Below are 230,686 nucleotides of genomic sequence, written 5' to 3' on the forward strand. Positions count from 1 at the left end.
ATTCATTTTTGGACGCGGAAGCGAAGAAATTGAGTTCGCAGAAAGTTTTGGAATTCCTACATTTGTAATCCCAGGCATTTCATCGTCGATTGCAGTTCCTGCTTATCAAGGGATTTCATTGACCAAAAGAGGAACTTCTGAAAGTTTTTGGGTAATCACAGGAACAACTTCTGATAGAAGTTTATCAAATGATATTGCTCTTGCTTCAAAATCTTCAGCTACAGTTGTGATTTTGATGGGGATGAATAAATTATCACAAATTGTTACACTATTCCAAAACGAATCCAAAGGAGAAACGCCCGTTGCTATTATTCAGAACGGAACAACCTCTGATGAAAAAATAGGAGTTGGAACAATTGATACGATTCAGGAAGTAGTTGTAGCAAACAAATTAAGTTCGCCGGCAATTATCGTTATTGGAGAAGTAGTAAAAGAAAGCAACAAATTAAAAGGTTTTTTCGAAGAGTTTGTTACATCAGAAATAAAATTATAATGGAAAGAAACGAGTTATATCCTGTATTTTTAAAACTACACAACATCAATGTATTGATTGTTGGTGGAGGAAATGTTGGGTTAGAGAAGTTGTCTTTTATGTTGAAATCGAGTCCAAATGCCAATGTTGAGATTGTGGCAAAACACTTTCACTTAGATATTAAAGTTTTAGCGGAAAATCATCCTTCGATTAAATTGACTAAATCGAAGTTCAAGAAAAAAATGCTCAAAAAGCGCCACATGGTTATTGCTTGCACCGATGATTTAGAGATCAACAAGCGAGTTTATGATTTGGCACGAGAGCGTTATTTGATTTGCAATATTGCCGATACACCTGATTTATGTGATTATTATTTGGGTGGAATTGTAACCAAAGGGAATGTGAAAATAGCGATTTCAACCAATGGAAAATCGCCAACAACAGCCAAAAGGTTGCGAGAGTTTTTCGAAGAAGTAATTCCTGAGGATATCAATAAAATGGTTGAAAACCTAAATGAATACAGAAAAACGTTAAAAGGCAATTTTGAAGAGAAAGTTCAAAGGATGAATGAAATTACAGATTCATTAAAAAATAAAGAGTAAAAAATTTCTCAAAGAAATGAATGACAAAAATCATTGAGATTAAAATAAATTATTCGTTTCTTTGTAATTATTAAGAATGATTATAAATAAAATATAAAATGGTTAAAACAGACATACTTATAATTGGAGCAGGACCAACAGGTTTATTTACAGTTTTCGAAGCAGGTTTATTAAAACTAAAATGTCATATTCTTGATGCATTACCACAACCAGGAGGGCAATTATCAGAGTTGTATCCTAAGAAACCTATTTATGATATTCCTGGATTTCCAGAAGTATTAGCAGGAGATTTGGTTGATGGATTAATGGAACAAATCAAACAATTCGAACCAGGATTTACACTTGGCGAACGTGCAGAAACTATCGAAAAACAAGAAGACGGAAGTTTTATTGTAACTTCAAATAAAGGAAAGAGATTCCATGCGCCAGTTATTGCTATCGCAGGAGGTTTAGGAAGTTTCGAACCAAGAAAACCATTAATCGAGGATATCGAGTTTTACGAAGATAAAGGAGTGAAATATTTCATCAAAAATCCAGAAAAATTTAGAGACAAAAGAGTTGTGATTTCTGGAGGTGGAGATTCAGCTTTAGACTGGAGTATCTTCTTGTCGAATGTGGCTTCAGAAGTAACTTTAATTCACAGAAGAAATGAATTTAGAGGTGCTTTAGATTCAGTTGAAAAAGTTCAAGAATTGAAAAATTCTGGAAAAATCAAAATGATTACGCCAGGAGAAGTAATTGGATTGAATGGTGCTGAGCATTTAGAATCTGTTGATGTAGATATCGACGGAGCGCACAGAAACATTCCAACAGATTATTTTATTCCACTTTTCGGATTGACTCCAAAATTAGGCCCTATTGGGGACTGGGGATTAGAAATTGAAAAAAATGCAATCAAAGTAAATAATGCTTTAGATTACCAAACAAATATACCAGGGATTTTCGCTATTGGAGACGTTAACACGTACCCAGGAAAACTAAAATTGATTCTTTGTGGATTCCACGAAGCGACTATGATGTGTCAGGCGGCTTACCAAATTATCAATCCAGGTAAAAAATACGTAATGAAATACACAACTGTTTCGGGTGTTGACGGATTCGACGGAACTCGTAAAGAAGCTCCAAAGGCAGTAGTGAAAGCGATAGTTTAGAAAAAATTTCTAAGATTCTAAGGTTCTGAGTTGCTAAGTTTTTTAGTAATTCAGAACCTTTTTTTATTACTAGTTTTCTCTTAGAAGCCTAGCAACTCAGTAACTTAGAAACTTTTAAAAATACTTGCAATTCGCAGGGCTATTTCATAACTTTGCGCCGTTCCTAATTTTATTGAAAGTTATCACGAAAGGCGGAGGGAAAGACCCGATGAAACCTTAGCAACCCTTTACCTTTTTAAAGAAGGTGCTACATTCTACCACGCATAGCGCGGATAGATAACACAAGATACATCACAGTATTTTTCAAAATCTCTCCTGACAACATTTCAAAAATTATTCAAAGCGAAAGAGGATTGCTTTTTTTGCAGTCAACGTTCCCGCTGTACACTATATCTTTTATGCTGAACCCCAGCATAAAAGGATGTCGTTTCCATCGGGGCTAAAGAGCCAAGAATAGGAATTTTTGTAAAAATAATAATCAAAAGCTTTTGCGCTCTAGCGTATTAGCACTTTAAAATAAGTTATGTCAACAATTCAAGAAGCAATCAAAGAAAGAATCCTTGTACTCGATGGAGCTATGGGAACCATGTTGCAACGCTACAATTTTTCGGAAGAAGATTTTAGAGGAGAACGTTTCAAGGATTTTCCACATTCATTAAAAGGGAACAACGATTTATTGTCGCTTACCCAACCTCAAGCCATCGCTGCTGTTCACGCCGCTTATTACGAAGCAGGTGCCGATATAGTTGAAACCAATACGTTCTCAGGAACTACTATCGGTATGGCTGATTATCACATGGAAGATTTAGTCTATGAGTTGAACTACGAGTCGGCAAAAATTGCCCGCAAAGTAGCTGACGAATTCACTGCTAAAAATCCAGCTAAACCTCGTTTTGTGGCAGGTTCAATCGGACCAACAAACCGTACAGCGAGTATGTCACCAGACGTAAACGACCCAGGATACAGAGCCGTAACTTTTGATGATTTGCGTATTGCTTACAAACAACAAGTAGAAGCTTTGTTGGATGGAGGAAGTGATTTATTGTTGGTAGAAACAATCTTCGATACACTAAATGCCAAAGCCGCACTTTTTGCAATCGAAGAAGTTAAAGACGAAAGAAATATTGATGTGCCAATTATGGTTTCAGGAACGATTACCGATGCTTCAGGAAGAACACTTTCTGGACAAACGGTAGAAGCGTTTTTGATTTCAGTTTCGCATATTCCGTTATTGAGTGTAGGTTTCAATTGTGCTTTAGGAGCCGATTTATTGAAACCTTATTTACAGACTTTGTCTCATAATACTTCATTCAATATTTCAGCACATCCGAATGCGGGATTGCCAAATGCTTTTGGAGAATACGATGAAACGCCACAAGAAATGCAAGTTTTGATTCGTGAATATTTAGAAGATAATTTAGTAAATATCATAGGCGGTTGTTGCGGAACAACTCCAGACCATATTCGCTTAATTGCTGAAGCTGCGAGTGAGTATAAACCGAGAGTTTCGGTGGCGGTGATGTAATATACTTTGGGATTTTAAACAATTTTTACTCATGCAAATTAAAGTTTTATGAAAATCTTATTTAAGTTTTGGTTTGTAGTTTTGTTTGGATGTATATGTTATTCCCAGCAGAATAAAGACAAGAAATTAGAGGGAGAATTATTAAAAGTAAAGAATCAGGCATTTTGTGATTGTTATAATGAAGTTTTGTCTGGGAAAGAATCAATAAGATATAAAGACGGTAGTAGTTATATCCAAATTATAGATTTGAAAGGAGAGTATATTTTTGGAAATAAAAAATATACAGAGATGATTAAAAAGTGGGCAAAAAAAGAATACAATTCATATGATCCAAGTCAAAATTTATATTTAATGAAGTGCTTGGATTTTTATAATAGTCCAGTCTTAATTAAATTTATTGACTCTGTAAGACAAAAAGAAATTACAATTAAGTAATATTCAACAGAACAAAAGGTATTCTTTTTCTGCAAAGTTTATAAAATCTAGTTTGTCAGGAATGACAAAAATGAGGAATTAGATTGGATTGAAATACTGGATTTGATGGCACGCCATATTAATAGTGAGGCTCGCCTCTTTATTTTGTAGGTATCTCCTATTTTTTGGATAGGATATCCTTTATTTTAGAAGGTAGGACCTTCAAAATTGGTAGGTTCTCCTAACCATTTCATAGGTATCACCTTTGATTTTGATAGGTAGACCTATAGTTTAGGTAGGTTCTCCTATGATTTAGATAGGTTCTCCTATGATTTAGATAGGTACTCCTATAGTTTATGTAGGTTCTCCTACGGTTTAAGTAGGCGCTCCTATAGTTTAGATAGGTGTACCTATGGTTTAGGTAGGTGCTCCTATGATTTAGATAGGTATACTTATAGTTTTGATAGGTATGCTTTTGTTTTAGGAAGTGACAGTTTGCGTGAGGGATAGCAGTGGAAAGCCCACAGACCAATGGAGTGATAACGGAATTGGTCGAGGACTTGTAGCGAATAGCCCGACCCGACTTTTTTTTGGAGGGTCACGCCCAAAAGATTTAAAAACAGCTTTGTAAAGAGCAAATAATATAAAATAACTCAGAACCTAAGCAACATAGGAACTCAGTAACTTAAGAAAAAAATGGCAGAAGTAGAAGCAAGAAGAAATTTAGTTTTATCAGGATTAGAACCGTTAATTATTACTCCAGAAAGCGTTTTTGTAAACGTTGGGGAACGTACCAATGTAACAGGATCTAGAAAATTTCTTCGATTAATTAAAGAAGAGAAATACGATGAAGCGCTTAGTATTGCGAAGGAGCAAGTAGAAGGTGGGGCGCAAATCATCGATATTAATATGGATGAGGGAATGCTTGATGGCGAATATGCGATGGTGAAATTCCTGAACTTAATTGCTGCCGAACCAGATATCGCTCGTGTGCCAATTATGATTGACAGCTCGAAATGGCATATTATTGAAGCGGGATTGAAAGTCGTTCAAGGGAAATCGGTAGTAAACTCGATTTCGTTGAAAGAGGGTGAAGAAGCTTTTATTCACCACGCTCAATTGATTAAACGTTACGGTGCTGCGGCAATTGTAATGGCTTTTGACGAAGTTGGTCAGGCGGATAATTACGATCGTAGAGTAGAAATTTGCCAGCGTTCGTATGATGTTTTGGTGAACAAAGTTGGGTTTCCACCGCAGGATATTATTTTCGATTTGAACATTTTTCCAGTCGCAACAGGAATGGAAGAACATCGTTTGAACGCTTTGGATTTCTTTAGAGGAACTAAATGGGTTCGTGATAATTTACCACACGCACATATTAGTGGAGGAGTGAGTAATGTGTCGTTTTCGTTTAGAGGAAATGATACGGTGAGAGAAGCGATGCACTCGGTTTTCTTATACCACGCGATTAAGAATGGAATGACAATGGGAATTGTAAACCCAGAAATGTTGACGATTTATGATGAAATTCCGAAAGATTTATTAGAACACGTCGAAGACGTAATTTTAGATAGAAGAGATGATGCGACTGAGCGTTTGTTGGACTTTGCTGAGAATGTAAAAGGTGATGTAAAGAGCAACGAAAAAGCGGTGCAAGAATGGCGTTCGGGAACGGTGCAGGAAAGAATTACACATTCGCTTGTAAAAGGAGTGGACCAATTTATAGAAGAAGATGTTGAGGAAGCTCGTTTGGCGGCAACAAAACCAATCGAAGTAATCGAAATCAACTTAATGACGGGGATGAATGTGGTTGGAGATTTGTTCGGAAGCGGAAAAATGTTTTTGCCACAGGTGGTAAAATCGGCTCGTGTGATGAAAAAAGCCGTGGCTTATTTGCTGCCTTTTATTGAAGCTTCTAAGCAAGCGGGAGATAAACAAGGAAACGGAAAAATATTGATGGCAACCGTAAAAGGAGATGTTCACGATATTGGAAAAAATATTGTTTCGGTTGTATTGGCGTGTAATAATTATGAGATTGTAGATTTGGGTGTTATGGTGGCTCCCGAAAAAATTATTGCAGCTGCAATCGAACACGAAGTTGATATTATCGGATTGAGTGGTTTGATTACACCTTCATTAGATGAAATGGTTTATCTCGCTAAGGAATTGGATAAACGAGGAATGAAAATTCCAGTAATGATTGGTGGAGCAACAACTTCGCGTGCACACACTGCCGTGAAAATTGCACCACAATACAGAGAAACTGTTATCCACGTAAATGATGCTTCGAGAGCCGTAACGGTAGCTGGAAGTTTATTGAATAAGGATAAAAAAATATACGCAAGCGACATTAGAGCCGAATATGATGCGTTTAGAGAAACGTTTTTGAATCGTTCGAGAGATAAAAATTTCTTATCGATTGAAGATGCTCGTAAAAACAAATTGCAATTGGATTGGAATGAATTCACTCCAGTGAAACCAAAGGTAATTGGCGAGCAAACAATTGAAGTTGATTTGGATGTTTTGGTTCCATACATTGACTGGACGCCGTTTTTTCAAACTTGGGAATTACACGGGAAATATCCAGCTATTTTGACTGATGAGGTTGTGGGTAAAGAAGCAACTTCGCTTTTTGGAGATGCACAAGCGATGTTGAAAGTGATTTTGGATGAAAAGAAATTACAAGCCAAAGGAATCTACGGAATTTTTCCTGCCAACCAAATCAATGATGATGATATTGAATTGACAGACGAAAATGGAAAACCTTTGCAGACATTTTTGACTTTGCGTCAGCAATCGCAAAAAACTAAAGGAGCTCCAAATATCGCTTTGGCAGATTTTATTGCGCCAAAAGATAATGGTGTAGTAGATTATATGGGAGCTTTTTGTGTAACAACTGGTTTTGGTGTTGATGAATGGGCAGCTGAATTCGAAAAAGATTTAGACGATTACAATTCGATTATGGTAAAAGCTTTGGCAGACCGTTTTGCAGAAGCTTTCGCTGAATATTTGCATGAAAAAATCCGTAAAGAAATTTGGGGTTATGATACAGAAGAATCTTTATCAAACGCAGAATTAATCAAAGAAGATTATAAAGGAATTCGTCCAGCGCCAGGTTATCCAGCTTGTCCAGACCATTTAGAAAAACCAACGATTTGGAAATTACTAAATGTTGAAAAAGAAATAGGAGTAACCTTGACGGAGAGCATGGCAATGTGGCCTGCTTCATCAGTTTCGGGTTATTATTTTGGGAATCCAAAAAGTAGGTATTTCGGACTCGGAAAAATAAAAGAAGATCAAGTCATTGATTACGCCAAACGTAGAAGTGTTTCTACTGATGTCGCAATGAAATGGTTAAATCCAAATATAGCAGATTAATTTAGTCTGAAAGTCAAAAGTCGAAAGTCATAAAATGTGTGACTTTCTACCTTCGACTTTCAAATATTAAAAATAAATAGTCATAAAGTCAAAAGTTATAAAGTCTCAAAGTGTGACTTTCGACTTTCGACTTTCGACTTTCAAACTTTAAGACATATTAATGAAAGTAACAGAACATATAGAAGCAGCTAAAGAGAAAACATTATTCTCTTTTGAAATTATTCCGCCACAAAAAGGAAAAAGCATTCAGGAATTATACGATAATATTGATCCATTAATGGAGTTCAACCCACCATTTATTGACGTGACTACTTCGCGTGAGGAGTATATTTATATTGATAAAGGAAATGGATTGTTGGATAAAAAGCTAACAAGAATGCGTCCTGGGACATTGGGTATTTGTGCTTCGATTAAGCATAAATACAATGTAGATACAGTACCACACTTGCTTTGCGGTGGTTTTACCAAAGAGGAAACTGAGTACATGTTGGTAGATTGTCATTACCTTGGAATCAATAATGTGATGGCACTTCGTGGTGATGCTATGAAAGACGAACAATCTTTTGTTCCAAAACTAGGGGGTAATAATTTCGCTGTAGATTTGGTTGCTCAAATAAATCAATTAAATTGTGGGAAGTATTTGCATGATGTAATGGATGCAGATAATAAAGCTGATTTTTGTATTGGAGTTGCGGGTTATCCCGAGAAACATTTAGAATCACCTTCTTTATTATCAGATTTAAAAAGACTAAAAGAAAAGGTAGATGCAGGTGCTGATTATGTGGTAACTCAGATGTTTTTTGATAATGCCAAATATTTTGAATTTGTAAAAAAAGCAAGAGAAATGGGAATTACCATTCCTATTATTCCAGGAATTAAACCAATTGCAGTACAAAAGCATTTGCAAATTTTACCTCAAATTTTCCGTATCGATTTACCAGAAGATTTAATAAGTGCTGTAGATAAATGCAAAAATAATGCTGATATTCGTCAAGTAGGTATCGAATGGGCTATCCAACAATCATTAGAATTGAAAGCAGCAGGAGTTCCCGTTTTACATTATTATTCAATGGGAAAATCAGAAAATATTAGACAAATAGCTAGTCAGGTTTTTTAAAAAGACAGACTGTTTTATTCCCCAAAAACCAGCTTTTTATAGGCTGGTTTTTTTATGAAAGTATATTGTTATTTTGGGAGGTAGGGATTAAAATGTTTATATTTGATTTCAATATCATAGTTTAGCCCAATGAAATCTATTTATTATACTTTTTTAGTTGCAGCAATTACGATTACTTCGTGTAAAAATAATGAAGAGAAGGTATCAAAAGCTGATCCTAGAACAATTATACCTTTTACACAGCAAGGAGCTACAACGTTGCAAGCGCAAACTACTCAACAACCCGCGCCAGAAAAACATAATTTATTTCACGAAAATAATGTTGTAGGCACACCATCAGTGGCAGCAGGTGTAAATCCCGCACACGGACAACCCAGTCATAGATGTGATATTCCAGTTGGAGCACCTCTGAATTCTCCAGTTAATGGAGCAAATACAACACAGCAAACCAATCAGGTTCAGATGCAGCCACAAGTGCAAACTGTAACGCAATCTGTAGCAGCAAAGACAGTAACTCCAAAAGGGATGAATCCTCCACATGGACAGCCAAATCATCGTTGTGATATTCCAGTTGGAGCACCATTAAATTCAAAACCTACAGCTACTACGGCTACAACTTCTACTGTATCTTCCGGTCAAATAAGCGAAAAAATTACGGTACCACCTGCAGTTCCAGCATTATTATCCCCAAGTTCTGCAAACACTGAAACTCCAGAAGGAATGAATCCACCACACGGACAGGCAGGACATCGCTGTGATGTTGCTGTTGGAGCACCTTTGCCAAAAAGTTAGTTTTTAGGAATATGATTTAGTAGAAAAATAATTACATTTACAAATCATCTTTTATTTTTTAGAATTAAAAGACAATATTTTAAGAAGCCATTAATTTGGCTTTTTTTGTTGGACAATAATATATGTAAATTAAAATATCTTCTATTAATGAAAACGCTAACAGCAAAACAAATTTTCTATTCACTGATTTCTTTTTGGATATTTTCAAATTCTTATTGTCAAGACTCAAATAAGTTAATTGAGAAAAAAATAGATAAAATTATAAAAGGAATGAGTATTGATCAAAAAATTGGTCAAACTTGTCTAAAAGGAACTTCAAGCCGAAGCAAAGGATTGTCCGAAGAGCTTAAAAATGAAGTTAGAAAGGGGTTGGTAGGTTCTGTTTTAAATCTTACTGAACCTAGTCTTGTCCTTGAATTACAGAAAATTGCTGTTGAAGAAAGTCCAAATCATATTCCATTATTGTTTGGAAGAGATGTCATTCACGGATATAAAACAATTTTTCCAATTCCTTTAGGATTAGCTGCTTCTTGGGACATGGAATTAGTTGAAAAAACATCTAAAATTGCTGCAAATGAATCTTATTCAAGATGTATTAATTGGACATTTGCTCCAATGGTAGATATTGCAAGAGATGCCCGTTGGGGAAGAATAGCAGAATCTCCAGGTGAAGATCCTCTATTGGCATCCAGATTAGGAGTGGCTTATGTAAAAGGATTTCAAGGTGTGGATCCTTCCGTTCCTGGTCAGATTTTAGCATGTGTAAAACACTTTGCAGCGTATGGAGCTGCAGAAGGCGGAAGAGATTACAACACAGTAAGCATGTCTGAGTCATTACTTCGAAATGTATACCTAAAGCCTTTCGAAGCAGCAGCAAAATCGGGAGCTGCAAGTTTTATGACTTCTTTTAATGATCTTAATGGAGTTCCTGCTTCTGGAAATACTTTTTTGCTGAAAAATATTCTAAGAGATGAATGGAAATATGATGGATTTGTGGTTAGTGACTGGAATTCTGTTACAGAAATGATTCCACACGGATATGCATCAGATGAAAAAGATGCTGCATTTAAATCTGCTTCAGCAGGACTTGATATGGAAATGACCAGTTTGTCTTATGCCATTCATTTAAAAAACCTCATTGCAGAGAATAAAATTTCTGAAAAACAATTGAATGAAATGGTTCGTAATATTCTTCGAATAAAATTTAGATCTGGAGTTTTTGAAAATCCGTACTTTAAAAACCGAGAAAAGTTTTCATTGTTAAATGCTGATGCCCTCAAAACAGCGAAAGATGCTGCTAGTAAAAGCTGTGTTTTATTAAAAAATGAAAATCAAATTCTTCCATTAAAATCAAATCAAAAAATAGCTGTAATAGGTCCATTGGCTGATGCTTCAAGAGAACAACTAGGAACTTGGATTTTTGACGGCAAAAAAGAAGATTCTCAAACTCCTTTGAAAGCCCTACAAAGTAGTTTTGGTGGCAATAATGTATTTTATGCTCCTGGACTTTCACACAGTCGATCACAATCTGAGGAAGGGTTTGCGGCTGCAATAAAGGAAGCTGAGAAATCAGATGTAATTTTATTCTTTGCAGGAGAAGAAGCCATTCTTTCTGGCGAAGCGCATTCACGAGCCAATATTAATTTGCCAGGTTTACAGGAAAAATTAATAGCGGAATTACAAAAAACAGGCAAGCCAATTATATTAATTGTAATGGCAGGAAGACCAATAGCTTTGGGTGCTGTTTTGCCAAAAGTAAATGCCTTGATTATGGCTTGGCATCCAGGAACGATGGCTGGTCCAGCAATTTCTGATGTGCTTCAGGGAATAGTAAATCCTTCGGGGAAATTGCCTGTGACTTGGCCAAAAGAAGTAGGCCAGATTCCTATTTATTATAATCATCCTAATACGGGAAGACCAGCGGATCCAAAAACTTTTGTAGCGATTCAGGACATTCCTGTTGAAGCATGGCAAAGTTCTTTGGGAAATAATTCTCACTATCTTGATGCGGGTTATGAGCCTCAGTTTCCTTTTGGATATGGATTGAGTTATACGAGTTTCTTATACGATAATTTAAAAATCGAAAAAAATAAACTTAAAAATAGTGAGAAGCTAACAGTTTCGGCAACTATTACAAACACAGGAAACATCACAGGAATTGAAACTGTACAACTGTATGTTCGCGATATTACTGGAAGTATTGTAAGACCAGTTAGAGAACTTAAAGATTTTTTACAAATCGAATTAAAACCAAAAGAATCGAAAACGGTACAATTCTCAATTCCTGTTTCGGAATTAGCTTTTTATAATGATAAAATGGAATTAAAAGTAGAGCTGGGTGACTTCAAATTTTGGATTGCCTCTAATGCTGAAAATGGTTTAGAAGGGGATTTTAAGGTTGAATAAAAAGTTATTTAAAATAATATTTTTCATAAATGATTATTTAATAGATAAGGAGTTAATTTTCATCGATTAATAATACTGACTGGTATAAGATTTTTGAAAATCAGTTTGTTATAGGGTAGTTTTACTTAAATAAAACAACTCTATTTTGAATATTAAATACCTTATTACACTACTGATTAGTTTTTTTTTATTTCCACAATTGCATGCCCAGTTATGTACAGGCAGTTTGGGTGATCCTGTTGTTAAATTAGATTTTGGTTCAGGAACATCGACACATGGTACAGCTTTAGGAACTGGAATTACGAGTTATAGTTGGACAACGGCTGATTTTCCGAGTGATGGTTCTTATACAGTTGAAAAAACCACAAATACAGCTGGAACTTGGTGGACAACTACAGATCATACTGGGGGCGGATATATGATGGTAGTGAATGCAAGTTTCTCTACCTCCGATTATTTTTATAAAAATACGGTTTCAGGTTTGTGTGCTGGTACAACCTATGAATTTGCCGCTTGGATTATGAATCTTTTAAGGAGTCAAGACAATAGCCCACCCAATATTACTTTTACAATTGAAGATACTAGCGGAACTATTTTAGGAACTTACAACACGGGTAATATCGGTTTGTCAAGCAGTGCCCTATGGAAGCAATATGGATTCTTTTTTACTACTCCGTCAGGGGTTTCAACGGTTGTAATTCGAATGCGAAATAATAAAGCGGGAGCAGCGCCAGGGAATGACATCGCTCTTGATGATATTACCTTTCGAGCTTGTGGACCAACAGTTACTTCAGAAATTGTAAATGAGTCAGTAACTAATCTGGAAGTATGTGAAAATGAATCCAAATCAATTACACTTAGCGGAACTGTTTCATCTTCGGCTTATACAACGGTAGGCTATCAATGGCAGAATAGTAAAGATGGGGGATTAACTTGGACAGATATTTCAGGAGAAAACAAAGCAGTTTATACTTTTGTCTCAGGTGCTTTGGGAACTTATAAATACCGATTGGCTACAGCTGATAGTTCAAATATTAGTTCGAGTAATTGTCGTGTTTTTTCTAATGAAATTACTATCAATGTAAAATCAGGACCTATATCACCAACAGTAGAAACAACACAACCCAATTGTGATGTACCTTCTGGAACCATTACAGTAACTACACCTACCGGACTTTTATATAGTGTAGATGGAGTTAATTATCAATCATCTATGGTTTTTTCGGGCTTGGCTGGTGGCGATTACAAAGTAACTTCCAAAAGTGCGAGTTGTGTTTCAGCTCCTGTTGATGCTCATATTAATTTGACTGCGTTTTCAACTGCAACACCAACTTTTGATATTATCCAACCCGTAATTTGTAATAATCCATATGGAACGATTACTGTTACCAGTCTAGATGCCGAATATAGTTTTGATAATGGTTTAACTTGGCAAACAAGTAACACTAAAACTGGATTTACTCCTGGAGATTATTGGATTAAAACCCGTAACAGTACTTTATGTGAAACCACTCAGATTACTGCAACAATTAGTATTCCGCCAGGATATCCGCCAACACCAACGGTAACAACTATACAACCAGATTGTAGTATGTCGACTGGAACTATAACAATTTCAGATAGTGCTGCTTCTTATAGTTTTGATGGAGGTCAAAATTGGACAACAAGTAACACTAAAACAAATCTGGTTCCAGATATTTATCAAGTTTTGATAAAAAATGTAATTGGCTGTGTTTCGCTAGTCGCAAATGCAACCGAAATCAAAGCTTTTGTTAATACTGAACCGCTTCCTGTTGCAAATATACCACAGCTTTTTTGTGTTCAGCAAAACTCGGCTATTAACGATATTGCGATAATTGGTACAAATGTAAAATGGTACGATGCCGCTTCCAATGGAAACTTACTGCCAACTACTACGTTATTACAATCTAAAACCTATTATGCGTCTCAAACTTTAACGACATGTGAAAGTTTGCGAACTCCAATAGTTATAAATATTCAAGATACTCAAGCTCCAACTGGTGATTCTGTACAAAATTTTTGTACTACTCAAAAAGCAACCCTTGCGAGTTTGGCAGTTACAGGAACGTCTATTATTTGGTATGATAATGCAATAGGCGGAACTGTTTTGCCAAGTGCAACACCTCTTATAAATGGAGTAACCTACTATGCAGTTCAAACGGTAAATGGATGTGAAAGTGTGAATAGATTGGCTGTTTTGGTAACAATTGTTACTCCAAGTCTAGTTGTAAATGATATTAAAGATTTTATTTGTGATAATGCAAGCGACGGTTCAGAATTAGTAGATTTAACGAGTTATAATTCAAAAATTGTTACTTGTGGTTCTTGTAGTTTTACCTATTTTACATCATTGTCGGGTGTAGAAAATAAAACGGCAACGGATCAAATTTCCACACCAACTAGTTATAATTTGGTATTAGGGTCTTCAATAATTTATGTCAGAATTGATTCGAATGATAAATGTTATCAAACAGGACAATTGACTTTGATACTTGTGAGCGAACCTGTTCTTTCTATTCCAAACAGTATTTCTCTTTGCGAAAATAAGGATGTTACTATAAGTGCAGACTCTGGTTTTGATAGTTATTTATGGTCTACTTTAGAAACTACACCTTTAATAACCGTTTCAAATGTTGGAGATTACTCAGTGACAGTAACACAAAATCATGGAAATTCTGTTTGTTCAACAACCAAGAATTTTTCAATAGTATTGTCAAATGTGGCTGTGATTTCGACCGAAACCCAAGATTGGATGGATACAGAAAATGTAATTGAAGTACATGTTTCTAGTTCAAGTATCGGAAATTACGAATATTCATTAGACGGAATTTCGTATCAAGACAGTAATACTTTTTCAGGATTATTAAGTGGAGATTATACGGTTTATGTTCGTGATAAAAATGGCTGTGGAATTGCTATTGACGAAGTTTATCTTTTGAATTATCCAAAGTTTTTTACTCCCAATGGAGATGGATATAATGATACATGGGCAGTTCGTTTTTCAGAATTAGAACCTAAGCTTATGGTTAAAATATTTGACCGATATGGGAAATTCATTAAAGAACTAAATGCTACTTCAGTTTGGGATGGTACTTATAATGGACATGAATTGCCTTCGACTGATTATTGGTTTGTGGTTACGCGAGCCAATGGCAAAATATATAAAGGACACTTTGCAATGAAAAGATAATTTTATATTGTAAGTTAAGTTGGGGTAATTTTGTATATTCGGTATCCGAATTTTTTAATAAAATATGAAATGAATCCAACACTTCAACAAGATTTACGAGACATTAATAATATCCTTGAGCAGGTAAAACAACATGGAATTGATTTTTTGAATACTATTGATTCTCTTCCAACTTCAACTCGAAACACTATAGATACAACTGGGATTTTAAATGATTCTGGATTAGGGGCATTGCCCACTTTGGAAATGTTTAATCAGCGTTTGGCACCTTTAATGGTTTCTCAAGGCGGACCTAGATATTGGGGTTTTGTGACTGGTGGAGCTACACCAGCTTCGATTGTTGGAGATTGGCTTACTACTATTTACGACCCAAATGCACAAGCGACAAATGCCCAAGGCGGCGTTTCAGCTTTGATAGAAATTGAAACCATAAACCTATTGTTGCAATTATTGGCTTTGCCAAAATCATTTTTAGGAGGATTTGTAACTGGTGCAACTCTATCAAATTTTACTTGTTTGGCGGTTGCTCGACAATGGTTAGGAAAACAATTGGGTTTAGATTTTGCGAAAAATGGAATTAAAGCTCCTATTCATATCTTGACTGCTACGCCACATTCTTCCTCAATAAAATGTTTGGCGATGTTAGGAATTGGAAGTCAAAATTTTACTAAAATAAAAACAATCGAAGGCAATCGAGAAGCCATTGATATAGATGATTTAGAACAGAATATATCAAAATTAAACGGTCAACCTTTTATTTTAATATCAAGTGCAGGAACTGTGAATACAGCCGATTTTGATGATTTTAATGCGATTGCAAAACTCAAAGAAAAATACAATTTTTGGTGGCATATTGATGCTGCTTTTGGTGGTTTTGCAGTTTGTTCGCCAAAGTACCACCATTTGCTAAATGGTTGGGAAAAAGCAGACAGTATTACTATTGATTGTCATAAATGGCTTAATGTTCCTTACGAAAGTGCTTTTTATTTGATAAAAGATGAACATAAAAAATGTCAGGTTGAAACATTTCAAAATTCGAATGCACCGTATTTGGGAGATCCATTAGAAAATTTTAGCTACTTGAATTTTTTACCTGAGAATTCCCGACGACTAAAAGCTTTACCTGTTTGGTTTTCGCTTTTGGCATATGGAAAACAAGGTTTTCAGGATATTGTAGAAAATAGTGTTGCAAGAGCCTTGCAGTTCGATGAGTTTATTGCCCAAAGTGAAAATTTTGAATTGTTGGCTCCAACTCGTCTAAACAATGTTTGCTTTACTTTGGCAGGAGAACATAATCAGGAAAAAGCAATTTTATTTTTGACGAAACTTAATGATAAAGGCAAAGTGTTTATGACTCCTACTATTTATCAAAACAAAAAAGGAATCCGAGCTTCGTTTGTAAATTGGAGAACAACTGAATTGGATGTACAAATTGCAATTGATTCTTTAAAGGAAACAATTTTGGAGTTAGGAATACAATAATTTCAAATCACTTAACTTTTAAACTAAAATTAGCAATATGAAGAAAATATGGAGTTTTGCACTGACGTTATTTTTGTTTAATCTGGCATTTTCCCAAACAAAATCTAATGGATTAAATGTGCTGGAGAAAGAAAATATAGCAGTAGTTGCTAAATATTATGAATGTCTTTTTAAAACCAGAGACTTCAAAACAATGGTAACACTTATCGCTGACAAAGCTGTTTATAATCAGGCCGAAGGTTTAGCGTATGGAGGTGTGTATATAGGTTTTGGCGAGTGGATTACAATGTTTACAAAAGCAGGAACCTACTATGATTTAGTCATAGAAAAAGAACCGACTTATTTTACTAATGATTCAAAAGATGAGGTTATTATACTGTTCACAATCAAATGCAAATCTAAAAAATCAGGTGAAATAATAAGCATGCCTATTTCGGAGCATTTCGAATTACAATCGGGAAAAATTACTGCAATTAGACCTTTTTACTTTGACACAAAAGCTTTTGCCAACTTTTTAAATTAAGAAAAAGAATAGCAAATATTTTAATATGATAAATTCTCCAATCATAATGGGTATTACATCTGGCGCTACATTTTTGTTGGGCTTTTTACTTCTTGCTCATTCACGAAAAGTAAATGTAATGGCTAATATATTCCTTGGATTATTTGTTATTACACTCGGATTAGCTATTGTTGAAATACCGTTATTTTATCAAAAGATATCTTTAACTCATCCTAATCTTTTCGAGATGATAGGTTTGATACGATTCCTAACGGCTCCATTTCTTTATATCAGCATTTTATATTTTACATCATTCTCTAAAAAATTTGAAAAGAAAAATTTATGGCATTTTTTACCCTTTCTAATTTTTTTAATTTTCAGATTTCCTTTTTTTATAACTGGAAAAAATTTTGAGTTTAGTTATGAAGTAGGCAGGGTCGTGTTTTTTGTTTTTCAAATAGTATTACCATTGCAAACTATAATCTATTGGTGTTTATCATTTAGAAGATTGCAAAATCATTTAAAAAACGTACATAAGTTTTCATCATCAATTAAAAAAATTGATCTTTCTTGGTTAAAATATTTTCTATTGGTTCTGTTATTTATTGTAACGGGATGGCTTAATCTTATCTTTTTAAGTTTAAACAGTTTAATTGAATTTACACCTTTCATATATCTGTTAAGTGTTTTTTTTCTGGCCTATTTTTCTTTGCAGCAAAAAGAAATTTTTGATTTCAGCAAAACCGAATTAAATGATTTATCAGCTATTAAAGAATATAAAAAAGAAAACCCAAAAAGAGTTTCTGAAACTCGGATGCTTGAATTGAATGATAAATTGCAAATACTTATAAATTCCGAAAAACTGTATTTGGATAATGATTTGAGTTTGCCAAAATTGGCCAAAAAAATGTATGCAAACTGCAATGAAACTTCTTTTGTTATTAATGAATTGTATGGCGATAATTTTTATAATTTTATAAATAAGTATCGCATTGAGGAAGCTAAAAATTTGTTATTATCTGAAAAATACAATCAATTAAATATTTTGGGAATTGCTTATGAATCTGGATTTAATTCCAAAACTACTTTTAATACGACTTTTAAAAAGCTCACTGGTTTCTCTCCAACTGAATTTGTAAAATCAAATACGAGTATTGTAGAAAAAGAATTTTAATTACGTTCGAATGCATACATCGGAACGCTTAGTGTTTGAATACTATTCATATTTGTCGAATATTAATTCAAAACACAAATAAGATGTTAGAACAATCAAATTCAGAGATTTCAAATTCAATTGGAAAAAAAGTCTGTACCTGTTTAATTTTTGGACTTGAGCTTTCCGCTTTATTACTTACACTTGGTAATGGAGGAAATATTCCTTGGTTGCCTCCAATATTAGTTTTTTCTTTGGTTGGTATTTCGTTATTAATTTCCTTGTTGTTTCCGTTTTTATGGCAGTATTTGGAGCGAAAACAAAAAATCGATTCGGTAAAAGCCTATGGTTCCTTTTATAGTTCGATTCGTTATTGTATTGCTTTTAATATAGTTAGTTTTGGTTGGAAAAAGTTTTACGGACTTCAGTTTATTGTGCCAACAGCCATTTCGAATATGTCAATGAACCAACAAACAGGCGAATGGTTAACTTGGTTTTATTTTGGACATTCACCTGCTTTCGGAATTATAATAGCACTCATGCAAATTATAGGAGGTTATTTGTTATTGTACCGCAGAACATTACTAATCGGAGCTATAATTTTGTTTTCTTTGCTTCTCAATTTGACTTTGATTAATATTTTTTATCAGATGAATGCAGGTGCTTTGACGCAATCTGTTCTGCTGACAATTGGAGTTTTATTTTTAATACTATTAGATTATAAAAAACTGGTTGATTTCTTTCTAAAAACCAAATCTAATTTACCATCATTAAATGTTAATAATTTTTTTCTGAAAAGTGTCGTACGTCTTTCAGTTATAGTCTTGTCGTTACTGTATACAATATATTTAAAGTCATTAATGAAGTAATAAAAAAGCTCGTTTAAAAATGTTTTTAAACGAGCTTTTTTATTTGAAATCTAAAAAATAATTACTTAGTTATTTCTCTAAAAACCGCTTCCAAATTTTTATTCTTTTGGTTCAGTTGTAAAGTTTTCAAACCATTATCATAAGCAAAATCAAAAACGGTAGAACGCATATCTTTGTCGGAAACAAAAGTCAGTTCCCAAGAAAATCCTTGAGTATTTGTGAACGATTTCAAATGTGGAATTTCAGCAACAAGATCTTCTTGTACTTTTTTATCAAATTCTACTTCGATTACTTGTTCTTTATCAGCAGAGATTAAGTTGTCTAATTTTTTATCGGCGACGATTTGTCCTTTGTCAATAATAATCACACGATCACAAATCGCTTCTACTTCCTGCATAATGTGTGTAGATAGAAAAACCGTTTTGTCTTTTCCAACATTTTTAATCACATTTCTGATTTCGACTAACTGATTTGGATCTAGACCTGTAGTTGGTTCGTCCAAAATTAAAACATCAGGATTGTGCAATAAAGCGTTGGCAAGCCCAACCCGTTGACGATATCCTTTAGACAATTGACTTATTTTTTTATGACTTTCGCTTTGCAAACCCGTAAGCTGAATTACCTCTTCAATTCTAGATTTAGCCACCTTATAGACATCGGCATTAAAAGCTAAATATTCTCTAACATACAGATCTAAATACAACGGATTGTGTTCTGGTAAATACCCAATAGAAAGCTGAACTGATTTTTCCTGACTGTTTACATCAAATTCATTTACGAGTGCAACACCACTATCAGCATTTAGATACGTGGTTAAAATTTTCATCAAAGTCGATTTTCCAGCACCATTTGGGCCTAGAAAACCAACAATTTCTCCTTTTTTGACAGAAAAAGAAATATTGTCTAATGCTTTTTGAGCACCATAACTTTTCGAAACGTTTTTTACTTCTATTGACATACCATATTATTTGTTGCAAAAGTAATTAGAAAATAGATAGTTCCCCGTTTAACTTCTAAAATTTATATTTTAATTGACAATAAAAGTGATTAGATTAAACTAAATAAAATTCTGTGGTAATTATTTGTAGTGGCATAGTTCTTGTTAAAGGATTATTAATTTTTAACAAAATAAAATAAATTATGAAAAGAATTTTCGTTGTTCTTGCTTTAGCTATAGTAAGCTTTGCAAATGCCCAAAAGGGAACTGTTTTATTAATGGGGACTGTGAGTTATTCATCTCAAAAACAAAAATCTGGTAATCCAGAAACTAGATTTACTCAATCCGAATTTAGTTTTTATCCAAAAGTTGGGTATCAGTTTGCTAATAACTGGACAATAGGAGGTGAGGCTGGAATTTCGTCTGGAAGAAATGAATATACAAATCAAGAAAGTAAAAGAAATAATTGTTCTTTTGGAGCTTTTGTTCGTTATTCAAAGTCCTTGAGCGATTTGTTTTTAATTTATGCAGATCTAGGGACAGGTTATCGCACATATAAAGACACAAGTTCAAATGACTTTAGTGATCCAACGAATTATACTTATAAAACAAATGGTTTTTATGCAACAATTATGCCCGTTCTAGCAATAAATATAAAAAATGGATTTGCTTTAAATTTTGGTTTTGGAGGTTTGAATTATTCAACAACAAATAGGACCAATAGTAATGGATATAAAGAAACAGGTTTTAACTTTAATTTTGGTCAATCGTTTACTGTAGGAATTTCAAAGATTTTTTAATTTCTATTTTCTCTAATTTTAAGGAAGCATTCATAACCTCATGAATGCTTTTTGTTTTTAAAAGAATTGTATTTAGATTCCTATATTTACAATAAACTAAGTAGATATGAAAAATCAATCAGGCAGTTTCTTGAAAAATTACAGTAGTATTTTATTACTCCTCGGAGGAATATTTGTTGGAAGTATTTTAGGTTTGGTTTTTGGAGATGGAGTAGAAGTGATAAAACCTTTAGGAGATATATTCCTGAATCTACTTTTTACAGCGATAATTCCACTAGTGTTTTTTACGATCGCCTCTTCAATTGCCAATTTGCAAAAAACAGAAAAACTCGGAAAACTTTTCATGATAGTTATAGGTGTCTTTTTATCAACCGTAATTATTTCGGCTATAGTAATGATTATTGGTGTTTTGATTTTTCCAATTCATCAAGACATTGTGCTTTCCAAAACGGTTATAGAGAAAATACAGGAAGCTAGCACAGGATCTCAAATTACACAATTACTTACAGTAAATGATTTCTACGAGATTTTGTCTCGAAAAAATATGCTGGCACTCATCCTATTTTCCTTTTTAATAGGTTTTTCTACCTTACGTGCAGGTGAAAAAGGAAAAGATTTTGCTAAGTTTCTTGATTCGGGTAACGAAGTAATGAAACAATTGCTGCATCTTATTATGAAAACCGCTCCAATTGGTCTTGGCGCTTATTTTGCTTATCAAGTAGGGATTTTTGGGCCACAATTATTTGGAGCGTATGCTAAACCATTGGCGCTTTATTATGCCGTTTGTTCCTTTTACTTTATTGTGTTTTTTAGTTTGTATGCTTTTTTCGCAGGAGGAAGTATTGGACTAAAAGTATTCTGGAAAAATAACATCACTCCTGCATTGACAGCTGTTGGGACTTGCAGCAGTATTGCAACCATTCCTGCAAATCTCGAAGGAGCAGAGCAAATGAATATTCCAAGTCACATTAGGAATCTGGTAATTCCGCTTGGGGCACCCTTGCACAAAGACGGTTCTAGCATGTCGTCGATAGTGAAAATCGCAGTTCTTTTTGCCTTGTTTGGAAAGGATTTTACCGATCCTTATACTTTATTGGTTGCCATCGGAATTACAATAATTGTCTCAGTTGTCGAAGGAGGGATCCCAAACGGCGGTTATATAGGAGAGATTTTAGCCATCACAGTTTATGGATTCCCAATGGAACAAGCTTTGCCAGCTGCAATGATTATAGGAACCTTGGTTGATCCAATCGCTACATTATTGAATGCGAATGGTGACTTGGTTTGTACCATGGTAGTTACCAGAATCTCCGAAGGAAAGAAGTGGATTTCCTCAAAAAACTAAATGATTATTTGTTTTTTCAGTTTGAAAAAGTTCGTTTGGGCGTGCCCCAATTGAGAAAAGGGGCTTACTTATAGTGCCGCTTAATCAGCCCCTTTTCTCAATTGGGTCGGGCTATCCGCACTGCTTTGGCAGTTTGCTTCTATCCCTCACGCGGCCATAACAACTTTAGAGTATTATAGAAAAAGTCATTTTTCATCTATATTTTAGGGTAAAAGCTTTAAAAGCATGCTCTTTTTAAGATAATAGACATTCAGTAATGGTATTTTTATTTTGAAATCAATAATTTTAACTACTCAAAAAGCTTCTTTTTTATGAAATAGTAATTTTAAAAGTAGTTTAACAAAGAAATCTTTTTTTGTTATACAAAATATTATTTTTATTTTGGGCGAGTCAAAATAAGTTATACATTTGCATCAAATAATTGAAACACAAACAATACAATGTCTAGTAACCGTTTTTATTTTAGCAACTCTTTTTATTTCTTCTTTAGGAAGTAAGGGATTGTGCTATGGTTATTTGAAAATACAAGAAACAAATAAAACTAATATACAATCCTGATGAAAATCAGGATTTTTTTTTGACCCAATGAGAACGAAAATTGCAATACAAGGAATTAAAGGATCTTTCCACCATCAAGTGGCTCAAGATTATTTTTATCAAAATATAGAAGTTGATGAATGTATGTCTTTTGAGGAGTTGGTAACTAGTTTGCTTTCTGGAAAAACGGATCAGGCGGTAATGGCAATAGAGAATTCAATCGCTGGTCCAATAATTCCAAATTACGCATTAATTGATAAAAATAATTTGCATATCATCGGGGAACATTATTTAAGTATTCATCAAAATTTAATGGCTCTAAAAGGTCAAAAAATGGAAGATATTCAGGAAGTTCATTCTCATCCAATGGCGTTGTTGCAATGTATGGAGTTTTTAAAAAAATATCCAAACATAAAATTGGTTGAAGATAAAGATACTGCTGAAACCGCTAGAAGAATACAAGAAAAACAGCTAAAAGGAATTGCAGCTATCGCTAGTAAAACAGCTTCTGAAATGTATGACTTGGAAATTCTGGCTCCAGAAATCCAAACGATAAAAAACAATATGACTCGTTTTGTAATTATTAATAGAGAGAATCATTTTGTGCCGGAAAGCGAAATAAACAGGGCTTCAATAAAATTTGAATTGGATCACAAACGAGGAAGTTTGGCTGCGGTTTTGAATGTAATGAGCGATTGCAAATTGAATTTGACTAAAATTCAGTCGTTGCCAAAAATTGAAACGCCTTGGAAATATTCATTTTTCGTGGATGTGACTTTTGAGAAATATGAAGATTTCGCCAAAGCAAAATCATTATTGGAAATTATGGCGGAGTATTTTAAAATATTGGGAGAATATAAAAATACCAAACCGTAATTAGTCTAAAAGTTTAAAGTCCAAAGTTATAAAGTCCAAAGCCGATAGCCGATAGCCGACAGCTCAAAAATAAAAATTATGATTACAACAGCAAAGCGTCTTGATATAATTGAAGAATATTACTTCTCATCCAAGCTGAGAGAAGTGAGACAATTAGCCTCAGAAGGAAAACCAATTATCAATATGGGAATTGGAAGTCCAGATTTAAAACCATCGCAAGCGGTAATGGATGCTGTGGTTGCAGCAATGCAAGACGAAAATGCGCATCAGTATCAAAGTTATCAGGGATTGCCGGAACTTAGAAAAGGAATGGCCGATTTTTATCAAAATAATTACGGAGTTGCTTTAGATCCTGCTGTTGAAATTTTACCATTGATTGGTTCGAAAGAAGGAATTATGCATATTTCTATGGCCTTCCTGAATGAAGGAGACCATGTTTTGATTCCGAATCCAGGTTATCCTACGTATACTTCTGTGACGAATCTTGTTGGAGCTTTACCGGTTTATTATGATTTGAAAGAAGCTAATAATTGGGAACCTGATTTTGAAGCTTTGGAAAAATTAGATTTATCGAAAGTGAAAATCATGTGGTTGGGATATCCGCACATGCCAACAGGAGCAAGAGGCAGTTTGGAATTGTTTGCAAAATTAATAGCATTTGCTAAAAAACACAATATATTATTAATCAATGACAATCCGTATAGTTTTGTTTTGAATGATAAGCCAATGAGTTTATTGCAGGTTGAAGGAGCAAAAGATGTTGCATTAGAATTGAATTCTTTGAGTAAAACTTTTAACATGGCAGGCTGGAGAGTCGGAATGGTGTTAGGAAGTGCAACACTTATAGATTCAGTGCTTAAAGTAAAAAGCAACATGGACAGCGGTATGTTTTATGGAATTCAGAAAGGAGCTGTTGAAGCTTTGAAAAGTGACAAATCCTGGTTTGATTCTATGAACGCTGTTTACAAAAAGCGTCGTGTGCTTACAGAACAATTGGCAGAAAAACTAGGCTGTAAAGTATATGCTGAAGGAGTTGGATTATTTGTTTGGGCAAAATTACCTGAGGGAATCACATCTGCAGAAGATTTTATAGATAAGATATTATATGAGAAATCTATTTTTATCACACCAGGAACTATTTTTGGAAGCAATGGAGAAGGATATATTCGATTTGCTCTGTGTGTGAAAGAAGAAAAAATTGAGGAGGCTATTAGTAGATTTTAGATTGCTGATTAACGATTTTTGATTTTTGCTACAGTTTGTCATTCCGACGGAGGAGGAATCTCCGCAACGTGATTAACCAACGAAGATTCCTCCTTCGTCGGAATGACAAAAAATGAACATAAAAATATAGAACGGAAAGTTCTTGAAAAAACGGGAAGTCCTAGCCCTGATAGAAGTGGAAATCCTTTTATCCTGATTTTTAAGGATAAAAGATTGGAACGGATAGCAGGATTAGCTTCAAATAAATTAAAAAAATGAATGTACACGTAATAGGGATAGGATTGATTGGGGGTTCGATGGTGCTAGACATCAAAGGACTATATCCTGAAGCGACTATTCACGGTATCGATACGAATGAAAAACACGTTCAAGAAGCAATTGCTTTGGGAGTGATTGATAAAGAAGCCAGTTTTGAAGATTTAGAAACTGCCGATTTTGTGATTGTTTCGGTTCCTGTTGATGTAGCAATGAAGGTTTTACCTAAAGTTTTGGATGCTATTGGAGAAAAAACTATTGTTTTTGATGTGGGTTCTACTAAAACACCAATCTGTGAAGTAGTGGCGAATCATCCGAAAAGAAGAAATTTTGTTGCAGCGCATCCTATTGCAGGAACTGAATTTTCGGGACCATCTGCTGCGATAAAAGGATTGTTTCAAGGGAAAACGAATATTATTTGTGAGGTCGAGAAAACGACTTTCAAGTTGCAGGAAAAAGCATTAGAGTTGTTCAAAGAAATGGGAATGAGAATTCGCTATATGGATCCAAAATCGCATGATAAACATATTGCTTACGTGTCGCATTTGTCACACATTAGTTCGTTTATGCTTGGGAAAACGGTGATAAATAAGGAAAAAGACGAGCAGGATATTTTTGACATGGCAGGTTCTGGATTTGAAAGTACCGTTCGTTTGGCTAAGAGTTCGCCAGCAATGTGGACGCCGATTTTTAAACAAAACAAAAAACAGGTTGTAAAAACCTTAGAAGAATATATAGCCAATTTATCAAATTTTAAAGAGCTTTTGGTAAATGATGATTATGAGGCTATTTATAATGAAATGCAAAGTGTAAATAAAATAAGAGAAATATTAAACGGAATGAATGCTAAGAAATAGCACATTACGTAGGAGAAAAAAAACTAAATTAAATTAAAAGAATAAAATTAGAAAAGATGGAAAACAAGAAAGAAATGAGAGATTGGTTGAACGAATTCAAATTGTCTCATCCATTCGTAATTGCAGGACCTTGTAGTGCTGAAACTGAAGAGCAAGTATTGAAAATTGCTCATGAATTGAAAGATTCAGATGTAAGTGTTTTTAGAGCTGGTATCTGGAAACCAAGAACTCGTCCAGGAGGATTTGAAGGTGTTGGAGAAATTGGATTAAAATGGTTGAAAAAAGCTAAAGCAGAAACTGGTTTGCTTATGGGAACTGAGGTAGCTACTGCTGCTCACTGTAAATTAGCTTTAGAAAATGATATTGATGTTTTATGGGTTGGTGCTCGTACAACTGCAAATCCTTTTGCAGTTCAAGAGATTGCTGATACATTGGCAGGAACTGATAAAATTGTTTTGATTAAAAACCCAGTAAATCCAGATATGGCTTTATGGTTAGGTGGTGTTGAGCGTTTATATGCTGCTGGAATCAAAAAATTAGGAGTTATCCACAGAGGTTTTTCTACTTACGAAAAAACGAAATACAGAAATATTCCAGAATGGCAGATTGCTATTGAATTGCAAAATAAATTCCCTGATTTGCCATTGATTATTGATCCATCTCACATTACTGGAAACCGTGATATGATTCTTGAAGTAACTCAAGAAGCTTTGGATTTGAATTATGATGGTATGATTATAGAAACTCATACTGATCCAGATAACGCTTGGTCTGATGCTGCACAGCAAGTAACTCCAGATGCTTTGAAACAAATTTTCAAAGATTTGAAAGTAAGAAAAGTGAGCGGAGATTCAGATTTTGATCAAAAAATGACAAAATTGAGAGCTAATATCGACGTTCTAGATGCTAATTTATTAGACCTTTTAGGAAAACGTATGAAAGTTGCTGACGAAATTGGTCAAGTGAAAAAAGATAATAACGTAGCAGTTTTACAAAACAATCGTTGGAATGAAATCCAAGCGAAAATGGTTGCTGAAGGTGGTAAAAAAGGATTGACTGAAGAATTTATCACTAAATTATTCAAAGAAATTCACCAAGAAAGTATTGGTCACCAAGAAAAAGTATTGAACTCTTAATTTTTTTAAAAATAAGTTTTAATATTGTTAAATAGAATAAACCTTCTGTGTCATGCAGAAGGTTTTTTTATTAATTGTAATATTGCAAAAACGATTAAATTAATTTTGAGAATCTATGAAAAAACTAATTTTGAGTATAGTAGTAATTTGTGTTACAACTTTATGTTTTGGTCAAACAGACACGATTTATTCTAATGGTGAAAAGATTGCATGTAGTGTCAAAGAAATTACACCTGATGCAGTAAAATATTCATATCCTGCAGAAGATTTAATTAACACTGCACATAAGAACACGATTCAGAAAATTGTGTTTAAAAATGGAAGAGTACAAATTTTTGCAGAATCAACTTCTTTTAAGAAAGTTATGGATGTGAATGATTTTGAAAATATTAAGATAACACAAGTAGAAGCAGATGTGAAAGGGTTATTTAAATTAGGAGATGTAAGCTCAAATGCTAAAGGAACTAGTCAACTTTCTAGTCAAGATAAAGTTAAGGAAAGAGCTTATAAGAATTTTAAAATAAAGGCTGCAATGCAATCTGCTAATATAATTTATTTGACAAAACAACGTAGTGATGGAAATAAATATGCAACCCAATATTCAAAGGCCTTACCAGCTGAGACAAGCTTGTTGGGGGTGTTATATGTAGATCAATTACCTGATTATGATTTGTTTAAAAAAAGTATTTCTGATAAAAAAACGTTTGTAGCTGTTCAAAAAATTGAATTATATAGCGGTTCATCAGATATGTCATTGTCGGATGTTCAAATACCATTTAAAATTATTGGAATGACCAATGAGAATGGGTTAATTATACTTGAAGCAGAATTAAAGAAAACGAAAACCACTAAATTCAGAGTCGTTTCATTTTCAGATAAGAGCTATAATGTCTTCTATGAAGATAAAAGCACTGCTTATAATCTTAAAATTGAATTGTAATTCTTAATTCGTGTTTTTAAAATAGAACATTAGTTAATTTTAAAAAACTCTCAAAAGGTAAATGCTTTTCGGGAGTTTTTTATGGTATAGACAAAAACTTTAAACTTTTAAACTTTAAACTTGAAACAAAATTTTACCTTTGCAGCATGACAGGACTCGTTTACAAATCTACAGGAAGTTGGTACACCGTAAAATCCGAACAAGGCGATTTTATCGAATGCCGTATGAAAGGGAAATTCCGGATCAAAGGAATTAAAAGCACCAATCCAATTGCTGTGGGTGATATTGTCGATTATGAACAAGATGAGACTTCAGATGTTGTAACAGGAACTATTCATAATATTCACGAAAGAAAGAATTATATTGTTCGAAAATCGGTTAATCTATCTCATCAAATGCATATTATTGCTTCGAATATAGATCGCGTTTTTCTTTTGGTTACCATTAATAATCCACCAACAACTTTTAATTTCATCGATCGTTTTTTGGTTACTGCTGAAGCTTATGGAATTGAGACGATACTTGTTTTTAATAAGATAGATACTTTTGATGATGCCACTTTAGACGAACAATTGTATATGCAACATGTTTATCAGCAAATCGGATACCAATGTTTGCGAGTTTCCGCTACTACAAATAAAGGAGTGGATGAATTAAAACAATTGATGGTTGAAAAAGTGACAATGTTTTCAGGACATTCAGGAGTAGGAAAATCTACTTTAGTAAATGCAATGGAACCTGCATTACATTTAAAAACAAAGACTATTTCTGAAGCCAGCAAGCAAGGACAACACACGACGACTTTTGCCGAAATGTATGATTTGAGTTTTAATGCTCGAATAATTGATACGCCAGGAATTAAAGGTTTTGGAATTGTTGATATGGAGAAAGAGGAAATCAGCGGGTATTTTCCAGAGTTTTTCAAGTTGAAAGATCAATGTAAGTTCAATAATTGTTTGCATAAAGAAGAACCACATTGCGCCATAAAAGCAGCTTTAGAAAAAGACGAAATCGCTTGGTCTCGTTACAATAGTTATCTTAAAATTTTAGAAGGAGACGATGAACATTATCGCGTTGATTCGTATGATGAAGATAGAAAAGCTAGTGATGAAACGAGGAAGTAGTTGTGAATTGTGAATGGTTAATTTTAAATTATATTGAAAACAGTTATTCAAAGAGTTTCCTCAGCTTCGGTAACCATCGATTCTAAAGTCGTAGCCGAAATCCAAAAAGGGCTTCTTGTTTTAGTAGGTATTGAGGATGCCGATACTCAAGAAGATATTGATTGGCTTTGTCAAAAAATCAGTAATCTTCGCATTTTTGGAGATGAAAATGAGGTTATGAATTTATCTGTTAAAGATATTAATGGTGATGTAATTGTAGTGAGTCAGTTTACGCTTCATGCTTTAACCAAAAAAGGAAACCGCCCTTCCTATTTAAAAGCTTCTAAACCAGAAATTGCTATTCCGATGTACGAGAAATTTGTATTTCAGATAGAAAAGGAATTAGGTAAAAAAGTACAAACGGGTCTTTTTGGAGCAGATATGAAAGTTTCATTGCTTAACGATGGACCTGTTACTATTGTGATGGATAGTAAAAACAGAGAATAGAAAAAAAATCTACACAAAGAGATTACATTATCAATCGCACACCCCCTAAATCAGCAACGCGATAAGAAAATTTATCTCCTGGAGAACCAATAAACATAAAGTTTTTAGGTATTTTCCATTTTTCAGAAAGTTCGGAAATTAAATCAGGACCAAATTCGCCTTCAATTTCTATAAATTCAATATGTATTTGAGGATAGGCTCTGTCTAGAACTTCCAAATCAATTTTTAATTTTTGATTCGAATGGTGTTCTCTTATTACATTAACAATTTTGAGTTTTTTGGTAGTTTCATTATCTTCTACATATTGCATTACTTTGTTTAAAATTGCGACATTATCGCCTTTAGTAAAAAACACAAATTCCTGAGAGTTAATTTTTGCGTGGAGGTTGCCCAAAAAACGATTACTTAAAACAACCATTTTTCTAAGAGGATTATAAAAATATTCCAACATAGTAATACTGAATTCAATGAGAAAAATTCTTTCCAGCATGATCATGATAAACAATACGGCGGGTATGAAGTATTTTACAAATGTGAAAAATGAATTTTGATTCAAAATATAATTACCGGCAAAAGCAATTATAATTAAGCTAATAGCAATAACTACGGCCAATCCATTTGCTTTTTCTGGGCGAGGTAATTTTTTTCGTTTATATTTCAGGAGTAAATTTCCAATACCAAATAAAGCCATCACAGCAAGAAAAGAAAAGGTATAAACACCAGCTAGCGATACTAAATCACCTTTGGTAACTATTAAAACAGAAACACATAAAACCAAAAAGCTGATTATAATTCTATAATTAGAACCTCTTTTGTTTTCTTTCAAAAAATAATTAGGTAAAATTCTATCCAAAGTCATTCTTTTCAGGAGACCAGTAACTCCAACAAAGGATGTTAAAACGGCTCCACATAATACTAAAACGGCATCAATAGAAATTAACCAAGATAGCCAGTTTCCTCCTGCGGTATGCCCTAAAAATGCTAATAATGATTCTTTGTGTTCACCTAATTGGGCCATTGGAATAATAGCGATAATCAGTATAGCAATTGCGGGATTGAAAAAAGAGACAATTGCCCACATATTGCGTAGTGTTTTTGGAAAAACGCCAGATTTTTGCTCCTCAACAAAATTAGCAGAGCTTTCAAAACCAGAAATACCGAGCATGGCAACTGAGAAACCTAAGAATAAGGTGTATAGCAAGTTATGAGTTGTTAGCGGGATTTCCCAATTGAGATGAAAGGTTTGGAGGCCATTAAAAGCAATAAATAAAACACAAGTTATAACCAATAAAATCAATGAAACTAAATGAAAAATAAAGATACCAACAGCCACTTTAGCAGATTCGCCGATACCGATTATCGCCAATACTGTAAAAGCCAGTAAAACAATAATAGTTGCGATAGTAATAGGAAGGTCATTAAAAATGTGTTGTAAATAATGCATTGCTTCCGAAGCAGAAATTACTGCGGTCGCCATATACGAAAGCACCGTTAATATGGCCGCAATTGATGCCATTCTCTTGCTTGAAGTATTTAATAAAACATTATATGCACCACCATTTAGAGGTAGAGCTCCAACTACTTCTCCATATATTTTTCTAAATAAAAATAGCACAATTCCAACAAACAAAAGAGAAATCCAAGCATACTGACCCGCATATCCAATAGTTAAAGCAGATACATACAAACAGGAAGAACTAATGTCGTTACCGCAAATAGCAGTAGATTGTAATTCATTTAATTTTTTGTGGATAGCTTTTGTCATCAGTGAATTTTTAGAAAGCTTTGCTTTTTCAGACCCAATTTTTGATAGGATGCCTTCATTAATTTCGTTTTTTTCTTAAGCAGTCTTGTCTTGTTATCTCAAAGATAAAGTTATTTTTCTGATTAGTTATGATTTTAATATGGATGCTTTTTATTTGATAATCATGATCTTACTGTTTTTTTTGTTGACTGTAAAAAAAATCAGTATTTGAAATCCGATGGAAGTCAAATACTGAGTCTAATTAAATTATTAAAAATGTTATTTGTTTTTTTTATTTCATTTTTGAAATGAGAAAATAAATAAGTTAGTTTTGGTCTAGGATTTTATTAGCTAACAGCCAACTCTTACAGGCTGTGGGCCAATCAGTATTAGTTCCTTTTGTGCCCAAACCAAAACCATGACCACCATTTTGATATAAATGCATCTCGGCAGAAACTTTGTTTTTTATCAACGCTAAATAATAATTGATACTATTTTCTACAGGAACTACATCATCATCTGTTGCGTGTACTAAAAATGTAATGGGTGTGTTTTCGTTTACTACCTTTTCATTCGAATATTTTGCAATCAAATCAGCAGAAGCCGTTTTTCCTAGAAGACTCTCTCTGGAACCATTGTGAGTAATTCCATCTTCCATTGAGATTACAGGATAGATTAATATAGAAAAATCGGGACGAGCACTGATATCATCTTTGATGTCATATACTTTGTCTGAATAATGTGTCGAAGCTGTTGAAGCCAAATGACCTCCAGCAGAAAATCCGATGATTCCAATTTTCGTAATATCTAAATTCCATTTTGCAGCATTCCGACGTAATGTTCGTATTGCTTCTTGCGCATCTTGAAGTGGACCAACGGTTTTATTGGTCATAATAGCATCGGATGGTAAACGGTATTTAAGTACAAAAGCCGAAACTCCTATCGAGTTAAGCCATTTTGCGATATTTATTCCTTCTTTATCAATCGACAAAACGGAATAGCCACCACCAGGACAAATGACAACTGCAGCATTTTTACTTGACTTATTTTCTACCAAAAAAGGCATCAAAGTTGTTTCTATAACTTTTCGTATTCCAGTTCGAATGCCTTGAGTATCTAATCGCGGTTCTTCTTTATAGGTGTCATTTTTAATGCCTCCTGGAATTTTATTCCATAGTGGAAATGCTGCACTTTCCTGTGAAAAACAATTAATTGGTAATGCTAAAAAAAGCAGTAATCCAAAAAATAGTGTTTTGTTAATTTTGTTCATCATTCTTTTTATAAAATTCTATTTCTAAAGTAATGAAATAACTGTTTAATTCAACTAAAATTTTGATAAAAAAGCATTGATTTTTTTTAAATTTTACTATTCTAAATACTGGTTGGTACTGGTTTGTATTTTTAAATGGTATAATTACATTTGTGAATTACCTACCTAACCAATAAAAATGATGTTCAATTATTTAAGAAAGGAATTTAATAGAAAAGCTATCATTTATCAAAGTTTGATTGTGTTGATGATTTTATTTTGTACTAATGGTACTGCACAGCTAAAAACGAATGAAAGTGAAATAGGTTTGGGTTGGAGTAACAATTCGGTCAACACCGTTATTTTTAGAAATAGCGCTCTAACATCATTTAAAAATTGGCAATTTACGGGCTATTACAATCCAGATGGTAAGATGGTTTTGGCAAAGCGAAAATTGAACTCTAATCAATGGCAAACAATAATTACTCCTTATAACGGAAATGTAAAAGATGCTCATAATAGTATTAGTATTGCGATAGATGCAGATGGCTTTCTTCACGTAAGTTGGGACCAACATGATACTCGTTTACGCTATGCAAAAAGTAAAATGCCTTTTGGTTTAGAGTTAGGTGAAGAACAATCGATGACAGGTTATGATGAAACCAAAGTTACCTATCCAGAATTTCATAATTTGCCTAACGGGAAATTGTTGTTTTGTTACCGTTCGGGGGCTTCGGGAAGAGGCAATATGATTATGAAGTCGTATGATGTGAAAACTCAAAAATGGACTTCTTTACAAAATAATTTACTCGATGGTGAAAATCAACGCAGTGCATATTGGCAAATTTGTGTAGGTAAAAAAGGAATTTATATGTCATGGGTTTGGCGAGAAAGTTGGGATGTTTCCACTAATAATGATATTTGTTATGCTTTTTCAACAGATGGTGGACAAACTTGGGAAAAATCAACTGGTGAGAAATACGGTTTACCAATAACCAAGACCAGTGCGGAAATTGCGTGGAAAGTTCCTCAAGAGAGTAGCTTAATTAATCAAACGTCTATGACTGTGGATGATGTAGATAATCCCTATATTGCAAGTTATTGGGATGATAATGGAGTACCAGAATATAAAGTAGTGTATTTGAAAAAAGGGAAGTGGAATAAAATTGACACTGATTTCCATATTAACCCTTTTGTTTTGGGAGGAGGTGGAACAAAAAAGATTCCGATTTCACGTCCTGAAATTTTAGTTAACAAATCGATGCTTTATTTACTTTTTAGAGATGAAGAAAGAGCTAATAAAATAACTTTAGGATATACCAATTTGGATAAAAAACAATGGAAAGTTACTGATGTTACAGATTATTCTGTGGGACAGTGGGAGCCTAATTTTGATAAAGAGTTATGGAATGATAAAGGGAAATTGCATATTTTTTCTCAAAATGTAAGTCAAGCAGATGGGGAAGGATTGGCAAATGTAGTTCCTCAACCTGTGCGTATTATTGAATTAAAAAAGTTACTTATAATTAAATAGTCATATGAAGAAGTATTATTTATTGATAATAATTGCTGTATTTTTTGTAGCTGTAGGTTTTCGAAAGCAAAATTTAGAAGATAAAGTAAATGCCACTTTACAAACGGCAATACAACAATATACTTATTTGAGTAAACAAGTAACTCTTGGAAAGTATCCTAAAACTTATTCAGTAGATAAAAACAAACTGGAAACCTCAGATTCTGGTTGGTGGTGTAGTGGATTTTACCCTGGAACTTTGTTATATTTGGTTGAAGCAAAAGGAACTCCTGAATTGAAAAAAGAAGCATTAAATGTGTTAGGAGATTTAAAAAAAGAACAATTCAATACCACTACTCACGATTTAGGCTTTATGATGTTTTGTAGTTTCGGAAATGCAGAACGATTAAATCCTAGCAAAGAATATGAAGACATCTTGATGAATAGTGCTAAATCATTAGCAACTCGATTTAATCCTAAAATTGGGTGTATAAAATCATGGGATAGTGCGCCTTGGAATCATGCTTCAAAAGATGAATCTCCAGTAATTATTGATAATATGATGAACTTGGAACTTTTATTCTGGGCAACTAAACACAGTGGAGACAGTACTTATTACAAAATTGCTGTTCAACACGCCGATAAAACGATGATCAATCATTTTCGGAAAGATTATAGTTCGTATCATGAAGTGGTCTACGATAATGAAACTGGAAAAGTGGCCAAACAAATCACAAATCAAGGTGCTGCTGATGATTCGTCTTGGGCGCGAGGTCAAGGTTGGGGATTGTATGGATATACAGTAATGTACAGAGAAACAAAGGATACAAAGTATTTAAAACAAGCACAAAATATTGCAAATTATATTTTAAATCATCCTAATATGCCTAAAGATAAAATTCCATATTGGGATTTTAATGCGCCAAATATTCCAAATGCTTTACGAGATTCTTCGGCGGCTTCATTGATTGCTTCGGCTTTATTGGAGTTAGGTGGTTATGTCGGTAAAAAAGAAGAAACACGCTATTATGATACTGCCAAAACTATTTTATCGAATTTGCTAACACCAGAATATATTGCAACTGTGGGAACAAATGGTGGTTTTTTACTAAAACACGGGGTAGGGAATATGCCCAATAAAACCGAAATTGACACGCCACTCAGTTATGGTGATTATTATTTGGTTGAAGCAATGTTACGCTACAAAATGTTGATAAAAATGAATAAAGAATTTAAATAGAAATAGATTAAAAGATGTAAATAATTTTAGTGTATTTACGCTATTAAGTGTTTAATGAATAGTATCTCCGCGAATTATTATTTCGTTTGATTTTTTTATATTTTCTTCGGATTTACTTATTACCTTTATGACACTTAAATTTAGACTTTCAAGTTTATTAACTGTTATTTTCAAGATGTAATTTTTGTCAACTAAATATGTCTTGTAATTACCATCAACTATTTCATTTTCAATTTGAAAAATTACTGATCCTTCTTCCAGTGTTGTGTATCTCTTTCTTAACTCATCTAAAGAAATTAAATTGGGCTTATAATTATTTTTTGTTTCAATTATAATTTTACCAGCATATTTAATATTCCCTATCTCAATATTTTCTTTTTCAACTGTGAGATTTTTAATTTTATTTGGATCTAAAAATTTTAGAATACTTTGATCAACAAGTTTTCCATTCAAAAAGTAAGCAGGATTTTTTCCGCTTTTAAATTTAATTACATGGACAACTTTGATGATAGTATCTTCTTCAGAAATTGATTGTGAATTTTCAGATTTTATTTCGTTCGATTTTTCGGTTTTCTTTTGACCAAAAGCATTAGCGGTCAAAATTAAAACTACTATGATAATAAATTTTTTCATTTTTTGCTTTTTGTTGGTTTTTAGCGACGAACTTGTTTTGAGGTATTTTGAATTTATTGGTTTGGTCAAACAAAAACGAAGTTATAAAATTAAATATTTCTTTTAGTTAAAACCGAACGCACGATTAGTTTTTATTAAGAGCTACATTATTTTTAAACCCTTTTTCTACAATAAAAACAAAAATAATTCCGACTACGTAACATACCAAGTCAATCCAAGCAAATGAGGTTCCAATAACTGTAGCCGCAACTTTTGATTTTTGTAAACCCAGTTTTTCAACAATATGTAGATATTGAAGAAATTCTATGCCAAAAGAAAACAATAAAACAAATATAGCAACAGGTAAAACAGGCAATTCTAAAAAGGATTTTATAAAACAGTAAATCAAAATTACAACCAATACGTCACCAATGTATGGGCGAATTATATCATCATGAACAAATAAGGCAATTAGGACTTCTGTAACAAAAATCAGAATTGTTAAGAGAAAGTATTTCTTATTGAATGTTAACATAGTTTTGATTAAGACAGATAAACACTAAGCGGTATTTGTTTGCTAATATATGGATATATAATGCCATAAACTACCAATCAAATTTCAGAAAAGAATATTGATGATTCTTTATAACTGCAAACAAGAAAAGAGAATTTTAGTTACTAGTAAAAACACCTTTTTAAATTTATAAAAACTGAGGTAATTACATTTTTACAACACCTTTTGTTACATTTTTACCGACAGTTGTTTTTTTTCTAAAGTCTGTTTTAGCATTCGAAATCAATTCTATGTTTTTACTGGCTTCACCATCTATGGTTACCGCTTTTTGGGAAGTCGAATCGAAATTAATGTTTTTCAAAGACATGTTTTTACCATTATAAATTTCAAAAACAGTACTGTTTGTAATGTCTAAATTGATATCATGAAGTTTAATTCCATTTGCATCAATGATAGAAAAACCTTTATCTGCTTTACCTATTAAATTAGAAATTTCGATATTTTCTAAATTCATTTCAGGTAATCCTTGTAAAAATACTGCTTGTTGGGCACCATTAATATAAATATTTTTGATAATGATGTTTTTAAATTGCGGTGTTTTTTCATCTACTGAAACGGTTGCAGCGATAGTATTATTTTCTCCTTCAGCCAATTTTTCTGCAATTGATTTTCCACCATAATACAAGTCAAAAGAAATGGCCTGCGATGGAATATTGGTCATGAAAATATCCGAAATAAAGATATTTTCTACAATTCCGCCACGTCCACGAGCACTTTTAAATCGTAAGCCCACATCAGTTCCCATAAAAGTGCAGTTGGAAACATGCATGTTTTTTACACCGCCAGACATTTCACTTCCAACAGTTACACCTCCGTGCCCATGATAAACGATGTTGTTTCTAATAATGATATTTTCACAAGCAACTCCACGATCACGACCATCTTTATCTTTTCCTGATTTGATACAAATAGCATCGTCACCAACATCAAAACTAGAATTTTCTACCAATACATTTTTACATGATTCTACATCCAAACCATCTCCATTTTGGGAATACCAGGGGTTACGAACGGTTGTGTTACGTATAATTAAATCTTCAATCAGTAAAGGATGAATATTCCATGCAGGAGAGTTTTGAAAAACAGGGCCGTCAAATAAAACACGTTTACTATTTTGAATGCTTACCATAACGGGACGAAGAAAATCACGAATTTCTTCAAATTGTTCTTTTGTTTTTAAATCAAAACGAACATTTTGATCAGCATTTTTATTTCCTTTTATATATTGTTCGGATGGATACCAACTTGTTTTTTTATCGTTTAATACTCCTCCAGATGCTATTAAACTCGCCCATTGGCTTTCTGTTAATTTATCTTTTTTAACCATTCTCCAAGCTTCACCCGAACCATCATAAATACCATTTCCAGTAAATGCAATATTTTCAAGGTTTTTTCCATAAATGGGAGAAATACAGCGCCAAGTATTTAAGCCTTCAAAACTGGTTTCAATAATTGGATACAAATTTTTGTCGGTCGAAAATTTAATCAATGATCCACTTTGAGCATTCAATTCGATATTACTTTTTAAAATAATTGGACCAGTAAGCCAAATTCCAGGAGGAATAATTACTTTTCCACCTCCTTTTTTGGAAACAGAATCGATAGCATCAGCAAAAGCTTTGGTACACAAAACAGTTCCTCCGTTTACTGCTCCAAAATCAACAATATTTACCGTGTTATTTGGAATAATAGGCTCGTTTATTTTGTTCATTTTAAATTCAATTCCAGCATAGTAATCGTTGGATGAACTAGTATTTTGTGCAAAAAGATTTATATGACAACTTGATAATGTTATTGCAAATACAAGAAATAATAACTGATTAAATTTGAATTTCATTATTTTGTAAAGAGTTAAGATGTTAGATTTTAATAGATTTTCTATACATTAAAATTAAAAGAAGCTTTTAGTTCATTTTAGTATCATTAAAGATAGTATATTGCGAAAATTAAATATTTAGCGTAATCGATTACACAAATATATCTTTTAAAAATAATATACGAGATCATTGATTGTTAATTTTAAGTATTTTTTTAAAAGAAAAAAATAAAATTTATTAATTTCTTTCGTATTTTCTGATATTTAGACTAAAGGTTAGAGAATTTTTGACAAACAAATTACCTCACAATTTCTAAAATAAAATTTCAGAATGGAAAAATTGGTTCCATTATTATTTTAACTTTGAAATCAATAAAATTATTAATCTCAATAAGATGAATCTTAAGAAATATCAAGACTTGATATTCTTAAAAATAGTATTCGCATATGAAAGTTGGACTTTTTATTCCTTGTTATGTAGATCAATTCTATCCAAAAGTAGGTATTGCTACATTCGAATTATTGCAAAAGTTAGGTTGTGATGTTGATTTTCCGATGAAGCAAACTTGTTGCGGACAACCAATGGCCAATAGCGGTTACCAGCATCTAACGAAAGGTTGTGATGCTAATTTTATCACCAATTTTGCAGATTTTGATTATATCGTTTGTCCTTCAGGGAGTTGTGTAATGCACGTAAAAGAACATTTGCATAGTGATACAAATGAAGAAGAAGCAACTAGACTTCGAGCAAATGTTTACGAGTTAACCGAATTTATTACTGATATTTTAAAAGTAAAAAGTATCGAAGGAGATTTTCCGTTTAAAGTTGGAATGCATCAAAGTTGTCATGGTCAGCGTGGATTAAAGCTTTCGCAAATGAGTGAATTAAATGCTCCTTTTTTTTCAAAACCCGAACAATTACTTCATAATATTAAAGGACTAGCATTAGTTTCATTAACTAGAAAAGACGAATGCTGTGGTTTTGGAGGTACTTTTTGTGTGACTGAAGAAGCTATTTCTGTAAAAATGGGACAAGATCGTATCAAAGATCACGAAAAATACCAAGTTGATTACATTACAGGCGGAGATATGTCTTGTTTAATGCATCTGGAAGGGATTTTGCGTAGACAAAATAGTCCCATTAAAATCATTCATATTGCCGAAATATTAAATTCAATATGAAAAATAACATATCACATAGTGAAGCCGCTGAGATTTTCAATAAAGATGTAGAGCGCGTCAACTGGCATGATGAAACACTTTGGTTTGTTCGTGAAAAAAGAGATCGTTCTGCGCATCAAATTCCAGAATGGGAATTGCTTAGAGAAACAGCATCACAAATTAAACTCAATGTGCTTTCAAATATCCATGACTATTTAGTGGAGTTTGAAGCTAATGCTCAAAAAAACGGAATTATCGTTCATTGGGCTGCCAACGCTGAGGAGCACAATGTTATCGTCCATTCGATATTAGAAAAACATAATGTCAAACAAATGGTAAAATCAAAATCTATGCTTACCGAAGAATGTCATTTGAATGATTATTTGACAGAACGAGGCATTGATGTTATTGATTCTGATTTGGGAGAACGTATTGTTCAGCTTCGAAAGGAACCACCAAGCCATATTGTTTTACCGGCAATTCATCTTAAAAAAGAAGATGTTAGCGAAACTTTTTATGAACACCTTGGAACAGAAAAAGGAAATATTGATCCGCAATATTTAACTGAATCAGCGCGTCACCATTTAAGAGATATTTTTTTAACTCGTAAAGCAGCTTTAACAGGAGTGAATTTTGCAGTTGCCGAAACTGGAGAATTTGTGGTTTGTACCAATGAAGGAAATGCAGATATGGGCGCACATTTAGCCGATGTACATATTGCATGTATGGGGTTTGAAAAATTAATTCCGCAACGTAAACATTTGGGTGTTTTCTTGAGATTATTAGCTAGAAGCGCTACAGGACAACCGATAACTACTTTTTCGAGTCATTTTAAAAAACCAAGAGAAGGAAAAGAAATTCATATTGTGATTGTTGATAATGGAAGAAGTGTACAATTGGGGCGCGAGGATTTTAGAAATTCATTAAAATGCATTCGTTGTGGCGCTTGCATGAATACGTGTCCAGTCTATAGACGAAGTGGCGGTCATAGTTATCATAATGCCGTTGCTGGACCAATTGGTTCAATTTTAGCTCCTAATTTGGATATGAAAAAGAATGCCGATTTGCCATTTGCTAGTACTTTATGTGGTTCTTGTACGAATGTTTGTCCTGTAAAAATTGACATTCATGATCAATTGTACAAATGGAGACAGGTTTTGGTGCAAGAGGGTTATACGCCAAAAGTCAAAACAATAGCTATGAAAACTATGGCTACTGTTTTAGCAAATCCAATGGTGTTTGATATTGCAGGTAAAACAGGGCGTTTTGCAATGAAGAATTTGTCTGGTTTGGTAAACAATAAATTGAATAAATGGTACGATCAACGTGAAATGCCAGAAGTTCCAGAAGAATCTTTTAGAGAATGGTATAAGAAAAATGGTAAAGCAACTAAAAGAAAAAACGATGAGTAGTAAAGAAGCAATTTTGCAAAAAATAAAACAAAATCAGCCGAAAGAAGTGAATGAACTTCCAAATTTAGAACCATTGAAGGAAACTAATTTAGATGTTTTAGATCAATATAAAACAGTTTTAAAAAGCATCGGGGGAGATTTTGTAGAAGTATCTAACTATGTTGAAATTATTGATTTTGTTAGACAAAACTTCGACACCAATAAACGTATATTAACGACTCTTACGGAACTATCTGAAGTAGCCAATTTGGATTGGAGTGACGATGATCCACATTCTTTAGAAGATGCTGAATTAATTTTAGTTAAAGCACATTTTGGCGTAGCCGAAAACAGTGCACTTTGGGTCACAGATGATTTAATGGGACAACGAGTTTCAACGTTTATTCCACAATATTTAGCTATAGCCGTAAACAAAAATGACATCGTTGCCAAAATGCATCATGCATACGATCGGATTGGAAATCAAGAATATGGTTTTGGAACTTTTATAGCTGGGCCTTCAAAAACGGCTGACATTGAACAGTCCTTAGTTTTGGGAGCCCACGGAGCAAGAGGATTGACCGTTTTTTTAATGGATTAATTTCCTTTGTTAATAAAAGCCGTAATTTTCTCGGTTGAAGTTGAAAATACTAATTTAAAAATAACCAAAATTGAAAACAGATTTTTTATTAAATGATAAAGTTATTGTAGTTACAGGAGCTACTGGAATTCTAGGGGAAGCTTTTGTGAATGGAATTGCCGAGGCTGGAGCAACAGTTTGTATATTAGGTAGAAATGAAAAAGTAGCTAATGAGCGTACCCAAGCAATTATTGATAAAGGAGGAAAAGCAATTGCTTTAATTGCGGATGTTACCAAAGAAGCCGATTTAATTGCAGCTCGCGATTTAGTACTTTCAAAATACGGAAAAATTGATGGTTTGGTAAATGGAGCAGGAGGAAACATGCCGGATGCAGTAGTACAACCCAATCAAGATATTTTTAAACTAAATATGGATGCTCTACAACAAGTAATGAACCTTAACTTATTTGGGACTCTTTTACCCACTCAAGTTTTTGGAGAAGCTATAAAAGATACTGTTGGTAGAGGTAGTATTGTAAACATTTCTTCAGTATCTACTGTGGCAGCAATGACTAAAGTTTTAGGATATAGTTTGGCAAAATCTGCTATTGATTCTTATACCAAATGGTTTGCTGTAGAACTTGCTAAACGTTATGGAGATAAAATTCGAATGAATTCAATAGCACCAGGGTTTTTCTTAACAGAACAAAACAGAACTTTATTAACCAATGAAGATGGTAGTTTGACAGAAAGAGGGAATTTGGTAATCCAAAACACACCTTACGGTCGTTTTGGTAGTCCAGATGAATTAGTTGGCGGATTAGTTTGGCTGTTAAGTGATGCTTCTAAATTTGCAACTGGATCAAAAGTAACTTTAGATGGTGGTTTTACAATTTTTAGTGGAGTGTAGAGGTTTTTTAAGAAAACAAATATGTGTAAAATGGAACTAATGTAATGATGGTTTCGACTTTATTATGTCATAAATGGATCCTATATCGCACAGGTTGAAATGATAGGAATTGTATTTTAGATTGCAGAGGCTATAAAAAATAAATAAAAAATTGGGTTTTATTTAAACAAAATTTTCTTATATTTCGCCGCTAAAACTCCTTTATGTTTCATAGATTTTTTCCCACTTTTACTGTTTTTTTATTATTTACTTCAGTCTTACTTTCTGCTCAAAAAAGTGATTATAGTACCCTAACAATTTCCGATAGTCTTAAAGAAAATGCTAATGCTATTGTCCGTTTGAATCAAATTGATATTGTAATTGCGTCGCAACGTAGCATGAGTATTAAAAGGAAGAGGGTAGTAACTGTTCTAAATGAACATGGATTAGATGCAGTTGAAGCTTCTGAAAATTATGACAATCATAAACCAGTTAGGAGCATATTAGCAACAGTTTACGATGCTTTTGGGAAAGAAATCAAAAAAATAAAAAAAGCAGACTTCAGAGATGTTAGCGCTGTAAGCGGAAGTACTCTTTTTTCGGAGAGTCGATATATTTATTTGGATTATACTCCAATCCAGTATCCATTTACTGTCGTTTTTGAAAGTGAATTAGAAACATCCAATACAGCTTTTATTCCCCAATGGATACCTTTGAATGATTATGCTGTAACTATTGAAAAAAGTATTCTCAACTTAAGTTTTCCTTCAAACCTAGGATTTAAATACAAAGAATTTAATTTTTCTAATTTTAATGTAAAGAAAACGGTAGAGACATCAACAAATCTTTCCTATGTGGCAACAAAAATAGTAGCTCAAAAAGAGGAAATTGCCAGCCCTTCTAACAGTTATCTTTTACCAAGAGTAATGATGGGATTAGAGTTTTTTCATTTAGAAGGTGTGGATGGAGTTGCTAAAACTTGGGCGGAATTTGGTAAGTGGTACAGTGAAAAAATTCTGCAGGGAACTATTGATTTACCAGAAGAAACTAAGGCAAAAATGAAAGCTTTGGTGGGTACTGAAACAGATCCGATTAAGAAAGCAAAAATTATCTATAAATATGTTCAGGAAAAATCAAGATACGTTAATATAAGCATTGGTATTGGAGGATGGAAACCAATGTTGGCTGGTGACGTGGATCGATTGGGTTATGGAGATTGTAAAGCATTGAGTAATTATACCAAGGCACTTCTGAAGGCTGTTGATGTACCATCTTTTAATACTATTTTATATGGTAGTTCAAGGAAACGTGATATTGAAACGGATTTTGTTTCTATGCAAGGGAATCACATGATTTTGGCTATCCCAAATAAAGATAAATATATTTTTTTAGAATGTACAAGTCAAGTAGATCCTTTTGGTTATCAAGGAATGTTTACTGACGATCGGATTGTCTTGGTAGTAAAACCAGAAGGTGGAGAAATAGTAAGAACAAGAATATATGAAGATACGGAGAATGTACAAATTAGTAAAGGAGTTTATTCTATTGCTGAAAATGGAGATTTTTTAGGAAAAATTGGAATAGTTTCGGAAGGAACGCAGTACAACCAAAAATTTAATAATGACAAACTTTCTCCATTAGAAATGGAAGCTTTTTATAAAGACTACTGGAGTACTATTAATAATCTGAAAATTAAAAAAATCACTTTTAAAAATGATAGTGATAAAATAAGTTTTACAGAGAATGCCGAAATAACTGCAGTGAATTATGGGAACGTGTCGGCAAATAAAATGATGTTTGCCCTAAATGCTTTCAATCAATCAACTCAAAGTGTAAAACGAATCCGAAATAGAAAGAATCCTATGGAAATTTCAAGAGGATATTTAGATTTAGATGAAATTGAAATTGTTTTGCCAGCTAATTTTTCAATCGAATTTCTTCCAAGTAATGTTGAAATTAATGGAAAATTTGGGGAATATAAAACAGAAATTATAAAAAAGGACAATAATAATATCGTTTACAAGAGAAGGTTTTTTTTGAAAAAAGGATTGTATACGAATAAAGAATATGACGAATATCGTCTTTTTAGAGAACAAATTTCCAGAAACGATAACGCCAAAATAATTTTAACCAAAAGCTAATTTCCAAATGAAAATCAAAAACGTAATCATTCCATTTTTTCTAATTCTATTTTTTTCTAATGTAAATGCACAGGAATTTAAATTAGGGAAAGTCTCAGTGGCCGAATTAGAACAAAAAGTACATCCTAAAGATTCATCGGCGGTAGCTGCAGTATTATTTAAAAAGGGAGAAACTAGTTTTGAATATGTGCAAAATGAAGGTTTTAAGGTTAAAAATGAGGTGACTATGCGTGTCAAAATCTATAGAAAGGAAGGTTATGATTGGGCAAATCAAGAGGTGCGATTTATTTCAGGAAGTAGTAGTATTAAAGAAAAAGTGATTTTTTCGGATGCAGTAACTTATAATTTAGTGGCCGGAAAAATTGAAAAAACAAAATTGAAATCTGAAGGGGAATTTCAAGAGGTAGTTAATAAATATTGGAGTAAAAAGAAAATAACTTTACCTAATGTAAAAGAAGGTTCCGTATTGGAATTTAAGTACACTATACTAACAAATAATATAGGAATGCTAAAAGAGTTTAATTTTCAAACTGACATTCCTGTGAATTATGTGGAATATATAACTTATGTACCAGAGTATTTTGTTTATAATACTAAAATGAAAGGTTTTATTTCGCCAAAAAGAATTATTGAAAAATCGACAAAATCATTTACAATAACTAGTAAAGAAAGAATTCAACAAGGAGGGTTTGGAGGAGCTACAAAAACTGAGTTTTCAAACGATAAAATTGATTATCAAGAAACAAAAACATTATATACTACTCAAGATTTGCCAGCTATGAAAGATGAGGCATTTGTGAATAATATAGATAATTATACGGTCAGTATAGCACAGGAATTGTCGATGACACAATATCCCAATGAAGCTATAAAGCCCTATTCGACGGATTGGAATGCCGTTGTAAAAACTATTTATGAATATGATGATTTTGGCCCAGAATTAAATAAAACTGGATATTTTGAACAGGATTTAAAAACGATTACTGCAGGCTTAACAGCACAAGATGAAATTATTTCAGCAATTTTAAATTATGTGAAATCAGCTGTGAAATGGAATGAATACTATGGGTATTCTTGTGAGAATGGTGTTAAACAGGCGTATAAAAATAAAATTGGAAATGTAGGCGAAATTAATTTAATGCTCACTGCGATGTTACGAAGTGCAGGCTTAACAGCAAATCCAGTATTAGTAAGTACCAGATCTAACGGAATTTCAATTTTTCCAAACAGGAGCGCATATAACTATGTGATTGCAGCAGTAGAAATTCCAAATGGATTAATACTCTTGGATGCGACAAGTAAATACTCTACTCCAAATGTATTGCCGTTTCGAGACTTAAATTGGTTAGGAAGATTAATTAGAAAAGACGGGTCATCTGAAGAGGTCGATCTAATGCCTAAAACAGCATCTACAGATGTTGTGATGATGGCTTATGATGTTGATGCTGCGGGAAAAATCTCTGGCAAATTAAGAAGACAAAGAACAGATCATAATGCGATGAGTTTTAGATCAGAGATTGAAAATATAAAAGAAGAGGAATATTTAGAAAAATTAGAAAATGAAAATAAAAAAATCGAAATTTCAGATTATTCTCGGACCAATGAAAAGGATATAAAATTACCAATTGTAGAAACCTGTTCTTTTACTGGTGACAATCTATGTGATATTATAGGAGGGAAAATATATATTAATCCACTGTTGTTTTTTACTAAAGTGCAGAATCCTTTTAAACAGGAAACAAGAGAATATCCTATTGATTATGGTTTTGCTTTTGTGGATAGGTACAATATTATTATTAACATTCCTGAGGGGTATGTGATAGAGTCATTACCAAAATCGGCTCAATTAAATATGGAAGATAATTTGGGAGGTTTTAAATTTATTGCCAATACTTCTGGTAATAAAATTCAGTTATCTATTACGGATCAAATTAACACTCCAATTGTCTCTTCAGATTATTATTCAATGCTAAAGGAATATTATCAGGGAGTAATAGCTAAGGAAACTGAAAAGATTGTCTTAAAGAAAGTGTAAGTAATGAAAAGAATTATAACTTTTTTTGGATTGTTTATTTTGTTTTCATCTGTAAAAATAAAGGGTCAAAACTTTGAAATAGGAAAAGTATCAATTGCAGAGTTAAAAGAAAAACAGCATCCAAGAGATACGAGTGCAGTTGCTGCAATATTATTTAAGAACGGTAAAACCAATTTTGATTACAATAGAGATAGAGGTTTTACGGCTATCACACAAGTGACGATACGAATAAAAATTTATAAGAAAGAAGGTTATGATTGGGCTAATTTTACGGTTCCGTATTATGTGGGCTATGAAAATTATAGCGACGACATTGTTGAGTTTTCTAGTGCAGCAACCTATAATCTAGTAAATGGCTCCATTGTTAAAACTAAATTAAACAATGAAGGTAGTTTCAAGAAGAATGTAAATAAATATTGGAATGAGGCAACTATAACTCTGCCAAATGTAAAAGAGGGATCCGTTATAGAGTTTAAATATGTTTTGAAAACCGAAAACATCGTTAAATTTCCTGCGTTCTATTTTCAAGAGAAAATACCAGTAAATTCAGCGGAATATACTACTAACATCCCTTCCTTTTTTACCTATAAGCCTATTCAGATAGGTTATATAGATCTTAAAGTTGACTCAAAAGTTGCAGGTGGAAGTTTTTCGTTTGATAATGAATATCATCAATCAGTCAATTTGACTTTCAGTCAATTGAAAAGTAATTACAGTGCAGAAAATATTCCAGCATTAAAGGAAGAAAGTTTTGTGGATAATATTCAAAATTATCAATCGGCACTATATCATGAACTTGAAAAAACAAATTTTCCAGAAGAAAAGGAAAAAAATTATTCCAAAGATTGGGATGGTGTAGCTAAAACTATTTATGCAGATAAAGATTTTGGGAAAGAGTTAGAAGAGAGTTCTTATCTTCTAAATGATGTTAAATTAATTTTAAAAGGAATTGATTCTAAGGAAGAGAGACTAGCAGTAGTTTTTAAATTTGTTCAAGATAGAATGCATTGGAACAATGATAATGGATATTACACGGATAAAGGTGTAAAACAAGCCTATAGTGCTAGAATTGGAAATGTTGCTGAAATAAATTTTATACTTATCTCAATGCTAAAACTGGCAGGATTTGAGGCAAGTCCAGTATTGGTTAGTACAAAAGAGCATGGAAAACCTGTTTTCCCTAATAGAACAGGTTTTAATTATGTTATAGCTTCAGTAGTTATTGATGAAAAACAAATTTTATTAGATGCCTCTCATAAATATACAACGCAAAACATTTTACCTCTTAATGTTTTAAATTGGAAAGGGCGGCTTATTAAACAAGAAGGAATTTCTCAAGAAGTGGAGCTAGTACCTACAAATACCTCAAGTGAAAATTATACTTTGATGGTGAAATTAGATAAAGCTGGAGGAATGGAAGGGAAGTTTAGATTATACCTAACAAATTATGAAGCATACAATTTTAGAGATAAGTATGCAGAAATGGATACAGATAATTATCTTGAAAAATTAGAAAATGATTTAAATGGTGTTAGAATTCAAGGATATACCATTGATAATAAAAAAACTAATCTGACAGAGCCTATTGTCCAGAGCTTTACTTTTACATCAAATAATCATGCTGAGATTATTGGTGATAAAATATACATCAATCCGATATTGTTTTTTACAGAATCACATAATCCTTTTATTCAGGAAAAAAGAGAAATGTCAATCTATTTTGGATATCCCAAATTAGAGAAATATAGTATTAGTTATGAAATCCCCGAGGGTTATGTTGTAGAGTCGCTTCCTAAGACTATAAAAATGACAACAGATAGCAAAGAGATGTTCTTCTCAATGAATGTAGTTTCTCAAGATAATAGAATACAGGTTATGTTAACCAAAGAGATAAATGTTGCTCTCGTTTCACCTGATTTTTATGGTTCAATCAAAGAATTTTATCAAAAAATGATTGAAAAGCAAAATGAAAAAATAGTTCTTAAAAGAATATAGTAAGAGTTTGTGCCTTTGTATATTTGTCATAAAAATACAACCATGAACCTAAAAAACGCACAACTAGACGTAGATACCTGGATAAAAGAACACGGAGTTCGTTACTTCAATGAACTCACCAATATGGCACAACTGACAGAAGAGGTTGGTGAAGTTGCCCGTATTATTGCCCGTCGTTATGGAGAGCAATCCGAAAAGGAAAGTGATAAAAATAAAGACCTTGGAGAAGAACTAGCCGATGTAGTTTTTGTTGTGCTGTGTTTGGCTAATCAAACAGGAATCGATTTGCAATCTGCCTTTGATAAGAAAATGGATTTGAAATCCGTTCGTGACAAAGATCGCCACAAAAACAACGATAAACTAAAATAATGTTATAAGTTGAGGTAAAGCTTTGGTTCCTGCCTTTTTTAAAATAAATTTGTCGAAAGACATAATACAACCTATTCAAAAAATGGATTTACTAGTACAAACTTCCCAATACGATTTACAAGACCAAATTGCAATAACAGGTTCCAAAAGTGAGACAAACAGACTTTTGTTACTAAAGGCATTGTTTCCCAATATTACTTTAGCTAATACATCCAATTCAGATGATAGTGAGGTAATGCAGAAAGCATTGGCTGGCAATGATGAAATTGTAGATATTCATCATGCAGGAACGGCAATGCGTTTCTTAACGGCTTATTTTGCTGTGAATGAAGGGCGTGAAGTGGTTTTGACAGGATCTCAAAGAATGACAGAACGACCAATCAAGGTTTTGGTAGAAGCTTTAGTGCAATTAGGAGCAAAAATTACTTATGAAAAGGAAGAAGGGTATCCACCTATTCGAATCAAAGGACAAAAAATCACCGCTCACAAAGTTAGCATTCCCGCTAATGTGAGTAGTCAATACATATCGGCATTGCTTTTGGTAGCGCCAAAATTAGAGAACGGAATTGAACTGACATTAGTTGGTGAAATCACTTCTGTTCCCTATATCAAAATGACTTTGGCTTTGCTAAATGATTTAAACATAGAAACTAGTTTTGTTGGAAACGTAATAACAGTAAAACCTAAGAAAGAAGTAGAAACCAAAGTAATGACTGTTGAGTCTGATTGGAGTTCGGCTTCGTACTTTTTTAGTTTAGTTGCTTTGGCAAAAACAGCTTCGGTTTCTTTAACTAGCTACAAAGAAACAAGTCTGCAAGGAGATTCTGCTTTGGTCGAAATCTATAAACACATGGGCGTTTCTTCACAGTTTGAAGGAAACAAAATTACATTGACCAAACAAGAAGGTTTCGATTATAAAGACATCACTTTCGATTTGAATAATACACCAGATATTGCACAAACTATTGTAGTTACTTGTTTAGGATTAGGGATTGGTTGTCACTTAACAGGTTTACATACTTTAAAAATTAAAGAAACAGATAGATTAGAAGCACTTCGAATCGAGTTGACTAAATTGGGAGCTGATATTTCAGTAACCAATGACAGCTTGACATTAATAGCTACAAATGATATTAAAGAAGAGATAAGAATTGATACTTATAACGACCACAGAATGGCAATGGCATTTGCTCCATTAGCATTAAAAGTGCCAATTGTTATCAATAATGCTGATGTAGTGTCAAAATCATACCCTGATTTTTGGGATGATTTAAAAAAATTAGGTTTTTTAATTGTTCAAAAATGGTCGTTTACCTAGGCTATTGTTCGGTTTGTTGTTAATTCATTTTTGTTAAGTGTTTAGGTGGGGAAAAATAAACACCTAAACACTTGACAACGCCTATCTCACAATCGTATATTTGCAACCGAAAGAATTTTAAGTACAGTTTAAACAACTCGAGACTTAAAACTTTAAACTTTTAAACAAATAGCAAATGAAATTATCACACTTTCAATTCAATTTACCAAAAGAACTTCTTGCAGAATACCCAGCCGAAAATAGAGATGAGTCTCGTTTGATGGTTGTTGATCGTAAGAATCAAACCATAACACACAAAATGTTTAAAGATGTTATCGATTATTTTGATGATGGTGATGTCTTAATTCTAAATAATACCAAAGTTTTTCCAGCACGTTTATACGGGAATAAAGAAAAAACTGGTGCAAGAATTGAAGTGTTTTTATTGAGAGAACTAAATGCAGAACAAAGACTTTGGGATGTATTAGTAGATCCAGCTCGTAAAATCAGAATTGGAAATAAATTATACTTCGGTGATGATGACTCATTAGTTGCTGAGGTAATTGATAATACTACTTCTCGTGGAAGAACTTTACGTTTTCTTTACGATGGTTCTTACGAAGAATTCAGAAATAAATTGACTGAACTTGGAGAAACTCCAATCCCAAAATACATTAACCGTGAGGTAACTCCAGAAGATGCAGAGCGTTACCAAACTATTTATGCTAAAGAAGAAGGAGCTGTTGCAGCACCAACTGCAGGTTTACACTTTTCTAAACACTTATTAAAAAGATTAGAAATTAAAGGAATTAAATTTGCTGAAGTTACACTTCACGTTGGTCTTGGAACTTTTAATCCTGTTGAGGTTGAAGATTTATCTAAGCACAAAATGGATTCTGAGGAATTAAAAATCACTCAGGAAGCTTGTGATATTGTGAATACTGCAAAGGCTGCTAAGAAAAGAATTTGTACCGTAGGAACAACTTCTATGCGTGCTGTAGAAAGTTCAGTTTCTTCACAAAACACACTTAACCCTTATGATGGTTGGACAAACAAATTCGTTTTTCCTCCTCATGATTTTAGTATTCCAACATGTATGATTACTAATTTTCATACACCAAAATCTACTTTGTTAATGATGGTTTCTGCTTTTTGTGGACATGATTTAATGAAAAGAGCTTACGAAGAAGCAATCAAAGAAGAATACAAATTCTATTCTTACGGAGATGCTATGTTGATTATCTAATCATTTAGATTTACATAAAATTAAAAACTCGTCAGCAATGACGAGTTTTTTTTTGTTTTCAAACGTTATACATTTACTTTATTATTATTGACAGACTTCTAATTTTCTAAAATGGGTTTCCACAATCCACTTCACATACTATTTGTCATATCGACTCGTCTTTTGGAATGAGAGAGATATCTTCACAAGTAACTTGATAATCTAAATCAAAATAACTTCATTTATATAACCAAATCTCGTGTAACGGCTTTTTTAGCTACCTTTACTTTATTTTTGTTATTTCACAATCAGTAATAAAATCAGAAAAATTTGAGCTAAGTCTCAAAAACACTTTAGATCCTTCGATTTTTAAAATTTCAGCTTTCATTATATCAGTTGTTTTACTATCAGGACGAGTTTCTCCTTTAATAACTTTTTTATTTCGAAGCTCATAATGACAATCATCGATCCATACAACATCGTATGAAGCCTGAAACCCCATAGACTCATTTGTTTCAATTTGAGAATTTTCAGTTCGTTCGATCTTCAAAATTCCATAGTCTTCTGAATCTAATTCAAAAGTGCCAATGTGTCCCGCATTACATTTTGAAATTTGTGCATTTATATTCAGGCTTAAAATAAAAGCGATAATAGTAAAAGTTCTAATCATAGTATCTTTTAGGTTAGTTTTCTCATTTAGTTAGATAATGGCAGCTAGCGTCCTGATGTTACATCATGTTTGGGATTAAAGATGCGAGATTTTTCCATTAAACACAAATTTTCCAAATACAAAACCAACTTTAAATTAATCCAAGTGCCCAAATCTCTTGTAACGGCTCCTATGTGACGTAAATTTTATTCATTTGCTTCTTTTCCTTTTTTATAAACGCCTAAACTCTGTGTTTTTATAAATCCATCTTTTGTGATTTTTATATCTATTAATTCTTTACTTGGTGGATATTCGTGATATTTCATTAGACGAAGTTGATATCCATTTTCAATTAGTTTATATACGCTTGCTTTCAATTCATTGTCTAATTGATAACCATAAGTATGGGCTAAAAGTAAAGCTTCTTCTAAGTTGTCAATTTCTCCAATAAAATTTCTAAAGTCGTCTTCAGTTCTTATATATTTCACTTTTTGGTTTTCAATTGTAACAACATAATTACACCTATAACTTGGATGTCCACCTTCAAATATTCCATATGGTTTAAACTTCTCGCTTATATTTTTCTTTAGTAGAGTATCTCCGCCTTCTTTTAGAATTGTTCTGCTTATTTTTCCTTCTCCATATCTTTCATAGTATGTTGAATAAGCCCAATATTGATATTTACTATTTGGCATAATTTTCTTTCCAATACTATCTAAATAATTATATTCTAAACTATAATTTATTTTTTGAAATTTAGTATTGAGAAACTCTGTTTCCTTTTTTTCAGAACAAGAAACTAATAAAACTAAAAATATAAATATTATCTTCATTTTCCGGTTTTTGGGTTTTATGTCTCACAACGTCAGTCTGTGAATAAACTCAAAATGAGCCTCTGAGAATCGGCTGTATGAAATTTTTCTCCGACAGGTATCCGAATAGTTTCTCTTTTTGACTTAGTTTTTTCACAGCCTGACGTCCCGCTGCTTCACGTCAGTTGCGGACTTTGGAACTAAGTATTTTCTGCTAAGATAAATTTTATTATGAAATGAAAAGTTCCGGCTAAGAAAAACTCCGCAATTGCGTGAAACGGCTCTTGTGCGATGTGCTAAACAATTCTTGTTGAATCGAGGATAATTCTAATTCTGTTGTGTTCATAAACGTGACCATCTCTTTCGAATGATGAATTTGAACTTCTTGGATAAACTTCCAACTTGGCATTATTTAATCTCAGTGTTTTTAAAACTCTATGCATCCCGATTCCTTTACCTTTATCTGTTAACTTTATTGCATTCACAGATCGGTAATTTTTAGTTGTCAATTTAGTAACTTCTTCTTCTTCAATTCTTACTGAAATCATATCAAACACCACAATAAAATCGTTTAAACCTTCTTCCACAAGAAAAATTTTAAAAGTTGAACCTCCCAAACAATATTTTACTGCATTTTCAAATATGTAATAAAGTGAGACAAAAAAAATGTCATAATCTAAAAATAGCCTTTTTGGGTTGGAATCTAATGTTACTGTTATCCCTTTCTTTTCAAAGTCATCTATAAAGATTTGCAGAATCGATAAAACAATTTCACGAATAGAATAATCCGATTTTTGAACAATTGGATTTTTCATCACTGTTTTTTCGAAAACTGAAAATTCTATTTTCATCGCGTAATTACTTTTGATAAGTTTTAAAAGTGTGTTCGCTGTAATTCGAGGTTGCTTAACGATAATCTCTTTTAGTATTTCATGCTGAGTATTTAAATTTTCAGCAAGTGTCTGTTGAGGAACTAATGAAAAAATATCTTGTATGTTGTAGGTATTTATTGAGGTCAGATTGTGTAATAATCCCTGAACATATTCATTTTGGTTTAAAGAAAATGTATTTTTAAAAGTTACCATTGTGTTCATGGAATGTTCGCTTATTTCTAAGAGATCACGAAATAATTTTGAACTTGCTACATATCGCTCTTCGTAGGTAAATATGTAAAGAATTCCTAAAGCGTTTTTTCTACTCCCGTATCTAATTTTCTTCGACTTGCCATGAATTTCAATTGTTATGATGCCTGAATCATCAATATTAACTAAGTTCAATACATCATCAGGGAAATTTGACGCTAATACATCCTTGGTTTCATAATCGATAATATGCTGAAAAATGTCCATTACTTTTCTAATGAAAATTTTTCAACCAAACTTATGAACTGTAAAGGCAAAGCATTCTTCTCTAATTTAAAATCACAGATATCCCAAGCGCTATGAAAAGCGTTAAAGTTTTTATTTGCTGAATAAATGACAACCTTTTTATTAGAATATTTTTGTTTTAACATAAGTGCCAAATCTAGTCCTTCAAACTCACAATTCATTAATTTTCCTACACCGTTGATGTCAATAAAAAATAAATCCGCATCTTTAACAGCTTGAATATCTAAATTTTTAATATCCGTAACCGATGAAGTGTTTTTCCAACCGCTATCTTTCAAAATTTTTACAATATTAAAGTTTTTATCGTCGTCTATAAACAATATGGTAAACTTTGACTTTTGAGCATCAACTTTGAATTCACGATCTTTGTGATTGTCGTTAACGGATGTATTTTCAATAAATTTTGAACTGCCTTCAGTGAAATTAACGGTTAGAGAATTAACTGGATTTATTTGTGGACTTATTTGAGGGCTTATGTGCGCCTCGATGCTTTTTTGTGGTTGAAGTTCAGATGGCTTATTCTTTTTTCGATAATTTTTTATAGCAAAGATTAGCGCGGTTGCTGAAATGGCGATTCCTGTAACATAATACCAGTTAACCACCCAAAAATTTGTTGTGTCCAAAGTTTAAAAGTTAAAATTTTATGCAATATAGTTGTTATTATACAATATAGTTGTCCGAATAGCGATTTTTATACACAAACTGCTAAGCATATCGCACAACGTCCTGGCGCTACAAGAGGTTTGGGGTTAAAGATGCGAGATTTTTCCATTATGCACAAATTTTCCAAATACAAAACCATTTTTAAATTCAGCCAAATGCCCAAATCTCTTGTAACGGCTGTTATATGCCGGTTCTTTTTGTCGAAATTATGATTTTAACCGTAAACTTTTCACGCTTCTGTTGGCAAATTCCAATTTTCACGCTTCTATTTTTGGTTAGCAATTTTCAACGTTTTTATTTTTAAAATTCTTTTTTCTGTTTATATATTCTGCGCCAACTTTTCAAGTTTCAATTAGCAATTCCGACTTTCACGTTTCTGCTTTTCACATTCCAATTTTCAGTTTTCAATTGTCAAAAATCCAACTTTCACGTTTCTGCTTTTCACGCTTTCAATTTTCAAATTTCGTTTGACAGATTCCAACTTTTACGTTTCTGCTTTTCAAATTTTCGGCGTAAACAAATGATTATTTTTAAATTATTTTTACCTGCGTAATTTCGGCAGAACTGGCATATAACGTCCTGGCGCTACAAGAGGTTTGGGATTAAAGATGCGTATTTTTTCCATTATGCACAAATTTTCCAAGTACAAAACCATTTTTAAATTCAGCCAAATGCCCAAATCTCTTGTAACGGCTGTTACTGGATGGTTGTTTTTTGCCGAAATTATGAATTTAACCGCAAACTTTTTAAGTTTCTGTTGGCACATTCCAGCTTTCACATTTCAATTTTCAAATTGTTTTTATCTGCGTAATTTCGGCATAACGTTCCGCTACTACAGCAGGTTTGGGACTAAATCAAGCCCATTCTTCGGATTTACCAACTCATCCAAATCCGTTGAACTAGCTGTTGTGTGCTGGTTTTATATATTTAAAATCTGTATCCCACTCTAAATCCAAATCCAAAATTAATCATATTTCCTGAACTACTTTCTAAATCTTTGCCAACTAGTATTGGTACTCCATCATTTAAATCAGTTGAATGTTTATTTTCATCATATTGCATATTGGTATTGATTACTTTTTTATTCATATAACCAAGTACTATAAATGGCTCCAAAAGAACTTTCTTTGTAATTGAAATTTGGTTTCCGAAAGTTAAATTAATTCCTTTAGCTCTTTTCTTTACTCCAAAATCATCTTCATACGTGTTATTATTTGTTGGGTCACTCGAAACATAAGTTAATGTGTTCGTTGTTTGGTTTTCTCTGTAAAACAATTGAAGTCCAACGTATAATTCACTTCTATTAGATTTAACTCTCGAGGCAAGGAGTTTTTGGAGATAAATTCTTCCTTCAATATTGGTTTTAAAACCTTTTTGCTTTAAAAATATTGTATCAGCCGATGTAGAGTTATCGTAAATTTGATAACCAGCTTCAATATTCAAACTTAAATATGAGTTTAATTTTCTTTCAGCTGATAATTGTAAAGTTGGAAATGAAAAATTATCAACTAATTGTAAAGTGTTAATTTTTATAGCCCAATTGTTTTTTTTTAATTCTTGTGAATAAATACAAGTTGAAAACATCAAAATTAAAATTACTATCTTACTTTTCATTTCTAAAATTTATCTTTTTTTACAGCAAATATTCTTGATTCTGCGACAACTATCCAGTAACTATTATATAGGCGAAATAAAACTTCGTATATAAACCCATTTTTGGTTAGATTGACGAAGTTTTACTTTTTTTTATTCCTCCTTTCAAATATAGAAATTAAAAATTACAAACCGCTACCCCTATTTTAGGCTTATTGCAGCTGTTTTAGTATTCCGGCCAGTAAAATAGGAGTTTTAATGAAAAAAAATGCCGTCAAACATACTTCCGTCTCCATCAAGTATGCTTCCGTGTCCATCAAAGACATTTCCGTCTTCGTCAAGTATGCTTCCGTCCTTATCAAACATCCTTCCGTGTTCATCAATGACACTTCCGTCTTCGTCAAGCGTGCTTCCGTGTTCGTCAAAGATACTTCCTCCTTCATCAAACATCCTTCGGATAGCTAGAAAGATATTACTAACTATTTTAAATAGTGTTTATGTAGTATTTTTAATATATTTGTAAGTATTGGCTTTAAAAACATTAGTTATGAATAAAACATCAGTTGTTCGATTGTATAAATTTTCGGATGCCAAATTAGTAGCTAAGGGGAAAGAGAAAATTGCTTTTATGCGCAGGGATCTAGCCGCTTTTGCGCCTTTTGGCATTACGGCAGTGTCATTGACGACTCTGGAATCGGCTATCAACGTTTTTTCGAACACTATTACTGATATAGAATCATTAAGTGAACAAATGGAGGCTACTGTTAATAAAGATGCTAAAGCCGATGAATTGTGTGTCGCTATCAGAACGGTTATGGCATGTGCCAAGCTACAGTATAGCACGGATAGTCCTAGATATAAAAAATTTGGAACCGATACACTTTCACGACAAAGAGACGCTGATTTATTCATTACAGGAAAAAGAGTAGCACTCGTAGGCATCGAATTTTTGGCAACTTATCCCGAACATGGGCTGACAGCTAATATGCTAGACGCTATTACCAGACTTTGTGAGGAGTTTCAAGAACTAATAATAGACCTTAAAATAAAAAAGGGAGAACGTAATATCACGAAAGATCATCGTGTTGAAGCAGGTAATAGTATTTACCAGACTTTGGTAAAATACAACACAATGGGACTTAGTATATGGGAAACCAGCAATGTGGCTAAGAGTAATGATTATGTTATTTATAATTAGGGAAACAGTAGAAACCTGTTGCTATAAAACATATAAGTCATATAATTTATAGCAACAATTATATGTCCTTATATGAGTTATATGTTTTATTTTTAAGAGCCTCTAAAAACCGGCTTACATTTTTTGAAAAACCCGAAGGCATTGATTTAAATGTAAAATTTAGGTTTAAAAGAATTTATTTTTTGTTGAATTATCTGTTTATCTTCTCAATTTATCTTTTTTCTTTATTCTAGTCTCTTTTCGCTAGTATCTTTTTTCTATTTTTACAACATAAATAATAAAAAAGATGGATTTTAAAAACTCACTGGAATTTGCAAAAGAACTAGATGCGCAAGATCATTTACATAAATACCAAGCCGAATTTATTTTTCCAAAAGTCAATGACAAAAAAGTAATTTATTTTACTGGCAACTCTTTAGGATTACAACCTAAAAGAGCCAAACAATACGTTGATGAAGTAATGAATGATTGGGCAAATCTTGCTGTCGAAGGTCATTTTTATGCCGAAAAACCTTGGTGGGATTATCAGGAACGTTTTGCAAATCCGTTGAGTAGATTAGTTGGTGCGTTACCATCAGAAGTTACTGTAATGAATACTTTGACAGTAAATCTTCATTTATTGATGGTGTCATTCTATAGACCTACAGCCAAACGATACAAAATCATTTGCGAAGAAAAAGCATTTCCATCAGATCAATATATGTTTCAGAGTCAAGTACATTTTCATGGCTATAAACCAGAAGATGTTATTGTCGAAATCAAGCGTCGTGAAGGAGAACACAACATTCGATTGGAAGATATTTTATCAAAAATTGAAGAAGTAGGAGAGGAGTTGGCTTTGGTCTTAATCGGTGGAGTAAACTACTATACCGGTCAGGTTTTTGATATGAAAACCATTACAACAGCAGGGCACAAACAAGGTGCTTATGTGGGTTGGGATTTAGCACACGCAGCGGGAAATATTAAACTTGAATTGCACGATTGGAACGTAGATTTTGCTGCTTGGTGCAGTTATAAATATATGAACTCAGGGCCAGGAAATGTTTCGGGTTGTTTTGTTCACGAAAAACATCATAATAATAAAGAACTGCCTCGTTTTGCGGGTTGGTGGGGACATAATAAAGAAAGACGTTTCAAGATGGAACCTGTTTTTGATCCTGTTCAGGGTGCAGGAGGATGGCAAATAAGTAATTTGCCTATTTTATCTTTGGCGCCTTATTTGGCTTCTGTCGAGATGTTTGACGAAATCGGAATGGATTCATTAATCAAAAAAAGAGATCAGATTACCTCTTATTTAGAATTTATCCTGAACGAAATCAGCAAAGAAGTACACGGTTCTTTTGAAATTATTACACCAACAAATTCAGACGAAAGGGCAAGTCAGTTGTCTGTATTATTGCATGGAGAAGGCCGTAGATTATTTGATTATTTAATGAAAAATGGTGTGATTACCGATTGGCGTGAACCCAACGTAATTCGATTAGCACCAGTTCCATTATACACATCGTATGAAGATATGTTTCATTTCGGACAGATTTTAAAAACTGGAATAATAGAGAAATAAAAAAACGGGAATAGTTATAAAAGCTATTCCCGTTTTCTTTTTAGGTGTAAATTTTTTATTCTTTTTCTTTCTTGAAAGATTTTGTTGGTACATTTTGTTGTGCTTGGTGAAAACGATCAATTAGTTTTGGTAAAAAATAACCATCAGTTCCGTTCAATGCAACAATGTTTCCTTTGTCTAATTGTAGCCAGCCATCTTTGTGTTCTAATGCTTCGTCAAAAAAAATACTTTCAATAGAAGCTATGATGTGTATAGTACCATTTTCTTTGATATTGTATTCATTTACATATTTGCAATAGAGTTGTACAGGGCTTCCTTTTACAAACGGAATAGTAATTCCTTCTTTATACTCTTCTTTCAAATTGGTTTTGTCAAATTCGGAAATACCTGATTCATAATTGGCAGAGGTGTGATGGGCATCTGCAATCATATCGATTGAAATGTGGTTAACTGTGAAGTAACCAGTTTCCATAATATTTTTATAAGTGTCTCTTGGAGTAGTTGTCGGACGTATAATAAGTCCAATCAATGAAGGGCTATTTCCTAAATGCGTAACGCTGCTAAAAATAGCAACATTGGTATTACCTTCGATAGATTTTGTAGCTATTAAATTGGCAGATTTAAATCCTGTACATGAACTGATTAAATTTAATTTTTCAATCTTATCCATTTGTGAAATGGTTTCTTTTGAAATGCTTTTCATGTTTTTTTAAGTTTAAACAAAGATAAGGAACTGTTGTTTGACCGTATGAGTTTTTTGAAAAAATCTCATTTTAAATATTAAATTTTAACTTTTTAAGTAGGTATTCTTTGTTTTGCAATGAAAAAATTAACAATAATACTAAAAGTTGTTGCAAATGTTTTTTATCTACACTAGTTAAAAAATGCCTCTTTTTTAAATATGTTTTTAAAAAGTGAATATTAAATATAGTGATTTTTACCTAAGTTTGGTAAAGTCTATTAAAATTGTTTCTGATGAAAATATTAAAAAGAGTCTTGCTTATTTTTATTTTTTTACTAATTACTGTAGTTATAGCATTTGCGATATATTGGTTTTATCAAAGGCCTAAATATTCAGGAGAAGTTTATTTAAAGAATATTCAAAAGGAAACCACAGTTTATTTTGATGAATTTGGGGTGCCTCATATTTATGCAGAAAACTCTAAAGATGCTATGGTCGCTTTGGGATATGTACATGCTCAGGATCGATTGTGGCAAATGGAATTACTTAGACGAATAGTTCCTGGACGTTTGTCCGAAATATTTGGTTCTGTAGCGTTAAAGAATGATAAATTTTTTGCCGGTTTAGGGATTGAAGAGGCTTCTCAAAAAGCAATTGCAAACCTAGATAAAAAGAGTCCATCATATCAATTGATGATGGGGTATTTAGAAGGAATTAACCAATATATCGAGGAGGGTTCAACACCAGTTGAATTTCAATTATTAGGAATAAAAAAACAAAAATTCACAGTGCAAGATGTCTATAATATTTTTGGATATATGTCTTTTAGCTTTGCTATGGCTCAAAAAACAGATCCTTTGCTTACTGATATACGTAACAAATATGGAATAGATTATCTTAAAGATTTTGGTTTAGAAGGGCAATTTAATACTACTAAAATTGAATCAGCGAAGCAAAAGACACAAGAGTATACTGCTATTTCCAAATCTATTGCATCATTATTGGATCAATCACCAGTGGCGCCTTTTGTAGGAAGTAATAGTTGGGTTATTGCTCCACCAAAAACAAAAAATAAAAAAGTAATTTTTGCCAATGATCCACATATTGGATTTTCACAACCCGGAACGTGGTATGAAGCTCATATAAAAACGCCCAATTTTGAATTGTATGGTTGTTATCTGGCTGGCGCACCGTTTCCTTTATTGGGACATAATCGAGATTATGCTTACGGCCTAACAATGTTTGAAAACGATGATGTCGATTTTTATCAGGAAGAAAATAATCCAGAAAACAAAAATCAGTATAAAACCAAGAATGGATTCAAAGAGTATGAAATCAGAAAGAAAACAATCAAAGTAAAAGATTCAGCTGATGTTGTTTTGAATATAAAAGTAAGTCAGCACGGTCCGATTATGAATGATTTATTGGTAGGCTTAAAAAGCGACAAACCAGTTGCAATGTCTTGGATCTATACACAACAACCTAATCATAACATTGAAGCTATTTATATTTTATCACATTCAAAATCAATATCCGATTTTGAAAAAGGTGTAGCACTTATTCATGCACCAGGACTTAATGTGATGTATGGTGATGCCAAAGGAAATGTTGGTTGGTGGGCAACAGGAAAATTGTATAAGCATAAAGATGGTGTAAATACCAATTTTATATTAAATGGATCAGATGGAAAGGATGATGACCTTGAGTATTTAGATTTTTCTAAAAATCCCTCAGCAGTCAATCCCGATTGGAATTATGTGTATTCAGCAAACAATCAACCAGAAGCTATTGATGGGTTTCTTTATCCGGGATATTATCTTCCTGAAGATAGAGCCAAAAGAATCACACAATTATTAGATGCAAAATCAAATTGGGATAAAAGCTCGATTGGCGATATGATCAATGATAATACATCTACTGTTGCTCCAGAAATGGTTGAAAAGTTAATTTCTAATTTAAATTCAAAATCACTTTCTCAAACAGAAAAAGAGGCAATCGTTATTTTGAAATCGTGGAAAGGCAGTAATAATTTGAATGATGTTGCTCCAACGATATATAACAAATGGATTTATTTGTATTTAAAGAATACTTTTCAGGATGAATTAGGAGATGAAACGTTCAAACAGTTTCTTGGGACTCATTGCATGAAACAAATTACGACAAGACAAATCTCTAGTGAAAATTCTCCTTGGTGGGACAATATTTTAACCAAAAACAAGAAAGAAACTAGAAGTGAAATAGTAACAGAATCATTTAAGGAAGCGATACTTGCTTTAGAGAAACAATTAGGTAGTTCGCCATCGGATTGGAAATGGGAAAAAGTGCATACTGTAGAATATCAACATCCATTTGGAAAAATAGCTTTACTAAGACCTTTTTTTAATGCTGGACCATTTGAAGTTTCTGGATCAAATGAAGTAATCAATAATCAATTTTTTGATTTTGCTGAAGATGGATTTTATAAAGTTAAGGGTGGTCCTTCAAGTCGAAGAGTGATAGACTTTTCAGAAGTAGAGAATAGTTGGGGGATTTTGCCAACAGGTCAATCTGGGAATCCTTTTAGTAAACATTATAAGGATCAAGCAGAATTGTATAATGCTGGAAAATTCAGAAAAATGAAATTAAATAAAAATGAAATTATACAGTCTTCTACAAAATTGGTTTTTTATCCGGTAAAGAATTAATTCTAATCCCAAATGTATTTCCAAGAACCATCTTTTTGCTTTTTCCAAACGGTGTGAAAAATGCCTTTTGAAATTTGTACTTTTCCTAAGGAGTCTTTTGAAGTCCAAACATATTTTCCATAGCTGGAAGCCATGTCACCAGCATCAGAAACTGTTACAGCATCAGGAGTCCAAGTAACAGTTTTGTCTTGGTACTTCGGATCTGAATAATAGTTTTTAATATTGTTTTTGCCAATGATTAAAGTGTCATGTTCTCTTTTAATCACAGCATTAGAATCTGCAAATTGATAAAAGCCCTCAGCCATTCCTTTTTCGGCTACTAATTTTTCAAAGCTCTTTTCTGTTTTAACAATTTCTAATTTGATATAGGTTAAATTCTTTGTTTCTGATTTTGGTGAACAACTAGTCAAAACTAGAAAAAGAATAAATAGTTTGATGCAGTTTTTCATTTCTGTATTTATTTTTTAAATAATTTAGATAATATTCCAAATGCTCCTCTTATAAACGTAGCACTCGTAACCACTTTCAAAACTGATTTTGTAACAACACTTGCTGTACTTGGTTCATTACTTATTTTTTTTGTTTCCTCAACAACGACAGTTTGTTCTTGAGCAGATTCTATTTTTTTAGTGAGCATCTCATAAGCACTTTCGCGATCCAAAACTTCATTATATTTCTTTACTAATTTAGATTGGTTATTAATTTCTTGAATTTCAGCATCAGTCAAAATATCCATTCGACTCATAGGTGCTCGCATCATAGTAGCTACAAGTGGCGTTGGAATTCCTTTTTCGTTTAAGGCTGTGACAAAAGCTTCTCCAATTCCTAGGCTTGTTAATACTTCGTCTGTTTTATAATATTCAGATGTTGGATAGTTGTCTGCCGATTGTTTGATTGCTTGTCTGTCGTTGGCTGTAAAAGCTCTTAATGCATGTTGTATCTTGAGTCCTAGTTGTGCCAAAACGCCACTTGGAATATCCATTGGATTTTGGGTTATAAAATAAACACCAATTCCCTTGGAACGAATTAATTTTACTATGGTTTCTATTTGTTCCAATAATGCTTTACTGGCTTCATTAAAGATCAAATGTGCTTCGTCTATAAATATAACCAATTCGGGTTGGTCTGCATCTCCTTTTTCAGGCATTTGTTGATAGATTTCAGCCAAAAGACTCAGCATAAAAGTCGAAAATAATTTAGGTTTATCCTGAATATCCGTTAATCTAATTATATTAATATAGCCTTTTCCGTTTTCATCAATCCTTAATAAGTCATCAATTTCAAAAGACAATTCGCCAAAAAATAAATCAGCACCTTGTTGTTCGAGTTCGATTATTTTTCTTAAAATAGTTCCTGTGGTCGAAGTAGATATCTTGCCATAACTTTCTTCAATTTCATCCTTCCCTTCATCAGTTATGTAGTTAATGACTTTTTTAATGTCTTTTAAATCTAGTAAAGGCATTTTATTGTCATCACAATATTTAAAAATAACAGAAACAACTCCTGATTGTGTGTCGTTTAAGTCTAAAATTCTAGAAAAAAGAACAGGTCCAAATTCAGAAACTGTAGATCGAAGTCTTACGCCCTCTTGTTTAGAAAGCGACATTAGTTCAACAGGAAAGCTCGACGTGCTATAAGGAATATTTAATTTTGCATGGCGCTCTTTTATAAAATCTTTCTCTTCGCCTTCTTTTGCTACTCCACTAAAGTCTCCTTTTATATCCATCATTAAAACCGGAATTCCAAATGAGGATAATTGTTCGGAGAGAACTTGAATGGTTTTTGTTTTTCCTGTTCCAGTAGCACCAGCTATTAATCCATGTCTGTTTAATGTTTTTAATGGAATTTTCACAAAAGTATCGGGTATTACTTCGCCATCAAGAATAGAGCCGCCTAGTGTTAAGCTTTCTCCTTTGGATAAATAACCCTCATTTATTTGTTGAATAAAATTGTCTTTTTTGCTCATGTTTAGCTAGTTTTGATATCAACTGCAAGGTATTAAATATTATTTAAATGAAATAATCAAGTGTTTCCTATAAATTATTTCACAAAAAGATATTAATTTGATGAAATTACCTGTTTTTTTGATTAGACTCTTTTTTGAATAAAAATATTCAGAATGCTTAAAATCACTTTTTTTTAGAAGAATTTGTAAAATATTATTAAAAAAAACTTTCAATTATTCTTAAAAAACGTTGTAGTACTGTTTTAAGAATAAAAGAAATTGTTAGAATACTTAAAAAAAAGTTTTTTTATTTCAACTAAAAAATTAAATTTGCTCCTATACAAGTTTATTAAAACTAAAATAAATATTTAAAATTTAAAAAAATGGCAAACGTTAAAGTTAAAAAGGAAAGCACTTCAAACGGAGGAGGAATGGTTTCAGGAATTATTATTGCATTATGTGTTTTTGTAGGTTGGATAATCTGGTCTCAAGTAATGGGGGATCCATCAAATTTTGCAGGTGGTGATACTGAAAAAGGACATCCATTAAATACATTAGGACAAGTTTACAAAGGAGGATTTATAGTACCTGTATTATTAGGTATGTTATTAATGGTTATTGTTTTCTCTATTGAAAGATTTTTTGTTATCTCAAAAGCTGCTGGAAAAGGGAATTTAGATAAATTTATGAAAGCAATCCAAGTAAGTATCAAATCAGGAGATATTGATGGAGCGATTGTTTCATGTGACAAACAACAAGGTTCTGTTGCAAATGCAATTAAATCTGCATTAGTTAAATACCAAGAGGTTAAAAAAGAAGGATTCACTAGTGAAGAAGCTGCTGAAACTATACATAAAGAAATTGAAGAGATTACTGCTCTTGAAATGCCAATGTTAGAGAAAAACATGACTATCATTTCTTCTTTAGTATCTTTAGGAACACTTGGTGGATTATTAGGAACTGTATCTGGGATGATTAAAGCGTTTGGTGCTTTGGCTTCTGCAGGAACTCCAGATCAAGCTGCACTTGCAGTTGGTATTTCTGAGGCTTTGATTAATACAGCTACAGGTATCTCTACTTCAATTTCTGCAATTGTTGCTTACAACTTCTTTACTTCAAAAATTGATGATTTAACATATTCTATTGATGAGGCTGGAACTACAATCGTAAATACTTACAGACACTTTAGAGGTAGTTTAAAACAATAATTAATTTTTGATATTTTTTATAATATCAAATAAAATATAAAAAAATAATGGGAAAAATAGTAATGAAGAAAAAATCCACATCTACCGATATGACGGCGATGTGTGATGTTGCGTTTCTTTTGCTAACGTTCTTTATTTTGACTGCCACTGCTAAAACACCTGAAGTATTACCAGTTGATACTCCACAATCTACTGTTCAGACTAAATTGCCAGCTGATAACTTATCAATGTTGACAATCGGTAAAGTTGAAGGAAAAACAGCTGTATTTTTTGACCTAAAAGGAAAAGATGTTCGTAAAAAAGCACTTGAATTTATGGCTGATAAATATAATGTTGCTTTTACTGATAAAGAAGCAGAAGAATTTTCATTAATGGAAAGTTTTGGTGTTCCTATTCAAAATTTAAAAGAAATTTTGAATATGAAAGCGGCAGACAGAAGTAAGGCTGGGCAGCCTGGTATACCTAAAGATTCTTTAGATAACCAGTTGAAGGATTGGGTACTTTATTCTCGCAAAGCAAATATTGAGGTTAATGACAAAGAATTGAATTTTGCGATAAAAGGAGATGCTAAGGAACAATATCCTGCAATCAAACAAGTAATGGATCTTTTACAAGATCAAAAAGTTAATAGCTTTAACTTGGTTACAGGTTTAAGAGGAAAGAATTTTTAATTAAAAAAGATATACTAAAATGGCTGAATTAAATACCGACGGCGGCGGTGGTAAAAAAGGCGGTGGTAAGGTAAGAAGTAAAAAACAAAATTCTAAGGTAGATTTAACTGCCATGGTAGATTTGGCTTTCTTATTGATCACATTCTTTATGCTTACTACTACGTTGTCTAAACCTCAATCCATGGATTTGACGTTGCCAGATAAAGATGATCCGAAAGATAAGAAAACGGATATTAAAGTTGATGAAAATAAAACATTGACTTTATTACTTGGTGAAAACGGAAAATTGACAAGTTATATGGGGATGATAGCTACTCCTTTAGTAGCACCAAAGGATTTTTCTTATGGTAAAGATGGGATTCGTAAAGAATTATTAAAGCGAATGGAACAGGTTAAACAGTATTCCACCGCTAAGGGAGAGCCTGGTAAAGGAATGATTGTTATAATCAAACCAAGTAAAAAGTCTACTTATCGTAATTTGGTTGACGTTTTGGATGAAATGGCAATAGTTGGGGTAAATAAGACTGGATCTTATGCGATTGTTAATGACTTTTCTCCTGAAGAAGTAAAATTGTTAGAGGGAAACAAATAATTTGTTCCTAATAACCTAATAATTATAAAAAATGAAATTAGATTTAATAAAAAGTCAATGGATTGAGATCGTTTTCGAAGGGCGTAATAAACTTTATGGTGCTTACGAACTTAGAAAATCGAATAGAAAGACTTCTATGCGAGCTCTTATCATTGGTAGTATTCTTTTTAGTTTAGCTATCAGCGCTCCGCTTATTGCGAGTTACTTACCAGATAGTGGTGATGAAGCTGATAACGATATCAAGATAACTGCTGTGAAGTTGCCTCCTAAAAAGAAAGTCGAAGCTCCTAAGGATCTTGCTCCACCACCTCCACCTCCACCAAAACAAGACATGGTTAAATTCGTTAAGCCAGTTGTTGCTAAGGCAGAGGATGTTACTGAAGATCCACCAAAAATGGATGATATCAAAGACAAAAAAACGGGTGCAGAAACTGTTAAAGGAGATCCAGATGCTCCTCTTACTGTTGAAGAGACTGGAAATGGTCCAGCAGTAGAAATTATTGCAGAGGATACTAGTGTACACTCTTTAGCAGGTATTGAGCAAAAACCTGAATTTCCTGGTGGTATTGAGAAGTTTTACCAATTTGTTGGGAAAAATTATCAAGCTCCAGAAGAAGAAGGTCTTAAAGGAAAAGTTTACGTTACTTTTGTTGTTGAAAAAGATGGGTCATTAACAGATATCAAAGTAATTAGAGATATTGGTTATGGTACTGGAAAAGAAGCGATTAGAGTTTTGAACAAATGCCCAAAATGGCTTCCAGGTGAACAAAATGGTAAAAAAGTAAGGGTGTTATATTCTCTACCTATTACTATTCAATCAGCAGAATAATGTTAAATAATTTATTTAACAATTTAAAGAAGAAATCGCTTATTGAGCGATTTCTTCTTGTTATAACCATATTGGTTTTCCTAGCGTATTTTTTTTTAGGGCTAATGGTTATATTTTGGAAAAAGTTTCCTTTTAATATGCAAATGCAATATAGAATTGCTTTAGGCGTTGTATTAATTGTGTATGCAATTATTAGGTTTTTTAGAGTCTATAATGCTAATAAAGAATAGTTATGTCTAGATTTAATATTTGTTTGGTTTTAGTTTCATTTGTTTTGATTTTTTTTAATTGTAAAAAGAATGAAAATACCGTTTCCAATGATGAAACAGTTTTAAAAGGGAAGGCTACTATTTTTGTTGATGAAACTATTACTCCTATTGTTGAAGATGAAGTAATGGTATTTGAAAGTAATTATGATGCAAAGTTCACTTTAATTTCTAAATCAGAATCTGAGGTTTTAAATTCTTTGTTTAATAAAAAAGTTGGAATTGTTGTAATTGCTAGAAATTTAACTAAAAAAGAGTTAAATATTTTCGAACAAAGAAAAATAGTTCCTAAAATAACTAAATTTGCTATTGATGGCATAGCTTTTGTTTCTAATAAATCCAGTAATGATACTTTAATTGCTTTGAAGGATGTAATTGGTTTTATGAAAGGAGACAGAAATTCTAAAATTAAGGGTTTAGTGTTTGATAATCCAAATTCAAGTACGGTAAATTATATGAATAATTTAGCGGGTTTGAGTAGTTTGCCAGATAAAGATGTTTATACTTTTAAAACAAATAATGAAGTTTTAAAATTTGTTTCTGAAAATAATGGGATGGTAGGTGTTGTTGGAGTAAATTGGTTGTCTCAACCTAATGCTTCAATGGAAGTGATTATTAAGAATATAAATGTTTTAAGTGTTAAAGGTTTAAAAAAAGAAGGTTTTTATGCACCTTCTCAAAGTAATTTTGCCGAAGGTACTTATCCTTTATTGAGAGATTTGTATATAGTTAATTGCCAGGGTTATTCTGGTTTGGGTATGGGAATTGCTTCTTTTGCCGCTGGTGATATAGGGCAAAGAATTGTTTTGAAATCAGGTTTATTACCACATCAAATGCCTACAAGAAAATTAAATATTGTACGAGGTACATCAAACAACGAAAAAGAAATAAAATAATTTAATTTAATGAAGATGAATAAAGTTAAAGTTTTAAGTATTGCTCTATTGGCTGTAGTGGCAACTAGCCATGCGCAAGATCTTAATCAAGCAAAGAAAGCAATCGATGCTGAGCAATTTGAAAGTGCAAAAACAATTTTAAAATCTATAATTGCAGCAAAACCTACTAATGGTACTGCTGATTTTTATTTAGGTAATGTTTATCTATTGCAAAATAATGCTGATTCAGCTAAAATATATTATCAAAAAGGTCTTGCTGGTTCTGAAGGAGCTAGGTTGAATAATATTGGTCTTGGTTTAATAGATCTTGATAATGGAAATGCAGCGGCAGCTGAAGAAAAGTTTGCGTTAGTTACAAAAGATTTAAAGAAAAAAGATATTGAAGAGTATATTTTTATAGGTCGCGCTTATACGTTTTCATTAAAACCAGATTATAAAAAAGCGCTAGAGTATTTAAACAAAGCAAAATTAATAAATCCTCAAGATGCACAATTAAATTTAGCATTAGGAAATGCTTATTTTGGTGATAAAAATCAAAACGAAGCATATTCGGCTTATAGAAATGCTTATTCAGCTGATAATACATTGATTAGAGCGAAAATGCAGTTAGGTGTTTTGTTGAAAGGAGCTAAAGCATATACTGAAGCAATTAAAGCTTTTGATGAAGTTATCGCTATTAATCCAAATTATGGACCTGTTTATCGTGAATTAGCAGAGACTTATTATTTATGGGGAAGAAATGAACCATCTAAATATAGAGTATATGTAGATAAAGCCTTGGTTAATTATGAGAAATATTTGACCTTAACAGATTATTCTATTAGTTCAAGAATGCGTCATGCTGACTTTTTGGTTTTAGCTGGTGAATATAAAGCTTTAGAGGTTGAGGCTAATAAAATGGTAGAATTAGATAAGGTGAATCCAAGAATTTTGCGTTATTTAGGAATTTCAGCTTATCAAAATGGTAACTATGATGTGGCTATAAAATCTTTAGAAAATTTTATTTCGGATTCAACTAATAAAATAATTGCTTTAGATTATCAAATTTTAGGTTTTGCGAAAATTAAGAAAGCTACTGGTGAAGATGGAAAAAATCTTGATACTGCATTATTTGATAACGGTATTCTTGATGTGAAAAAATCATCTGAGATGGATGCTAATGGTTTGGCTTTGAATATTAGCGATATCGGAAAGAAATTATACGAGTTGAAGTTGTTTAAACAAGCTGCTGCAATTTATGAAATTGCAGTTGCTAATAAAGAATCTAAAAACTATATTTTGGATAATTTCTATTTAGGAAACAGTTTGTATTTTGATAATACAAAAAAAGATGTTAAGGCAGATCCTATTGCTTTGCAAAGAGCTGACTTAGCTTATGCTGCTGTAATTGAAGCTTCTCCTAAAACTCAAGATGCTTATTTGTACAGAGCAAGAACAAATAGTTTGTTGGAAAATGATGAGATGACAATTAAATATTACAATGATTACGTTAACATAGTAACAGAAAAAGGTGCTGAAGAGTTAGCTAAACCTGCTGTAGTTAAGAAAATAATTGAAAGTTACAATACTGCAGCTGCAAGTTATGCAAATACAGATAAAACTAAAGCTATTGAATATTTCAATAAAACATTAGCTCTTGATCCTGTTAATCAATATGCATTAGATTCATTGAAATCTTTGAAATAATTTAAAGGAAATATTTTTTTTAAAAACGGCAATTAGAAATAGTTGCCGTTTTTTTTATATATAATAGTTTTGTTGTTTTCTTCATGATAGTAATTTATCAACTCTTTAAATTTCCATTAATTGCGTATCTTTGCACCCTAAATTTATACAATGTTATCTAAAGAAGTTCAATTAGAAGTTAATAAAGGAACTATGCTTCCTCTTATGGAAGAATTTTATACTATTCAAGGAGAGGGCTTTCATACGGGTACTGCTGCTTATTTTATTAGAATAGGAGGTTGCGATGTTGGTTGTCATTGGTGTGATGTTAAAGAGAGTTGGAATGCTGAATTACACCCACCTACAAAAATTGATTTGATAGTTGATAATGCAACTAAGTATGCTGATACTATTGTTATTACTGGTGGAGAGCCTTTAATGTGGGATATGGATCCTTTGACACAAAAATTAAAGGATAACAATGTAAGAGTTCATATTGAAACCTCAGGTGCTTATCCTCTTAGTGGTACTTGGGATTGGATCTGTCTTTCTCCTAAAAAAAATAAATTGCCGACTAAAACCGTGTATGATAATGCAGATGAACTTAAGGTGATAATTTATAATAAGCATGATTTTATTTTTGCTGAAGAACAAGCTGAAAAAGTGAATCCGAATGCAATTCTTTTTCTTCAACCAGAATGGAGTAAAAAAGAGGAAATGACACCGCTGATTGTTGACTATGTCATGAATAACCCAAAATGGAGAGTTTCGCTACAAACTCATAAGTATTTAAATATCCCTTAAATTCTTAAATTGGCTTTCTTTTTTTGAAAATCATAGATTGTTTATCGTCTTATTTTTTAAACTTTTATCCCTATAGATAGAGCACAAATAATCTTTGTTTTTGATTATTTGTGTATAGTTATATCTTTTCTTGTTAATTTTAAAATTATTGACTTTTCGTGTTACTTTTTTAACTTATTTACTTGTAAATGGTTAATTATTTCACGTGTTAATATGATAATTTTATTTATATATTTTTATATATTTGGTTTTATTAAGCATAAATTTTTATATATTTACTAAAACCTACTATGATTCTTTTGAAGAATCATTACTAAAATAAAATAGCCCATGAAAAGAATTTTACTTTCTATAATTACTTTGTTTGTTGTGAGTTTTGCTTCGGCACAAGTAACGGCCACTATGGTGGATGATGCTCCTTATAATTATGAAGAAGTCGAAGTTAGGCCTGAATTTCCTGGAGGAAATAATGCTTTAATGACATTTATTAGTTCTAATTTTAAAATGCCTGATTACGATGGAGGAGGAGGTACTTTAAAAGTTGCTTTTATTATTGAAGTTGATGGGAGTGTTACCAATGTAAAAGTTGTAAAAGATCTTGGTCAAGGAACCGGAGCAGAAGCCAAAAGAGTTATCAGTTTGTTGCCTCACTGGACTTCAGGAGAGCACAGAGGTCAAAAAGTTAGAGTACTTTATGAAATACCGATAAAAATTGCAGGTTAATCTTCTGTAGCTATGATGAAAATGTAATAGACTTTATAAAAAGCCAAATGTTAAACAACATTTGGCTTTTTCATTTTGTATTGGTTTTGTTTTAAATACTAAGTCTGGCTAAATAATCATAATGTTCCCCTTCGAGTAGTAGTTCACACTGGAGTCCATTGGCAAAAGCTGCATTTTGCAATGTATTATAGTCTAGATAAAGCCAAGGAAAAGCAGTTTCAGTTTCTTTTTTATAGGATATAGTAAAAGTCAATTCCCCATAATAGCCATTGCTTGGTATCCATTTTCCACCATCTTCATCATCATCAAACATATATATAATATCAGAAGAGTCAATAAGAATCTGGCCGCCAGGATTGAGTAGGTTTTTTAATTTTTGCAAAAATTTAGGCGTATCATTTAGAGTGCCAAAAATCCCTGTGCCATTCATTAGTGCAATGATAGTATCGTATTTTTCATTTTCCAAAGTCAGTATGTCTTGCACTTTTGCATCCTTCAATCCACGAAGTTTACAAGCTTCAATTGCATTTTCCGAAATATCAATAGATGTAACATCAAGATTTCTATCGTTTTGTAAAGTCAGACTATGACTCCCGGCTCCACATCCCACATCGAGAACCCTACCTTTAGCTAGCTGTAATGCCTTTTGTTCTATTTTGGGCATCTCATTATAGTCACGAAATAGATAAGCAACACTCATTTCATCTTCTTCCGAAATAGAAGTTTCGGTTGTTAAGTTTTCGGGTTTGTTATTCGTTTGGTAATCTAGTATAGCTTTTCCAAAAAGATCTTTCATAAATTTAGTTTGAAGTTTAAATTTCCGAGTTTAAAGTTTAGTACTTTTGCGCATTCAACATTATATGTCAAAATTGAAACCAGCTTTAAACGAATTAGGGAAACTTGCCAAAGATAAGCATATCGAAAACAAAAAGTATTTCGATAAGCTAAAAAAGAAAACGCCTAAGAATTTAGATTATATAATGCTGGATATCCATGAATCCGAGTTTAAAAAAACAGATTGTTTAAAGTGTGCCAACTGTTGTAAAACTACAGGACCATTATTTACTTTGGCAGATATTGAACGCATTTCAAAGTCTTTAAGGCAAAAACCACAGCAGTTTATCGATCAGTATTTGCGTATAGATGAAGATCAGGATTATGTATTGAAAAGCGTGCCATGTACTTTTCTAGATACAGACAATACTTGTTTTATTTATGACGTTCGTCCAAAAGCATGTCGTGAATTTCCTCATACCGACCGAAAAAAGTTTCAGCAAATTACCGATTTAACTTTGCAAAATGTAGCAATATGTCCTGCAGCTTATAATATTGTTGAAGAAATGAAAAAGAAATTACCGCTCTAAATTTTGCTTTTTTTTATAAGATCAACAGTACTCCAAAAAAGGTTTAACAAGACCTTAAATAAAACTTTATGTATATTTGTTCAGTTCCTCAAAGTATATTAATTTGAATTTAGAATATTTTATCGCCAAAAGGCTCATTACTGCCAAAGATTATAAAAGTAGCATATCAGCTCCTATAATTAACATTGCTATATCTGCTATCGCTATCGGTATGATCATGATGATAGTTTCGGTGGCAACTGGTATTGGATTACAAAATAAAATCCGTGAAAAGATTGCGGCCTTCAACGGACATATTATAATTTCGAACTACGATAATAACCAATCTGAAATCACATTATCGCCCATTGCAAAAAATCAAGATTTTTATCCAAAGTTCAATGCCGTTCCAGAGGTAAGTCACATTCAAGCCATAGCCAGTAAAGCTGGAATCATTAGAACCGAAACCGCTTTTGAGGGAATTATTTTCAAAGGAGTAGGAAATGACTACCAATGGGGAAATATAAAAGAATATCTCGTTTCTGGAAGACTGCCTGATTTATCAAAAAAGGTTACTCCAGAAGTAGTAATTTCTCAGTTTTTAGCCAATCGACTAGAGCTAAAAGTCGGCGATTCCTTTAATACCTTCTTTATAAAGGAAAATCAAAATCAATTACCAAATATCCGAAGATTCAAAATAACAGGGATTTTCAATTCTGGATTTCAACAATTCGATGCGACCTACATAATCGGAGATATAAGACATGTACAAAAAATAAATAAATGGAACCCAAATCAAATTGGAGCTTTTGAGGTTTTTGTTAAAGATTTCAATACAATAAAAGAAACCGGAGAGCAGGTATATGAAAAAACATCTTCAACACTAGATACCAAAACAATTATCGAAAAATATAGCTATATATTCGAGTGGTTGCAACTTTTCGATTTCAATATTATTGTAATATTAGCAGTAATGATACTCGTGGCAACTATAAATATGGTAGTAGCCTTGCTAGTATTAATACTAGAACGAACCCAAATGATAGGAATTCTAAAAGCATTAGGAGCAAACAATTGGTCAGTTAGAAAAATATTTCTCTACAACGCATTCTATCTTATCGGCAGAGGATTGTTATGGGGCAATGGAATCGGAATCGCATTATTGTTATTACAGCAACAATTCGGAATAATAAAACTAAACCCCGAAAACTACTATGTCAATGAAGCCCCAGTATATCTTAATTTCGGATATATCTTGGCATTAAATATTCTTACAGTAACAATTTGTGCATTAGTATTATTAATTCCCTCCTATATAATCACAAAAATTTCCCCAGTCAAAGCTATTCGTTTCGATTAATTTCAATAATAATCAGGAGCTATTTCCTGCTATCCACTCCAATCTTGTGGGCCGAACCCCGGCCCACAAGGATTTCCACTACTATCAGGGCTAGGGCATCAGGCATTATAAGAGAGATTTGTCTTTTAGATACACCTATTATATATGTATATCACCTTTTTGATGCAAGCCCTCCGTATTCTGAACCCTTCAGAATAACAACCCAACCATATTTTAGTTTAAAAAGCAAACGCCGCATCTAAAACCAATGATATTATATGTTTTATATATAGCATTTATATAAAACGTATAAATGATTTGTATAAAAAATATAAATGATTTATACGAAAGGTATAATTGTTTTATACGAAAAGTATAATTGTTTTATACGAAAAGTATAAAAGATTTATATGAAAGGTATAATTGTTTTATATAAAAAGTATAATTGTTTCATACGAAAAGTATAAAAGATTTATATAAAAAGTATAATTGTTTTATACAAAACGTATAAATTATTTATACGAAAGGTATAATTGTTTTATACGAAAAATATAATTGATTTATACAAAAAGTATAAATGTTATATATAAAAAGTACATTATATAGTAAGTACAGCCAAAAACGATACTTCTATGTACTTAAAACAATAAAATTTTAGAATCACCACTCAGTACCTATATATAGTATAGTGAATAAACCACGTATTATTCCCAAAGAAACCTCCAAAAACCTAGCAAAACCGATAAAACACTTCAAAATCCCATACCCAAATTCAAAAATCATCAAAAAGTGTTTTTGTAACCCACCTTAAACCAGTGTATTAAAAAATAAACAAAAAATAGTTAAGAAAAGCCATTGCAGAAACGAATAAACGTGGTACTTTTGCACCCGCAACAGCGAATAAGTTCTTATAAAATCTGGCAAGTAATTCAAAATCAAAACGAAAATTTATTTTCAAAAAAGATTCAGAAAAGCTTGTGAGAAATAAAAGAGTTAGTTACTTTTGCACCCCGCTAAATTAGCAACGATCTTTGAAATACTGATAAGAAAACGAGAAGCAAACGAAAAAGAAATTTTTCTAAAAAAACTTCAAAAGTTTCTTGCCAGTTAAAAAGAAAATGCTACTTTTGCACCCGCTTTGAGAAACAAGCGAAATACAAAAAGACACGTTCCTAGACATATTGAATTGACAGCCGTTTCGTTGAAAAACGAAACAAATAAAATAAGAGTAATAGAATCGTATAGATTTGAATAAACACCGATAGAAACTGAGTCGAATAACAATAGTCTTGAAGCAATTCAAGACGCATAATATACGATGAAGAGTTTGATCCTGGCTCAGGATGAACGCTAGCGGCAGGCTTAACACATGCAAGTCGAGGGGTATATTTCTTCGGAATTAGAGACCGGCGCACGGGTGCGTAACGCGTATGCAATCTACCTTTTACAGAGGGATAGCCCAGAGAAATTTGGATTAATACCTCATAGTATTACGAATCGGCATCGATTTGTAATTAAAGTCACAACGGTAAAAGATGAGCATGCGTCCCATTAGCTAGTTGGTAAGGTAACGGCTTACCAAGGCTACGATGGGTAGGGGTCCTGAGAGGGAGATCCCCCACACTGGTACTGAGACACGGACCAGACTCCTACGGGAGGCAGCAGTGAGGAATATTGGACAATGGGCGCAAGCCTGATCCAGCCATGCCGCGTGCAGGATGACGGTCCTATGGATTGTAAACTGCTTTTGCACAGGAAGAAACAACTCTACGTGTAGAGTCTTGACGGTACTGTGAGAATAAGGATCGGCTAACTCCGTGCCAGCAGCCGCGGTAATACGGAGGATCCAAGCGTTATCCGGAATCATTGGGTTTAAAGGGTCCGTAGGCGGTTTTGTAAGTCAGTGGTGAAAGCCCATCGCTCAACGGTGGAACGGCCATTGATACTGCAAGACTTGAATTATTAGGAAGTAACTAGAATATGTAGTGTAGCGGTGAAATGCTTAGAGATTACATGGAATACCAATTGCGAAGGCAGGTTACTACTAATGGATTGACGCTGATGGACGAAAGCGTGGGTAGCGAACAGGATTAGATACCCTGGTAGTCCACGCCGTAAACGATGGATACTAGCTGTTGGGAGCAATCTCAGTGGCTAAGCGAAAGTGATAAGTATCCCACCTGGGGAGTACGTTCGCAAGAATGAAACTCAAAGGAATTGACGGGGGCCCGCACAAGCGGTGGAGCATGTGGTTTAATTCGATGATACGCGAGGAACCTTACCAAGGCTTAAATGTAGATTGACCGGTTTGGAAACAGACTTTTCGCAAGACAATTTACAAGGTGCTGCATGGTTGTCGTCAGCTCGTGCCGTGAGGTGTCAGGTTAAGTCCTATAACGAGCGCAACCCCTGTTGTTAGTTGCCAGCGAGTCATGTCGGGAACTCTAACGAGACTGCCAGTGCAAACTGTGAGGAAGGTGGGGATGACGTCAAATCATCACGGCCCTTACGCCTTGGGCTACACACGTGCTACAATGGCCGGTACAGAGAGCAGCCACTGGGCGACCAGGAGCGAATCTACAAAACCGGTCACAGTTCGGATCGGAGTCTGCAACTCGACTCCGTGAAGCTGGAATCGCTAGTAATCGGATATCAGCCATGATCCGGTGAATACGTTCCCGGGCCTTGTACACACCGCCCGTCAAGCCATGGAAGCTGGGGGTGCCTGAAGTCGGTGACCGCAAGGAGCTGCCTAGGGTAAAACTGGTAACTAGGGCTAAGTCGTAACAAGGTAGCCGTACCGGAAGGTGCGGCTGGAACACCTCCTTTCTAGAGCCTTAGTTGTTAGCAATTTATTGCACGCTAGGGAAAGAAGACGAAGAATTTATAGGTTACAAATTAAAGATTATATTACTCTTGCTGTTAATTTAAAAAAATAAAGAATAAAAGTAGAGGCGTTGCAGTGCAACGACTAATACAATTTAAGAATAAAGAGTGTCTCGTAGCTCAGCTGGTTAGAGTACTACACTGATAATGTAGGGGTCGACAGTTCGAGTCTGTCCGAGACAACTATTTTAAGAGTTATAAGTCATAAGTTATGAGTTATAAGTTTAAAAGAATTGAAATTCTTAAAAAAAGGAAATTTTAGAAGTTGAGCGTTTATGAGCAAATTCATAACTCATAATTCATAACTCATCATTTAAAAATGGGGGATTAGCTCAGCTGGCTAGAGCGCCTGCCTTGCACGCAGGAGGTCAACGGTTCGACTCCGTTATTCTCCACAATCCGGTAGAGACGTTGCATTGCAACGTCTCTACTAAGGAAAAAGTTCATTGACATATTGAGATAAGAAATAATAAAAAGTAGAAAGCGTTTTTTACTATTTATAGTAAAAGACAAAAAAAAACGGTCTTAATTAATTTTAAGATTGGTACAATAAGCAAAATAAGGGCGTATGGGGGATGCCTTGGCTCTCAGAGGCGATGAAAGGCGTGATAAGCTGCGAAAAGTTACGGGGACGAGCACACATCGATTGATCCGTAAATACCTGAATGGGGCAACCCACTATGTTGAAGACATAGTACACCGATAGGTGGGCAAACCCGCTGAACTGAAACATCTAAGTAGGCGGAGGAGAAGAAAACAAAAGTGATTCCGTAAGTAGTGGCGAGCGAACGCGGATTAGCCCAAACCAATGTTGTTACGGCAATGTTGGGGTTGTAGGACCACGACATTTCTTGCATAAAGAATTAGAATCTACTGGAAAGTAGAGCCAAAGAAGGTGATAGCCCTGTATAAGTAATGAATGTAAAGGATAGTGGTATCCTGAGTAGGGCGGGGCACGTGAAACCCTGTCTGAATTTGGCGGGACCATCCGCTAAGGCTAAATACTCCTGAGAGACCGATAGTGAACCAGTACCGTGAGGGAAAGGTGAAAAGAACCGTGAATAACGGAGTGAAATAGATCCTGAAACCATACGCTTACAAGCGGTCGGAGCCCTTTTGTGGGGTGACGGCGTGCCTTTTGCATAATGAGCCTACGAGTTAACGTTGCTGGCAAGGATAAATGGTTAAGCCATGGATCCGTAGCGAAAGCGAGTCTGAATAGGGCGCTTTAGTCAGTAGTGTTAGACGCGAAACCGTGTGATCTACCCATGGGCAGGATGAAGCGCTGGTAACACAGTGTGGAGGTCCGAACCGGTTGACGTTGAAAAGTCTTCGGATGACCTGTGGGTAGGGGTGAAAGGCCAATCAAACTCGGAAATAGCTCGTACTCCCCGAAATGCATTTAGGTGCAGCGCACGGCGTAAAGTTATATAGAGGTAGAGCTACTGATTGGATGCGGGGGCTTCACCGCCTACCAATTCCTGACAAACTCCGAATGCTATATAATGTTTCCGTGCAGTGAGGGCTTGGGTGCTAAGGTCCAAGTCCGAGAGGGAAAGAACCCAGACCATCAGCTAAGGTCCCCAAATATATGTTAAGTTGAAAGAACGAGGTTTGTCTGCCCAGACAGCTAGGATGTTGGCTTGGAAGCAGCCATTCATTTAAAGAGTGCGTAACAGCTCACTAGTCGAGCGGACGAGCATGGATAATAATCGGGCATAAACATATTACCGAAGCTATGGATTTGTAATTTATTACAAGTGGTAGGGGAGCATTCTAACAGGGTTGAAGGTGTGTTGTAAAGCATGCTGGACTGGTTAGAAAAGAAAATGTAGGCATAAGTAACGATAATGCGGGCGAGAAACCCGCACACCGAAAGACTAAGGTTTCCACAGCTATGCTAATCAGCTGTGGGTTAGTCGGGACCTAAGGCGAACCCGAAAGGGACAGTCGATGGACCACGGGTTAATATTCCCGTACTACTAATTACTGTGATGGGGTGACGGAGTGATGAAAGCGCCGCGAACTGACGGAATAGTTCGTTGAAGTACCTACCTATAAGCTGCGCAGGCAAATCCACGCGGCTTGGGGAAATACGATAGTACTCGGAGTCTTCGGACAAAGAGATAGTGCGCCTAAGGGCTTCCAAGAAAAACCTCTAAACTTCAGGTAATTAGTACCCGTACCGCAAACCGACACAGGTAGTCGAGGAGAGAATCCTAAGGTGCTCGAGAGATTCATGGCTAAGGAATTAGGCAAAATAGACCCGTAACTTCGGGAGAAGGGTCGCCCCGAGTAATCGGGGCCGCAGTGAAGAGGTCCAGGCGACTGTTTATCAAAAACACAGGGCTCTGCAAAATCGTAAGATGAAGTATAGGGCCTGACACCTGCCCGGTGCTGGAAGGTTAAGAGGAGATGTTATCTTCGGAGAAGCATTGAATTGAAGCCCCAGTAAACGGCGGCCGTAACTATAACGGTCCTAAGGTAGCGAAATTCCTTGTCGGGTAAGTTCCGACCTGCACGAATGGTGTAACGATCTGGACACTGTCTCAGCCATGAGCTCGGTGAAATTGTAGTAACGGTGAAGATGCCGTTTACCCGCAGTGGGACGAAAAGACCCTGTGCACCTTTACTATAGCTTAGTATTGACCTTGGATAAATGATGTGTAGGATAGGTTGGAGACTGTGAAGTGGCGTCGCTAGGCGTTGTGGAGTCATTGTTGAAATACAACCCTTTGTTTATCTGAGGCCTAACCCCGCTTTGCGGGGGACATTGCTTGGTGGGTAGTTTGACTGGGGTGGTCGCCTCCAAAAGAGTAACGGAGGCTTCTAAAGGTTCCCTCAGTACGCTTGGTAACCGTGCGTAGAGTGCAATGGCATAAGGGAGCTTGACTGAGAGACATACAGGTCGATCAGGTACGAAAGTAGAGCATAGTGATCCGGTGGTTCCGCATGGAAGGGCCATCGCTCAAAGGATAAAAGGTACGCCGGGGATAACAGGCTGATCTCCCCCAAGAGCTCATATCGACGGGGGGGTTTGGCACCTCGATGTCGGCTCGTCACATCCTGGGGCTGGAGAAGGTCCCAAGGGTTGGGCTGTTCGCCCATTAAAGTGGCACGCGAGCTGGGTTCAGAACGTCGTGAGACAGTTCGGTCTCTATCTACTGTGGGCGCAAGAAATTTGAGTGGATCTGATTCTAGTACGAGAGGACCGAATTGGACAAACCTCTAGTGTATCTGTTGTCCCGCCAGGGGCACCGCAGAGTAGCTACGTTTGGAAGGGATAAGCGCTGAAAGCATATAAGCGCGAAACCCACCACAAGATGAGATTTCTTTTAAGGGTCGTGGGAGATGACCACGTTGATAGGCTATAGATGTAAAGGCAGTAATGTCATAGTCGAGTAGTACTAATAACCCGTAAGCTTATGTACACCCTTTTCCCGAGTCGCAAGACTCGGGAAGAAACTTTCTAATACATTTTTTATATTCTTTATCTCAGTATGTTAAGATATTGTTGCAATGCACGAGTTCTAAATTAGGAATTACGACTTGCAAGATGATTGTCCAAAGCAATTATAACTTCTTAAGGTGGTTATTGCGGCGGGGCTCACCTCTTCCCATCCCGAACAGAGTAGTTAAGCCCGCCTGCGCAGATGGTACTGCAGTTATGTGGGAGAGTATGTCGCTGCCTTTTTTTATAAAAACCCTGTTTCGATAAGAAACAGGGTTTTTTGTTTTACAAAAAACTCAGTTTATATAAAAAACGGACTATGGTATATTGCCCCAAACAGTTACTGAATTACCATAGAGGTGGATATATCGTTTTCGTGGAGTTAAAATAGCACTTATATTAGAGAATGTAGTTGTGTTTTTATAGGAATTATGAGACTACTTTAGCTATAGAAATAATTACTAATTTAAAACGCAGTATCATGAAAACGATTTTAAAATTCAGTTTAGTAGTATTAGTAGCAATGACTACAATGAGTACTTATGCAATCAATGGTGATTTTTTACTTAATGTAAAAAAGGGAGAGGGTAAAGAAATTAGTTTTTCGGTAAATGAGATTCAGAAAGCTACTGTAACAATCTATGATGAGTCCCATAATGTGATTTATAATGAAACAGTAACGGGTAAAGGTGGAATAACAAGAGTGTATAGTCTTGAGGAGTTTCCAGAGGGGGTTTACTTTTTGGAGGTAGAAACTAATTTAAAAAAGGTAACCCATGAGATTGTAGTTGCTAATACAGCCACTACCTTATCCAGAAAAGCAATCGCTGAAGTCTATAAAGGCGACTTGAAAATTAAAAATGAAAATGTGGCTACGGTAAATTAAAGATTTAGGATTTTTTGAAACTACTTACTTCGAATGTTAAGAAACAGTTCTTTGGGGGCTGTTTTTTTTGTTTTAAGGCCCTTTAAAACCTAAAAATGTTCTTCATGAAACCGAATTTGCATGAGGGATGGAAATGGCATCCTTTTGTTTTGCTTCTTTAGCAAAACAAAAGATAGAATGGACAGCCCGACCTCGTTGCTGTACAAATGGTATTGTTTAATCCAAATGTGGTGCAACGAGGGCATGCCCATAGTATTTTATTTCAATAAAGGTTCTACAGCTTGAACAGTAGTAGCATGATATCCAGCTTTTGCTTTTGCATAGATTTGTTTTGCCCAAGCTTTTCCTTCGGGGGTTTTAATCATCTCTTTATAGAGTGGAAGCAATGAACCTGTTCGGCTATAAGAAGTCAAAAACTCTTCAATTGCTGGATAAGCATCTTTGTACTGATTTTGTATTGTTTTTATAAACCACTGACGTCGAACAACAAAATTTCCACCATTGATAAAATTAAATTCTTTGTCAATTGCAGTTATTTCTTCAGTGGTCAAATCTTTTGGCAAATAATCAATAAAATGCTGCTTTTCGTTAGTCGATTTTATTTTCTGACTCAATCCCTTAACTCCAGTTTTTCTCCAAGTTTTTTGGATATTATCAATGGAATTGAAATCTTCTGAAACAGGTGTAATGATATTACTTGGAATTCCAGGTTTGTAAACCCAATCATCAAGGTTTATTTTATTGGCTAATGTTTTGTCTCCATTGATTAGATTTTTATTAAAATAGGCTACAAAATATTCTGTTGTTATTGATTGAAAGGCATGCGCTTTGAAATAATTAGTAAGGAATTCATCAAATTTTTTACGTCCAACTACAGCTTCAATAGTTTGTAAAAAAGCATATCCTTTTTCGTATGGAATTTCGCTTAAGCAGTCATCTGGATTTCTTCCTTTAGTCTCTACTTTTAGTCGGGAATCAGGGCTGTCGTTTCCTATTTCATCCAAATTATTTTTTAATGTTTTTCGGCTTAAAACATCTTGCATTTTTGCTTCTTTAACTCCAAATACTTCTTCTCCAATTCGGTGTTCTACATAAGTAGTAAATCCTTCATTGAGCCAAATATCATCCCAAGTAGCATTGGTTACTAAATTTCCGCTCCAGCTATGACCCAATTCGTGAGCTAATAAACTTGTTAGCGAGCGATCACCAGCTAAAACTGTTGGTGTAAGGAAAGTTAGATTTGGATTTTCCATTCCACCATAAGGAAAACTTGGAGGAAGTACAATAACATCATAACGACCCCATTGATATGGGCCAAAAAGTTTTTCGGCAGCATTTACCATTTTTCCTAATTCTCCAAATTCCCATTTAGCTTTATCAATTACTGTGTGTTCAGCATAAACACCAGTACGATTATCAATTGGTTTAAACTCGATATCGCCCACGGCAATTGCCATCAAATAAGATGGAATTGCTTTTTCTTGTTTGAAAGTATAAATACCGGTGTCATTTTTTTCTTGTGGATTTACCGCACTCATCACAGCCATTAAATCTTTTGGCACAGTAACTTTTGCGTTATAAGTAAAACGAATTCCTGGTGAATCCTGGCAAGGAATCCAGGTACGTGACCAAATACTTTCTCCTTGAGAAAAAACAAAAGGTTTCTTTTTGTCAGCAGTTTGTTCTGGTTTTAGCCATTGTAAAGCTATAGATTCTTTTGTAGTGTAGTAATAGATGTTTACTTTGGTAGTATTGGGTTCGATAGTTATATGAAGTGGTTTTCCATGGAATTCAACTTCTTTACCCAATTCGAATTTGGTTTCTTTTTCTTCATCGCCCAAAGTAACTTTGGTAATATTTAAAGTGTTTTCGTCAAAAATAATTTCGTTTCCTTTTGAAATATTTTCAATCTGCCAAGAAGCTTTTCCAGAAATAGTTTGAGTATTAAAATCGACTTTGATATCTAAGTCCAAATGTTTGGCAACTGCTTCAGCTGGATTTGAAAAGGAATGAGAATCTTTTACAACTTCATGTTTAGTTGTGCTTTCTTTTTTTTGACAAGCGGTGAAAGCAATAATAATTAATAGTAAGCTTATTTTCTTCATATAAAAATATTTGCATCTAAGTTAAAAATAAAAACCCGTTCTGAAAATTTCAAAACGGGTTTTTATTATGGTGAAAATTAAGCAGCTTATGCAAGCATAGTTACTGGATTTTCGATGTATTGCTTTAATGTTTGTAAAAACTGAGCTCCTGTTGCTCCATCGATTGTACGGTGATCACAAGCCAATGAAAGCATCATAGTATTTCCTACTACAATTTGACCATTTTTTACAACTGGTTTTTCTACAATAGCTCCAACTGATAATATAGCTGAGTTTGGTTGGTTGATGATAGAATTAAATTCAGTTATACCAAACATTCCAAGGTTAGAAACAGTGAAAGTACTACCTTCCATTTCTTGTGGTCCAAGTTTTTTGTTTTTAGCTCTACCTGCAAGATCTCTTACACTTGCACCAATCTGAGAAAGGCTCATTGCGTCAGTAAATCTTAAAACTGGAACTACTAATCCATCCTCAACAGCTACCGCAACACCAATATTTACATGATGATTGATAATGATAGCATCTTCTTTCCATTGAGAGTTGATTTTTGGGTGTTTTTTCAATGCTAAAGCACAAGCTTTGATTACCATATCATTGAAAGATACTTTGGTATCTGGCACTGAATTAATAATAGCTCTTGACTGCATAGCATCGTCCATTGTAACTTCAATCACAAGGTTGTAATGAGGCGCTGTAAACAATGATTCTGCCAAACGTTTCGCAATGATTTTACGCATTTGCGAATTTTTGATTTCTTCTGTAAAAACTTCTCCTGCTGGTACAAATACTTTTGGAGCTTCTGTTTTTGCAGTTTCTGAAGTTTTAGGAGCTGAGCTAGCTGCTGGAGCAGAAGTTGCTGGTGTAAAGTTTTCAATATCGCTTTTTACGATACGTCCGTTTTCACCTGAGCCTTTTACTTGTGTTAATTGAATTCCTTTATCGCTTGCTATTTTTTTAGCTAATGGTGATGCTAAAATTCTTTTTCCGTCGCTTACTGTTTCAATTACTTCAGCAGGTTTGTCTGATGAAGCAGGTTTAGCATCTTCTTTAACTTCAGCAATTGGTGCAGATCCACCAGTTTTATAGTTTTCTGCAATTCCGCTAATATCTGTTCCTGCAGGCCCAATGATAGCTAAAAGACTATCAACTGGTGCAGTATTTCCTTCCTGAATTCCAATATATAAAAGAGTTCCTTCATTGAAAGACTCAAATTCCATTGTTGCTTTGTCAGTTTCGATTTCGGCAAGAATATCACCTTCGGCAACTGAGTCACCTACTTTTTTCAACCAAGAAGCTACCGTTCCTTCAGTCATAGTATCACTCAAACGAGGCATTGTTACTACAATAACTCCTTTTGGTAATGCTGCAGCTGGAGCAGCTGTTGTAGAAGCTTCTGCTGTTTTAGCTTCAACTGGAGCCGGTGTTGATTCTGCTGCTGCTGGTGCAGCTGCCCCTCCAGCTATTAAAGCTGAAACATCTTCTCCTTCTTTTCCAATAATTGCTAATAAAGAGTCTACTGGTGCAGTTTCCCCTTCTGGGATTCCAATATATAAAAGTGTTCCTTCGTTGAAGGATTCAAATTCCATTGTTGCTTTGTCTGTCTCAATTTCAGCTAAGATATCACCTTCGCTAATTTTGTCTCCTACTTTTTTAAGCCAAGCTGCTACCGTTCCTTCTGTCATAGTATCGCTCAAGCGAGGCATTGTTACAATTGTTGCCATAATTGATTTATAGTTTATGAGGTGTGAATGGATAGTTTTCTTGATCGTATACTACATCGTATAATTGTTGAATTTCTGGGTAAGGAGATTCTTCTGCAAATTGAACACATTCTTCAACACGATCTTTTACTCTTTGATCAATTACTTCAATTTCAGCTTCAGTAGCATATTTTTGATCTAAAATCACATCTAAAACTTGCGTGATTGGATCTATTTTTTTGTATTCTTCAACTTCTTCTTTAGAACGGTATAATTGAGCATCAGACATAGAGTGACCTCTGTATCTATATGTTTTCATCTCAAGGAAAGTTGGTCCATCACCACGTCTTGCTCTGTCGATTGCTTCAGTCATTGCTTCGGCAACTTTTACAGGATTCATTCCGTCAACTGGTCCGCAAGGCATTTCGTATCCTAAACCTAGTTTCCATATATCAGTATGATTTGCAGTTCTTTCAACAGAAGTTCCCATTGCATATCCATTGTTTTCAACAATGAAAACTACAGGAAGTTTCCATAACATAGCCATATTGAAGGCTTCATGTAAAGAACCTTGACGTGCAGCTCCATCTCCGAAGTATGTCATAGTAACTCCACCGGTTCCATTGTATTTGTCTCCAAATGCTAAACCAGCTCCCAATGGAATTTGACCACCTACAATTCCGTGTCCACCATAAAAACGGTGCTCTTTAGAAAAAATGTGCATTGATCCACCCATTCCTTTAGAAGTTCCAGTTGCTTTTCCTAAAAGTTCAGCCATTACTCGTCTTGGGTCTACACCCATACCAATTGGTTGAACGTGATTTCTGTAAGCAGTAATCATTTTGTCTTTTGTCAAGTCCATAGCATGTAAAGCACCTGCTAAAACTGCCTCTTGACCATTATATAAGTGTAGAAAACCTCTAACTTTTTGTTGAATGTATAATGCCGCAAGTTTGTCTTCAAACTTTCTCCAAAGTAGCATGTCTTCATACCACTTTAAATAAACTTCTTTTGTAACTTCTTTCATCTGAAATAATTCTTTTGCTTAAGTGTTATTGTTTTATCAATTGTGACCTAGTAACGCAAAATAGTTTCCTCACCACAAATTTGCGCCCCGAAGGGATCGGGATGCAAAAATAACACATTCCTATTAAGAACTAAAATTTAAAAGCTAAATTTTAGTTCTTTTTTTAAAGTAATTTGTTATCAAACATAAAAGGGAGTAAATTTTTTAAGGATGATGACTGATGTATTTCTCCTGTTTCGCCCATATAATAGATTTCTATTGGCGTATTTTGGCGTATTTCATATTCAGCAATTGATTGCCTGCAAGCACCACAAGGAGGAACTGGTGTAGTTGTAGAATTGTTGTCTGAAGTAGCGGTAATTACTATTTTTAATATACTAGCCTCTGGATAAACAGCTCCAGCATAAAATATCGCAACTCTTTCTGCACAAAGTCCAGAGGGATATGCTGCATTTTCTTGATTAGAGCCTACAACAATTTCTCCATTGTTCAGTAAAATAGCTACACCGACTCTAAATTTAGAATAGGGTGCGTAGGCATTTTTTCTTATTTCTATTGCTTTTTTCATCAAGTTTTGTTCCTCTTGAGGTAATTCTTGAATGGATTCAAATACATTAATTTTTGAAGTAATTGTTATTTCTTTCATTTGAATGCCGTTTTGATGATTTCTAATTAGCTAAAATAAAATTGTTTTTTTATTTTTAAAGAACAGTATAATTTGTTACTTAAAAAACAAAAAATCCAGACTTCATTGCTGAAATTGGATTTTTTTGTTTTTATATTAAAATTTCTACTAATAGGTTTCGTATTTTTCCCCAAAGTTGAATGATAAAGAGAAACGTAAAGTATTTTCTAATGGGTTTTGTACTTTAGATGTTGAGAATAGGTATGAAACATCTACTTTGACAGTACTGTATTTAAAACCAGCTCCAAGTGAGAAAAACTCTCTTGCTCCTTTGTCTGGGTTTTCATGAAAATATCCAGCGCGAAATGAAAAAGAATCTTGATAAACATATTCAGATCCCAATGAGTAAGTTACCTCTTTCAATTCTTCGCTAAATCCTCCAGGAGCATCTGAAAATGATTGGAACATTCCTGCAAACCAGCCTATGTTTTTATAGTCTTCATTAGATATTTCGTAATCAGTTTTGTCAATAATACCATCATTGTTCATGTCTTTACCTTCATAAACACCAGCACTAGTGTTGAATACTTGTGGCGTTGGTACTAATAATTTACTTAATTCTAGATTAACGGAAATTTTATTGTATTCGTCTAAAATAAAATCAAATCCTCCTCCAAGTTTCATATTGGCGGGTAAAAAATTGCCATTTATGATATCATTGTCATAATGTAGTTTTGGTCCCATGTTTTGAAAATTAAAACCAGCCCTCCATCTACCATTAAAATCACTATATGCAATTTCTTCTGATTGATAGAACCCAGCTACATCTACTGCAAAACTACTAGCTGCGGTAGCATCATTATTTTCAGTTGCTACTTTTAGATTTGAGTTTATGTAACGACCCGCTACTGCCATGGAAAATTGGTCACTCAATTTTTGTGAATATGATAAATCAAATGCAAATTCATTGGGAGAAACCTTCACAACATCACTATCAAAATCTTTTCTTAATTCAATTTCACCTAGGCCAAAATAACGAAAACTGGCAGCAAAAGCACTTCTGTCGCTATATTTATTGTAATAGTTTAATTGAGCTAATGAAATATCATTAACTAATTCAGTTAAATATGGAGTGTAACTTACCGAAAACCCTTGTTGATCTTCAGCAAAAGCATATTTCGAGGGATTCCACTGTTGTGAAAAACCATCTGTAGAGGTAGCAACTCCATTGTCTGCCATACCTGCTGCTCTGGCATCTGCAGCTACAAGAAGAAAAGGTACTGCCGTTGTAATATTGTTTTCCTGAGCTTGAATGAAATTAAATGGATGAAAGAATATTACTAATAAAAGGACTTTTTTCATTATTTTAGATAAAAATTAATTTGGCATAAATATACTATAAAATTAAAGAATCACAAGTTTTTCAATCTTTTCAACTTTCTTATTGGATAAGGTTGCCTTTACGGTAAGCTTATAAACATAAACTCCTTTTCCAATTCTATTTCCAAAATCATCCCGAGTGTCCCATGTTATTTCTCGTGATAAAAAGCCTGGAGTAGTAATGGTTTGGTTTTTTGTCCAAACAACTTTTCCAGTAATTGTTAATACTTGTACCTGTACTTCTAAGGGTTCATTTGGTTTATTATGGGTAAACCAAAACTCTGTATAGTTTATACAAGGATTTGGGTAATTTAATACGTTTGTTAATGTTACGGTTTCGTTTCCGACAACTAAAAATTGTATTTCAGAAGTTGTAGCATTATTGTATACATCCCAAACAGTAAATGTAATTGTATGCAGGCCTGTTTTTAAATTCCTAAAAGGAAAGTGTAAATTACCTTTAGTATAGCTATCTAACTCGGTTTGGTAATAATCATTCAAAATAGTAGGGTTGTTTACATCTCCATCTAATACAGCTACTATATCATGACCAATCCCTCCCGCAGTATTTATCCCGCTTTCATCCTCCAAATAGGCAATAAAAATAGGTGATTCATTGGTAATGCCTCCTGAGACAAATGTTTCATCATTCATATATAACTTCACTTTTGGAGTATTATTGTCTGCAACTGCATTTTCATTAATTCCGCCTATCTTTATTGTTGTATCATAGCCAGTTACATCTTCTAATAATTGGTTTTTTTGAGCATAAAAACTTATTTTTCCATTATCCAAAGGAATACGAATATCTTTTGGAACAATAAAACTGTATTCAAATTGGCCATTGGTTACAGATGCATTTCCTCTAAAAATTGCTTCACCTAATGCTGAGAAATTTATTGTGGGACTATAGCCATCATTATTTAATGTGCTTTTGGTTGTTTTTTTATCAAATAAGATTGTAGATAAAGCTCCATTATAATTAGTAATTGTTATATTGTTTTCATCGGTTATTTCTCCAGATATTTTCATTTTAGACAATGATTTGAAATCGGGAATTGTTTGATTAACTGGTATGTCATTTACTTTGGTAAGTATTATTTTTGGTTTAGGAATAGCAAGAAATATTGCTGGATCACCTATATAAAGAACGACGTTTGTTGCTGAGTTTGGATTTTCATTTTTAGATATTCTTAAAGCTTCGGCTATAGAAACATATTGGTTGGAGCCATAAGCTAAAAGGTTTTTTGCAAAAACATCATTGAAATTTTCAGCACTAAATTGTCCAATTGAACGAATAGTTGAAACTAGAGAAATTGCTCCTCCTTTTGAATTCCAATAAATATATTCTCCAGCTGTAGGTCTAGTGGGGTTGTCAAAGCGAGAAAACTCGCATGTTATAGTTATAAATAAGGGATATTTATATTGATTAGTTAAGCTTTGGCTATCAGCTTTGTCCCAAATTCGCTCACTTGACAGGCCATCTTCTCCTCCGTGACCTAAATAATTGAAAACTAATGCTCCTTTTTCAAATTCGTTGTAAAATTCGGATTTGACTTTAGGATATCTTTCTCCGCCTGCAGAAGCTTCTTGAGTATAAGCATCTAAAAATATTTTAGATACATTCAGAAATGGTTTTTGAGTTTCAATTTCGTCTGATACAGTATTTTGTCTTGATTGTAAAGTGGCATCAGAGGTTTTGTCTGAATCATCGGCGAGAGTAATATAATTATTTCTCCATGAACCATATGCTTTTTTGTCATAGTATTCGAAAACTTTGTTAACCATTTCATTAGCTTGAGTTGTGTTACTAACTAACATTCTACCAATAGCTATATCAACACCTCCATAATAATTGGTAATATTTCCTTCAGTATCATCCATTAATCCATAAAAATCATCAGAAGCAAAAGAAGCTTCACTAATAGTATTACTGATTAAAGACTCATATATGGGGACAATGTTATTATTGTTTGAAATTCTATTTTTGTAATCGAAAGAAGCATCTCCAAAAAGATTTACATATTTTACTTTTTTATCGGTAGATGAAGCGTTGTCGTAAATGTATTTAATACAATTTCTAATCGCTGCAATATCTTGTTTTCCTGAAGCAAATTCTTCGTAAATAGATTCTAATGTAAGTACTTTTACATTTAAATTAGAATTTATCCGGTGAAAAGAAGCCAGTTTCTCTGCTTGAGTTCTTAAAAAATCTGGAGTGATTATTACATAGTCAATGTCTTGAAATTGACCTTGCGTATTTTTGAATATTGTTCCTTTTATATTAGTGTTAGCTATTTTTGATTTGCTTTCTTTTAAAGGAGAGTAGTAGTCATTTGAGTCGATGGCAATGTATTTTTGGAGCTCACCTAGATTATCCTTGAAAGAGAATGTGTTTCCACTAATATTTTCTGTTTTGGTTACATTATATATATCGCTTACATTCCAAATTTGAGAAATAGATGTAGCGTTTGAGAAATTATAGGATACTACACCAAGACTTGAATTAGCTAAATCATATTGAAAATGAAATTGCTTTCCGAATCCCTGTAGTTTACTTTTTGCTTTTAATTGAATAAAATCTAAGAAACCTTTAGATCCAGGAACTCCGTTGTTGTTATAAATTAATTTTATTTTTATGCTTGGGGAACCAGTAAATGTAGTATTAGATAGTTTTTTTTGTTCATATTGTTTGTCATCACCTGAAATTAAGGATGTAAATGAAACAGTACCAACATCAAGTCCATTGGCTGCTACTTTAAAAGAAGTAGGGGTATAAGCGGCTGATGCCAAAGAAATGTTCAAATTAACTGGCGTAGATATGTCAATGTTAGGGTAATCAAATGTAAATTCTTGTGTTTCATTAATTTCAAATGATTCTCCAACCCATTGGCGTCCTACTTGTGCAATGTTTTTTTCGTCTACTTCGTGAAATTGATAATCATCATATGAAGTTAGAGTAGTAGTACTGGCAGCTGTTGGCTGTTGCATGTCCAAAATTCTTTTTCCATCATCTCCCTGTACTGTTATATAATAATAAGATTTTGTGTCATACAAATTAATGTTAGTTTGACTTTCTTCATTCCAATTTGAAGTTCCTTCACCGTAAAATAAAATATAATCCTCAGAATTGAAAACACCATCATTTTCTCCTTGTATTTGGATTGCATTTTCTGTTAAATCATTTGGGTAAAAAGAGCTATTTGCTAGCGGAAGCATCTTACCTCCATTACCGTAGAGTTTTATTTTTTTTGGATTAATGCCATTTAAATTAATGCCTAATTGTTGTAAGAATTCTTTCGAAATTTTATAAACTCCAGATTTTTCTATGTAAAAACGGTACCAATCTCCTGAATTTAAAACTGAATTATTGATGTTGACTTTGTTTTTAATTGAAGTATTTTTTTTGGTAGAGCCATTATTTATCGTGTAAGAAAAAGATTTTACTCTTTTGTATCCTGAGTTATCCTTTATTATAGGGGAGATTCTTAAAAAATTTTGAATGTTATCTCTCGATTTAACATTATAAAAATTGGTTTTTATTGAAGAAGGGATGATTGATGGATTTAAATTCCCAAGGGAGGAAGCTGTTATTGCATCATAGATTATATTTGTAATTTGAAGGCTTTTTACATCTAAATCATTACTGCTATTTAAATTTAAATTGTAATAAAGTGCTCTATCAAACGGGTCATAAGAATAGCTATTTCCTTTAAAAACAGGTGTTTGTGTTTTAGTATTTATAGATGATATAGTGTTGTTTTCTAACCAGTCAATAGTTATATCTCCTTTTGCTTGAGCAAATGTTAGAATTGGAAACAGTAAGATAAAATAAAAGACTAGATTTCTCATGGAAATTGATAACGATTTGGAGTGTAAATAATTGATAAAAGTAAATAAAAAATATTAAAAGTCTTTTTTCTTGTTTTGTGTAATAAAAAATATATTTTTGCGTTTTAATATATCTAAAAAAACGTTAAAAATTAAGTTGAAAAGGGTTTTGTGGTTTAATTTTAATTATTAAATTGCACAACCTAAATTTTAATAATTACCTACTAGAAACTATGAAAGTAAATAAGACTATCCCCTTAATAAACGTGATGCTGTCAGTTGCATTAATATTAGGATTAGCTAGTTGTAGCAAAAAATCTAAATCAGACAGCGCTTCAAGAGGAACAGGCTGGAATGTAAGCAGTTCTAAAGGTGGTTTTGCTAAAGGAAAAGCTGGTAAAACGCAAGAGACTGGTCCAGGGTTGGTGTTTATAGAAGGTGGAACTTTTACAAAAGGACTAATACAAGACGATGTAATGCATGATTGGAATAATGTGCCAAGTCAGCAACACGTGATGTCTTTTTATATGGATGAGACAGAGGTTACCAACTTAATGTACCTTGAATACCTTGAATGGTTGAAAAAAGTTTATCCTCCAACTGAAGAAAATTATAAAAATATTTACGAAGGAGCTTCGCCAGACACACTTGTTTGGAGAAATAGATTGGGTTATAATGAGACAATGACTAATAACTATTTAAGACATCCTGCATATGCTAATTATCCAGTTGTTGGAGTAAATTGGGTTCAAGCTGTTGAATTTAGCAAATGGCGAACAGATCGTGTAAATGAAGCTGTCTTAGAAAAAAATGGATATTTAAAGAAAAATGCTAAGTCATTAGATGTTTCTGCAGAAAGTACTTTTAGTACTGAAACTTATTTGGCAGCACCTACAATGACTTATGGAGGTAATGAAGAAATTCTTCTAAAAGGTAAAGGGGCGTCTAAAAAAGGACCAAAACCAGATAAAGATGGAAACGTTGTTGAAGAGAAAAATGTGTATGCACAAAGATCATCTGGGATATTATTGCCAGAATACAGATTACCAACCGAATCTGAGTGGGAATATGCAGCTGCAGCTGATGTAGGACAAAGAGAATACAATATTTACAAAGGACAAAAGAAATATCCTTGGTCTGGTACCTATACTCGTTCAGGAAAAAGATCTAATAAAGGTTTCCAATTAGCTAACTTCAAACAAGGTAATGGAGATTATGGTGGTATTGCAGGTTGGTCTGATGATGGAGCTGATATTACTAATGAAGTTAAGAAATATCCAGCAAATGACTTCGGTTTATATGATATGGCAGGTAACGTTGCGGAATGGGTTGCTGACGTTTATAGACCTATTGTTGATGTAGAAACAAATGATTTCAACTATTTTAGAGGAAATGTTTATACCAAAAATAAAATTGGTAAAGATGGAAAAATCGAGATTATCACTAATAAGGATATCGTTTATGATACTTTAAGTAATGGTAAACTAGTTCCTAAACATTTAGCTGGTGAAATAGCACAAGTTCCTGTTGATGATAATGAAACTTACTTAAGACAAAATTTTAGTACAAGTGATAATATCAATTTCAGAGATGGAGATAAACAATCTAGTAAGTATTATAAGTTTGGAGGAGCAGATGCGGATAAAGCAAAGCCTTCTGAAAAAGAAACAATGTACAATTCACCTAAACAAAATGTAAGAATTGATAGTTTAGGTAATATGGAGAGAAAGTACGATAAGTCTAACAAGAGAACGACTTTGATAAACGACGCAGTTCGTGTTTATAAAGGAGGATCTTGGAGAGATAGAGCTTATTGGTTAGATCCTGCGCAAAGAAGATTCTTTCCTCAAGATATGGCAACAGATTACATCGGATTTAGATGTGCTATGTCTAGAGTAGGTTCTAAATCAAATACAAAAAGATCGCCAAGAAATTAATTTTTTAGAATAATATTAATAAAAGCCCTTTCATTAGGGCTTTTATTTTTTAAATTATATTTATATGGATATTAATTACATTCATAATTTGTTTTTGAAATGCAATTCGATTTCAATTGACACTCGTAAAATAGGTGTAAACTCTTTTTTTGTGGCTATTAAAGGAGAAAATTTTGACGCTAATACTTTTGCTAAAGAAGCGCTTGATAAAGGAGCTTCTTACGTGCTGATCGATAACAAAGATTATTTTATTGACGAAAGAACTGTTTTAGTTGAAAATAGTTTAATTGCACTTCAAGAATTAGCAAAATTTCATCGAGTTTATTTAAAGTTACCTATAATTGCTCTTACAGGGAGTAATGGAAAAACGACTACAAAAGAATTGATAAATGTAGTTCTTTCGAAGAAATTTATAACTAAAGCCACTATTGGAAATTTAAATAATCATATTGGCGTGCCTTTGACCCTATTGTCTTTTAATAAAGATACAGAGATCGGAATTGTAGAAATGGGTGCCAATCATAAAAAGGAGATTGAATTTCTTTGTGAAATTGCACAGCCTGATTATGGGTATATTACTAATTTCGGCAAAGCGCATCTTGAAGGATTTGGCGGAGTTGAAGGTGTTATTCAGGGGAAAAGTGAAATGTATCATTATCTTTCTGGGAATGATAAATTAGCTTTTGTTAATTTCGAAGACCCTATTCAAGTTGAAAAAACAAAAGATTTTAAATTGTATTCTTTTGGAATAAATAATAAGAATGTTGATGTAAATATTAGCCATGTAGAGGCAAATCCTTTTGTAATTGTGTCTTATTCTCAAAATGAAATTTCGACTCATTTAATTGGACTGTATAATGCTAATAACATCAATGCAGCAATTGCAATAGGAAGCTATTTTGGAGTAGAAAATAAAGCTATAAAAGAGGCACTTGAAAGTTATATTCCTGAAAATAACAGATCACAGTTAATGATCAAAGGAACAAATGAAATTATTTTGGATGCTTATAATGCAAACCCTAGCAGCATGAAAGTTGCTATTGATAATTTTGTATTATTAGACAAAAAGAATAAAAGTCTTTTTCTAGGTGATATGTTTGAATTAGGAAAAGAAAGTTTGGTAGAGCATAAAGGAGTTTTAGATTTATTGGTAAATCAAGATACTATTGATTGCTATTTTATTGGTAAAGATTTTTGTCAAAACAAAATAGCTAAATCGAATTTCTTCTTCTTTGAAAATTTTGAAGACTTTTCAGAAGTAATTAAAAATAAAAAAATTGTAAATAACATGATTCTTATTAAAGGCTCTAGAGGAATGGCTCTTGAAAGAACATTAGAATTATTGCATTAATATAAGAAGCCGTCTCACAACTTGAGGCGGTTTTTTTTGAATTTTCGCAAGCTATTTTGCAGGTTTATGTGTTGATTTTTAGCGCTTTAAACATGAGATTCAAACATTACAACCAGCACCATACGACCCTTTTACCTTATTCTTTTGATGACTTTATTACTCAAAAGTATCCTGTACGCATTGTAGACCAAGTTGTCAGCCTTAAACATTAAACCGCTAAAAGCCTATAGCGAAGAAGGAAACCCCGCCTATCACCCCAAAATGCTGCTTTATGCTTATATGACCAATATTTATTCCTCGCGAAAAATAGAAGCAGCAGTTAGAGAAAACATTAACTTTATGTGGCCTACAGGTATGACTGTTGTTGACCATAATACTATTAGTCGATTTAGAACCAATAAATTAAAGGACTCCTTTAAAGAAATCTTCAAACAAGTTGTTTTAATGCTGACAGATGAAGGATTGATTTCTCTAAAACAAATCTTTACAGATGGAATAAAAATTGAAGCACAAGCCAATAAATATAGTTTTGTCTGGGGTAAAAGCATAAAAACCAATAAAGCAAAAATGCTTGCCCAATTAGAAGAGCTGTGGAAATATGCTCAGAGTATCTCAAATGAAGACAGCAGTAATCCCGACCCGCCTGAGTTCAAAGAAATCAGCAGATAAGTTATTGAGAAAACTGTAGCTGAAATAGATGCTAAACTCTCTGGAAATGAAAAAGCAAGTTCAAAATCTAAAGCTAAACTGCGCTATATCAATCAAAATTTCACCAAAAATATTGAGAAATATCAGCAGCAAGAAGCCATTTTAGGAATACGAAATTCTTATAGTAAAACAGATACTGATGCTACTTTTATGAGGATGAAAGAAGACCATATGCTTAACGGTCAATTAAAACTAGGGAACAATACTCAAATATCAACCGAGAATCAAATTATTGTAAACTACACTGTGCATCAAAATTCTACTGATACAAAAACTTTAAAACCGCATTTAGAAAATCTTAAAAAAACCTTTGGAGAGAAAATATTTAAAGGTTAGAAGAAATCACCGCCGATGCTGGTTATGGAAGTGAAGAAAACTATGATTACCTCGAACAAGAAAGTCTTACGGCTTATGTGAAATACAATACTTTTGATAAAGAACAAGATAAAAACTATCAAAAAAAGCACAAAACTTTTAGTAAAGAAAATCTTTATTACAACTCAGAAGAAGACTTTTATGTTTGTCCGATGGGTTAAAAAATGCAAAAAAAACACACCAAAGCAAACGTACAACAGAGGCAGGTTTACAAGCAGTGTTTATCACATTATCGGGCTCAAAACTGCGAAGGCTGTCCGTTTGCAGGTCAATGTTTTAAAGCCAAAGCAATCGAAGTATAGAGCGAAATCAGAATCTGGAAAGGTGTAAATAACGAACCAGAGAATTACTGCTTAATGAAAAAGGAATCCAAAAACGAAGACAGCACACTGCAGATGTAGAGCCTGTGTTTGCGCAGCTCAAACATAATAATGGATTTAGACGATTTACCTTAAAAGGACTTAAAAAGGCGAATTAGAGTTCGGATTAATGGCTTTAGCTCATAATTTAAGAAAGATAATCGCAGCATAAACCATTTATATATGTTCATTCGTTTTTTATAAAAATCAAACTAAAATCTAGCATATAAAAAACCGCCTCAAATTTAGTATTGAGACGGCTTCTTTTTTTGTTCTATTTTATACTCATTAAGTACCCGATTAAATTTTCTTTTTGATTTAATTCTAGTTTTTTTCTTAGCCGATATCTGGCTAACTCTACTCCTCCTGTTGATATATTCATGAATTCAGCAATTTCTTTGGTTGACATGTTCATTAATAAGTAAGTCGCCAAGTCCATTTCTCTTGGAGAAATATTAGAGTGTTTTTCTTTTAATTTTTTAAGAAAATCAAAATGAACATTTTTCAAATGTTTTTCAAGATCCTTCCAGCTTTTGTCAGTGTTAACTTCCTTGGTAATACTTCTGTTTAGTTTTGTAAATTGTGCCTTTGTGTCTTCATCAAATGAATTTGTGTTTATGTCTTTTAATTTTTGAATAATTCCATTTAATATTTTATTTTTCTTTACTACTTGCAATGTATTGTTAACTAGTTCTTTGTCTTTTGATAGTAGTTTTATTTGTAATTTATCATTTTCTAATTTTTCTATTTCTTTTTCCAGTTCATATTGTTCTTGTTTAATTTTGGTTTCTTTTTCTAAATATAATCTTCGTTGTTCTAATGTTTCAAAATGACGGTTTTTTCTTATTTTTTTTCTTATGGTAAATCTAATGTAGTAAACTAGACCAACGGCCATCATTAAGTAAATTAAGTAGGCTAATGAATTTCTGTACCATGGCGGAAATACTCTAAATTCAATTGATGTTTCATTCGATTGGATCCCAAAACTATTTCTTGCTTTCACCTTCATTTTGTAGTTGCTTTCTTTTAAATTGGTGTATTCTTTTATGGTATTGTTTGACCAAGTACTCCAATTTTCATCAAAGCCTTCTAGTTGATATGAAAATTCAAGATTTTCGAGATTCTCGTATGAAGGAGAGGCAAACGTAAATTTTACTTGGTTTGACGCATAGGGTACTTCGTATTCCTCTATTTTGTTTTGTTCATTTCCTAAGTATATTGTGTCACCAGGAAATGTAAAACTCCTTATATGTGCTATAGGTTTTGATGAGGATTTGTTTTCAATAGCAGAATCATAATGGGCTAGTCCATCCGTTAATCCTATAAAGGTGTTTTTGGAGTCAATGGTGTTTATCGACATATAATTGGCTACTAAATTTCCAGTTAAATTTGAAAAAGGAGCTATAACATGTTTGTATTTGTTGTTTCCTGTTTTCATCAGTGCTCCCATTGATTCATTAAAGATATACCAAATATTTCCATTAATATCTTCTTTTAATTCTTTGATTTTTGGAATTGATTTGAATATATTGGTTATTATAGTGTTTTCTACAAATGTGTCTTGTGTTGTTGAATAAGTGTAAAAAATATTATTTGATTGAAAAAAAACTTTATTATTTATTTTTTGAAGGCTTCCAATACCAGAATTTTGTTCTGAAAATTGACTAAAGATCTTTATGGAGTTAGTTTTTCTTAAGTTATTATTTAATGTGATTTTATATATATATTGATCTTTTTTTAGCCATAAATAATCTTTATCAATTTCAAAAGTATTGGATGACTTGTCGATTCCTTCTATTTTGTTTCTATACTTCATTCCTGAGTTAGTCTTTTCAAAAATAGAAAAGCCATTGTAATTAGCTCCAATGAAAAAATTAGCATGATTAGGTATTGATTTAAATCCAAAGTATCCCTGAGAATCAAGATTTTTAATCATTTTTCCATTTTGTATAAATAAGGCACCTTTGTTACTAGCGCATATTAGTTCTCCATTTATGATTTGGACATTCCATGCTTGAGCTGTTGTTCCTTCAACAAGTTTAAAAGAGCCTTCTTTGAAATCTGTATCCCAAGGATGGTAAAAAACTCCTTGGTTTGTTGCAACATATAAATATCCTTTATGTATGACAGAGGAATAAACGGTGCCTAAATTATAACTAAATCCAAAATAGGTCAGAAATGAGTTCTCGTTTACATATGTAATTCCATTATCTAATCCCAGCCATAAATTATTGTTGTTGTCTATAAAGGAAGTAAGAACTGTATTGTTTTGAAGTCCCTTACTGCGGTCTATATGTTGAATAATATTTCCATTTAAATCGCAAACTATTATTCCTTCAAGGACAGAATTAATTACAATGTATTTGTTTTTGTATAGTACACAGCCCAATGAGCCATTTTTTTTAACAAATGTATTGGCTTCTGTATTCCAAGGTGTTGTTTGATTATTTGTTATGATGAAAAGTCCTTTGTCTAATGTAGAAGCTAGAATATTATTTTTTTTTAATTCGATCATGCCCCAAACTTCAGAATTGTTTAAAGTGTTTGAGCCTTTGAGGTAGCTGAGTTTGCCGTTTTTATATTCCATAATTCCAGATTGAATATCTTGAATATATAATTTTGAATTGGTTAGGAATGAGAATTGAAATCTTTTTGGTGCATTTATAACTTTAATTTTGTTATTCTTATAGATATATATGCCATTAAAAGATTGAAAAATAACTTCATCTTTATATAAGTGTATTTTCCAAATAAAATCAACTCTGTTTAGTGTTTTTTCATTCAATAAACTAGTAAGAGAAGTGTATTCAAGTTTTCCTTTTAAATTGGGTTTAAAGTAACCAAACTCATAATAGCAGCCCACATATATTTTTCCAGATGGATCTAATTTTAAGCTTTTAATTGCTTCGGAATTTTTTGCTTTGTATTTGTTCCATGTTGTCCCATCAAATTGTAAGAGACCATCATTGTTTCCAAAATACACGTTTCCATTTTTATCTTGATCGATATTCCAGTTTTGTGTGCCACCCTTATAATCTGTTCTGCTATAGTTTTTAATGTGTGGTAGTCCAATTTTTTTTACTTGACCTAAAACGATTGTAGTTAGATTCATTAAAATAAATAACAAAAGAATTTTTGTGAATTTCATGTAATGTTTCTTTTTATTCTTTTGAAAATGTATATAAGTTGATATCATTATTAGTGGTTGTAATTAGTTTTATTAAGGTTTCTGAGTGCTTTTTAGCTAAATTTCGGGACGCTTTTGTGTAATTTTTGCTAAAGTATTTAAATTATAGTAATTGTAGTGGTTTTTTTTTATTTAATTTTTTTTTAAGTAATATTTTTTAATTTTTAAAAAACTTAAAATCAAGTATTTATATTTTTTGTGTTGTATTTTTGTAAAGTAGTTATAACGTTATTGATGTGTTTTTGTAGTAGTTTTTTATTGTCGATATAAAAAAAAATACCTTAGTATTGCATTAAATAACTAATTAATTAACCAAAATAATCAGAAAAATGAAATTATTAAAAACATTTATTTTTTGTATTTTGTCAATCTTATTCTCAGTTTATGCTCAGGCACAGGAAGCAGCTATAAACGGAAAAGTGATTGATGAATCGGGGTTGCCAATTCCAGGGGCAACCATAGTTTTAAAAGGAAGTTCATCCTCAACGTCTACAGATTTTGATGGTAAGTTTCAAATCAATGCTCCTAAAAATGGAGTTTTGACCATCAGTTTTGTGGGATATAAAACTGTTAATATAGAAATTAATGGTCAATCATCGGTGCAAGTAAAAATGTATTCTGCATCGCAAGATTTAAATGAAGTTGTGGTTGTAGGTTATGGTACACAAAAGAAAAGTGTAGTTACAGGATCGATTTCAAGTGTAAGAGCTAAGGATTTAGAAAAAGTTCCTAATGGGCGTATAGAACAAGCATTACAAGGTAGGGTTTCTGGAGTTACAATAGCGGCTAGTTCTGGTCAGCCAGGATCCTCATCAACAATTCGTATTAGAGGTATTACTACTTTTGGTGAAGGAGGAAATGATCCACTTTGGGTAGTTGACGGTGTTGTTGTAGATGCAGGTGGTATTGGTTACCTTAATCAGTCAGATATTGAATCTATGGAGGTTCTTAAGGATGCTGCTTCTGCTGCAATTTATGGAACTCGTGCTGCTACTGGTGTAATTTTAGTTACAACTAAAAAAGGAAAATCTGGAAAAATTACTGTTAATTACAATGGTTTTGCTGGTGTTTCAGCTCCAGCAAAAACTTTAGATTTGCTAAATGCAACTCAATATGCTACTTTGTTAAATGAGAAATCACTTGCTGGTGGTGGATCGGTAGTATTTTCAGATCCTGCTTCTTTAGGTAAGGGGACTGATTGGCAAAAAGCTATTTTCAATAAAAGTGCATTTCGTTATTCACATGAATTGAGTATTAGTGGAGGAAGTGATGCTTCTACTTTTTATGCTTCATTTGGACTTCAAGATCAACAGGGAATTGTTTCAACCGAGATTTCTAATTATAACAAAAAGAGCTTCCGTTTAAACTCAACGCACAAAATATCTAAAGTATTTACTTTTGGACAAACATTTGGCTTTACGAGACAAAAATCTGTTGGTATTGGTAATACAAATAGTGAATTTGGTGGGCCATTGAGTTCTGCAATTAATTTAGATCCAACTACCCCAATCATTATAACAGATCCTGTCATAGCAAACTCTGCTCCATATAGTACTAATCCTGTTATTAAAGATGCAAATGGAAATCCTTATGGAATTTCTAGTTTAGTTGGTCAAGAGATGAGTAATCCATTAGCTTATACTCAAACAAGATTAGGCGGTTACAATTGGTCTGATGATTTAGTTGGTAATGCATATCTAGAGGCAACAATAACTAATCATTTCAAATTTAGAACTACTTTTGGAGGAAAAATTGCATATTGGGGAAATCAAGCATTTACTCCTGTTTATTATTTGAGTGCTACAGTAAACTCACTTAAAAATAATTATGCTCAAAGTGAAAATAGCAACTTCGCATGGAATGTCGAAAATATTGCTACTTATTCAAATTCTTTTGGAGATCACAATTTAACGGTATTATTAGGTCAAGGTGCCTATGTTACTAATATCGGTGGTGGCTCAGGAGCTACAATGTATGGTTTACCTATTACAAATTATCAAGACGCTTCTTTCAACTTTGATATTCCACAAGCAAATAGAAGTAGCAGTACTTATGATATGACAGAACACAAATTGGCATCTTTATTTTCACGTGTTAATTATGATTTTAAGGAAAAATATTTATTGACTGGTATTATTCGTCGTGATGGATCGTCTCGTTTTGGAGGAAATAATAAGTTTGGTGTATTTCCATCTTTTAATTTAGGTTGGGTAGTTACTAAAGAAGAATTTTGGAAAGATAATGAAGTAATTAATACATTAAAAATTAGAGGAGGATATGGTGTTGTTGGAAATGATGCTATACCAGATTTTAGATTTCTTTCTTTAGTACAAGGAGGTTATAACTATTCTTTTGGGAATACAGGTGCAATAACAACGGGTTATGCTAAACTTACATTAGATAATCCAGATTTGAGATGGGAAGAAACTTCTCAAGGTAATATAGGATTTGAATCAACTTTCTTTCATGATTTAAGTCTTACTGTAGATGCATATAATAAAAAAACTACTGGTATTTTGCGTCCTATAAATATTCCTGGTTATGTTGGAGTTACTGATAATCCAACTGGAAATATAGCCGATATGGAAAACAGAGGAATTGAAGTTGAATTAGGATATAGAAAACAATTAGGAGATTTGCATTTGTCAGCAAATGCTAATTTCTCGTATTTAGAAAATGAAGTTACTTATGTTGCTTCTGATACAGATTATATTGTTGGAGATGCCAGTTTTCAAAGTATGGGAGCTGTGACAAGAACAAAAGTAGGACAATCATATAATTCATTCTATGGATTAAAAACAGCAGGAATTTTTCAAAATCAAGCCGAAGTTGATTCTTACAAGAATGCAGCAGGAGGTCTAATTCAACCAAAAGCTGTACCTGGTGATTTTCGTTGGATTGATACAGATGGTAATGGTTCTATTACTGATGATGATAGACAATTCTTAGGTAGTAATATTCCAAAATACACATTCGGTTTTACTTTGAATTTGGATTATAAAAATTTTGATTTTATGGCATTTGCCCAAGGAGCTGCTGGTAATAAAATTTTCCAAGGTTTGCGTAGATTAGATATCGGAAATTCTAATTATCAAACAGTAGCTATGAGCCGTTGGACGGGTGAAGGAACCTCTAATGATTATCCAAGACTTACTACTGATGATGACAACGGAAACTTTGGTAAGATGTCAGATTTCTACTTAGAAGATGGAGATTATCTACGTTTGAAAATAGTTCAGTTTGGTTATTCGTTACCAACGAATGTTGTTTCACAAATAGGGGCAAGTAGAGTTCGCTTCTACATAACAGGAGAGAACTTATTCACTATTACTAAATATACTGGGTATGATCCAGAAATTGGTGGAGGTGTATTTGGAATAGATAAGGGAGTATATCCACAAGCAAGAACATTCATGTTTGGAGCTAATCTACAATTTTAATAAAATTAAGAATTATGAAAACGATAAAATATAAATACTTTTTTATTGCAATAGCAATGGCTTCTTTAGGATCTTGCTCAAATGAGTTTGTAGATGTAAAACCAGAAGGATCATTTCTTACTGATAGTTATTACAAAAATGAGGAACAGGCTACAGCTGCTCTTGTTGGGGTCTATGATCCTATTAGAAAAAATTCAGGAGGTTTTGATAATATAATCACCATGATGAATGCTGGTTCTGATGATTTCTATTCAGGAGGAGGAGGATCTACAGACGGACAAGGAATTCAAGATTTTTCAACACATTCACTTACTTCAATAAGTATTCAAGGAAGTTTATGGAATGATCATTATCAAGGTATTTTGAGAGCCAATATACTGCTTGAGAAATTACCGACAGTTGCTATGTCTGATGCTTTAAAATCTAGATTTACTTCAGAGACAAAGGCATTACGTGGAATCTATTATTTCAATTTGGTTCGTATGTTTAAAAATATTCCATTATTATTGGAGCCTTTGCAAAAGGCTAATATGTATGATGTATTACAAGCAACTCCTGAAGCTGTTTATGCACAAATTGAAAAAGATTTGACCGAAGCTATACCTTCTTTACCAACTTCTGTTTCAGCTGCAACTGAATCTGGTCGTCTTACAAAAGGTGCTGCTCAAGCGATGCTTGGAAAAGTATATTTGTTTGAAGGAAAGAAAGTTGAAGCTGCTGCTGTTTTGGCTGAAGTAAACGGAACACCTGGTGAAGTCAATCAATATGGAAATAAATTATTGGATAGTTTTAGTGATTTATGGGTAGTTTCGAATAAGTTCAATGCAGAATCACTTATTGAAGTGTCTCATACTAGTGCAGGAAATTCTGATTGGGGATTTTGGGGTTCAGGTAGAGATGAAGGAAATTCAGTAAATATTATGGTAGGACCTAGAACTTACTCAAAAACAGGGGATTTAGCTCCAGATCTACCTTCAGGATGGGCTTTTAATGTTGCAACGCAAAATTTGTATGATGCAATAAAGACAGATCCAAGGTTTGAAGCGACAATATTGGATATTAAAGCTTTGCAAGCTGACAAACAGGCTGATTATATTCCAGCATATCAAGATACAGGTTATTTCTTAAATAAATTTCTTCCTCGCAAAGGAGATGTTCGTACCGGTGGTGGAGCGGCTGAATTAAATTACAAGCAAAATACTTATGTAATTAGACTTGCTGATACTTATTTAATGGAAGCAGAAGCATTAGGTTCAGGAACAAGAGCCCAAGCATTACTTGATGCTGTAAGAGCAAGGGTGGGTTTACCTTCAGTTCCAGTTACGCTTCAAGCGATCAAACTGGAAAGGAGAATGGAGTTTGCAGGTGAGGGACTTCGATTTTTTGACTTAGTAAGATGGGGTGATGCAGGTACTGTATTGGCTAATAGAGGATTTGAAACTGGTGTTGATGAAATTTTCCCAATTCCAACAAGAGAACTTCAAGGAACCAAATTGAAACAAAACCCTGGTTATAATTAATTAAAAGACAAAATTATATGAAAAAGATAAAATTTATATTCAGCCTTGTCGCCTTGATGGCTGTTGCAATAAGTTGTTCGATAGAGGGTATTAGTGATGATACTTCTCTGAGAGGGTCAGCTACAGAAAATGTTAATATACTATTTGATATTAGTGATGACAATTCGGGAAATGTAAAAATATCGCCAACCGCAGATGGAGCTTCATCATTTATTGTAGACTATGGTCAAGGTACTGATGGACCTGTTACTTTAAAAGCTGGGGAAAATGCTACTCATGCTTATCCTGAAGGAGATTATACCGTAAAAGTTACAACAGTTTCCATATCTGGAGCTACATCAGAATCAACCGCACCTTTGAAGGTTGTTTATAGAGCTCCAGAAAACCTAGCAATTACAACTATAGATGAAACAAAAGTTAGTGCTACAGCTGATTATGCTAGTTCATTTTTAGTATATTATGGAGATGTTGCTAATGAAGTAGGAACACCAATGGCTTTAGAAGAAGTATTGCCTGCTCATACTTATCCTGCAACAGGTGGCTCTTTTGTACTGAAAGTGGTAGCCTTAAGTGGGGGCGCTGCAAAAACCGAAGCAACCAAAACACTATTTGGATTCCCTATAGATTTTGAAAATGCTTCAGTAGATTACTTTTTTGGGACTTTTGGTGATGTGACTTTTTCCAAAGAAGCAAATCCAAGTGCCACAGGATTAAATACTAGCGCAATGGTGGGTAAATATACCAAACCAGCAGGAGTGCCTTCATGGAGTGGAACTTATAGTCCCTTGAATGTTCCAATCAATTTTTCTTATGGTAAAAAAGTTAAAGTGTTGGTTTATAATCCTAATCCAGCAAATATTGGTAAAAAACTTAATATTGAATTGGAAGCGGCAATTGGCGGAACACCAGCAAATGGTGTTGCGGTGCTAAAAGCGGCATTTACTACCTCGGGTGCTTGGGAAGAATTGGTATTTGATTATAGTGTTATTTCTGGAATACCAGATGGAACTAAGTTTGCACAGCTTGTTTTACGATTTAATGATTCAGCAGATGGAGCTGGAGAAGTAATTTATATAGATAATATTAGATTAACTAATTAAAAAAAAAATATGAAGACAAATATAAAATACATTTTAGGACTTTTCATTGTTATTGCCCTAACGTTGGTTAGCTGTAGCGAGACAGAATACAGTCTGGGAAATTTGAATGCTCCTTCAAATATTGTAATCAATTTTGAAGTTGTTGGCGTAGATGCTGATCATCCGAATGGTAACGGTTCTGGTGATGTGAAATTTACTGTGACTGCAGATAATGCCCTTTCATATAAGATGGACTATGATAATAATAATCCATTGGATTTGGCATACTTGGAAAATGGAAAGGCAACCAAAAAATTTACAAAAACTGGGGTGAATACTTATACTGTTACTGCTGTGGTTTATGGAGCTGGAGGTGCTTCATCTACAATTACACAAGACGTTACTGTCAGAAGTGATTTTACACTTGCACCAGAGATTGTAACGGCATTAACAAATGATGCCTCAAAAACTTGGATTGTTGATAAAAGTGTACCAGGCCATTTAGGAGTTGGACCTTGGGATCCAACTTCTACCGGTCCTGCATGGTGGTCTGCTGGGGTTGATGAAAAAGTAAGTACAGCAAATTGCTTATATACAGCAACTTTTACTTTTTCTGTAGCTGCGGGTAATTATGCGCTAAAAGTTACAACTGTTGATGGAGCTTTTACAAAAACGGGTGCATTAACTACTCTTCCGGGTATTCCTGGTTCAGGAGGTGAGGGATGTTATGATTATCCAGGAGGGACTTCTCCATTCTCTTTTGCTCCTGCTTCAAGTGGTGCTCCTGCTGTTCCAGCGGCCCCAGGTAATTCACCTTCTACGCAGACAGCTATAATTTTATCAGGAGTAAATACTTTTATTGGTTATGGTGCGACACTGAAAGAATATGAAATCTTAGTTATTGATCCTAATTATTTATACCTAAGAGTACAAGGAACTGAAACTGGAAATGCTTGGTATCTTAAACTAAAACCGGCACCTTAATAATTTAACTAAAAACTGTAAGCTCAGAACTTTTGCTGAGATTGTTCTGGGCTTTGTTTTTAGTTTAATTGAATTGATTCAAAACACGAAAATAAATATGTTGTATAGATTAAAAAATGAAAATTTTCTGTTATTGAATGTTTTGTGCACTATAATTTTTTTATTAACAACCTCTAATAAAGACAGAGCTTTCAGAGGAAGTAAATTTTGAATTTTAAGTATATTGTATGTCTATGAAACGGCTACATTTTAAGAAAAAAACTCAGTTTTTCAAGTAAAGTTAAGTTAGGTTTGAGTTGGTTGAATAGCCCATTCTTTATTGATTATGGGCTATTTTTTTAAAGATAATGTTTTAATGAGTAGATAAAAAATGAAAAAATATTTTTCTAGAATTAATGTGATTGTTGTATTGTATTGCTTTTTATTTATTTCTTGTAGCGGTTCGAATTCAGATGATCCAGAAGTGAAAAATGAAAATAAAACACCTACAAATTTAATGATTATTCCTACAATAATTGGGGCCACATCTCAAAATCCAAATGGAGACGGAAGCGGAATCGTGAATTTTACTTTGTCGGCAACAAATGCAACCTCATATAAAATTAGTCTTGGAAATGGAGAAATAAAAGAAGTAACAAACGGAAGCTTTACGTATACTTATACTACATCGGGTTCTAATACTTATGTGCTATATGTATCTGCTTATAATGGTGTTAAATTTGTTAGTACGTCACTCTCTATTACTGTTTTGGTTCAATCCAATCCTAATGTGTTTCAATCCAAATTAATTTGGTCTGATGAATTTAATACTGATGGTGCACCGGATCAATCCAAATGGAATTTTCAAATTTGGGATCCAGGTTATGTTAATAATGAACTTCAATCTTATACGGATCGCCCAGAAAATACAATTGTCCAAGATGGAGTCTTGAAAATAAAAGCCATCAGAGAAAAATATGGAAAGGGAGACTTTACTTCTGGAAGGATAGAAAGTAACAATAAATTTTCTTTTAAATATGGCAAAATAGTAATAAGAGCAAAACTGCCTGTTGGAGGTGGAACTTGGCCAGCAGTCTGGATGTTGGGCGGAAACATTGGTAGTGTAGGTTGGCCTGCATGTGGGGAAGTAGATATTTTAGAGGAAGTAGGAAATAATTTGAATGTGAATCATTCATCGTTGCACTCTCCAGGACGTTCAGGAAATACTCCAGATACAGGAATTGTAAAAGTCCCTAATGGAGATACCGAATTTCATATTTATACTGCAGATTGGACTACAAGTTATATAAAGTTTTATGTGGATGACAAATTGTATTACAGTTTTTCAAATAATTCTACTTTTCCTTTTAATCAAAAGTTTTACTTGATTATAGACTTTGCAATGGGAGGTAGTTTTGGTGGAAATGTAGATCCAAATTTCACCTCTTCAACTTTTGAAGTGGATTATATAAGAGTATATAATTAGAATGGTTTGTTTAAGTTAAGTAGTTAGGTCTTCATTAGCAGTTTCTATTTTTAATTTGAATAGGAGCTCTAGTGAAGAATTAATTTAATATGTTTTAACTCATATAAATACCCCGTTATTTTAATGGGAGATTTTAATTCAAAACCCGAAATAGATCGCATAATAGCATTAAAAAAACAAGATGAATCATGCCAAAAATGATTTCAAAAGAAAAACCTTTTGGCCTATGGAAAGTTTAATAGTTTTAAATATAATGTAGCATCAACACTTTTGATTGATTACCTTTTTATCCAAAGGAACTGCAATTATAGCTAATAAATATAATGTTTTATCAGAAGTTAAAGATTTGAAATATCCATCGGACCATTTTCCTGCTTTGTCGAAATTAATTACAAATAAAAAATGAAAAAAATACAACAATTGGCGAACCTTTTTTTAATAATAGTTTTTTCGCTTACACACATTAGTTGTTCATCTTCAAATGGTCGTAGAGACGAACCAACGCCAATACCAGTAGTAAAAAATGAAGTTGATTTTTGGTTGACAAAAGGAAATCAATCAGCACTTTTACAAAAACAAGCAGGAATTTTAGTTTTTGAAACTAAGATAAATACGTATCAAAACATAGAAGTCAGCGACATTCAGACGTATCAAATTATTGATGGTTTTGGATTTACATTGACTGGGGGAAGTGCCCAAGTGATAAATCAATTGGCTATACAAAAAAAGAAAGACTTATTGCTAGAATTGTTTGGTTCTGGTGATAATTCAATTGGTTTGAGCTACCTAAGAATTAGTATAGGAGCTTCAGATTTGAATGCGACTCCTTTTACATACGATGATATGGCAACTGGACAAACAGATGTTACTTTGACTAATTTTAGTTTGACTCCTGATATGACGCATTTGATTCCGTTGCTGAAAGAAATTTTAGCTATTAATCCTAATATTAAAATAATGGGTTCTCCATGGTCTGCACCGCTTTGGATGAAAGACAATGATAATTTTATCGGAGGAAGTTTACAACCTCAATATTATGAAGTTTATGCACAGTATTTTGTCAAATTCGTTCAAAAAATGAAAGCTGAAGGAATTGTAATTGATGCAATTACTCCTCAAAATGAGCCTTTACACGGGGGTAACAATCCAAGTATGGTAATGACTGCTTTGCAACAAGCTGATTTTATAAAAAATAATTTAGGACCGGCATTTCAATCAGCCAATATTGCCACAAAAATAATTACTTATGATCATAATTGTGATAACCTCCAATATCCAATTACGATCCTAAAAGATGTTGTAGTTTATCCTTTTGTAACTGGTTCAGCATTTCATTTGTATGCCGGTGATATTAGTGCATTGTCTACTGTTCATAATACATTCCCAGATAAAGATGTCTATTTCACAGAACAATATACTTCATCTGTAGGTGCATTTGATGGTGATTTAAAATGGCAAGTTAAAAATGTAATTATTGGCTCAATGCGTAATTGGAGTAAAAATGCTTTGCAATGGAATCTTGCCAATGATGATTCTTTTAGTCCTCATACTCAAGGGGGATGTACTACTTGTAGAGGAGCATTAACAATTAATAGTAGTGAATCATTTATTAGGAATGTTGGATATTATGTAGCGGCTCATGCTTCCAAGTTTGTACCTGCAGGATCAGTAAGAATTGCGAGTGAGATTGTAGGTAATTTACAAAATGTTGCTTTCAGAACTCCAACTGGAAAAAAAGTGTTACTAGTTGTAAATGATGGGGATACGACTGAATTGTTTAATGTTAGGTACAACGAAAAATGGATTACTACTTCGCTTGAAGGTGGAGCAGTAGGAACATATACTTGGTAATAATTACCGCAAAAAAATATAAAAATAACCGCTATATTATAGATTATGAAAAAAATAACCGCTACAGTATTAGTACTGTCCTCTTTTTTTGCTTTTGCGCAGCAAAAAAATAAATCACAAGCCAATTCTTTTTCTACAAAAGACAAGACAGTTACGGTATATACTTCAGCTGAAAATACTAATTTGAGATTATCTAAAACTGATAATCTTAAATTTTCTGAACTAAAACAACCAACAGAAAGACAAATTTGTGTTTTTGTAAATCCAGATAAAACCTTTCAATCTTTTTTAGGAATTGGAGGAGCTATAACGGATGCCAGTGCCGAAGTTTTTGCCAAATTATCTAATGAAAAACAGCAAGAATTGTTAAATGCTTATTATAACAAAGAAAATGGAATTGGTTATAGCTTGATGCGTACTACGATTCATAGTTCCGATTTTAGTTCTGTTAGTTATACCTATATTAACGAAGGAGACGCTGCATTGAAAACTTTTTCGATTGATCACGATAGAAAATATAGAATTCCGTTGATAAAAAAAGCTATTGCTGCTGCAGGCGGAAAGATCACACTTTTTGCAACACCATGGAGTCCTCCAGCCTTTATGAAAAGTAATAAAGATATGCTAAAAGGTGGAACATTGCTTCCTGAATATTTTCAACCTTGGGCTACTTACTATACCAAGTTTGTAAAAGCTTATGAGAAAGAAGGAGTCCCGATTTGGGGAATCAGTGTAGAGAATGAACCTATGGCAGTACAGACTTGGGAGTCTTGTGTTTATACTGCTGAAGCAGAAAGAGATTTCTTGAAAAATTATCTTGGGCCAACTATGAAAAAAGAAGGATTGGGAGACAAAAATATTATTGTTTGGGATCACAATCGGGATTTAATGGTACAAAGAGCCAATGTTCTTTTTTCTGATCCAGAAGCAGCAAAATATGCATGGGGAATGGGATTTCATTGGTATGAAACTTGGGCTGGGGGTGATCCAATGTTTGATAATGTAGCCAGAGTTCATGAGGCATATCCAGACAAAAAATTATTGTTTACAGAAGGATGTGTTGAAAAGTTTGAAGCTAAAAATTATCAATTGTGGACTAATGGTGAACGTTATGGATCATCGATGATTCATGATTTTAATAATGGGACTGTGGGGTGGACGGATTGGAATATTCTTCTTGATGAAAATGGAGGTCCTAATCATGTGGGTAACTTCTGTCTGGCACCTGTTCATGCTGACACTAAAACAGGGGAATTAATTTATACACCTTCATATTATTATATTGGGCATTTTTCAAAATTTATTCGGCCAGAAGCCAAAAGAGTGAGTACAGCAGTAAGCAGAAGCAGCTTATTAAGTACTTCATTTTTGAATAAAGATGGAAAAGTGGTAACAGTTGTTATGAACCAAAGCGAAGCCACATTAATTTATAATTTGTGTGTAGGAACTCAAGCTACCGAAATTTCTATTTTGCCTAATTCAATTCAAACACTCATTTATTAATTTATCATGAAGAACAAAAAGGGATTTTTAGCTCAATTATTTTTATTATTGATACTAGTTAGTATGTTAATTAGTAATGCTGCTTCGGCACAAATGTTAAAGGTAGAAGGACAAAAAATAGTTAATAGTACTACTAATGAAGAGGTAATTTTAAATGCAATGAATTTTGGAAACTGGATGGTTATGGAAGGATATATGATGAATTCTGCTAATCAGGCACCAGATCAACATACTTGGAAAAAAAAATTAACAACCTTAATTGGTGCCACAAACACAAAAGCTTTTTACGATGCATGGCTTAATAATCATGTTACACAATCGGATATAGAACAAGTTAAATCTTGGGGTTTTAATGCTGTACGTGTACCTATTCACTATGAGTATTTTGTAAATTCAGGAACACCAGATGTTTGGAATAATCAAGGGTTTACTCTTTTGGATAATTTAATTTCTTGGTGCAAGAACGCTGGAATTTATATCATAATTGATTTACATGCTGCTCCTGGTGGACAAAGTGATAATGCTATTAGTGATTATGACAATACCAAACCTTCCTTTTGGGAAAGTGATGCTAATAAGACTAAAGCGGTGGCATTGTGGAAGAAAATATCAGAAAGATATAAACTTGAATCTTGGGTTGCAGGTTATGATTTGATAAATGAACCCGCATGGAATTTACCGAATGGAATAGATTTAAGAAATGTTTACGGTAGAATAACTGATGTTATTAGAGCAAATTCAGACAGTCATATTTTATTTATTGAGGGCAACTGGTATGCAAATGATTATACTGGTTTGACGCCAGCTTGGGATGCAAATATGGTATATACTTTTCATAAATATTGGTCCGCAACATCAAATCAAGATATAAAATGGATAACAGATTTCCGAACTGCACAAAACAGACCTATTTGGTGTGGCGAACATGGAGAAAATAGCAATGACCATTTTACTAAAACAGTTGAAGTTTTTAATGACAATGGAATTGGAATGTCATGGTGGCCTATGAAAAAATTTGCTAGTATAAATGATTTTGTTGATGCAAAATACCCTTCGGGTTATACTGCTTTGTTAAATTATTTTGGAGGGACAAATCCAAATCTTAGCCCTGTTACAGCATTTAATACGGTTATGGAATTGGCAGAGAATGTCAAATTGGAAAATTGTACTGTGCAAACAGAAGTTATTCGATCTGTTTTTACACAACCAGGTAATAGAGATACAGAAGCATTTTCAAATAATCCTATACCAGGAAAATTGTATACGCCAAATTATGATTATGGAATGAAAGGATATGCGTATTCAGATCAAGCCTGGGAGGATTTTCATATTACAACAGGAACTAATACTGCATGGAATAATGGCTGGATATATCGCAATAGCGGAGTTGATATTGAAGCTGCAACAGATTTTGAATCAAATGGTTATACGATTGGGTGGTTTGTTTCAGGAGAATGGATGAAGTATACGGTGAATGTTGATCAGCCAGGAACTTATACTGTAGAATTTAGAGTAGCTAATGGCAATTCAGCTGCTGGTAAAATACAAATTCAAAATTCAGATGGAACCGAAGTTATTGCTACAGTAGATGTTACAACTACAGGCGGCTGGTCGACTTGGAAGACGTATAAGGCTACAGGCATCTTTAAATCTTCTGGTTTGCAAGGAATAAGAATTGCTAATTTGTCTGGGGAGTTTAATGTAAATTCTGTTAATTTTATTTATGAAAATACAAATATTCCAGCGATAGTTCCAGTTGTTAAAACGGCTAATATCATTTATTTGAAAGGGAATAATGCTAAATATGTTACTTTTTCCAATACAGGTTCTTTAATGAGCAGTACAAGTTCAAATTTGGTTACAAATGAAAAATTTACAGTTGTTGATGCAGGTAATGGACTCGTTGCATTTAAAGGTGGTAATGGTTTGTATGTAACATTAGACAATTTATCTAACAAACTGTATTGTAATTCAAGCACAATTGGAAACTATCAAAAGTTTACTCTTGAGGATTTGTGTGGTGTATATACAATAAAAGGTTTCAATAATTTATATGTCTCCTCAGAAAACGGAGCCACTTCCGGTCTTACTTGTACAAGAACAGCACCTGGCGGCTGGGAGTATTTCAATTGGGGAGTGACAGGTACAATTGAAGTATTAAAAACGAAATCATTTGAAAATAATAATAATTCGTTTGCATTATACCCTAATCCAGCGCAAAATACTATAACTATAAGTTCAAAGACTGATGAAGATTTATTTGTAAAGATTTATGATATAAATGGTCGTGAATTAATTAATACTTCAATACAAGGAAAACAAAATAACATCGATGTAAATCAGCTTTATTTGGGAGTTTATCTAATGAAAATTAGCGGAATAGATAATAAAACAGAGACGCTAAAATTTATTAAAAAATAATTTAATCCCTTATAGAATGAAACATCTTTTTCTATTATCCTTTGTAGTACTGTCTTTTAGTTCTTTTTCACAAGGTTTTTTGCATAGAGACGGTCAAAATATTGTTGACGGAAACGGTAAAAATATAGTTTTACGTGGTTTAGGTTTAGGTGGCTGGATGGTACAGGAAGGCTACATGATCCAAACAGGAGCATTTGCTGGATCACAACATAAGATTAAGCAAAAAATCACTGATTTAATTGGAGTAAAAAATACTGAAGAGTTCTACAAAAGTTACAAAGCAAACGGAATCAAGAAAAAAGACATTGACTCATTGGCAGCTTGGGGATTTAATTCCATCCGTCTGCCAATGCATTACAATTTATATACTCCAGCAATCGAAACCGAAAAAAATGGACAGATTACTTGGTTGGAAGAAGGTTTTAAAATGACCGATGATTTAGTAAAATGGTGTGCTGCCAATAAAATATATTTAATCTTAGACTTGCATGCTACTCCTGGAGGTCAAGGGAAAGATGCTGCAATATCTGACTATGATGATTCAAAACCATCACTTTGGGAGAGTACTGCAAATCAAGATAAAATGGTAGCCCTTTGGGAAAAATTAGCTCAGCGTTATAAAGACAATCCTTGGATAGGGGGATATGATATTATTAATGAGCCCAATTGGAATTTCTCAGGAACCAATCAAAATGGTTGTGATGAAACTTTAAATACTCCTTTGAAAGCTTTACAAGTTAGAATCACCAAGGCAATAAGAGCCATTGATACCAACCATTTAGTTATCATTGAAGGAAATTGTTGGGGAAATAATTACAACGGTATGTTTCCGCTTTGGGATGAAAATATGGCTTTGAGTTTTCATAAATATTGGAATACTAATGATACAGCTTCTATACAGACGATGTTAAATTATAGAACTCAATATAATGTACCGATTTGGTTAGGTGAAAGTGGGGAGAATTCAAATGTATGGTTTGAAGAAGCAATCTCGCTGATGGAGACTAATAATATTGGCTGGGCTTTTTGGCCAATGAAAAAAATTGAGAATTTAGCAGGAGTTACTTCGGTTACAAAACCAGAAGGCTATGACCAGATATTGGAGTATTGGAAAAATGAAGGTGTAAAACCAAATGAGAGTTTTGCTAAAAAGACAGTATTGAAGATGGCTGAGAATTATAAAATGGAGCATTTGACTATCAGATATGATGTGATTGATGCTATGTTTAGACAGGTTCAGACTAATGATACTAAAAAGTATAAAAATCATCCGCTTCCTGGAAGAGTCTTTGCAACTGAATATGATTTAGGGCAAAATGGTTATGCCTATTCAGATACTGATGTTGTTAATTATGATGGAACTAAATTTACGCAATGGAATAAAGGAAACAAAATGAGAAACGATGGTGTTGATATCGTAACCTGTACGGATAAAATAACCAACGGTTTTAATGTTTCCTTTATTGAAGATAACGAATGGCTACAATTTACAGTAGATGTAAAAAAAGATGGTAACTTTGATGTTGATGTTCGATATGCCAATGAAAAAGCTGGTGGAAAATTGTATTTGGAACTTGATGGTGCGAAAATTTCAGAATCAATTGAACTCCCAGTTTCTGGAGGATTATCAACTTGGAAAACAATTACAATTAAAAATGTTGCGCTAAAGCAAGGTATTAATAAAATTCGCGCTCACTTTGAAGGAGGTAACTTCAATCTTAATTTTTTAGAATTTAAAAAGACTGAAAAATAAAAGAAGTCTACCGATTAGAATATAAAAAAAATATAATGAAAAAAACAGCAACTCTAGTATTGATATTCGTTTCGTTTTTTGCTTTTTCACAACAAGAAAGCACAGACCAAAAAGTTGAAACATTACTAAAGAAAATGACTTTGCAAGAGAAAATAGGACAACTCAATCAATACACGAGTGACGATGCGGCTACTGGGCCGATTACTATTAACTCTAATAAACAGAGTGAAATTAAAAAAGGATTAATTGGTTCAATGTTAAATGTTTTGGGAACAAAACGCACCAGACAATACCAAGAATTAGCAATGCAATCCCGATTAAAAATCCCTTTGTTATTTGGTCTGGATGTAATTCATGGTTATAAAACAACTTTCCCTGTTCCATTAGCTGAAGCAGCAAGTTGGGATTTGGCAGCTATGGAACTTTCGGCCAGAATTGCTGCAACTGAAGCAGCAGCTTCAGGAATTCACTGGACATTTGCACCAATGGTTGATATTTCTCGTGATCCACGGTGGGGTAGAGTAATGGAGGGCGCAGGAGAAGATACCTATTTGGGATCCAAAATTGCTTATGCAAGAGTTAAAGGATTTCAAGGAAATTTAGGCGATGTAAATTCGGTTATGGCGTGTGTAAAACATTTTGCTGCTTATGGGGCTGCAGTTGGTGGTCGCGACTACAATTCTGTTGATATGAGTAACCGAATGCTTTGGGAAACCTATTTGCCTCCTTTCAAATCAGCTCTTGATGCTGGAGCTGCAACTTTTATGAATTCCTTTAACGACCTTAACGGGATACCAGCCACAGGTAATAGTTATTTGCAAAGAGATATTTTGAAAGGAAAATGGAATTTTCAGGGTTTTGTTGTTTCCGACTGGGGTTCAATAGGAGAAATGGTAGCACACGGTTATGCAAAAGACAACAAAGAAGCCGCACTTGCAGCTATAACCGCTGGAAGTGATATGGATATGGAAAGCAATGCCTATCTCTATAATCTGGAACAATTAGTTAAAGAGAATAAAGTTCCAATGGCTTTAATTGACGATGCTGTAAAAAGAATTTTACGTAAGAAATTTGAATTAGGATTGTTTGATGATCCTTATAAATTTTGCAATGCAGAAAGAGAACAAGCAGCACTTACCAATCCAGAACATACTAAAGCTGCTAGGACAATGGCTGCCAAAAGTATTGTTCTTTTGAAAAATGAAAGAGATGTATTGCCACTTTCCAAAGGATTAAAAACGATTGCATTTATTGGTCCGATGGTGAAACCTAAAAGAATTAATCATGGTTTTTGGTCTATTGATTTAAAAGAGATTGATTCGACATATATTGTTTCACAATGGGAAGGTTTGGAGAATAAAGTAGGTAAAAGAACTAAAATTTTATATGCAAAAGGATGTGGAGTGGAAGACAAAAGCAAAGAAGGTTTTGCTGATGCGTTGAATGTAGCTAGTCAAGCTGAAGTTATTATTTTGAGTATTGGAGAAAATTTCAATAAAAGTGGAGAAGCAAAAAGTAAGAGCAACTTACACTTGCCAGGAGTTCAGGAAGAATTAATCAAAGAACTTCAAAAGACAGGGAAGCCGATTGTTATTTTGATTAATGCGGGAAGGCCACTTATTTTTGATTGGATTGCCGATAATATGCCAACCATTGTCTACACTTGGTGGTTGGGATCGGAAGCAGGAAATGCTATTGCCGATGTTCTTTTTGGAGACTATAATCCATCAGGAAAATTACCAATGTCTTTCCCTAGAACAGAAGGGCAGATTCCTATTTATTACAATCATTTCAGTACAGGACGACCAGCGCCAACAGAGACATCAACTAATTATGTATCATCATATATTGATTTAAAAAACAGTCCTAAGTTTTCATTTGGATTTGGATTGAGTTATACGACTTTTGAATATTCTGCTTTGAAATTGTCTAAAAAATCAATGAAAAATAACGAAACAATCACCGTTTCGTTAAATATAACCAATACAGGAAGTGTAAAGGGAGAAGAAGTTGTACAGTTGTATTTGAGAGATAGATTTGGTTCTGTAGTACGTCCAATTAGTGAGTTGAAAGATTTTGAAAAAGTAGCGTTGAATCGTGGAGAAACCAAAACTATTCAGTTTACAATTGACAATCAAAAATTATCTTTTTACAACAATGCATTGGAGTTCGTTTCAGAACCTGGTGATTTTGATGTAATGATTGGTTCATCATCTGCTGATATCCGTTTAAGAGACAGTTTTGAATTAGTGAAGTAAACTAATTTTTAATAATTTAAGACAACAAGTTTTTTAATTAAATAAAAAAGTAATTATCTTAATTTTTTATTGATTGTGTTAAATTTCCCCCGATGCCGCACGAATCCTTTCGTGTTTTTCGGTAAGAACCATATTTTAATTGTAAAAGATATTTTCTTAGTTAATGAGTAGAAATTATAAGTTTCATAATCCAGATGGATTGTATTTTATCAGTTTTCTATAGTAGGCTGGCTAGATGTTTTTACACCTATTGAATGCAAAGATTTACTTATTGAAAGTATGGAATATTGTCAGAAGAATAAAGGTTTAGAAGTTCATGCTTGGTGAATAATGAGTAATCATGTTCGTTTAGTATTTCGTAGTGTATATGCACAAAATCCTAAATTGTTGGTAGTTGATTTAAAGCGATTTACTAGTAGGTCAATTGTAAAAAGTATTCAAGATAATCCGAGAGAAAGCAGAAAAGAGTTTTGTTAAATTTTTATCAATTTTAGTGCTTTAGTCTGAATAATAGTATGTTTGAATGCAGATTGAATACATTTTAAATGCATTGATTTTAAGTTTGTTAATTTTATTACTTCAACCCTTGATTTGCATTTAACATTAATTAATATATCCAAAATGAAAGAAAGATTGCTAGAATTAGATATCCTTAGAGGAATAAGCATTGTTGGTATGATTTTAGTCATAACACCAGGTGATTGGTCACAAAGATTCGAATGGATGAACCATGCTGAATGGCGAGGATATCCTCTTTCAGATATGATATTTCCAAGTTTTTTATTTTGTGTAGGTATGGCAATGGCTATTTCTTTTCAAAGCAAAGAAAATCAAAATAAAGATGCATTTGCGCTATTTGTAAAAACATTAAAAAGGACGGCATTACTAATTCTAATTGGGCTTATTATAAATGGTTTCCCTTTTTACGAACTCCATAATTTAAGAATTCCAGGAATTCTTCAAAGAATTGCAATATGTTATTTTATAGTAGCCTCTATATGGATTTTGCTGAAATCATATCAAATTAAAAAAATGGAGCTCTGGCTAACAATTTCCGCACTATTAATTTTGGTTTTTTATTATATTCTACTGTACTACATTCCAGTACCTGGAATTGGAATTTCTGGCGATAATTCTTATAATAGTTGGCCGGTATTTATTGATCAAAATATATTTGGAAGTAACCATTTATGGGAATTAGGCAAAACAAATGGAGTAATAACTTATGATCCAGAGGGTATAATAGCCAGTTTCCCAGCTAGTGTAAATGTAATATGCGGATTGATTACTGGAATTTTTTATTTAAAAACAAGTAAAAAATATACAATTGTAAATCTTTTAATTGTAGGCTTTTCTTTATTATTGTTTGGAATGTTGTTAGATTATTTTGAAATCATGCCAATAATAAAGAAAATTTGGACTAGTAGTTTTGCTTTATATAGCAGTGGTTTTTCTTTATTGGTTTTAGCTTTAATTCGCGCTTCAATACAATTTATACCCAAAACCAAATACATTTTCTATCCATTTATAGTGTATGGTGCCAATGCAATATTAGCCTTTGCAATTAGTAACATGTTATTAAATGTTTTTGATTTTAGTCCAAATAATCAATCGTTTCGTGAAATAGGCTATAATTTTGTCAAAAACTTTATACCATATGAACAATGGTCATCTTTTACATTCTCAATTATTTTCTTGGCTCTTTTATTTGGGTTTCTACAAATTTTGTATTCTAAAAGGATTATTCTTAGAGTTTAAATAAACTACAATATGTACTATATTGATTGCAGAAAAAACTAATGCTAACAATGCCCAGCGTCCTAGATATGCAATAAATACAAGATCGTGTGGATATAACAACGTAACGATAATGTGGTTTTGCAAACAGTGCCCGCAACGATGAGCAAACAAAACAAAAAAACAGGCGTAATTGCCTGTTTTTTATGCCTTAAAAAAAATGGCGGATGTAATTTATGTACTCAAAAACGTAAATGTTTCGAGTACAGGAAGTTATGAAGAATTAATAGAGCCTCTAATTTTTATGTAACTATTGGAAAGAATAGTTTTCATTCTTTATAAAAGTTTACCATTGGTTTTTTTGATAAAAGCTCACTATTTTTTTCTTTTATAAAAGGGTTGGTAAACCTTATTTATGAATGCAAAAAAAACAGAGAATAATACTAAAAGTTTGAATCGGAAACTCTCTGAAAAAATCCTTGTTTAGCGATCTTTAGTTCTACTTCTTCAATGGCATGTATAAGATTGTTTTGATTATCAGTGATTTCGTTTAATGTGTTTCTCATAATGTTCCATACGGGTTGCATTTTAGCAATAAGTTCATGTCCTTTTGTGGTAAGCACAATCAATCTTTTTCTTTCATCCAATTTATCTTTTTTAGAACTGATTATTTTTTGCTTTTCCAACTCTTTAAGTAAGCTTATTGTAGAAGGGTGGGTGTAGCCTATTTCGCTTGAAATTTCAACAACACTCAACATTCCTTTTATATGTAATGTGTAAATTACAGGAAACCATTTTGGTTCAAAATCAATGTTAAAAGATTTATAAATCAATGCGCCATCTTTGCGTAATTGCTCGCTAAGACGTTGTAATCTGGTTGAAAGGGCAAGGACACCTATTTCATCAATGATATTCATTTTTTTGAATTTAGTTGTAATTGGCAGAATATATTGTCGGGCTTCATTAAAGGAAAATCATCTGGGAGTTCTTCCTTATGAATTCTTATGAAATTATTTCTTTCATAAAATCGTAATGCAGCATGTAATTTAGAAACGGTACCCAAATATAAATCTTTTAACCCGTTTTCTTTGCTGTATATTATTAATTTTTCTAATAACTGTTGTCCTATGTTATATTGTTTGCCTCTGTATTCTTTTACAACAAACATTTTTCGAATTGCTCCGGCTTCCTTATTAAATTTTACCAAAGCTATTGTGCCAACTAATTTTCCGTCTATAAAAGCACCAAGAAAACAACCTCCTGATTGATAGTAAAAATTTTTAATATTTAATAAATCTGGCTGATCTTCTAAAGTTATAGGAACATTAAATTCATTTTGTTGAATGTTTAAAATCAAATCTACTATTTGTTTCTCGTATTCATTTTGGATAGGCTGTATAATCATTTTTACTGGAGAATTAATATATGTGTAAAACTACGTAGTTGAATACATATATCCAAGTGTAAAAGTAAATAATTTAATAACAAGAAATTATTGAATCGAGAAATATATGAAATAAGAAATTTGTGGGTATTAAATAATATGAATCATTTATTCAAGTAGATGCCAAATTTTGTGAAGTTTATAAAAATAACTTGTTTTTATAACCATAAAATAAACTCCAAAATCAAATGACTTTGGAGTTTATTATTTTTTAAAGATTTTATTTACCAAGGGCTTTCTTCGCTTTCATCTTCAATATCATTGCTAAAGAATTTCCCCGTTGGTGCGCTCTCGTCTGTTAGTGTATGCTTAATGATAAAACTCGCCGCACTTTCTACAGTTCCGGGGCCACTAAAGTGGTTGAAATCGGTTGCTGTATAACCAGGATCTATTGAATTTACTTTAAATGGAAGTTCTCTAAGTTCATATGCTAAAGTAATGGTAAAGGCATTTAAGGCAGCTTTAGATGGCACATAACAAATCCCTTTTATAGCGTTATATTTCCAAGTTGGATCACTGTGTAGAGTGAGCGAACCAAGACCAGAAGTAATATTGCTAATTCTCGGACTATCTGATTTTTTAAGCAAATCAAGAAACGTTTGTGTAACTCTAATCGCTCCAAAGAAATTTGTGTCAAATGTTTTCTGAATATCATCTATAGAAGTCGACGAAGGATTTTGTGGTAAAACACCAATTACTCCAGCGTTGTTAATCAAAATATCCAATTTGCCCTGCTCTTTTTCAACAATGTTTTTTGCTTCTAAAACGCTATTTGAATCATTAATGTCAATTTGAATAGCTTTAATATTTTTATATCCTTTTTCATTTAATTCTTTTACAACTTCCTCTCCTTTTTTGAGATCGCGGCTTCCGATATAAACAAACAATCCTTTCTCTGAAAGCTGTTTTGCAGTTTCTAAACCTATGCTTCTATTTGCGCCTGTAATTAATACTGATTTCATTTTTTATCTTTTTAAATTATAAATACAAAGTTGCAGCGATAAAAAAGAAAATCATTTGCCATTTGGCAAAAAGCAATTTAGCGTATGTTTTTTCTAATTCTGCTTAAAGAAGATTGTGTGATTCCGAGATAAGAAGCTAAATACGAAAGTGGAATGCGATTGACAACTTTAGGAAATTTTTCAATAAATGATAAATAGCGTGTTGTAGCGTCTTCAGAAACCAGTGGACTTCTTCTGTCTACTTTTTGTATCAATGCTCTTGCAATAATTTTGTGTACTATTGTGTCCCAGCCCACAATAGTATTCAAAAGTTCTTCCCAATCTGGTTTCGAGAATACTATAAGTTTACAATCAGTAGCGGCTTGAACATACGCTGAAGAACAAACACTATTATTAAAACTCTCTAAATCTACGACAAGATTATTTTCGTCGATGAAGTATTTTGTGATTTCTTCTCCTTTGTTGTTGTAATAGCAAACTCTCATGATTCCCTCTAAAATAAAACCAACTTGGGTCGGAATTTTACCAGCTTCAGAAAAATATTCATCTTTATTAAACTCAATTTCTCTAGCTTTCTTTGAAATCAGCTCAATTTGTTGCTGATTTAAGTTACCAAACTGCAATATATATTCTACTAATTCTTTCATGATTGCAAGATAAGCATAACTATTTATCGAAGATTTGTCATTTGACAAAAAGTATCGAAATAGGTGTTATTGTTTAATGTTTTAAAGTTTTTTTGCTTCTTCTTTTTTTTGAGGTTTTGAACTTGATCTCGTGAAAGTGAGCGATGGATATAAAAGTTTTAAAAGGCATAAAAAGAAACTCCTTAATTTGTTAAGGAGTTTATTGGTGGGCTGTCAGGGTTTACAATTGAACACCTTGTAACTATTTTGACCTTTTTATATTCTTTATAGGTAAAATCAGACCGTTTATTGGTATGTTTGCTGATTTTTTGTTAGTTACTGGGGATTTAAAAAAATGTTATAATCTTTTTTACTAGAATTAAATATACCTCATTTTATATTCGTATTTAAAAAACTTTAAGCCCTATAGACTTGGAAAGAATCACACATATTAGTTTTTTATTGACGAATTTCTAGTCTTAAATTATTTAAAATATTGTTTCAAATTTTTCTTTACTTTTTAGAAATGAAAGATAGTATCAGTGTATTAATTTACTTCGGCAATTCATACATTTTTGGTAAACTATTCACTAACGTAGCCTTAGGTTTTGTTGCAAAATCTTTAAAATCGGCAGAGTTAGATTCCGTTGATGTTGGTACATAGTAACCATCTGTGGTGTTATTCCAAAACATAACGTAGCTCACTTCAATACTATTTGAAGTCAAAGCACCATACAAAAAGGTTGAAAACCAATTAGAAATTGGTGAATTAGAGCTCGTAACTTGATAACCTGTTTCAGTCATAGCTGCAATTTTTACTTTCGTTATTGCTAAATCAGAGATCATCTTTAGTTTTGCATTAGCTTTATCTGCTCCATTTTGTCCTTGATTCTTAAAGTCACCATAATTATCTATTCCTAACACATCCACATAAGTATCGCCCGGATATCGACTCAAATAATTAGCCGATGTAGTGTAAGAATTGTCAGGAGAAAACGCATATAAAATATTGTGAACACCTTTTGTATCTCTTAAATAGGTTACTGTAAATTGATATGCAGCTTTATATTCTTCTGTAGTACAAAAATCTGCGCCCCACCAAAACCAACTTCCATCAAATTCATGGAAAGGTCTAAAAATAATTGGAATTAATTCACCTTTTGAACCCTTTAAATTCAATAATACACTGGCTATTTTGTCTAGCTTTTTCTTATACCAATCATAATTTGAGCCACCTGATAGAATGCTCTTGAATGCTTTAGCCTTTTGTTCTGCTGTCATGTCTGCGGCATAAAAACTATCTTCCTTATTGGGTTCTCTTAAATGCCAAGATATGGTATTAATCATGCCTTTGCTGTATGCCTCCTTGATATCATCGGTAATAATCACTTCTTGTTGATAAAACCAATTGTCAGCTTTTCCATTATTATTCTTATCGGTGATAAACATAAAGTCAGATCCTAAAAGAGCAGGATCATGTCCTGATATTTTTTTTATATCTGATTCTGTATTAGATCCATTATTATAAAATCCATTAAAAGCATCTTGCTGACCAATTGCAAATTTGGTCTTTGCTAACATTTTTAAGTTATAAAATAAAGCAACCGTTTCTGCAGTAGCATTAGGGTCAACCATATAGGTTTTTGCATTTTGTGTAGTCAAACCATCAGTAACTACAGGTGGATCAACAACTGTGACAGGTTTGGTTTTCTGATCTACGTTATCACTAGAACATGCTACTGATAAAGACAATATTCCACATAGAAATATAGAGATATAATATTTTTTCATACTGATATTTATTATTTTAATGGTTCCAATTACAAACAGACAGATTTATCTAGCTACCTATTCTATTGATTAATTCTATACAAGCTCTACAATTATGATATGGGCATTTCCAAAAGCCAGCTTTGTCCTTATCCATTTTTGAATAATCGCTAAGGACACCCCAAAACCATTCGCCATTTTCTTTATCAATGATATGTTTTTGAGTGAAATTCCAGTTTTTAAAAAGAATGTCTAAATATTCTTGTTTTTCGGAAAGTTGCCAAGCTGTATAATATCCAATCATTAATTCGGCTTGTGGCCACCAATGTTTTTCGGCCATTAATTCATTGGTTTCAGGATCGTATTCGTACCATAAACCGCCATCGTTATCTATTCCTTCTTTAGTCACTTCGGCAATTTGAAGGGCATATTTTTTATAGTTAGCTATTAGTTTTTCTTCTTCTGCAATTTCGGCACATTGTAATAATAGCCAAGCCGCTTCAATATCATGTCCGTAAGAGATAACATCTTTCTTTTCTACCCAATTTTCATCAAAAAATAATCGTAAATGTCCTGTTTCAGTATTGATAAAGTATTTTTCGATAGTTTCTAATAATTCAATAATGACTTTTCGTAAGGATTCATCTTTCCAAACTTTGTATAAATTCGCATAACCTTCAACAATATGCAAATGGGTATTCATGGTTTTCTTTTCGTTGGCATCTTTTTCGCTTAAGCGTAAATCATCAATTGGTTGCCAATCACGGGTAAAAGCTTCGAGATAACCCCCATTTTCCGAATCATAACTATATTTTTGAATTTTATTATATAGAGAAATAGCAAGCTGTAATGATTTTTCATCATGAGTAATCGAATAGTATTCGCTTAATCCATAAATAACAAAAGCTAGAGCATAAATTTGATTTTTAGTATCTTTTGGAGCACCATTGGGGGAAATACTCCAAAATATACCGCCATATTCAGCATCATAAAAATGGGCTGATATATATTCAAAAGCACGTTTTGCTGTGTTTAAATGCTCTTCATTTTTCGAAATATGATAGGCCGCAGAAAAAGTCCATAATAATCGTGCATTTAATACTGACCCTTTCTCAGCTTCAACAATTATATTATTATTGTAATCTATTTGACCAACAAAACCGCCATTTTTCTCATCACTAGTGTTTTCCATCCAATAGGAAAGGATACTTTGAAGTTCAAGCTTTAGTTCTATTTTTAGATTTTTTAAATTTGAATTCACAATTATGCTATTTCTTTGTTTTTATTAACTTGTTCGATAATTGTATTTACAGAACCTGCAGATGTCAAAGTATCTTCGGGAGTATTAGTTACGTAATCCACTAATTGAGCAACAGAAGAAACCGCTACGTGCATTCTGGTATCTGAAGAAGCATAATAGATATAAACTGTACCGTCTTTATCCTCAATCCATCCATTAGAGAATAAAACGTTAGATACGTCACCAACTCTTTCGATACCTTCTGGAGCCATAAAGTGGCCTGCTGGAACATGAGTTACTTTTGTAATATCATTCAAATCAGTCATAAACATATATAAAGTATAACGCAAACCTGCAGCAGTATTACGAACACCATGTGCTAAATGTAACCAACCTTTTTCCGTTTTGATAGGAGCTGGTCCAAGTCCATTTTTTAATTCATAAACGGTATGATATTGTTTACCGTATATGATTTTTTCGTCTTTTACTATTGGATTAGTCATGTCTTCTACATAACCAAGTCCTATTCCACCACCATTTCCTACATCAATAAAACCATCTTGTGGACGCGTGTATAAAGCATATTTTCCATCAACAAATTCTGGATGTAATACTACGTTACGTTGTTGTCCTGTATTCGAAATCAAATCGGGTAATCTTTCCCAATTAATTAAATCTTTTGTACGAACAATCCCTGCATTAGCAACAGCAGTACTAGTATCTCCTTTGGGAGCAGATTTGTCTTTTCTTTCGGTACAAAAAATACCATAAACCCATCCGTCTTCATGGTTTATTAAACGCATATCATATACATTGGTATCTGGTTCTTCCGTTTGAGGTATCACACATGGTTTTTCCCAGAATTTGAAATTATCAACACCATTTGGACTCTCGGCAACTGCAAAGAAAGACTTTCTATCAGCCCCTTCAACACGTACTACAAGAACGTATGAATCATTCCATTTTATAGCTCCAGCATTAAATGTTGCATTTATAGCAATTCTTTCTAAAAATAAAGGATTTGTTTCTGGATTAAAATCAAATCTCCATTCAAGTGGCGCATGCGCTGCTGTTATAATTGGGTTTTTATAACGAGAGTATATACCATTCCCAATACCCCCTTGAGGTTCATTTTTGGTTTGTAATAATATGTTAAATTGTTTTTGAATCCCAGTTTTTAATTCTTTTAAATCTGGTAGTTGTGCAGTTGTGTTCATAATTAAATGTTCTAAATCAGGTGATATTTATTTGTTTTTTCTTTGATCATTAAGCTCGTTCTCAATGACTTGCAATTTTTCTTCCGTTAGTGGGTAAAATAAAATAAAGAGAACGGATATAGTTGCTGTAATTGCAGGAAGTATGCTTAGCATTAATTGTATTCCAGTTTGAGTTGTGGCTGTTTGTACTGCATTAGCTTGAAATCCATAATATCCCAATAACCATCCTGTTGCGGCGCCACCAATTGTCCATCCGAATTTTTGTGACATAGAAGAAGCAGAGAAAATAAGCCCTGTTGCTCTTCTTCCTTGTTTCCATTCCGAGTAATCAGCACTATCAGCGTACATAGACCAGATCAATGGAAAGATACAACCTGCACAAATACTAATAAGGACTTGAAAAACCATAATAAGTAACACCTCTTCCTTGCCTAAATAATAGAAAATAATACTCAATATAGCCGCAAGGGTCATTGCTCCGAAAAATGTTTTCTTTTTACCAATTTTATTAGCGATAGGAGTGGCTGCAATTACCCCAATGATGTTAGCAGCTTGACCTAGAACTAAATAAAGTGTCGTTGGAGACATTGTTAAACTTTCTCCAAAGATGTTGAAACTATATTCCACAGTACTAATTACATAATATTTAAAATAATAAACTGCGGCTCCATCACGAATAGAATTAAATATTAATGCTCCAACACCAGCACCCAACAAAATCCACCAAGGTCTGTTTTTTAGAAGGTCAGCAAGATCTTCTTTTAAGTTTGGTTTTTCATCATTAATAGGTTGTACTCTTTCTTTGGTAAGAAAAAAGCAACCCCAAAAAAAGAGTGTAGTTATAATTCCGAAAACAATAACAGTGTGTAACCAACCTTCTTTTGAATCCAAACTTCCTCCGAAATGATTAACCAGAGGCTCAATTAACCAAAGTGCTAATAAACTTCCTCCAAAGGCAAAAACCATGCGGTAAGAAGATAAAGTAGTACGTTCCTTTCTGTCGCCAGACATAACTCCAAGCAAAGAAGCATAAGGAACATTAATGATAGAATACACCATCATCATTAAGGAGTAAGTCACGTAAGCATATATAATTTTTCCTTTTTCGTTAAAATCTGGTGTATAAAAAGTAAGTACTCCAATTATTGCAAATGGAATAGCTGTCCATAATAAATACGGTCTAAATTTTCCCCACTGACTTTTGGTACGATCCGCAAGAATCCCTACTAGAGGATCAAAACATGAATCCCAAATACGGGTTACTAAGAACATTGTTCCAACAACGGCAGGCGCTAATCCAAATACATCTGTGTAAAAAAACATAAGGTACATGCTGAAAATCTTCCAAAACATTGATGAAGCTGCATCTCCTAATCCATATCCAACTTTTTCTTTTAACTTAATTCTTTCTTCCATTTTTGGGGTTTGTGGTCTTTATTTTTTATATAGATTTAATTTTGCTGCGTCTTTCTCAAAAAGGAAATGATGTGTATTGTAAAAATCAACAAAATCATTTTCGCTTACCTGTCCTTTGAAAGGAACATAATAATGCATTTTTTTCTCTTTTTCTTGCCAGCCATGGTTTCTCCATAATAAAACATAAGAAACTTTATAATCGCCAATAGCTTTTGTGAAAATTTCTGTCCACCATTTTGGATCTGGAATTCCCTCATATCCTGTTTCAGCAACAGCCATTAATTTATTTTTTTCTAGAGCAACTTCATTTAGTATTTTTAATTCATTTTGATAATCTTTTATAAACGAATCGTTTTGACTTGAATCTGTATATTGATATTTATCAAAACTAACAATGTCAACATAGCTATCTCCAGGATAATACTCTAGATATTCTTCTTTTGTTTTAAAATCTGAAGTATTGTAAACATAGATTAAATTATGTACGCCTTTTTCTTGTAGATAATCCATAGTAAACCTCCATAAAGACTTAAATTCTTCGGGACTTGCATTATTTTTACACCACCAAAACCATGTCCCATTGAGCTCGTGAAATGGACGAAATAAGATTGGTATTACTTTTCCTTTTTTATCTTTTAATGAATTAAAAAATACAACTCCTTTATCAAGATAGGATTTGTATTTTTCATGGTTTTTCCCTCCAGGCAGCGCTGAAATCAAAGATTTTGGTGTCGTGTCCCAAGCATCTTTATCAGTAAGTGGATTGTCCATATGCCAGCTCATGGTAATAACTCCTCCTCTTGTATAGCCATCTTTAATAAATTGTATCTCTTTATCAAAAGGAACTCCATCAATATTATTAAGCGCATCTTTTTCAACTCCAGTCATATCCCATCCATAAACTGCGGGGTAATCTCCGACTACATCTTTTATATCGCTTCTATCTTGTTCATATTTCCAGTTTACCCCATACGCTAAGTCGTCTTGATGACCAAATAACGCTTCTTTAGTAAGTTTTTTTCGCAAATTTTCATACAATATGCTAGTATGTGCTGTAGATTTTTTATCACATAATGATAATTTAGTATTACATTTTTGCGCACTACACAAATAGACATTGCTAAAAGTGAGTAAAATCGGTAATATATAGTGTGTTTTAGTCATAATACAAGTGTGATGTTTTTATTTAGTTCCCAGAATTCAATTTGATCTCTTTAAAACAAGCCAAACTATATTGTTTCAAGAAAAATATTTACTGCATTTATAATGTTTTTATATTAAAATGATAAAAATAATAGTCTTAAAAAATGATTTGTTCTTTAAAAACCATCTTTATACAAATAAACATAAATTCATTTTTCAAAGATATATTAATAAAATCTCCGTAGTTAATATTATTTTATCAATTTAATACCATATTATTGCAAAAAAAAAACACACAGTTATGAGTAATTTTAAAAAATTTCATAGAGAAATAGTTCCGCTTTCAGCTCGAGATAGCTTTTTGGTTTTTGACAGAATTAAAAATGAGTTTGATTATCCAGTACATTATCATTCTGAATTTGAAATTAATTTTATATTAAATGGAAAAGGAATAAGGCGAGTAGTTGGTGATAATATAGCTGAAATTGAAGATATTGAGCTGGTATTAGTGGGTTCAAACTTATATCATGGTTGGGAACAGCACAAGTGTAAAAACAAAAACATTCACGAAATAACCATTCAATTTCATAGCGATATCTTTCATGAATCTTTATTATCTAGAAGAATCATGACTCCTATAAAGGAAATGTTTAACCGATCAGTATATGGTATTTTATTTTCAAAAAGCACCGCAATAATGATTGCTCCTAGGTTAGAAATGATATCCAAGCTAGATGGCATGGATTATTTTTTAGAAATCACATCGATACTCTATGACCTGGCAAACACCCGTAACCAAAGGCTTTTGTCAACATTTACATCGGAAAATGACGATTTTATTGAATGCGATAAAATGAAATTAATTTACGACTATATCCAGAAAAAGTTTGCAGAAAAAATAACACTTGAAGAAGTTGCTAGTGTAGTAAATATGACTATTATTTCTTTTAATCGTTTTATAAAAAAACGTACAGGAAAAACATTTATTAATTATGTAAATGATATTCGTATTGGATATGCAACTAGATGGTTAGTCGAGAAAGACCTTAGTATTTCAGAGGTTGCATTCAAATCTGGGTTTAATAATATCTCACATTTCAACAGAATTTTTAAAGTTTTCAAAGAATGTACCCCTAGCCAGTACAGAGATGACTTCTCAGGACTAAAGAGAATATTATAATAGATCTTCCTGATAAGATTTAGAAATCGTCTAAAACATATTTTAGGCTTTTTTTTATTTTTGAAATTCACTATATGTGTTGTTTTTTACGAATTAAATAATAATAATTAAAAAAAAATGTTGAATAATTTTATTATACTCAATTGTATTTTTAGTTTTGAAAATATTGCACTGCATAATGATATAATAATATTAACTAAGTGTAAAATTCTGTTATAAGTTTGTTAATTATTAATCATAAATAATTAACACCAAAAAAATCTTTGAAATAGCTATTTAAAGATTAATGAACTTAACTAACAAATTTTTATTATGAAAAAATTATTGTCTAATTTATTTCATTGGGAGGTCAATCACAAGACGATTCCTTTGATTTTATTTTTATTATTGTCGTGTAATTGTATTACTGCGCAAACCAAAGTTACAGGGGTTGTTAAAGACGACAAAGGTCTTACTGTTCCTGGAGTAAATATTTCAGTGGTCGGTTCTCAAAAATCAGCTTCATCTGATTTTGATGGAACATACTCTATTGATGCTCCTGCAAATGCTACATTACAATTTGCTTTTGTAGGTTTTGAAACCAAAAGGGTTAGCATTAATGGTCAATCAATCATTAATGTAAATTTACATTCAAGTGCTGAAGACTTGAAAGAAGTTGTAGTTGTAGGTTACGGTACTATGCGTAAAAGTGATGTTACGGGTAGTGTTTCAAAAGTAAATGCTACTGATTTACATAAAGCAACTTCAGTAGATGCTGCTAAAGCACTACAAGGTCGTGTGGCTGGTGTAAATGTAATATCTAATTCTGGTAGCCCAGGTGCAGGTGTTAAGATACGTATTCGAGGTGTCGGCACAATTAATAACTCAGATCCACTTTATGTAGTTGATGGATTTCCAATGAGTGATATTCAGCACATTGCACCTACTGATATCGAAAGTATGGAAGTATTAAAAGATGCTTCAGCAACTGCTATATATGGTTCTCGTGGAGCTAATGGTGTTATACTTATAAAAACACGTGCAGGTTCTAAAAGTGGTAAGTTTGATGTATCAGCTACTGTATTAACAGGGGTTTCAGAAGTTTCTAAACGTTTAGATCTTGCTGATGCTACTGAATTTGCAAATGCACGAAAATCTATTGGGATGACGGATGATATAATCAATTATGTCCTTGATCAACAAGCAGCTGGAAACTATTTAAAAGGTACTGACTGGCAAAAATACATCTATCAACAAGCAATAAGTACGCGTTACAACATTGGTATTAGCGGGCATACAGACAATTATTCTTATGACACTGGTGTTACAATATCTGATGAAGAAGGGATTGTTAAGGGAACGGAACTTACAAAATTTATGTTCCACTCAAATAATAATATCAAATTAACAGACAAGATTAAGTTCGGGATGAATTATAATTATGTTCACTATGAAAAGCCAGGTAGTGGTACTAGCGATTTTTATAACGGAACAATTCCTGGAGCTTTACGCTCTGATCCTATATCTGTACCTTTTGATAGCTATACAGGAACTTTTGGTGAAATTTATTACTCACCATCACAGAGAAACCCAGCATTATCAATCGATTTAGAAAATAATATAAAAAATATTGGCAATAGGGTAATGGGTAATTTCTACCTACAGTTTGATGATATATTCGTTAAAGGATTGTCATTCCGTTCACAGTTTGGATCAACTTTAGATTTCAATGAATACAAACAATATGTCCCAAAGTATTTTATTACTCCAACGCAAAAAAATGATGTATCCAATCTTTATGAGAGTAGAACTTATGCATGGAGCTGGGTAAATACTAATTATTTTTCTTACAATAAAAATATAAGCAAGTTAAATATCAATACTACATTAGGTATGGAATTACAATCTAATGAATCATCTGATATTTGGGGTAAAGGATACGATGTTCCTAATTCTTCATCATTACAGTATCTTGGAGCTCATCAAAATGCTGTTTTATTTGGTGTTGGTGGAGGGAAAAGTCAAAACCGTTTAGAGTCAGGGTTTTTCAGAGGAAACTTTGCTTGGGATAATAAATATGTATTGACAGGTACCGTACGTGTAGATGGAAGCTCAAAATTTTTAGGTGATCAACGTTGGGGTACATTCCCCTCTTTTGCGGCAGCTTGGAATATCAGCAAAGAATCATTTATGTCAAGTATTGCAAGTACATTGTCAACGCTGAAATTACGTGCAGGTTGGGGGTTAGTTGGTAATCAAGGAAGTGCGGGTGACTTTGATTACGTTTCTAGTGTAAATGGAGGGTATAACTATGTTCTAAACGGGACTCCTGTAGAGGGTACCGTGCAGCAAAAACTTGCTAATGAGGAGCTTACTTGGGAAAGTTCAGAACAGATCGATTTAGGTGTTGATTTTGGTTTATTTGATAATAAACTAACTGGAACTGTAGATTATTTTGTTCGAAATACAAAGGATATGATTCTTTCAAAACCTATCCCTATGTATGCTGGTAAGCAAAGACCTGCTGTAAATGCAGGAACGATGCAAAATAAAGGTTTTGAGTTTACTTTGAATTATGCAAATAATAAACATGCTTTCAAATACGATTTAGGATTAAACTTTGCTGTAATTAAAAATGAAGTTACCAGCTTAGCAGGAGGTGATCCAATTCGTAGTGGTAGTGTAGGTAGATTAGGGAATACTACTAAAACTGAAGTTGGAAGAGAAATTGCTTATTTCTATGGTTACCAAACTGATGGCCTTTTCAAAACTCAGGATCAATTAGATGCTTACAAAAAAGACGGAACTGCTATTCAACCAAATGCAGGACTTGGAGATGTAAAATTTGTTGACCGAAATGGTGACGGAAAAATTACAGAAGATGATATGACCTATTTAGGAAGTGCTACTCCTAAATTAACAGGAGGTTTTAATGTTAATTTATCTTATAAAGGTTTTGACATGGTTATGTTTTTCGTTGGATCTTACGGTAATGAAACTGTGAATGCAATGAGACAAAGTTTATATAGTTCAAAAATGTTTGAAACTAATATAAGTCGTGATATGGCTGTAAACTCATGGACTCCAGCAAATTCGAATTCTAATGTACCGCGTTTAGATGCTGCAGATTTAAATAACAACACGGATAACTTCTCTGATTTATACGTAGAAGATGGTTCATATCTTAGATTAAAAAACATTCAATTAGGGTATACTATTCCTACAGGAGACACGAAAAAAATCGGAATTAAAAACTTTAGAATCTATACTACTATAGATAATCTGATGACTTTAACTAAGTATTCTGGTCTTGATCCTGAATTATATGGCTTGTTTGGAAATCCATTCTATTCTGGTATTGATATGGTTAATTATCCACAACCGACTACATATTCAGTTGGAATTAACGTTAACTTTTAAAAAAATATAGATGATTATGAAAAAAGTAAGATATTTTTTCTTTTTAACAGTCCTGACACTTGGTTTTTCAGGCTGTTCAGATTTCCTTGATCTTGAGCCTCAAGGATCAGAGAATAGTGCGAATTATTTTGACACTCAAGAAAATGGTGTTCGGTCAATAGTTGGTATTTATGATATGCTTCAACTTGACGAAGGAGCAGGTCCTGATGGACAATGGATGGCTCATCACAATGATTTTATAATTGGAGACATACGAAGTGATGATGCTGAAAAAGGGAGTAATGATGGTGATTTTACTACGATGTGGGACATGTTAAATTTTACATTGACTTCACAAATTCCTTTTGCAAGTGATTATTGGATACACGGATACTGGGGAGTTTCAAGAGCAAACTATGCGCTTGACAACCTTCCTAAGGTGACTTGGACTCCTGCTGTGCGTGATAGGCTAATTGGTGAAGCTTCATTTATGAGGGCTTACTTTTACTGGTATTTGGTTCGTATTTATGGTGGTGTTCCGATTTTTACAAGTTCAGTACAGCCTTCAGAATTTGGTGCGACTAAACGTGCATCTCTTAATGAATGCTATAAACTAATTGAATCAGATTTAGTAAAAGCAATTAATTTTTTACCAGAAAAAGGAACTATACCTGTTGCTGAAACTGGTAGAGTAAGCAAAGGAGCTGCTAGAGCTTTATTAGCACGTATTTATATGTATCAAATAGGTACTGATGCTCAAAATACTACTACATGGCAACAAGTTTATGATCAAACTAATGCTGTGATTAATTCAGGAGAATATACTTTAGTGCCAAACTATGCTAAATTATGGGAAACAGAAGAAAAAAATAATTCAGAATCTATTTTTGAAGTTCAGTTTGGTCAGGGGGCAACTGATCTTGCTCCAGCTTCTATAGGTACGAATTTCTATAATTTCCAAGGAAATCGTAAAGATGATTCAGGATGGGGATTCAATAATCCAACACCTGATTTGGTTAATGCTTATAACGTTTCAGTTACCAATGACCCTCGATTATCTTGTGTAGTTTATGGCGAAAGTTTTAATAATGGAATCTTATATGGTGCTAAAAAGAAATATGATCGTGACCAACAAGGTTCTGATTGGTTAAATCGTAAAGCAGCACTTCCGACAAAACCTGCACTTCCTAAAGCTGCTGATCGCAACATTAAAATTATTCGCTATGCTGATGTATTGTTAATGCATGCTGAAGCTTGTTGGTATCTAAATAAATTTGATGAAGCTAAAGAAAAATTGAATATGATTCGTAATAGAGCAAGAAACAGTACTTATTGTATGGGGTATGCTGAAGGAAAAATGGACTATAGTGCTGCACCTACATCAGTTAACTTACCAAATATAACTTCAACAGGAGATCAACTTTTACAAGATATTTGGAAAGAGCGCCGCTTGGAATTAGCTATGGAACAACTTCGTTTTTACGATCTTGTACGTACAGGAAGATATTTAGACGTTATGGATAATGAAAAAAACACCCTTCGTGCTCCGGGTCAAAGTTACGGGTTAGGCTTAAAAGATTATAAGCAATTCCCTAGCATCAAGGCAAATACTACAGCTAAATCAATCGATGGACCACTTGGTCATAAAGTACCTTTAATGCCTATTCCAATAACAGAAGTACAGGCATGGAATTTAGAACAAAATCCAGGTTACTAAATTTGAAAAAAATTATGAGATCGAGCGTGATTTTCTTTTTCACTTAGTGTTTAATTGAATTTAAAATCATGCTTGATGTCTATCACAACTAAAAACAAACTATTATATGAAAAATAATATAATTAAAATAGTATTGATTGCCGTTATTTCGGTTCTATCATACAGTTGCGAAGAATCGGTTTTTACTGATGATTCTAATATCAATCTCCCTGTTTCAACTATTACTGAAATTTCAAATGAAACTCCATTTGTTGGGGATCAGATTACTTTAGAAGGAACAAATATGGACGTTGTTACAAATGTTGCTGTTGGACCTTTTGTGTTCAAAATCATATCTCAAAATGATGATTCTATGATTGTAGAAGTTCCACGTCAGATTGAAAGTGGACCGATTACTATTATAAATAAGTATAAAAGGGAATTCACAGCTAGTGATTATATTACTCCTAAGTTTTACCCAGCAAAAGTAACCGCATGGCCTGCTAGTATTGAAAAAGGGAAGCCTTTTGTATTACAAGGTGAAAATATGGATTTGATTAAAGAAGTCAAAGTGAACGGAATAGTTGTTTCTGTGTTTGGTGCTTCGACATCAGAAAAAGCTTCTTTTTCTTCTGTAGGCACTAATATAGAAATTGGAGAATTGACTACTATAGAAATGACTCCTAAGACTGGAGATAAACAAACTTCTCCAGGAGTTATTGTTGTTAAGCCTACCACTACTTATTCGTCAAAACAGACATTAATGATTGCAGATTTTGATGCACCTTTCAATCCTGTTACAGGTGATGCTTTAACGCCATTTGCATACAATACTATTGATGGACAATATGGAAAAGCTTTAGAAGTTAAAGCAGCTTCTGGGAATGGTTGGAATGGTATTTACTTGAAAGTTGAAAATGATAATAATGGTGGAGGATACGATTTGTCAGCATACAATCATCCGCACATTACTTTCTTGGTAAACACTGCCGGTGGTGAGGGTTATGTCCAACCTATTATTACCGCTAATGGATCTACTGAGGATAAGCATTTTACAGGTGCTTTCGGATATGGTGATGATTACAAAATCCATACTTCTGGTTGGGAATGGCGTTCTTATGATCTTGAAGCAATGGGATTCTCTGTTGTGAAAGGAAAATTAGACAGAATTGGTATTCAGTTCCGTGGTGGTAATGTAAATGGAACACCTTTCTATATTGCAGTAGATCAGGTAATGATTACTGATGGTCCATTAACACCAACAATTGCTTGGAATTGCGAGACAGCTGCGGGTTCTCAATGGAGTATTCTCCCTACTGGAATGGCAGGTTTAGAAGGATATAATCAGGGTGCTAATTATGCATCTATAACTGCAGTTTCTAATGAATGGGACGGTACAATAGGTACGGCTTCATGGAATGTTGCTGCTCTTGATTCAGCTGCATATTCTAATGGTCTTTGGGTTAACTTCCTTTTGAATACAGGTGCTAAACAAGGGTATTTTCAATTAGACTTAGGAGGCGGATGGATGCATTTTACTGGATCTCAAGGTTATGGAGATGATTATAAATTCGCTCCTACTAATAATAAATGGGTTTGGAGATCTATTAAGATAAATCCAGGTGAAGGTGATTTGAGTAATTTTGACCCTTCAAAAGATTTTGAAATGAAAATAGAATGTAAAGGTGGTAATATACCAAGAGCGACTGCGATGGAAGTAAATGTTGACTCTTTTATATTTACAACAGCTCCTCTTGATCCAAATCTAATCCCGGAATAAATTTTGGTTAATTAGTTATGGGATTTAAAAGCCCTCCAGAGTAATTTTGGAGGGCTTTAATTATTGTATCAATTTTAAAAAAAAACATAACATAAGGACAGGTCAAAGACATGGACAAAGCATAGATAGTATGTCAACAAATTATATGAGAATTGATAAAAAGAAATTCAAAAGATTTAATTAAATTATCTATGTAGTATCTAATTTTGTTATGGATACATCTTATTATTCGAAACGGAAAATGTAGACATAAAAAAACTCCTTAATTTCTTAAGGAGTTTTTTGGTGGGCGATGAGGGGTTCGAACCCCCGACCCCCTCGGTGTAAACGAGGTGCTCTGAACCAGCTGAGCTAATCGCCCTTTCGGGTTGCAATGTCTTTCGTTATTGCGAGTGCAAATATAGGCTAGTTTTTCGCTTATGCAAAACATTTCAAAAGAAATTTTACATTTTATTTTAGTAAAATTGTCAGTAGCTTAATATTTAGTGTTTTAAAATGTAAAAAAAATGATTTTATTTATAAATAAACGGAATCTATAATCGGGATTAAGTAGCTTTTGAAGTAAAAGCATTCAAAATTTTAGTGTTATTGATTCTAAAATAGGGATGATTGATGTAATAATACAATCAAAAAGCACAAAATCTTTCAATTCGTTTTTCTTTTCGAATTGGTTTTAATCTTTTTTGCTGTTTTTGGCTTCAATCCATCGTGACATATATTTAGTACTGTTTAAAGTGTGGTGCTGTAATAATGAACCTAAGAAATTATCCAGACGGTGTTTCCCTAAGTTGGATTGTAGAAATCGAATTTTGGCAACAAAATCTTTTTCAAACAACTTTTTAGAATAGCGTTGATTGATAATAGCAATTCCATTTTGTTGTGCTGCTATCCAAAGCTTTTCATCTTTATATAAGTCAGTGGCGGCTTTTGTAAATTCGTGTATATCATCAGTTACAGATCCGTTCCAGGGTAATTGCCCTTGCATTGATTCAGCACCAATAGTAGTGGTAATGCTTGGTGTTCCGCATTGCATGGCTTCAATTAATTTTCCTTTAATGCCTGCTCCAAAACGCAAAGGAGCCAAAACAACTCTAGCATTTTTAACTACCTCATTAGCATTATTTGCTCTACCCTTGATATGAAAGCCTTCTTTAGGTTGGTGTAATTGTGTTACTTTTTGCGATGGATAAGCTCCATAAACATGAAGTTCAGCGTTCGGTAATTGTTTTTTTAGTAAAGGCCAGATAGTTTCTTTTAAATACTGTACTGCATTCCAATTGGGTTCATGTAAAAAGTTGCCTATGAAGACAAAATTGTTTCTTTCGTTAAAAGAAGGAAGGTTCTCAAATGTCTCGTTCGAAATGGTATCCAATAAAAAAGGCAAATAATACAGTAATTTTTCATCTACTTTGAAAGTAGTTTTTAATAATTCCATTTCAAATTCAGAAATAATTAAAGATAAATCACATCTCAAAATACTAGCAATTTCTCTTTTGGCTACGTCTTCTTTTAAAGTATCAAAAACAGAAAATTCGTTGTGAGCTTTAAAGGCTTTTTGTCTTGATTGTCTCAAACAATGCAAATCCTCAGTGTCTAATATTCGTAAGGCATCGGGACAATTCTCGGCAACTCTCCAGCCAAATTGTTCTTCAATCATGAATCGATCAAATAAAACGATGTTGGGATTCAGCTCTTTAATAAAAATATCAAAACTGGAAGAATTCAAAGCAATTGATTTTTTGTCTACCTTTAATAAGGATAAATCAACCATAAAATCGCTATCCATTGCTGGGCTAGCAAATGTGATGCTGAAACCTTGTTCTTGAAACTCAGTGATTAATTGCAACATACGACCACCGGCGGCAGAAGAATTGGGTTCGGGCCATACAAAGCCAATGATTAAAAGGATTTGAGTTTGTTGCATCATAATTAAAGATAATGATGCAAAATAATGCAATTTGGTTGGTTAAAGCATCATTTAGGTGGAAAATACCTAAGAAAACACTAATTTTGCAGAACATAAAATTATGTATTATGCTTGGATTAAAGTTAGTTACAGACCCACGTTGGGTAAATATTGTAGAGTCTAATATTGAAGAAATATTGACAGATCATGCTTGGTGTGAACAAAAAGCTGCTTCAAACGCAATCAGTTTGATTACCTATAACTCAGAGTTAGAGGAATTAGTGACAGAATTGTTAGTTATTGCCAAAGAAGAATTAGATCATTTGCAATTAGTTCACAATTTAATAAAAAGCCGCGGATTAACTTTGGGCAGAGAACGCAAAGACCATTATGTTAATGAACTTTTTAAATTCATGAAAAAAGATGGAAGTAGAAAAGATGCTTTAGTAGATCGTTTATTGTTTTCAGCAATGATTGAAGCTAGAAGCTGTGAGCGATTTAAAGTCTTATCTGAGAATATAAAAGACCCTGAATTAGCTAAGTTTTATAGAGATCTTATGATTTCGGAAGCGGGACATTATACTACGTTCCTTGGGTTTGCTCGAAAATATACTGATAATTTTGACGTAGATAAACGTTGGCAAGAATGGATTGAGTTTGAAACTTCTATTATTACCAATTATGGCAAAAGTGAAACCGTACATGGTTAAAAGCCAATTTGCATTAGCAAATAATTTATCATTTTTATTTTTTAATTCAGCACCCAAAATACATGTCAACAACCAATTATAAAGCTATCGGAGTTAAAATTTTAAAATATACTAGTATTACTCTAGTAGTTTTATTAGGTCTCATGTTTATTACTCCTTTGATTTTTTCAGATAAAATAAAAGAACAAGTCAAAAAAACTGCCAATCAAAAATTAAATGGAGAGTTAAATTATTCGGATGCCCAAGTTTCTTTCTTTACACACTTTCCATCGTTAACTTTGACTTTGACGAAATTCAATCTTAATGGATCTGCTCCTTTTCAAAACGAAAAATTAGTTAGTGCAGATGAAATTGCTTTTGGAATTAACTTGAGCAGTCTTGTTTTTGGAGAAAATATAAAAATTGATCAAATTTTCCTTTCCAACTCATTGGTGAATATAAAAGTCAATAAAAATGGGGAAGCCAATTATAATATATACAAAGCCGAAAAGGAAACAACTTCAAAAGAAGAAGAATCAGATACAGGGATAAAATTAGAAGAAATTGAAATCAACAACAGTAAACTTATTTATGACGATCAATCTACCAATGTTCATGTAGATGCTGTTGGTTTTAATTATCTTGGGAATGGTGATTTAAGCCAGGCAATATTTGAATTGCATTCTAAATTAAAAATTGAAAAGCTGAACATCATTTATGAAAATGAACCCTACTTGATGAACAAAAAAATAGATGGAGATTTAATTACCAAAATAAACACCCATTCATTGTCTTTTGTTTTTGAAGAAAATGACTTGTCAATTAATAAACTTTTGGTAGATTTTAAAGGGAAATTTGATTTCTTGAAAGATGGATATAATATTGATTTTCTTTTAAAATCGAATAAAAGTAATCTCTATGACCTTTTTACTGCTTTTCCTCCAAAATATATTACGTGGCTTAAAGACACTGAGTTAAAAGGGAATGTAGATTTATTGTTTTCCCTAAAAGGAAAATACATTGCATCACAAAATATAGGACCCAATTTAAATTTGGATTTTAAAGTGAAAGATGGTTTTGTGAATTATAAAAAAAGCGCTTTCCCAGTCTCTAATTTAGATATGGACATTAGTACCAAAGTGCCTAACTTGAATCCAGAACTTTTAATATTGGATGCAAGAAATGTATCTTTAAATATTGATAAAAATTATCTTAAAACCAGATTAAAAATGAACGGAATGACAACTCCTGACATTGATTTGGCTTTGAATTCTCAAATTGATTTAGAAAAATTAAATCGTGCACTTGGAATTCCAGATATAGAATTAAAAGGGATGCTTGTTGGTGATTTGAAGGCTAAAGGGAAGTTTGATAAAAAAAATAAGCTTTTCCCAAATGCTAATGGGACTTTGAATTTGAAAAATGGATTTGTAAAAACGCAGTATTATCCAAATCCAATAACCGATATTAATGTTGTTACCAACATAAATAATCAAAAAGGAACTTACGACGGTCTATCGGTAGTTTTGAAACCTGCTGCTTTTACTTTTGAGGGAGAGCCATTTTGGGTTCAGGCTGATTTGAAAAACTTTGACGATTTAAATTATGATATCAAAGCAAAAGGGGTATTGAATATTAGTAAAATATATAAAGTGTTTTCTCAAAAAGGATTAGATGTAGATGGTTCTATAAAAGCCGATTTACAATTGAAAGGAGTTCAAAGCTATGCTGAAAAAGGAGATTACAGTAAATTACAAAATAAGGGAACTCTGGAAATTAGAAATATAAAGATAGCCACAGAGTATTTGCCTAAACCGTTGTTGATTAAAGAGGGGATTTTTAGATTCAATCAAGATAAAATGTCTTTCAATACATTTTTGACTTCTTATGGAGAATCAGATTTTAAAATGAATGGCTATTTGAAAAATGTTTTCAATTTTATGTCTTCTAAAAATGGTACTTTAAGAGGTTCATTTACTTTGAATTCAAATTTTATCAATGTAGATGAATTTATGTCTAGTACAACGACAGTTTCTGCAATTCCTGCGACTGTTGATCCAAATAACATATCAAAGCCTGTAACTCAAGAAACAGGTGTGATTTTAATTCCATCAAATATGGATTTACAATTTTATGCTACTGCGCATAAAATTAATTATCAAGGGCTTATTTTACAAGATGGAAAAGGAGCTGTAAAAATGAAGAATGGCAAAATATTGATGCAAAATACAGGATTTAATCTAATAGGATGTAATGTTGCTATGAATGCAGCTTATCAAGGGCTTACGCCTAAAAAAGCTGTTTTTGAATTTGATCTTAAAGCGACTGATTTTAGTATAAAAAGAGCTTACGATGAAGTGGATATGTTCAAGGAAATGGCTAGCGCAGCCAAAGATGCACAAGGAATTGTATCACTAGATTACAAAGTAAAAGGAAGATTGGATCAACAAATGATGCCAGTATATCCATCGTTAATTGGTGGTGGTGTACTGTCCATAAAAGATGTAAAAGTGAAAGGTATGAAGATGTTTAATGCAGTAAGTAAAACTACAGATCATGAATCGATCAAAAATCCAGAACTTTCCAAAGTAGATATCAAAACATCCGTAAAAAACAATGTTATTACTATTGAGCGTTTCAAATTCAAGTTTGCTGGTTTCAGACCAAGAATTGAAGGAACATCGAGCCTTGATGGGCGATTGAATATTAAAATGAGATTAGGATTACCACCTTTTGGACTTTTTGGAATTCCACTTACTGTGACAGGTACTAATAATAATCCAAAAGTAAAAGTTGGTAAACAAGGAGAAGATATTGAAGAAACTAAGGATACCGAGGATAATTAGAGAACAGCAATTTTAGAACATAGTTGCTATTATAAAATAAAAAAGCTCCCAAATGATTGGGAGCTTTTTTATTTTATACATTCTATATATACTGGAGAATTAAAAAAATCTAAGATGTCTAGATTTTGATTCTGTGCCGATAGCTTATCATAAGACTCAATTCGTGTAATTAACATTTCGCAGTCTTTAAAATAAAATTGAATTTTAGAAAAAATATCTGCGCGTGAATTGTTTGATTTTGCATTTTTAAGATTATCAAATTCAAGGCTATCTATAATATTATTATTTAAATCTAATATATAAAAGACGTAGTTTACCTTAGAACTTTCCTCATCTTCATTTGGTTTAGTTGTAAAAATGAGTGTTTTGGAAGCTGTATCAGATAGAACAAAATAACCGTTTACTTCTTTAGAATTGTTTAATTTATAGGTTTTAAATTTATTAGTACCTATATGAATATAATCAAAATCTTTAAATTTAATCTTGCTTTCAATATCCGAGTTTGGTAGTTTATAGTAGACGACCTTTTCGGTATTGTCAATTCGAAAATAACTAGTTTTTATGGTAATCTTTGATCCATCATTGGTAAGTATAAAACTTTCGAAAGCTGGCATTGAAAAAGAATTAATGCTAAGAAATAGCATTAAAAAGTAGAGTTTTTGCATGTTGTAGTGGCTTGGAATTTAATTTTTTCAAAACTAGACTAATAGTATTTGTTCTTTGTTAACAAACTATAAATCTTAGATTAATAAAAATAAATTTTGGAACACTGAATTTAAATAAAGTGTAAAATCGATAGTATTATTCTGTAATTTCAATGATAGTCATTCTTATATTGAAAAAAGGAGATGTAAAAAAACAGCACAAATTGTATATATGGAAATGCTAATACAATTTGTACTGTTTTTATTTATTTGGAAGCACCAGGTAAATTATGATAGATATTATCACCATGAATTCCTGTAAACGCTAATTTTAATTGATCAAAAAAAGCTTTACTGTCCTCTTCTTTAGGCCATGCAGCTTTTGCTAATTCATCTTGTTTTAGATTTGATTTTTCGATATCTCCAAAAGAGTCGTAGAAATAGGCTTCCATAAAGTCTCTGCTATCGGAGCCCCAAGCGTGGCGAAACGGATAATAGCCTTTGATGAATGGATCTTTGAATGTTACTTTTTCATTGTATTCTTTCATGCCTTTTCCTTTTCCGCTCATAGACATTTGCGATCTTCGAATGTATACAATCATGGGTTCTTTGTTGGTAGCTTTGAATTCTTTTGATCCTATTGTTTCAATAGAAGAGTAAATTTCATCAGAATGCATAGGCATGTAGTAGCTGTTTTGTTTGTCAAAAAAAGCAGTTCTGACTTTTTCATCAGGCCAAGCTTTTTTGATGAGGTCTTCGGAGACAGTATTTGATTTTTCAATATCTTCCCAAGTTTTATAAACACTCACTAATATTACCTCAGAGCTATTATCAGTGTAATAATGCGTTAGGATTTCGGAACCTAATATTAAGTCATTTTTGCTGGTTACTTTGTCGAAATACTCTTGTTCCGTTGCCTTCCAATCCTTACCATCGGTATTAAAATTTCTGTGTAGTGTAGTCATAGTAATAAATACAGGTTTGGGGGGATCTTGAGCATAACTATTTATGCTTAGGAGGAATGTTAAAATTAACGTTCCCAACGAAAAAAAGTCTCTCTTTCTCATAATAAACTAAAAATTAAATGATTAATTAACATAAAACACTTATAAAGTTAGTTAATTGTTAATCAAGTAATTACGATATCTAAGTTTATTTTGAGAGAAAAATTAAAGATCGTTTAGTTTTCCTTATTTAACGGTAATTCAGCAACTACAAAGGTACTTCCGCCTATATAAATAAAATCTTCTTTTGTAGAGTTATTCTTAGCCGAGTTGTATGCTTCTATCACAGAATCATATTTATTTCCTTTTAAAGAAAAAGATAAGGCTTTTTCTTGTAATAAAGTAGCGTCTAAACCACGAGGAATATTTGGTTTGCAAAAATAATATGTAGCATTTTTTGGAAACAAAGGCAGTACTTCATCTAGTTCTTTGTCATTGACTACGCCCAATACAATATGTAAGTTTGAATAGGTTTCTTTTTGTATTTGATTCAGAACAATTTCGAGACCATTTTTGTTGTGCGCAGTATCGCAAATTACTTTTGGGTTTTCACCCAATTGTTGCCATCGACCCAATAAACCAGTATTTTTTATGACATGCAATAAACCAGATTTTATGCTCTCTGGACTTATTTTAAAATTTGTTTGCTCGTTTAGGATTTTGAAAGTTTGTACAACTGTCTTTTTATTATGTTGCTGATAATCGCCTATCAAATCCGAAGGATAAGTTTCTGAAATCAATTCTGATGCAAAATATATTTCTGCTTTATTTTCTTCTGCTTTTGCTGAAAATACAGGCTTAGTTTCAGGAGTATATTCACCAATAACTACAGGAATTTCAGGCTTTATAATTCCAGCTTTTTCAGTTGCAATAGACGCCAAGGTATTGCCTAGAAATTGAACATGATCAATCCCAATATTTGTAATTACCGAAACCAAAGGAGTAATAATATTCGTAGCATCAAGTCTTCCGCCCAAACCAACTTCAACAATAGCGATATCAACTTTTTCTTTTACAAAGTAATCAAAAGCCAAACCAACCGTCATTTCGAAGAAACTCATATCATTGGCTTCAAAGAAAGATTTATGTTGAGCAACAAAATCACAAACAAATTCTTCGGAGATTTCAATACCGTTAATTTTGATTCGCTCTCTAAAATCTTTTAAGTGTGGCGAAGTATATAACCCCACTTTATAACCAGCTTCTTGCAGGATCGAAGCAAGCATGTGCGAGGTAGAACCTTTGCCGTTGGTTCCTGCAACATGTATACATTTTAGTTTTTGTTCAGGGTTATCAAGATGATTGGCAAGTAAATTTACGTTGGTTAGATCTTTCTTATAAGCCGATGCTCCCTGTAATTGATACATTGGGAGTTGGTTAAACATCCAATTTGTGGTTTCTTGATAGTTCATTTATTTTTGATAAAATAGTTGTAAATTGAAATATTTTTTACTTTTTTTAGTTTAATATTACAGTGAAAAATAGTTTCTGCAAAATTGAAATATTTTTTAGAATTAACGATTATAAACCCAAAATAAAATATGTTTAGTTTTATACAATTACAAGCTGATACTCTTGCTACTGCTTCCAATGTTGTTGTGGAAAAGATAGCACCGAACACTGAAATCTCTGTTTTAGGATTTATTTTAAAAGGAGGATTTTTTCTAATTCCAATCGCAATATTATTATTTTACACTTTTTATGTGATAATAGAAAGGTATTTATTTATCAATAAAGTGTCCAAAGTAGACCCGCTTTTAATGCGTGATGTCAAGGAACAATTGACAGCAGGAAACTTTGATTTGGCTCGTTCTATAACCGAAAGAACCAATACAGCTTCTGGAAATGTAATCAAAGAGGGGATTTTATTAATAGGTCGTCCCATCGCCGAAATTGAATCCAATATGGATCGCGCCGCCGATATCGAAATTGCTCAAATGGAACAGCATTTAGGACAATTAGGACTTATCGCAGGTATTGCACCAACCCTTGGGTTTATCGGAACAATTTCGGGAGTAATTAAGATTTTCTATAGCATCTCAGTAACCGAAAACATCAGTATTGGTAATATCTCTGGTGGTTTATACGAAAAAATGATCAGTAGTGGTTCAGGATTAATTGTGGGGATTATTGCCTATAGTGCGTATCACTTACTGAACGGAAAAATCGATAATTATGCTTTAAAAGTGCAAAAGCAAATATTAGAATTCGTGAATATTATTCAAAAAGCATAAATTATGTCAATCAAAAGAAAAAGAAGATTTCACGCCGAAGTAGCCACTTCATCCTTGAGTGACATCATGTTTTTTTTGTTGCTGTTTTTCCTGATTATTTCCACTTTGGCGAATCCAAACGTTATCAAAATGACACTGCCAAAGTCTAAAACCAACGAAAAAACAAATCATCAATACATAAGTTTATCAGTTACTGAGGATAAGAAATTTTTCATCGACAAGCAACCCGTTGCTTTCGAAGAATTAGAAACTACTTTGATGTCAAAGATGAATACTCAAAAAGACCAAACGGTTATCGTAAGGATTCCGTTCAATTTGCAAGTGCAAGATTTAGTCGATGTATTGCAAATAGGAGTGAAGAACAATTTAAAATTCGTTATCGCTACAAGTCCGAAGTAATAATTATTTGGGCGTGACTACAATAAAAAAAGGGGCTACTTTAGATTATCTAGAGTTCGCCCCCTTTTTTTATTGCGGTCGGGCTATCCGCGCCTTCGGTAGCTAGCTACTATCCCTCACGCACTCCAATTCCGCAAACATAGTCCTTGCGAGGAACGAAGCAATCTCACTAATAAATTAATCCGTAATGCTTGAAATAAAATATATTTTGATGTGATTGCTTCGTTCCTCGCAAGGACATTCTTGTAAGAAACTAAAGTAATTGAGAAAGTAAATTCAAAATATAGAGGTACGAAACACCTGCTCTGTTGGTATGAAGTACCTGTCTTATTGGTGCTTCGTACCAATAGTGTTGGTGCTTAACACCTGTTTTATTGGTGGTTTTCCATAATAGTATAGGTGCTTGCTACCAATACTATTGGTTATTAGTACGAATACTATTGGTACGAAGTACGAATGCTATTGGTTATTAGTACGAATAGTATTGGCTTTAAGTACCTGTTTTTTTTTAAAACGACTATATTTGAATTAAACGAATGCGAAATAAGCTTTTGCCAATCTACTCGAAATATATGCGTATTTACGGATGGTTGTTTCGTTTATAAATTAGTTAGAAACTATTATGAAAAAAACACTAATCATAACATTATCACTTCTACTTTTTAGTTGCAAAAAGGAAACTAAGATTATAAATATTGAAAATATTCACCCAAAAATTGAAAACTTAGCTGTTTTAGATACTCTCGAGCGATTTTCTGATTCAACTAACTTCGGAATAAAAAACAAAATAGATATTTACCGAATTGGGACTAATCATAATACATTTATTAAAATTTATTTGTATGAAAAAAATATTAATTATTGTGAAATAAAAGATAGCTTAACTATAGAAGGAACTCGAATTAACGATTTAAAAGTAGAAGTAAATGATTTTAATAATGATAATATAAAAGATATTCTTTTCACAAGCGGGATGGCAGCAAGAGGAGGAAATAATGTACAAACACTAATTCTATATTCACCCAAAAATAAATCTTTGAATTGGATAAAAAATTCAGAAAATTTTCCAAACTTAATGTATAATGAAAAGCTCGATTGTATTGATGCATGCATATTAACAGGTGGGCAGACAACATACTTCTTAAAAATCAAGAATGATAGCTTAAAAGAATTTGCAAATGTTGACCAAAGAGATGGACGAATTATTACTGAAATTCTTGACAAAAATGGAAAATGGAAAGAAATTGAAAATATTAAAGATGAGCCTGAGAGTTTTGATAGATTTATTAATTTCAACCCAATTGAAAAAAGAAAATAACAGTTGCCAACAGCTTGCGAGATTGGGGTATTGGTGGAATTATCGTTTTTATTCATATATTCGTTTAGCCGAAAAGAATTGGCTCCGAAATCCCAAACCACTAGAATTTTACAAGTAATGCTAAACCACATCCTATTAAATTAAATGAATAATCCAACGGCAACTTTATTAGATAGAACAAAGTCATCTACAATTGACACTTTATTACTTATAGGCGTAGCTTTCTTAATTGCTGGAATATTAAACTATTTTGAAAATGTTCCAACTTGGGTCAGAGCTTTATCATTCATTTCCCTTATAATGTACGAACCAATCTGCATAACTTTCGGTGCAACCCTTGGAAATCACATAATGAATATCAGAATACGTAGGAGTTCTAATGATTCTAAAAAACTGAATATAGTAAGATCCTTTTTTCGTTTTATTTCAAAATTTATTTTTGGATGGTTTTCGTATGTAACAATATTTAAAAACCCCAGAAAAAGAGCAATTCATGATTTGATAACTGGAGCAACAACAATACAAGTTTAGATAAGAACTACTTGTAAAAGCCTTTGCTGTAATTATTTCGTCAGTTCGCTATTGCTCGAGTGGGTTTTTAGGCTGAATTTAAAGAGAGTTTTGTATTTGTAAATTTTGTATACAATGGAAAACAAGTGTTGTTATTTTACAAACTGCAAATTACAGAAAGTTACATTCGGTTGAAAAGCAGTATCGTCCTAAAATAATTTTACAATTTTTATTCTAATTCAAGTTGAAATTATAAACAATCTTACCAACTTGCTTTTCGGGAGCATCAGAGCTGGCGTCCCATTTGGTATTCATAGCAGCAATTCGGGCTTGGTCTAACAAACATTTAGCAGTATTGGTAGTACCTTTTATTCCAGCAGTCGCATTGATGGTATTTCCATTTCTATCTACCGAAACCTCTACGACAACTTTACCAGATTCGTTGCAAGTATATTTGGGAGCTGGTTTGGAAAGTGCTTTTCTGTTCCCAAGCGAGTAGCCTGAGCCACCACCCGTACCGCCACCAGAACCACCGCCGCTACCTGCGCCATAACCGCTACCATTGCCAATACCGTTTCCAGTTCCGTTACCGCCACCAGTTCCTCCGCCAGAACCACCAGTGCCATAATAGCCTGTTGCTGCCAAACTTCCGTTAGATTTTCCTTTGTTGCCGGCAGTTTTGTCATCGCCATCGCCACCTTTATTAGAACCTTTTAAGATACTAGATAAAGCGTCATTAGTAGAATTTGAAACTTTGGGTTTTACTACTTCTGGTTTTGGGGTCTCTTTTACAACGACTTCAGTTTTTTTAGGTTTCTCTTTTTGTGGAATAACAACACTTTCTTCGGTACTGTTTTCCTGAGATATAATAGATTCTTGGGGTGTACTTTTGGCAGGAGTTTGTTTGGCTTGATTTTCGACTTTCAGCACCTCACTTTTAGTGTTTTTACCAGATCCCAAGTCACTGTCACCAAAATTTATGCTAACGCCTCCGCCACCTCCGCCACTAGCCATCATTTCTTCTAGATTGGCAGGTGGCCAAAATCGAATGAAAAATAACAGCAATAATAAGGATGCGTAAAGGAGTATAGACAGGACTAATGATTTCTTTTGATCGTTTGAAAGTGTAGAACTCATTGTGGAATTTAAATTAAAAAGTGTACTTATAAAAACGTTGAAAAGTACTAAAAATTGTCAAGAATAAAAAACTGATGGAGTGTTAAACCTTGATTAGAGAATAAAAAAAACGAACCAAATAGATTTTAAAATCCAATTTGATTCGTTTAGAATGAAGTATAAAATGATTATACTAATTGTTTCAGGGCAATTTCAAAAGCTGTTGCGCTGATATTTGTTTTAGATGAATTTAAAGCGTGTGCTTTTTCAATTGCATTTTTGATGATTTCGGAAGTGTCATGAAAAATGGCTTCATCAGTCATTTGTACTTTCTTTTCCATGAAGTAAGCAAAAACTCTCGCCATTCCACAATTAGAAATAAAATCGGGTATCAAACTTACTTTATGGTCCACTTCTTCCATAATTGAGCCAAAGAAAATTTCTTTATCTGCAAAAGGAACATTAGCTCCACAAGAGATTACTTCCAATCCATTAGCAATTAAGCTATCAATTTGACTTTGAGCAACTAATCTTGAAGCAGCACAAGGAGTAAATATTTCGGCACCAATGGTCCATATCTTTTGATTGATTTCTTCAAAAGGAATCATGTTTTCGGCAACTAATTTATTTCCGTCTTTGGCAAGGAATAATTTTTTTATTTCTTCAAAAGTAAAACCTTCTTCATTAATTAATCCACCATCTCTGTCTATGATTCCAATAATTTTAGCACCCATTTCGGCAAGATAAAAAGCAGCAGCAGAACCTACATTTCCAAAACCTTGCACAATAGCTTTCTTTCCAACGATATTACCTCCATAAATGTTATAAAAATGGCGCACCGCTTCGGCAACACCATAACCAGTAATCATATCGGCTACAGTATATTTTCGGGTAACGTCTGGAGAGAATTTTGGGTTTTCAATTACTTTGATTACTCCTTGACGTAATTGTCCAATTCTATTGATTTTATCAGCTTCAGTAGGTTTGAAGTGTCCGTTGAATACACCTTCTTGCGGATGCCAAACACCACATTCTTCTGTCATAGGAATAACTTCGTGAATTTCATCAACATTCAAATCACCACCAGTTCCGTAATAACTTTTTAATAAAGGAGAAACCGCTTTGTACCAACGTTGTAAAACACCTTTTTTGCGAGGATCATTAGGATCAAAATTAATTCCAGATTTTGCACCACCAATTGCTGGTCCAGAAACCGAAAATTTCACTTCCATAGTTTTTGCCAATGACAAAACCTCATTCATATCAAGTCCTTTTCTCATACGAGTTCCCCCACCAGCAGCACCACCGCGGAGAGAATTTATTACTGTCCAGCCTTCGGCTTCGGTTTCAGAATCTTTCCAGTTGAAAACGATTTCAGGAGTTTTATCTTCAAATTTCTTTAGTAAATCTTTCATATTGTTGTGATATGTTTATTTTTGACAAATATATAAAAGGTTTTATGAGAAATATGCATTCATGTTTTTTTTTTGGTATTTGAATAATTTCCATAAAAAAAGTGCTTTTCTATTTTTTAAAATAGATAAAAGCACTTTTGTGTTTGGGACCATTCTGAATTAATAATATAAAAACCGATTTGGTTTTTTAAAATTAAAATGAGCATGATTTTATTGGTATTGGCAACCAACTTCAGCTCATGCTCATTTTGTAAATGTGGTATTTAAATGTGTGTTTTTGGAAAAATAAAAATAGTATTAGATACCTAATAAGCTATTTTTTAACTCTTCATCGACTGGCTTGTCTCCAAGCCAAATTCCGAAAAACACTTTTTTAAAATCAAATCCTGGGATTTTTCCTTTAAGATCACCATTTTTTATAATCCAAATAGAGCTGTCTGTAGTAGAATAGGTTAATTCAAAAACATCTCCTTTGGTGATTTCATCAGCTAAAAAACCTTTTAATAATTCCATTCTTGGTTTGTAACTCTCAAAATCCGCACCAGCAGATTTTTCGAATCCAGCATTCAAAGCTCTTGTTAATTTACCTGATGAAACTAATGCAGAAGTAATTTCAATTCGGATAGACATTTCTAAGTTATCATTAATGATTTCTTTTGGATTTTGAGATAACTGACTCAAATATAAGGCTTGAATATATACTTCAACCCACATTTTTGATCTAGATCCAGCACCATTAAGTTGTAAAGTTTTGTTCTCAAATTTCATTGTTCTAGGGATAGTTACCCCTTCAAATACGATTTGTTTTTGAGCAATTGCTTCAGAAGAAAACAAGGCAGAAACAATAAGAGTCAATCCCAATATTATTTTTTTTACAATCATAGTTATTTAATTTTAGGGCAAAAATAATGCTAAATTATTGTAAACAGCATGTTAAAATGGCATTATTTTGTTAAATGCGCATATTATAACGTTTTAGTTGGTTATTTATTGTCAAATCGCAATACGCTAGTAAATAATCACTTACATTCAAAGGAGGAAAATGTTTTTAATTCATTTTAAGGAGTAAGAATAGTTTTAAAAACGAAAAGGTTTGTTTTTACAAAAGAATGAATTCTTCTTAATTGTTGTAAATTATACCAGAACTATGATCGCAAAGTGCACCAGTTACACTTTGAAGTGCATTTACTTCTTCCCGCATTTTTAAAACACCTAATAAGGCAAAAATTAAGGCTTCTTTGAATTCTAATATTTTTGGTGAAGGAATAATAATTTTTGTTTCGGGCAAATGTAATTGGATCCTTTCTATCAAGAAATCATTATATGCACCGCCTCCAGTAATTAACATACTTTTCTTTTGATTTTTTTGAGTTTCAAAACTTTCTAAAGCAAATGCTATTTGTTGGGAAACGTGTTCGGTAAAAGTATGTAGTTTATCTTCTATAGAGATTTGGTAATTTTCAATCATAGGCAAGACAATTTCTTTTACAAATTCAAAGCCCAAGGATTTTGGAGGTGGAGTTTTGTAAAATGGTAATGAATTCAATTCGTTTAATAAATTACTATTACATTGACCAGTTCGAGAAATTTGACCTTTATCATCGTAATCAAAGCCCAATTGATTGGCATAAAAATTAAGCACGGTATTGACCGCAGAAATGTCAAAAGCAATTCGATTGTTGTTTTTTTCAAAAGAAACATTCGAAAATCCTCCTAAATTCATACAATAATCATATTCTGCAAATAAGATACGATCACCAATAGGAACTAAGGGTGCACCTTGACCACCTAATTGAACATCTTGTACTCTAAAATCGCAAACTACTCTTTGTTGAGTTAATTTGGCAATTTCAGGTAAATTTCCAATTTGAAGTGTAAAACCATTTTGAGGTTGATGCAAAATAGTATGACCATGAGAACAAACTGCATCTAAATTTTCCAGAGCATGTTTGTTTATAAAATCAGTAATAATGGAAGCGAGTAGTTGAGTGTAGTTTTTATTTAATTCTGCTAGTTGATTTTCGGTATAATCAACAGCGGTTTTCAAGATGTTAACCCAACTGGAATCGTAAGAAATAGTCTCGCAATCAAGAATTTCGAACTCCCATTTGTCATTTTTTATTTGGAATTCAATATGAGCCAAATCGACTCCATCTAGCGAAGTTCCTGACATTACTCCGATAACGTTATAGTAATCTTTTTTCATAGGCCAAATTTACGATTCAAAATTGAAAATTTCATAATTAAAAATTACCTTTGACTACAATTTTTTAAACAAAAACCACACTTTATTTTATATTATTATGGATTTTAATCTAACCGAAGAACAATTAATGATACAACAAGCAGCAAGAGATTTTGCTCAAGCTGAATTGTTGGAAGGAGTAATCGAACGAGACGAACACTCCAAATTTCCTACTGAGCAAGTCAAAAAAATGGCAGAACTTGGGTTTTTAGGAATGATGGTAGATCCAAAATATGGAGGTTCAGGACTGGATAGTGTTTCTTACGTTTTAGCGATTTCTGAAATTGCCAAAATTGATGCTTCAGCAGCTGTTATTATGTCTGTAAATAATTCTTTGGTTTGTGCAGGCTTAGAAAAATATTGTAACGAAGAACAAAAGATGAAATATCTTGTTCCGTTGGCCAAAGGAGAGGTGATTGGAGCATTTTGTTTATCTGAACCAGAAGCTGGATCAGATGCTACTTCTCAAAAAACAACAGCAATTGACAAAGGTGATCATTATTTACTAAACGGAACTAAAAATTGGATTACCAATGGTGGTTCTGCTTCGACTTATATTGTAATTGCTCAAACTGATATTGAAAAAGGACATAAAGGAATCAATGCTTTTATTGTAGAAAAAGGATGGGCTGGATTTGATATTGGACCAAAAGAAAAGAAAATGGGTATTAGGGGTTCAGACACACATTCTTTATTGTTTAATGATGTGAAAGTGCCTAAAGAAAATAGAATTGGTGCTGATGGATTTGGATTTAATTTTGCTATGTCAGTTTTAAACGGAGGTCGTATTGGTATTGCTTCTCAAGCTCTAGGAATTGCGTCGGGTGCTTATGAATTGGCTTTAAAATATTCGCAAGAACGTAAAGCTTTTGGGAAAGAAATTTTTAAACACCAAGCAATTGCTTTTAAATTAGCTGATATGGCGACACAAATTTCAGCAGCTAGATTGTTGTGTTTCCATGCAGCTTCTCAGAAAGATGAAGGAAAGGATATTTCACAATCGGGGGCAATGGCTAAATTATTTGCTTCTCAAACCGCTATGGATACTACTATCGAAGCAGTACAAATTCACGGAGGAAATGGTTATGTTGCCGAGTATCATGTTGAACGTATGATGCGTGATGCCAAAATTACTCAGATTTATGAAGGAACTTCCGAAATTCAACGTATTGTGATTTCTAGAACTTTAATAGCTTAATTTTTTTTAAGTTGCTAAGATTCTGAGTTTTTTTTAAAATCTTAGCAACTCAGTAGCTTAGAAACTATTATTAAAAATCCAAACTTGTATTTCGAGTTTGGTTTTTTTATTTTAGAATGCATTTTTTAAATATGACTTTGTTTACTTTTACATCAACTAGTTAAGCAACTATACATAATTATGTACGACGAATTAAAATATTGGTACCTCAGAGATCACAAATTGTTTTGGACATTAAGCATGTCTCAAATAAAACAATTGTGCATGATAACAGGTTTTAAAAAAGCAAAGAAAGGCGATATTATTTATTTTTCTTCTTCGGATGTTCCTCGTGTTTTTTTACTTAAAAAAGGAAATATAAAAATCGTTTCTGTTGATGAAGAGGGTAATGAAACCATTAAAGATATTATTCAAAAAGGAGATTTGTTTGGAGAATTGGAGTTGGACAACGATCGAAATTCAAATGAATATGCAAAAGCATTAACCGATGAAGTTACTATTTGCAGTTTCTTAATGTCGGATTTTGAAGATTTATTACTTAAATACCCAAGTTTGGCTTTGTCCTATACGAAGTTTGTAGGGTTAAAAATGAAACGCATTAGAAACAGTTACTCCAATTTGATTTCTAAAGATGCCAAAACCCGTTTGTATCAATTTCTGAAAGATTGGGCTGAAAAAGAAGGCAAGCGCACCGATAATAAAGTGGTTATTGACAATTACCTTACTCAAAATGATATGGCTCAAATTATTTGTACGTCTAGACAAACAGCCACTCAATTACTAAATGAAATGGAAACCAAAGGATTGTTATATTATAATCGTAAAGAAATTATCATTGACGACATTACTAAATTATAGTCTGTCTAACTTTTTTCGTTCGTTATAAAATAGCTGGCCTATTTTAAGGAAGAAAAATTGTCCATCACCTTGCGTTTATTGTCCATTTTATAAATTTTAAAGCTGTCGCATCTTTGTAATGTCAATAGAGACAAGCAATTTTAAAAATAAATAAAATGACAACTACAACATTTTCAGTTCCAACAAGATCAGAAGTTTCAGAAAACAACCAATTAATTTTCGATAATCTACAAAAAGCATTAGGGTTTGTTCCTAATTTATATGCTACGATGGCGCGTTCAAAAAATGGGTTAGAAAAATTTTTAGCATACCAAAATGCAAAAACATCTTTAAACAATAAAGAAAAAGAAGCGGTAAATTTAATCGTAAGCCAAGTTAACAACTGTACTTATTGCTTGAGTGCTCATACTGTTATTGGGAAAATGAATGGTTTTACAGATGGGCAAATAGTAGACTTCCGAAGAGGAAAAGCTACAGATGCAAAATTGAATGCATTGGTTCAGCTTGCTGCCGAAATTACTCAAACAAAAGGGAACGCTAATTCTGATTTAGTTGATGCTTTTTTTGCTCAAGGTTATACTAATGAAAATTTAGTTGATTTGATACTTCTAATAAGTGATAAAACTGCGATGAACTATTTACACAATTTGACACAAGTGCCAGTTGATTTTCCTTTGGCACCATCTTTATAATTTGTAATTTAAAAAAAACATAAATTATTCGTAATACCATTCGTACTTTTAATTTACTGGAATAAAAACATTGTATTTTTATAAACCATTAAGGAATTTAGAAAAATTTAGACTTAATTTTCTAAATTCCTTAATGGTAAAATTTAAATATTTTAAACAGTAAATCTAAAATTTAAACAGTATAACTATTCAGCATGACAATATTTCAATTTTTTATTTAGTCTGCTTAGCGGACAGTCATATTATATTTTAAATAAACTTAATTATCATGGAACAAAGACATCCACTTCCCCCATTTAATATGGAAACTGCTTTACAAAAAGTACAATTAGCCGAAGATGCTTGGAATAGTAAAGACCCAGAACGCATTGCTTTGGCATATACAATTGATACGGAATGGCGCAATCGAACGGATTTTATTAATGGTCGCGATGAAGTAAAAGAATTTTTAAAAGGTAAATGGGAAAAGGAACTCGATTATAAGCTTAAAAAAGAGTTATGGGGTTTTCGCGAAAATAGAATGGCTGTTCGTTTTGAATATGAATATAGAAATGCTGAAGGACAATGGTTTCGTGCCTACGGGAATGAAAACTGGGAGTTTGATGAAAATGGTTTGATGCGCAAACGTTTTGCAAGCATCAACGATTTGCCTATAGACGAGAAGGACAGAAAATTTAAATAATTTGTCATGGCTAAAAATTTTGGAGAAATAGCGTTTTCGGATGCTGTCAAAACGTTACAAGAAGAACACGGTAGCCGAAAAGGGTATGAACGAATGGAAAAGTTCAATATTGTTGATGGCTTATCCGAAAATGAAATGGGTTTTATAGCCAATCGAGATAGTTTTTACCTGGCATCCATTGGCGAAAAAAAGTATCCTTATATTCAGCATCGTGGCGGACCAAAAGGTTTTGTGAAAGTCTTAGATAAAGATACAATTGGTTTCATTGATTTTTCAGGAAACAAACAATACATATCTGTTGGAAATTTCGCTACCAATAATAATGTAGCACTTATTATGATGGATTATCCAGCAAGAGCGAGATTGAAAATTTTTGCTAAAGCTGAAGTAATTGAACTCAAAGACAATTCAGAATTATTAGCAAAACTGGATTTAGGCGACTATCAGTTTCGTCCAGAACGAATGATGGTTTTTCATATTGAAGCTTTTGACTGGAATTGTCCTCAGCACATCACACCACGTTTTACTGTGGAAGAAATTCAAGCTGCTTTTGAACCAAAGTTTCAACATATTCTAAAATTAGAAGAAGAAATAGAAAATCTTAAAAACAAATTAAAAGAAGCAGGTTTAAGCTAAATTTGTTTGTAAAAATCACATAGTATGATAAATCAATCTGCCTTTACTTTAGTCAATCCACAAAACGGAAATTTAGCTTTCAAAATTTTTTCTTTTGAAAGTAATTCTTGTTTTGACCACATTCAGCGGTTGAATTATTATTCATTAATTTGGGTGCAAAAAGGAAAAGGTAAAGTAAAAGTTGATTTTTCTGAATATGATTTTACAGAAAATCAATTGTTAGCTTTTTCTCCATATCAGCCTTTTATGCTATCACCTGATGATGTATTTGAAGGGAAAGTGATTCATTTTCATCCTGATTTCTTTTGCATTATGAAACACCATGATGAGGTTGCGTGTAATGGGGTTTTGTTTAATAATATTTATGAACCGCCGTATGTAAGGATTGATGAAATGACTAAGGCTACATTCAACATGGTTTTGGAACAAATGAAAATTGAAATGCAAAATCCAGCAATCGCACAATATGAGTTGTTGATTTCTTATTTGAAAATTTTTCTCATTACAGCTTCTCGATTAAAAAAAGAGCAACTAGCAGTTGTAACTCCAACAATAGATGAAAAATCGGCACCATTTGTGCTTCAAAATTTAAAAAATTTCATTGAGCAAAATTTTAAAACGAAACATTCTGCCAGCGATTATGCCGAATTGCTGAATATTTCTCCAAAAGCACTAGCCAAAATTACCAAAAATCATTTCAATAAAACATTGACTAATTTAATTGCAGAACGCATTATTATCGAAGCCAAGCGGGAATTGTACTTAACGAATAAAGCGGTAAAAGAAATTGCTTATGAACTTGGGTATGAAGATGAGCATTATTTTAGCCGTTTCTTTAAAACCAATGCTGAGGTTTCTCCTCAAACCTACCGAGATACTGTTGGTTTTGCTAAGGCAGTCAAATAATTTACCGCAATTTTGCCTTCAATGTAAACTAGCTGACATTAGGTTCTTTTTATCGAACATACCTTTACTTTAAATAAAAAGTAAAAATATATCATGAAAAAAGTAATCAGTTTAATTTTGTTAGTTATTGGTTTTGTTGGAAATGCTCAAAATGATTTACCAAAATTACCAACCGAAGTCAGTCCGTTATTAATTAGCGAAAAAATTCCATCCGCTAATTTGAAAGCAACTGATGGAGCAACAATTGATTTGGCTAAAATGTTGGCTTCCAAAAAAACAATCTTGGTTTTTTATCGCGGTGGTTGGTGTCCTTATTGTAATATGCATTTAATGGCATTAAATGATGCAGAAAAAGAATTACTGAATTTAGGTTATCAAATTATTGCCATTAGTCCAGATTCTCCTAAAAATTTGAAGATTACTGACGAAAAAGATAAAATAAATTACACTTTGTTATCGGACAGTGACGGATCATTTTCTAAAGCTGTTGGGATTGCCTATCAAGCCCCAGAAAATTATAAAAGTACAATTACCGCAGGTTCCGAAGGAGTCAATACTACTTTTCTTCCTGTTCCATCTATTTTTATAGTAGACCAAGACGGGACAATTCAATTCGAATATATTAGCCCGGATTTTAAACATAGAATTTCAAATGAACTACTTATTGCTGCCGCAAAATCTTTAAAATAATAGTTTTCTAAAGAATTATAAATTCATATTAAAAGTTACTATTATGAAAAATTTAATTTTAGTATTAGGACTGTTTTTTATAATTTCTTCTTGCGAAGTACAAGGAGAATTAACAAATGACAAAGTAGATAATCCCGCAGTATTGCCATCAACAGCTTCAAAATTGTCTGGCGAATTTATTTCTTCTCCTGGCGAAAGCATTTCTGGATCAGCTAAGATTTATTTAGAAAAGGATCATCAATTGATTCTGGAAAATGTAATGGCAAGCGGTCCAGATTTAAAGGTTTATTTATCCAAATCTGACAAACCTGTTGATTTTGTGAACCTTGGAAATTTTATAAAATCTAAAACCGTTTATGAAATCCCGGCAACTATTGATGTTCAGGCATATAAATACGTGATTGTTTATTGCCAACAATACAGCGTAATTTTTGGTGTGGCTTCATTAACTAAATCATAAGAAAAGATGAAAAATTTATTTTTTAGTGTTGGCTTACTGTTTATGGTTGCGCTAACCAATGCGCAAGGTTGTAGTGATGCAGGAATTTGTTCAATTGGACACGGTTTTCAATCGAATGCAGAAATTTTTAAAAACAATATTGAAGTTGCCACCATTTTTGGAGCAGGAGAATCGGATGTGAAATATTTTTCTCCTTTCGTTTCTTATACCAGAAATTTTAATGAAAGAATTTCTTTGAGTACAAAAGTTACTTTCTCGACTGCGAATGGAAGTTTCGGAACCCGAAGTTCTTTTGGAGATGCCTATTTAATTGGGAATTATACATTCAAAGAAAAAAACAAAAAACAATGGAGTACAATGTTGGGTTGGAAATTTCCATTTAACACTTCAAATCTAAAAATTAATGGGTATTCTTTACCAATGGATTATCAGTCGAGCCTAGGAACTTTTGATTTATTTCTTGGAACTAATTTTAAATATAAAAATTGGGATTTTAATACAGCGATTCAAATTCCAGTTTTCAATAATAATAAAAACTCCTATTTTAAAGAATATTCAGGTACAGATGATTTTCCATCTACTAATTTATTTGAAAGACGTTCAGATGCTTTATTACGAGCAACCTATTCTATTAAAACACCAAATCAAAAATTTATTTTTAAGCCTAATATTTTATTTATATATCATCTTGGCGAAGATAGTTTTGAAAATATTTTTGGAGAAAGGGAATCAATAATTGGTTCAGATGGATTAACAATCAATGGTAATTTAGTAAGCTCCTATATCATCAATGTACAGAATAGTGTCGAACTTTCTTTGGCTACGCCATTTGTAGTTCGAGATGTTCGCCCTGATGGATTAACTAGGAGTTTTGTTGCTGGAATTCTCTACAAATATTCATTTTAAGAAACTATTTTACTCTAAATGTAAAGTATCGGACAAACTGCTTTTACAACTCGTTTTATCTTTGAAGTATCAAATTATTAGTATCATGAAAAAACAAATTTTAATAGTATTCGTTGCCTTAGTATCGGTAACAACTTTTGGGCAAACAGCTGCCAATCGAAAAGCGCAATTTAATTTAGAGAAAAGTGTGGCAATTCAAGGTTATGATCCCGTGTCTTATTTTAAACAAAATAAAGCCGTAAAAGGGAGAAAAGAAATTTCCGTTTCCTATGAGGGAGTGATATATCAATTTTCTTCTGCAGCAAATAAAGAAATTTTCTTAAAAAACCCTGCTTCTTTCGAACCACAATATGGAGGCTGGTGCGCCTATGCAATGGGAAGCGATGGAGAAAAAGTCGAAATCAATCCTGAAACATTCAAAATCATTGACGGGAAATTCTATCTGTTTTATAATGCTTTTTTCAACAATACCTTAAAAAGTTGGAACAAGGAGGAAACTAGCTTGAAAGCAAAAGCGGATACTAATTGGAAGAAATTTATAAAATAACAAATCATGAAAACATCAATTTTAATTTGGATAGTAAGACTGACGGCAGCAATCATTTTATTGCAGACTCTTTATTTTAAATTCACAGCTGCCGAAGAAAGTGTTTATATTTTCTCAACATTGGGAATAGAACCTTACGGAAGAATTGGATCTGGAATTGCAGAATTAATTGCTGCTATTTTAATCCTTATTCCTAGAACAACTTTGTTAGGCGCTATAATGGGAGCTGGTGTTATGCTTGGCGCAATTTTTTCCCATCTTTTTGTATTGGGAATCGAAGTGAAAAATGATGGAGGAGAGTTGTTTACTTTAGCAATAATTACTTTCCTTTGTTGTATTGCATTAATTTTTTGGAATAAAAGTAAAATACCTAATCTGTTTAAATTAAAACTGTAGTATGTTAATTCCATCAATAAATAATAGCTTGGACGAATTGATTAATTTACTTAATCAGCTGTCTGAAAAGGAATATTCAAAATCTTGTTTTGAATTGAGTGGCTCCAGCATTGGACAACATTCAAGACACATCGTGGAAATGTTTCAATGTTTGATTCGAAATTATGATTCAGGAATTGTGAATTATGATAAAAGAGAGCGAAATATAATGATTCAAACCAATATTGGTTTTGCAGTTCAAATGATTTTGGATATAGAAAACAGTATTTCAAAAGAGAATAAGAATATCGAATTACAACAAACGATCGATGGTAATGAGGTAAATATTCAAAGTAATTATCATAGAGAATTGTTATATAATTTGGAACATTGCATACATCATCAGGCATTGATTAAAGTGGCAATTTTAAAATGTGAAAACGTAGCCGTTGATGAAAATTTCGGAGTGGCTCGTTCTACAATTGAATATAGAAAGCAATGTGCACAGTAAGTTTTGTATGTACTAATGATAAAATTATCATTACTTCTAATCGCGATGAAAAAATAGTTCGACCAAGTGCAATTCCTCCAAAGAATTATGTCTTAAAAGGTAAAAATATAATTTATCCAAAAGATTCAAAAGCTGGTGGAACTTGGTACGTTGTTGATGAGAACGGAACGGTTTTGGTTTTGTTAAACGGAGCTGATGAAAAGCACGAAGTTCAATTACCCTATAGAAAAAGCCGAGGTCAAATTGTTCTCGAAATGATTAGTAGTGTTTCGCCAAAGGAGTTTTGGGAACAAATTGATTTAGATAATATTGAGCCTTTTACGTTGGTTTTGTTTCAAGACAAACGACTTTTTCAATTGCGTTGGAATGGAATCGAAAAATCGAAAGTAGATTTAGACACTAATAAAAATTATGTTTGGTCTTCTTCTACCTTATATTCAAAAGAAATTCGAGAGCAAAGATCGAATTGGTTTTACACTTTCTTAGATAATAATCTTGAAATTACAGAGGATAAAATGCTTCATTTCCATCAGTATACAGAAATAGATGATATGGAACATGGTTTAGTTATTAATAGAAATAATGAAATGAAAACCTTGAGTATTACCCAATCGGTTATCGAAAAAAATAAAGTGGTTATTCATCATTTGGACTTAATAGCTGACAAAGAATATTCTAAAACATTTATATCAATTTGATTTTTTGAATCACCTGGATTATAATTTTATCAATCAGAATAAAATAAATTAATTTTATACTCAACCCTTGAAACTATTCTTCCATAAATTGACCCACTGGGAATACTGGCCTTTTCAAATGGTTTACATACCTATATATTTTCTATGGGCATATTATTCGATTAAAGCAAAATCCATTTTTTTCTTTAATGCTTCCAATCCAACTATCAAAAATGGAGGTTTTATGATGGAAAGTAAAAAGAATATTTATGATTTGATACCCAAAGAATATTATCCTAAGACCGAATTGGTAAAAGCAGGTACTTCTATTGATGACATTAGTAAGCTATTAGAAGCAGCAGAAATTACATATCCTTTTATTGCCAAACCCGATATTGGTTTAAGAGGTTCCGCAGTCAAAAAAATAGAAACTTTCTCCGATTTAAAACTGTATGCTGAAAAAGCTCATTTTGATTTTATTGTGCAAAATTTGATTCCATATAAAAATGAAATAGGTGTTTTTTATGTGCGATATCCACACGAAGAAGAAGGGAGAATTACTGGTATAGTTGCTAAGGAATTTTTAATTATTATTGGAAATGGTAAGGCAACTATTGAAGAACTAATAAAAGAGAACCCTAGATACGAATTGCAATTTAAAGTATTGAAACAAGAGTTTGGAGATAGATTACACGAAGTTTTACCTATGGGAGAAAAAATAAATCTTGTTCCCTATGGCAATCATGCTCGAGGAGCTAAATTTTTAGATGTAAGCCATTGGATAACGCCAAAACTTACTACTACTTTTAATGAAATGTGTGTGCAGATTCCAGGTTTCTATTTTGGAAGATTAGATGTAATGTATGATACTTTTGAAGCATTGGAAGAAGGCAAGAATTTTTCAGTTGTAGAATTGAATGGAGCCGCTAGTGAACCTACTCATATTTATGATCCAAAACATAGTTTACTTTTTGCTTGGAAAGAGTTAGCGAGACACATTACTTATATGTATGAAATCAGTATAGCTAATTATCAAAATGGATCTCCGTATTTAGCCCATAAAGAAGGAATGAAGGAATACCGTTTGCATCAGATGCAAAATAAAAAAATTGTAAATTTTCAATAAGTGAAGGCGTTAAAAAATATAATTGTAGGATTGATTGTTAGCTTTTTGGGCTCTTTACCACTTGGTTATTTAAATATTGTTGGAGCTGAGGTTTTTTCTAAATTTGGAATTTATTCATTAGTTTTTTATCTACTCGGAGTAATTAGTATTGAAGCGGTGGTCATTTATTTCACCGTAATTTTTTCAAACCAACTAGTAAATAATAAAAAATTAATGAGAAGCATTGATTTCTTTGCAGTGTTTTTCCTTTTGTTATTAGCCTATTTATTTTATACTTATTCTGGTCAAACGAAACAAAATCATAATTATTTAGAGCGCTACGTTCAATATTCCCCTTTTTTAATTGGTTTTGTTTTGTGTTTGTTTAATTTTCTTCAAATCCCATTTTGGATGGGGTGGAATTTATATCTAATGAATGCCAATCACATTGTGTTATTGGGGAAACTTAAATTTCATTATATATTAGGGACTTTGATAGGAACTTTTTGGGGCATGATGGTCGCAATAGTAGTTTTAGAATCTTTATCACATACTACATTTTCTTTTTCAAAATACATTATGCCAATCGGCATTCCGTTGTTTTTTATTGCATTGGCTTGCTTTCAATCGGCTAAGGTTTATAAGAAATATATCAGACAGAGTTTATAAAGAGGGCTGACTCATATCATAAGCCAAAATAAAATAATTATTATTGTTGAATTGAAAATCACCAACGACAGACCATTTTAATTTTTCAATATGTGCTTTTTGTGAAGGCATATTCGTTTTATTAATGAAAGTGATGCTTACTGGAAATCTTTTCAAAAGGTGAATTCTCATGAAGTCAAAGAATGGATTGATTAAGCCTTTTCCTCGGTATTTTTTGTCAATGCAAATGGGGCCGTATTGAAAAGTATTTGCAGCAGTAAGATTAAAATCTTTGAATGAAAGACCTGGAAGCAATGGAGTCATGTGATTGAATATCGCCCATTGGCTAAAATAATCCCAGCTAGCTGCAAAGATATATGCAATAATTTTGTTGTTATCTTTCGCAATAAATAAACCTTCTTGACGAATTACTTCTTGTAATTGTTCTACAGAAAAAGGGGTAGTTACAAATCCCGATGCTTTCTCTTCTTCGGTCATATTAGATACCAAATAAATGTCTTGCAATGCAATTACGCCTTCAATGTCTGTGTTTTTGGCTACTTCGAATTGGATGTTTTCAATCATGATAGTGGGACTTGTAGATTTTTTTACAAAAATAAGTAAAAGGGTCTTCTTATTTTAAGTGAAGTAACGAATATGAGTTTTTAAAATTATAGTTTTAAAACTGTTTTGATTATTTTTGCTGAATGAAAAATATTATTGTTACAGGAACGAGTAGGGGAATAGGTTTTGAATTGGCTTTGAAATTTGCCAATGAAGGTAATCAAGTTCTGGCTTTGTCAAGAAAAGAGCATCCTGAATTGCTTTCTCATAAAAATATCAGCTTCCTTTCAGTTGATTTGTCTAATGAATTTGATTTGCAAAAAGTGACTGATTTTTTATCGACGACTTGGGACAGAATTGATGCTATTGTTCATAACGCAGGGAGTTTATTATTAAGACCTTTTTCAGAAACTACACAAGAGGATTTTGAAAATATATATAAAGTAAATGTTTTTGGAGTTGCAAATTTAACCAGAATTTGCTTGCCATATTTACAAAAAGGAAGTCATGTAGTTACAATTAGTTCTATGGGCGGAGTACAAGGAAGTCTTAAGTTTGCTGGATTAGCAGCCTATAGTTCTAGCAAAGGTGCAGTAATTACTTTGTCTGAATTGTTAGCAGAAGAATATAAAGAACAAGGAATTTCTTTTAATGTTTTAGCGTTAGGTTCTGTTCAGACTGAAATGCTGCAGGAAGCTTTTCCAGGGTATCAAGCTCCACTTTCGGCGAATGAAATGGCTAATTATATTTATGATTTTACTCTTACAGGTAATAAATACTTTAACGGTAAAGTATTGCCAGTTTCTTCAACAAATCCTTAAAAAAGTTATGAATTATGAGTTATAAATTATGAGTGAAAGCATTATCAAGAATAAAAGTTTTGAGTTAGCTATAAGAGGTGTTAATTTTTATAAATATTTGGTCTCTGAAAAGAAAGAGTTTGTAATGAGTAAGCAATTTTTGCGCTCTGTAACCTCTGTTGGTGCAAATGTTAGAGAAGCTATAAATGCTCAAAGTAAAGCCGATTTTATTCATAAATTATCTATTTCACAAAAAGAATGTGATGAAACTATGTATTGGCTGGAACTTCTAAAAGAAACAGATTTTATTTCTGAAATTGAATTTAATTCCATTCATCAACAAAGTAACGAGGTTCTAAAAATAATTAGAAGTATCATAATAACCTCAAAAAAAAACTCATAATTTATAATTTATAACTCATCATTAATTTTGTCAGATACACTTTTGAAATACTTGCCGGAACATGCCGTAAAACCAGTTTTCGAACTGATTGTTACGCATCAAGTGCATCTTAAAATTGTCAATGAAAGACAAACCCGGCATGGTGATTATCGAAAAGGGTTAAGCGGAAAACATGAAATCACGGTTAATTCCAGTCTTAATAAATACAAGTTTTTAATTACTTTGGTTCATGAGATTTCACATTTAGTGGCTTTTGAAAAATTTGGAAGAAATATTAAACCTCACGGGGATGAATGGAAGCATTCTTTTCAAAGGATGATGGTTCCCTTTATTAGACCTGAGATTTTTCCAAATCATTTGTTACCTTTGTTAGCTAGACATTTTAAAAATCCGACTGCAAGTAGTGATACTGATGCTACTTTGGCACTAGCTTTAAAGCAGTATGACAAGCCAAATGATAAAAATTATGTCTTTGAAATTCCTTACGGTAGTGTTTTTAGAATTTCAAATGGTAAGATTTTTAAGAAAATAGCAATACGAACCAAACGTTATGAATGTTTGGAAATAAGTTCAGGAAGGTTGTATTTATTTAACCCAAATGCTGAGGTAGAGCTATTGCCAAGTTAAAAAAGAATGCTATTAGGAGCAATTATAAAAAATAAAAATGAACAAGAATTATTACGCAATATTGATGGCTGGTGGGATTGGTTCCCGATTTTGGCCAGTAAGTACGAGAGAATTTCCTAAGCAATTTCACGATATGCTAGGTTCAGGAGAGACTTTAATTCAGAAAACATTTAGTCGATTGTCTCAAATCATTCCGAAAGAGAATATTTTGATTTTGACTCATGAGAGTTATAATGATTTGATTTTGGAACAATTGCCAATGGTTAAACAAGAGCAAATTGTTTTAGAACCAGCAATGAGAAATACAGCACCTTGTATTTTGTACGCTTCTTTGAAAATTAAAAAAATGAACCCTAATGCAGTGATGGTTGTCGCTCCAAGTGACCACTGGATTGAAGATGAAATGCAGTTTGTGGCCAATTTGCAACGCTCTTTTGATTTATGTGAAAGAGAAGAATCTTTGATGACTTTGGGTATTTTGCCTACTGCACCAAATACAGGTTATGGTTATATTGAATTTGATAAACTAGATAGTCGTTCGATAAAAAAAGTAGTTCAATTTCGTGAAAAACCTGATTCAAAAACGGCCAGACGCTTTATACAAAGTAGAAATTATTTATGGAATGCAGGTATTTTTATTTGGAGCGTTAAATCTATTTTGAAAGCTTTTGAAGAATTTCAGCCAGAAATGGTTGCTCTTTTTAAGGAAGGTAATGAAATATATAATACAGACAAAGAGCATGCTTTTATCGAAGAGAATTATCCCAAAGCAGATAATATTTCTATTGATTATGCTATTATGGAGAAGGCCCAAAATGTATATGTTCTTCCAGCAACTTTTGATTGGAATGATTTAGGAACTTGGGGATCGCTACATGAGAAATTACCAAAAGATGATAATAATAATGCAGTGGTGAATGCTAGTGTATTATTACAAAATTCATCGAATAATATTATTAGAACAGCTTTAGGAAAACAAGTAATCGTTGATGGATTGGATGATTATATTATAGTTGATAAGGATTCGATTTTATTGATTTATCCAAAAAGTAAGGAACAGGAAATAAAAGGAATTGTTTCTCAGCTGAAATAATTAGAAAGTATAGTAGACTAAAAAAGCAGCAATTTTATAATATTAAATTGCTGCTTTTTTTATGCTTTTACTTTATGTTTTTTATTGCGATTATTCTTTTAAATAAGCTTCTCTTACTTTTTTAAATAATTCTGATGAATAAACAAATTCGACAATGGCTTCATTGTCTGTTATGAAAATTTCTTCTTTGCTTCCTTGCCAAGCTTTTACACCATTTTTTAGAAATAAAATATTGTCCCCAATCTCCATTACAGAGTTCATATCGTGGGTATTTACGACAGTAGTTATATTGTATTCTACAGTTATTTCTTTGATGAGGTTGTCAATTAAAATAGATGTATTTGGATCTAATCCCGAATTGGGTTCATCACAAAATAAATATTTAGGATTGTTTACAATGGCTCGGGCAATAGCGACTCTTTTTTGCATACCACCTGAAATTTCCGAGGGTAATTTTTTGTGAGCACCTACAAGATTTACTCTTTCTAAAACGAAATCAACTCGTTTTTGAATTTTTAACTTACTATCGTTAGTGAACATTCTTAAAGGGAAAGCTACGTTTTCGGCAACAGTCATACTATCAAAAAGAGCACTACCTTGAAAAAGCATCCCTATTTCGGTACGGAGATCTCTTTTTTCATCCGAATTAAGTTCAGAATATATGCGCCCATCAAAAGAAATGGTTCCTACTTCGGGCGTGTGAATTCCTAATAATGATTTTAATAAAACGGTTTTACCAGATCCACTTTGACCAATAATCAAATTGGTTTTACCTGCCTCAAAAACACTGGAAACTCCTTTTAGAATTTTGACACCGCCAAATGATTTTTCTAAGTTTTTAATTTCTATCATTTTGTTAAGAGTAATTGGGTAATAACATAATTCAGCAAGATAATAGTAACCGATGTCCATACAAATGATACAGTACTGGCTTTACCAACCTCAAGAGCTCCACCTTTCATATAATAACCATGGAAAGAAGGAATCGTTGCTAATAACATTCCAAAAATAAAAGTTTTGGTAAAGGAATATACAACATGAAAAGGAATGAAATCTCTTTGAATTCCTTCGATGAAATCAACGTTAGCTCCAAAACCTCCATAAACAGTTGCAATATATCCACCTGCAATACCTAGGAACATTCCAATTCCAATAAGGAAAGGATATAAAAGTAAAGCTATGATTTTTGGAAAAACTAAATAATTAAGAGAGTTAACACCCATTACTTCAAGTGCATCGATTTGTTCGGTAACACGCATAGATCCTATACTTGAAGTTATAAAGGATCCCATTTTTCCAGCCATAATGATAGACATAAAGGTTGGGGCAAATTCTAAAATCACCGATTGACGTGTAGCATATCCAATAAGGTATTTAGGGATAAAAGAATTAGTTAGGTTTAAGGCTGTTTGTATAGAAACAACTCCGCCAACGAAGAAAGAGATGAAAGCAACAATTCCTAATGAATCGATAATCAAATCGTCGACTTCTTTGAAAATTAGACCTTTCATGACAGACCATTTTGTAGGCTTTTTGAAGATTTCTCTCCACATTAAAAAATATTTCCCAATTTGGGATAAATAGCGAATAAGCATCATAAGTATATAGAATATGGGCTAAATTACAAAAATAGTAAATAGTAATTAATGAATAGTAAAAATGAAAGCAGTTGATTTGTTTAAAAAAGTTTCTGTTTCATTTTTTGTAATCGATAATTACGTATGAATTTAGCTTGTTCATTAGTAACCAATAAAGGAGTTTTAGCTGATTTTGCTTTCCAAAAGCCTCTTATATAATCCAGGAAAAGAAGTGGCTTCTTTTTCATCATGGCTAATTTAGCAGAAGCTATTGAAGTAATCAAAAATCCATAACCTAGGGTATAAAAAGCTTCACCTTGTTTGTAGCGAGCCGCTTTATTATAGTTGGCGCCAGTTGGTTTTAGATGTTTTACATGCAAGCTTTCGTTAGTTACTACTTTCCAATTGTAGAATTTGCAAAGTAATTCGTCAACGGTATCCCAACCCATAGCAGGTTTTAAGCCGCCAATTTGTTTAAAAGTTTCTTTTCGGTACGCTTTCAATGCTCCACGAATATGGTCTTTATCAGTAAGATTTTCTAAAATCCATTCTTCATTTTTCTCAATGTAGCAAAATCCACCAGCCATTCCAATACGGTCATCCGATTCAAAATGGTTGATAATGGTTTCGAAATAATTGGGAGGAAAAATCAAATCAGCATCAATTTTTACCAAAATATCATAGTTGTCATCAATATGTTTCTCACCTTCATGAAAGGCTTGAATTACTTTGCTTCCAGGCAAATGTATTGCTGCAGAAGTTTTGTTTACTAAATTTACGAATGTATTTTCTTTTGCGAAAGCCGATACAATTTCGGCAGTTTTATCAGTAGAACCATCATTTACCACAACAACCTTGTTAGGCAATACAGTTTGATTTGCTAAGCTATCTAAAGTTAGCTGAATGAATGATTCTTCGTTATATGTTGGGATAATTATATAATATCTCATGAGACTTTTTACTAATTACTAGTCACTTTTTCCGCGTAAACAATATAGTATCTAGGTGTGAAAAAACGTAACAATGGACGGAATCCAATTTTTTTAACGGGATGGGTGAATTTTTCTCTGTCGATAATTTTCCAACCTGTTTTTTCTAATAACCAATCCAATTGCCAGTCTTCGAATTCATGGTAATGTCTGTCCCACATATCTGTTTTACTACGATAAGCAGAAGAAAACCAAAGGCGTAAAGGAATTGATATTAATAATTTATCTGATTTTATTTCGCTTAAAATTGTGTAAGGATTAAGTAAATGTTCGAAAATTTCAAAGGCTGTTACTACGTCTTGTTTATCTTCTGCAAAAACACTTTGATTTACATCTAAATCTTCGCCAGTAGTATTTTTTACAGTATAACCTTCGGCTTTCATTATTTTAGAAAAAGGATTGTCAACACCCAAATCTAGTATGGTTTGAGAAGGTGAAATGTGTTTTTTTAAAAATTCTAAAGTATGTTTGAATCTTTTATTAGGAAATGTTTTTTCGTACATGTTTTTAATTTTTGACTAAAGCTGTTGCTTAAGTTTGCAAATATAAAGATTCTCTTTCTTATACCGTTTGTAATTTAAAATTTGTCCCAACATTATTTGATTCTTGAGGAGGAATACGTGATTAGTCTTTTTTATCCAAAGCGAAAGCCCACAACACTAATAAAGCGATGTGGGCTTGCAATATAAACGTACAGGTAATCTCTTAATAGCGGTAAACAAAAGCGTTAATGTTCATTCCTGCTCCAACTGAAGCAAAAATGACAATATCTCCTTTGTTTATTTCTTGGTTCTCAATTTCCCCTCTAATAATAAGGTCAAAAAGTGTAGGGACAGTTGCAACACTACTGTTTCCTAATTCATGAATACTCATGGGCATAATGTTCTTTGGCGGATTTTGTCCGTACAATTTGTAAAAACGGTGAATGATAGCTTCATCCATTTTTTCGTTGGCTTGATGAATTAGAATTTTTTTCACATCACCAATTGCAATACCACTATTATCTAAGCAGCTTTTCATGGCAGCAGGAACTTGACTTAAGGCAAATTCATATATTTTACGACCATACATTTTTATGTACTTGGTATCAGGATCTAAATCTGGATTGTATGATTTTCCAAAGAAGAGAAAATTAGCTTCTTCGGCAGCATATGTAGCACTTTCGTAAGATAGCATTCCAGTTTCATCATCTGAAGCTTCTATGACAGATGCACCAGCTCCATCAGAATAAATCATAGAATCTCTATCATGAGCGTCAACGACTCTGGATAAAGTTTCGGCACCTATGACAAGACATTTTTTAGCCATTCCCGATTTGATAAAAGCATTGGCTTGCAATACTCCTTCAATCCATCCAGGACAACCAAAAAGAATATCGTAAGCGACACATTTTGGGTTTTTTATTTGTAATTTATGTTTAACTCTTGTTGCTAAACTTGGAATAATATCTGATTGGCTTGTACCATATTTTACGTCACCAAAGTTGTGAGCAAAAATAATGTAGTCTAAAGTTTCTGGGTCTATTCCTGCATTTTCAATTGCTTTCTGGGAAGCAAAAAAAGCTAAATCAGAAGCGGTATAATGGTCTTCTGCATATCTTCTTTTTTCGATGCCTGTAATACCTTTGAATTTGTTAATGACAACTTCGTTTGGATAGGCAAAAGGAGAACCATCTTCGTTTAAGAAAACATGTTCACTAAAATCTGTATTGCTAATCTTTTTCTCAGGAATATAGCTTCCTATACCAGTTATTTTTATTTTCATTTTGATAATTTCCAGATAAATTTTGGCTAAAGTAATTATAATAAATGTATAAAGAACAAAAAAAATACTATGCATGCATATAATTGCAGAATTTTAAATATATGGTAAAATTATTGAATATTTTTTATTGAAAATTAATAAACGATGCATTTTATTCTTTTAATGAGTATAAATAACAAAGTGAGTATTTTTTGTTAAAAAGTTATTTTTTGAAATTAAAAGGATAAATATCATTTGATTTTAAAATACAATTTATCGACTTTGAAAGGCCTTTATTTTAAGGATTCTAATATATATTCTATTTTATTATTAAATGCTGTTTTGGGGTTAAAAGATATTGAAATGTCAGTTTTGGTTTTTATATGTTTTTTAGTAAAATATAATTAACCGCTTATTTGGATACTGCGAAAACGGTCATAAACACATCATTTGTTACAGATAATGCTTCAAAAATACTATAGGAAGAGCATTTGTAAAAACTACATTTACGGTCTAAATTTCATCAATTTCTTAGCAATAATACTTCAAACAAATGAAAGTAAAAAACAACAATGTGTTTGAATGATTTATGAATTCTTTTCCTTGTTGTTTTAAATTGTAAAATAAAAGTATTGCCAAATAACTAAAATAAATTAAAAAATAATAATGAAAAAACACATAGATAAGTATATGTTTCTTTTGCTAATTGTTTTTGCAAACGGAATTGCTCAAACCAAGAAACATTTAGATAGCACTAAACCTATTGAAGATCGTATTTCACTTTTGATGAAAGAAATGACATTGGAAGAAAAAGTTGGTCAAATGAATCAGTACAACGGTTCATGGGATTTTACGGGACCAAAACCAGAATCAGGTTCTGAGGGAGAAAAATATGATCATATAAAAAAGGGTTGGGTAGGATCAATGCTGAGTGTAAGAGGTGTTAAAGAAGTTAGAGCGGTACAAAAAATTGCTGTAGAAGAAACACGTCTGGGAATTCCGTTAATTTTTGGTTTTGATGTTATTCATGGATATAAAACATTAAGTCCTATTCCGTTAGCAGAAGCTGCAAGTTGGGATTTGGAAGCGATCAAAAACTCGGCTCGTGTAGCTGCAGATGAAGCTTCAGCATCTGGATTAAACTGGACCTTTGCTCCTAATGTAGATATCTCAAATGATGCAAGATGGGGAAGAGTCATGGAGGGCGCTGGAGAAGATCCTTATTTAGGAAGCAAAATTGCCAAGGCTAGAATAAGTGGTTTTCAAGGAGAAGATCTAAGCGCAGCTACTTCTATTGTGGCTTGTGCCAAACATTTTGCTGCTTATGGTTTTGTTGAAGCAGGTAAAGAATATAACATTGTCGACATGAGTAATTCTAAGTTATACAATAGTGTATTGCCTCCTTTTAAAGCTTCAGTAGATGCGGGTGCACGTACCTTTATGAATTCATTTAATACATTAAATGGTATTCCAGCAACTGGAAACAGCTTTTTACAAAGAGATATTTTAAAAGGAGCATGGGGATTTAAAGGCTTTGTTGTTTCTGACTGGGCATCTATAGCCGAAATGATTACACATGGCTATGCCTCTGATGGTGCAGATGCAGCTACAAAAGCAGCTATTGCAGGTTCTGATATGGATATGGAATCACATATTTATGTTGCTGAATTGGTTGGATTAGTAAAAAAAGGTTTAGTTAAAGAGAGTGTTGTTAACGATGCAGTTCGTAGAATTCTTAGAGTCAAATTTGAATTAGGCTTATTTGATAATCCTTATAAAAATTGTGATGAAGCTAGAGAAAAATCAACTGTTGGTAATAAGGCTAATAATGAGGATGTTTTGGATATGGCCAAAAAATCAATTGTTTTGTTAAAAAATGAAAAAAACTTATTACCATTAAAAAAATCCGGAAATAAAATTGCGCTTATAGGTGCTTTGGCAAATGATAAAAACAGCCCTTTGGGAAGTTGGAGAATTGCTGCAGATGATGATACTGCAATATCTGTTTTGGAAGGAATGAAGCAATACAAAAACAATTCATTAGTTTATGAAAAAGGTACAGATGTCGCTACAAATAAACAAATGTTTGTTGATGAAGTAAAAGTTAATACTACTGATTATTCTGGTTTCGAAGCTGCAAAAAAAGCTGCAAAAGAGGCAGATGTTGTAGTAATGGTTCTAGGAGAAATTGGTTTTCAAAGTGGTGAAGGACGTAGTAGAACAGAATTGGGTTTACCAGGAAATCAACAGCAATTGTTGGAGGAAGTTTACAAAGTAAATCCTAATATTGTTTTGGTTTTAAATAATGGTCGCCCGCTAGCATTGCCTTGGGCAGCAGAGAATATCCCTGCGATAGTTGAAGCTTGGCAGTTAGGAACTCAATCTGGAAATGCAATCGCTCAGGTTTTATATGGTGATTATAATCCAAGTGGTAAGTTACCAATGTCGTTTCCTCGAAATGTGGGACAATGTCCAATCTATTATAATTCGTATAATACAGGAAGACCTAATAATAAAGATAAAAACGTTTTTTGGTCGCATTATACAGATGTCGAAAAAACACCTTTATATCCTTTCGGCTTTGGACTGAGCTATACTTCTTTTGCTTATAAAAATTTAAAAATGGCAAAAACTACTTTCAAAAAAGGAGAAGTAATTGAACTATCTGTCGAAGTTACAAATACAGGTAATTATGATGGTAAAGAAGTCGTTCAATTATATTTAAATGATGTAGCAGCAAGTATAGTAAGACCGGTGAAAGAATTAAAAGGTTTTGAATTAGTGGCATTAAAAAAAGGAGAAACTAAAACTATTCAATTTACATTAACGGATAAAGAGCTTGGTTTTTATGATAACGAAGGTAGGTTTTTGGTAGAACCAGGAGTTTTTAATGTGATGGTTGGATGGAATTCTAATGATGGACTTACTAGCAAATTTGAACTAAAATAAATGTTGAAAAACTAAAAAATAAATTCGCAAGAAGAGTTACGTTTTTTTTTTTAGAAGAACCTTATAGCCTGAGTACGATTAATCCTTGTAAAATTATTAATCCTACTCGGGTTTTTGGCAATATGATGAAATTTATATTGAAAAAGCAAGTGTTCTATTTAGTTTTATTAATATTGTTTTAGTATTCCTTAGAATATAAGTCAAATTAGAAATTTTATTTTCAGATAAAGTTTATATAAATAATGTAAATGAAAAATATAAAATATTTTCTTGTATTCTATTTTGCTTTTGCAAATTCTATTTTAGCGCAATATAAATTTGATAATTACCAATTTAGAAGCATTCAGGAAACAAAGTCACAAAGAGCGATTGCTTCTATAGTTCAGGATAAAAATGGTTTCATGTGGGTGGGAACCAATGGTGCTGGTTTATATCGTTATGATGGTGTAAATTATTTTGCATATGAATATAATCCCAAAAAAAGAGGTTCGGTAAATAGTAACTTGATTTATTCCACTTTTGTTGATCCAAAAAATAATTTGTGGGTTGGTACAGATGAAGGTTTGTGTTTGTATAATAGAGATCAAGATAATTTTACTAAAATTAATATTCAAAATGTTATTGCAAAAGGATATGATGATCCAATTTCTGTAAAGACTATTATTCAAGATAATAATAACAATTTACTACTGGGAACTTATGGTTTTGGAATTTTTAAAATTAATTTAAAGACTTTAAAAGCCTCATTAATAAAACCAAGTTTACTTAATCGAGTTGATTTGCAAGTAAATTGTTCGGTAAAAAACAAGCAAGGGATTATTTATTTTGGTACAGGGCACGGTCTTATCGAGATGGATTCAAGAGGAAACATAAAGCAGGTTTATAAAGATAAATTTAAAAGGGAACCAATTTTAAATGAAATAGAAAGTCTTACTATAGATAAATTTGGGTATATATGGGTGGGAACTACTTCAGATGGTCTTTTGAAAATTAAACCAGAAACAGATAATTATCAGTATGAAAATTATCGCATTACCAAAAATAAAATCCTATCTCTAATTCAAAGTAGCAAAGATTACATGATTTGCGGAACAGAGAATGAAGGTTTATTAATTGTAAACCAAGAAGGGGAGATGATCAAACAATATGTGCATAGTAAGTATAATGACTTTAGTTTAAAATCTAATTCTGTTTGGTCATTATTTGAAGACAAGGAAAATAGATTGTGGTTGGGTTATTACAATAAAGGACTTGGAGTATTTGATAAACCTAACAATAAATTTAATGCTATTGAATCCCTTCTAAATAATGAAAATTCTTTACAAACAAGCTCAGTTACTGCTGTCGTAAAAGATAAAACAGGTAAGTTATTAATAAGTACCGAAGGAGGAGGATTGGATGTTTTTAATCCTAATGATAAGCAGTTTATACATGTAAACAAAAAGAGTCAAAATTATTTTTCAGGTTTGGATGCGAATGATATTCAAACCATATTTATAGATAGTAAGCAAAATATCTGGTTAGCAAGCTGGGATAAAGGTGTTTACTTTTTAAAAAAGGGCACAACTAGATTTATAAATTACAATACCACAAATACATTAGGATTAAAATCAAATCGAATTTTTAGTTTTTCTGAAGATTCTAATGGACGAATTTGGATTGGATCTTATATAAAAGGATTGCATTATTATGATCCAAAAAATAACAGCTTTATACACTGCGATTCTAAATCATTTGTTGATAGCTCTTTAGATTTAAGTTTTATCCGTAAAGTTTTTGTTGATTCGGATGATATGGTTTGGGTGGGAACAACATTAGGTTTATATACCGTAAATATAAAAACCAATAATAGTTTCAAAGTGACTTCAATGCGTGATGGGATGTTTAAAAACAGAATCAAGCATAAAAGTATTCAAACTATTTTATCGATTTATGAATCAAATGATAAAACAATATGGATAGGAACTGATGGTGGAGGCTTGTTTAGTTATAATAAAAAAACCAAGATATTTTCAAATTACAATGATTTCCCTGGTTTCAAAGAAAAATCGGTTCGTGCAATAATTTCAGATAATAATGGTTGCCTATGGGTAAGCGGAGGATTGGGTCTTACTAAACTTGATTTTAAAAACAAAAAAAGCACTAATTTAGATAAAGACGATGGTCTTATTGTGAATGAGTTTAACAACAATGCTGTTTTTAAAGATGGAAATGGAGATCTTTATTTTGGTAGCTATGAGGGAATTAATTATTTTAATCCCAATCAGATAAAAAGAACAGAAAAGGCACCAAGTTTATATTTTAGTGATTTTAAATTATTCAACAAATCAATAACGTTAAATGAAGAATCTTCACCGCTAACTAAGGTAATTTCTCAAACCAAGGAGCTTATTCTTAACCACACCCAATCTGTTTTTACAATTGAATATGTTGGAATTAACTATAATTATTCTAGTAAGAATCAATATGCCTATTATCTTGAAGGTTTTGAAAATGAATGGAATTATGTAGGGAATAACAGAACAGCAACTTATACAAATCTGGCACCTGGTAATTATATTTTTAAAGTAAAATCAGCAAAAGCCAATGGATCTTGGAATTCTATTCCGCTTGAATTAAAAATAAAAATATTACCTCCATGGTGGAAAACCTATTGGGCCTATTTATTATACACATCAATTTTAGTTTTCTTGATTGTATATCTAAATAAAATCTATCAAAATCGTTTCAAAGCAAAACAGGCAATATTTTTAGAAAAAGAAAAAAGGATTCAATTAGAGAAACTAAATAATAAGAAATTACAATTTTTCACGAATATTTCTCATGAATTTAGAACACCATTAACGTTAATTATTAATCCTTTAGAAGATATTTTAAGAAATAAAAATCTGTCTCCTGATATCCATAATAAATTAAATACAATCCATAAAAGTTCTAGTAGACTTTCAAGATTGATCAATGAGCTTATGGATTTTAATAAATTGCAGTTTAATAAAATCTTTCTGCAAGTTAAAAAAATAGAAGTTGTAGCCTTTACAAAAGAGGTAATAAGTTATTTTGAAGAAGAAGCTATTGCAAGAAATATTGAAATTAGTTTTGAATCAACTGTTGATGAATTGGTAGATTGGCTTGACCCCAAAATGGTGGAAAAGATAATCTTTAACATTATTTCAAATGCATTTAAGTTTACTCCAGATAATGGTTTTATTACTGTTTCTATTAAAAAATTTGATTCAGATAGTTTATTAATCATTGAGGGAAATAAAGTTTCTTCATTTTCAATCACAATTAAAGATACTGGTTCAGGAATTCATAAAAATGATTTGAAACGAATTTTTGATAGATTCTATCAAGTCAATAACCTAAATAAGGCTTATTATGGTAGTACAGGAATAGGCCTTGAAGTTGTAAAAGAATTTGTTGAATTGCACAAAGGGAAAATAGATGTTGAAAGCCAAGTTGGAGAAGGTACAAAGTTTACAGTTACATTTCCATTGGGTAAATCTTTTTATAATGATAATGAAATAGTCAATGAAACCCATAAGTTAGAAAAGTATAAAAGCAAAGTATTCATTCAACCGAATAAAAATAATGAGTTTGATGATGAAATTGAAGAAGAAGTTATAAAAGCATACACGGTTTTGATTGTTGAAGATAATGTAGATTTAAGAAACTATCTGAAAAACGAACTAAGTAAACTCTATAAAGTTATTGTTGCAGAAAATGGTAAAATAGGTTATGAACTTGCTATCCAAAAATTACCAGATTTGATTATTACTGATGTTATTATGCCTGTAATGGATGGCTTGCAATTTTGCAAAAATATAAAAGGAGATCTAAAGACAAGTCATATTCCGTTATTAATGTTATCTGCAAAAGCAATGGTCAAAGATAGATTAGAAGGAATAGATTCGGGCGCCGATATTTATTTGAGTAAGCCATTTGAGTTGGATATTTTAAAATCCAGTTTAGCGCAACTTATCACAAGTAGGCAAATCATGTTTAAGAAATTCTACACAGGAATAACAAAAGATGGTAAAGACAAAACGACTACTCTGGACAATGAATTCATTCAAAAGACATTACATTTTATTAATGAAAATATAAGTGATTCGAGGTTGAGTGTAGAATTATTGTCTTCCAAAGTTTTCTTAAGTAGAAGTCAATTGTACCGAAAAATAAAAGTATTAACAGGTGTTTCGGTAAATGAGTTTATTAGAAATGTTCGATTAGAAAAAGCAAAACAGTTAATCGAACAAGGGGATAATAATATTAATGAAATTAGTTATAAAGTAGGATTTACATCGCCATCTTATTTTACCAAATGTTATAAAATAAAATATGGGCATTTGCCAACACAAGAGAAAAAATCTAAAGAATAAGATCAGTTTGATACTATTTTAAAGAAGCATTTAACTTCAAAAAGACTCCAATTTTATAATTGGAGTCTTTTTTTTTGCTAAAAATTTATATACCCAATAGGGATAATCATTTTTTACATTTAATAAATTTAGTTAACGAAATAATACCCGCTTTTTTTTCTGAAATAATATTTTTTAGACACATTTTTCAATAATAATTTAATAGTTTTTTAAATAGCTGAGAATTGTTTAGTGAGTTAATGGCTCGTTTTTGATGTTTTCTGCATCAAATGTTCTAGAATAGGCTTCATATGTTTTAGAATATTTGGTGCATTGAGTCTACTTTGGTTTCAGAATATTTGACAAATTGTTTTGGTGCATCAAATAGTAAGGAGATGAAATAACAATACCGTTAAATGTTTTAAAAACTTAAAAAACTAATTAGTAAAACTCAAAAACCAACCAAATTTTATGAAGAAACGAATATTTAAAAAATTACTATTTTTTATAGTAATACTGTGGGGAAATTTTTTCTTTGCCCAAACGGTTAAAGGTAAAGTAACATCAGAGGGAGCTGCTTTGTCTGGTGTAACTATAATGGAAGAAGGAACAAAAAACGGTACCACTACCGATTTTGATGGAAGCTTTGTTTTAAACAACGTAGCTCCAAAATCTAAATTAATTTTTAGTTATCAGGGATTCAAAAAATTATATTTAGAAGCAAATACGCAGACCATGATGAAAGTGGTTATGGTTGCTGTTTCTCAAAATTTAAATGAAGTAATTGTTATTGGATACGGAACATCAAAAAAGAAAGATATTACTGGAGCAATTTCATCTATTAAAGCTTCAGAGATTCAAGACAAGCCTTTTACTTCTATCGATCAAGCACTTGTAGGAAAAGCTGCGGGTGTAAATGTAACTCAAAACTCAGGTACACCAGGAGGAGGAATCAGTGTTCAAATTAGAGGTATTACTTCTATAAATGGCAACGAACCATTATATGTTATAGATGGTACTCCAATATTTGCAGATAAGAATAATGATTCTTTTGGATTTAGTGCACTGGGTGGAGGAAACGGACAGACAAAAAATTCCGCTTTATCCAGTTTAAATATCTCTGATATCGAATCTATTGATATTTTAAAAGATGCTTCTTCAACAGCTATCTATGGGGCCAATGGAGCCAATGGAGTTGTTTTGATTACAACCAAAAAAGGGAAAAAAGGAAAATCGACGATTGCTTATGAAACCTATATGGGTACACAACAAGTAACAAATTTTGTTGACGTTTTAAACTTACCACAATATGCAAAGTATCAAGCGAAAATTTTTGCATTAAATGGAGAGCCGATTCCTTTTCAATATCAAAAACCCGATTTATTAGGGAATGGAACAGATTGGCAAGACGAACTTTTTAGAACAGCTATGATGTACAACCACCAGTTGTCATTTTCGGGAGAAAAAGAAGGGACAAGATATTATACTTCATTAAATTATTTTAACCAAGATGGAGTTGTTTTAAATTCAGGTTTCAATAGAATGTCCATGCGATTAAATATAGATTCTAATGTTAAATCCTGGTTGAAAATTGGTAATAATATTGCCTTAAGTAAGTCACATCAAAAAGTGGTAAGAAACGATGATAGAGGGGGTTTAGTAATGAATACACTTAGACAATCTCCAGAATTACCAGTTAGATATGTTGATGGTTCTTTTGCTGGTCCAATTTCTAATTTAGGTTCTTCAGCAAATGAGACAACTAACCCAATTGCTATGGCTGAATATAATAATGCAGAAAATGACAGGTATAAAATCAACGGAAATTTATTTGCTGATTTCACTCTTACAAAAGGATTGGTTTTTAGATCCGAATTAGGATATGATTTAAATTTTGTGAAAAGCAGTTCTTTTGCACCTGCCTATACTTTAGGAAATGTATCAGAGCTTTTAAACAAATCATTCAAACAGCAGGATCAAAATTTTTATTGGAGTATCAAAAATTATTTGACGTATAATAAAACTTTTAAAGAGAAACACAACTTCACTTTTTTATTAGGTCAGGAAGCTCAAGAAAGCCAATATGAATATTTAAGCGGTTACAGAACCGGGGATTATTTAAATTCAAATTTCACCAACTTAAACTTAGGGGATATAGACACTGCTTTGAATGGAAATGGTTCAGGGAGATGGTCTATGACTTCTTATATTTCGAGATTAAATTATAGTTTTTCGGATAGATATTCATTTGCCGCTTCTTTAAGAGCAGATGCTTCTTCTAACTTCGGTCCTAATAATAAATGGGGTTATTTCCCATCATTTTCCGGAGGTTGGACAGTAAGTAATGAAGAATTCTTTGAACCTTTATCAAATACCATAAATTATATGAAGTTTAGAGTGGGTTATGGTGAAGTTGGAAATCAAAATATTATATCAAATAGATATCAAACAATTCTGACTTTAAACCCATCTCCATTTGGTAACCCAGGGGAACCTGCTGAGTCATCTCCTACAATTGACAACTTAGGTAATCCAGATATTAAATGGGAGGCACTTAAATCTTTCAATGCGGGTATTGATTTAGATATGCTTAATAATAGAGTGAAATTTACATTTGACTATTATATCAAGAATTCTTCAGATTTCTTAACGAAACAAATCAATGATGAATCCAATCAAAGTGCGCTTGGCTACTATTTAAACGCTGGTGAAATTGAAACTAAAGGAGTAGAATTTACATTGAATACAAAAAACATTGTAACTGAAAATTTTACATGGGACAGTACAATTATACTATCACAATATGATAATGTATTAAAAAGTTTTCAAGGTAACGGTAAAAATTTATTAGGGAAAGTACAATTTGATTCATATACCGTTACTAAAACGTCAGAAGGAGAACCTGTTGGACAATTTTATGGATATATTACTGATGGATTGTTTAAAAATGATGCTGAATTAGCTGCAGGGCCTGTTCAAGAGGCAGGCACAGGTATTGGTGATATCCGTTTTAAGGATCTTAATGGAGATGGAAAAATTGATGCTAAAGATCAAACTGCTATGGGAAGTGCAATTCCTGATTTTACCTATTCATTTACGAATAATTTTAAATACAAAAACTTAACCTTATCAATTGTTTTAACAGGAAGTCAAGGTAACGAAATCTACAATTTTACACGTCATTATACTGATGGTATTTATCCAGGATTTGGAGATCGATACGCAAACGTAAGTACTGAGTCGTTAAACGCATTTGAAGTAGGAGTAAACGAAAATACAAATGTACCAAGAATTACACTTACAGATCCTAATGGGAATGGAAGAATTTCTAACAGATTTGTTGAAGATGGTTCTTATCTAAGAATTCAAAATGTTTCACTAAGTTATGATTTGCCAACTGAAATATTCAAAAATTCTATCTTCTCAAATGTTAGATTCTATACGAATGTGCAAAACCTATATACGTTTACCAAATATTCTGGATTTGATCCAGCTCTAGGAAATTTAGATCAAAATATAACACTGAGTGGTATTGATTTAGGAAGATATCCTGTACCAAGAACTATTTCTCTAGGGGTAGATTTAAAATTCTAAAATTTTAATAAAATAGTATTTAACTTAATGATTAATAGTCGTTAAAATAAAAAATAATAGTTATGCAAAAACATTTTAAACTTTTTATGATAGCAATGCTGATACCATTACTGTCTTTATTTTCCTGTTCAGATGAATTTTTGGATGCACCATCTGAAAATCAATTGACACCCGCTGATTTACCAGAAGGAGTTACAGCTTTTGATGGAATCGCCGAAAGTTTGTATTTTAAGCCTTGGTTTACTTTTAATGATAAATTCTTAATTGCCGTTGGAGATATGTATGCCGGTAATGCTTTTACATTTGATGGTGCTTATGCACAATTTTTAAATGCACAAGTAACATCACAAAACCCAATTTTAACAGAAGGATATATTTCTTTATTCTCAGTAGTAGATCAAGCAAATAATTTAATGAGTTTGGTTGAAGACAGAAAAAGTGAATTACCGGAAGCAGCATACAAAAATTCGATAGCAATATCTCGATTTATGAGAGCAAATGCTTATTTCTATTTGGTAAGAACTTTTGGAGCAGTTCCTATTGTTGCCAAAGCGGGATCTGCACCGCAGCCAAAAAGAAATCTTGTTGAGGATATTTATAAATTCATCAAACAAGATTTAGAATACGCAGCAGCAAATTTACCTGAAACGTCGGCAAAGAAAGGATATGTTAACCAAACGGTAGCCAAGGGCATTCTCGCAAAAGTACATTTAACGCTACATGAATATGCAGAGTGTGCGAGTTTGACCCAGGAAATTATGGGAAAACAATATTCACTAATTGAGCAATACGGAGATATGTTTAGCAGTCCGGAAAACGATAATAGTGCAGAAAGTATGTTTGCGCTGCAATGGAAAGCGATTGCTACAGAATGGGGAACTCAAAACACAAATCAGGCGTATATAGTTCCCAATGGTACTGGAATAACTGGCGGTGGTGACGGATGGGGAGTTTACCTGCCTTCTATCTCATTGCAAAGTGGATTTGAAGCAAACGATAGCAGAAAGAAGAGTACTATCATGACTGATGGGGACTTTTATCCAGAATTGTTAAAAAAACAAGGGGGTTTCAAGTATAAAAAAATACTATCTTCTACAGGAGCAAATTTCAGGAAGTATATTGTGGGTTCTGCTGCAGAAAGAAACGATGTGTTTTTTATGAGAACATCACAAAACACAATTATATTAAGATATTCTGATATTTTATTAATGCATGCCGAGGCTATTTTAGGAGGAGGAAATTCTACATCCGATATATCAGCATTAGATGCCTTCAATCAAGTTAGAACCAGAGCAGGATTACCAACTAAAACAATACTTACAAGAGACGAGTTGTTTAATGAAAGACGAATTGAATTTGCACTTGAAGGACAATATTTCTTCGACTTAAAACGTCGTGGTTTGGCAGAAGCAACAGCAATTATTTCGCAACAGGAAGTTGGCTTTTATTCTGATGATGACAGAACAGTTTTAGTTTCTAGAAAGATAACTCCAACTAGCGATTATTTTGAATTGCCATTGCCACAATCTGCAATTGATACTAATCCATCATTGTTAGAACCACCAGTTCCTTTTAACTTCAATTAATTTTTATACTATGATAAATAAAATAAAATATAGCATTATGTTTCTTTTGACTTTAGCTGCTTTTACGGCTTGTCAAAATGACGATGTAGTTACTACAAATGTAGAAGCAATGGTTGCTGAACCAGGAGACTTACTTAATCAGGCCTTCCCTCTCAATAAAATTAGAGTAGAAGGTGAAGGTTTGTCTGGATTAAAAAAAATCACTCTTGATAATAAAATTGATATCAGTTTTAATCCTACCTATAATTCAGACAAAGCGTTTATTTTTACTATTCCTTTTGATGATAAACTAGGAAGTAGATTTGGAGTACAACCAATCACATTTGTAACTGCGACTGGTTCGGTTACTAAAGATATTGAGATTTTACAGCCTACTCCAACTATTGCAAAAACGGTTCCAGCTGTAGCAACTCCTGGTTTCCCTCTAGCGATCGAAGGCACTTGGTTTTATAATGTTTCTTCGGTAACATTAGGAGGAAAAACAATCAGTTATTCTGTAAATTCATCTTCTTCAATTATTATTGGTTTACCGTCTGATGCGGTTTCAGGGTCAGAGTTGATCATTACTACTCCAGGCGGTACAGCAAAAAAAGTAATAGAATTTGAAAAACCTCCGCTAATAGTTATTGTTTCTAATTTTGATGGAGGTGGTGTCCGAGAATCTTGGAGTGCTTATGGTGATATAGATTCTTTTAATGCAACTACTGCTGGCGGACCAACAGGTAATTATGCAACGCTTACTTGGACTGGATCAACTGTCAATGGTTACAATGGTAGTAGTGCTGGTGGTGGAGCTAGTTTTTTAAGTAATTCAAATACTGATGCTACAAAAACTTTTATAGAAATTGATGTGAGTGCAAATGTTGTAGGAGCCCAGTTTGCCATTCAATTGAATACTATTGATAATGTAAACTATGGTTATAACTTCAAAGTAACAGATGTAAATTGGTCTACTAAGACTATATTACTTTCTGATTTTAAAGATAATTATGGGTTTGGGGCCAATTCAGCTGCGGCATTGGATGCTACTAAAGTTAATGAAATTAAAGTTGGTATCGCTCAGGGAGATACACCAAATCCTAGTGTAATAAAATACGATAACATTAAGGTTCGTTATAAATAAACGGATTGATTTAAAAGGTTGTTGTCACACAGCAACCTTTTATAAAAAGTAAATCACATAATCTTAAAAATATTTAGGTAAATAATTAGATAGATTATTCTCATTAGTATGAATAATCTACTATAAGAAATAATAATATGAAAAATAAAATTTTAATAATTTTTTCTAGCATTTTCTTCATGTTGAATTCTTGTTCAAGTGAAGATAACGCAGCTGCTAGTAATTTAGAAACACCTATTGCAAATGCAGCAAAAGATGTTAATGATGCAGGTTTTAAAGCCAAATGGAATTATGTTTCCAAATCCCAGAGCTATCTTTTAGATGTTTCTATAAGTGGTGATTTTACAACTTTTGTAGAAAATTACAATTCAAAAGAAGTAACGGATTTAAATGAAATTGTAGTTGGTTTAAATGGTGGGACTCAATATTTTTATAGAGTTAGAGCCAAAAATGACTCACAAATTTCGGGTTATTCAAATGTAATTAGTGTTATTACTACAGGTAGTAGTACTATTCCTGAAGACCCTACTTTTTTAAAAGTTAAGGCAAATAAATTAGCAAATCCGTTTTTTGTTGGTATGGCAGTGAAGGCCGACCAATTAGTGAATGGAAGTAAATATGATGCAATATTAAAAAATGAATTTAGTAGCATTTCTGCGGAATATGAAATGAAAATGAATCCAATTTCTACAGCAAGTGGCGTTTACAACTGGACTGCGGCAGATAAAATTGTTGCTTACGGAAATGCTAATGGCATCAATGTACACGGTCATGCTTTGGTTTGGCATAATGCAGTACCAACGTGGTTAACTAATTTTTCTGGAACTGATGTACAATTTGCTGCCGAAGTAAAAAAATACATTACCGATGTTGTTACTCATTACGCAGGAAAAGTAAAATCTTGGGATGTAGTTAATGAAGCAGTTGACGACAACACAGGAGAGTTGAGAAATACTATTTTCCTTCAGCGAATGGGGCCAAACTATGTTAAAGATTGCTTTCAATGGGCTAGAGATGCTGCAAATGCGGCAGGTGATAAAAATTTATTATTATTTTATAATGATTATGCTACTTCAACAAATATTCCTAAACAGAATAAAATGTTCTCAATAATAGATGATTTAAAAACAAGTAATCTTATTGATGGAGTAGGTTATCAAATGCACAACACTTATTTAAATCCAACCAAAATCCAAATAGAAACGGATATTAATAGAGCTGTCGCTAAAGGTTTAAAAATTCATATTTCTGAGTTGGATATTCAAGTAAATCCAACAAATGACATTACCTCTTTTACCAATGAAAGAAGACTGGCTCAAAAAGAAAAATATAAAGAGATTGTCAAAATATATAATGCAATTCCTGCGGCAAACAAATATGCCTTAACAATCTGGGGGATGAAAGATGATGAATCTTGGATTCCTTATAGCACAGATTTAAATCACGTAGGAAACGATTGGCCTTTATTGTATGATTCTAATTTTGCTCTTAAAAGTGCTCATACTGGATTCCTGGAGGGGTTGGATTAATTTCTAGAAATTGTTTCAAAACAATGCAAGATCTTGATAATTGTTTTTTGAGACTCATTAAATAGACCTCAAATAATTAATTTATATAAAGAAGCCGTCACAATATTAGTTTGAGACGGCTTCTTTTCTTTTTAAAATATAAATTTTAGTTTTCGATGTAAGTTCCAGTTGGAGTACAGCTGCATACTAGTTCTGCTTCCAAAAGTATTCACATGATTTTATCAGAATTTATTTTTGAGATATGAATCTTATTGTATTCAATTAAGGTATTATTTAATATTTAGTTTTTCTAAGTGTAGATTAATTGCTTTGTCTTTTTTATTGTATTCAATTAGAGCTACATAGCCTACTTTTCCTGCCAATACTCTAAAATCGGTATCTTCATTAGATAAATAGATTTTATCTTGAGAGAGTGCACCTTCATCATAAATAATTGTTTTAAAAGCAAATTTGTTTTTCTCACCTGAAAGTCTTTCGTAATCTACAAAACAAGAATAAAAACGATCGTTCTTTTTGTCGATTTGTGTAAAGACAAAGTCAAAAGCACCTTGATTTTTTAATGCATTTGCATTAAGCTGTGGGCTTCCAAAATCGGTTAGACAAGGAACTCTTGATTTTCCTTTTTCAAAAACTTTGATGTCTTTTAATTTAAAGTCACTATCAAATTTAAAAGCTACTGCATCTGTTATTGTTAATTGCGTTGTAGCAGATTGTCCTCTACTTAAGACAGCCATTGCAATACCGCTTGCACTTGCAGTTTTCTTGTATTTTTCTCCTATCGCATAGATATCACCTGCTGCAGTTTTTACGATACTATGAAAATAAATATGACCAATTTCTTTGTCTCCATTTTGAGGTTTGTAAAATTTACTTACATCATCTTTCCAACTTACTAGAACTTCTTTATTAGTCTGTCCAGATAAGTTAATTTCTTCCGAAAAAAGACCTAGACTTTGATCATCAAAAATATTATCACCTTCTTTAAAATACTCGCCCAATAATACTACTGCGTTATTATTGTTTATGTAAGCATTCGATATCATTCTTGGTTTTTGGTCTTTACTGTATTCTCTATCAAATAGAAGTTTACCAGTATTTGCGTCTATTACAAGTGTTTTTATGGTAACTTTTCTTGAGAAAGCACTGCTACGTGAAAATTCTAAAGCTACAACTACGCTTTCATTTACTTCGATTGGATTGATCATCAAGATTTCTTGTGAATCTACAGGAGAATTAAATTCCCAAGATTTCCCTCCATCTGTTGGGTAGTATTTTAAAGAATATCCTATTTTTTTATTATCGGCAACTTTGTTAAATAAAAAACCTTTATTATTAACTGGGAAAAGAATATTGAAATCGCCCGAAGCTTTCATCAATTCAATCCATTTTATTTCTTTGCTTTCCAAAGGAATATCTATCGATGCGCTTTGTTCTGCTTTTTTATCGAAGGTAAGTAAATTGATTTTTTTTTCTTTATAATTGGCTAAAGCAAACATCATAGCTTGGTTATTAAAGCTGCTTTTCATTAAAAAGGTATTCTTGTTATTTACGTACGTTTTTTTTGCAACTTCAACTAAATTGTTGTCTAGTATTTGAATTGCAAATTCGCGATCTCCTTTTTTAAGTTTGTCAACTTCATAAAAGAAATAATATCCATCTACATCTTTTTCTTTATTGTAGATCACTCCAGAATTTTTAGATACGAAGGTATTAACTTCGTTGATTTTTTTTGTCTGTGCGACAGCTAGATTTGCGGCAAGAGACATTAAAAGTAAACAAGTAATTTTTTTCATTAGGGGGAATTGATTTAAATTTATATTAATTTTGGTTTAGATTTTTAAAGAAATTGAATGAATCCTGAAAAGCGACACTGTCCTTAATTTTTGATTCATTTTCGAGACAAAAATAGTAGCCTATTTTTCGAATGTTTTTCAATTCTAAATTGTTTAAAAACGATCGTATTTCATTAATGTTTTTTTCTTCGGAAAACGGATTGACTCCTTCTACATATTTCCCAAAGGTGTGTTTTTCTTTTAATAAATAGACTTTTTTAAACAGGTAAGCTATTGAAATACAGAATTCTGATTCCGAAATTTCGTTTTTTTCATGCAGGGATAATAATTGGTATAGCGCTAAGTCCAATCTGAGGTCATCAAAATAAATTTTCACACTGTTCTCTAAAGCTTTTTTTTGCAGTTTACTCAATTCTGAAGTATTTGGACTTGTTGAGGTGAATTTAAAATTTGTATTTAAATTTTCAATCCTAAGTGGGATGTCAGGATGTGTTTTCAGAGAGTCTTTATTGAATTTTAAATCATTGGCACTTTCTGTAATATTGAATAATTTTTCATCAGCACTAAGCCAAACTTCTTTAAAGGGATATTCCTTAAAATCAAAATTTTGTTTTAGATCTGCATGAGTCTTAAAAAACATTGTATTAGATAAATCTAATTTTTTAAGAGCATTAACCGAAGCTTGTTTATTATAATCGGTTTTATTAAATAGAACAAAACCTAAAGAGTCAGCCTGAATTTCAGCGCCTCTGCTTTGTTTCATGAAATTATATTCAAGATCTTTTAATAGTGCAGAAACAGCTGCTCTACGCCCGTATGTTTGATTAGCTGCTTTATTTATTGAATGTTTGGTTTCTTTTGAGTTATACGTATCTATGTATTCATTGATAGATTTGTCATTATGCTTTAATATATGATGTGCCAACTCATGGCAAATTATAAATGCCAGTTCGTCATCATTTTCAATTAATGTAAACAAGCCAAGATTAATGGAAAAGGTGCCGTTTCCATAACAAGCCGCATTTGGAATCATCGATTTATTTATAAAAAAATAAAAGTCATCATGATTGATTTGAGGATTTGAAAGATATATTTTGGAAAGAATTGTTTTTATTGATTGCTGAATCGTTTTGTCAAATATAAACGTACTGTCCTTTACTTCTTTTAAAAATGAAGTTTTTCTCTCAAGAAGTATTTCTTTGACCAGCTTTTGTTTTTTAATTTCAAAATTACCTGCCTTTTTATTAGACATTGTGGTAAGATAATTTTTTAAAGAATCAATATTTTGAGGAGTATAATTTAGATGAGTTTGGGAGTAAGACTTGCTAATAAGTAAAAATATAAACAAGAATCGGATTAATCTTTTCAACTATTTTATAGGATTTGGTTTGATAATACAAGTGTAATAAAAAAGCCCCGAAATATCGAGGCTTTTTACTTTATTTTATTAAATTTTTCTAGCTTTCCATGTAAGCTTCAATAGGAGCACAGCTGCAAACTAAGTTTCTATCTCCAAAAGCATCATCAGCTCTACTAACAGAAAAAAAGTTATTCGCCAGTATATCTTACAAAGTATTTAGTTTCCACAACGTCTTTAAAAGATTTTTCATAAACGACTTCTATAATATGATTATTTTTAGTAAAATCATCAACTTCATTTTCTTGATTTAAATCTTCTAACCAATCTTCTGTAAAAACTTGGACATCATTAAATTTTACATTTATGAATGTATTATTTTCGAAAAAATTAATTTTATAAAAAGAGCATTCAGTAAAATTGACATTAACGAATTTGTTATTTCTTATAATACAATATGAAATTCCACAACAATTAAAATTTGTATTTATAAAATCATTTTCAATTAGATATTTTAACTCTTCAACCTCATTGAAATTTACATTATCAATCTGTTCATGTATTAATTCATGTAGAAAATGTAAGTCTTCTTCAAAATCAATATAACTAAGATTATGATTAAATATATTTATTTCTGATAAGGAAAATAAGAATCGATTTATATTTGTATTCGTTTTTATTTGATATTTAAAGTTCTTTTTTGATGAACTTATAATAATCCAAAATAGGTTGAATATCGAAACTGATTTTTCCAATGAAGTTAGGCTATTATCTTTATTTGAATATTCTAATAAGAAATCATCTTCAGATAATTTATAGAATATTTTTATGGACTGATTAAAAATAGCTTTCTTAATTTCATCATTTTCATTTTCAAGGATGTTTACTAAATTGTTTCTTATTGAGTAACTGAATTCCTTTTGTCCAACTAATCGATCTAATAAATCAAAGTAAACTTCTTTAGATACATTTTCATATTCGTCTTCATCATCTAATTCTTTTTTTAATAGTAAATTTTTATTCTCTTCCCAAATATATTCAGCTGTCAGATATTCCCAAAGAGAATTATGGAAAAACTCAATAGCAGTTTCTGTTGTTTTATTATTTTTAGCTTCTTGAAAGTAAAAACTAATTAATAGATATTTGTTAATTTCCTTGATGTCTTCTTTAGATTTAGACAAGTCTTCATTAAAGCATCTTTTAATAAATTGTTTAGTTGATTGTAAGTCTGATAATTTATCTAAAGTAATATATAGGTTAGGAGATTGGTAAATTTCAAACGCAATGTTTCTAATATAAGCTTTTAAATATTTTGTATAAAGTTTGTAATCTTCTTTTACTTTTGGTTTAATGTAATCTAGTTGTCCTCTTTGTTTATCCCAACTTCTTTTTGCAAGTGAATCAAAAATTTTGTCATAAATATTTGCTCGAGAGTCTTTTTCTTCAATGTCAATGTCTGCTATGGCAATGAAGTATATTAAGACTGCTTGTTGTAAAAGTTCTTTAATATGTACATATTTTTTTTCAGTTAAAATATTACTGATTTTATTTAAAAATTTATTGTTCGGGTAGAATTTTTTAAATTTTTGCGCGTATGTGGAAATCTGATTATCGTTTAAAACATCCAACTGACAGACTAATGATTTGTCTAAACAAGGTTCATTTATCTTTAAATAATTTAGTCTTGATGTGAGTATTATTTTTAAGTTAGTGTTTTGCTGTGTGGTTTTATTTAAACGATCATAAAGATTTTTCAAGTCCATATCGTTTAAACCACCTGCCATATACGCCTCATCCAAACCATCTAAAAGTAGAATACAGTTATCTTCTTCAAAATTTATATTTTGTGTTAAATACTTGTTTACAGTATTAAAAGTGCTGTCTATGAAGTCTTTAGATATTAAGTCTCTGATTTTTACAAAATAAATAGGTATATTAGGTAATCCTTGGCAACTTTCTAAATATTCATAAATAAGTTTGTAACAGAATGATGTTTTACCTTGTCCAGGTTGACCTAACAAAAACAACATATTATAATTTGTTTTTAAATCAGGATGTTGAATTCCTTTTAAAAAGTAGTCGCTTAAAAAATCATGTATTGAGATTTCTGTTTTTGGACTTTCAAAATCATCAAAATTATCTTCTACTCTGATATCAGTGTTGTTCTTGTAAATTTTAAAATAGGGGTCAATATATAAATCTTTTAATGATTCATTTGATTCTTCAATATCAGGTTGTAATGGGTTTGTATAGAAATCTTTAATTTTTTTATAGTAATTTAAGATTTTATCAAAGTTTATATTTTGATCATGAATTGGATTTTCAAAAAACTCAACTAATTCCATATAAGAATCTTTATTTTCTTGAAATTCATTTTGAAGATTATTTCTGTAAGCAGTATAATATTCATATTCAAAATTTTCAGGTAAATAAATTTGTAATAGATTTAAATTCTGTTTAAATAATTTAAAAGATTGTTTTAAATATTCAGGATTATGTTTTATTATGTCTTCAAAGAAATCTTTTGTAATAGTAATTTCTTGTTCAAAATAGTTTTTAATATTGATTTCAAATTGGTTCGTTATAATAGATAAATTTTCAGTTTTATCAAGAATTTCTTGTCCTAATTTTTTTTTAAGTTCAAGATTGGTTGCTTTAAAAGTGTTGAATAAAAGTAAAAAAGCTTTCATTTCTTTTGAATTATCAATCTGAATAAGTTCAGTTAATGAAGTCCCAAAATTGAAATCAAAAATATTTTTAATTGCTTCTTTTATATTAAGTTTAGCTGTATAGTCAGAACAATTTAATTTAATTTCCATATTTTTAAGTGTAAAATAATTTAGGATGATTTGTATTTAATCTGTTTATATTCTATTTCAAATATATGTTTTTGATTATTAAAATATCTATTAATTTTATTTGATTGAATAAAAAATGCCTCGAAATAGTTCCGAGGCATTTTTTAATGTTGAGTTTTTATATTTTAGCTTTCCATGTAAGCCTCAATAGGAGCACAACTACAAACTAAATTTCTGTCACCATATGCATCATCTACACGACGAACTGATGGCCAAAATTTATTTTCAGCTATGTATTCTAATGGATAAGCTGCTTTTTCTCTAGAGTAAGGGAAAACCCAATTATCAGTAGTTAACATTGCCAATGTATGAGGTGCATTTTTTAATACATTGTTTTTATCATCGGTTGTTGAAGCTTCAATCTCTTTTCTAATTGAAATAAGAGCGTCACAAAAACGATCTAACTCTGCTAAATCTTCAGATTCAGTTGGCTCAATCATTAAAGTTCCCGCTACAGGGAAAGAAACAGTAGGAGCGTGGAAACCGTAATCCATCAAACGCTTAGCGATATCACCAACTTCAATTCCATTTTCTTTAAACGAACGACAATCTAAAATCATTTCGTGAGCTGCTCTTCCGCATTCTCCAGTATAAAGAATTGGGTAGTGTCCTTCAAAACGAGCTTTCATGTAGTTCGCATTCAAAATTGCATGTTCAGTAGCACTTTTTAATCCTTCAGCGCCCATCATTGTGATGTAACCGTAAGAAATTAAACAAACTAAAGCAGATCCATAAGGCGCAGATGAAATAGCTGTAATAGCTTGTTCTCCACCTACTTTTAAGATTGGGTTTGTTGGTAAAAAAGGAACTAATTTTTCGTTCACACAGATTGGTCCAACTCCAGGTCCACCACCACCATGAGGAATAGCGAATGTTTTGTGTAAGTTTAAGTGACAAACGTCAGCACCAATTGTAGCTGGATTTGTTAAACCAACTTGAGCGTTCATATTGGCACCATCCATATATACTAATCCGCCATTATCGTGGATCAATTTTGTGATTTCAATAATTGAAGATTCAAAAACTCCGTGAGTAGAAGGATACGTTACCATTAAACAAGATAAATCATCTTTATGTTCAATTGCTTTTTCTCTTAAATCTTCTACATCAATATTTCCTTCTGGAGTAGTTTTAGTAACGATGATTTTCATTCCGGCCATAGCTGCAGAAGCAGGATTGGTTCCGTGAGCTGATGAAGGAATTAAACATACATTACGGTGGCTATCACCTCTTGACAAGTGATAAGCACGAATAGCCATTAAACCTGCATACTCTCCTTGAGCGCCAGAGTTAGGCTGTAATGTTGTTCCTGTAAATCCAGTAATTACATTTAATTGCTCTTCTAATTTTTTAAGCATCGTGATATAACCTTCAGCTTGCTCTACTGGTGCAAAAGGGTGAATGCTATTCCAATTTGGCATTGATAAAGGAAGCATTTCTGAAGCAGCGTTTAATTTCATAGTACAAGAACCTAATGAAATCATCGAATGATTCAATGATAAATCTTTACGCTCTAATTTTTTGATGTAACGCATTATCTGACTTTCTGAATGATGATTGTTGAATACATCATGCGTTAAGAAAGATGAAGTTCTTTCTAATGAAGCAGGTAATTGGCTTGCAGTACTTAATTCAGAAACAGTAAAAGTTTCTTTTCCTAAAGCTTCAGCAAAAATGACAATAATTTGGTTGATGTCATTAATTGAAGTTGTTTCGTTTAATGAAATCGAAATTGAATCAGCATCAGGATAGAAGAAGTTTACTTCGTTTTTCTCTGCGATAACTTTTACTTTTTGAGCATCAGCTTTTACTAAGATAGTATCAAAGTAAGCAGTATTTGTTTGGTAAACCCCTAATTTGTTTAAAGCTTCAGCAGTAGTAACTGCAGATGCGTGAACTTTATTTGCAATATATTGTAATCCTTTTGGTCCGTGGTAAACCGCGTACATTCCAGCCATAACCGCTAGTAAAACCTGAGCAGTACAAATATTTGAAGTTGCTTTTTCACGTTTAATGTGTTGCTCACGAGTTCCTAAAGCCATACGTAAAGCACGGTTTCCATTTACATCAATCGAAACTCCAATAATACGACCTGGCATAGATCGTTTGTATTCGTCTTTAGTTGCAAAAAATGCAGCGTGAGGACCACCATAACCCATTGGTACACCAAAACGTTGTGAAGTTCCAACCACTACAGCTGCTCCCATTTCTCCTGGAGAAGTTAATGTCGCTAATGATAAAATATCAGCAGCAAAAGCTACTTTTATTTCATTTTCTTTTGCTTTAGCAACAAAAGCGCTATAATCGTGTACCTGACCATACTTTCCTGGATATTGTAAAATAGCACCAAAGAACTCATTTGAAAAATCAAAAGTTTCATGGTTACCAACCACTAATTCAATTCCAATAGGAGTTGAACGTGTTTGTAATATTGATAAAGTTTGTGGTAAAATTTCTTCAGAAACGAAGAATTTATTTATGTTGTTTTTCTTTTGATCACGTGTACGAACATCAAATAATAAAGCCATAGCTTCAGCTGCCGCAGTTCCTTCATCTAATAAAGAAGCATTAGCGATTTCCATTCCTGATAATTCGATAACAGTAGTTTGGAAATTTAAAATAGCTTCAAGACGACCTTGTGCAATTTCAGCTTGGTAAGGTGTATAAGCCGTATACCATCCTGGATTTTCGAAGATATTTCTTTGAATTGGAGCCGGAACGATAGTTGGATGATAACCCAAACCAATATAGGATTTGAATACTTTATTTTTCTTTCCTAATTCCTGAATATGATTTGCAAATTCGTATTCCGTCATTGCAGGATCTAAATTCAAAGGTGCTTTTAAACGAATGTCGTCTGGAAGGGTTTCGTAAACAAGTTGTTCGATCGATTCAACTCCAATGGTTTGTAACATGTGTTGAAGATCTGTTTCTCTTGGACCAATGTGTCTTAAAGCAAAAGCATCTGTTCTCATTTGTAGCTATCTATTTTTTAAAAAAGAAATGTAATTTGCAAAGTATATCTTCATTGAAATCAAGATTATACAGGGTTTGTTACATTTTATAGTAAATGTGTTGTTTTTTTGTGGCGCAAAATTAAGTATTATTAATAATTTATTGGGTATTTTTAACGTCAATTTTTGTGAAATTTATAACTAAAGAGTTGATTTGTTAATAATTGATTAGATTTAAGGGATGAAAGTATTGAAGCAGCTATTAGATTTTTACTTGAACTGTAGTATTCATACAGCTTTGTTATGTTATGCAATGGTACAAATTACATTTCATGTGTTTCATATTCAGTATGATGAATCAATGGCTTTGTTCGCTTTTTTTGGAACAATTGTAGGGTATAATTTTGTTAAATATGATGCATTGGTTCGGGTGAAAAAATATCCTGTAGGAAGTCCATTAAAATTCATCGCTCTTTTGAGTTTGGTTTCATTTATTCTGGTTGGTTATTATTTTTTTCAACTAAAACGAATTACTCAAATTGTTTCGTTTGGAATTTTGGCTTTAACGGCATTGTACACACTTCCTTTTTTTCCAAATAGGAGAAATGCCAGAAACTGGGCAGGAGTTAAGATTTATATAGTAGCTATTTGTTGGGTAGGAGCAACCTTGGTTTTGCCATTAATTAATGCAGAGATTCCGTTTTCTTCAGATTTTTTTATAAAATGTATCCAACGATTTATTTTGTTTTTTGTAATGATTCTTGTTTTCGAAATTATTGATCTAGCAAAAGACGACCCGTACTTACAAACAGTACCACAAAAGATAGGAGTGAAGCGAACGAAAATTTTAGGTTTGTTACTATTGATTCCATTTTGTTTATTAGAGTTTTTGATTTCAACATTTAATTATAGTGACCTTTTCATTAATATTATAATGGTAATAATATTATGTTTGTTCATCATATTTGCTAATACAAGCCGATCGAAATATTATACTTATGTTTGGGTAGAATCTGTGCCTATTTTTTGGTGGCTGATGATCGTTTTTCAGAGTAATTTCTAACTGTTTTCAGCAGTTTCTTTTAGAATTTTGTTTCTAAGCAAAAGAAATTGTGTTAAGTGCTTTTTCAAAAATAAAACATCAAATAACTTTCCAAAAACATCAAATGGAGTTTCATATTGCAATTCATCTGTCATAATTGTAAATCCGTTTTCTTCGCCAAAAAAATGTTCATGTTTGAAGGTTTTAAATTTCCCTTCTTCCATTTCATCTACAAAATAGTCATACAAATCCATTGCGGTCATTCGACTTTTGTGAGTTAAATAAAAGCCGAAATGTTTGCCTCTCCAAGTTACAGTTTCGTTATAATTGATTAAACCTGAAGTTACTCCTGCAATTGCTTTTTCTTTCGTTTTACTCGCGGATTTTTGATGAAAATCAATATCTCTTGCGGTGTCAAAAACGATTTGTTTTGAGGCTTTTATTTTGTGACTGGTTTATTGTTGTCATATTAAATTAGATTTTTCAATGCCTTTTCTAAAGTATCGAATTCAAATTGAAATCCATTTTTCTGTAATCGTTTCGGAATTACATTTCTGCTTTTTAAAACTAATTCTGCCTGAGTTCTAATAAATATAGAGCCCAATTTTAATAAAGGTTCACTTAAAGGAATTCCAAATGGAACACCAACAGCTTTTCGTAATAATGCCATGAAATTCTTATTAGCAATTGGTTTTGGAGAAACAAGATTCACAACTCCTGTCATTTGTTTTTCGATTATAAAATCAATAGCTCGTGCAAAATCAACTTCATGAATCCAACTTACAAATTGATTCCCTTTTCCTTGTTTTCCACCGAATCCAAATTTTGCTAAATTTTTTAGTGGAATAAGTGCTCCTCCATTTTTACCTAAAACAATAGAAGTTCGTAAAGCCGTTTTTAAGGTATTTGGAGTTTCTATTTTAAAAAATGATTTTTCCCAGGACTGAGCAACATTCATAGAAAAATCATTTCCAATTTCGCCATCAATTTCATCCATTTCTTTGTCTAAAGAAAAACGATAAATAGTTGAAGTTGACGAATTCAGCCAATGTTTTGGAGGATTTACGCAATTTAATACGGCTTGATTTAAAACCTTCGTGCTTTCTATTCGAGATAGTAAAATTTCCTTTTTGTTTTTCTTTGTGTAGCGGCAATCAACTGATTTTCCAGTGAGGTTTATTAAAACAGAAGCATTTTCTAATTCGTTTTCCCAGCCTGACAAAGTTTTCGCGTCCCAATTGACGCACTTTATAGTACCACAGGATTTGTTATTTCCTCTGGTAAGAATTACAATTTCGTCGAATTTATCTTTAAAATGATTTAGTAAGCTTTGACCTAAAAAACCTGTTCCTGCGGCGATAATAAGTTTGTTCATTTTGTTAAGTGTTAAACCTAACAGATTTTAAAACCTGTTAGGTTTCGTTAGGTAATTAAGCTTCAACTACAGACAGTGTTTCTTTAGCTTTTCTTTTTCCTCTAAAGAAAAAGTATAAATTTAGAAATAACATTATACCTAAATAAATAGTAAAGCCTCCAATTTTATAGCTTAATTGTTCTATCAAAAGTTGATAACTGTCCTCGTACATATTTAGCTCTAAAATCATTAAAGCAAATCCCAGATTAAGTAGATAAAATCCAGTTTCGAAAAGTTTGTTAGTAGCATCTGCAATTTCTTCACGGCCTTTAAAAATATCGAGCATATAGACTTTACTGTTTTTGAAAAGTGTTCTTGAAACATAGTAAGTCAAGAATAAAGCTATTGGTAAATAAATTGCATAACCGATTAAAGTTTTTGTAGTTTCCATAATTATAAGTATTAAAATGTTATTTAATTAATTTGTGAATGTATTTGGTTAGTATTATAATGTTTGTGTAATGCAATGTTGAAATAATGAAAATAATAATGGCTGTCTTTATAGCAATAACTTCTATGAGATGATTTACTGAAAGAATTTTTTCCCATGAAATCAATGTCATTGCGCAATAGCCAATGTTTAAAAGATAATAAGCCATTAATAAAACCTGATTGATTTTTTGACAAACTGCTTCATGATTCGGAATCAGTTCGGCGACATAAACATTTCCGTTTTTATAGCATATTTTTCCAACTTTTATAATGATTAAAATCGTTATGGTGAGGTAAATGAAATATCCGATGATGTTAAGATTGATGTTCATGATGTATCGTTTTTTTATTTTCGACTTTTATTTTAGAACCATTAGCTAAGAAAACAGATATCGGTTTTGCGTTTTGTAAAACAGCAAAATCATCTCCGTAATTTTTTTGAAAATCAACTTTTAGCATGAAGTTTTCGACTTCTAATTGTTCCCATCTTGGATGTTTAACTTCATATTCAAAAGTGGTATTATTGTTATATTTTGTATAACCAAAATAATGTTCTGTTATAAACTCAGCTTCAGAATCTACCATGATTTCTTTAAATTCTTTTTGAGTTTCTAATTTAATTGTATTCCATTTTCTATCCACTTTCCATTGATAAATAAATGTTTTTGTGTCTTCATTTTCAATGATTTTATGTCTCATTTTTCGAGTTTCATAATGTTCACGATACAAGCTGTTCGCGATAAAAGTGATGGCTCTTTTAGGGACAATTTCTTTTATAAAAACAACACCGCGTTTCCATTCTCCATTTTCAAAGCGTTTTACATAAAACCGAAGATTTACTTCTTCAAAATCAATATGAAATGGAATTTTAAGACCTAATATTTTTGTTTCTTTAAACATAAAACCTACTAAACTGACATAACATTTGTCATTCCAGATATCTAATTCTGTTCCAGTAGGAAGATAATTTTCTAATATTTGAGCATCAATTTCATAATTAATTAGTGTTAAATTTTTCCATATTGCGTTTAAGAAACTCATAGTTATTGATTGTTTTAAACTTTCAGAAAAAAATGAAAGTTTTGATTAAATTTTTTTACTTCATAATTTTTAGAACCAAACGCCCTAGCCAGTTTTCATTAAATTCGGTTATTTTATCGAGCATATTATCAGCTTTTAAAACAAAATCATACAGTTTGGTAGTCTGATCTACAAAGTGTTTTTCTTCTGCTGAATCTTTTGCTTCAATCGAAGAGACTTCTTTTAATATTTTAAGAGCAGGTTTGATTTCTCTCTTACTTCTTTCTCTAGAAATTTTTGAAGCTAATTCGTCTAAATCTTTTTCGGCAGTAAAAAACTCTCTTCTTTCTCCTGCTTTATATTCTTTGTAAACAATTCCCCAATCCATCAAAGCTCTCAAATTCATACTAGCATTTCCACGAGAAATCTGTAATTCGTCCATAATGTCTTCCATAGAAACTGCTTCGTTGGAAACCATTAATAAAGCATGAATCTGAGCCATGGTTTTATTAATTCCCCATTGAGAACCTAAAGCTCCCCATGTTTGAACGAATTTATTTTTTGCTTCTTTGAATTCCATTTTAGAATTGTTTTCTTTTGATAAGTCAAAGATAAATAAAAGTTTTTAAACTTTCAAAAATAAATGAAAGTTTATTTTAGAATTAAAATATTTATAACTGAATTTTTATTTAAAAGTAGAAATATGCTAAAGTTAACATTAGAGTTAATTTGTCTTCGGTTTCAACAAAGTTGTATGTTGATGCTGTTTAATTTTATATATTTATAATGTAAATTGGTTACGGTTGATTAATATTGATGTGATTTATAAACCTTAAATATTTAAAAATAATGTTTAAACAAAAAGTTCTTTTAGCCGCTTGTCTTAGTGTAATGAGTCTTTTTTTAAATGCTCAAACTTTAAAAATAATGACCTGTAATATCCGACTTGATATAGCTTCGGATGGAGAAAATGACTGGGCACATCGAAAAGATTTTTTTAATTCACAAATCCAATTTTATGCTCCGGATGTTTTTGGGATTCAGGAAGCAAAACCAAACCAGGTTCTAGATATTTCAGCTGCACTTCCGCAATATAGTTATGTGGGAATGGGAAGAGAAGGAATAGGAAAAGGAGAAGCTTCTAATGTTTTTTATAATAAAGAAAAATTCAAATTGATTGAGTCTAATACCTTTTGGCTATCCGAAACACCAGATGAAATTTCTAAAGGCTGGGATGCAGCCTACAACAGGGTTTGTACCTATGCGCTTTTAAAAAATAAACAGAACAATAAGTTGATTTGGATTTTTAACACGCATTTGGATCACGTTGGAGAGCAAGCAAGAACAAAAGGATTAGAACTTATACTTACACGAATCGAAAAATTAAATAAAAATAAATATCCTGTTATTTTGATGGGAGATTTTAATTCAGAACCCGAAGCAGATCGGATTATTGCGTTAAAAAATAAGATGAATGATGCCAGAACAATTTCGAAGGAAAAGCCTTTTGGACCCTATGGAACTTTTAATGATTTTAAATACAATGAAGCAACAAAACTTTTAATTGATTATATCTTTTTATCCAAAGGAAATACAATTACAGTTAATAAATATGCTGTTCTCTCAGATGCCAAAGAATTGAGATATCCTTCAGACCATTTTCCAGTTTTTGTCGAAATTAATTGGAAGTAAAAATAGGTATTAACCCGTTGGGTGTAATTATTTGAAGTAAAAAATAGGGATTAGATATTGTTCAAGATACTGAAATTCAGTATCTTGATGTCGCTAAACAATACAATATCTATGTCAAATATAGTAAAAAATTATCTAAGAGTTTTAGAAGTTATAAGTTCGTTGAATTGTGAATTAGAATTCAAATCAGGTATCGGAAGAAAAGATAAAATGTCTGATTTAGAAGTTGTTGCATTGAGTTTAACCGCTGAATTTATGTCAATTGACAGCGAAAATTCACTTTTCAAACAGCTAAATTCTAATGAAATTCCAAATCTAATAGAACGAAGTCAATTCAATAAAAGAAGGAGGAAATTGTTTTTATTTTCTGAAGAAATTAGAATTAAACTAGCATCTTATTTTCTTGATTTTGAAGATTATTTTATTGTGGATAGCATGCCATTAGAAATCTGTAAATTTTCTCGTCATAACCGAATCAAAATCTGTAAAAATGAATTTGAAACTGCACCTACAAAAGGATTTTGTGCTTCTCAAAACAGCTGGTTTTATGGTTATAAACTTCATGGAGTTTGTTCAATTACTGGAGTTTTTCATTCATTAGATATTACAAAAGCAGAAGTTCATGATGTAAATTTTTTAAAAAACATAAAACAACAAATGTCTGATTGTGTGATTCTTGGGGATAGAGGATATCTGTCAGAAACGATTCAATTGGATTTATTTCAAACAGTAAATATCAAATTGGAAACACCAAAACGAATTAATCAAAAAAATTATAAACCACAACCGTATATTTTTAGAAAATCAAGAAAAAGAATCGAAACATTATTTTCTCAATTATGCGACCAATTTTTAATCAGAAGAAATTATGCAAAAACTTTTGAAGGATTTAAAACTAGAATATTGGCAAAAATAGCATCATTAACATTAATACAATATGTCAATAAATTTATATTTGACAGACCAATAAATAATATTAAAAATCAAATAATTTAATTGCACCCAACGGGTGGTATTAATAAAAAAAGCTGTCTTTTACGACAGCTTTTTAGTTTATGTATATTAGTTGTAACTTTTTTAATGAAGCAGAAAATCAATTTCAATGTTAAAATGAAATTTCGATTAACAAAAAAATTATAAAAGCCCAGCTCTCTTTAACAATGCATCTGGTTTTGGCTCTTGTCCTCTAAAACGCTTGTATAAAATCATTGGATGTTCTGTTCCTCCTTTTGAAAGTAAATTATCTTTAAATTTATCTGCTACTTCCTTATTGAAAATTCCTTTTTCTTGGAAATAAGCAAATGCATCGGCATCCAAAACTTCAGCCCATTTATAGCTGTAATATCCAGAAGAATAACCTCCTTGAAATATATGTGAAAAAGCAGTACTCATTGCATTTTCTTTTACATCAGGATACAATTGAGTAGATTTAAATTGTTCAGTTTCAAAAGCTTTTAAATCAGTAATATTAGTCGGATCTTGTCCATGCCAAGCCATATCCAACAATCCAAAACTCAATTGGCGCATAGTTGCCAATCCTTCTTGAAAACTAGCACTTTCTTTGATTTTTTCTACATATTCTTGTGGAATCACTTCGCCAGTTTCATAATGATGGGCGAATAACGCCAAAGCTTCTGGTTCGTAACACCAATTTTCCATAATCTGACTTGGTAATTCTACAAAATCCCAATAAACTGATGTTCCTGATAAATTCGGATAAGTTGTATTGGCTAACATTCCGTGTAAACCGTGTCCAAATTCGTGGAATAAGGTTGTCACTTCATTAAAAGTCAAAAGTGATGGTTTGGTTTCAGTAGGTTTTGTAAAGTTGCAAACATTCGAAATGTGTGGTCTTTCGTTTGTACCGTCTTTGATGTATTGAGATTTGAATGAAGTCATCCAAGCACCATTTCTTTTACCTTTTCTTGGAAAGAAATCAGCATAGAAAACAGCAACCAATTCGTTATTTTGATCGGTTACTTCATAAGTAGTCACTTCTTCGTGGTATTTGTCAATGTCAAAAACTTCTGTAAAAGTTAATCCGTATAATTTGCCTGCAATAGTAAAAGCTCCGTTCAGAACCTTTTCTAATTGAAAGTAAGGTTTAAGTTTTTCATCGTCTAAATTGAATAATTGTTGTTTCAATTTTTCAGAATAATAAGCGCCATCCCATTTCTCAAGTTGTTCGATTCCATCTAATTTTTTGGCGAAAGCCGATAATTGATCAAATTCTTTTTGTGCAGCTGGTTTTGCTTTAGCTAATAAATCATTCGAAAAAGATAAAACTTTCTCAGGACTTTCGGCCATACGTTCTTCAAGGACAAAATGAGCATGAGTTTTATATCCCAAAAGATTGGCTCTGTCAAAACGTAATTTGGCTATTTTTAAAACTATTTCTTGGTTGTCTAATTCATTGTTCTGAAAACATCTGGCACCAAAAGCAATAGCCATTTTTTTGCGTAATTCTCTATTGTCAGCATAAGTTACAAACGGAATGTAACTCGGATGATCTAAGGTAAAAATCCAACCTTCTTTTTTTTGCTCTTTCGCTAATGAGCGAGCCGCTTCGATTGTACCTTCTGGTAATCCTGCTAAATCCTTTTCATCAGTTAAGTGTAATTCGAAAGCATTGGTTTCTGCCAAAACATTTTCGCCAAATTGTAAACTCAATTTCGATAATTCTTTGTCTATCTCTCGCAACTGGTTTTTTTTATCCTCAGCTAAATTTGCTCCGTTTCTAGAAAAACTTTTGTATTGTTTGTCTAGGAGTGTCGTTTGTTCAGGATTTAAAATCAAAGAATCTTTTTGATCATAAACGGTTTTAACTCTTGCGAATAAATCTGCGTTTAGTGTAACGTCATTTCCAAATTCAGATAACAAAGGAGAAACTTCTTGAGCAATTTTTTGCATTTCATCGCTTGTTTCTGCCGAGTTTAAATTAAAAAAGATATTAGAAATTCGGTCTAAAGTGTCTCCGCTAAAAGATAAAGTTTCAATTGTATTTTCAAAAGTAGGATTCTCTGCATTGTTAACAATGGCATCAATTTCGGCTTTTGCTAAATCAATTGCTTCTTGGAAGGCAGGAAAATAATTTTCGTTTTTTATGTTAGAAAATGGCGCTGTGTCAAGCTTTGTGTCAAATTTTTGAAGTAAAATATTCATAGTTCCAGAGTCTGTTTTGTTACAAATAATTGGTTGCCATGTTTTTATGTTTGAAAAAAAAACAAGAAAAATTTATTTATTTTTTGAGTAGTGTGTATTTTGTCGATTATTTATGTACTTTTGCCGAATAATTAATTGATGCATAAATTAATTAATTAAGTCGAAAATACAAAACTCTTTTTGTCCCCAAATCAAAAGAAAATTATATTGATAATACTAAATTTCCCCGAGTTTAGGATTCTACAATATCAAAAAAGCTCCTTTTTTCAGGAGCTTTTTTTATTTATTCAAATTTTCAGAAGATTTGTAAACAGCTTCTTTAAGACCTTCTTTGTAAGAAATGATTTTGTCTAAAATAGTTTTGTCTGCACTTCCTATGATTTGAGCAGCAAGGATTCCAGCGTTTTTAGCACCGTTTAATGCTACGGTTGCAACAGGAACACCTCCAGGCATTTGCAAAATTGACAAAACACTATCCCAACCATCAATGGAGTTGCTTGATTTTACAGGAACACCAATTACAGGAAGCGGAGACATAGAGGCTACCATTCCAGGTAAATGTGCCGCTCCACCAGCTCCAGCAATAATTACAGAAATACCAAGAGTGTGAGCATTTTTACTGAAATCAAATAATTTTTCTGGTGTTCTGTGTGCCGAAACAATATCAACTTCGGTTTCTATTCCAAATTCTTTTAATATGTCTATAGCATCCTGCATGACTGGCATGTCTGAGATACTTCCCATGATTATGGCTACTTTGCTCATTGTTTTGTTTTTTAACACAGATTACACAGACTTAAATAAAATCAAATCTGTGGTAATTTGTCTTTATTTATTACTGATTACTTTTATTGTATTCTTTACATCCTCAGCAATTCTTCTTGCTTCGGCCATGTTTTCATTTACTATGGTTACATGTCCCATTTTTCTAAAAGGACGCGTTTGTTTTTTTCCGTAAATGTGAGGTGTAACACCATTCCAGCCTAAAATAGTTTCGATATTTTTGTAAATTACATCTCCAAAAAAACCTTCGGCACCAACTAAATTTACCATGATTCCAGCAACTTTACTTTCAGTATTCCCTAAAGGTAAATCCATAATTGCCCGCAAATGATTTTCAAATTGGGAAGTATAACTGGCTTCAATACTATAATGACCAGAGTTGTGTGGGCGAGGAGCTACCTCGTTTACTAGGATTTCGTCGTTTTCGGTTTGGAACATTTCTACTGCCAAAAGACCAACATGATTAAATTGTTGTGAAACATTCAAGGCAATTGCTCTGGCTTTTTCGGCTACTTTTTCGTCTATTCGAGCAGGACAAATTACATATTCTACCTGATTGGCTTCTGGATGGAATTCCATTTCTACAACTGGATAGGTTTTAATTTCTCCTTTTGGATTGCGGCATACAATTACAGCCAATTCATTTTTGAAAGGCACCATTGTTTCTGCAATACATTCTACATTGGGTAAATTTTCCAAATCAGATGTTTGTCTTATGATTTTTACACCATTGCCATCATATCCAAATTCGGTACATTTCCATACAAAAGGAAGCTGAATATTAGATTCGACTAAATCAACTACCAAGTCTTTTAAAGTCGCATATCTTTTAAAAGGAGCTGTTGGAATGTTATTTTGTATATAAAAATCCTTCTGAACGCCTTTGTTTTGAATAAGTTTCAAAGTTTTTGGAGAAGGATATATTTTTTTGCCTTCGTTTTCTAATTTTTCTAATGCATCAAGATTTACCAACTCAATCTCGAAAGTTAAAACGTCAACTTGCTTCCCAAAATTATAAACGGTGTCAAAATCCATCAAATCGCCTTGAACAAAATAGTTACATGCGATTTTGCTGGGAGCCTCATTGCTTGGATCTAAAACGTAAGTTTGTATGTCAAATTTTCGGGTGTCAAACAATAGCATTTTGCCTAATTGTCCGCCACCTAAGATTCCTAATTTAAAATCAGAAGAAAAATAATTCATTGCGATTGTATTTACTTTGTCTGCTCAGCACATTGCCTAGCATTTGCAAAGATACTTTTTCCTAATTGATTAAGAAAATGCTATTTTATTTTCTTCAAAACTTCTTTGGCTACAGCCTTATAAGCGGCACTATGATTTGGGAAATCTTTGGTAATTATAATTTTTAGTTCAGGATGTATCCAATCATAATACTGACCCAAAAGATATAAAGTGCGAATCGAATAAGCTTTGGTTGCTACTTTGACATCATTAATCAGCCAATCAAAAGAGCTTTCGATGATTGCTTCCAAATGTTTTTCGGTAAGCGGTATTTCCTTCTTTTTATAATGAGATAATACTAAAAGCTGACAAATTTTTGATATTGGCCGTATTGAACTTTCGTCTTTTAGGTTTTTGATATTGGAACAAAAAAAATCCAAATAATCTTCAAGCCATTCTAATTTTTGGTAGCATACAAATTCTAGAATCCAACAGGCTTTTGAAGAATTTTTATCCAAAACCTGAAAAGAAAGTCGAATTAATTCAGTAAAAAGTTCTGAATTTTCGAGTACTTCATCAGCATATTTTTGTCTGTTGGCTCTATGCCCAGTCACATATTCTAATTTTTTTTGAAATTCAGTAAGCATCATCTGTAAATTTGATTGAAAAGTACAAATCAATTTACAATTGTCAAAAGTGAAATCCCTATCTTTGCCAAATATTTTTAAAACACTAAACTGTGATACAACTACACGATAAACAATTTGTTCCGTTTATTTCGGCCAAAGAGATAAACTTCGCTTTAGAAAAAATGGTAGCACAAATAGAAGACGATTTTTTTGACGAAACACCAATTTTTATTGGAGTCTTAAACGGTTCTTTTATGGTAGTTTCCGATTTTTTAAAATTATACAAGAAACCATGTGAAGTTTCTTTTATCAAATTAGCTTCTTACGAAGGAACATCTTCTACCGATTCGGTTAAGCAATTAATCGGTTTAAATCAGGATTTAACGGGTAGAACCGTAATTGTTTTAGAGGATATTATCGATACTGGAAACACTTTAGAGGAATTAAAACACTTGTTCAAAAGTCAAAATGTTAAGCATTTTAAAATTGCTACACTTTTTTTCAAACCAGAAGCTTTCAAAAAAGATATAAAAATCGACTATGTTGGAATACGAATTCCTAACAAATTTATTGTTGGTTTTGGATTGGATTACGATGGTTTAGGTAGAAATTTACCTGAAGTGTATCAATTAAAAGAGTAACTAAAAATAGTAAAAACCATATATAAAAAAGGAATGATCAATATTGTTTTATTTGGAAAGCCAGGAGCAGGAAAAGGAACTCAGGCAGAATTTTTAAAAGAAAAATACAATTTACAACACATTTCAACAGGAGATGTTTTTCGTTATAATTTAAAAAATGACACTCCATTAGGTAAAGAAGCTAGAGTCTTTATGGATGCTGGAGATTTAGTTCCAGACGAATTAACCACAAAAATGCTTATTGACGAAGTAAACAAGCACTTGGATTCAAACGGAATTTTATTCGACGGATATCCAAGAACTATTGGTCAAGCCGAAGCATTGGATGCGTTTTTGCCAACTATTGGTTCAAAAGTTGCAGCAACAGTAGCGCTAGAAGCCGATGATAATATATTAGTAGCTAGATTATTGGAAAGAGGAAAAACTAGTGGAAGAATTGACGATCAAGACGAAGAAAAAATCAGAAATCGTTATCAGGAATATAATGAAAAAACGGCTCCGCTAATTGGATATTACAAAGAGCAAAATAAGTTTCATGCTGTAAACGGAATAGGAACTATTCAAGAAATTACAGAAAGACTTACAGCAGTTATCGATAATTTATAGGAGCAATCTCCAGCTGTACGTTACAAGTCACAGCCATAAAATAACTATTTTTCTATGTCATAAAAGGAGCTTCCGCTGGTCGCTCTTTTATGACAAGAAAAATTAGTTTTTTATAGCCATGAGCTTTCCACTACCATCTGGGCTAAAAAATAACAACAGGATTTGAAAGAATCCAAAATATAAACGAACAACCAAAACATTGGAAATAGTAATAATATTTTTTCTAATACTCTTAAACGGGGTTTTCTCTATGTCTGAAATCGCATTGATTTCGGCACGAAAAAACAGATTGGAAACCGCTGCCAAAAAAGGCAACAAAAATGCCCAAATCGCTTTAGATTTAGCTAATTCGCCTAATAAATTTTTGTCAACAGTACAAATAGGAATTACTCTTATTGGAATCCTGACAGGTATTTTTAGTGGAGACAAAATTACTTCCGATGTAGAAACATTCGTAAAAGGATTTCATGTATTGATTCCTTATGCGCATTCAATAGCTGTAGGGATTGTTGTGGTAACATTGACATTCTTTTCTTTGGTATTAGGAGAATTGTTTCCAAAAAGAATTGGTTTAAACTACCCCGAAGGAATTGCAAAAGCTGTTGCTATGCCGATGAAAATAATTTCGATAGTTACCGCACCTTTTATATGGCTGTTAACGACTTCGACCGATTTTCTGTTGGATGTTTTGCGAATAAAACCTACCGCAGATGGAAAAGTAACCGAGGAAGAGATAAAAGCCATCATCAAAGAAGGAACCGAAGGAGGAGAAGTTCAGGAAATAGAACAAGATATCGTAGAACGTGTTTTTCATATTGGTGATAGAAAAATCAATTCGTTGATGACCCATAGAAAATCAGTTATGATGCTGCCTTTGCATGCCGATAAAAGCAAGGTAAGAGAATTTATGATTCAAGAACTGCACTCTATTTATCCAGTTTATAACGAAAACCATGATGATATTGTTGGAGTAGTCAATTTGAAAAATATCTTTGCTAATGTTGATAATGACAATTTTAATTTAGCCGAAATTATGACTGAAGCTCCGTTTATGATGGAGCAAACGACTGCTTATAAAGCGTTGGAACAATTTAAAAAATCAGGAATTCATTATGCATTGGTTTCCGATGAATATGGTGTTTTTCAAGGAATCATTACGTTGAATGATATTTTGGAAGCCTTGGTTGGAAATGCATCTGATTTTTATAAAGATGATTTTAAATTAATCGAAAGAGAGGATGGAACCTGGATGGTAGATGGACATTATTCGCTACACGATTTCCTTACTTATTTTGAATTGGATGATTTGATAAATGATTATGAAGTGACCACGGTAAGTGGATTAATAATGACCGAATTGGCTCATATCCCGAAAGAAGGAGAAAAGTTGATTTGGCAAAAATTTGTGTTGGAGGTCATCGACATGGATGGCGTGAAGATTGATAAAGTAATGGTGAAAGCCTTAAAACAATAGTTATCAGTATTTAGTTTTTGGGATTCAGTTATTAAACTGACAACTAAAAACGGATTGCTGATTGCTGAAAATTAAAGAAAATGACAGAAGGGAATTTTGTAGATTACGTAAAAATTTATGTTTCATCCGGTAAAGGAGGAAAGGGGTCTACGCATTTGCATAGAGAAAAATTTATTCAATATGGTGGTCCTGATGGTGGAGATGGTGGTCGTGGTGGACACGTTTATTTGGTAGGAAACAAGGCACTTTGGACTTTGTTTCACTTAAAATTTGCTCGTCATATCAAAGCGGGTTACGGTGGTGATGGAAGTGGTGATAGAAGTACAGGAGCAGATGGTGAAGATAAATACATCGAAGTTCCGTTAGGGACTGTTGTAAAAGATAAAGAAACAGGTGAAACTTTATTCGAAATCACAGATGACGGAGAGAAACAAGTGCTGTGTCGTGGTGGAAAAGGTGGTTTAGGAAACTGGCACTTTAGAAGTTCAACAAATCAAACGCCAAGATATTCTCAACCGGGTTTACCTGGTGTAGAAATGGATGTGATTCTGGAACTTAAAGTTCTTGCCGATGTTGGTTTGGTAGGTTTTCCTAATGCTGGAAAATCAACTTTATTATCAGTGTTGACATCTGCAAAACCAAAAATTGCTGATTATCCTTTTACAACTTTAAAACCAAACCTTGGAATCGTTGCTTACAGAGATTTTCAATCGTTTGTAATTGCAGATATTCCTGGAATTATTGAAGGTGCTGCCGAAGGAAAAGGATTGGGTCATTATTTCTTACGTCATATTGAGCGTAACTCAACGTTGTTGTTTTTAGTTCCTGTTGATACTCCAAATATTAAAGAAGAGTATGATATTTTGGTAAATGAATTGACGAAGTACAATCCCGAAATGCTAGATAAAGAGCGTTTGTTAGTGATTTCGAAAATGGATATGCTGGATGATGAATTGAAAGCAGAATTAAAAACGCAATTAGACGAAGATTTCAAAGAGACTCCTTATATGTTTATTTCATCCGTTGCCCAACAAGGATTGACTGAATTGAAAGACAAGCTTTGGAAAATGCTTAATGAATAACAATCTAAGTTTTATATACAAAAGGTGTTCTAGTGATAGAGCACCTTTTTTTGTTCGACTAGGTACTATTGTAGTAGAACTTTACATAATTTTATATATTAGCAGGATAGCAGTAAATGTTACTCAGTAGTGAGTATATAATAGTTAACGAGAATACCAAACCGGAATAGTTAAAATCAGAACCAAAATGAATATAGGCATAGCAACTTTAGCAACGTTTATTTTAGCTTTATTTTTAGCTTTAATTGGAGGTTATATTTCATGTTTTTTCACTTCGAAGTCCAAAAAGCGATTGGAAATATTGTTTTAGCCATGAGAAAAGATTTGCTTGGAAAAACAAATTTGACATTTAAAATTTTTCAATATACAGACGTTATAGATAGAAATTGACCAGCTAGTGTGAGCTTCTAGCTCTTATCAATAATCATCTCTTGTCCTAAAATAAGTTTTACAAAAGTAATTATTTTATTAAGATTACGGAGCTACTAACGGAGATTCCTCCTTCGTCGGAATGACAATATTGTGGTTAATCTTTGAGTAGAAAAAGTCGTGATGGATTTTATACAAACTTTTTTCAACAGACTATTGCGTAAAGAAAACACAAGTAGCTCGTCAATATTGTCATTCCGACGAAGGAGGAATCTCCGTTAGAAACTCTTGCCAGCAGCGGAAAAGTTTGAGTTAACATATCATAGAACATGAATAATACCAACAACCAAAATGAATAACTATAACTTTAACAACAAAAAATTTGCACTAATTCAAAATACTGAAAGTGGAGAAGTAAACTCGGAAACTGTTTTTGAATATAGTCAAGATGGTAATCTTGTAACTGCCGACTATTTTGGCGGAACTATAAAATATGGTAAAATTATAGCTGACTTGAAAGGCGATGAATTGAATATGTTGTATCAATGTTTGACAACAGACAATTTATTGAAAGCTGGCAAAGCTATTGCAAAAATCTCTTTGACAGACAGCGGGAAAATAAAATTGAGTTTAAATTGGGAATGGCTGACAGACGGAAGCGAAAAAGGGAAATCTGAATACATAGAAGTCGAATAATTATTCCCCCGTAAGTTGAAACTTTGATTCAACTAAAGAATAAAAAAGAGGTTATTTCACAACTTGTGAAATAACCTCTTTTTTATTGCTTTTATATAAATAGACTATACAATTAGTATAGTTTAATTATACTTTTTATATAAATAAATTATACGTTTAATATAAATGAATTATACCTTTTGTATAATTTAATTATCCAATTAGTATAATTAAATTATACTTTTTATATAAATGAATTATACTTTTCGTATAATTTAATTATACCTTCTATATAAATGAATTATACTTTTAATATAATTGTGCTATACCATTTGTATGATTTTGGTAATTATATAGATTAGTAATCCTTCCAAAAATGCAAAATTCTTACTAACTAGCCCTGATGGAAGCGGCATCCCCGCTTTTTCTGCGGGAATATAGCGGACAGCAGGAACCCATATTTCCTGAAAATGCCTTATGTTTCGCTCCTTTAAATACTTTTAGTCGTTATACATATCAAATAGATATTCTAAGGTTTCAGGAATGTTGTTGGCTTTCATAGTTGGGTATTTTACTCTGGAATTGAGCCAGTTTTCGATAACTAAATAAAAGTCATCTGCGACATCATAAACTACTGGAACGCCTAGTTTTTTGAGAGCTGCAGCATTGCATTCCTGTTCGTAATGCTGACGAATAGGAATGGAGAGTATTTTTTTGCCAAGATATAAAGCTTCGGATGGGGTTTCGAATCCACCGCCTGTAATGATTCCTTCGCAGTTGATAAGGCTTTTATTAAAATAGTCTTGGTTGACAGGGTAATACGTGATGTTTTTTACGGTGTGTTTGGTTTTTATATCATTTAGAAACCAATGAAACGATAAATTAGGAAGTTTGTTGAATGCTTTTTCTAAACAATCCTTCTGGAAGGAAGGCAGATAAACAGTGATGTGACCCTTGTTTTTGGGATTGGCATTTATGATTTCATCTTTGATAACGGGTGGGAAAATAAAATCGTCATATTTGTCAAAATGCAGACCAATATTCTTTGGCGAAGGTGCATAGTGTTTTAGAATCATTTCGCCCATGACGCTTTTCTTTTCGGGTCTGGGAGTGTGAGGAGATATAAAACTGGCTTGATGACCAAATTGTACGGAATGTACTTTTTGCATTTTGCACGCCAACGCAGTAATCGAATCAAAATCGTTGATAACCACATCGTAATTTTTTAGCGGTAATATATCGGCATCTTTATAGATTTGTCTTGGTTTGACATTCCTGACAATGTCCCAATAATTCAAACCGCCACATTTACTGTAATGCAAGCTGCAACCTTCGCTTTTGAATTTTATGGGCAAATTAATATCGAGCGTTGCATTGTTGCCACTAAGGAAAAAATCGACTTCGCCATATTTTTGTAGATAGGGATATAATTGAATGGCTCTGCTGATGTGTCCATTGCCTGTTGCCTGAATAGCGTAAAATATTTTCATTTCTGTATATTTTGTTTAGGAGAGTATTTTGTTTACAATGTCGCTTACTGCTTTATCATCTTGGCTGTCTGATTCGGTGTAATGCTCCCTGTTATAATGGTAAAGACTCCATTTTTGTTTTTTATATTCTAATGCAGTAAGGTTTTCGATCCAATCGCCACTATTTAGATACATTACACTTCCATGTTCGTTGACGATTTCTTTCATTTGTGGTTTGTGAATGTGTCCACAAACGACATAACTGTATTTTTTTTGGATGGCGATTTCGGCAGCTGTGGTTTCAAAATTAGAGACAAAAGAAACAGCTTTCTTGACACTGTCTTTTATCATTTTGGAGTAGCTTCTTTTTTCTTTGCCTAAAAGTCCCAAAAACCAATTGATTAAACTGTTGATTAGAATTAGTAAATCATAGCCTTTTCCGCCTAGTTTGGCTAGTATTTTGGCATATCCTTGTGTAGAGGAATCGAATACATCTCCATGAAAAATCCACGTTTTTTTGCCGTCTAAATCCAAAATAACTTTGTCGACTAATTCGAAATTTCCTAAGATGAAATCAGAGTATTTTCGCAACGCTTCATCGTGATTTCCTGTAATATAGATTACTCGGGTGCCTTGATTTGACATTTTTATGATTTGTCTCAAGACATTCATATGTGATGCGGGAAAGTAACTTTTGGTGAAACTCCACATGTCGATGATGTCTCCATTTAAAACCAATGTTTGAGGATTTATTGATTTTAAATATTGCAATAATTCTTTGGCTTGACATCCGTAAGTGCCTAAATGAACGTCACTTATAACTACCAACGGAATTTTTCTTCTTCTTTTCATTTTTAGTTTTTACGAAAGTAAGACCGTTATGTTATTTCAATGTGTTTTTAGTATTATTTGTATATGAAAAAAACCGTCAAGTTTTTGGGATTAGGCTGTAGTTTTTTATTTTTAAAAAGAGGTGTAATAGAAGATTCAAATAGAGTACTAATTTTTACTTAAAACTAAATGATACTTGTTGCATTTTCTTAATTTTGGGGGATGAAAAAATCCCTGCTTCTATTCGTGTTATTTCCTTGGCTAATTTTTGGTCAAACTAACTTTATGAAAGGTGAAAAATTATTCAAAGAAGGGAAATTTGATGAGGCACAACCTCTTTTAGAAAATTACTTAAAAACCAATTCAAATCATCTTAGAACTTTAGAATATTTAGGCGATATTGCATCGCAAAATAAATATTGGGATAAGTCCTTAATTTATTATAAAAAACTAGAAAAGTTAAAGCCAACCGAAGCTAATTACTATTATAAATACGGAGGTGCTTTGGCGATGAAATCTCTGGGAGTCAATAAAATAAAGGCGTTAGGAATGATTGGCGAAGTGAGATCTTCGTTTGAAAAAGCTATAGAATTGAATCCAAAACATGTTGAAGCCAGATGGGCGCTGATCGAATTGAATTTGCAATTACCAGCAATAGTAGGCGGAAGTGAGTCTAAAGCAATTAAATATTCGTCTGAATTGCGTGAAATATCTCCAGTTGACGGGTATTTATCGTTAGGACATATTAATGAGTATTTTAATAGATATGCTGAGGCAGAAGTTCAATACAAAAGGGCTATTTTGATAGGGGGTTCTAAAATTTGTTATCAGGCATTGGCAGATTTTTATAAAAATAAAATGAAGCAACCAGAGAAAGCTAATATTGTTTGGGAAGAGTATAAAAATAAAAGTAATAAAGGAATCAAGTAATTGATTATTGAATAAAAGCACTATAAAGAGACTAAATGAGAACACATTTTATTGCCATAGGCGGAAGCGCAATGCACAACTTAGCATTGGCATTACACAATAAAGGATATCAAGTTACAGGGAGCGATGATGCTATTTTTGAGCCTTCAAAATCTCGTTTGGAGAAAAAAGGGATTTTACCTGTTGAATTAGGTTGGTTTCCTGAAAAAATTACTTCTGATATTGAAGCTGTAATTCTTGGAATGCATGCCAAAGCTGATAATCCAGAGCTTTTGAAAGCACAGGAATTAGGACTTAAAATTTATTCGTATCCTGAATTTTTATACGAGCAATCCAAAAATAAAACCCGCGTTGTTATTGGTGGCTCTCACGGAAAAACGACTATTACTTCGATGATTTTGCATGTAATGCATTATCATAATATTGAAGTAGATTATATGGTAGGGGCACAATTAGAAGGTTTTGATACAATGGTGCATCTTACCGAAGATAATGATTTTATGGTTTTGGAAGGGGATGAATATTTATCTTCGCCAATTGACAGAAGACCTAAATTTCATTTGTATCAGCCAAATATCGCTTTGATTTCTGGAATTGCCTGGGATCATATTAATGTTTTTCCAACCTATGATTTTTATGTAGAGCAGTTTGAAATCTTTATTGATAAAATTACTAATGGTGGAATTTTGGTTTACAATGAAGACGATTCTGAAGTAAAACGTGTTGCCGAAAAAGCAACTAATCCAATTCGAAAATTAGCATACCATACGCCAAAATATACTGTACAAGACGGTATAACTTTACTAGAAACTCCAGAAGGAGCAATGCCAATCGAAGTATTTGGAGCGCATAATTTGAATAATTTGGCGGGTGCCAAATGGATTTGTCAAAACATGGGAGTGGATGAAGCTGATTTCTATGAGGCAATTGCGAGTTTTAAAGGAGCTTCTAAACGTTTGGAAAAAATTGCAGAAGGAAAAGGGAAAGTTGCCTATAAAGATTTTGCACATTCACCAAGCAAAGTTGCTGCAACTACCAAAGCAGTAAAAGAACAATATCCAAATCGTACTGTTGTTGCTTGTTTAGAATTACATACTTATAGTAGTTTGAATGCAGAGTTCCTTAAAGAATACGAAGGTGCGCTTGAATATGCTGATGTTGCAGTTGTATTCTATTCACCTGATGCTGTAAAAATCAAACAATTAGAAGAAGTGACTTATGAGCAAATTTCGAAAGCTTTTAATAGAGAAGATTTGATTATTTATACTAATCCAAAAGATTTTAAAGACTATTTGTTTAATCTGAATTTAGAAAATTCGGCTTTATTATTGATGAGTTCTGGTAATTATGGAGGATTGAATTTTGATGAGGTAAAACAGTTAATATTATAAAATCTATTTTATAATATATCATAAGCCAATTGACATTTGTTGATTGGCTTTTTTTATAAAGACTATTTATTTTGAGGGATTTTTCTTGTTTTTGTTGTAGATTAGCAAAATCTAATTGTTAATTTGTATTTGAATGGAAACAACTAATTTCCCAATTAAACATTGGTCCGAAGATGATAAGCCTCGTGAAAAACTAATGCTTAAGGGTAAAAGCGTTTTGAGTGATGCCGAGCTGATCGCTATACTAATTGGTTCTGGAAGTAGAAACGAGTCGGCTGTAGATTTGAGTAAAAGGATTTTAGCAAGTGTAGATAATAATTTAAATGCTTTAGGGAAGTTGTCCATTGGGCAATTAATGATTTTTAAAGGTATTGGGGAGGCCAAAGCTATATCTATAATTGCTGCTATGGAGTTGGGTAGGCGAAGAAGAAGCGAAGAGGTTGTTGAGTTAACAAAAATAACTTCTAGTAAAGCAGTCTTTGAAGTGATGCAACCAATAATAGGAGAGTTGTCTCATGAAGAATTTTGGGTTTTGTTTTTAAATAATTCCAATAAAATACTTTTTAAAACGCAACTGAGTAAAGGAGGAATGACAGGAACTGTCGTTGATACTAGGATTGTATTTAAAATTGCTTTAGAACAAAATGCAACTTCCATCATTTTAGCGCACAACCATCCTTCGGGAAAATTGCAGGCCAGTGATGCTGATATTCAAATAACCAAAAAGATTAAAGTGGCTGGACAGCAATTGGATATTCCAGTTTTAGATCATATCATTATTACCGAAAGAGGTTATTATAGTTTTGTTGATGAAGGGATTTTTTAAAATAGTTGCACAATACAGACATTTGTCTTATATTTACAGTCAAATGTCTTTTTTATGGAAGCTATAAAATTAAAATCAGGAGAAGCTATTGATAAAGCCGTTAGGGCTTTGGTTAATAGAGTGGAGCAAGAACGAGGATATACCCTTTTAAATAAGAATATTACGTATGATGAGTTTCTAAAAAATAGAATGTTAATCGTACATGCTATTCGAGAAGGGATTTCGTATGATTTATTTAATTTGATAAAAGAAGTAACTCCTTTTAATGAAGAGGATTGGGCTTCTTTTTTAGGTATTTCTACCAAATCGCTTCAAAGAAATAAAATTAAAGATGATTTTATTTTTAAACCAATACAATCAGAAAAAATACTAGAATTAGCCGAAGTGACTTCTTTGGGAAACACTGTTTTTGATACTGAGGCACAATTTTATGTATGGCTTAACACGCCTTCATTTGCCCTTGGAAATTTGCAACCTATCGAATTACTCAAAGATTCTTATGGCAAAGAAATGGTAGTTAATGAATTGAATAAAATAGATCAAGGTATTTTTGTATAATGGAGGTTTTTCGACTGGCAAGAAAAAAATATCCTATTGAGTTATCGGGAAAAGGAGCTTCAATTTCGGGAGCACGTTGGAATTCAAAAGGAACAGAGATTATATATTGTGCTCAAAATAGAGCTTTAGCAATGGCTGAGGTTTTAGTTCATCTTTCATTGGCAATATTACCTAGTGATTTCGTGATGTTAACAATTGAAATTCCTGACGATGTTCTTGTTGAAATTTTAGATCTTAACACAATTAATATAGATTGGAATGTTTTTCCTTGTACCTTTGAAACACCTCTATTAGGGGATGATTTTATAAAACGAAATGAAGCTTGTATTTTAAAAGTTCCTTCGGCAGTAGTAAAAGGAGATTTTAATTTTCTAATTAATCCGCATCATATTGATTTTTCTAAAATCAGAATTATAGAACAAAACGATTTTCCTTTCGATAAACGAATTTTTAAATAATACTATTACATGTTGTCTTCTAAAATAACTGATATTTTCTTTGACTTAGATCATACACTTTGGGATTTTGATGTTAATTCAGAGTTGGCCTTTGAAACTATTTTTAAGAAAGATCATCCCACAATAACAATTACTGATTTTATCGAAAAATATATTCCTATCAATCAAGCATGTTGGAAATTATACCAATATGATAAAATCACTCATGCCGAACTCCGATATAATCGTCTCAAACATACTTTTGACGCATTAGAATATTTTGTGTCAGATGCCCAAATTGAAAGTATTGCCCAAGATTATATTGACTTATTGCCTCAAAATAATTGTTTATTTGATGGTGCAATAGAAGTGCTGGAATATCTTGAAAAAAAGTATAAATTGCATATTATTACTAATGGTTTTGCTGATGTTCAGTATAAGAAAATAAATAATTCAAATATTGCTGTTTTTTTCAATACAATAACCAACTCAGAGATGGCCGGCGTTAAAAAACCTAACCCTGTTATTTTTGAATACGCTCTTGATTTGGCAAAAGCCAATAAAGAAAATAGTATAATGATTGGTGATTGTCTGGAAGCAGATGTGCAAGGTGCATTAAATGCTGGATTAGATGCTATTTTTTTTAATGATAAGAACATCAAGGTAGAACAAAATATTAAACAAGTAACACATTTATTAGAACTAAAAAAATATTTATAAATCATGAAGTCAAAATTTCTATACCTATTATTGTTTGTTTCAAGCATTGGATTTGCTCAATCGGTTAATGATTATACCGCAGTTATTATCCCTTTAAGATATGATTTTCTTAAATCTGATAATCAATACCGTCTTTGTACTTTAACAAAAATGAATTTAAAAAAGGCAGGTTTTGAAGCTTTTTATGCTAATGAAAATTTTCCTAGTGGATACAATGATAGATGTAATTTGTTAAATGTAGATGTAGTAAGGGAAAATGGATTTTTAACCACAAAACTTTACGTGGTCTTTAAGGATTGTAATGGTAAAGAAGTTTTTAAATCCGAAGTAGGGAAAAGCAAAGAAAAAGAGTATGATATAGCTTATGTTGAAGCATTGAATATGGCTTTTCAATCTGTATATGCGTTGAATTATAAATATAGTGGTAAATCAGTCGTAAATAATACAAACAACGGAATGACTTCTCCGCAAGTAGCTTCTTCGGTAGCTGTTGCTCCTGTAGTTGCTGCCGCTGTAGCTGTAAATGTGCCTAGTAGTAATACTGAGCCAGACGGAACGGTATTATTTGCACAGCCAATCAAAAACGGATTTCAATTAATTGATAGCACTCCAAAAGTGGTTATGAAAGTCTATAAAACCACAAACCCTTCAATTTATTTAGCATCTAAAGGAGATATACAAGGAACTTTAGTTTTAAAAGAAAGCCAATGGTACTTTGAATATTACGAGAAAGATGTTTTAATGTCAGAGAAAATAACTGTAAAGTTTTAAATTTAATCAAATCTGACATAAATAACATAGCCCATGGTTTAAATCATGGGCTATGTTATTTATGGGAGGTCTACATTCTGCAAACACAGACTGCTAATACCCATATTTATCCTTCCATCTATTCTTAAGAAATTCACGAGTTGTGTTTTCTCTGGAATTTGTTCCTGGAATATAAATAGGGGTATTACTTAATGATTCTGGTAAAAATTCTTGGTCAGCAAAATTGTTGGCATAATCATGAGAATATTTATAATCTTCACCATATCCTAATTCTTTCATTAATTTGGTAGGAGCATTTCGCAAATGGATAGGTACAGGTAAATCACCAGTTTGTTTCACTAATTGTTGGGCTGTACCAATGGCCAAATAAGAAGCATTACTTTTTGGTGAAGTAGCTAGATAAATAGCACATTGACTCAATATAATTCTACTTTCTGGATACCCAATTGTAGAAACCGCTTGAAAAGCATTATTTGCCATTATAAAAGCCGTTGGATTGGCATTTCCGATATCTTCGCTTGATAAAATCAACATTCTTCGGGCAATAAATTTTACATCTTCACCACCTTCAATCATTCTGGCTAACCAATAGACAGTTCCGTTGGGATCACTCCCACGAATCGATTTTATAAAAGCCGAAACAATGTCGTAATGTTGTTCACCAGTTTTATCATATAAAACTGTATTTTGTTGTACTAATTGAAAAACACGGTCATTGGTGATTACAATTTCGTTTTCAGCGGATGCGTTTACGACCAGTTCAAAAATATTTAATAGTTTACGACCATCACCGCCAGAAAGACGTAATAGAGCTTCTGTTTCAGCTAATTCTATTTTTTTAGATGCTAAATAGCTGTCAATTCTCATTGCTCTATGCAACAAATGCTCCAAATCCACTTTGGTAAAAGCATTCAAGACATAAACCTGACAACGGGACAATAAAGCAGGAATAACTTCAAAACTTGGATTTTCTGTCGTAGCACCAATAAGTGTAATCCAACCTTTTTCAACCGCAGCCAATAATGAGTCTTGTTGCGATTTGCTAAAACGATGAATCTCATCAATAAACAAAATTGGATTTTTGGCTGTAAATAATCCACCGCTTTGTTTCGCTTTTTCAATGACATCTCGAATATCTTTAACTCCCGAATTAATAGCACTTAATATATAAAAAGGGCGATTAGATTCTTGCGCAATAATTTGTGCCAAAGTGGTCTTACCGGTTCCAGGAGGACCCCAGAAAATTAATGAAGGTATGATTCCTTTTGCGATTTGTTGCGTCAACGAACCATTAGGGCCAACCAAATGAGATTGACTAATATAATCTGCTAATTTTTGAGGGCGTATACGTTCTGCTAATGGTGCTTCCATTTTGTAAAATTACACATTTTTTATATTTTTTTGAAGCAAATCCAGTACTACATTGCAAGTCCTCGCTGCCTCAACTATTTTTCTAACCATAAAAGGAGCTCCCTTTGGTTGCTCTTTTATTGCAAGAAAAATGAGTTGTTTCAGCTGTGGGCTTTTCATTTCGATCTGGGCTAGGGCATTAGTTTTTATAACAAATATAGATTTATATGACAAAATAGCACTACATTACTTTTGGTTACATTTTTGATTTACATTAAAAGCTTATTTTGACAATTTATATAGTCTGGAAATGGAAGAAAATAATTTTAAATTTACCAATGTAGTAATAGGAATGCCACTTTTTTTTGTGCTGTTTCTGTGGTTCATATATTGGTTAGAAATCCGTTTTAGTTTCGACTTTGATGATAATGGAATTTTGCCTAGAACTGCTTCTGGTTTACAAGGCATTATTTTTAGCCCGTTTATTCATTCGAATATTGAGCATCTTTATAATAATTCCATTCCATTAGTAGTTCTATTAGCAGCTTTGTTCTTTTTTTATAGCAAAGAAGCTTGGGGAATTTTGGTATTTGGAATTTTACTTTCGGGTAGTTTAACATGGCTTATTGGAAGAGAAAATTATCACATCGGGGCTAGTAGTTTAATCTATGTTTTGGTTTCTTTTATTTTCTTTAAAGGGCTTCAAACGCAATATTATCGTTTAGTAGCTTTATCGCTAACTGTTGTCGTTCTATATGGTGGAATGGTTTGGTATGTTTTTCCAAAAATAGATGACACTATTTCTTGGGAAGGACATTTATCAGGATTAATTTCAGGCTTAGTGCTTACTTTTTTCTATAAAAAAACAGAATTTAAAAAAGTGATAAAATACGATTGGGAACGCCCTGATTACAATTCTGCCGAAGATAAATTTATGCAACGATTTGATGAGAATGGTAATTTTGTCAATTTGCCAAAACCTGAAATTGAAGAAGAAAACCAAACAGAAATCAATCCTTTTTTTCTGTCTAGTACAAATGTAGTCTATGATTATATAGAAAATCCAGAGTTTGTAAATGAAAAAAATGAATCAAAACTAGAGTCTTGATTCATTTTTTTATCTAAATTTTATATTTAAAATTGAAAGATTTCAATTTTTCCGTGCAATCTAAAATCTAAATTCTAAATTCTGCGATCTTTAACTTCTCTGTCTTACTGTTTCATATAAAAAGGCACCACAAGCTACAGAAACATTTAAAGATCCAATAGTTCCAAACATTGGAAGTTTTGCTTTCTCATCTACAATTTTAAGTACAGAAGGGTTTACTCCTCTATCCTCCGAACCCATAATAATTGCTAATGGTTCATTTAGAGATATATCATAAATATTTTGGTCCGTCTTTTCAGTTGCAGCAACAGTTTTTATGCCGCTTGCCTGCAAAAGGAAAATAGCATCTTTTATATGTTCTACTTTACAGATAGGTATATTAAATACTGCACCTGCCGAAGTTTTTACTGTATCGCCATTTACTGGAGCAGAGCCTGCTTTTTGAACAATAATACCATTAACACCTGTACATTCTGCTGTTCTAATGATTGCACCAAAATTACGCGCATCCGAAATTTGATCCAAAATTAAAAACAATGGTTTTTTACCATTTTCAATAACTGTATCTATCAAGGTTTCTAAATCAAAAAATGAAATAGGAGATATGCTTGCTACAGCACCTTGATGATTATTAGGAGTCAATCGGTTTAGTTTTTCTACAGGAACGTAAGAGAAATTGATATTGCCACGTTTCATCACTTTCATTAAATCTTTCATTAGTTCGCCACTAGCTTCCTTCTGAATGTATACTTTATCAACTGTTGCGCCCGCTTGTATGGCTTCAATTATTGCTCTGATTCCAAATATTTGATGTTCTTTTTCCATGGCGCAAAGATATAAAAAAAACCATCCCCAAAATGAGGATGGTTTTAGAAAAAAAAACATGATTTTTAATTAAACGTTGGAATGTTAGTGTCGTCAGTTCTAGTTGGATTACTTTCTATATTATAGTGGGCGACCATTCCTGTAGGATCATTTGAAGCACCACCAAAGGTATATAATGGTAATTGAAGAACTTGTAATATTTTTGATGGAATAGGGAAATGTCTAAAAGTTCCTATTTGAAGTTGATTAGTTCTTCTTCTATCAAAGAATCCTCCACCAACAACTCCATTGAATAACTCAACATATCGTTCATAAAATATAGCATCTAATACTTGATCTTTTGTTGCAGAGTTTGCTATAGCGGGTAATTCACCTCTTGTCGTTCTAGTTCCATTGTTTATTATTGTAATTGCGGAAGCTAAATTGTTTAATCTTGCGTTTGCTTCGGCTAGTAGCATATCATTATCTGCTTTAGCAAAAGTAATCATCCTTTTTGTGTCAGATCCATCTGAAAAGTTTGGATCACTTATGTATCTCGTACTGATATAGTGAGAAAAATGATATTTACCTCTAGCAGGATTAAACTCGACAGAACTTTCAAAATTAAAATCGGTAGTTATTCTTTTGTCCGCTGTTGTTATAGATGGATTTGCTATTGGAGTTGTGGTAGGATAAAATTTAGGTTGCGTAGGATCCATTAAATTAATGATTCTCATGTCTAGTCTTCCTCCTGACTCCTGGAATCCATTTGGAGAATTAGATAAAAGTACAACGTTGCTCCACCAACTTGTGCCATTATCACCTAATGGACCAAAATCTTCTTGTATTCCATTTTCGGCAAATGTTTTTACTTTTGCCCAATCTATTGCATCAGTTTCACTTTGTGTTCTTGCAGCTTGAACAATAAATCTTGCAGAATATGAATTAGCAAGTTTTAATAATTTATCATTATCTAAAGTGTACCCATTAATAATATTTGAAGGTAATTCAAATGTATTATTTGTAGATAGTAGGATTGACTTGTTAAGGTCATCAATTGCTGCTGTGATAAGGTCATTATAACTTGATACTATCGGTGTAGCAAGCGGATCGGTGTTTTCATCTATTATTATAGCTTTGTCAAACATTAATCCAAGATATCCTAAAGAAATACCTCTTAAGAAGTAGGCAGATGCTAAAATAGAATTCGTTTCGTCAACATCATCTTTGTAATATTTAACGCCGTTTTTAATAGCTTTTATGACATCTGAAGCACTTGATGCTGCAGAATAATAACTTGACCATGGTTGAAGTATTACACTTGCATCAGACCAAGAATTAGTGTTTGGTATTGAATTCCGAGGTTCGTTAGATAATGTTCTCATACCATAATTTCCCCAAGAACAGGTAGCTATATCCCCAGCTACAGATAAAGCTGGATAGACATCACTATTGCTTCCATACCACCAAGAGTTAAATCCTCCTGCTATAACAGAAACTAAGTCATTTCCATTTGCTAGCACTTGTTCGGCATTTGGGTCGTTATTGTTTTTTACATTGTCAATATCATTCGTGCAGGAGTTTATGCTAAGTGATATACAAATTAGCATAATTATTTTTAGTTTAAATATCGTTCTCATAATTATTAAAATTTAAATTGAACAGAAAGTGAAAATGATTTTAAAGTAGGGTATGAAAAATTATCTACTTTAAAAACATTCGGATCACCTCCAGGATTGTTTGAATTACTACCAGTACCATCCGTACTTCTTGAGGTTAATTCCGTTCTTGTGTTTTCCGATGGAGATGAGATTTCTGGATCTTGACCAGTGTAATCAGTGAAGGTTAATAGGTTTCTTCCAACTATGCCGAACTTTACTTCATCAATAAAACCTACGTTCTTACCAATTTTTTCTTTTGTTAAGGTGTAGTATAGTGAACATTCTTTTAATCTTACAAATGATCCATCTTCTACGAATGCTGAACTTGCTTGGTTTGTATTGTATAGACCAGCTGCAGAGGCATAAAAATCATCTGTTAATCCTTCGTTTTGGATGTCAGCGCTTCTGGAGTCTCTGTATAGCCATTGTTTTACTTTGTTGTATATGTCACCTCCTTTTTTCCAATAAATTAAACCATATAAAGTAAAATCTTTATATCTTAAATTAGTAGTAAAACTCATGTTAAAATCAGGAGTGATATCTCCAATTTTGACATTAGTATTCCCTTTGTCATCTTTGTATTTTACAGGGAGTCCTGTGGTATTACTAACAACGTATCCTTTTGAGTTTATATTGTAATCTGATTGATTTAAGCCACTTGGTAAGTCATTTAATGTTGTTATAAATTTGTCACCATACATGGCTCCAAAATTTTCACCTTGAGCTACTAAGAAAAACGATGATTCTTGTGTTCCAGGTCCAGTATAATAACTAGGTACATCAAGTCTTTTAACTTTTTGAGATGATTTGTCCCATAAAACATTCAAATCCCAATTCCAATCTTTGTTGTTAATTATATTCACACCTAAACTTGCTTCATATGAAGACGCTTCCATTTCGCCGGCATTTCTCCATTGACCTGAATAACCTGTTAGACCATTGAGTGGTACTAATAAAATTTGATCATCGGTATTTGTTTTTACATAGTTAAATTCAGCATTGAATCTTTTAAGAAAAGAAATGTTAAAACCTAATTCTATTTCTTTTGCTACAGCTGGTCTTAATTCTTCATTACCTAAAGTAGATTTAGAAGCAGTTCCATTTTGTAAAGTAAAAGTTTCATCTCTCATTCCATACAAAGGTCTGATTCCAGCAGTTCCTATAGAAGCTCTTAATTTAAATTCTTCAATACCATTTATGTTAGAATCGCTTGTGATTATTCTATAAGCGCCACTAGCTCTGTAATAGTTATTCCATCTTGTGTTTTCTCCAAATAGTGATGAACCCTCAATTCTATATGCAACACTAAATAATGCTCTTTTTAAATAATCAGCATCTAATACTCCGTAATAACTATCTGTAATTATTTCTTCACTTCTTGATGTTGTTTGTTTTGTAGGTCCAAGTAAATTATCGAGAGTTTTAATATCTGACACTGCTAGCCCAGAACCTTCAGTTCTACTAAAATCATTTTTATAACGTTCGTCTAAAAAACCTACTTTTAAATTACCATTAAAGTCTCCAAAAGATTTTGAGAATAGACCTTCTGCTCTTAGATTTTCAGCTTTACCTGAAAAGGTTGCTTTTGCTAAATAACCATTATTTAAATTGGTACGAGGTTTACTCCCTAAATAACCTTTATTGAAAAAATCAACAAAATTACTTTGTTCGAAATCTATTGAATATTCTGCTGTAGCCTTAAACCATTTAGTTACATCGTATGCGGCATTATAACTTCCTATGAATCTATTTCTTTCTTCAGTTCTATCATTATTTGCTATGATATACAAAGGATTTTCTTCTGTGGTAGTAAATTCAGAGGGTTGATATAAAAATGGAGTCCCATTAGCATTAGGAGCGTCCAAATTCGATATAGGTTCTAATATTATTGCATCAAATAGAACTCCGTTATTTCCCATTATAAAAGGGTCTTTTTTTGAATTGCTATAAACCATAGATGCACCAATTTTAAATTTATCTGAAATCTTATGATCTAGATTTAATCGGAAGTTATTACGAGAATAGGTATTAGTTAGATCTATAACACTTTTTGAATCTTGTCTATCGTAGGATAATAAAAAATTAGTTGGGTCATTACCTCCTTCAACAGCTAGGTGATGAGAAGTGAATGAACCTGATCTATAAACTCTGTCTTGAAGATCATACATTTTATATTTTGAAGGGTAAGGATTGTTTCCAAGGTTATCTGTTTCTACAATCCTATTACCTGTTGCATCATATGCAAAGTCTGTACCATCAGGTGTTAGCTCATATTTGTGTTGAGTTGCTAAATCTAATTTATTAGTTATGTTACTGAATCCACTTTCTGTACGATAAGTGATTCTTGATTTTCCATTTAATCCTTTACCTCTTTTTGAAAAAATTTGTATAACACCACTTGCAGCTCTTGATCCATATAAAGATGCTCCTGCAGCTCCTTTTACTACTTCAATTCTCTCTATGTCTTGTGTGTTTATATCTGCCAATCCTCCTTCTAAAATTACTCCATCTAAAATAACCATTGGTTTTTGTCCAGTACTTAATGAATTTGCTGAGCGTAATTGAACAGCTATTTCGCTTCCTGGTTCTCCTGAGGCTGAGTTAATTTTTAAACCTGACACTTTTCCTTGTAGTGCAGTAATTGCATCTAAAGCGGGTACTTTTTCAAGAGCAGATGCGTTAACTTGACCAACAGAATAAGTCATCTCTTTAATGCTTCTGCCTTTTGCGTTACCAGTAACTACTACACTTTCTAATTGCGTTGCATCACTTGCTAGTTTTACATTAATTGTTGTTGAGTTCGCAGATTTTTCTGATGTTTTCATCCCAATATAACTAAATATTAGTACATCACTTGGTTGAGCTTTGATAGAAAATTTCCCATCAAAATCTGATTGCGTTCCATTTTTTGTTCCTTTTATTAATACGCTTACACCTGGTAAAGGCATACCTGCATTATCAGAAACAACCCCTGAAACAGACCTTTCTTGCGCAAAAGTTAGTTGCGCCACTAGTACTACAAGGAGAACTAGGAATCCATTGAATTTTAGTTTCATTTTTAAATATTTTGAATTAGTTATGTAAAAATCATAATTATATGTTAATTAACCTAATAATGGTTCTGTTTTTTTAGAGTTAAAGCCAAAAATTAACATTATAACTTATCATTGTGTTTATGTTATATAATTTTATTTTTTCTTTTTTTTATTAGCATTACTGATTGAAAACATTAATAAAAATTTAAGATTTATTTTCTTGATTTGCATTTAATTCCTTGAAATTCATTAGTGTTGATTTATATTAATTAAAGATTTAGTTCTTATTATAAGGCTAGTTTTATGAAGGGTTATAGAATAGATTTTAGTAAATTAATTGTGAATTTGAGGTGTTATTATGTTTTTTTTTTAAATATTTTTTAACTTTTTATTAGTAAGTAAATGCTTTATTTTTTTTTAAATTTATTTACTAACGATTTTTCTTAAGAATTTCTGTCAATAATATTCAAGTCTATTTGTGATGTTTAAATTGGATAAGTTTTGATCTCGGAATGAATTTGTAGTTGTTATTCTATTTCTTAAAACAAAAAGTTGAATTTTAGTGTGATTTTATTTGAAATAAAACAGTGTACTTTTACAGCTAGTTTTGAATGAGAATATGTTTTTAATAGTATTTTAAAGAAGAAATTAACTAAATTAGGTTCAATATTAAATGTTGTAGGAAAGTGTTACAGAAACACAATTAGTACTTTGGAATAGATAATAGGATTTAAATATGATTATTTTGTTCTAGAAGCTAGATGTAAAACAAGAGAAATAGATTCATGTTTGATGAAAATATTAAAGACGAATGTCATGATTATTGTTAAATAATATTTCAGAAAATATATTGAAAATATAAGAAAAC

179 protein-coding genes, 3 tRNA genes, 3 rRNA genes, 1 pseudogene and 1 riboswitch (1 of these 187 only partly in view) are annotated in these 230,686 nt (G+C 32.5%); of the genes and pseudogenes, 119 read left to right on the forward strand and 67 right to left on the reverse strand.

Annotated features, from left to right (window positions below; genetic code table 11):
* From cobA to CLU82_RS11420, 14 genes are all read left to right on the forward strand, one after another.
* Positions 1 to 493, forward strand: the 3' portion of a protein-coding gene (gene cobA / locus CLU82_RS11355) for a uroporphyrinogen-III C-methyltransferase (RefSeq protein WP_100843205.1). It extends 284 nt beyond the left edge of the window; 493 of the gene's 777 nt are visible here — the last part of the coding sequence; its start codon lies off the left edge, out of view; it ends in the stop codon at positions 491 to 493.
* Positions 493 to 1,074: a bifunctional precorrin-2 dehydrogenase/sirohydrochlorin ferrochelatase gene (locus tag CLU82_RS11360; protein ID WP_100843206.1), complete on the forward strand. Its 582-nt coding sequence runs from the start codon at positions 493 to 495 to the stop codon at positions 1,072 to 1,074. Before cobA ends, CLU82_RS11360 begins: the two co-directional genes overlap by 1 nt.
* A gap of 98 nt (positions 1,075 to 1,172) precedes the next feature.
* Positions 1,173 to 2,225, forward strand: coding sequence for an NAD(P)/FAD-dependent oxidoreductase (locus CLU82_RS11365; protein ID WP_100843207.1), 1,053 nt, complete (start codon positions 1,173 to 1,175; stop codon positions 2,223 to 2,225).
* Positions 2,226 to 2,401: 176 nt separating this feature from the next.
* Positions 2,402 to 2,508: riboswitch (SAM riboswitch) on the forward strand.
* Positions 2,509 to 2,748: 240 nt separating this feature from the next.
* Positions 2,749 to 3,750 (forward strand): homocysteine S-methyltransferase family protein, encoded by a 1,002-nt coding sequence (locus CLU82_RS11370; protein WP_100843208.1) that lies wholly within the window; start codon positions 2,749 to 2,751, stop codon positions 3,748 to 3,750.
* Positions 3,751 to 3,798: 48 nt separating this feature from the next.
* Positions 3,799 to 4,185 carry a hypothetical protein gene (locus CLU82_RS11375; RefSeq protein WP_100843209.1) on the forward strand — a complete coding sequence of 129 codons (387 nt, stop codon included), beginning with the start codon at positions 3,799 to 3,801 and terminating at the stop codon, positions 4,183 to 4,185.
* Positions 4,186 to 4,860: 675 nt separating this feature from the next.
* Positions 4,861 to 7,542, forward strand: coding sequence for a methionine synthase (gene metH, locus CLU82_RS11380; protein WP_100843210.1), 2,682 nt, complete (start codon positions 4,861 to 4,863; stop codon positions 7,540 to 7,542).
* Positions 7,543 to 7,702: 160 nt separating this feature from the next.
* Positions 7,703 to 8,659, forward strand: a complete 957-nt coding sequence (gene metF, locus CLU82_RS11385; RefSeq protein ID WP_100843211.1) for a methylenetetrahydrofolate reductase [NAD(P)H] — start codon at positions 7,703 to 7,705, stop codon at positions 8,657 to 8,659.
* Positions 8,660 to 8,788: 129 nt separating this feature from the next.
* The gene (locus CLU82_RS11390) at positions 8,789 to 9,451 is read left to right on the forward strand and encodes a hypothetical protein (protein WP_100843212.1); all 663 of its coding nucleotides are present in this window, start codon (positions 8,789 to 8,791) and stop codon (positions 9,449 to 9,451) included.
* 147 nt (positions 9,452 to 9,598) lie between these two features.
* Entirely contained in the window at positions 9,599 to 11,857 is a 2,259-nt protein-coding gene (locus CLU82_RS11395) for a glycoside hydrolase family 3 N-terminal domain-containing protein (RefSeq protein WP_100843213.1), read from the forward strand.
* A gap of 145 nt (positions 11,858 to 12,002) precedes the next feature.
* Complete coding sequence (locus tag CLU82_RS11400; RefSeq protein WP_157813348.1) at positions 12,003 to 15,068, forward strand: T9SS type B sorting domain-containing protein; 3,066 nt, start codon at positions 12,003 to 12,005, stop codon at positions 15,066 to 15,068.
* Between the two features lie 69 nt (positions 15,069 to 15,137).
* Positions 15,138 to 16,550 carry a pyridoxal-dependent decarboxylase gene (locus CLU82_RS11405; RefSeq protein ID WP_100843215.1) on the forward strand — a complete coding sequence of 471 codons (1,413 nt, stop codon included), beginning with the start codon at positions 15,138 to 15,140 and terminating at the stop codon, positions 16,548 to 16,550.
* A gap of 37 nt (positions 16,551 to 16,587) precedes the next feature.
* Positions 16,588 to 17,073 (forward strand): nuclear transport factor 2 family protein, encoded by a 486-nt coding sequence (locus CLU82_RS11410; protein WP_100843216.1) that lies wholly within the window; start codon positions 16,588 to 16,590, stop codon positions 17,071 to 17,073.
* Positions 17,074 to 17,641: 568 nt separating this feature from the next.
* Positions 17,642 to 18,226: an AraC family transcriptional regulator gene (locus CLU82_RS20725; RefSeq protein WP_157813349.1), complete on the forward strand. Its 585-nt coding sequence runs from the start codon at positions 17,642 to 17,644 to the stop codon at positions 18,224 to 18,226.
* 83 nt (positions 18,227 to 18,309) lie between these two features.
* Positions 18,310 to 19,074, forward strand: a complete 765-nt coding sequence (locus CLU82_RS11420; protein WP_100843218.1) for a hypothetical protein — start codon at positions 18,310 to 18,312, stop codon at positions 19,072 to 19,074.
* Positions 19,075 to 19,135: 61 nt separating this feature from the next.
* Here the strand turns inward: CLU82_RS11420 and gldA are convergent, their stop codons facing one another.
* Complete coding sequence (gldA, locus tag CLU82_RS11425) at positions 19,136 to 20,032, reverse strand: gliding motility-associated ABC transporter ATP-binding subunit GldA (protein ID WP_100843219.1); 897 nt, start codon at positions 20,030 to 20,032, stop codon at positions 19,136 to 19,138.
* 182 nt (positions 20,033 to 20,214) lie between these two features.
* Between gldA and CLU82_RS11430 the strand changes: the two genes are divergently transcribed.
* The 9 genes from CLU82_RS11430 (at position 20,215) to dtd (ending at position 29,591) form a co-directional block, all read left to right on the forward strand.
* Entirely contained in the window at positions 20,215 to 20,811 is a 597-nt protein-coding gene (locus tag CLU82_RS11430; RefSeq protein WP_100843220.1) for an outer membrane beta-barrel protein, read from the forward strand.
* Between the two features lie 106 nt (positions 20,812 to 20,917).
* The gene (locus CLU82_RS11435; RefSeq protein ID WP_100843221.1) at positions 20,918 to 22,156 is read left to right on the forward strand and encodes a dicarboxylate/amino acid:cation symporter; all 1,239 of its coding nucleotides are present in this window, start codon (positions 20,918 to 20,920) and stop codon (positions 22,154 to 22,156) included.
* Between the two features lie 585 nt (positions 22,157 to 22,741).
* Positions 22,742 to 23,569 carry a prephenate dehydratase gene (locus tag CLU82_RS11440; protein WP_100843222.1) on the forward strand — a complete coding sequence of 276 codons (828 nt, stop codon included), beginning with the start codon at positions 22,742 to 22,744 and terminating at the stop codon, positions 23,567 to 23,569.
* Positions 23,570 to 23,647: 78 nt separating this feature from the next.
* Positions 23,648 to 24,793 carry a pyridoxal phosphate-dependent aminotransferase gene (locus tag CLU82_RS11445; RefSeq protein WP_100843223.1) on the forward strand — a complete coding sequence of 382 codons (1,146 nt, stop codon included), beginning with the start codon at positions 23,648 to 23,650 and terminating at the stop codon, positions 24,791 to 24,793.
* Between the two features lie 254 nt (positions 24,794 to 25,047).
* Positions 25,048 to 25,905, forward strand: coding sequence for a prephenate dehydrogenase (locus CLU82_RS11450; RefSeq protein WP_100843224.1), 858 nt, complete (start codon positions 25,048 to 25,050; stop codon positions 25,903 to 25,905).
* 56 nt (positions 25,906 to 25,961) lie between these two features.
* The gene (locus CLU82_RS11455) at positions 25,962 to 27,041 is read left to right on the forward strand and encodes a bifunctional 3-deoxy-7-phosphoheptulonate synthase/chorismate mutase type II (protein WP_100843225.1); all 1,080 of its coding nucleotides are present in this window, start codon (positions 25,962 to 25,964) and stop codon (positions 27,039 to 27,041) included.
* A gap of 115 nt (positions 27,042 to 27,156) precedes the next feature.
* A complete protein-coding gene (locus tag CLU82_RS11460; protein ID WP_100843226.1) occupies positions 27,157 to 27,981 on the forward strand; it encodes a hypothetical protein in 825 nt (274 codons plus the stop codon).
* Between the two features lie 146 nt (positions 27,982 to 28,127).
* On the forward strand, positions 28,128 to 29,105 hold the full coding sequence (gene rsgA, locus CLU82_RS11465; protein WP_100843227.1) for a ribosome small subunit-dependent GTPase A: 978 nt from the start codon (positions 28,128 to 28,130) through the stop codon (positions 29,103 to 29,105).
* A 33-nt stretch (positions 29,106 to 29,138) separates the two neighbouring features.
* Complete coding sequence (dtd, locus tag CLU82_RS11470; protein WP_100843228.1) at positions 29,139 to 29,591, forward strand: D-aminoacyl-tRNA deacylase; 453 nt, start codon at positions 29,139 to 29,141, stop codon at positions 29,589 to 29,591.
* A gap of 22 nt (positions 29,592 to 29,613) precedes the next feature.
* Here the strand turns inward: dtd and CLU82_RS11475 are convergent, their stop codons facing one another.
* Complete coding sequence (locus CLU82_RS11475) at positions 29,614 to 31,356, reverse strand: APC family permease (RefSeq protein WP_100843229.1); 1,743 nt, start codon at positions 31,354 to 31,356, stop codon at positions 29,614 to 29,616.
* A gap of 304 nt (positions 31,357 to 31,660) precedes the next feature.
* Positions 31,661 to 32,608 carry an alpha/beta hydrolase gene (locus CLU82_RS11480; RefSeq protein WP_100843230.1) on the reverse strand — a complete coding sequence of 316 codons (948 nt, stop codon included), beginning with the start codon at positions 32,606 to 32,608 and terminating at the stop codon, positions 31,661 to 31,663.
* 175 nt (positions 32,609 to 32,783) lie between these two features.
* On the opposite strand from CLU82_RS11480, the gene CLU82_RS11485 reads away from it, so the two are divergent.
* Positions 32,784 to 34,118: a BNR repeat-containing protein gene (locus CLU82_RS11485; protein ID WP_232735241.1), complete on the forward strand. Its 1,335-nt coding sequence runs from the start codon at positions 32,784 to 32,786 to the stop codon at positions 34,116 to 34,118.
* Positions 34,119 to 34,122: 4 nt separating this feature from the next.
* Complete coding sequence (locus tag CLU82_RS11490) at positions 34,123 to 35,337, forward strand: glycoside hydrolase family 88 protein (protein ID WP_100843232.1); 1,215 nt, start codon at positions 34,123 to 34,125, stop codon at positions 35,335 to 35,337.
* A 51-nt stretch (positions 35,338 to 35,388) separates the two neighbouring features.
* Here CLU82_RS11490 and CLU82_RS11495 read toward each other — a convergent pair whose 3' ends face one another.
* From CLU82_RS11495 to CLU82_RS11505, 3 genes are all read right to left on the reverse strand, one after another.
* Complete coding sequence (locus CLU82_RS11495; protein WP_157813350.1) at positions 35,389 to 35,970, reverse strand: hypothetical protein; 582 nt, start codon at positions 35,968 to 35,970, stop codon at positions 35,389 to 35,391.
* A 124-nt stretch (positions 35,971 to 36,094) separates the two neighbouring features.
* The gene (locus CLU82_RS11500) at positions 36,095 to 36,484 is read right to left on the reverse strand and encodes a DUF2809 domain-containing protein (RefSeq protein WP_100843234.1); all 390 of its coding nucleotides are present in this window, start codon (positions 36,482 to 36,484) and stop codon (positions 36,095 to 36,097) included.
* A gap of 184 nt (positions 36,485 to 36,668) precedes the next feature.
* Positions 36,669 to 38,360, reverse strand: coding sequence for a glycoside hydrolase family 28 protein (locus tag CLU82_RS11505; protein WP_100843235.1), 1,692 nt, complete (start codon positions 38,358 to 38,360; stop codon positions 36,669 to 36,671).
* Positions 38,361 to 38,786: 426 nt separating this feature from the next.
* Here CLU82_RS11505 and CLU82_RS11510 point away from each other — a divergent pair, with 426 nt between their 5' ends.
* From CLU82_RS11510 to queA, 10 genes are all read left to right on the forward strand, one after another.
* Positions 38,787 to 39,521, forward strand: coding sequence for a (Fe-S)-binding protein (locus CLU82_RS11510; protein WP_100843236.1), 735 nt, complete (start codon positions 38,787 to 38,789; stop codon positions 39,519 to 39,521).
* Positions 39,518 to 40,912, forward strand: coding sequence for a lactate utilization protein B (locus CLU82_RS11515; RefSeq protein WP_100843237.1), 1,395 nt, complete (start codon positions 39,518 to 39,520; stop codon positions 40,910 to 40,912). Before CLU82_RS11510 ends, CLU82_RS11515 begins: the two co-directional genes overlap by 4 nt.
* Positions 40,905 to 41,492, forward strand: a complete 588-nt coding sequence (locus CLU82_RS11520) for an LUD domain-containing protein (protein WP_100845013.1) — start codon at positions 40,905 to 40,907, stop codon at positions 41,490 to 41,492. Before CLU82_RS11515 ends, CLU82_RS11520 begins: the two co-directional genes overlap by 8 nt.
* Positions 41,493 to 41,562: 70 nt before the next feature.
* The gene (locus CLU82_RS11525; RefSeq protein WP_100843238.1) at positions 41,563 to 42,381 is read left to right on the forward strand and encodes an SDR family oxidoreductase; all 819 of its coding nucleotides are present in this window, start codon (positions 41,563 to 41,565) and stop codon (positions 42,379 to 42,381) included.
* A gap of 203 nt (positions 42,382 to 42,584) precedes the next feature.
* Positions 42,585 to 44,501 carry a DUF3857 domain-containing protein gene (locus CLU82_RS11530; protein ID WP_100843239.1) on the forward strand — a complete coding sequence of 639 codons (1,917 nt, stop codon included), beginning with the start codon at positions 42,585 to 42,587 and terminating at the stop codon, positions 44,499 to 44,501.
* Positions 44,502 to 44,508: 7 nt separating this feature from the next.
* A complete protein-coding gene (locus CLU82_RS11535) occupies positions 44,509 to 46,536 on the forward strand; it encodes a DUF3857 domain-containing protein (protein ID WP_100843240.1) in 2,028 nt (675 codons plus the stop codon).
* Positions 46,537 to 46,539: 3 nt separating this feature from the next.
* Positions 46,540 to 48,531: a DUF3857 domain-containing protein gene (locus tag CLU82_RS11540; RefSeq protein WP_100843241.1), complete on the forward strand. Its 1,992-nt coding sequence runs from the start codon at positions 46,540 to 46,542 to the stop codon at positions 48,529 to 48,531.
* A 42-nt stretch (positions 48,532 to 48,573) separates the two neighbouring features.
* Positions 48,574 to 48,900, forward strand: a complete 327-nt coding sequence (locus tag CLU82_RS11545; protein WP_100843242.1) for a nucleotide pyrophosphohydrolase — start codon at positions 48,574 to 48,576, stop codon at positions 48,898 to 48,900.
* 82 nt (positions 48,901 to 48,982) lie between these two features.
* Positions 48,983 to 50,218 (forward strand): 3-phosphoshikimate 1-carboxyvinyltransferase, encoded by a 1,236-nt coding sequence (gene aroA / locus CLU82_RS11550; protein WP_100843243.1) that lies wholly within the window; start codon positions 48,983 to 48,985, stop codon positions 50,216 to 50,218.
* 175 nt (positions 50,219 to 50,393) lie between these two features.
* Positions 50,394 to 51,443, forward strand: a complete 1,050-nt coding sequence (gene queA / locus CLU82_RS11555) for a tRNA preQ1(34) S-adenosylmethionine ribosyltransferase-isomerase QueA (RefSeq protein WP_100843244.1) — start codon at positions 50,394 to 50,396, stop codon at positions 51,441 to 51,443.
* Positions 51,444 to 51,705: 262 nt separating this feature from the next.
* Here the strand turns inward: queA and CLU82_RS11560 are convergent, their stop codons facing one another.
* From CLU82_RS11560 to CLU82_RS11590, 6 genes are all read right to left on the reverse strand, one after another.
* A complete protein-coding gene (locus CLU82_RS11560; RefSeq protein WP_100843245.1) occupies positions 51,706 to 52,092 on the reverse strand; it encodes a hypothetical protein in 387 nt (128 codons plus the stop codon).
* A gap of 185 nt (positions 52,093 to 52,277) precedes the next feature.
* Positions 52,278 to 52,904 carry a hypothetical protein gene (locus tag CLU82_RS11565; protein ID WP_100843246.1) on the reverse strand — a complete coding sequence of 209 codons (627 nt, stop codon included), beginning with the start codon at positions 52,902 to 52,904 and terminating at the stop codon, positions 52,278 to 52,280.
* Between the two features lie 275 nt (positions 52,905 to 53,179).
* On the reverse strand, positions 53,180 to 54,232 hold the full coding sequence (locus tag CLU82_RS11570) for a hypothetical protein (protein WP_100843247.1): 1,053 nt from the start codon (positions 54,230 to 54,232) through the stop codon (positions 53,180 to 53,182).
* Positions 54,232 to 54,894, reverse strand: coding sequence for a transcriptional regulator (locus tag CLU82_RS11575; RefSeq protein ID WP_100843248.1), 663 nt, complete (start codon positions 54,892 to 54,894; stop codon positions 54,232 to 54,234). The genes CLU82_RS11570 and CLU82_RS11575 overlap by 1 nt, the downstream gene beginning before the upstream one ends.
* A 967-nt stretch (positions 54,895 to 55,861) precedes the next feature.
* On the reverse strand, positions 55,862 to 56,548 hold the full coding sequence (locus tag CLU82_RS11585) for a DUF3575 domain-containing protein (RefSeq protein WP_100843250.1): 687 nt from the start codon (positions 56,546 to 56,548) through the stop codon (positions 55,862 to 55,864).
* 234 nt (positions 56,549 to 56,782) lie between these two features.
* Positions 56,783 to 56,977, reverse strand: coding sequence for a hypothetical protein (locus tag CLU82_RS11590; RefSeq protein ID WP_100843251.1), 195 nt, complete (start codon positions 56,975 to 56,977; stop codon positions 56,783 to 56,785).
* A 97-nt stretch (positions 56,978 to 57,074) separates the two neighbouring features.
* Between CLU82_RS11590 and CLU82_RS11595 the strand changes: the two genes are divergently transcribed.
* Together CLU82_RS11595 and kynU are read left to right on the forward strand one after the other, a co-directional pair.
* Entirely contained in the window at positions 57,075 to 57,725 is a 651-nt protein-coding gene (locus CLU82_RS11595; RefSeq protein ID WP_100843252.1) for a hypothetical protein, read from the forward strand.
* 286 nt (positions 57,726 to 58,011) lie between these two features.
* A complete protein-coding gene (kynU, locus tag CLU82_RS11600; protein WP_100843253.1) occupies positions 58,012 to 59,289 on the forward strand; it encodes a kynureninase in 1,278 nt (425 codons plus the stop codon).
* A 55-nt stretch (positions 59,290 to 59,344) separates the two neighbouring features.
* Here the strand turns inward: kynU and CLU82_RS11605 are convergent, their stop codons facing one another.
* Positions 59,345 to 59,992: a flavin reductase family protein gene (locus CLU82_RS11605; RefSeq protein WP_100843254.1), complete on the reverse strand. Its 648-nt coding sequence runs from the start codon at positions 59,990 to 59,992 to the stop codon at positions 59,345 to 59,347.
* A gap of 272 nt (positions 59,993 to 60,264) precedes the next feature.
* Between CLU82_RS11605 and CLU82_RS11610 the strand changes: the two genes are divergently transcribed.
* Positions 60,265 to 62,655, forward strand: a complete 2,391-nt coding sequence (locus CLU82_RS11610; RefSeq protein WP_100843255.1) for a penicillin acylase family protein — start codon at positions 60,265 to 60,267, stop codon at positions 62,653 to 62,655.
* Between the two features lie 2 nt (positions 62,656 to 62,657).
* On the opposite strand, the gene CLU82_RS11615 is transcribed toward CLU82_RS11610, so the two are convergent.
* Positions 62,658 to 63,104, reverse strand: a complete 447-nt coding sequence (locus CLU82_RS11615) for a DUF4440 domain-containing protein (protein ID WP_100843256.1) — start codon at positions 63,102 to 63,104, stop codon at positions 62,658 to 62,660.
* An 8-nt stretch (positions 63,105 to 63,112) separates the two neighbouring features.
* A complete protein-coding gene (locus tag CLU82_RS11620) occupies positions 63,113 to 64,621 on the reverse strand; it encodes a helicase HerA-like domain-containing protein (protein ID WP_100843257.1) in 1,509 nt (502 codons plus the stop codon).
* Between the two features lie 362 nt (positions 64,622 to 64,983).
* Here CLU82_RS11620 and CLU82_RS11625 point away from each other — a divergent pair, with 362 nt between their 5' ends.
* The 8 genes from CLU82_RS11625 to CLU82_RS11665 all read left to right on the forward strand — a co-directional run bounded on the left by CLU82_RS11625 (position 64,984) and on the right by CLU82_RS11665 (position 72,254).
* Positions 64,984 to 65,808 (forward strand): MotA/TolQ/ExbB proton channel family protein, encoded by an 825-nt coding sequence (locus tag CLU82_RS11625; protein WP_100843258.1) that lies wholly within the window; start codon positions 64,984 to 64,986, stop codon positions 65,806 to 65,808.
* Positions 65,809 to 65,855: 47 nt separating this feature from the next.
* Entirely contained in the window at positions 65,856 to 66,479 is a 624-nt protein-coding gene (locus tag CLU82_RS11630) for a biopolymer transporter ExbD (protein ID WP_100843259.1), read from the forward strand.
* A 19-nt stretch (positions 66,480 to 66,498) separates the two neighbouring features.
* Positions 66,499 to 67,071: a biopolymer transporter ExbD gene (locus CLU82_RS11635; RefSeq protein WP_100843260.1), complete on the forward strand. Its 573-nt coding sequence runs from the start codon at positions 66,499 to 66,501 to the stop codon at positions 67,069 to 67,071.
* A gap of 31 nt (positions 67,072 to 67,102) precedes the next feature.
* Positions 67,103 to 67,900 (forward strand): energy transducer TonB, encoded by a 798-nt coding sequence (locus CLU82_RS11640; protein WP_100843261.1) that lies wholly within the window; start codon positions 67,103 to 67,105, stop codon positions 67,898 to 67,900.
* Between the two features lie 232 nt (positions 67,901 to 68,132).
* Positions 68,133 to 69,062 (forward strand): PstS family phosphate ABC transporter substrate-binding protein, encoded by a 930-nt coding sequence (locus CLU82_RS11650; protein WP_100843263.1) that lies wholly within the window; start codon positions 68,133 to 68,135, stop codon positions 69,060 to 69,062.
* A gap of 15 nt (positions 69,063 to 69,077) precedes the next feature.
* Positions 69,078 to 70,748, forward strand: coding sequence for a lipopolysaccharide assembly protein LapB (locus CLU82_RS11655; RefSeq protein ID WP_100843264.1), 1,671 nt, complete (start codon positions 69,078 to 69,080; stop codon positions 70,746 to 70,748).
* A 150-nt stretch (positions 70,749 to 70,898) separates the two neighbouring features.
* Entirely contained in the window at positions 70,899 to 71,531 is a 633-nt protein-coding gene (locus CLU82_RS11660) for a 7-carboxy-7-deazaguanine synthase QueE (protein WP_100843265.1), read from the forward strand.
* Positions 71,532 to 71,861: 330 nt separating this feature from the next.
* A complete protein-coding gene (locus CLU82_RS11665) occupies positions 71,862 to 72,254 on the forward strand; it encodes an energy transducer TonB (RefSeq protein ID WP_100843266.1) in 393 nt (130 codons plus the stop codon).
* Between the two features lie 91 nt (positions 72,255 to 72,345).
* Here the strand turns inward: CLU82_RS11665 and CLU82_RS11670 are convergent, their stop codons facing one another.
* Positions 72,346 to 73,050 (reverse strand): bifunctional 2-polyprenyl-6-hydroxyphenol methylase/3-demethylubiquinol 3-O-methyltransferase UbiG, encoded by a 705-nt coding sequence (locus tag CLU82_RS11670; RefSeq protein WP_100843267.1) that lies wholly within the window; start codon positions 73,048 to 73,050, stop codon positions 72,346 to 72,348.
* A gap of 73 nt (positions 73,051 to 73,123) precedes the next feature.
* Here CLU82_RS11670 and CLU82_RS11675 point away from each other — a divergent pair, with 73 nt between their 5' ends.
* The 8 genes from CLU82_RS11675 to CLU82_RS11710 all read left to right on the forward strand — a co-directional run bounded on the left by CLU82_RS11675 (position 73,124) and on the right by CLU82_RS11710 (position 82,159).
* A complete protein-coding gene (locus tag CLU82_RS11675) occupies positions 73,124 to 73,618 on the forward strand; it encodes a YkgJ family cysteine cluster protein (RefSeq protein ID WP_100845014.1) in 495 nt (164 codons plus the stop codon).
* Between the two features lie 103 nt (positions 73,619 to 73,721).
* A complete protein-coding gene (locus CLU82_RS11680) occupies positions 73,722 to 74,957 on the forward strand; it encodes an ABC transporter permease (protein ID WP_100843268.1) in 1,236 nt (411 codons plus the stop codon).
* Between the two features lie 1,294 nt (positions 74,958 to 76,251).
* Positions 76,252 to 77,765, forward strand: a 16S ribosomal RNA gene (locus CLU82_RS11685).
* Between the two features lie 166 nt (positions 77,766 to 77,931).
* Positions 77,932 to 78,005, forward strand: a tRNA-Ile gene (locus CLU82_RS11690).
* 138 nt (positions 78,006 to 78,143) lie between these two features.
* A tRNA-Ala gene (locus CLU82_RS11695) sits at positions 78,144 to 78,217 on the forward strand.
* 152 nt (positions 78,218 to 78,369) lie between these two features.
* Positions 78,370 to 81,253: ribosomal RNA gene (locus CLU82_RS11700) — 23S ribosomal RNA — on the forward strand.
* Positions 81,254 to 81,406: 153 nt separating this feature from the next.
* A 5S ribosomal RNA gene (gene rrf, locus CLU82_RS11705) occupies positions 81,407 to 81,516 on the forward strand.
* Together the 16S, 23S and 5S rRNA genes with 2 tRNA genes alongside form the textbook arrangement of a ribosomal RNA operon.
* 238 nt (positions 81,517 to 81,754) lie before the next feature.
* Entirely contained in the window at positions 81,755 to 82,159 is a 405-nt protein-coding gene (locus CLU82_RS11710) for a DUF3244 domain-containing protein (RefSeq protein WP_100843269.1), read from the forward strand.
* 257 nt (positions 82,160 to 82,416) lie between these two features.
* On the opposite strand, the gene CLU82_RS11715 is transcribed toward CLU82_RS11710, so the two are convergent.
* The 6 genes from CLU82_RS11715 to porU form a co-directional block, all read right to left on the reverse strand.
* Positions 82,417 to 84,264 carry a M1 family metallopeptidase gene (locus CLU82_RS11715; protein WP_100843270.1) on the reverse strand — a complete coding sequence of 616 codons (1,848 nt, stop codon included), beginning with the start codon at positions 84,262 to 84,264 and terminating at the stop codon, positions 82,417 to 82,419.
* A gap of 86 nt (positions 84,265 to 84,350) precedes the next feature.
* Positions 84,351 to 85,985, reverse strand: coding sequence for a dihydrolipoamide acetyltransferase family protein (locus tag CLU82_RS11720; RefSeq protein WP_100843271.1), 1,635 nt, complete (start codon positions 85,983 to 85,985; stop codon positions 84,351 to 84,353).
* Positions 85,986 to 85,992: 7 nt separating this feature from the next.
* Positions 85,993 to 86,991: a pyruvate dehydrogenase (acetyl-transferring) E1 component subunit alpha gene (gene pdhA / locus CLU82_RS11725; protein ID WP_100843272.1), complete on the reverse strand. Its 999-nt coding sequence runs from the start codon at positions 86,989 to 86,991 to the stop codon at positions 85,993 to 85,995.
* Between the two features lie 163 nt (positions 86,992 to 87,154).
* Complete coding sequence (gene cdd / locus CLU82_RS11730; protein WP_100843273.1) at positions 87,155 to 87,637, reverse strand: cytidine deaminase; 483 nt, start codon at positions 87,635 to 87,637, stop codon at positions 87,155 to 87,157.
* Positions 87,638 to 87,784: 147 nt separating this feature from the next.
* Entirely contained in the window at positions 87,785 to 88,978 is a 1,194-nt protein-coding gene (gene porV / locus CLU82_RS11735; RefSeq protein ID WP_100843274.1) for a type IX secretion system outer membrane channel protein PorV, read from the reverse strand.
* Between the two features lie 42 nt (positions 88,979 to 89,020).
* Positions 89,021 to 92,848, reverse strand: coding sequence for a type IX secretion system sortase PorU (porU, locus tag CLU82_RS11740; RefSeq protein ID WP_100843275.1), 3,828 nt, complete (start codon positions 92,846 to 92,848; stop codon positions 89,021 to 89,023).
* 212 nt (positions 92,849 to 93,060) lie between these two features.
* Here porU and gldJ point away from each other — a divergent pair, with 212 nt between their 5' ends.
* From gldJ to CLU82_RS11755, 3 genes and pseudogenes are all read left to right on the forward strand, one after another.
* Positions 93,061 to 94,764 (forward strand): gliding motility lipoprotein GldJ, encoded by a 1,704-nt coding sequence (gene gldJ, locus CLU82_RS11745; RefSeq protein WP_100843276.1) that lies wholly within the window; start codon positions 93,061 to 93,063, stop codon positions 94,762 to 94,764.
* A 64-nt stretch (positions 94,765 to 94,828) separates the two neighbouring features.
* Positions 94,829 to 96,115, forward strand: coding sequence for a UDP-N-acetylmuramoyl-tripeptide--D-alanyl-D-alanine ligase (gene murF / locus CLU82_RS11750; protein ID WP_100843277.1), 1,287 nt, complete (start codon positions 94,829 to 94,831; stop codon positions 96,113 to 96,115).
* 92 nt (positions 96,116 to 96,207) lie between these two features.
* Positions 96,208 to 97,729: pseudogene (locus CLU82_RS11755) on the forward strand (IS1182 family transposase).
* A 102-nt stretch (positions 97,730 to 97,831) separates the two neighbouring features.
* Here CLU82_RS11755 and CLU82_RS11760 read toward each other — a convergent pair.
* Complete coding sequence (locus CLU82_RS11760) at positions 97,832 to 100,705, reverse strand: triple tyrosine motif-containing protein (RefSeq protein ID WP_100843278.1); 2,874 nt, start codon at positions 100,703 to 100,705, stop codon at positions 97,832 to 97,834.
* A gap of 368 nt (positions 100,706 to 101,073) precedes the next feature.
* Here CLU82_RS11760 and CLU82_RS11765 point away from each other — a divergent pair, with 368 nt between their 5' ends.
* The 11 genes from CLU82_RS11765 to CLU82_RS11815 all read left to right on the forward strand — a co-directional run bounded on the left by CLU82_RS11765 (position 101,074) and on the right by CLU82_RS11815 (position 120,776).
* Positions 101,074 to 104,184: a TonB-dependent receptor gene (locus CLU82_RS11765; RefSeq protein ID WP_100843279.1), complete on the forward strand. Its 3,111-nt coding sequence runs from the start codon at positions 101,074 to 101,076 to the stop codon at positions 104,182 to 104,184.
* 14 nt (positions 104,185 to 104,198) lie between these two features.
* A complete protein-coding gene (locus CLU82_RS11770) occupies positions 104,199 to 105,704 on the forward strand; it encodes a RagB/SusD family nutrient uptake outer membrane protein (protein WP_100843280.1) in 1,506 nt (501 codons plus the stop codon).
* A 17-nt stretch (positions 105,705 to 105,721) separates the two neighbouring features.
* Complete coding sequence (locus tag CLU82_RS11775; RefSeq protein ID WP_157813351.1) at positions 105,722 to 106,804, forward strand: hypothetical protein; 1,083 nt, start codon at positions 105,722 to 105,724, stop codon at positions 106,802 to 106,804.
* Between the two features lie 9 nt (positions 106,805 to 106,813).
* Entirely contained in the window at positions 106,814 to 107,767 is a 954-nt protein-coding gene (locus CLU82_RS11780; protein ID WP_100843282.1) for a hypothetical protein, read from the forward strand.
* Between the two features lie 370 nt (positions 107,768 to 108,137).
* On the forward strand, positions 108,138 to 109,232 hold the full coding sequence (locus CLU82_RS11785; RefSeq protein WP_100843283.1) for a family 16 glycosylhydrolase: 1,095 nt from the start codon (positions 108,138 to 108,140) through the stop codon (positions 109,230 to 109,232).
* Positions 109,233 to 109,634: 402 nt separating this feature from the next.
* Entirely contained in the window at positions 109,635 to 111,083 is a 1,449-nt protein-coding gene (locus CLU82_RS11790) for a glycoside hydrolase family 30 beta sandwich domain-containing protein (protein WP_100843284.1), read from the forward strand.
* Positions 111,084 to 111,128: 45 nt separating this feature from the next.
* Positions 111,129 to 112,586 (forward strand): glycoside hydrolase family 30 beta sandwich domain-containing protein, encoded by a 1,458-nt coding sequence (locus CLU82_RS11795; RefSeq protein ID WP_100843285.1) that lies wholly within the window; start codon positions 111,129 to 111,131, stop codon positions 112,584 to 112,586.
* Between the two features lie 6 nt (positions 112,587 to 112,592).
* Positions 112,593 to 115,007 (forward strand): cellulase family glycosylhydrolase, encoded by a 2,415-nt coding sequence (locus CLU82_RS11800; protein ID WP_100843286.1) that lies wholly within the window; start codon positions 112,593 to 112,595, stop codon positions 115,005 to 115,007.
* 16 nt (positions 115,008 to 115,023) lie between these two features.
* Complete coding sequence (locus tag CLU82_RS11805) at positions 115,024 to 116,760, forward strand: cellulase family glycosylhydrolase (protein ID WP_100843287.1); 1,737 nt, start codon at positions 115,024 to 115,026, stop codon at positions 116,758 to 116,760.
* A 35-nt stretch (positions 116,761 to 116,795) separates the two neighbouring features.
* Positions 116,796 to 119,018, forward strand: coding sequence for a glycoside hydrolase family 3 N-terminal domain-containing protein (locus CLU82_RS11810; RefSeq protein ID WP_100843288.1), 2,223 nt, complete (start codon positions 116,796 to 116,798; stop codon positions 119,016 to 119,018).
* 621 nt (positions 119,019 to 119,639) lie between these two features.
* The gene (locus CLU82_RS11815) at positions 119,640 to 120,776 is read left to right on the forward strand and encodes an acyltransferase family protein (protein WP_100843289.1); all 1,137 of its coding nucleotides are present in this window, start codon (positions 119,640 to 119,642) and stop codon (positions 120,774 to 120,776) included.
* 422 nt (positions 120,777 to 121,198) lie between these two features.
* Here the strand turns inward: CLU82_RS11815 and CLU82_RS11820 are convergent, their stop codons facing one another.
* The 9 genes from CLU82_RS11820 to CLU82_RS11860 all read right to left on the reverse strand — a co-directional run bounded on the left by CLU82_RS11820 (position 121,199) and on the right by CLU82_RS11860 (position 130,594).
* On the reverse strand, positions 121,199 to 121,672 hold the full coding sequence (locus CLU82_RS11820) for a MarR family winged helix-turn-helix transcriptional regulator (protein ID WP_100843290.1): 474 nt from the start codon (positions 121,670 to 121,672) through the stop codon (positions 121,199 to 121,201).
* Positions 121,669 to 122,160 (reverse strand): GNAT family N-acetyltransferase, encoded by a 492-nt coding sequence (locus tag CLU82_RS11825; protein WP_100843291.1) that lies wholly within the window; start codon positions 122,158 to 122,160, stop codon positions 121,669 to 121,671. Before CLU82_RS11825 ends, CLU82_RS11820 begins: the two co-directional genes overlap by 4 nt.
* A gap of 263 nt (positions 122,161 to 122,423) precedes the next feature.
* Entirely contained in the window at positions 122,424 to 123,161 is a 738-nt protein-coding gene (locus CLU82_RS11830) for an SDR family NAD(P)-dependent oxidoreductase (RefSeq protein ID WP_100843292.1), read from the reverse strand.
* A gap of 77 nt (positions 123,162 to 123,238) precedes the next feature.
* On the reverse strand, positions 123,239 to 123,808 hold the full coding sequence (locus tag CLU82_RS11835; RefSeq protein WP_100845015.1) for a Crp/Fnr family transcriptional regulator: 570 nt from the start codon (positions 123,806 to 123,808) through the stop codon (positions 123,239 to 123,241).
* 531 nt (positions 123,809 to 124,339) lie between these two features.
* Positions 124,340 to 125,578 carry a glycoside hydrolase family 26 protein gene (locus tag CLU82_RS11840; RefSeq protein ID WP_100843293.1) on the reverse strand — a complete coding sequence of 413 codons (1,239 nt, stop codon included), beginning with the start codon at positions 125,576 to 125,578 and terminating at the stop codon, positions 124,340 to 124,342.
* Positions 125,579 to 125,627: 49 nt separating this feature from the next.
* Entirely contained in the window at positions 125,628 to 126,818 is a 1,191-nt protein-coding gene (locus CLU82_RS11845) for an AGE family epimerase/isomerase (protein WP_100843294.1), read from the reverse strand.
* Positions 126,819 to 126,820: 2 nt separating this feature from the next.
* Entirely contained in the window at positions 126,821 to 128,014 is a 1,194-nt protein-coding gene (locus tag CLU82_RS11850; RefSeq protein ID WP_100843295.1) for a glycosidase, read from the reverse strand.
* Positions 128,015 to 128,041: 27 nt separating this feature from the next.
* Positions 128,042 to 129,430, reverse strand: a complete 1,389-nt coding sequence (locus CLU82_RS11855; RefSeq protein ID WP_100843296.1) for an MFS transporter — start codon at positions 129,428 to 129,430, stop codon at positions 128,042 to 128,044.
* Positions 129,431 to 129,448: 18 nt separating this feature from the next.
* The gene (locus tag CLU82_RS11860) at positions 129,449 to 130,594 is read right to left on the reverse strand and encodes a glycoside hydrolase family 26 protein (RefSeq protein ID WP_100843297.1); all 1,146 of its coding nucleotides are present in this window, start codon (positions 130,592 to 130,594) and stop codon (positions 129,449 to 129,451) included.
* A 280-nt stretch (positions 130,595 to 130,874) separates the two neighbouring features.
* On the opposite strand from CLU82_RS11860, the gene CLU82_RS11865 reads away from it, so the two are divergent.
* The 4 genes from CLU82_RS11865 (at position 130,875) to CLU82_RS11880 (ending at position 138,607) form a co-directional block, all read left to right on the forward strand.
* Entirely contained in the window at positions 130,875 to 131,753 is an 879-nt protein-coding gene (locus CLU82_RS11865; RefSeq protein ID WP_100843298.1) for an AraC family transcriptional regulator, read from the forward strand.
* Between the two features lie 312 nt (positions 131,754 to 132,065).
* Complete coding sequence (locus CLU82_RS11870) at positions 132,066 to 135,152, forward strand: TonB-dependent receptor (protein ID WP_100843299.1); 3,087 nt, start codon at positions 132,066 to 132,068, stop codon at positions 135,150 to 135,152.
* A 16-nt stretch (positions 135,153 to 135,168) separates the two neighbouring features.
* A complete protein-coding gene (locus CLU82_RS11875; protein ID WP_100843300.1) occupies positions 135,169 to 136,848 on the forward strand; it encodes a RagB/SusD family nutrient uptake outer membrane protein in 1,680 nt (559 codons plus the stop codon).
* 106 nt (positions 136,849 to 136,954) lie between these two features.
* The gene (locus tag CLU82_RS11880) at positions 136,955 to 138,607 is read left to right on the forward strand and encodes a hypothetical protein (protein WP_100843301.1); all 1,653 of its coding nucleotides are present in this window, start codon (positions 136,955 to 136,957) and stop codon (positions 138,605 to 138,607) included.
* Positions 138,608 to 138,890: 283 nt separating this feature from the next.
* On the opposite strand, the gene CLU82_RS11885 is transcribed toward CLU82_RS11880, so the two are convergent.
* Both CLU82_RS11885 and CLU82_RS11890 read right to left on the reverse strand, forming a co-directional pair.
* A tRNA-Val gene (locus CLU82_RS11885) sits at positions 138,891 to 138,968 on the reverse strand.
* Between the two features lie 312 nt (positions 138,969 to 139,280).
* The gene (locus tag CLU82_RS11890) at positions 139,281 to 140,531 is read right to left on the reverse strand and encodes a glycosyltransferase (RefSeq protein ID WP_100845016.1); all 1,251 of its coding nucleotides are present in this window, start codon (positions 140,529 to 140,531) and stop codon (positions 139,281 to 139,283) included.
* A 110-nt stretch (positions 140,532 to 140,641) separates the two neighbouring features.
* Here CLU82_RS11890 and CLU82_RS11895 point away from each other — a divergent pair, with 110 nt between their 5' ends.
* Together CLU82_RS11895 and CLU82_RS11900 are read left to right on the forward strand one after the other, a co-directional pair.
* On the forward strand, positions 140,642 to 141,223 hold the full coding sequence (locus CLU82_RS11895) for a tRNA-(ms[2]io[6]A)-hydroxylase (RefSeq protein ID WP_100845017.1): 582 nt from the start codon (positions 140,642 to 140,644) through the stop codon (positions 141,221 to 141,223).
* Between the two features lie 62 nt (positions 141,224 to 141,285).
* A complete protein-coding gene (locus CLU82_RS11900) occupies positions 141,286 to 144,048 on the forward strand; it encodes an AsmA-like C-terminal region-containing protein (RefSeq protein WP_100843302.1) in 2,763 nt (920 codons plus the stop codon).
* 68 nt (positions 144,049 to 144,116) lie between these two features.
* On the opposite strand, the gene CLU82_RS11905 is transcribed toward CLU82_RS11900, so the two are convergent.
* The 3 genes from CLU82_RS11905 to CLU82_RS11915 all read right to left on the reverse strand — a co-directional run bounded on the left by CLU82_RS11905 (position 144,117) and on the right by CLU82_RS11915 (position 147,108).
* A complete protein-coding gene (locus CLU82_RS11905; RefSeq protein ID WP_157813352.1) occupies positions 144,117 to 144,692 on the reverse strand; it encodes a hypothetical protein in 576 nt (191 codons plus the stop codon).
* Between the two features lie 266 nt (positions 144,693 to 144,958).
* Positions 144,959 to 145,657 carry a hypothetical protein gene (locus CLU82_RS11910; protein WP_100843304.1) on the reverse strand — a complete coding sequence of 233 codons (699 nt, stop codon included), beginning with the start codon at positions 145,655 to 145,657 and terminating at the stop codon, positions 144,959 to 144,961.
* Between the two features lie 215 nt (positions 145,658 to 145,872).
* Entirely contained in the window at positions 145,873 to 147,108 is a 1,236-nt protein-coding gene (locus CLU82_RS11915; RefSeq protein ID WP_100843305.1) for a folylpolyglutamate synthase/dihydrofolate synthase family protein, read from the reverse strand.
* Between the two features lie 129 nt (positions 147,109 to 147,237).
* On the opposite strand from CLU82_RS11915, the gene CLU82_RS11920 reads away from it, so the two are divergent.
* The 4 genes from CLU82_RS11920 (at position 147,238) to CLU82_RS11935 (ending at position 150,178) form a co-directional block, all read left to right on the forward strand.
* A complete protein-coding gene (locus CLU82_RS11920) occupies positions 147,238 to 147,930 on the forward strand; it encodes a MotA/TolQ/ExbB proton channel family protein (protein ID WP_100843306.1) in 693 nt (230 codons plus the stop codon).
* 3 nt (positions 147,931 to 147,933) lie between these two features.
* Positions 147,934 to 148,329, forward strand: a complete 396-nt coding sequence (locus CLU82_RS11925; RefSeq protein WP_198520217.1) for a biopolymer transporter ExbD — start codon at positions 147,934 to 147,936, stop codon at positions 148,327 to 148,329.
* A 622-nt stretch (positions 148,330 to 148,951) separates the two neighbouring features.
* A complete protein-coding gene (locus tag CLU82_RS11930) occupies positions 148,952 to 149,647 on the forward strand; it encodes a hypothetical protein (protein WP_100843308.1) in 696 nt (231 codons plus the stop codon).
* A gap of 144 nt (positions 149,648 to 149,791) precedes the next feature.
* On the forward strand, positions 149,792 to 150,178 hold the full coding sequence (locus tag CLU82_RS11935) for an RDD family protein (RefSeq protein ID WP_100843309.1): 387 nt from the start codon (positions 149,792 to 149,794) through the stop codon (positions 150,176 to 150,178).
* Positions 150,179 to 150,391: 213 nt separating this feature from the next.
* On the opposite strand, the gene CLU82_RS11940 is transcribed toward CLU82_RS11935, so the two are convergent.
* From CLU82_RS11940 to CLU82_RS11955, 4 genes are all read right to left on the reverse strand, one after another.
* Positions 150,392 to 151,294 carry a hypothetical protein gene (locus CLU82_RS11940; protein WP_100843310.1) on the reverse strand — a complete coding sequence of 301 codons (903 nt, stop codon included), beginning with the start codon at positions 151,292 to 151,294 and terminating at the stop codon, positions 150,392 to 150,394.
* A gap of 167 nt (positions 151,295 to 151,461) precedes the next feature.
* Entirely contained in the window at positions 151,462 to 152,688 is a 1,227-nt protein-coding gene (locus CLU82_RS11945) for a Glu/Leu/Phe/Val dehydrogenase dimerization domain-containing protein (RefSeq protein WP_100843311.1), read from the reverse strand.
* Between the two features lie 297 nt (positions 152,689 to 152,985).
* Positions 152,986 to 153,570: a chalcone isomerase family protein gene (locus CLU82_RS11950; protein WP_100843312.1), complete on the reverse strand. Its 585-nt coding sequence runs from the start codon at positions 153,568 to 153,570 to the stop codon at positions 152,986 to 152,988.
* 238 nt (positions 153,571 to 153,808) lie between these two features.
* Positions 153,809 to 154,894 carry an anhydro-N-acetylmuramic acid kinase gene (locus CLU82_RS11955; RefSeq protein ID WP_100843313.1) on the reverse strand — a complete coding sequence of 362 codons (1,086 nt, stop codon included), beginning with the start codon at positions 154,892 to 154,894 and terminating at the stop codon, positions 153,809 to 153,811.
* Positions 154,895 to 154,991: 97 nt separating this feature from the next.
* Here CLU82_RS11955 and CLU82_RS11960 point away from each other — a divergent pair, with 97 nt between their 5' ends.
* The 15 genes from CLU82_RS11960 to CLU82_RS12030 all read left to right on the forward strand — a co-directional run bounded on the left by CLU82_RS11960 (position 154,992) and on the right by CLU82_RS12030 (position 165,845).
* Positions 154,992 to 156,131, forward strand: a complete 1,140-nt coding sequence (locus CLU82_RS11960) for an acyl-CoA dehydrogenase (RefSeq protein ID WP_100843314.1) — start codon at positions 154,992 to 154,994, stop codon at positions 156,129 to 156,131.
* A 180-nt stretch (positions 156,132 to 156,311) separates the two neighbouring features.
* Positions 156,312 to 156,989 carry a Crp/Fnr family transcriptional regulator gene (locus CLU82_RS11965; protein ID WP_100843315.1) on the forward strand — a complete coding sequence of 226 codons (678 nt, stop codon included), beginning with the start codon at positions 156,312 to 156,314 and terminating at the stop codon, positions 156,987 to 156,989.
* Positions 156,990 to 157,144: 155 nt separating this feature from the next.
* Positions 157,145 to 157,681, forward strand: a complete 537-nt coding sequence (locus CLU82_RS11970) for a carboxymuconolactone decarboxylase family protein (RefSeq protein WP_100843316.1) — start codon at positions 157,145 to 157,147, stop codon at positions 157,679 to 157,681.
* A gap of 268 nt (positions 157,682 to 157,949) precedes the next feature.
* A complete protein-coding gene (locus tag CLU82_RS11975; RefSeq protein WP_198520218.1) occupies positions 157,950 to 158,363 on the forward strand; it encodes a nuclear transport factor 2 family protein in 414 nt (137 codons plus the stop codon).
* Between the two features lie 6 nt (positions 158,364 to 158,369).
* Positions 158,370 to 158,999, forward strand: coding sequence for a pyridoxamine 5'-phosphate oxidase family protein (locus CLU82_RS11980; RefSeq protein ID WP_100843318.1), 630 nt, complete (start codon positions 158,370 to 158,372; stop codon positions 158,997 to 158,999).
* A 24-nt stretch (positions 159,000 to 159,023) separates the two neighbouring features.
* Positions 159,024 to 159,905 carry a helix-turn-helix domain-containing protein gene (locus CLU82_RS11985; protein ID WP_100843319.1) on the forward strand — a complete coding sequence of 294 codons (882 nt, stop codon included), beginning with the start codon at positions 159,024 to 159,026 and terminating at the stop codon, positions 159,903 to 159,905.
* A gap of 93 nt (positions 159,906 to 159,998) precedes the next feature.
* Positions 159,999 to 160,595, forward strand: coding sequence for a peroxiredoxin-like family protein (locus tag CLU82_RS11990; protein WP_100843320.1), 597 nt, complete (start codon positions 159,999 to 160,001; stop codon positions 160,593 to 160,595).
* A 43-nt stretch (positions 160,596 to 160,638) separates the two neighbouring features.
* Entirely contained in the window at positions 160,639 to 161,055 is a 417-nt protein-coding gene (locus CLU82_RS11995) for a DM13 domain-containing protein (protein WP_100843321.1), read from the forward strand.
* Between the two features lie 6 nt (positions 161,056 to 161,061).
* The gene (locus CLU82_RS12000; RefSeq protein WP_100843322.1) at positions 161,062 to 161,961 is read left to right on the forward strand and encodes a hypothetical protein; all 900 of its coding nucleotides are present in this window, start codon (positions 161,062 to 161,064) and stop codon (positions 161,959 to 161,961) included.
* Between the two features lie 85 nt (positions 161,962 to 162,046).
* The gene (locus tag CLU82_RS12005; protein WP_100843323.1) at positions 162,047 to 162,508 is read left to right on the forward strand and encodes a YHS domain-containing (seleno)protein; all 462 of its coding nucleotides are present in this window, start codon (positions 162,047 to 162,049) and stop codon (positions 162,506 to 162,508) included.
* A gap of 6 nt (positions 162,509 to 162,514) precedes the next feature.
* Entirely contained in the window at positions 162,515 to 162,904 is a 390-nt protein-coding gene (locus CLU82_RS12010) for a DoxX family protein (RefSeq protein WP_100843324.1), read from the forward strand.
* A 1-nt stretch (position 162,905) separates the two neighbouring features.
* A complete protein-coding gene (locus tag CLU82_RS12015; RefSeq protein WP_100843325.1) occupies positions 162,906 to 163,394 on the forward strand; it encodes a hypothetical protein in 489 nt (162 codons plus the stop codon).
* Positions 163,382 to 164,092, forward strand: a complete 711-nt coding sequence (locus CLU82_RS12020; protein ID WP_100843326.1) for an NRDE family protein — start codon at positions 163,382 to 163,384, stop codon at positions 164,090 to 164,092. Before CLU82_RS12015 ends, CLU82_RS12020 begins: the two co-directional genes overlap by 13 nt.
* A gap of 88 nt (positions 164,093 to 164,180) precedes the next feature.
* The gene (locus CLU82_RS12025) at positions 164,181 to 165,197 is read left to right on the forward strand and encodes a D-alanine--D-alanine ligase (RefSeq protein WP_232735242.1); all 1,017 of its coding nucleotides are present in this window, start codon (positions 164,181 to 164,183) and stop codon (positions 165,195 to 165,197) included.
* Entirely contained in the window at positions 165,198 to 165,845 is a 648-nt protein-coding gene (locus CLU82_RS12030; RefSeq protein ID WP_100843328.1) for a hypothetical protein, read from the forward strand.
* Here CLU82_RS12030 and CLU82_RS12035 read toward each other — a convergent pair.
* Entirely contained in the window at positions 165,840 to 166,409 is a 570-nt protein-coding gene (locus CLU82_RS12035; RefSeq protein ID WP_100843329.1) for a GNAT family acetyltransferase, read from the reverse strand. The two genes, CLU82_RS12030 and CLU82_RS12035, sit on opposite strands and share 6 nt — an antisense overlap.
* A 122-nt stretch (positions 166,410 to 166,531) precedes the next feature.
* Between CLU82_RS12035 and CLU82_RS12040 the strand changes: the two genes are divergently transcribed.
* From CLU82_RS12040 to CLU82_RS12055, 4 genes are read left to right on the forward strand one after another with little or no spacing between them, the layout of a single operon-like run.
* The gene (locus tag CLU82_RS12040) at positions 166,532 to 167,209 is read left to right on the forward strand and encodes an SDR family oxidoreductase (protein ID WP_100843330.1); all 678 of its coding nucleotides are present in this window, start codon (positions 166,532 to 166,534) and stop codon (positions 167,207 to 167,209) included.
* A 28-nt stretch (positions 167,210 to 167,237) separates the two neighbouring features.
* Positions 167,238 to 167,591: a four helix bundle protein gene (locus tag CLU82_RS12045; RefSeq protein ID WP_100843331.1), complete on the forward strand. Its 354-nt coding sequence runs from the start codon at positions 167,238 to 167,240 to the stop codon at positions 167,589 to 167,591.
* 27 nt (positions 167,592 to 167,618) lie between these two features.
* Entirely contained in the window at positions 167,619 to 168,218 is a 600-nt protein-coding gene (locus CLU82_RS12050) for a SprT-like domain-containing protein (RefSeq protein WP_100843332.1), read from the forward strand.
* Between the two features lie 37 nt (positions 168,219 to 168,255).
* Positions 168,256 to 169,311, forward strand: a complete 1,056-nt coding sequence (locus tag CLU82_RS12055) for a mannose-1-phosphate guanylyltransferase (RefSeq protein WP_100843333.1) — start codon at positions 168,256 to 168,258, stop codon at positions 169,309 to 169,311.
* A 90-nt stretch (positions 169,312 to 169,401) separates the two neighbouring features.
* Here CLU82_RS12055 and CLU82_RS12060 read toward each other — a convergent pair whose 3' ends face one another.
* The 5 genes from CLU82_RS12060 to CLU82_RS12080 form a co-directional block, all read right to left on the reverse strand.
* Positions 169,402 to 170,163, reverse strand: a complete 762-nt coding sequence (locus CLU82_RS12060; RefSeq protein ID WP_100843334.1) for an ABC transporter ATP-binding protein — start codon at positions 170,161 to 170,163, stop codon at positions 169,402 to 169,404.
* Complete coding sequence (locus tag CLU82_RS12065) at positions 170,160 to 170,909, reverse strand: ABC transporter permease (RefSeq protein ID WP_100843335.1); 750 nt, start codon at positions 170,907 to 170,909, stop codon at positions 170,160 to 170,162. The genes CLU82_RS12060 and CLU82_RS12065 overlap by 4 nt, the downstream gene beginning before the upstream one ends.
* Before the next feature lie 80 nt (positions 170,910 to 170,989).
* On the reverse strand, positions 170,990 to 171,838 hold the full coding sequence (locus CLU82_RS12070; RefSeq protein WP_100843336.1) for a glycosyltransferase family 2 protein: 849 nt from the start codon (positions 171,836 to 171,838) through the stop codon (positions 170,990 to 170,992).
* An 11-nt stretch (positions 171,839 to 171,849) separates the two neighbouring features.
* Positions 171,850 to 172,380, reverse strand: a complete 531-nt coding sequence (locus tag CLU82_RS12075; protein WP_100843337.1) for a methyltransferase domain-containing protein — start codon at positions 172,378 to 172,380, stop codon at positions 171,850 to 171,852.
* Between the two features lie 202 nt (positions 172,381 to 172,582).
* Positions 172,583 to 173,641: a 3-oxoacyl-ACP synthase III family protein gene (locus CLU82_RS12080; RefSeq protein WP_100845018.1), complete on the reverse strand. Its 1,059-nt coding sequence runs from the start codon at positions 173,639 to 173,641 to the stop codon at positions 172,583 to 172,585.
* A 645-nt stretch (positions 173,642 to 174,286) separates the two neighbouring features.
* On the opposite strand from CLU82_RS12080, the gene bglX reads away from it, so the two are divergent.
* From bglX to CLU82_RS12110, 6 genes are all read left to right on the forward strand, one after another.
* Complete coding sequence (bglX, locus tag CLU82_RS12085; RefSeq protein WP_100843338.1) at positions 174,287 to 176,569, forward strand: beta-glucosidase BglX; 2,283 nt, start codon at positions 174,287 to 174,289, stop codon at positions 176,567 to 176,569.
* Positions 176,570 to 176,817: 248 nt separating this feature from the next.
* Positions 176,818 to 180,951, forward strand: coding sequence for a two-component regulator propeller domain-containing protein (locus CLU82_RS12090; RefSeq protein WP_100843339.1), 4,134 nt, complete (start codon positions 176,818 to 176,820; stop codon positions 180,949 to 180,951).
* 450 nt (positions 180,952 to 181,401) lie between these two features.
* The gene (locus CLU82_RS12095; protein ID WP_100843340.1) at positions 181,402 to 184,524 is read left to right on the forward strand and encodes a TonB-dependent receptor; all 3,123 of its coding nucleotides are present in this window, start codon (positions 181,402 to 181,404) and stop codon (positions 184,522 to 184,524) included.
* Positions 184,525 to 184,586: 62 nt separating this feature from the next.
* Positions 184,587 to 186,110 carry a RagB/SusD family nutrient uptake outer membrane protein gene (locus CLU82_RS12100; protein ID WP_100843341.1) on the forward strand — a complete coding sequence of 508 codons (1,524 nt, stop codon included), beginning with the start codon at positions 184,587 to 184,589 and terminating at the stop codon, positions 186,108 to 186,110.
* Between the two features lie 10 nt (positions 186,111 to 186,120).
* Positions 186,121 to 187,233, forward strand: coding sequence for a hypothetical protein (locus tag CLU82_RS12105; RefSeq protein WP_100843342.1), 1,113 nt, complete (start codon positions 186,121 to 186,123; stop codon positions 187,231 to 187,233).
* A 137-nt stretch (positions 187,234 to 187,370) separates the two neighbouring features.
* Positions 187,371 to 188,762, forward strand: a complete 1,392-nt coding sequence (locus CLU82_RS12110) for an endo-1,4-beta-xylanase (protein WP_100843343.1) — start codon at positions 187,371 to 187,373, stop codon at positions 188,760 to 188,762.
* A 269-nt stretch (positions 188,763 to 189,031) separates the two neighbouring features.
* Here CLU82_RS12110 and CLU82_RS12115 read toward each other — a convergent pair whose 3' ends face one another.
* The 4 genes from CLU82_RS12115 to gcvP all read right to left on the reverse strand — a co-directional run bounded on the left by CLU82_RS12115 (position 189,032) and on the right by gcvP (position 197,745).
* On the reverse strand, positions 189,032 to 190,555 hold the full coding sequence (locus tag CLU82_RS12115; protein ID WP_100843344.1) for a DUF6770 family protein: 1,524 nt from the start codon (positions 190,553 to 190,555) through the stop codon (positions 189,032 to 189,034).
* 25 nt (positions 190,556 to 190,580) lie between these two features.
* Complete coding sequence (locus CLU82_RS12120; protein WP_100843345.1) at positions 190,581 to 191,807, reverse strand: M48 family metallopeptidase; 1,227 nt, start codon at positions 191,805 to 191,807, stop codon at positions 190,581 to 190,583.
* Between the two features lie 296 nt (positions 191,808 to 192,103).
* Positions 192,104 to 194,731, reverse strand: a complete 2,628-nt coding sequence (locus CLU82_RS12125) for an AAA family ATPase (protein ID WP_100843346.1) — start codon at positions 194,729 to 194,731, stop codon at positions 192,104 to 192,106.
* A gap of 164 nt (positions 194,732 to 194,895) precedes the next feature.
* Entirely contained in the window at positions 194,896 to 197,745 is a 2,850-nt protein-coding gene (gcvP, locus tag CLU82_RS12130) for an aminomethyl-transferring glycine dehydrogenase (protein WP_100843347.1), read from the reverse strand.
* A 220-nt stretch (positions 197,746 to 197,965) separates the two neighbouring features.
* On the opposite strand from gcvP, the gene CLU82_RS12135 reads away from it, so the two are divergent.
* Positions 197,966 to 198,787, forward strand: coding sequence for a hypothetical protein (locus CLU82_RS12135; protein WP_100843348.1), 822 nt, complete (start codon positions 197,966 to 197,968; stop codon positions 198,785 to 198,787).
* Here the strand turns inward: CLU82_RS12135 and CLU82_RS21155 are convergent.
* The 6 genes from CLU82_RS21155 to CLU82_RS12165 all read right to left on the reverse strand — a co-directional run bounded on the left by CLU82_RS21155 (position 198,784) and on the right by CLU82_RS12165 (position 202,212).
* The gene (locus CLU82_RS21155; protein WP_369829021.1) at positions 198,784 to 199,029 is read right to left on the reverse strand and encodes a hypothetical protein; all 246 of its coding nucleotides are present in this window, start codon (positions 199,027 to 199,029) and stop codon (positions 198,784 to 198,786) included. The two genes, CLU82_RS12135 and CLU82_RS21155, sit on opposite strands and share 4 nt — an antisense overlap.
* Before the next feature lie 206 nt (positions 199,030 to 199,235).
* Positions 199,236 to 200,141, reverse strand: coding sequence for a TIGR01777 family oxidoreductase (locus CLU82_RS12145; protein WP_100843350.1), 906 nt, complete (start codon positions 200,139 to 200,141; stop codon positions 199,236 to 199,238).
* A 55-nt stretch (positions 200,142 to 200,196) separates the two neighbouring features.
* Complete coding sequence (locus CLU82_RS12150; protein ID WP_100843351.1) at positions 200,197 to 200,571, reverse strand: hypothetical protein; 375 nt, start codon at positions 200,569 to 200,571, stop codon at positions 200,197 to 200,199.
* 19 nt (positions 200,572 to 200,590) lie between these two features.
* Positions 200,591 to 200,944 (reverse strand): hypothetical protein, encoded by a 354-nt coding sequence (locus CLU82_RS12155; RefSeq protein WP_369829022.1) that lies wholly within the window; start codon positions 200,942 to 200,944, stop codon positions 200,591 to 200,593.
* Positions 200,928 to 201,653, reverse strand: coding sequence for a YqjF family protein (locus CLU82_RS12160; RefSeq protein WP_100843352.1), 726 nt, complete (start codon positions 201,651 to 201,653; stop codon positions 200,928 to 200,930). Before CLU82_RS12160 ends, CLU82_RS12155 begins: the two co-directional genes overlap by 17 nt.
* Positions 201,654 to 201,708: 55 nt before the next feature.
* Positions 201,709 to 202,212 (reverse strand): GbsR/MarR family transcriptional regulator, encoded by a 504-nt coding sequence (locus tag CLU82_RS12165; RefSeq protein WP_100843353.1) that lies wholly within the window; start codon positions 202,210 to 202,212, stop codon positions 201,709 to 201,711.
* Between the two features lie 269 nt (positions 202,213 to 202,481).
* Between CLU82_RS12165 and CLU82_RS12170 the strand changes: the two genes are divergently transcribed.
* Both CLU82_RS12170 and CLU82_RS12175 read left to right on the forward strand, forming a co-directional pair.
* Complete coding sequence (locus CLU82_RS12170) at positions 202,482 to 203,324, forward strand: endonuclease/exonuclease/phosphatase family protein (RefSeq protein ID WP_100843354.1); 843 nt, start codon at positions 202,482 to 202,484, stop codon at positions 203,322 to 203,324.
* Between the two features lie 162 nt (positions 203,325 to 203,486).
* Positions 203,487 to 204,320, forward strand: a complete 834-nt coding sequence (locus CLU82_RS12175; RefSeq protein ID WP_198520270.1) for an IS982 family transposase — start codon at positions 203,487 to 203,489, stop codon at positions 204,318 to 204,320.
* A gap of 138 nt (positions 204,321 to 204,458) precedes the next feature.
* On the opposite strand, the gene CLU82_RS12180 is transcribed toward CLU82_RS12175, so the two are convergent.
* The 4 genes from CLU82_RS12180 to CLU82_RS12195 all read right to left on the reverse strand — a co-directional run bounded on the left by CLU82_RS12180 (position 204,459) and on the right by CLU82_RS12195 (position 209,101).
* The gene (locus CLU82_RS12180; protein ID WP_100843356.1) at positions 204,459 to 206,486 is read right to left on the reverse strand and encodes a M3 family metallopeptidase; all 2,028 of its coding nucleotides are present in this window, start codon (positions 206,484 to 206,486) and stop codon (positions 204,459 to 204,461) included.
* A gap of 279 nt (positions 206,487 to 206,765) precedes the next feature.
* Positions 206,766 to 207,251, reverse strand: coding sequence for a 5-(carboxyamino)imidazole ribonucleotide mutase (purE, locus tag CLU82_RS12185; protein ID WP_100845020.1), 486 nt, complete (start codon positions 207,249 to 207,251; stop codon positions 206,766 to 206,768).
* A gap of 63 nt (positions 207,252 to 207,314) precedes the next feature.
* Positions 207,315 to 208,472 (reverse strand): 5-(carboxyamino)imidazole ribonucleotide synthase, encoded by a 1,158-nt coding sequence (locus CLU82_RS12190; protein ID WP_100843357.1) that lies wholly within the window; start codon positions 208,470 to 208,472, stop codon positions 207,315 to 207,317.
* Positions 208,473 to 208,552: 80 nt separating this feature from the next.
* Entirely contained in the window at positions 208,553 to 209,101 is a 549-nt protein-coding gene (locus CLU82_RS12195; protein WP_369829023.1) for a hypothetical protein, read from the reverse strand.
* A gap of 89 nt (positions 209,102 to 209,190) precedes the next feature.
* On the opposite strand from CLU82_RS12195, the gene hpt reads away from it, so the two are divergent.
* From hpt to CLU82_RS12220, 5 genes are all read left to right on the forward strand, one after another.
* On the forward strand, positions 209,191 to 209,721 hold the full coding sequence (hpt, locus tag CLU82_RS12200; RefSeq protein ID WP_100843358.1) for a hypoxanthine phosphoribosyltransferase: 531 nt from the start codon (positions 209,191 to 209,193) through the stop codon (positions 209,719 to 209,721).
* Between the two features lie 33 nt (positions 209,722 to 209,754).
* Positions 209,755 to 210,327, forward strand: coding sequence for an adenylate kinase (locus CLU82_RS12205; RefSeq protein ID WP_100843359.1), 573 nt, complete (start codon positions 209,755 to 209,757; stop codon positions 210,325 to 210,327).
* 250 nt (positions 210,328 to 210,577) lie between these two features.
* Positions 210,578 to 211,801, forward strand: a complete 1,224-nt coding sequence (locus CLU82_RS12210) for a hemolysin family protein (RefSeq protein ID WP_232735243.1) — start codon at positions 210,578 to 210,580, stop codon at positions 211,799 to 211,801.
* A gap of 80 nt (positions 211,802 to 211,881) precedes the next feature.
* Complete coding sequence (obgE, locus tag CLU82_RS12215; protein ID WP_100843361.1) at positions 211,882 to 212,883, forward strand: GTPase ObgE; 1,002 nt, start codon at positions 211,882 to 211,884, stop codon at positions 212,881 to 212,883.
* Between the two features lie 720 nt (positions 212,884 to 213,603).
* Positions 213,604 to 213,948, forward strand: a complete 345-nt coding sequence (locus tag CLU82_RS12220) for a hypothetical protein (RefSeq protein WP_100843362.1) — start codon at positions 213,604 to 213,606, stop codon at positions 213,946 to 213,948.
* 479 nt (positions 213,949 to 214,427) lie between these two features.
* On the opposite strand, the gene CLU82_RS12225 is transcribed toward CLU82_RS12220, so the two are convergent.
* Both CLU82_RS12225 and CLU82_RS12230 read right to left on the reverse strand, forming a co-directional pair.
* Complete coding sequence (locus CLU82_RS12225) at positions 214,428 to 215,417, reverse strand: glycosyltransferase family protein (protein WP_100843363.1); 990 nt, start codon at positions 215,415 to 215,417, stop codon at positions 214,428 to 214,430.
* A gap of 15 nt (positions 215,418 to 215,432) precedes the next feature.
* The gene (locus tag CLU82_RS12230; protein ID WP_100843364.1) at positions 215,433 to 216,248 is read right to left on the reverse strand and encodes a UDP-2,3-diacylglucosamine diphosphatase; all 816 of its coding nucleotides are present in this window, start codon (positions 216,246 to 216,248) and stop codon (positions 215,433 to 215,435) included.
* A 264-nt stretch (positions 216,249 to 216,512) separates the two neighbouring features.
* Between CLU82_RS12230 and CLU82_RS12235 the strand changes: the two genes are divergently transcribed.
* The 7 genes from CLU82_RS12235 (at position 216,513) to CLU82_RS12265 (ending at position 221,860) form a co-directional block, all read left to right on the forward strand.
* A complete protein-coding gene (locus tag CLU82_RS12235; RefSeq protein ID WP_232735244.1) occupies positions 216,513 to 217,157 on the forward strand; it encodes a lipopolysaccharide assembly protein LapB in 645 nt (214 codons plus the stop codon).
* Positions 217,158 to 217,192: 35 nt separating this feature from the next.
* Complete coding sequence (gene murC / locus CLU82_RS12240) at positions 217,193 to 218,548, forward strand: UDP-N-acetylmuramate--L-alanine ligase (protein WP_100843366.1); 1,356 nt, start codon at positions 217,193 to 217,195, stop codon at positions 218,546 to 218,548.
* 133 nt (positions 218,549 to 218,681) lie between these two features.
* Positions 218,682 to 219,374 (forward strand): DNA repair protein RadC, encoded by a 693-nt coding sequence (radC, locus tag CLU82_RS12245; RefSeq protein WP_100843367.1) that lies wholly within the window; start codon positions 218,682 to 218,684, stop codon positions 219,372 to 219,374.
* Positions 219,375 to 219,428: 54 nt separating this feature from the next.
* Positions 219,429 to 219,932, forward strand: coding sequence for an antitoxin Xre/MbcA/ParS toxin-binding domain-containing protein (locus tag CLU82_RS12250; RefSeq protein ID WP_100843368.1), 504 nt, complete (start codon positions 219,429 to 219,431; stop codon positions 219,930 to 219,932).
* On the forward strand, positions 219,932 to 220,390 hold the full coding sequence (locus CLU82_RS12255; RefSeq protein WP_100843369.1) for an RES family NAD+ phosphorylase: 459 nt from the start codon (positions 219,932 to 219,934) through the stop codon (positions 220,388 to 220,390). Before CLU82_RS12250 ends, CLU82_RS12255 begins: the two co-directional genes overlap by 1 nt.
* 12 nt (positions 220,391 to 220,402) lie before the next feature.
* Positions 220,403 to 221,089, forward strand: coding sequence for a YjjG family noncanonical pyrimidine nucleotidase (locus CLU82_RS12260; RefSeq protein ID WP_369829047.1), 687 nt, complete (start codon positions 220,403 to 220,405; stop codon positions 221,087 to 221,089).
* 3 nt (positions 221,090 to 221,092) lie between these two features.
* The gene (locus CLU82_RS12265; protein ID WP_100843371.1) at positions 221,093 to 221,860 is read left to right on the forward strand and encodes a hypothetical protein; all 768 of its coding nucleotides are present in this window, start codon (positions 221,093 to 221,095) and stop codon (positions 221,858 to 221,860) included.
* Positions 221,861 to 221,953: 93 nt separating this feature from the next.
* On the opposite strand, the gene CLU82_RS12270 is transcribed toward CLU82_RS12265, so the two are convergent.
* Entirely contained in the window at positions 221,954 to 223,231 is a 1,278-nt protein-coding gene (locus CLU82_RS12270) for a replication-associated recombination protein A (RefSeq protein WP_100843372.1), read from the reverse strand.
* A gap of 289 nt (positions 223,232 to 223,520) precedes the next feature.
* Here CLU82_RS12270 and CLU82_RS12275 point away from each other — a divergent pair, with 289 nt between their 5' ends.
* Entirely contained in the window at positions 223,521 to 224,318 is a 798-nt protein-coding gene (locus CLU82_RS12275) for a rhomboid family intramembrane serine protease (protein ID WP_100843373.1), read from the forward strand.
* A 90-nt stretch (positions 224,319 to 224,408) separates the two neighbouring features.
* Here the strand turns inward: CLU82_RS12275 and rlmB are convergent, their stop codons facing one another.
* The 3 genes from rlmB to CLU82_RS12290 form a co-directional block, all read right to left on the reverse strand.
* Complete coding sequence (gene rlmB, locus CLU82_RS12280; RefSeq protein WP_100843374.1) at positions 224,409 to 225,143, reverse strand: 23S rRNA (guanosine(2251)-2'-O)-methyltransferase RlmB; 735 nt, start codon at positions 225,141 to 225,143, stop codon at positions 224,409 to 224,411.
* Between the two features lie 65 nt (positions 225,144 to 225,208).
* A complete protein-coding gene (locus tag CLU82_RS12285; protein WP_100843375.1) occupies positions 225,209 to 226,762 on the reverse strand; it encodes a RagB/SusD family nutrient uptake outer membrane protein in 1,554 nt (517 codons plus the stop codon).
* Between the two features lie 5 nt (positions 226,763 to 226,767).
* Positions 226,768 to 229,839, reverse strand: a complete 3,072-nt coding sequence (locus CLU82_RS12290) for a SusC/RagA family TonB-linked outer membrane protein (protein ID WP_100843376.1) — start codon at positions 229,837 to 229,839, stop codon at positions 226,768 to 226,770.
* Positions 229,840 to 230,686 lie beyond the last annotated feature (847 nt).

This window comes from Flavobacterium sp. 5, from assembly GCF_002813295.1.
In the GTDB taxonomy this organism is placed as follows: Bacteria; Bacteroidota; Bacteroidia; order Flavobacteriales; family Flavobacteriaceae; genus Flavobacterium.

Bases quoted from the DNA above. Each gene is read 5' to 3' on its own strand.
- CLU82_RS11360 (WP_100843206.1), top strand. From the start codon at position 493: ATGGAAAGAAACGAGTTATATCCTGTATTTTTAAAACTACACAACATC.
- CLU82_RS11365 (WP_100843207.1), top strand. From the start codon at position 1,173: ATGGTTAAAACAGACATACTTATAATTGGAGCAGGACCAACAGGTTTA.
- CLU82_RS11370 (WP_100843208.1), top strand. From the start codon at position 2,749: ATGTCAACAATTCAAGAAGCAATCAAAGAAAGAATCCTTGTACTCGAT.
- CLU82_RS11375 (WP_100843209.1), top strand. From the start codon at position 3,799: ATGAAAATCTTATTTAAGTTTTGGTTTGTAGTTTTGTTTGGATGTATA.
- metH (WP_100843210.1), top strand. From the start codon at position 4,861: ATGGCAGAAGTAGAAGCAAGAAGAAATTTAGTTTTATCAGGATTAGAA.
- metF (WP_100843211.1), top strand. From the start codon at position 7,703: ATGAAAGTAACAGAACATATAGAAGCAGCTAAAGAGAAAACATTATTC.
- CLU82_RS11390 (WP_100843212.1), top strand. From the start codon at position 8,789: ATGAAATCTATTTATTATACTTTTTTAGTTGCAGCAATTACGATTACT.
- CLU82_RS11395 (WP_100843213.1), top strand. From the start codon at position 9,599: ATGAAAACGCTAACAGCAAAACAAATTTTCTATTCACTGATTTCTTTT.
- CLU82_RS11405 (WP_100843215.1), top strand. From the start codon at position 15,138: ATGAATCCAACACTTCAACAAGATTTACGAGACATTAATAATATCCTT.
- CLU82_RS11410 (WP_100843216.1), top strand. From the start codon at position 16,588: ATGAAGAAAATATGGAGTTTTGCACTGACGTTATTTTTGTTTAATCTG.
- CLU82_RS11420 (WP_100843218.1), top strand. From the start codon at position 18,310: ATGTTAGAACAATCAAATTCAGAGATTTCAAATTCAATTGGAAAAAAA.
- gldA (WP_100843219.1), bottom strand. From the start codon at position 20,032: ATGTCAATAGAAGTAAAAAACGTTTCGAAAAGTTATGGTGCTCAAAAA.
- CLU82_RS11430 (WP_100843220.1), top strand. From the start codon at position 20,215: ATGAAAAGAATTTTCGTTGTTCTTGCTTTAGCTATAGTAAGCTTTGCA.
- CLU82_RS11435 (WP_100843221.1), top strand. From the start codon at position 20,918: ATGAAAAATCAATCAGGCAGTTTCTTGAAAAATTACAGTAGTATTTTA.
- CLU82_RS11440 (WP_100843222.1), top strand. From the start codon at position 22,742: ATGAGAACGAAAATTGCAATACAAGGAATTAAAGGATCTTTCCACCAT.
- CLU82_RS11445 (WP_100843223.1), top strand. From the start codon at position 23,648: ATGATTACAACAGCAAAGCGTCTTGATATAATTGAAGAATATTACTTC.
- CLU82_RS11450 (WP_100843224.1), top strand. From the start codon at position 25,048: ATGAATGTACACGTAATAGGGATAGGATTGATTGGGGGTTCGATGGTG.
- CLU82_RS11455 (WP_100843225.1), top strand. From the start codon at position 25,962: ATGGAAAACAAGAAAGAAATGAGAGATTGGTTGAACGAATTCAAATTG.
- CLU82_RS11460 (WP_100843226.1), top strand. From the start codon at position 27,157: ATGAAAAAACTAATTTTGAGTATAGTAGTAATTTGTGTTACAACTTTA.
- rsgA (WP_100843227.1), top strand. From the start codon at position 28,128: ATGACAGGACTCGTTTACAAATCTACAGGAAGTTGGTACACCGTAAAA.
- CLU82_RS11475 (WP_100843229.1), bottom strand. From the start codon at position 31,356: ATGACAAAAGCTATCCACAAAAAATTAAATGAATTACAATCTACTGCT.
- CLU82_RS11480 (WP_100843230.1), bottom strand. From the start codon at position 32,608: ATGATGAACAAAATTAACAAAACACTATTTTTTGGATTACTGCTTTTT.
- CLU82_RS11485 (WP_232735241.1), top strand. From the start codon at position 32,784: ATGATGTTCAATTATTTAAGAAAGGAATTTAATAGAAAAGCTATCATT.
- CLU82_RS11490 (WP_100843232.1), top strand. From the start codon at position 34,123: ATGAAGAAGTATTATTTATTGATAATAATTGCTGTATTTTTTGTAGCT.
- CLU82_RS11495 (WP_157813350.1), bottom strand. From the start codon at position 35,970: ATGAAAAAATTTATTATCATAGTAGTTTTAATTTTGACCGCTAATGCT.
- CLU82_RS11500 (WP_100843234.1), bottom strand. From the start codon at position 36,484: ATGTTAACATTCAATAAGAAATACTTTCTCTTAACAATTCTGATTTTT.
- CLU82_RS11505 (WP_100843235.1), bottom strand. From the start codon at position 38,360: ATGAAATTCAAATTTAATCAGTTATTATTTCTTGTATTTGCAATAACA.
- CLU82_RS11510 (WP_100843236.1), top strand. From the start codon at position 38,787: ATGAAAGTTGGACTTTTTATTCCTTGTTATGTAGATCAATTCTATCCA.
- CLU82_RS11515 (WP_100843237.1), top strand. From the start codon at position 39,518: ATGAAAAATAACATATCACATAGTGAAGCCGCTGAGATTTTCAATAAA.
- CLU82_RS11520 (WP_100845013.1), top strand. From the start codon at position 40,905: ATGAGTAGTAAAGAAGCAATTTTGCAAAAAATAAAACAAAATCAGCCG.
- CLU82_RS11530 (WP_100843239.1), top strand. From the start codon at position 42,585: ATGTTTCATAGATTTTTTCCCACTTTTACTGTTTTTTTATTATTTACT.
- CLU82_RS11535 (WP_100843240.1), top strand. From the start codon at position 44,509: ATGAAAATCAAAAACGTAATCATTCCATTTTTTCTAATTCTATTTTTT.
- CLU82_RS11540 (WP_100843241.1), top strand. From the start codon at position 46,540: ATGAAAAGAATTATAACTTTTTTTGGATTGTTTATTTTGTTTTCATCT.
- CLU82_RS11545 (WP_100843242.1), top strand. From the start codon at position 48,574: ATGAACCTAAAAAACGCACAACTAGACGTAGATACCTGGATAAAAGAA.
- aroA (WP_100843243.1), top strand. From the start codon at position 48,983: ATGGATTTACTAGTACAAACTTCCCAATACGATTTACAAGACCAAATT.
- queA (WP_100843244.1), top strand. From the start codon at position 50,394: ATGAAATTATCACACTTTCAATTCAATTTACCAAAAGAACTTCTTGCA.
- CLU82_RS11560 (WP_100843245.1), bottom strand. From the start codon at position 52,092: ATGATTAGAACTTTTACTATTATCGCTTTTATTTTAAGCCTGAATATA.
- CLU82_RS11565 (WP_100843246.1), bottom strand. From the start codon at position 52,904: ATGAAGATAATATTTATATTTTTAGTTTTATTAGTTTCTTGTTCTGAA.
- CLU82_RS11570 (WP_100843247.1), bottom strand. From the start codon at position 54,232: ATGGACATTTTTCAGCATATTATCGATTATGAAACCAAGGATGTATTA.
- CLU82_RS11585 (WP_100843250.1), bottom strand. From the start codon at position 56,548: ATGAAAAGTAAGATAGTAATTTTAATTTTGATGTTTTCAACTTGTATT.
- CLU82_RS11590 (WP_100843251.1), bottom strand. From the start codon at position 56,977: ATGTTTGATGAAGGAGGAAGTATCTTTGACGAACACGGAAGCACGCTT.
- CLU82_RS11595 (WP_100843252.1), top strand. From the start codon at position 57,075: ATGAATAAAACATCAGTTGTTCGATTGTATAAATTTTCGGATGCCAAA.
- kynU (WP_100843253.1), top strand. From the start codon at position 58,012: ATGGATTTTAAAAACTCACTGGAATTTGCAAAAGAACTAGATGCGCAA.
- CLU82_RS11605 (WP_100843254.1), bottom strand. From the start codon at position 59,992: ATGAAAAGCATTTCAAAAGAAACCATTTCACAAATGGATAAGATTGAA.
- CLU82_RS11610 (WP_100843255.1), top strand. From the start codon at position 60,265: ATGAAAATATTAAAAAGAGTCTTGCTTATTTTTATTTTTTTACTAATT.
- CLU82_RS11615 (WP_100843256.1), bottom strand. From the start codon at position 63,104: ATGAAAAACTGCATCAAACTATTTATTCTTTTTCTAGTTTTGACTAGT.
- CLU82_RS11620 (WP_100843257.1), bottom strand. From the start codon at position 64,621: ATGAGCAAAAAAGACAATTTTATTCAACAAATAAATGAGGGTTATTTA.
- CLU82_RS11625 (WP_100843258.1), top strand. From the start codon at position 64,984: ATGGCAAACGTTAAAGTTAAAAAGGAAAGCACTTCAAACGGAGGAGGA.
- CLU82_RS11630 (WP_100843259.1), top strand. From the start codon at position 65,856: ATGGGAAAAATAGTAATGAAGAAAAAATCCACATCTACCGATATGACG.
- CLU82_RS11635 (WP_100843260.1), top strand. From the start codon at position 66,499: ATGGCTGAATTAAATACCGACGGCGGCGGTGGTAAAAAAGGCGGTGGT.
- CLU82_RS11640 (WP_100843261.1), top strand. From the start codon at position 67,103: ATGAAATTAGATTTAATAAAAAGTCAATGGATTGAGATCGTTTTCGAA.
- CLU82_RS11650 (WP_100843263.1), top strand. From the start codon at position 68,133: ATGTCTAGATTTAATATTTGTTTGGTTTTAGTTTCATTTGTTTTGATT.
- CLU82_RS11655 (WP_100843264.1), top strand. From the start codon at position 69,078: ATGAATAAAGTTAAAGTTTTAAGTATTGCTCTATTGGCTGTAGTGGCA.
- CLU82_RS11660 (WP_100843265.1), top strand. From the start codon at position 70,899: ATGTTATCTAAAGAAGTTCAATTAGAAGTTAATAAAGGAACTATGCTT.
- CLU82_RS11665 (WP_100843266.1), top strand. From the start codon at position 71,862: ATGAAAAGAATTTTACTTTCTATAATTACTTTGTTTGTTGTGAGTTTT.
- CLU82_RS11670 (WP_100843267.1), bottom strand. From the start codon at position 73,050: ATGAAAGATCTTTTTGGAAAAGCTATACTAGATTACCAAACGAATAAC.
- CLU82_RS11710 (WP_100843269.1), top strand. From the start codon at position 81,755: ATGAAAACGATTTTAAAATTCAGTTTAGTAGTATTAGTAGCAATGACT.
- CLU82_RS11715 (WP_100843270.1), bottom strand. From the start codon at position 84,264: ATGAAGAAAATAAGCTTACTATTAATTATTATTGCTTTCACCGCTTGT.
- CLU82_RS11720 (WP_100843271.1), bottom strand. From the start codon at position 85,985: ATGGCAACAATTGTAACAATGCCTCGCTTGAGCGATACTATGACAGAA.
- pdhA (WP_100843272.1), bottom strand. From the start codon at position 86,991: ATGAAAGAAGTTACAAAAGAAGTTTATTTAAAGTGGTATGAAGACATG.
- cdd (WP_100843273.1), bottom strand. From the start codon at position 87,637: ATGAAAGAAATAACAATTACTTCAAAAATTAATGTATTTGAATCCATT.
- porV (WP_100843274.1), bottom strand. From the start codon at position 88,978: ATGAAAAAAGTCCTTTTATTAGTAATATTCTTTCATCCATTTAATTTC.
- porU (WP_100843275.1), bottom strand. From the start codon at position 92,848: ATGAGAAATCTAGTCTTTTATTTTATCTTACTGTTTCCAATTCTAACA.
- gldJ (WP_100843276.1), top strand. From the start codon at position 93,061: ATGAAAGTAAATAAGACTATCCCCTTAATAAACGTGATGCTGTCAGTT.
- murF (WP_100843277.1), top strand. From the start codon at position 94,829: ATGGATATTAATTACATTCATAATTTGTTTTTGAAATGCAATTCGATT.
- CLU82_RS11760 (WP_100843278.1), bottom strand. From the start codon at position 100,705: ATGAAATTCACAAAAATTCTTTTGTTATTTATTTTAATGAATCTAACT.
- CLU82_RS11765 (WP_100843279.1), top strand. From the start codon at position 101,074: ATGAAATTATTAAAAACATTTATTTTTTGTATTTTGTCAATCTTATTC.
- CLU82_RS11770 (WP_100843280.1), top strand. From the start codon at position 104,199: ATGAAAACGATAAAATATAAATACTTTTTTATTGCAATAGCAATGGCT.
- CLU82_RS11775 (WP_157813351.1), top strand. From the start codon at position 105,722: ATGAAAAAGATAAAATTTATATTCAGCCTTGTCGCCTTGATGGCTGTT.
- CLU82_RS11780 (WP_100843282.1), top strand. From the start codon at position 106,814: ATGAAGACAAATATAAAATACATTTTAGGACTTTTCATTGTTATTGCC.
- CLU82_RS11785 (WP_100843283.1), top strand. From the start codon at position 108,138: ATGAAAAAATATTTTTCTAGAATTAATGTGATTGTTGTATTGTATTGC.
- CLU82_RS11790 (WP_100843284.1), top strand. From the start codon at position 109,635: ATGAAAAAAATACAACAATTGGCGAACCTTTTTTTAATAATAGTTTTT.
- CLU82_RS11795 (WP_100843285.1), top strand. From the start codon at position 111,129: ATGAAAAAAATAACCGCTACAGTATTAGTACTGTCCTCTTTTTTTGCT.
- CLU82_RS11800 (WP_100843286.1), top strand. From the start codon at position 112,593: ATGAAGAACAAAAAGGGATTTTTAGCTCAATTATTTTTATTATTGATA.
- CLU82_RS11805 (WP_100843287.1), top strand. From the start codon at position 115,024: ATGAAACATCTTTTTCTATTATCCTTTGTAGTACTGTCTTTTAGTTCT.
- CLU82_RS11810 (WP_100843288.1), top strand. From the start codon at position 116,796: ATGAAAAAAACAGCAACTCTAGTATTGATATTCGTTTCGTTTTTTGCT.
- CLU82_RS11815 (WP_100843289.1), top strand. From the start codon at position 119,640: ATGAAAGAAAGATTGCTAGAATTAGATATCCTTAGAGGAATAAGCATT.
- CLU82_RS11820 (WP_100843290.1), bottom strand. From the start codon at position 121,672: ATGAATATCATTGATGAAATAGGTGTCCTTGCCCTTTCAACCAGATTA.
- CLU82_RS11825 (WP_100843291.1), bottom strand. From the start codon at position 122,160: ATGATTATACAGCCTATCCAAAATGAATACGAGAAACAAATAGTAGAT.
- CLU82_RS11830 (WP_100843292.1), bottom strand. From the start codon at position 123,161: ATGAAATCAGTATTAATTACAGGCGCAAATAGAAGCATAGGTTTAGAA.
- CLU82_RS11835 (WP_100845015.1), bottom strand. From the start codon at position 123,808: ATGAAAGAATTAGTAGAATATATATTGCAGTTTGGTAACTTAAATCAG.
- CLU82_RS11840 (WP_100843293.1), bottom strand. From the start codon at position 125,578: ATGAAAAAATATTATATCTCTATATTTCTATGTGGAATATTGTCTTTA.
- CLU82_RS11850 (WP_100843295.1), bottom strand. From the start codon at position 128,014: ATGAACACAACTGCACAACTACCAGATTTAAAAGAATTAAAAACTGGG.
- CLU82_RS11855 (WP_100843296.1), bottom strand. From the start codon at position 129,430: ATGGAAGAAAGAATTAAGTTAAAAGAAAAAGTTGGATATGGATTAGGA.
- CLU82_RS11860 (WP_100843297.1), bottom strand. From the start codon at position 130,594: ATGACTAAAACACACTATATATTACCGATTTTACTCACTTTTAGCAAT.
- CLU82_RS11865 (WP_100843298.1), top strand. From the start codon at position 130,875: ATGAGTAATTTTAAAAAATTTCATAGAGAAATAGTTCCGCTTTCAGCT.
- CLU82_RS11870 (WP_100843299.1), top strand. From the start codon at position 132,066: ATGAAAAAATTATTGTCTAATTTATTTCATTGGGAGGTCAATCACAAG.
- CLU82_RS11875 (WP_100843300.1), top strand. From the start codon at position 135,169: ATGAAAAAAGTAAGATATTTTTTCTTTTTAACAGTCCTGACACTTGGT.
- CLU82_RS11880 (WP_100843301.1), top strand. From the start codon at position 136,955: ATGAAAAATAATATAATTAAAATAGTATTGATTGCCGTTATTTCGGTT.
- CLU82_RS11890 (WP_100845016.1), bottom strand. From the start codon at position 140,531: ATGCAACAAACTCAAATCCTTTTAATCATTGGCTTTGTATGGCCCGAA.
- CLU82_RS11895 (WP_100845017.1), top strand. From the start codon at position 140,642: ATGCTTGGATTAAAGTTAGTTACAGACCCACGTTGGGTAAATATTGTA.
- CLU82_RS11900 (WP_100843302.1), top strand. From the start codon at position 141,286: ATGTCAACAACCAATTATAAAGCTATCGGAGTTAAAATTTTAAAATAT.
- CLU82_RS11905 (WP_157813352.1), bottom strand. From the start codon at position 144,692: ATGCTATTTCTTAGCATTAATTCTTTTTCAATGCCAGCTTTCGAAAGT.
- CLU82_RS11910 (WP_100843304.1), bottom strand. From the start codon at position 145,657: ATGACTACACTACACAGAAATTTTAATACCGATGGTAAGGATTGGAAG.
- CLU82_RS11915 (WP_100843305.1), bottom strand. From the start codon at position 147,108: ATGAACTATCAAGAAACCACAAATTGGATGTTTAACCAACTCCCAATG.
- CLU82_RS11920 (WP_100843306.1), top strand. From the start codon at position 147,238: ATGTTTAGTTTTATACAATTACAAGCTGATACTCTTGCTACTGCTTCC.
- CLU82_RS11925 (WP_198520217.1), top strand. From the start codon at position 147,934: ATGTCAATCAAAAGAAAAAGAAGATTTCACGCCGAAGTAGCCACTTCA.
- CLU82_RS11930 (WP_100843308.1), top strand. From the start codon at position 148,952: ATGAAAAAAACACTAATCATAACATTATCACTTCTACTTTTTAGTTGC.
- CLU82_RS11935 (WP_100843309.1), top strand. From the start codon at position 149,792: ATGAATAATCCAACGGCAACTTTATTAGATAGAACAAAGTCATCTACA.
- CLU82_RS11940 (WP_100843310.1), bottom strand. From the start codon at position 151,294: ATGAGTTCTACACTTTCAAACGATCAAAAGAAATCATTAGTCCTGTCT.
- CLU82_RS11945 (WP_100843311.1), bottom strand. From the start codon at position 152,688: ATGAAAGATTTACTAAAGAAATTTGAAGATAAAACTCCTGAAATCGTT.
- CLU82_RS11950 (WP_100843312.1), bottom strand. From the start codon at position 153,570: ATGATTGTAAAAAAAATAATATTGGGATTGACTCTTATTGTTTCTGCC.
- CLU82_RS11955 (WP_100843313.1), bottom strand. From the start codon at position 154,894: ATGAAAAAAGATTACTATAACGTTATCGGAGTAATGTCAGGAACTTCG.
- CLU82_RS11960 (WP_100843314.1), top strand. From the start codon at position 154,992: ATGGATTTTAATCTAACCGAAGAACAATTAATGATACAACAAGCAGCA.
- CLU82_RS11965 (WP_100843315.1), top strand. From the start codon at position 156,312: ATGTACGACGAATTAAAATATTGGTACCTCAGAGATCACAAATTGTTT.
- CLU82_RS11970 (WP_100843316.1), top strand. From the start codon at position 157,145: ATGACAACTACAACATTTTCAGTTCCAACAAGATCAGAAGTTTCAGAA.
- CLU82_RS11975 (WP_198520218.1), top strand. From the start codon at position 157,950: ATGGAACAAAGACATCCACTTCCCCCATTTAATATGGAAACTGCTTTA.
- CLU82_RS11980 (WP_100843318.1), top strand. From the start codon at position 158,370: ATGGCTAAAAATTTTGGAGAAATAGCGTTTTCGGATGCTGTCAAAACG.
- CLU82_RS11985 (WP_100843319.1), top strand. From the start codon at position 159,024: ATGATAAATCAATCTGCCTTTACTTTAGTCAATCCACAAAACGGAAAT.
- CLU82_RS11990 (WP_100843320.1), top strand. From the start codon at position 159,999: ATGAAAAAAGTAATCAGTTTAATTTTGTTAGTTATTGGTTTTGTTGGA.
- CLU82_RS11995 (WP_100843321.1), top strand. From the start codon at position 160,639: ATGAAAAATTTAATTTTAGTATTAGGACTGTTTTTTATAATTTCTTCT.
- CLU82_RS12000 (WP_100843322.1), top strand. From the start codon at position 161,062: ATGAAAAATTTATTTTTTAGTGTTGGCTTACTGTTTATGGTTGCGCTA.
- CLU82_RS12005 (WP_100843323.1), top strand. From the start codon at position 162,047: ATGAAAAAACAAATTTTAATAGTATTCGTTGCCTTAGTATCGGTAACA.
- CLU82_RS12010 (WP_100843324.1), top strand. From the start codon at position 162,515: ATGAAAACATCAATTTTAATTTGGATAGTAAGACTGACGGCAGCAATC.
- CLU82_RS12015 (WP_100843325.1), top strand. From the start codon at position 162,906: ATGTTAATTCCATCAATAAATAATAGCTTGGACGAATTGATTAATTTA.
- CLU82_RS12020 (WP_100843326.1), top strand. From the start codon at position 163,382: ATGTGCACAGTAAGTTTTGTATGTACTAATGATAAAATTATCATTACT.
- CLU82_RS12035 (WP_100843329.1), bottom strand. From the start codon at position 166,409: ATGATTGAAAACATCCAATTCGAAGTAGCCAAAAACACAGACATTGAA.
- CLU82_RS12040 (WP_100843330.1), top strand. From the start codon at position 166,532: ATGAAAAATATTATTGTTACAGGAACGAGTAGGGGAATAGGTTTTGAA.
- CLU82_RS12045 (WP_100843331.1), top strand. From the start codon at position 167,238: ATGAGTGAAAGCATTATCAAGAATAAAAGTTTTGAGTTAGCTATAAGA.
- CLU82_RS12055 (WP_100843333.1), top strand. From the start codon at position 168,256: ATGAACAAGAATTATTACGCAATATTGATGGCTGGTGGGATTGGTTCC.
- CLU82_RS12060 (WP_100843334.1), bottom strand. From the start codon at position 170,163: ATGATAGAAATTAAAAACTTAGAAAAATCATTTGGCGGTGTCAAAATT.
- CLU82_RS12065 (WP_100843335.1), bottom strand. From the start codon at position 170,909: ATGATGCTTATTCGCTATTTATCCCAAATTGGGAAATATTTTTTAATG.
- CLU82_RS12070 (WP_100843336.1), bottom strand. From the start codon at position 171,838: ATGAGATATTATATAATTATCCCAACATATAACGAAGAATCATTCATT.
- CLU82_RS12075 (WP_100843337.1), bottom strand. From the start codon at position 172,380: ATGTACGAAAAAACATTTCCTAATAAAAGATTCAAACATACTTTAGAA.
- CLU82_RS12080 (WP_100845018.1), bottom strand. From the start codon at position 173,641: ATGAAAATAAAAATAACTGGTATAGGAAGCTATATTCCTGAGAAAAAG.
- bglX (WP_100843338.1), top strand. From the start codon at position 174,287: ATGAAAAAACACATAGATAAGTATATGTTTCTTTTGCTAATTGTTTTT.
- CLU82_RS12090 (WP_100843339.1), top strand. From the start codon at position 176,818: ATGAAAAATATAAAATATTTTCTTGTATTCTATTTTGCTTTTGCAAAT.
- CLU82_RS12095 (WP_100843340.1), top strand. From the start codon at position 181,402: ATGAAGAAACGAATATTTAAAAAATTACTATTTTTTATAGTAATACTG.
- CLU82_RS12100 (WP_100843341.1), top strand. From the start codon at position 184,587: ATGCAAAAACATTTTAAACTTTTTATGATAGCAATGCTGATACCATTA.
- CLU82_RS12105 (WP_100843342.1), top strand. From the start codon at position 186,121: ATGATAAATAAAATAAAATATAGCATTATGTTTCTTTTGACTTTAGCT.
- CLU82_RS12110 (WP_100843343.1), top strand. From the start codon at position 187,371: ATGAAAAATAAAATTTTAATAATTTTTTCTAGCATTTTCTTCATGTTG.
- CLU82_RS12115 (WP_100843344.1), bottom strand. From the start codon at position 190,555: ATGAAAAAAATTACTTGTTTACTTTTAATGTCTCTTGCCGCAAATCTA.
- CLU82_RS12120 (WP_100843345.1), bottom strand. From the start codon at position 191,807: ATGTCTAATAAAAAGGCAGGTAATTTTGAAATTAAAAAACAAAAGCTG.
- CLU82_RS12125 (WP_100843346.1), bottom strand. From the start codon at position 194,731: ATGGAAATTAAATTAAATTGTTCTGACTATACAGCTAAACTTAATATA.
- gcvP (WP_100843347.1), bottom strand. From the start codon at position 197,745: ATGAGAACAGATGCTTTTGCTTTAAGACACATTGGTCCAAGAGAAACA.
- CLU82_RS12135 (WP_100843348.1), top strand. From the start codon at position 197,966: ATGAAAGTATTGAAGCAGCTATTAGATTTTTACTTGAACTGTAGTATT.
- CLU82_RS21155 (WP_369829021.1), bottom strand. From the start codon at position 199,029: ATGACCGCAATGGATTTGTATGACTATTTTGTAGATGAAATGGAAGAA.
- CLU82_RS12145 (WP_100843350.1), bottom strand. From the start codon at position 200,141: ATGAACAAACTTATTATCGCCGCAGGAACAGGTTTTTTAGGTCAAAGC.
- CLU82_RS12150 (WP_100843351.1), bottom strand. From the start codon at position 200,571: ATGGAAACTACAAAAACTTTAATCGGTTATGCAATTTATTTACCAATA.
- CLU82_RS12155 (WP_369829022.1), bottom strand. From the start codon at position 200,944: ATGAACATCAATCTTAACATCATCGGATATTTCATTTACCTCACCATA.
- CLU82_RS12160 (WP_100843352.1), bottom strand. From the start codon at position 201,653: ATGAGTTTCTTAAACGCAATATGGAAAAATTTAACACTAATTAATTAT.
- CLU82_RS12165 (WP_100843353.1), bottom strand. From the start codon at position 202,212: ATGGAATTCAAAGAAGCAAAAAATAAATTCGTTCAAACATGGGGAGCT.
- CLU82_RS12170 (WP_100843354.1), top strand. From the start codon at position 202,482: ATGTTTAAACAAAAAGTTCTTTTAGCCGCTTGTCTTAGTGTAATGAGT.
- CLU82_RS12180 (WP_100843356.1), bottom strand. From the start codon at position 206,486: ATGAATATTTTACTTCAAAAATTTGACACAAAGCTTGACACAGCGCCA.
- purE (WP_100845020.1), bottom strand. From the start codon at position 207,251: ATGAGCAAAGTAGCCATAATCATGGGAAGTATCTCAGACATGCCAGTC.
- CLU82_RS12190 (WP_100843357.1), bottom strand. From the start codon at position 208,472: ATGAATTATTTTTCTTCTGATTTTAAATTAGGAATCTTAGGTGGCGGA.
- CLU82_RS12195 (WP_369829023.1), bottom strand. From the start codon at position 209,101: ATGATGCTTACTGAATTTCAAAAAAAATTAGAATATGTGACTGGGCAT.
- CLU82_RS12205 (WP_100843359.1), top strand. From the start codon at position 209,755: ATGATCAATATTGTTTTATTTGGAAAGCCAGGAGCAGGAAAAGGAACT.
- CLU82_RS12210 (WP_232735243.1), top strand. From the start codon at position 210,578: ATGTCTGAAATCGCATTGATTTCGGCACGAAAAAACAGATTGGAAACC.
- obgE (WP_100843361.1), top strand. From the start codon at position 211,882: ATGACAGAAGGGAATTTTGTAGATTACGTAAAAATTTATGTTTCATCC.
- CLU82_RS12220 (WP_100843362.1), top strand. From the start codon at position 213,604: ATGAATAACTATAACTTTAACAACAAAAAATTTGCACTAATTCAAAAT.
- CLU82_RS12225 (WP_100843363.1), bottom strand. From the start codon at position 215,417: ATGAAAATATTTTACGCTATTCAGGCAACAGGCAATGGACACATCAGC.
- CLU82_RS12230 (WP_100843364.1), bottom strand. From the start codon at position 216,248: ATGAAAAGAAGAAGAAAAATTCCGTTGGTAGTTATAAGTGACGTTCAT.
- CLU82_RS12235 (WP_232735244.1), top strand. From the start codon at position 216,513: ATGAAAGGTGAAAAATTATTCAAAGAAGGGAAATTTGATGAGGCACAA.
- murC (WP_100843366.1), top strand. From the start codon at position 217,193: ATGAGAACACATTTTATTGCCATAGGCGGAAGCGCAATGCACAACTTA.
- radC (WP_100843367.1), top strand. From the start codon at position 218,682: ATGGAAACAACTAATTTCCCAATTAAACATTGGTCCGAAGATGATAAG.
- CLU82_RS12250 (WP_100843368.1), top strand. From the start codon at position 219,429: ATGGAAGCTATAAAATTAAAATCAGGAGAAGCTATTGATAAAGCCGTT.
- CLU82_RS12255 (WP_100843369.1), top strand. From the start codon at position 219,932: ATGGAGGTTTTTCGACTGGCAAGAAAAAAATATCCTATTGAGTTATCG.
- CLU82_RS12265 (WP_100843371.1), top strand. From the start codon at position 221,093: ATGAAGTCAAAATTTCTATACCTATTATTGTTTGTTTCAAGCATTGGA.
- CLU82_RS12270 (WP_100843372.1), bottom strand. From the start codon at position 223,231: ATGGAAGCACCATTAGCAGAACGTATACGCCCTCAAAAATTAGCAGAT.
- CLU82_RS12275 (WP_100843373.1), top strand. From the start codon at position 223,521: ATGGAAGAAAATAATTTTAAATTTACCAATGTAGTAATAGGAATGCCA.
- rlmB (WP_100843374.1), bottom strand. From the start codon at position 225,143: ATGGAAAAAGAACATCAAATATTTGGAATCAGAGCAATAATTGAAGCC.
- CLU82_RS12285 (WP_100843375.1), bottom strand. From the start codon at position 226,762: ATGAGAACGATATTTAAACTAAAAATAATTATGCTAATTTGTATATCA.
- CLU82_RS12290 (WP_100843376.1), bottom strand. From the start codon at position 229,839: ATGAAACTAAAATTCAATGGATTCCTAGTTCTCCTTGTAGTACTAGTG.